This is a genomic window from Methylobacterium sp. FF17 (genome assembly GCF_025813715.1).
GTDB classification, from domain to species: Bacteria; Pseudomonadota; Alphaproteobacteria; order Rhizobiales; family Beijerinckiaceae; genus Methylobacterium; species Methylobacterium flocculans.
Window position 1 is genome coordinate 2,037,276 of record NZ_CP107532.1, and the last position, 230,686, is coordinate 2,267,961.

At 68.9% G+C, this 230,686-nt stretch carries 187 protein-coding genes, 2 tRNA genes and 5 pseudogenes (2 of these 194 only partly in view); 112 read left to right on the top strand and 82 right to left on the bottom strand.

Going from position 1 to position 230,686, the window contains the following annotated elements; genetic code table 11:
- A protein-coding gene (locus OF380_RS09460; RefSeq protein ID WP_264050509.1) for a S1 family peptidase crosses the window boundary here: on the top strand, window positions 1-437 show its 3' portion. The gene continues 451 nt to the left of window position 1, outside the view; 437 of the gene's 888 nt are visible here — the last part of the coding sequence; its start codon lies beyond the left edge, outside the window; the stop codon is at window positions 435-437.
- An 87-nt stretch (window positions 438-524) separates the two neighbouring features.
- On the opposite strand, the gene OF380_RS09465 is transcribed toward OF380_RS09460, so the two are convergent.
- The 3 genes from OF380_RS09465 to OF380_RS09475 form a co-directional block, all read right to left on the bottom strand.
- Complete coding sequence (locus tag OF380_RS09465; protein WP_264050510.1) at window positions 525-1,718, bottom strand: cupin domain-containing protein; 1,194 nt, start codon at window positions 1,716-1,718, stop codon at window positions 525-527.
- 224 nt (window positions 1,719-1,942) lie between these two features.
- Window positions 1,943-3,133 (bottom strand): phage major capsid protein, encoded by a 1,191-nt coding sequence (locus tag OF380_RS09470; RefSeq protein WP_264051267.1) that lies wholly within the window; start codon window positions 3,131-3,133, stop codon window positions 1,943-1,945.
- Between the two features lie 131 nt (window positions 3,134-3,264).
- Window positions 3,265-3,822, bottom strand: a complete 558-nt coding sequence (locus OF380_RS09475; RefSeq protein WP_264050511.1) for an HK97 family phage prohead protease — start codon at window positions 3,820-3,822, stop codon at window positions 3,265-3,267.
- Window positions 3,823-4,006: 184 nt separating this feature from the next.
- Between OF380_RS09475 and OF380_RS09480 the strand changes: the two genes are divergently transcribed.
- Both OF380_RS09480 and OF380_RS09485 read left to right on the top strand, forming a co-directional pair.
- On the top strand, window positions 4,007-4,306 hold the full coding sequence (locus OF380_RS09480) for a prevent-host-death protein (protein WP_264050512.1): 300 nt from the start codon (window positions 4,007-4,009) through the stop codon (window positions 4,304-4,306).
- Window positions 4,303-4,746, top strand: a complete 444-nt coding sequence (locus OF380_RS09485; protein WP_264050513.1) for a type II toxin-antitoxin system VapC family toxin — start codon at window positions 4,303-4,305, stop codon at window positions 4,744-4,746. Before OF380_RS09480 ends, OF380_RS09485 begins: the two co-directional genes overlap by 4 nt.
- Before the next feature lie 33 nt (window positions 4,747-4,779).
- Here OF380_RS09485 and OF380_RS09490 read toward each other — a convergent pair whose 3' ends face one another.
- The 5 genes from OF380_RS09490 to OF380_RS09510 form a co-directional block, all read right to left on the bottom strand.
- Window positions 4,780-5,946, bottom strand: a complete 1,167-nt coding sequence (locus tag OF380_RS09490) for a phage portal protein (protein ID WP_264050514.1) — start codon at window positions 5,944-5,946, stop codon at window positions 4,780-4,782.
- A gap of 32 nt (window positions 5,947-5,978) precedes the next feature.
- On the bottom strand, window positions 5,979-7,283 hold the full coding sequence (locus OF380_RS09495) for a DNA-packaging protein (protein WP_264051268.1): 1,305 nt from the start codon (window positions 7,281-7,283) through the stop codon (window positions 5,979-5,981).
- Window positions 7,204-7,947: a hypothetical protein gene (locus tag OF380_RS09500; RefSeq protein ID WP_264050515.1), complete on the bottom strand. Its 744-nt coding sequence runs from the start codon at window positions 7,945-7,947 to the stop codon at window positions 7,204-7,206. Before OF380_RS09500 ends, OF380_RS09495 begins: the two co-directional genes overlap by 80 nt.
- A gap of 134 nt (window positions 7,948-8,081) precedes the next feature.
- Window positions 8,082-9,701, bottom strand: a complete 1,620-nt coding sequence (locus tag OF380_RS09505) for a PepSY-associated TM helix domain-containing protein (RefSeq protein ID WP_264050516.1) — start codon at window positions 9,699-9,701, stop codon at window positions 8,082-8,084.
- Between the two features lie 52 nt (window positions 9,702-9,753).
- Complete coding sequence (locus tag OF380_RS09510; protein WP_264051269.1) at window positions 9,754-12,027, bottom strand: TonB-dependent siderophore receptor; 2,274 nt, start codon at window positions 12,025-12,027, stop codon at window positions 9,754-9,756.
- 445 nt (window positions 12,028-12,472) lie between these two features.
- Between OF380_RS09510 and OF380_RS09515 the strand changes: the two genes are divergently transcribed.
- Window positions 12,473-12,889, top strand: coding sequence for a cupin domain-containing protein (locus OF380_RS09515; RefSeq protein WP_264050518.1), 417 nt, complete (start codon window positions 12,473-12,475; stop codon window positions 12,887-12,889).
- Between the two features lie 54 nt (window positions 12,890-12,943).
- Here OF380_RS09515 and OF380_RS09520 read toward each other — a convergent pair whose 3' ends face one another.
- Window positions 12,944-15,283: a beta strand repeat-containing protein gene (locus OF380_RS09520; RefSeq protein ID WP_264050519.1), complete on the bottom strand. Its 2,340-nt coding sequence runs from the start codon at window positions 15,281-15,283 to the stop codon at window positions 12,944-12,946.
- Between the two features lie 637 nt (window positions 15,284-15,920).
- On the opposite strand from OF380_RS09520, the gene OF380_RS09525 reads away from it, so the two are divergent.
- Window positions 15,921-16,259, top strand: a complete 339-nt coding sequence (locus tag OF380_RS09525) for a hypothetical protein (protein ID WP_264050520.1) — start codon at window positions 15,921-15,923, stop codon at window positions 16,257-16,259.
- Window positions 16,260-16,281: 22 nt separating this feature from the next.
- Here the strand turns inward: OF380_RS09525 and OF380_RS09530 are convergent, their stop codons facing one another.
- Window positions 16,282-16,842: an SH3 domain-containing protein gene (locus OF380_RS09530; RefSeq protein WP_264050521.1), complete on the bottom strand. Its 561-nt coding sequence runs from the start codon at window positions 16,840-16,842 to the stop codon at window positions 16,282-16,284.
- Window positions 16,843-17,098: 256 nt separating this feature from the next.
- On the opposite strand from OF380_RS09530, the gene OF380_RS09535 reads away from it, so the two are divergent.
- The 3 genes from OF380_RS09535 to OF380_RS09545 all read left to right on the top strand — a co-directional run bounded on the left by OF380_RS09535 (window position 17,099) and on the right by OF380_RS09545 (window position 19,889).
- Window positions 17,099-18,103: a 2-hydroxyacid dehydrogenase gene (locus OF380_RS09535; RefSeq protein WP_264050523.1), complete on the top strand. Its 1,005-nt coding sequence runs from the start codon at window positions 17,099-17,101 to the stop codon at window positions 18,101-18,103.
- Window positions 18,104-18,353: 250 nt separating this feature from the next.
- On the top strand, window positions 18,354-19,397 hold the full coding sequence (locus OF380_RS09540; protein ID WP_264050524.1) for a sensor histidine kinase: 1,044 nt from the start codon (window positions 18,354-18,356) through the stop codon (window positions 19,395-19,397).
- A 69-nt stretch (window positions 19,398-19,466) separates the two neighbouring features.
- Window positions 19,467-19,889: a SufE family protein gene (locus OF380_RS09545; protein WP_264050525.1), complete on the top strand. Its 423-nt coding sequence runs from the start codon at window positions 19,467-19,469 to the stop codon at window positions 19,887-19,889.
- Window positions 19,890-19,962: 73 nt separating this feature from the next.
- On the opposite strand, the gene OF380_RS09550 is transcribed toward OF380_RS09545, so the two are convergent.
- The gene (locus OF380_RS09550; RefSeq protein WP_264050526.1) at window positions 19,963-20,808 is read right to left on the bottom strand and encodes a DUF6456 domain-containing protein; all 846 of its coding nucleotides are present in this window, start codon (window positions 20,806-20,808) and stop codon (window positions 19,963-19,965) included.
- Between the two features lie 244 nt (window positions 20,809-21,052).
- The gene (locus OF380_RS09555) at window positions 21,053-21,487 is read right to left on the bottom strand and encodes a MucR family transcriptional regulator (RefSeq protein WP_264050527.1); all 435 of its coding nucleotides are present in this window, start codon (window positions 21,485-21,487) and stop codon (window positions 21,053-21,055) included.
- A gap of 518 nt (window positions 21,488-22,005) precedes the next feature.
- Between OF380_RS09555 and OF380_RS09560 the strand changes: the two genes are divergently transcribed.
- The gene (locus OF380_RS09560; protein ID WP_264050528.1) at window positions 22,006-24,159 is read left to right on the top strand and encodes a S9 family peptidase; all 2,154 of its coding nucleotides are present in this window, start codon (window positions 22,006-22,008) and stop codon (window positions 24,157-24,159) included.
- Window positions 24,160-24,287: 128 nt separating this feature from the next.
- Here OF380_RS09560 and OF380_RS09565 read toward each other — a convergent pair whose 3' ends face one another.
- The 4 genes from OF380_RS09565 to OF380_RS09580 form a co-directional block, all read right to left on the bottom strand.
- A complete protein-coding gene (locus tag OF380_RS09565; RefSeq protein WP_264050529.1) occupies window positions 24,288-26,798 on the bottom strand; it encodes a PAS domain-containing protein in 2,511 nt (836 codons plus the stop codon).
- Between the two features lie 305 nt (window positions 26,799-27,103).
- A complete protein-coding gene (locus OF380_RS09570; RefSeq protein ID WP_264050530.1) occupies window positions 27,104-30,649 on the bottom strand; it encodes an AsmA family protein in 3,546 nt (1,181 codons plus the stop codon).
- A gap of 87 nt (window positions 30,650-30,736) precedes the next feature.
- A complete protein-coding gene (locus OF380_RS09575; RefSeq protein WP_264050531.1) occupies window positions 30,737-32,074 on the bottom strand; it encodes an HlyD family type I secretion periplasmic adaptor subunit in 1,338 nt (445 codons plus the stop codon).
- Window positions 32,071-33,831 (bottom strand): type I secretion system permease/ATPase, encoded by a 1,761-nt coding sequence (locus OF380_RS09580; protein WP_264050532.1) that lies wholly within the window; start codon window positions 33,829-33,831, stop codon window positions 32,071-32,073. The genes OF380_RS09575 and OF380_RS09580 overlap by 4 nt, the downstream gene beginning before the upstream one ends.
- Window positions 33,832-34,272: 441 nt before the next feature.
- On the opposite strand from OF380_RS09580, the gene OF380_RS09585 reads away from it, so the two are divergent.
- On the top strand, window positions 34,273-44,916 hold the full coding sequence (locus OF380_RS09585) for an Ig-like domain-containing protein (RefSeq protein ID WP_264050533.1): 10,644 nt from the start codon (window positions 34,273-34,275) through the stop codon (window positions 44,914-44,916).
- A gap of 109 nt (window positions 44,917-45,025) precedes the next feature.
- Here the strand turns inward: OF380_RS09585 and OF380_RS09590 are convergent, their stop codons facing one another.
- The 3 genes from OF380_RS09590 to OF380_RS09600 all read right to left on the bottom strand — a co-directional run bounded on the left by OF380_RS09590 (window position 45,026) and on the right by OF380_RS09600 (window position 46,443).
- Window positions 45,026-45,277, bottom strand: coding sequence for a hypothetical protein (locus OF380_RS09590; RefSeq protein WP_264050534.1), 252 nt, complete (start codon window positions 45,275-45,277; stop codon window positions 45,026-45,028).
- Window positions 45,278-45,445: 168 nt separating this feature from the next.
- Window positions 45,446-45,727, bottom strand: a complete 282-nt coding sequence (locus tag OF380_RS09595) for a DUF6894 family protein (RefSeq protein WP_264050535.1) — start codon at window positions 45,725-45,727, stop codon at window positions 45,446-45,448.
- Between the two features lie 2 nt (window positions 45,728-45,729).
- Window positions 45,730-46,443, bottom strand: a complete 714-nt coding sequence (locus tag OF380_RS09600; protein ID WP_264050537.1) for a Crp/Fnr family transcriptional regulator — start codon at window positions 46,441-46,443, stop codon at window positions 45,730-45,732.
- Between the two features lie 289 nt (window positions 46,444-46,732).
- On the opposite strand from OF380_RS09600, the gene OF380_RS09605 reads away from it, so the two are divergent.
- The 3 genes from OF380_RS09605 (at window position 46,733) to OF380_RS09615 (ending at window position 48,994) form a co-directional block, all read left to right on the top strand.
- Window positions 46,733-47,881, top strand: a complete 1,149-nt coding sequence (locus tag OF380_RS09605) for a helix-turn-helix domain-containing protein (protein ID WP_264050538.1) — start codon at window positions 46,733-46,735, stop codon at window positions 47,879-47,881.
- Window positions 47,878-48,117, top strand: coding sequence for a hypothetical protein (locus tag OF380_RS09610; protein WP_264050539.1), 240 nt, complete (start codon window positions 47,878-47,880; stop codon window positions 48,115-48,117). The genes OF380_RS09605 and OF380_RS09610 overlap by 4 nt, the downstream gene beginning before the upstream one ends.
- A gap of 244 nt (window positions 48,118-48,361) precedes the next feature.
- A complete protein-coding gene (locus OF380_RS09615; protein ID WP_264050540.1) occupies window positions 48,362-48,994 on the top strand; it encodes a LysE family translocator in 633 nt (210 codons plus the stop codon).
- A gap of 227 nt (window positions 48,995-49,221) precedes the next feature.
- On the opposite strand, the gene katG is transcribed toward OF380_RS09615, so the two are convergent.
- Window positions 49,222-51,543, bottom strand: a complete 2,322-nt coding sequence (gene katG, locus OF380_RS09620) for a catalase/peroxidase HPI (RefSeq protein WP_264050541.1) — start codon at window positions 51,541-51,543, stop codon at window positions 49,222-49,224.
- Between the two features lie 554 nt (window positions 51,544-52,097).
- On the opposite strand from katG, the gene OF380_RS09625 reads away from it, so the two are divergent.
- The 4 genes from OF380_RS09625 (at window position 52,098) to OF380_RS09640 (ending at window position 56,734) form a co-directional block, all read left to right on the top strand.
- Window positions 52,098-54,467 (top strand): ATP-dependent helicase, encoded by a 2,370-nt coding sequence (locus tag OF380_RS09625; RefSeq protein WP_264050542.1) that lies wholly within the window; start codon window positions 52,098-52,100, stop codon window positions 54,465-54,467.
- A 418-nt stretch (window positions 54,468-54,885) separates the two neighbouring features.
- Window positions 54,886-55,602, top strand: a complete 717-nt coding sequence (locus OF380_RS09630) for a PhoH family protein (protein ID WP_264050543.1) — start codon at window positions 54,886-54,888, stop codon at window positions 55,600-55,602.
- A gap of 131 nt (window positions 55,603-55,733) precedes the next feature.
- Window positions 55,734-55,982 (top strand): hypothetical protein, encoded by a 249-nt coding sequence (locus OF380_RS09635; protein WP_264050545.1) that lies wholly within the window; start codon window positions 55,734-55,736, stop codon window positions 55,980-55,982.
- Between the two features lie 122 nt (window positions 55,983-56,104).
- Complete coding sequence (locus OF380_RS09640) at window positions 56,105-56,734, top strand: LysE family translocator (RefSeq protein WP_264050546.1); 630 nt, start codon at window positions 56,105-56,107, stop codon at window positions 56,732-56,734.
- Between the two features lie 6 nt (window positions 56,735-56,740).
- On the opposite strand, the gene OF380_RS09645 is transcribed toward OF380_RS09640, so the two are convergent.
- From OF380_RS09645 to OF380_RS09655, 3 genes are all read right to left on the bottom strand, one after another.
- Window positions 56,741-58,216 (bottom strand): L,D-transpeptidase family protein, encoded by a 1,476-nt coding sequence (locus OF380_RS09645; RefSeq protein WP_264050547.1) that lies wholly within the window; start codon window positions 58,214-58,216, stop codon window positions 56,741-56,743.
- Window positions 58,217-58,568: 352 nt separating this feature from the next.
- Window positions 58,569-59,522 carry an acetyl-CoA carboxylase carboxyltransferase subunit alpha gene (locus tag OF380_RS09650; protein WP_264051270.1) on the bottom strand — a complete coding sequence of 318 codons (954 nt, stop codon included), beginning with the start codon at window positions 59,520-59,522 and terminating at the stop codon, window positions 58,569-58,571.
- 198 nt (window positions 59,523-59,720) lie between these two features.
- Window positions 59,721-60,650, bottom strand: coding sequence for an AEC family transporter (locus OF380_RS09655; protein ID WP_264050548.1), 930 nt, complete (start codon window positions 60,648-60,650; stop codon window positions 59,721-59,723).
- Window positions 60,651-60,900: 250 nt separating this feature from the next.
- Here OF380_RS09655 and OF380_RS09660 point away from each other — a divergent pair, with 250 nt between their 5' ends.
- Window positions 60,901-61,686 (top strand): 3-hydroxybutyrate dehydrogenase, encoded by a 786-nt coding sequence (locus tag OF380_RS09660; RefSeq protein WP_264050549.1) that lies wholly within the window; start codon window positions 60,901-60,903, stop codon window positions 61,684-61,686.
- A 56-nt stretch (window positions 61,687-61,742) separates the two neighbouring features.
- Here OF380_RS09660 and OF380_RS09665 read toward each other — a convergent pair whose 3' ends face one another.
- The 3 genes from OF380_RS09665 to meaB all read right to left on the bottom strand — a co-directional run bounded on the left by OF380_RS09665 (window position 61,743) and on the right by meaB (window position 63,871).
- Entirely contained in the window at window positions 61,743-62,087 is a 345-nt protein-coding gene (locus OF380_RS09665) for a CsbD family protein (RefSeq protein ID WP_264050550.1), read from the bottom strand.
- 150 nt (window positions 62,088-62,237) lie between these two features.
- Window positions 62,238-62,870 carry a pyroglutamyl-peptidase I family protein gene (locus OF380_RS09670; protein ID WP_264050551.1) on the bottom strand — a complete coding sequence of 211 codons (633 nt, stop codon included), beginning with the start codon at window positions 62,868-62,870 and terminating at the stop codon, window positions 62,238-62,240.
- Window positions 62,867-63,871, bottom strand: coding sequence for a methylmalonyl Co-A mutase-associated GTPase MeaB (meaB, locus tag OF380_RS09675; protein WP_264050552.1), 1,005 nt, complete (start codon window positions 63,869-63,871; stop codon window positions 62,867-62,869). Before meaB ends, OF380_RS09670 begins: the two co-directional genes overlap by 4 nt.
- 371 nt (window positions 63,872-64,242) lie before the next feature.
- Here meaB and OF380_RS09680 point away from each other — a divergent pair, with 371 nt between their 5' ends.
- Together OF380_RS09680 and OF380_RS09685 are read left to right on the top strand one after the other, a co-directional pair.
- Window positions 64,243-65,277 carry an alpha/beta hydrolase gene (locus OF380_RS09680; protein WP_404810568.1) on the top strand — a complete coding sequence of 345 codons (1,035 nt, stop codon included), beginning with the start codon at window positions 64,243-64,245 and terminating at the stop codon, window positions 65,275-65,277.
- Window positions 65,278-65,392: 115 nt separating this feature from the next.
- Window positions 65,393-65,761: a hypothetical protein gene (locus tag OF380_RS09685; protein ID WP_264050553.1), complete on the top strand. Its 369-nt coding sequence runs from the start codon at window positions 65,393-65,395 to the stop codon at window positions 65,759-65,761.
- Window positions 65,762-65,936: 175 nt separating this feature from the next.
- Here OF380_RS09685 and OF380_RS09690 read toward each other — a convergent pair whose 3' ends face one another.
- The gene (locus tag OF380_RS09690) at window positions 65,937-67,580 is read right to left on the bottom strand and encodes a L,D-transpeptidase family protein (RefSeq protein WP_264050554.1); all 1,644 of its coding nucleotides are present in this window, start codon (window positions 67,578-67,580) and stop codon (window positions 65,937-65,939) included.
- A gap of 143 nt (window positions 67,581-67,723) precedes the next feature.
- On the opposite strand from OF380_RS09690, the gene OF380_RS09695 reads away from it, so the two are divergent.
- The 3 genes from OF380_RS09695 (at window position 67,724) to OF380_RS09705 (ending at window position 70,998) form a co-directional block, all read left to right on the top strand.
- Window positions 67,724-68,569, top strand: a complete 846-nt coding sequence (locus OF380_RS09695; RefSeq protein ID WP_264050555.1) for an SDR family NAD(P)-dependent oxidoreductase — start codon at window positions 67,724-67,726, stop codon at window positions 68,567-68,569.
- Between the two features lie 143 nt (window positions 68,570-68,712).
- Window positions 68,713-70,191, top strand: a complete 1,479-nt coding sequence (zwf, locus tag OF380_RS09700; RefSeq protein ID WP_264050556.1) for a glucose-6-phosphate dehydrogenase — start codon at window positions 68,713-68,715, stop codon at window positions 70,189-70,191.
- Between the two features lie 108 nt (window positions 70,192-70,299).
- On the top strand, window positions 70,300-70,998 hold the full coding sequence (locus tag OF380_RS09705; protein ID WP_264050557.1) for a GntR family transcriptional regulator: 699 nt from the start codon (window positions 70,300-70,302) through the stop codon (window positions 70,996-70,998).
- Window positions 70,999-71,031: 33 nt separating this feature from the next.
- Here the strand turns inward: OF380_RS09705 and OF380_RS09710 are convergent, their stop codons facing one another.
- The 3 genes from OF380_RS09710 to OF380_RS09720 all read right to left on the bottom strand — a co-directional run bounded on the left by OF380_RS09710 (window position 71,032) and on the right by OF380_RS09720 (window position 74,053).
- The gene (locus OF380_RS09710; RefSeq protein WP_264050558.1) at window positions 71,032-71,460 is read right to left on the bottom strand and encodes a YybH family protein; all 429 of its coding nucleotides are present in this window, start codon (window positions 71,458-71,460) and stop codon (window positions 71,032-71,034) included.
- 117 nt (window positions 71,461-71,577) lie between these two features.
- Entirely contained in the window at window positions 71,578-73,254 is a 1,677-nt protein-coding gene (locus OF380_RS09715; RefSeq protein WP_264050559.1) for a methyl-accepting chemotaxis protein, read from the bottom strand.
- A gap of 142 nt (window positions 73,255-73,396) precedes the next feature.
- A complete protein-coding gene (locus tag OF380_RS09720; RefSeq protein ID WP_264050560.1) occupies window positions 73,397-74,053 on the bottom strand; it encodes a GntR family transcriptional regulator in 657 nt (218 codons plus the stop codon).
- Between the two features lie 178 nt (window positions 74,054-74,231).
- Between OF380_RS09720 and dctP the strand changes: the two genes are divergently transcribed.
- Genes dctP through OF380_RS09735 form a run of 3 tightly spaced genes read left to right on the top strand, consistent with a single transcriptional unit; the run spans window position 74,232 to window position 77,358 of the window.
- Window positions 74,232-75,251 carry a TRAP transporter substrate-binding protein DctP gene (gene dctP, locus OF380_RS09725; RefSeq protein ID WP_264050561.1) on the top strand — a complete coding sequence of 340 codons (1,020 nt, stop codon included), beginning with the start codon at window positions 74,232-74,234 and terminating at the stop codon, window positions 75,249-75,251.
- Complete coding sequence (locus OF380_RS09730; RefSeq protein WP_264050562.1) at window positions 75,248-76,009, top strand: TRAP transporter small permease; 762 nt, start codon at window positions 75,248-75,250, stop codon at window positions 76,007-76,009. The genes dctP and OF380_RS09730 overlap by 4 nt, the downstream gene beginning before the upstream one ends.
- On the top strand, window positions 76,006-77,358 hold the full coding sequence (locus OF380_RS09735; protein ID WP_264050563.1) for a TRAP transporter large permease: 1,353 nt from the start codon (window positions 76,006-76,008) through the stop codon (window positions 77,356-77,358). Before OF380_RS09730 ends, OF380_RS09735 begins: the two co-directional genes overlap by 4 nt.
- A gap of 67 nt (window positions 77,359-77,425) precedes the next feature.
- Here OF380_RS09735 and OF380_RS09740 read toward each other — a convergent pair whose 3' ends face one another.
- Entirely contained in the window at window positions 77,426-77,761 is a 336-nt protein-coding gene (locus OF380_RS09740; protein WP_264050564.1) for a hypothetical protein, read from the bottom strand.
- A 177-nt stretch (window positions 77,762-77,938) separates the two neighbouring features.
- On the opposite strand from OF380_RS09740, the gene OF380_RS09745 reads away from it, so the two are divergent.
- From OF380_RS09745 to minE, 7 genes and pseudogenes are all read left to right on the top strand, one after another.
- Entirely contained in the window at window positions 77,939-78,616 is a 678-nt protein-coding gene (locus tag OF380_RS09745) for a trna delta -isopentenylpyrophosphate transferase (RefSeq protein WP_264050565.1), read from the top strand.
- A 33-nt stretch (window positions 78,617-78,649) separates the two neighbouring features.
- Entirely contained in the window at window positions 78,650-80,863 is a 2,214-nt protein-coding gene (recD2, locus tag OF380_RS09750) for an SF1B family DNA helicase RecD2 (protein ID WP_264051272.1), read from the top strand.
- Between the two features lie 183 nt (window positions 80,864-81,046).
- Window positions 81,047-81,295, top strand: a complete 249-nt coding sequence (locus OF380_RS09755) for a DUF6894 family protein (protein ID WP_264050566.1) — start codon at window positions 81,047-81,049, stop codon at window positions 81,293-81,295.
- A 27-nt stretch (window positions 81,296-81,322) separates the two neighbouring features.
- Window positions 81,323-81,607: a hypothetical protein gene (locus OF380_RS09760; protein ID WP_264050567.1), complete on the top strand. Its 285-nt coding sequence runs from the start codon at window positions 81,323-81,325 to the stop codon at window positions 81,605-81,607.
- Window positions 81,608-81,894: 287 nt separating this feature from the next.
- Window positions 81,895-82,608: a septum site-determining protein MinC gene (gene minC, locus OF380_RS09765; RefSeq protein WP_264050568.1), complete on the top strand. Its 714-nt coding sequence runs from the start codon at window positions 81,895-81,897 to the stop codon at window positions 82,606-82,608.
- A gap of 13 nt (window positions 82,609-82,621) precedes the next feature.
- On the top strand, window positions 82,622-83,437 hold the full coding sequence (minD, locus tag OF380_RS09770; RefSeq protein ID WP_264050569.1) for a septum site-determining protein MinD: 816 nt from the start codon (window positions 82,622-82,624) through the stop codon (window positions 83,435-83,437).
- Window positions 83,434-83,697 (top strand): annotated as a pseudogene (gene minE / locus OF380_RS09775) (cell division topological specificity factor MinE); the annotation flags it as partial. The gene minD and the pseudogene minE, both read left to right, overlap by 4 nt.
- 147 nt (window positions 83,698-83,844) lie before the next feature.
- Here the strand turns inward: minE and OF380_RS09780 are convergent.
- On the bottom strand, window positions 83,845-85,095 hold the full coding sequence (locus tag OF380_RS09780; protein ID WP_264050570.1) for a NupC/NupG family nucleoside CNT transporter: 1,251 nt from the start codon (window positions 85,093-85,095) through the stop codon (window positions 83,845-83,847).
- Window positions 85,096-85,344: 249 nt separating this feature from the next.
- Between OF380_RS09780 and OF380_RS09785 the strand changes: the two genes are divergently transcribed.
- The 3 genes from OF380_RS09785 (at window position 85,345) to OF380_RS09795 (ending at window position 89,426) form a co-directional block, all read left to right on the top strand.
- A complete protein-coding gene (locus tag OF380_RS09785; RefSeq protein WP_264050571.1) occupies window positions 85,345-86,373 on the top strand; it encodes a CorA family divalent cation transporter in 1,029 nt (342 codons plus the stop codon).
- Window positions 86,374-86,475: 102 nt separating this feature from the next.
- A complete protein-coding gene (locus tag OF380_RS09790; RefSeq protein ID WP_264050572.1) occupies window positions 86,476-88,818 on the top strand; it encodes an Orn/Lys/Arg family decarboxylase in 2,343 nt (780 codons plus the stop codon).
- Window positions 88,818-89,426, top strand: a complete 609-nt coding sequence (locus tag OF380_RS09795) for a GNAT family N-acetyltransferase (protein WP_264050573.1) — start codon at window positions 88,818-88,820, stop codon at window positions 89,424-89,426. The genes OF380_RS09790 and OF380_RS09795 overlap by 1 nt, the downstream gene beginning before the upstream one ends.
- Window positions 89,427-89,477: 51 nt before the next feature.
- Here OF380_RS09795 and OF380_RS09800 read toward each other — a convergent pair whose 3' ends face one another.
- Together OF380_RS09800 and OF380_RS09805 are read right to left on the bottom strand one after the other, a co-directional pair.
- Window positions 89,478-89,693: a hypothetical protein gene (locus OF380_RS09800; protein WP_056178740.1), complete on the bottom strand. Its 216-nt coding sequence runs from the start codon at window positions 89,691-89,693 to the stop codon at window positions 89,478-89,480.
- An 89-nt stretch (window positions 89,694-89,782) separates the two neighbouring features.
- Window positions 89,783-90,352 carry a helix-hairpin-helix domain-containing protein gene (locus OF380_RS09805; RefSeq protein WP_264050574.1) on the bottom strand — a complete coding sequence of 190 codons (570 nt, stop codon included), beginning with the start codon at window positions 90,350-90,352 and terminating at the stop codon, window positions 89,783-89,785.
- Window positions 90,353-90,509: 157 nt separating this feature from the next.
- Here OF380_RS09805 and OF380_RS09810 point away from each other — a divergent pair, with 157 nt between their 5' ends.
- Window positions 90,510-92,384, top strand: coding sequence for an ABC transporter ATP-binding protein (locus OF380_RS09810; RefSeq protein WP_264050575.1), 1,875 nt, complete (start codon window positions 90,510-90,512; stop codon window positions 92,382-92,384).
- A gap of 593 nt (window positions 92,385-92,977) precedes the next feature.
- Here the strand turns inward: OF380_RS09810 and OF380_RS09815 are convergent.
- From OF380_RS09815 to OF380_RS09835, 5 genes are read right to left on the bottom strand one after another with little or no spacing between them, the layout of a single operon-like run.
- The gene (locus tag OF380_RS09815; protein ID WP_264050576.1) at window positions 92,978-94,468 is read right to left on the bottom strand and encodes a hypothetical protein; all 1,491 of its coding nucleotides are present in this window, start codon (window positions 94,466-94,468) and stop codon (window positions 92,978-92,980) included.
- Window positions 94,469-94,528: 60 nt separating this feature from the next.
- Window positions 94,529-95,821: an ArgE/DapE family deacylase gene (locus tag OF380_RS09820; protein WP_264050577.1), complete on the bottom strand. Its 1,293-nt coding sequence runs from the start codon at window positions 95,819-95,821 to the stop codon at window positions 94,529-94,531.
- A gap of 50 nt (window positions 95,822-95,871) precedes the next feature.
- Complete coding sequence (locus tag OF380_RS09825; protein ID WP_264050578.1) at window positions 95,872-96,210, bottom strand: DUF3325 domain-containing protein; 339 nt, start codon at window positions 96,208-96,210, stop codon at window positions 95,872-95,874.
- On the bottom strand, window positions 96,207-97,781 hold the full coding sequence (locus tag OF380_RS09830) for a PepSY-associated TM helix domain-containing protein (RefSeq protein ID WP_264050579.1): 1,575 nt from the start codon (window positions 97,779-97,781) through the stop codon (window positions 96,207-96,209). The genes OF380_RS09825 and OF380_RS09830 overlap by 4 nt, the downstream gene beginning before the upstream one ends.
- Window positions 97,778-98,116 (bottom strand): iron transporter, encoded by a 339-nt coding sequence (locus OF380_RS09835; RefSeq protein WP_264050580.1) that lies wholly within the window; start codon window positions 98,114-98,116, stop codon window positions 97,778-97,780. The genes OF380_RS09830 and OF380_RS09835 overlap by 4 nt, the downstream gene beginning before the upstream one ends.
- 434 nt (window positions 98,117-98,550) lie before the next feature.
- On the opposite strand from OF380_RS09835, the gene minC (OF380_RS09840) reads away from it, so the two are divergent.
- Complete coding sequence (minC, locus tag OF380_RS09840; protein WP_264051273.1) at window positions 98,551-99,204, top strand: septum site-determining protein MinC; 654 nt, start codon at window positions 98,551-98,553, stop codon at window positions 99,202-99,204.
- 180 nt (window positions 99,205-99,384) lie between these two features.
- Window positions 99,385-100,335, top strand: coding sequence for a DMT family transporter (locus OF380_RS09845; protein ID WP_264050582.1), 951 nt, complete (start codon window positions 99,385-99,387; stop codon window positions 100,333-100,335).
- An 82-nt stretch (window positions 100,336-100,417) separates the two neighbouring features.
- Here OF380_RS09845 and OF380_RS09850 read toward each other — a convergent pair whose 3' ends face one another.
- Together OF380_RS09850 and ppk2 are read right to left on the bottom strand one after the other, a co-directional pair.
- On the bottom strand, window positions 100,418-101,212 hold the full coding sequence (locus OF380_RS09850) for an enoyl-CoA hydratase/isomerase family protein (protein WP_264050583.1): 795 nt from the start codon (window positions 101,210-101,212) through the stop codon (window positions 100,418-100,420).
- 74 nt (window positions 101,213-101,286) lie between these two features.
- Window positions 101,287-102,204 (bottom strand): polyphosphate kinase 2, encoded by a 918-nt coding sequence (gene ppk2, locus OF380_RS09855; RefSeq protein ID WP_264050584.1) that lies wholly within the window; start codon window positions 102,202-102,204, stop codon window positions 101,287-101,289.
- A 177-nt stretch (window positions 102,205-102,381) separates the two neighbouring features.
- Here ppk2 and OF380_RS09860 point away from each other — a divergent pair, with 177 nt between their 5' ends.
- Window positions 102,382-102,510 (top strand): TFIIS helical bundle-like domain containing protein, encoded by a 129-nt coding sequence (locus OF380_RS09860; RefSeq protein ID WP_264050585.1) that lies wholly within the window; start codon window positions 102,382-102,384, stop codon window positions 102,508-102,510.
- A gap of 18 nt (window positions 102,511-102,528) precedes the next feature.
- Here OF380_RS09860 and OF380_RS09865 read toward each other — a convergent pair whose 3' ends face one another.
- Together OF380_RS09865 and OF380_RS09870 are read right to left on the bottom strand one after the other, a co-directional pair.
- Window positions 102,529-104,154: an ABC-F family ATP-binding cassette domain-containing protein gene (locus OF380_RS09865; protein ID WP_264050586.1), complete on the bottom strand. Its 1,626-nt coding sequence runs from the start codon at window positions 104,152-104,154 to the stop codon at window positions 102,529-102,531.
- Window positions 104,155-104,274: 120 nt separating this feature from the next.
- Window positions 104,275-105,459 (bottom strand): patatin-like phospholipase family protein, encoded by a 1,185-nt coding sequence (locus OF380_RS09870; RefSeq protein WP_264050587.1) that lies wholly within the window; start codon window positions 105,457-105,459, stop codon window positions 104,275-104,277.
- A 392-nt stretch (window positions 105,460-105,851) separates the two neighbouring features.
- On the opposite strand from OF380_RS09870, the gene OF380_RS28695 reads away from it, so the two are divergent.
- On the top strand, window positions 105,852-106,994 hold the full coding sequence (locus OF380_RS28695) for a histidine kinase dimerization/phosphoacceptor domain -containing protein (protein WP_318784584.1): 1,143 nt from the start codon (window positions 105,852-105,854) through the stop codon (window positions 106,992-106,994).
- Between the two features lie 261 nt (window positions 106,995-107,255).
- Here the strand turns inward: OF380_RS28695 and OF380_RS09885 are convergent, their stop codons facing one another.
- The 3 genes from OF380_RS09885 to OF380_RS09895 all read right to left on the bottom strand — a co-directional run bounded on the left by OF380_RS09885 (window position 107,256) and on the right by OF380_RS09895 (window position 111,352).
- Entirely contained in the window at window positions 107,256-108,572 is a 1,317-nt protein-coding gene (locus tag OF380_RS09885) for a dicarboxylate/amino acid:cation symporter (RefSeq protein WP_264050588.1), read from the bottom strand.
- A gap of 224 nt (window positions 108,573-108,796) precedes the next feature.
- On the bottom strand, window positions 108,797-110,212 hold the full coding sequence (aspA, locus tag OF380_RS09890; RefSeq protein ID WP_264050589.1) for an aspartate ammonia-lyase: 1,416 nt from the start codon (window positions 110,210-110,212) through the stop codon (window positions 108,797-108,799).
- A gap of 240 nt (window positions 110,213-110,452) precedes the next feature.
- On the bottom strand, window positions 110,453-111,352 hold the full coding sequence (locus OF380_RS09895; RefSeq protein ID WP_264050590.1) for a LysR family transcriptional regulator: 900 nt from the start codon (window positions 111,350-111,352) through the stop codon (window positions 110,453-110,455).
- A gap of 222 nt (window positions 111,353-111,574) precedes the next feature.
- Between OF380_RS09895 and OF380_RS09900 the strand changes: the two genes are divergently transcribed.
- On the top strand, window positions 111,575-112,891 hold the full coding sequence (locus OF380_RS09900; RefSeq protein ID WP_264050591.1) for an MFS transporter: 1,317 nt from the start codon (window positions 111,575-111,577) through the stop codon (window positions 112,889-112,891).
- A 157-nt stretch (window positions 112,892-113,048) separates the two neighbouring features.
- Window positions 113,049-114,869, top strand: coding sequence for a translational GTPase TypA (gene typA / locus OF380_RS09905; RefSeq protein WP_264050592.1), 1,821 nt, complete (start codon window positions 113,049-113,051; stop codon window positions 114,867-114,869).
- 198 nt (window positions 114,870-115,067) lie between these two features.
- Here typA and OF380_RS09910 read toward each other — a convergent pair whose 3' ends face one another.
- Window positions 115,068-115,775 carry a hypothetical protein gene (locus OF380_RS09910; RefSeq protein WP_264050593.1) on the bottom strand — a complete coding sequence of 236 codons (708 nt, stop codon included), beginning with the start codon at window positions 115,773-115,775 and terminating at the stop codon, window positions 115,068-115,070.
- A 206-nt stretch (window positions 115,776-115,981) separates the two neighbouring features.
- Window positions 115,982-117,637 (bottom strand): acyl-CoA synthetase, encoded by a 1,656-nt coding sequence (locus tag OF380_RS09915; protein WP_264050594.1) that lies wholly within the window; start codon window positions 117,635-117,637, stop codon window positions 115,982-115,984.
- 134 nt (window positions 117,638-117,771) lie between these two features.
- On the opposite strand from OF380_RS09915, the gene pyk reads away from it, so the two are divergent.
- A complete protein-coding gene (pyk, locus tag OF380_RS09920) occupies window positions 117,772-119,184 on the top strand; it encodes a pyruvate kinase (RefSeq protein ID WP_264050595.1) in 1,413 nt (470 codons plus the stop codon).
- A 558-nt stretch (window positions 119,185-119,742) separates the two neighbouring features.
- On the opposite strand, the gene OF380_RS09925 is transcribed toward pyk, so the two are convergent.
- Window positions 119,743-121,053 carry a hypothetical protein gene (locus OF380_RS09925; RefSeq protein WP_264050596.1) on the bottom strand — a complete coding sequence of 437 codons (1,311 nt, stop codon included), beginning with the start codon at window positions 121,051-121,053 and terminating at the stop codon, window positions 119,743-119,745.
- Window positions 121,054-121,475: 422 nt separating this feature from the next.
- Between OF380_RS09925 and OF380_RS09930 the strand changes: the two genes are divergently transcribed.
- Window positions 121,476-122,942, top strand: a complete 1,467-nt coding sequence (locus OF380_RS09930; RefSeq protein WP_264050597.1) for a GumC domain-containing protein — start codon at window positions 121,476-121,478, stop codon at window positions 122,940-122,942.
- Between the two features lie 261 nt (window positions 122,943-123,203).
- On the opposite strand, the gene OF380_RS09935 is transcribed toward OF380_RS09930, so the two are convergent.
- The 5 genes from OF380_RS09935 to OF380_RS09955 form a co-directional block, all read right to left on the bottom strand.
- Complete coding sequence (locus OF380_RS09935) at window positions 123,204-123,338, bottom strand: hypothetical protein (RefSeq protein WP_264050598.1); 135 nt, start codon at window positions 123,336-123,338, stop codon at window positions 123,204-123,206.
- 124 nt (window positions 123,339-123,462) lie between these two features.
- The gene (locus tag OF380_RS09940; RefSeq protein WP_264050599.1) at window positions 123,463-124,764 is read right to left on the bottom strand and encodes a UDP-glucose dehydrogenase family protein; all 1,302 of its coding nucleotides are present in this window, start codon (window positions 124,762-124,764) and stop codon (window positions 123,463-123,465) included.
- Between the two features lie 243 nt (window positions 124,765-125,007).
- Window positions 125,008-125,820, bottom strand: a complete 813-nt coding sequence (locus tag OF380_RS09945; RefSeq protein ID WP_264050600.1) for a glycosyltransferase family 2 protein — start codon at window positions 125,818-125,820, stop codon at window positions 125,008-125,010.
- A gap of 72 nt (window positions 125,821-125,892) precedes the next feature.
- Complete coding sequence (locus OF380_RS09950) at window positions 125,893-126,882, bottom strand: NAD-dependent epimerase/dehydratase family protein (protein WP_264051275.1); 990 nt, start codon at window positions 126,880-126,882, stop codon at window positions 125,893-125,895.
- A gap of 191 nt (window positions 126,883-127,073) precedes the next feature.
- Window positions 127,074-128,249 carry a GNAT family N-acetyltransferase gene (locus OF380_RS09955; protein ID WP_264050601.1) on the bottom strand — a complete coding sequence of 392 codons (1,176 nt, stop codon included), beginning with the start codon at window positions 128,247-128,249 and terminating at the stop codon, window positions 127,074-127,076.
- A gap of 336 nt (window positions 128,250-128,585) precedes the next feature.
- On the opposite strand from OF380_RS09955, the gene OF380_RS09960 reads away from it, so the two are divergent.
- The 4 genes from OF380_RS09960 to OF380_RS09975 all read left to right on the top strand — a co-directional run bounded on the left by OF380_RS09960 (window position 128,586) and on the right by OF380_RS09975 (window position 133,537).
- Window positions 128,586-129,827 carry an FAD-dependent oxidoreductase gene (locus tag OF380_RS09960; protein ID WP_264050602.1) on the top strand — a complete coding sequence of 414 codons (1,242 nt, stop codon included), beginning with the start codon at window positions 128,586-128,588 and terminating at the stop codon, window positions 129,825-129,827.
- Window positions 129,828-129,970: 143 nt separating this feature from the next.
- Window positions 129,971-131,287: a lipopolysaccharide biosynthesis protein gene (locus OF380_RS09965; protein ID WP_264050603.1), complete on the top strand. Its 1,317-nt coding sequence runs from the start codon at window positions 129,971-129,973 to the stop codon at window positions 131,285-131,287.
- 372 nt (window positions 131,288-131,659) lie between these two features.
- Window positions 131,660-132,259 (top strand): LuxR C-terminal-related transcriptional regulator, encoded by a 600-nt coding sequence (locus OF380_RS09970; RefSeq protein ID WP_264051276.1) that lies wholly within the window; start codon window positions 131,660-131,662, stop codon window positions 132,257-132,259.
- Between the two features lie 546 nt (window positions 132,260-132,805).
- Complete coding sequence (locus OF380_RS09975; protein WP_264050604.1) at window positions 132,806-133,537, top strand: response regulator transcription factor; 732 nt, start codon at window positions 132,806-132,808, stop codon at window positions 133,535-133,537.
- Between the two features lie 314 nt (window positions 133,538-133,851).
- Here the strand turns inward: OF380_RS09975 and OF380_RS09980 are convergent, their stop codons facing one another.
- The 3 genes from OF380_RS09980 to OF380_RS09990 all read right to left on the bottom strand — a co-directional run bounded on the left by OF380_RS09980 (window position 133,852) and on the right by OF380_RS09990 (window position 137,231).
- The gene (locus OF380_RS09980) at window positions 133,852-135,372 is read right to left on the bottom strand and encodes an exopolysaccharide biosynthesis polyprenyl glycosylphosphotransferase (RefSeq protein ID WP_264050605.1); all 1,521 of its coding nucleotides are present in this window, start codon (window positions 135,370-135,372) and stop codon (window positions 133,852-133,854) included.
- 81 nt (window positions 135,373-135,453) lie between these two features.
- Window positions 135,454-136,257, bottom strand: coding sequence for a WecB/TagA/CpsF family glycosyltransferase (locus tag OF380_RS09985; protein ID WP_264050606.1), 804 nt, complete (start codon window positions 136,255-136,257; stop codon window positions 135,454-135,456).
- The gene (locus OF380_RS09990) at window positions 136,254-137,231 is read right to left on the bottom strand and encodes a UDP-glucuronic acid decarboxylase family protein (protein ID WP_264050607.1); all 978 of its coding nucleotides are present in this window, start codon (window positions 137,229-137,231) and stop codon (window positions 136,254-136,256) included. The genes OF380_RS09985 and OF380_RS09990 overlap by 4 nt, the downstream gene beginning before the upstream one ends.
- A gap of 723 nt (window positions 137,232-137,954) precedes the next feature.
- Here OF380_RS09990 and OF380_RS09995 point away from each other — a divergent pair.
- From OF380_RS09995 to OF380_RS10005, 3 genes are all read left to right on the top strand, one after another.
- On the top strand, window positions 137,955-139,364 hold the full coding sequence (locus OF380_RS09995) for a mannose-1-phosphate guanylyltransferase/mannose-6-phosphate isomerase (RefSeq protein WP_264050608.1): 1,410 nt from the start codon (window positions 137,955-137,957) through the stop codon (window positions 139,362-139,364).
- A gap of 75 nt (window positions 139,365-139,439) precedes the next feature.
- Complete coding sequence (locus OF380_RS10000) at window positions 139,440-140,393, top strand: NAD-dependent epimerase/dehydratase family protein (protein ID WP_264050609.1); 954 nt, start codon at window positions 139,440-139,442, stop codon at window positions 140,391-140,393.
- Window positions 140,390-141,628 carry a glycosyltransferase family 4 protein gene (locus OF380_RS10005; protein ID WP_264050610.1) on the top strand — a complete coding sequence of 413 codons (1,239 nt, stop codon included), beginning with the start codon at window positions 140,390-140,392 and terminating at the stop codon, window positions 141,626-141,628. Before OF380_RS10000 ends, OF380_RS10005 begins: the two co-directional genes overlap by 4 nt.
- Window positions 141,629-141,784: 156 nt before the next feature.
- On the opposite strand, the gene OF380_RS10010 is transcribed toward OF380_RS10005, so the two are convergent.
- Window positions 141,785-142,486, bottom strand: coding sequence for a GNAT family N-acetyltransferase (locus OF380_RS10010; RefSeq protein ID WP_264050611.1), 702 nt, complete (start codon window positions 142,484-142,486; stop codon window positions 141,785-141,787).
- 597 nt (window positions 142,487-143,083) lie between these two features.
- On the opposite strand from OF380_RS10010, the gene OF380_RS10015 reads away from it, so the two are divergent.
- The 5 genes from OF380_RS10015 (at window position 143,084) to OF380_RS10035 (ending at window position 148,185) form a co-directional block, all read left to right on the top strand.
- A complete protein-coding gene (locus OF380_RS10015) occupies window positions 143,084-143,833 on the top strand; it encodes a Crp/Fnr family transcriptional regulator (RefSeq protein WP_264050612.1) in 750 nt (249 codons plus the stop codon).
- A 41-nt stretch (window positions 143,834-143,874) separates the two neighbouring features.
- Complete coding sequence (locus OF380_RS10020) at window positions 143,875-144,513, top strand: sensor histidine kinase (RefSeq protein ID WP_264050613.1); 639 nt, start codon at window positions 143,875-143,877, stop codon at window positions 144,511-144,513.
- 410 nt (window positions 144,514-144,923) lie between these two features.
- A complete protein-coding gene (locus OF380_RS10025) occupies window positions 144,924-146,327 on the top strand; it encodes a PfkB family carbohydrate kinase (protein WP_264050614.1) in 1,404 nt (467 codons plus the stop codon).
- A gap of 15 nt (window positions 146,328-146,342) precedes the next feature.
- The gene (locus OF380_RS10030) at window positions 146,343-146,957 is read left to right on the top strand and encodes a D-glycero-alpha-D-manno-heptose-1,7-bisphosphate 7-phosphatase (RefSeq protein WP_264050615.1); all 615 of its coding nucleotides are present in this window, start codon (window positions 146,343-146,345) and stop codon (window positions 146,955-146,957) included.
- Entirely contained in the window at window positions 146,950-148,185 is a 1,236-nt protein-coding gene (locus OF380_RS10035; protein WP_264050616.1) for an AGE family epimerase/isomerase, read from the top strand. The genes OF380_RS10030 and OF380_RS10035 overlap by 8 nt, the downstream gene beginning before the upstream one ends.
- Window positions 148,186-148,326: 141 nt before the next feature.
- Here the strand turns inward: OF380_RS10035 and OF380_RS28760 are convergent.
- A pseudogene (locus OF380_RS28760) lies at window positions 148,327-150,018 on the bottom strand (tetratricopeptide repeat protein); the annotation flags it as partial.
- A 317-nt stretch (window positions 150,019-150,335) separates the two neighbouring features.
- Between OF380_RS28760 and OF380_RS10045 the strand changes: the two are divergent.
- The 6 genes from OF380_RS10045 (at window position 150,336) to OF380_RS10070 (ending at window position 158,374) form a co-directional block, all read left to right on the top strand.
- Window positions 150,336-152,480, top strand: coding sequence for a matrixin family metalloprotease (locus tag OF380_RS10045; protein WP_264050617.1), 2,145 nt, complete (start codon window positions 150,336-150,338; stop codon window positions 152,478-152,480).
- Between the two features lie 471 nt (window positions 152,481-152,951).
- Window positions 152,952-153,737, top strand: coding sequence for an ABC transporter ATP-binding protein (locus OF380_RS10050; protein ID WP_264050618.1), 786 nt, complete (start codon window positions 152,952-152,954; stop codon window positions 153,735-153,737).
- A complete protein-coding gene (locus OF380_RS10055) occupies window positions 153,737-154,621 on the top strand; it encodes an ABC transporter permease (RefSeq protein WP_264050619.1) in 885 nt (294 codons plus the stop codon). The genes OF380_RS10050 and OF380_RS10055 overlap by 1 nt, the downstream gene beginning before the upstream one ends.
- A 114-nt stretch (window positions 154,622-154,735) precedes the next feature.
- A complete protein-coding gene (locus OF380_RS10060; protein ID WP_264050620.1) occupies window positions 154,736-155,713 on the top strand; it encodes an ABC transporter substrate-binding protein in 978 nt (325 codons plus the stop codon).
- A gap of 64 nt (window positions 155,714-155,777) precedes the next feature.
- A complete protein-coding gene (locus tag OF380_RS10065; protein ID WP_264050621.1) occupies window positions 155,778-157,082 on the top strand; it encodes an amidase in 1,305 nt (434 codons plus the stop codon).
- 35 nt (window positions 157,083-157,117) lie between these two features.
- Window positions 157,118-158,374, top strand: a complete 1,257-nt coding sequence (locus OF380_RS10070) for an amidase (RefSeq protein WP_264050622.1) — start codon at window positions 157,118-157,120, stop codon at window positions 158,372-158,374.
- A 6-nt stretch (window positions 158,375-158,380) separates the two neighbouring features.
- On the opposite strand, the gene OF380_RS10075 is transcribed toward OF380_RS10070, so the two are convergent.
- Window positions 158,381-158,902 carry a MarR family winged helix-turn-helix transcriptional regulator gene (locus OF380_RS10075; RefSeq protein ID WP_404810572.1) on the bottom strand — a complete coding sequence of 174 codons (522 nt, stop codon included), beginning with the start codon at window positions 158,900-158,902 and terminating at the stop codon, window positions 158,381-158,383.
- A 160-nt stretch (window positions 158,903-159,062) separates the two neighbouring features.
- Here OF380_RS10075 and OF380_RS10080 point away from each other — a divergent pair, with 160 nt between their 5' ends.
- The 11 genes from OF380_RS10080 (at window position 159,063) to OF380_RS10130 (ending at window position 170,895) form a co-directional block, all read left to right on the top strand.
- Window positions 159,063-160,337, top strand: a complete 1,275-nt coding sequence (locus OF380_RS10080; protein ID WP_264050623.1) for an amidohydrolase/deacetylase family metallohydrolase — start codon at window positions 159,063-159,065, stop codon at window positions 160,335-160,337.
- 25 nt (window positions 160,338-160,362) lie between these two features.
- Window positions 160,363-161,229 carry an alpha/beta hydrolase gene (locus OF380_RS10085; protein WP_264050624.1) on the top strand — a complete coding sequence of 289 codons (867 nt, stop codon included), beginning with the start codon at window positions 160,363-160,365 and terminating at the stop codon, window positions 161,227-161,229.
- Window positions 161,226-163,598, top strand: a complete 2,373-nt coding sequence (locus OF380_RS10090) for a xanthine dehydrogenase family protein molybdopterin-binding subunit (protein WP_264050625.1) — start codon at window positions 161,226-161,228, stop codon at window positions 163,596-163,598. Before OF380_RS10085 ends, OF380_RS10090 begins: the two co-directional genes overlap by 4 nt.
- The gene (locus tag OF380_RS10095; protein ID WP_264050626.1) at window positions 163,595-164,470 is read left to right on the top strand and encodes an FAD binding domain-containing protein; all 876 of its coding nucleotides are present in this window, start codon (window positions 163,595-163,597) and stop codon (window positions 164,468-164,470) included. The genes OF380_RS10090 and OF380_RS10095 overlap by 4 nt, the downstream gene beginning before the upstream one ends.
- Window positions 164,467-165,690, top strand: a complete 1,224-nt coding sequence (locus tag OF380_RS10100; protein ID WP_264050627.1) for a xanthine dehydrogenase family Fe-S subunit — start codon at window positions 164,467-164,469, stop codon at window positions 165,688-165,690. Before OF380_RS10095 ends, OF380_RS10100 begins: the two co-directional genes overlap by 4 nt.
- A gap of 62 nt (window positions 165,691-165,752) precedes the next feature.
- Window positions 165,753-166,907: an ABC transporter substrate-binding protein gene (locus OF380_RS10105; protein ID WP_264050628.1), complete on the top strand. Its 1,155-nt coding sequence runs from the start codon at window positions 165,753-165,755 to the stop codon at window positions 166,905-166,907.
- Between the two features lie 184 nt (window positions 166,908-167,091).
- The gene (locus OF380_RS10110; RefSeq protein WP_264050629.1) at window positions 167,092-167,964 is read left to right on the top strand and encodes a branched-chain amino acid ABC transporter permease; all 873 of its coding nucleotides are present in this window, start codon (window positions 167,092-167,094) and stop codon (window positions 167,962-167,964) included.
- Between the two features lie 41 nt (window positions 167,965-168,005).
- Window positions 168,006-169,043, top strand: a complete 1,038-nt coding sequence (locus OF380_RS10115; protein WP_264051278.1) for a branched-chain amino acid ABC transporter permease — start codon at window positions 168,006-168,008, stop codon at window positions 169,041-169,043.
- The gene (locus OF380_RS10120) at window positions 169,040-169,852 is read left to right on the top strand and encodes an ABC transporter ATP-binding protein (protein WP_264050630.1); all 813 of its coding nucleotides are present in this window, start codon (window positions 169,040-169,042) and stop codon (window positions 169,850-169,852) included. Before OF380_RS10115 ends, OF380_RS10120 begins: the two co-directional genes overlap by 4 nt.
- Window positions 169,845-170,549, top strand: coding sequence for an ABC transporter ATP-binding protein (locus OF380_RS10125; protein WP_264050631.1), 705 nt, complete (start codon window positions 169,845-169,847; stop codon window positions 170,547-170,549). The genes OF380_RS10120 and OF380_RS10125 overlap by 8 nt, the downstream gene beginning before the upstream one ends.
- Window positions 170,521-170,895 carry a Rieske (2Fe-2S) protein gene (locus OF380_RS10130; RefSeq protein ID WP_264050632.1) on the top strand — a complete coding sequence of 125 codons (375 nt, stop codon included), beginning with the start codon at window positions 170,521-170,523 and terminating at the stop codon, window positions 170,893-170,895. The genes OF380_RS10125 and OF380_RS10130 overlap by 29 nt, the downstream gene beginning before the upstream one ends.
- Window positions 170,896-171,240: 345 nt before the next feature.
- Here the strand turns inward: OF380_RS10130 and OF380_RS10135 are convergent, their stop codons facing one another.
- On the bottom strand, window positions 171,241-173,328 hold the full coding sequence (locus OF380_RS10135; RefSeq protein WP_264050633.1) for a methyl-accepting chemotaxis protein: 2,088 nt from the start codon (window positions 173,326-173,328) through the stop codon (window positions 171,241-171,243).
- A gap of 389 nt (window positions 173,329-173,717) precedes the next feature.
- Between OF380_RS10135 and OF380_RS10140 the strand changes: the two genes are divergently transcribed.
- From OF380_RS10140 to OF380_RS10165, 6 genes are all read left to right on the top strand, one after another.
- Complete coding sequence (locus OF380_RS10140; RefSeq protein ID WP_264050634.1) at window positions 173,718-174,626, top strand: hypothetical protein; 909 nt, start codon at window positions 173,718-173,720, stop codon at window positions 174,624-174,626.
- Between the two features lie 2 nt (window positions 174,627-174,628).
- Window positions 174,629-175,138, top strand: coding sequence for a hypothetical protein (locus OF380_RS10145; RefSeq protein WP_264050635.1), 510 nt, complete (start codon window positions 174,629-174,631; stop codon window positions 175,136-175,138).
- 441 nt (window positions 175,139-175,579) lie between these two features.
- Window positions 175,580-175,738: a hypothetical protein gene (locus tag OF380_RS10150; protein WP_264050636.1), complete on the top strand. Its 159-nt coding sequence runs from the start codon at window positions 175,580-175,582 to the stop codon at window positions 175,736-175,738.
- A gap of 7 nt (window positions 175,739-175,745) precedes the next feature.
- Window positions 175,746-176,402 (top strand): HD domain-containing protein, encoded by a 657-nt coding sequence (locus OF380_RS10155; RefSeq protein ID WP_264050637.1) that lies wholly within the window; start codon window positions 175,746-175,748, stop codon window positions 176,400-176,402.
- Window positions 176,402-177,100 (top strand): hypothetical protein, encoded by a 699-nt coding sequence (locus tag OF380_RS10160; RefSeq protein WP_264050638.1) that lies wholly within the window; start codon window positions 176,402-176,404, stop codon window positions 177,098-177,100. Before OF380_RS10155 ends, OF380_RS10160 begins: the two co-directional genes overlap by 1 nt.
- A 426-nt stretch (window positions 177,101-177,526) precedes the next feature.
- A complete protein-coding gene (locus OF380_RS10165) occupies window positions 177,527-178,162 on the top strand; it encodes a hypothetical protein (RefSeq protein ID WP_404810574.1) in 636 nt (211 codons plus the stop codon).
- Window positions 178,163-178,267: 105 nt separating this feature from the next.
- Here the strand turns inward: OF380_RS10165 and OF380_RS10170 are convergent, their stop codons facing one another.
- The 3 genes from OF380_RS10170 to OF380_RS10180 all read right to left on the bottom strand — a co-directional run bounded on the left by OF380_RS10170 (window position 178,268) and on the right by OF380_RS10180 (window position 180,274).
- Window positions 178,268-179,272, bottom strand: coding sequence for a hypothetical protein (locus OF380_RS10170; protein ID WP_264050639.1), 1,005 nt, complete (start codon window positions 179,270-179,272; stop codon window positions 178,268-178,270).
- Between the two features lie 129 nt (window positions 179,273-179,401).
- Window positions 179,402-179,623 (bottom strand): hypothetical protein, encoded by a 222-nt coding sequence (locus tag OF380_RS10175; protein WP_264050640.1) that lies wholly within the window; start codon window positions 179,621-179,623, stop codon window positions 179,402-179,404.
- A 96-nt stretch (window positions 179,624-179,719) separates the two neighbouring features.
- Entirely contained in the window at window positions 179,720-180,274 is a 555-nt protein-coding gene (locus OF380_RS10180) for a TerB family tellurite resistance protein (RefSeq protein ID WP_264050641.1), read from the bottom strand.
- Between the two features lie 847 nt (window positions 180,275-181,121).
- On the opposite strand from OF380_RS10180, the gene OF380_RS10185 reads away from it, so the two are divergent.
- Genes OF380_RS10185 through OF380_RS10205 form a run of 5 tightly spaced genes read left to right on the top strand, consistent with a single transcriptional unit; the run spans window position 181,122 to window position 186,699 of the window.
- Window positions 181,122-182,672 carry an ABC transporter substrate-binding protein gene (locus OF380_RS10185; RefSeq protein ID WP_264050642.1) on the top strand — a complete coding sequence of 517 codons (1,551 nt, stop codon included), beginning with the start codon at window positions 181,122-181,124 and terminating at the stop codon, window positions 182,670-182,672.
- Between the two features lie 58 nt (window positions 182,673-182,730).
- Complete coding sequence (locus OF380_RS10190) at window positions 182,731-183,684, top strand: ABC transporter permease (RefSeq protein WP_264050643.1); 954 nt, start codon at window positions 182,731-182,733, stop codon at window positions 183,682-183,684.
- On the top strand, window positions 183,684-184,613 hold the full coding sequence (locus OF380_RS10195) for an ABC transporter permease (RefSeq protein ID WP_264050644.1): 930 nt from the start codon (window positions 183,684-183,686) through the stop codon (window positions 184,611-184,613). Before OF380_RS10190 ends, OF380_RS10195 begins: the two co-directional genes overlap by 1 nt.
- Window positions 184,610-185,671, top strand: a complete 1,062-nt coding sequence (locus OF380_RS10200) for an ABC transporter ATP-binding protein (protein ID WP_264050645.1) — start codon at window positions 184,610-184,612, stop codon at window positions 185,669-185,671. Before OF380_RS10195 ends, OF380_RS10200 begins: the two co-directional genes overlap by 4 nt.
- A complete protein-coding gene (locus OF380_RS10205; RefSeq protein ID WP_264050646.1) occupies window positions 185,668-186,699 on the top strand; it encodes an ABC transporter ATP-binding protein in 1,032 nt (343 codons plus the stop codon). The genes OF380_RS10200 and OF380_RS10205 overlap by 4 nt, the downstream gene beginning before the upstream one ends.
- A gap of 275 nt (window positions 186,700-186,974) precedes the next feature.
- On the opposite strand, the gene OF380_RS10210 is transcribed toward OF380_RS10205, so the two are convergent.
- The 3 genes from OF380_RS10210 to OF380_RS10220 all read right to left on the bottom strand — a co-directional run bounded on the left by OF380_RS10210 (window position 186,975) and on the right by OF380_RS10220 (window position 188,046).
- Window positions 186,975-187,050, bottom strand: a tRNA-Phe gene (locus tag OF380_RS10210).
- 106 nt (window positions 187,051-187,156) lie between these two features.
- A complete protein-coding gene (locus tag OF380_RS10215; protein ID WP_264050647.1) occupies window positions 187,157-187,372 on the bottom strand; it encodes a DNA gyrase inhibitor YacG in 216 nt (71 codons plus the stop codon).
- Entirely contained in the window at window positions 187,369-188,046 is a 678-nt protein-coding gene (locus tag OF380_RS10220) for a Maf-like protein (RefSeq protein WP_264050648.1), read from the bottom strand. Before OF380_RS10220 ends, OF380_RS10215 begins: the two co-directional genes overlap by 4 nt.
- 264 nt (window positions 188,047-188,310) lie before the next feature.
- Between OF380_RS10220 and OF380_RS10225 the strand changes: the two genes are divergently transcribed.
- The 4 genes from OF380_RS10225 to OF380_RS10240 all read left to right on the top strand — a co-directional run bounded on the left by OF380_RS10225 (window position 188,311) and on the right by OF380_RS10240 (window position 190,032).
- A tRNA-Gly gene (locus OF380_RS10225) sits at window positions 188,311-188,385 on the top strand.
- A gap of 529 nt (window positions 188,386-188,914) precedes the next feature.
- Complete coding sequence (locus OF380_RS10230; protein ID WP_264050649.1) at window positions 188,915-189,142, top strand: hypothetical protein; 228 nt, start codon at window positions 188,915-188,917, stop codon at window positions 189,140-189,142.
- Window positions 189,143-189,303: 161 nt separating this feature from the next.
- The gene (locus OF380_RS10235; RefSeq protein WP_264050650.1) at window positions 189,304-189,627 is read left to right on the top strand and encodes a hypothetical protein; all 324 of its coding nucleotides are present in this window, start codon (window positions 189,304-189,306) and stop codon (window positions 189,625-189,627) included.
- Between the two features lie 93 nt (window positions 189,628-189,720).
- On the top strand, window positions 189,721-190,032 hold the full coding sequence (locus OF380_RS10240; RefSeq protein WP_264050651.1) for a hypothetical protein: 312 nt from the start codon (window positions 189,721-189,723) through the stop codon (window positions 190,030-190,032).
- Between the two features lie 193 nt (window positions 190,033-190,225).
- Here OF380_RS10240 and OF380_RS10245 read toward each other — a convergent pair whose 3' ends face one another.
- Window positions 190,226-190,393: a ribosome modulation factor gene (locus OF380_RS10245; RefSeq protein ID WP_264050652.1), complete on the bottom strand. Its 168-nt coding sequence runs from the start codon at window positions 190,391-190,393 to the stop codon at window positions 190,226-190,228.
- Between the two features lie 193 nt (window positions 190,394-190,586).
- On the opposite strand from OF380_RS10245, the pseudogene OF380_RS10250 reads away from it, so the two are divergent.
- Window positions 190,587-191,290: pseudogene (locus OF380_RS10250) on the top strand (IS5 family transposase).
- Window positions 191,291-191,653: 363 nt separating this feature from the next.
- Here OF380_RS10250 and OF380_RS10255 read toward each other — a convergent pair.
- The 4 genes from OF380_RS10255 to OF380_RS10270 all read right to left on the bottom strand — a co-directional run bounded on the left by OF380_RS10255 (window position 191,654) and on the right by OF380_RS10270 (window position 193,598).
- Window positions 191,654-192,004, bottom strand: coding sequence for a 4-fold beta flower protein (locus OF380_RS10255; protein WP_264050653.1), 351 nt, complete (start codon window positions 192,002-192,004; stop codon window positions 191,654-191,656).
- A 7-nt stretch (window positions 192,005-192,011) separates the two neighbouring features.
- A complete protein-coding gene (locus OF380_RS10260; RefSeq protein WP_264050654.1) occupies window positions 192,012-192,443 on the bottom strand; it encodes a hypothetical protein in 432 nt (143 codons plus the stop codon).
- Window positions 192,440-193,255: a transglutaminase-like domain-containing protein gene (locus OF380_RS10265; RefSeq protein WP_264050655.1), complete on the bottom strand. Its 816-nt coding sequence runs from the start codon at window positions 193,253-193,255 to the stop codon at window positions 192,440-192,442. Before OF380_RS10265 ends, OF380_RS10260 begins: the two co-directional genes overlap by 4 nt.
- 79 nt (window positions 193,256-193,334) lie before the next feature.
- Entirely contained in the window at window positions 193,335-193,598 is a 264-nt protein-coding gene (locus OF380_RS10270; protein ID WP_264050657.1) for a hypothetical protein, read from the bottom strand.
- 248 nt (window positions 193,599-193,846) lie between these two features.
- Here OF380_RS10270 and OF380_RS10275 point away from each other — a divergent pair, with 248 nt between their 5' ends.
- From OF380_RS10275 to OF380_RS10300, 5 genes are all read left to right on the top strand, one after another.
- On the top strand, window positions 193,847-194,959 hold the full coding sequence (locus OF380_RS10275) for a helix-turn-helix transcriptional regulator (protein WP_264050659.1): 1,113 nt from the start codon (window positions 193,847-193,849) through the stop codon (window positions 194,957-194,959).
- 286 nt (window positions 194,960-195,245) lie between these two features.
- On the top strand, window positions 195,246-195,539 hold the full coding sequence (locus tag OF380_RS10280; RefSeq protein WP_264050660.1) for a hypothetical protein: 294 nt from the start codon (window positions 195,246-195,248) through the stop codon (window positions 195,537-195,539).
- The gene (locus OF380_RS10285; RefSeq protein WP_264050661.1) at window positions 195,536-195,832 is read left to right on the top strand and encodes a hypothetical protein; all 297 of its coding nucleotides are present in this window, start codon (window positions 195,536-195,538) and stop codon (window positions 195,830-195,832) included. The genes OF380_RS10280 and OF380_RS10285 overlap by 4 nt, the downstream gene beginning before the upstream one ends.
- 7 nt (window positions 195,833-195,839) lie before the next feature.
- Entirely contained in the window at window positions 195,840-196,274 is a 435-nt protein-coding gene (locus OF380_RS10290) for a hypothetical protein (protein WP_264050662.1), read from the top strand.
- A 1,222-nt stretch (window positions 196,275-197,496) separates the two neighbouring features.
- Window positions 197,497-198,051 (top strand): PAS domain-containing protein, encoded by a 555-nt coding sequence (locus OF380_RS10300; protein WP_264050663.1) that lies wholly within the window; start codon window positions 197,497-197,499, stop codon window positions 198,049-198,051.
- Window positions 198,052-198,901: 850 nt separating this feature from the next.
- Here OF380_RS10300 and OF380_RS10305 read toward each other — a convergent pair.
- Window positions 198,902-200,629: a GGDEF domain-containing protein gene (locus OF380_RS10305; RefSeq protein ID WP_264050664.1), complete on the bottom strand. Its 1,728-nt coding sequence runs from the start codon at window positions 200,627-200,629 to the stop codon at window positions 198,902-198,904.
- A 282-nt stretch (window positions 200,630-200,911) separates the two neighbouring features.
- Entirely contained in the window at window positions 200,912-201,379 is a 468-nt protein-coding gene (locus tag OF380_RS10310; RefSeq protein WP_264050665.1) for a MucR family transcriptional regulator, read from the bottom strand.
- 239 nt (window positions 201,380-201,618) lie between these two features.
- Here OF380_RS10310 and OF380_RS10315 point away from each other — a divergent pair.
- Together OF380_RS10315 and OF380_RS10320 are read left to right on the top strand one after the other, a co-directional pair.
- Window positions 201,619-201,828: pseudogene (locus OF380_RS10315) on the top strand (integrase core domain-containing protein); the annotation flags it as partial.
- Window positions 201,829-202,029: 201 nt separating this feature from the next.
- Window positions 202,030-202,248: a hypothetical protein gene (locus OF380_RS10320; protein ID WP_264050666.1), complete on the top strand. Its 219-nt coding sequence runs from the start codon at window positions 202,030-202,032 to the stop codon at window positions 202,246-202,248.
- A gap of 42 nt (window positions 202,249-202,290) precedes the next feature.
- Here the strand turns inward: OF380_RS10320 and OF380_RS10325 are convergent, their stop codons facing one another.
- Window positions 202,291-203,415, bottom strand: coding sequence for a metallophosphoesterase (locus OF380_RS10325; RefSeq protein ID WP_264050667.1), 1,125 nt, complete (start codon window positions 203,413-203,415; stop codon window positions 202,291-202,293).
- Between the two features lie 395 nt (window positions 203,416-203,810).
- On the opposite strand from OF380_RS10325, the gene OF380_RS10330 reads away from it, so the two are divergent.
- The 11 genes from OF380_RS10330 to OF380_RS10380 all read left to right on the top strand — a co-directional run bounded on the left by OF380_RS10330 (window position 203,811) and on the right by OF380_RS10380 (window position 215,065).
- On the top strand, window positions 203,811-204,767 hold the full coding sequence (locus OF380_RS10330; RefSeq protein WP_264050668.1) for a magnesium and cobalt transport protein CorA: 957 nt from the start codon (window positions 203,811-203,813) through the stop codon (window positions 204,765-204,767).
- 357 nt (window positions 204,768-205,124) lie between these two features.
- Complete coding sequence (locus OF380_RS10335) at window positions 205,125-205,889, top strand: GntR family transcriptional regulator (RefSeq protein ID WP_264050669.1); 765 nt, start codon at window positions 205,125-205,127, stop codon at window positions 205,887-205,889.
- The gene (locus OF380_RS10340; protein ID WP_264050670.1) at window positions 205,886-206,656 is read left to right on the top strand and encodes an ABC transporter ATP-binding protein; all 771 of its coding nucleotides are present in this window, start codon (window positions 205,886-205,888) and stop codon (window positions 206,654-206,656) included. Before OF380_RS10335 ends, OF380_RS10340 begins: the two co-directional genes overlap by 4 nt.
- A complete protein-coding gene (locus tag OF380_RS10345) occupies window positions 206,650-207,468 on the top strand; it encodes an ABC transporter permease (RefSeq protein ID WP_264050671.1) in 819 nt (272 codons plus the stop codon). Before OF380_RS10340 ends, OF380_RS10345 begins: the two co-directional genes overlap by 7 nt.
- Before the next feature lie 54 nt (window positions 207,469-207,522).
- Complete coding sequence (locus OF380_RS10350; RefSeq protein ID WP_264050672.1) at window positions 207,523-208,506, top strand: ABC transporter substrate-binding protein; 984 nt, start codon at window positions 207,523-207,525, stop codon at window positions 208,504-208,506.
- A 50-nt stretch (window positions 208,507-208,556) separates the two neighbouring features.
- Window positions 208,557-209,573, top strand: coding sequence for a zinc-binding dehydrogenase (locus tag OF380_RS10355; RefSeq protein ID WP_264050673.1), 1,017 nt, complete (start codon window positions 208,557-208,559; stop codon window positions 209,571-209,573).
- 15 nt (window positions 209,574-209,588) lie between these two features.
- On the top strand, window positions 209,589-210,011 hold the full coding sequence (locus OF380_RS10360) for a PaaI family thioesterase (RefSeq protein ID WP_264050674.1): 423 nt from the start codon (window positions 209,589-209,591) through the stop codon (window positions 210,009-210,011).
- Entirely contained in the window at window positions 210,008-210,817 is an 810-nt protein-coding gene (locus tag OF380_RS10365) for a VOC family protein (protein ID WP_264050675.1), read from the top strand. Before OF380_RS10360 ends, OF380_RS10365 begins: the two co-directional genes overlap by 4 nt.
- The gene (locus OF380_RS10370; protein ID WP_264050676.1) at window positions 210,814-212,340 is read left to right on the top strand and encodes a class I adenylate-forming enzyme family protein; all 1,527 of its coding nucleotides are present in this window, start codon (window positions 210,814-210,816) and stop codon (window positions 212,338-212,340) included. The genes OF380_RS10365 and OF380_RS10370 overlap by 4 nt, the downstream gene beginning before the upstream one ends.
- Entirely contained in the window at window positions 212,337-213,407 is a 1,071-nt protein-coding gene (locus OF380_RS10375) for a PLP-dependent cysteine synthase family protein (protein WP_264050677.1), read from the top strand. Before OF380_RS10370 ends, OF380_RS10375 begins: the two co-directional genes overlap by 4 nt.
- Before the next feature lie 38 nt (window positions 213,408-213,445).
- Window positions 213,446-215,065, top strand: coding sequence for a gamma-glutamyltransferase family protein (locus OF380_RS10380; protein ID WP_318784594.1), 1,620 nt, complete (start codon window positions 213,446-213,448; stop codon window positions 215,063-215,065).
- A gap of 346 nt (window positions 215,066-215,411) precedes the next feature.
- Here OF380_RS10380 and OF380_RS10385 read toward each other — a convergent pair whose 3' ends face one another.
- Window positions 215,412-216,059 carry a TadE/TadG family type IV pilus assembly protein gene (locus tag OF380_RS10385; protein WP_264050678.1) on the bottom strand — a complete coding sequence of 216 codons (648 nt, stop codon included), beginning with the start codon at window positions 216,057-216,059 and terminating at the stop codon, window positions 215,412-215,414.
- 4 nt (window positions 216,060-216,063) lie between these two features.
- Window positions 216,064-216,762 (bottom strand): TadE/TadG family type IV pilus assembly protein, encoded by a 699-nt coding sequence (locus OF380_RS10390; protein ID WP_264050679.1) that lies wholly within the window; start codon window positions 216,760-216,762, stop codon window positions 216,064-216,066.
- A gap of 195 nt (window positions 216,763-216,957) precedes the next feature.
- Here OF380_RS10390 and OF380_RS10395 point away from each other — a divergent pair, with 195 nt between their 5' ends.
- Genes OF380_RS10395 through OF380_RS10405 form a run of 3 tightly spaced genes read left to right on the top strand, consistent with a single transcriptional unit; the run spans window position 216,958 to window position 222,270 of the window.
- Entirely contained in the window at window positions 216,958-219,681 is a 2,724-nt protein-coding gene (locus tag OF380_RS10395; protein WP_264050680.1) for a hybrid sensor histidine kinase/response regulator, read from the top strand.
- Window positions 219,682-219,730: 49 nt separating this feature from the next.
- A complete protein-coding gene (locus OF380_RS10400) occupies window positions 219,731-220,846 on the top strand; it encodes an HD-GYP domain-containing protein (protein WP_264050681.1) in 1,116 nt (371 codons plus the stop codon).
- A gap of 38 nt (window positions 220,847-220,884) precedes the next feature.
- Entirely contained in the window at window positions 220,885-222,270 is a 1,386-nt protein-coding gene (locus OF380_RS10405; RefSeq protein WP_264050682.1) for a TadE/TadG family type IV pilus assembly protein, read from the top strand.
- Between the two features lie 212 nt (window positions 222,271-222,482).
- Here OF380_RS10405 and OF380_RS10410 read toward each other — a convergent pair.
- Window positions 222,483-222,691: pseudogene (locus tag OF380_RS10410) on the bottom strand (IS630 family transposase); the annotation flags it as partial.
- Window positions 222,692-222,979: 288 nt separating this feature from the next.
- Between OF380_RS10410 and OF380_RS28700 the strand changes: the two are divergent.
- Window positions 222,980-227,026, top strand: coding sequence for a diguanylate cyclase domain-containing protein (locus tag OF380_RS28700; RefSeq protein WP_318784595.1), 4,047 nt, complete (start codon window positions 222,980-222,982; stop codon window positions 227,024-227,026).
- 460 nt (window positions 227,027-227,486) lie between these two features.
- On the opposite strand, the gene OF380_RS10430 is transcribed toward OF380_RS28700, so the two are convergent.
- The 4 genes from OF380_RS10430 to OF380_RS10445 form a co-directional block, all read right to left on the bottom strand.
- A complete protein-coding gene (locus OF380_RS10430) occupies window positions 227,487-227,924 on the bottom strand; it encodes a hypothetical protein (RefSeq protein WP_264050683.1) in 438 nt (145 codons plus the stop codon).
- A gap of 7 nt (window positions 227,925-227,931) precedes the next feature.
- Window positions 227,932-228,312, bottom strand: a complete 381-nt coding sequence (locus OF380_RS10435) for a glycosyl hydrolase (protein ID WP_264050684.1) — start codon at window positions 228,310-228,312, stop codon at window positions 227,932-227,934.
- Between the two features lie 72 nt (window positions 228,313-228,384).
- Entirely contained in the window at window positions 228,385-228,780 is a 396-nt protein-coding gene (locus OF380_RS10440; RefSeq protein ID WP_264050685.1) for a hypothetical protein, read from the bottom strand.
- A gap of 707 nt (window positions 228,781-229,487) precedes the next feature.
- Window positions 229,488-230,686, bottom strand: partial view of a malate synthase G gene (locus OF380_RS10445; RefSeq protein ID WP_264050686.1) — the 3' portion only. Its footprint extends 964 nt past the window's final position; only the last 1,199 of its 2,163 coding nucleotides appear in the window; its start codon lies beyond the right edge, outside the window — the gene reads right to left on this strand; the stop codon is at window positions 229,488-229,490.

A 230,686-nucleotide genomic window follows, 5' to 3' on the forward strand; every position in this document is an offset into this window, starting at 1 on the left:
ACACCGGCGACGCCGTGGATATCGCGGGTTTCGGGGTGGTGGCCGAGAACCGGCGCAACACCGCCCGCACCCTGCGCCAGGCCCACCTCGTCTCGATCGGCTCCCTCCAGGTGGCCAACCGCGTCACGGTGGTGACCGACCGCCGGCGGCTGGCCGAGACGGCGGGCGCGGGCGCGTGCCTGGGCGATTCCGGCGGGCCGATCCTGCGCGGCGGCCGCGGCGGCTACCAGGTCGTCGGCGTGGTGAGCTGGTCGAGCGGCGCCATGCGCCAGGACAAGAAGGCCCGCACCGCCTGCGGCGGCTTCACGGCGGTGACCCCCACGAGCGAGCATACGGGCTGGATCAACCAGCGCGCCGCCGAACTCGCCCGCATGCCGTCCGGCGCCTCCATCGGCGCCACCCGCTCGGACTGGATGGCCAAGCCCGGCCGGCGCTGAAAAGCCGTCCGCGGAAGCGGATGCCGGTGGGGCGGAGGGCGACCCGGCCCCACGGAGGCCGAGGGCCGGCCTCCGTGAGACCCGGTGTCAGGTGCGGTCCTTCACCGGCCGGCTGAAGGTCTGGGCCGCCGACGGGAAGCCGGCGACCGCCTGTTCGCCGAGGCCGAGGTTGGCGGCGAGCATCGCGCGCGGCACCCGCGCCAGCCACGTCGCCAGCAGGGTCTCGTCGAAGAGGCCGCTGTCGTGCACGCCGACGATCTCGGCCGTCTCGGAGCCGATGTTCTCCACCGAATGCCCGCAGGAGCGGGGCAGGTAGGCGCAGTCGCCCGGCCCGAGCTCGGCCACCGCCATGTGCTTGTCCTGGCCGAATAGGGTCACGCGCGTGCGTCCCCGCACGACGTAGTGCCACTCGTTCGCCCGCGTGTGCCAGTGGGGGCCATGCACCGCACCCGGTGCGAGGCGCACCAGAAGGCCGGTCATCCCCGACGAGACCGGGAAGGCGCGCGCGGGCGCCACCCGCATCGCGGACCCGGCGCCCTCGGCGATGGCGGCGGCCTCGGCCAGCGCGAAGCGATGGGTGCGCGCCGGCGGCAGGGGGCGCTCCGCGCGCGCGGCCGCGCTGTCGCGGGGCACGACGGGACCCTGGATGATGTAGGTCTCGCCGCCCGGCAGGGCCGCGAGGGTTGCCTCCGGCACGCCGAGGGCGCCGCGCAGGATCGCCGGCTCCATTCGGCTCATCCAGTCGGTCAGCCCGAAGGTCCCGTGCTCGCCGAAGAGGCCGTCGTCGAAGGCCAGGATCGCGTGGCACGGCTCGGTCCCGAGGGTCTGGATCGCGTGCGCGTGGCCGCCTGGAAAGTACCAGGTGTCGCCGGGCGCGAAGTTGACGACCTCCATCTCGCCGGCCTCGTCGATCACGGTCGCCTGACAGTGGCCGGCGACGATGTAGCCCCACTCGGCCGAGGCGTGCCAGTGCATCTCGCGCACCCCGCCCGCATTGAGGAAGATGTGGGCGCCCGCGATCCCCGTGGCGAGGGGAAGCTGGTGCGCGGTGATCTCCCGCGCCCAGCCGCCGGAGGTCGCCTTGATCGGGCCGGTATCCAGCGAGGCCGTGAAGGCGGGGGCGGGCCCGGGCTTGCGGGGGATCGTGCGCAGGAAGGTGGAATCTGGGGCCACGTCGGCGCCCGCCGCATGGCCGTCCTCCGCCGCGAACGCGCCTCCGGCGGCCAGGCTGCCTCCGGCCGCGAGTGCGCCGAGAAACATGCGGCGGTTGGTCTGGTCCATGGTGCCCCCTCGATCGGGGCGCCGCCGCAACGACAGGTCCCGAACCGGCGGGAGCGCCCGGGGACAGGATTAGCACCCGGTCTATGCTTGATGATCCTCATCGCGCGGAATGTATCCACACCTTGATCTGATGATCGCGCGATAGCGTTTCCGCTTCATCAAGACGAGCCGGGATGGCCCGCCCGCGAAAGACCCCCGGGCCCGAAGGCCCGGGGGCGCCGCGCTCACGCCACGAAGGACAGGAGCTTGATCGCGTCGAAGTCCTGCACGCCGCCGCCGACGCGCTTCGTCGTGTAGAACAGCACGTAGGGCTTGGCGGAGTAGGGGTCGCGCAGCACCCGCAGGCCGGCGCGATCCACCACGAGGTAGCCGCGGCGGAAGTCGCCGAAGGCCACCGAAAGGCTGCCGGCGGCCGCGTTCGGCATCGCTTCCGCCTCCGCCACGGGGAAGCCCATCAGGGTCGCGGGGGCGCCGGCGGCCAGGGGCGGCTGCCACAGGTAGTTGCCGTCCGCATCCTTGAACTTGCGGATCGTGCTCTGCAGGCGCCGGTTCATCACGAAGGTCGCGTTCTGGCGGTAGGCGGCACGCAGGCCATAGACGAGGTCGAGCAGCACGTCCGAGGGGTTCGCCGTCGGGAAGGCGCCGGCCGCCCCCGTCGGCACGGTCCCGAGCTTGCCCGGCACCCAGGCGGTGTTCGCCACCGTGTCGTAGGTGAGGAAGCCGCGCGGGCGGCTGACCCCGTTGCCGGTGACGAAGGCGGTGCCCTCCTGCTCGGCGAACGCCGTCTCCACCTCGTCGGCGAGCCAGGCATCGATGTCGGCGATGGCGTCGTCGAGGAGCGTCTGGGTCGCCGCCGGCATGGCGTAGAGCTCCATGGCGGGGAAGCTCAGCTCGGACAGGACCGGCGAGTCGGTCTGCGGCCGGGGCGCGGCCTCGGCGACCCAGCCCGAGACGGCGTCCTTGACCGAGACCGCCCGCTTGTACTGCCCGCTGGAGATCACCCGCACGGTGGCGAGCGCCCGGATCGGCGAGAGGTTGGCAAGGCGGGTCAGCACCGTGCGCTCGACGGTGGCGGGCACGAGGTAGCCGCCGTCCGGGCCGGATCCGGCCGAGAGCGCCTTCTCCTCCAGCCGCTTGAGGCCGCCGCTCTCGCCCGCCCGGATGTAGAGGTCGAAGGCCGCCTTGTGCTCGGTGCTCGCGGCCTCGCGCAGGGCGGGCACGCCGCTGCCCATCGGCGGGCGCCGGCCCTCCAGGGTGAGGCGGTCCAGGCGGGTGCGCGCCGTGTCGAGGGCGGCGTCGATGCGGGCGAGCTTCTCCTCGGTGAGGACGTCGCCGGTGAGGCGGCCCTCGATCTCGGCGAGCCGCGTGTCGTTGGTCTCCTTGAAGGCCTCGAACGCGCGGGACAGGTCCCCCATGGCGGCGCTCACCGCCGGGTCGTTCGGGCCATGGCCCGCCGCCTTGTCCTCCAGGGGCGGCAGCGCGCTCTTGTGTTCCAGGATCCGGGTTTCGCGGTCGTGAATCCGGGTTTCGATGGGGTGATGGACGGTCATGCGAACCTCGCGGAGCGGGCGGGGAGGATGGCGGCGGGCCGGGACCCGGGCCGGGTGGACGGGGTGGCCGCGCGCCGGGACGGCGCCATGCGGCGGGCAAGGGCGTGGAGGTCGCGAACCAGGGCGGCCGGCGCGGTGCCGGCGCGGGCCGGCGCCGCGATCCGCGCACCGGCCTGGAGCGGGAAGGTGACCAGCGAGATCTCCCAGAGGTCCACCGCCTCCAGGCGGCGCGTGCCCCCGCGCTCCGGGCGGGCGCGGATCGTGCGGAAACCGATGGAGAGCCCGTCGAGGGCGCCCTCGTTCAGGAGCGCGTCGAGCTCCCGGGCACGCTGGACGGCGCGGTTCAGCCGGCCCTCGACGCGCAGGCCCCGCGCATCCTCGCGCAAGCTCAGCCAGCGCCCGACCGGCTCGGCCGGGTCGTGCTGCCAGAGCATGCGCACGCCCTCCGCGCCCCGCGCCGCCAGGCTCGCCGCGAAGGCGCCGGGCGCCACCACGTCGCGTCCGAGGTCGGGCACGCCGAACAGGCTGGCATAGCCGGTGAACAGGCCGTCCATGGGAGACTCCGCCGCGTGAATTGGGATTGAGGGCCTTCCCCGCCGGAATGAGCGTCCGTGCCGTGTCGGCCGGGAGCCGGCGGGGAGGGGCCGCGGTGATCAGGTCGGACGGCCTGATCGCAAGCTGCATTGACCGTGCGGTTCGGCGTGCGTACACACTATGTGTACACTTCGGAGATGAGCGATGGCCGAGGACGAGAAGGCTTCGCCTCGCGCGCCACGGAAGGTCGGCGTGCGCGAATTCCGCGGCAATTTCGCCGGCTTCATGCGTCAGGTGCGCCATGGCGCCTCCTTCGCGGTGACCGCCCGCAACGAGGTGATCGCGATCGTCCTCCCGCCCCAGCCCTCACCCCGGCGCCGGCCCGGTACGCTGCGCGGGCAGATCGAGATGGCGCCGGATTTCGATGTCCTGCCGTCGGAACTGCTCGCAGCCATGGAGGGCCGGGATATGGAGGGCCGGGATATGGGCGGCGAGGAGGAGTGAGGCTTCTCCTCGACACGCATGCCCTGCTCTGGTGGCTGCTCGCGGATCCGAGGCTCGGTCAGGCCGCTCGGGATCTGATTGCGGACCCCGCCAACGACGTTCTGGTCTCGGTCGCTTCTCTCTGGGAGATCCAGGTGAAGGTGCGGGTCGGCAAGCTGAAGGCCGATCTCGGCAGCATCCTCGACGCGGTGCGGGACCAGGGCTTCGAAGTCGTCGGGATCACTCCGCCGCATCTGCTGGCACTCGGGGATCTCCCGCGGCACCATGGGGACCCGTGGGATCACCTGCTCATCGCTCAGGCCAATGCCGAGGGCGCCGTCTTCCTCTCCGAGGACCGACACGTTCCGGATTATCCGGTCGCGTTCGTGACCTGCTCGGGGTCTGCGCAGGCGCGGATGGTTCTGTCCGCACCCAAAGCATCGGGTTCGGACGGGCCCTGAGGACCGGACCTGCGGTTCAGGTCGGCAGAACTCCTAACCCGGCCCGTAGCCCACCGCCGCGCGCTTCTCCGCCTCGGTCAAGAAGTCCGCCGCCTGCACCCGGCGCCACAGGCTCTCGCGCTCGGGGGCGAGCGCCTCGATGGCGTCGAGGTCGGGTTCCAGGCGGGCGGGGCCGAAGGCGGGTTCCAGCCAGTGGGCGAGGGCTTCCGCCGTGCGGCGCACCAGCGGGATCACGGTCTGGCGATAGAAGGCGCGGTTGGCCTCGGCGTAGTTGGCGTGGGTGTTGTCGCCGGGCAGGCCGAGCAGCAGGGGCGGCACGCCGAAGGCCAGCGCGATCTCGCGGGCGGCGCCGCTCTTGGCCTCCACGAAATCCATGTCCTTGGGCGAGAGGGCGAGGGGCTTCCAGTCGAGGCCCCCTTCGAGCAGGAGCGGGCGCCCCGCGTTCCCGGCGCCCTGGTAGTTGGCCTCCAGCTCGCCCTTGAGCCGGGTGAACTGCGCCTCGCTCAGGGTGGAGCCGGCCTGGGTCGCGAAGACCAGGGCGCCGGAGGGGCGCGCCGCGTTGTCGAGCAGCGCCTTGTTCCAGGCGCCGGCCGCGTTGTGGATGTCCAGCGCCACCGCCGCCGCCTCCATCGGCGAGAGGCCGTAATGGTCGTCGGTGGGGTGGAACAGGGTGAGGTGGAGGATCGGGGGCACGCCCTCCACCGTCTGATCGAAGCGCAGGGTGCGCCCGCCGACCGTGTAGTCGTAGGCGGCGGGCCAGCCGTCGGGGCCGGGCACCACCCGCATGCGGTCGGGGCGCAGCGCATGGAGTTCGCGGGGCACCCCGTCGAGGCCGAGGGCCTGGAGGTAGGCGTTTCCCGAGACCATGAGGTGCCCGTAGAGCGATTCCAGCAGGCGCGCCCCGCCCTCGCGCGGGTTCGGCCGCGCGAGCAGCGCCTCCAGCGGATGGGGCGCCGCATCCGTGTCGCCCACCAGCCCCAGGGGCAGGGAGGCGGCGGCCTCCGCCACCAGCCGCACGGCGCGGTGGACGATCGCGTTGCGCTGGAAGCCTTCGCGGGCGAGCGCCCCGATGTCGCGGGGCGTCCACGAGGCCCGGCCCTCGCCGTAGAAGGTGATGCCGATGCCGGGCACGGGCGCGGCCTTGGTGTCGGGAGCCGCGGGCGCGGCCCGCCGCACGAGCCGGGAGAGGAGGTTCGCCATCGGGGCCTCGCTTGAGAGGAATCGGGATCGGGCTAGAGCCGCCGGATGCGCGGCTCGGGGCCGCCCCGCAGCAGGAGATGCGTCAGGGCCCAGACCAGGGCGTCGAGGCGGTCGGGCGAGGCGCCGGACGAGAGGCCGTCCGGGCCGAAATCGCAGAGTTCGTCCTCCAGGGCCGGCAGGGCGCCGACATGGTGGACGCGCCCCTGCGCGTAGAGCACCGAGACCGGCTCGGCCCGCAGGTACTTTCCGCGCGTGGCCCGCACCGGGGTCACCGGCACGGTGGCATCCACCTGGCGGAGGACGGTGGTGGCCATCTCGCCGCCCTGGTTGACCTCGACCACGAGGCTGTCCGCCTGCAGGCGATGGTAGAGCGCCAGGGCCGCCGTCGCCCAGGCCTCCGGGGTGGCCCGGGCCAGGGTCGCATCGGCGAGCACGAAGGCGTGCCCGGCCGCATCGAGGCCGGCCGCCACGATCCCGCAGGCATCCGCCCTGGTGCCCGAGGTGGCCGGCGGATCGACCGCCACCACGATGCGGCGCAGGTCCGTCGGGGCCACGGCCACGCGCCCTGCCTCCAGGCCAGCCCGGGCCCAGAGGGCGTCGACCCGGTCCTCGATCAGCTCGCCGTCGAGTTCCTGGCGCCCGAGGCGGGTGCCCGCGTAGCGCCCCACCACCGCGTCGAGGAAGGCCGGCGCGAGGTTGGCCGCGTTGTCGGCGGTGCGGGCGCGGCTGACCACGGTGCGCGGGTCGGCGAGGATGCGGCGCAGGAGCGGGATCGGCCGGGGCGTGGTGGTGACGAGGCCGCGCGGGCGATGCCCGAGGCGCAGGCCGAACTGGATCATGTCGTAGGCGGCCTCGGCGTAGCGCCACTTGGCGACCTCGTCGGACCAGACGGCCCCGAATTGCGGCCCACGCAGGGAATCCGGCTCCTCGGCCGAGAAGGCGAGGGCGACCGCGCCGTTGTCCCATTCGAGGCGCCGCCGCGAGGGCGACCAGGCCGGGCGCCGCCCCGGCAGAGCGAGGAGGCCGGAGGGCCCGTCCACCATCACGTCGCGCAGGTCCGCGAAGGTCTCGCCGACGAGGGCGATGCGCCCCACCGGCTCCCGCGTGAAGGCCGGGTCGCCGAGCGCCAGGGCCCGCACCCACTCGGCCCCCGTGCGGGTCTTGCCCGCGCCGCGCCCGCCGATCACCGCCCAGGCGGTCCAGTGGTCGAGGGCGGGGCAGGGGGGAAGCTGGTCGTCCCGCGCCGCGTGGAGCCAGTCAGTCGCCAGCGCCCGGATCAGGTGCGGCGGCAGGCTCTCCAGCAGCGCCGGGAGCCGCTCCCGCGCCGTAAGCTGCAGCGCGCCGCGCGATCTCCGCGCGCAGGGCGGGCAGGTCGCGCCCGGCGGCCGCGTCTCCATCGCGAGGCTCCGCGCCGCCGGCCGTGCCATCGCCCGTCTCCCTTCGTGCCGCATGGGCCTGCTCATCCCCGTCCGCCTCGTCGAGGAGGCGCTTCAGGCCGCCGAGGTCGCGCAGCACCCGGGCGCTGTCGAAGGATTTCGGGTCGCTCGTCCCGTCCTCGGCGTTGAGCGCCGCGTCGAAGCGCACGATCTGGCGGGCGATATGGGCGCGCAGGGCCGCCCGCAGGCCGCGCGGGTCGGTGTCAGGCCCGGTCGGCTCCGCCACCTCGCCGGGTTTGCGCCCCGCGAGGCCGCAGCCCGCGAACAGCGTCTCGGCCTGGCGCCGGGGCACGCCCATGGCCAGCGACAGGTCGCCGATGTCGAGCCAGGGCTGGGCGTAGAGGCGGGCCACCGCCGCGCGGCGGGTCGCGTGCCAGCCCGCCGGATCGAACCCGCTCGCCGATGTGGCGGAGGTCACGCGCCAGCCGTGGCGCCGGTTCCAGGAGCGGATGGTGACGCAGGAGACGCCGGTCTCGGCGGCGATCTCGCTGACGGGGCGGCGGGTCCCGCGCATCGCCGCCTCGATGGCGGCGCGCAGGGGCGCCGTGATGGGCACCCGGGTCATCGCCGCCGCCTCCGCCGTCAGTCACAGTTCTTGAGCGTGCGGTCTTGATACCTCAGGAGCGTCGCGATGTCAATCATAAATTCCTATGATCGGACTTTCGTCCGGACCGGTGCCGGCCGTGCGCGCGACGAATCTCACGCCTCGCTCAGCGCCTCCGCCGGTCGGACGCGGCCTGCGGCCGGCATCCGGCGGGCCAGCTGCGGGCCGGCCTCGGGGAGCGGCGCGTCACGCTTCGCCCGCGTCCGAGGCGCGTAGCGGGCGACCTTGCGGGCGGCGTAGGCGAACAGGGCGGCGAGCAGGAGGAGCGTCGCGTCGAACAGGACGAAGCGCGCTTCGCCCGCCGTCAGGCCGGCCCAGCGGTGAGCGACCAGGGCGAGGTCGGCGGCCACCACCGCGGCGTAGAGGACGGCGGTGCCCGCCAGGGCCACGCGCCAGGCCCGGCGCTGCGCGCCCACGAGGGCCGCCAGGGTCACGCCGAGCCAGAGCCCGAAGAAGGCCGCGATCTCCCAGTCCGCCCGTCCCGGCAGGTCGAGGGGCAGGAGCCGGTTGGCGAGGAAGTAGGCCGCGATCGCGCCCGGCAGGCCCGCCACGGTGCCGATGTTGAGGGCCTGGACGAGGCGCAGGCCCGGGAAGATCCGTTCCCCCGCCTTGGGCAGGCGCGCCACCGACCAGAGCACGAGGCCGGTCGCCACCATGGCCGAGCCCATCAGGCCGCACAGGAAGAACAGGGCGCGCAGGAGGGGGCCGGCGAAGTGCGCCTCGTGCAGGCCGACCATGGTGGTGAAGGTGCGGGCCGCCGGCTTGAGGCCGCCCTGCCGGACCTCGCGCACGGCGCCGGTGACGCCGTCGAAGGCGACCTGCGGGTGCTCGTGCGAGAGGCCGTGCGGCTCCTCGAACACCGCCACCACCGTGGCGTCGGCGTCCTTGGGATTGAGGATCGACAGGCGCTCCAGGGGCTCGGACACCGTCGCCATGGCCTCGCGCACCATCGGGCCGATGGGGGCGAGGGTGCCGGGCCGGCCGGAGGGGGCACGCGGAGCCGTGGTCTGGCCGCTCTCGGCATAGAAGGCCGGCGCCTCGCCCTTGTAGGCGGCCGTGACGCCCCAGGGCATGTACATCACCCCGAGGGTGACGATGCCCGTGTAGGTGATCATGAGGTGGAACGGCAGGGCGAGCACGCCGGTGACGTTGTGGGCGTCGAGCCAGCCGCGCTGGGGCGCCTTGTCCCGCCGGAAGGTGAAGAAATCCGCGAAGATGCGCCGGTGCGTGACGATCCCGGAGATCAGCGCGATCAGCATGATCATGGCGCAGATGCCCACGATCCAGCGGCCCCAGAGCGGGGCCATGTGCAGCTCGAAGTGGAAGCGGTAGAGGAAGTCGCCACCCTTCGTCTCGCGGATCACGGCCGGCTGGCCGGTCTCCGGGTCGAGGCGGGCCTGTCCCGGGGGCGTGCCCGGCCGGGTCCGCCAGAACAGGTCGATGACCGGGTGGTCGGGCTGCGGCAGGCCGATGAACCAGTTGCGCGCACCGCCCGCATGGGTGCCGAGATGCGCGACGCCGAGCTCGGCCGCCCGCGCCATCCCGTCGGGGGAGAGCGGCGCGGCCTGGGCCAGTTCGGGCCGCATCCAGCGCGAGATGTCGGCCCGGTAGTAGCTCGCCGTGCCGGTGACGAAGACCGCGAGCAGCACCCACCCGACGATCAGGCCGGACCAGGTGTGGAGCCAGGCCATGGCCTGGCGGAAGGTCGTCCCCATGCAGCCTCCGGCGGGGTTCTCTGTCGGCGCGACGCGATGCGGTTCCGGGCCGTTACCAGCGGTAGCGCAGGGTGGCGTAGACCGTGCGCGGCAGGCCGTAATAGCAGTTCGAGTAGCTGAAGCAGCCCGTGACGTAGCGTTCGTCGAGGAGGTTCTGCGCGTTGACCTGCATGGTGAAGCCGTTGAGCGTCGCGTCGAGGTTCTTCAGGTCGTAGGACAGCACGGCATCCACCAGGACGCTTTCCGGGACCTTGAAGGTATTGGCCGGGTCGCCCCAGGAGGTGCCGAGATAGCGCACGCCGCCGCCGATGCCGAGGCCCAGCAGGGGGCCGCTGGTGAAGCGGTAATCGGCGAAGAGGGACACGGTGGTGTCGGGGATCTGGACCGGGGTCCGCCCGAGCAGCGGCACCTGCTGGTTGGTGACCTGATTGAGCGTCTTGGTGATGTCGCCGACGACGCGCGCGTCGATGAACGAGACGCCGCCGATGACGTTCAGGCCCTCGGCGAGGTTGACCCGTGCCTCGAACTCGAGGCCCTGCACGCCGACCGCGCCGGTCTGCACCACGAAGCCCCGGTTGACCGGGTCGGTGTTCGTCGCGTTCGAGCGGCGGATGTCGAAGGCGGCGGCGGTGAGCAGGATGTCGGTGCCGGGCGGTTGGTACTTGATGCCGGCCTCGAACTGGTCGCTGGTGATCGGATCGGGGATCCGGCCGACCGACCCGAAATTCGCGTCGAAGATCCGCCCCGAGGTGATCGGCTCGAAGGCCTCGCTGTAGGAGACGTAGGGCGCGAAGCCGTTGTCGAAGAGGTAGAGCAGGCTCGCCCGGCCGGTGAAGGCCTCGGAGGGTACGTCCTGGTTGTTCACGAACTTCGTGGTCAGGTTCCGGGTCGGGCCGTAATTGCTGGCCCAGTCGTAGCGGCCGCCCAGCGTCAGGACCAGGCGGTCGAACTTCACCTGATCCTGGAAGTAGATGCCGGTCTGCTCCGACGTGATCCGCGAATCCGTGGTGAAGGGCGGCGTCGGGATGGTCATGGCGTAGTTCGGCGCCAGCACGTTCAGGCTGGGGGCCGCCGGGAAGTCCGAGGACAGGGTGCGGGTCTCGAAGCTCCGGTAATCGACGCCGACGAGCGCGGTATGCGCGAAGATGCCGGTGTCGAACTTACCGACCAAGTTGTTGTCGATGGTGTAGGCGTCGATCCCGACGCGGGTGGCGATGCGTGAGCGGTCGATGAGCGGGCCGCTAGCGAATGGGCCGGTGCTGTCGTTGAAGGCGCCATAGACGCTGCGGTAATCGCCCTCGGTGCGCAGGTACCGCGCCGCCGAGTGGAAGTGCAGGTAATCGTTGAAGTTGTGGTCGAAGATGTAGCTGATGGAGGCTTGCGTGCGGTCCGAGCGCTCGAAGTTGCGGTCGCCGTCATAGAAGTCCACCGGCAGACGGCCGGTGATCCCGTTGCCGAAGTTGCGCGGGAACAGCGTGCCCACGGCAGGAAAGCCGCCGTAGAAGCCCGAGAACGGATCGCGCTCGTAATTGCCGATGATGGTGAGCGAGGTATCGGCGGACGGCCGCCAGGTGACGCTCGGATTGATGAGGACGCGCTCGACCTGGGTGGTCACCGCCGGGCCGTCGCCCTTCCAGCCGAGGCCGATGACCCGGTAGGCGAACTGGTCGGCGAGGGGGCCGGCCTCGGCGGGCAGGGGGCCGCCCACGTCGAAGCCGCCGCGCACCTCGTTGAAGCCGCCGCCCTGCACGAAGATCTCCCCGTGCTGGACGAAGCGCGGCATCTTGGAGACGAGGTTGACGATGCCGCCGGGGCCCGACTGCCCGTAGAGAACCGAGGCCGGGCCCTTGATGATGTCGACGCGCTCCAGCCGGTAGGGGTCGATGCTGGGAGAGGCGTCGCGGCTGCCCGGCAGGGGCAGGCCGTCGAGGAAGAGCGGAGCGCTGAAGCCCCGGATGTAGAACTGCTCCAGCCGGGTCGCGCCGGAGCCGCCGCGCTGCTCGGTGGTCACGCTCGGCGAATAGCGCAGGGCCTGGTTGAGGGTGAGCGCGTTCTGGTCCTCGATCTGCTGGCGACCGATCACGGAGATCGACTGGGCGGTCTCCACGATCGGCGTGTCGGTCTTGGTGGCGACCCGGCTCTGCGTAGCCACGTAGCCGCGCACCGGCCCGACCGCCCCGCCGGGCTGGCTGCCGGCCGCGTTCCTTCCGGTCCCGGTGCCTTCCACCGACAGTGTGTCGAGGGTCACGGTCTCGGAAGCCGGCTGCGCGTGAATCGAGATCGCGCTGGCGCCGACCCATGCAACGCTCGATAGAAACGTCAGCATCAGGCTGCGCTGCGCGAGGTCGGCGACGCGGGCGGAAGAAAGGGACAACAAGAAACCGTTCACTGCCGAGACCATTCAGTGAGAACACGTGATTGGATCCGCAGAGGTATGAAAAACTTACTATCTGCGGCCGCGCAACGTCTTGGCAGGATTCATTATACGCGTGCAACATCTATGTTTTTTACTTATTCCAACGTAGAACTGGGGATGGCGTCCTAAGCGGCCCAGGGTGGGAAATCCCTGGCGCCTCAGGCGGATACGGGGTGTCGCAATTTTGCCGCGCCACGGATGGGCTGGCCGGGTGGCCCCGCGCGGCGGATGCCGGTTTCGTCCCCGGCCGCCGAGCCGCCGCCGAAGACCGCATCGGGGAGAGGCGTGGCCTGACGCTGCGAACCCGCCTAGACTGCGCGGACGCGACACGAACGCCGACGAGGACACCGGATCCATGAACGATGACAGCCTGACGGCGCACGGCGTCTTCGATGTGGCGGCGCAGGCCCGGCGCCTGCCCGAGACCTCCAGCACCATGGTGGCGGATCACCGCTTCACCGACGACCCGGCGGCCAGCGCCCGGGTCTTCCGGGTCTACAGCCCGACGCCGCCGCACAGCCATGCGTCCTGCGACGAATACCTCTACGCCCTGTCGGGGCGCTGCCTGATGAAGTTCGGCGACGAGGCGCCCGTCGAGGTCGGCCCGGGCAAGCTGGTCTTCTTCAAGCGCGGGGTCGTCCATTCGGTGCCGGAGATCCTGGAACACCCCATGGTGTTCCTCTCCGTCGACACGCCCCGGCGCGAGCCGCGCGACATCCGCTTCGTCGCCGCCGGCACCGGGACGCCCGACACCTTCATGCGTCAGGGTTGAGGGACGGCGGCCCGCGAAGGGCCGCCGTCCGGCGTCGTGGAGCCTCGCGGCCGGTCAGGCCACCAGGAGGACGTCGCTGGCCCGCAGGAGGTCGGCCGGCGCCGTGTCGCCGGCCACCGCGAAGGTCGCGATCAGGACCGCGCCCGCGCTTCCGGCGCCGTCGGCATCGAACAGCAGCTGGTTCGTGGCGGTGTTGAGCAGGAACGACGCGGTCTCGCCGGTGACCCGCGTGCCGACCATGAAGTAGTCGGCGTCGAGGGTGCCGTCCGCGTTGACCCCGTTCCCGGCCGAGAGCCCGTACTGGCCCGCGCTGAACTGCAGCGTGTCCCCGGAGGCGCGCTGGAAGTCGGTCACGTTGTCCGCCGAGGCGGCATCGGCTGCCCCGAACAGGAACCGGTCCGCGCCCGCGCCCCCCGTCAGCGTATCCCGGCCGGCACCTCCGACGAGGGTGTCGCCGCCGCCCCCGCCGATGAGCTGGTCGTTCCCGCCGCCGCCGGACAGCACGTTCGCCGCCTCGTTGCCGATGATGCGGTTGGCCAGGGCGTTGCCGGTGCCGTCGATGGCGGCGGTGCCGGTGAGCGACAGGTTCTCGACGTTGGTGCCGAGGACGTAGCTGATGGAGCTGCTGACGCTGTCGATCCCCGTGGCGTCGTCCGCCTCGTCGACCCGGTCGCCGGCATTGTCGACGAAGTAGAGGTCGTTGCCGCTGCCGCCCGTCATCCGGTCGGCGCCCGTGCCGCCGATCAGGGTGTCGTTGCCGCCGGCACCGATGAGCTGGTCGTTGCCGTCGCCGCCGAACAGCCGGTTGGCGGCCTCGTTGCCGATGATCCGGTTGGCGAGGCCGTTGCCGGCGCCGTTGATGTCGCCGGTGCCGGTCAGGAGCAGGTTCTCGACGTTGATGCCGAGGGCGTAGCTGACGGAACTGCGGACGCTGTCGATGCCTACCGCATCGCCGCGCTCGTCGATGACGTCGCCGGCGTCGTCGACGGTGTAGAGGTCGTTGCCCGCGCCCCCCACCATCCGGTCGGCTCCGATTCCGCCGTCGAGGGTGTCGTTGCCCGCATTGCCGATGAGGGTGTCGTTGCCGGCGCCGCTGCGGATGATGTCGTTGCGGGCCCCGCCGGTGATGGCGTTGGCGAGGGCGTTGCCCAGCGTCGTGAAGTTGCCCTGGCCGGTATAGGTCAGGGTCTCGACGTTGGCGGCGAGTTCGTAGCGGGCGAGCCCCGTCAGGACCGTGTCGGTGCCGCCGCCGGCGGCCTCGGTGACGACGTCCCGCAGGGAATCCACGATGTAGGTGTCGTTGCCGCTCCCGCCGATCATCCGGTCGTTGCCGACGCCGCCCACGAGGAAGTCGTTGCCCGCGCCGGCGAGGATCGTGTCGTCGCCCCGGCCGGCGTTGTAGTAGAAGTCCTGCCCGGCGCGGAACGGCGGGAAGTAGGTCAGCGCGTCGTTGCCGCCGGTGCCGAGCACGACGCCCTCGAAGGTGTTGCCGCGCGCCGCGCCCGAGACGAGGTCGCGCACGTCGAAGGTGATCCCCTGGGTGCCGGCCACGAAGGTGATGCCCTCGTCGTCGTAGCGCGAGATCGGCCCGGTCAGGCTGCCGTCGGCCGCCTCGGCCTGCACGCGGACCGCGAGGCCGCCATCCTGGTTGGCGAGGGTGCCGGAATCGTTGGTGTTGCCGTTGCCGACCTCGGCCGAGGTGAAGGTCAGGCGGATATTGCCGCGGCCGCCGTCGAAGCGGTCGAACCGGACCGTGTCGTTGCCGGCGCCGAGATCCACTTGGTCGCTGCCATCCGTGTAGACGTTGACCCCGAAGGTGTCGTCGCCGTCGCCGCCCGAGACGCGGTCGTTGCCCGAGCCGGCGCTGATCGTATCGTTGCCGCCCCCCGTCGCGATGACGTTGTCGCCGCCGCCGCCGAAGACCCCGTCATCCGCCGAGCCCGTGGTGAGGGTGTCGTTTCCGGTCCCGCCGGTGATCTGCGCCCGGACGTTGCCGGTGTTCACCACGTTGTCGCCGGTGTCGGAGAGGTTGAGGTTCACGGCCTCGAAGCCCGTGATGGCGGTGCCGTCGGAGGCGGTGCCGGTCCCGGTGGCGTCGAGGGTCAGGGTGATCGGCGGGGCCGAACCGGCGACCGGGCCGTTGAAGTTGAAGTTCAGGAGCAGAAAATCGTTGCCGTCGCCGCCGTCCAGCTGATCGAGCTTGCCGCCGGTGACGACATCGTCGCCCGCGCCCGCATCGACGACGTCCCGCCGGGGATTGATCGAGCCGGCGAAGATGTTGGCCGGCCGGTCGAGGGAATCGATCGTGTCGTTGCCGCCGAACCCGTTGATGACGTCCTCGTCCTCCGTGCCCGCCAAGACATTGTTGCCGTTGTCGCCGTTGATCGTCGCCATCGTGCCTGCTCCCTTGCTCGCAGCCCGAGATGCCCGCGTGGCTCCCAGGTCGGCGGCAGGGGCGAGTACTCATGGTTAACGGATTAAGTTTCAGCGGATGAATTTAAATTGCGGGGATCTCGCAAAATCCTGTTTCTCGAGAAAACGAATCCTCTTCAAATCAACATCGCGTTTGATTTGAACGGAAACGTGATGGATTAAACCGAGCGATGATTTGGACAGGGCATCGCAAATCTGCCGTCCCGCTCCCGCTCGTCTGGCCGCACAGGGATTTTTTGCTGAGATGATGGCGGCTGAGCAGGTGGGATGTTCCGGCCCGCGTCCCCCGTCGTGGCGGAGACGTTCAGCCGGATGATCCACGCTTCGTCACGATGTCGTCAGAGACGGCGAGCGTATTGCCGTGGGTCGTACGAGGCCGAATGCCGGCAACGGCGCATCCGTCAGGCTCGTCTGCATCGTGGAATGCGGTCGGATGTCCGGTTTTCGTCGGATCTCAATCGTTCAATCCAGTCTTCGATGCTGGTTCTCAGTATCCCGCTGGGTTTCGAGATTGGGAGGCGCCGCTTGAAACTTTCCGATCGGCGGTCACGTAGCGGTTCGATTGAAGAGGTTGTCGGCGGAACCATCGGGAGACTGGATGCGCGTTTTCACCCTGTCGTGCGGCATCGTGCTGATGTCGATGGCGCCGGCCCTGAGCCAGGAGCCCTCGCGAAAATCCCCGGCCTCGCCCGCACCGGGCGCCGCCAGCGACGAGAAGGCCGCCGAGGTCCGGCGCGCCATCCAGCGCGGCCAGGCCCGGCAGCGCGTGGCCGACCTGCGCAACACCCGGATCTGGCAACGCTGGGGCTATGCGGTCTGCGTCGGCTGCGGCCCGCTCCCGAGCGATTACAGGCGCGTCTACACGACGCCGGGGCGGGTGCTCGCCGGGTTCATCGCGGCCGACGACGACGCCCGCCGGACGGGCCGGCGGATCTGACGCGAAGGGCGATCGTGCTCCGCTACTCGACCTTCTCGTTCGGATAGACGCCCCAGAGCCGGTCCTGGCGGATGTAGCCGTCGACATCGCCGCGCTTCTGGGGCTGGGCGACCACGATCCGGCACCAGGTGCCGGTGCAGGATTTCACGCTGCCGATGACGCCGGCCTGCAGGCGTGCCTCTTCCCCGGAGGTCGGGTCGGCCTTGGCGAGGAGCGGCACCGGCGCCTTGTCGCCGCCCCGGGGCGCGGCCACGATGGCGGTGCGCCGGCCCGAGAGCAGCGAGTGCAGCACCCAGCCCTCGGTGCCCTCCGAATCCCGGATGCGGCGCCAGGTCTCGAATTCCGCCACGATTTCGATGGGCAGGCCGGCGCGCTGGAACACCCAGAGGGTGCGGTGGTCCTTCGAGGGGCCCTCGCGCAGGTTCACCCGGTCGGTCTTCAGGCTGGCGTAGCGCGGCAGCGGCAGCTTGGTCACCGGCCCCAGGGCGACATCGGCGGCGGGCGCCGGGGCGGCCCCGGCCGGTCCGCCGGACAGGGTGCCGGCGGTGAGGGCGGCGGTGAGGAGAAGGGCAGGCGCGCGCATCGTCCGGTATCCTCGACGCTGACCGGGGCGTGACGCGAGCCCCCGGCGTGCATTGTGTTCCGCGGCCTCTCTGGTAGAGAAGCCCTGAAGGTCGGGAGGCTGGCGGTCCGGTCATCTCGCCCGGTCGTCTCGGATGTCTTGGCCGGTGCGTGGTTAACGCGCGGTAAGCTTGCGGCGTCGTCCGCCGCCTCGGGCAGCGCGCCGGAAACCGGCCCGGTCCAGGGCGCCGGGCCGGCATCGTTCGCGGGGAGGGTGCATGTCGTCGTTGAAGCGCAAGCCGCTCGTGGTCGTCACGCGGCGTCTGCCCGAGGTCGTCGAGGCGCGGATGCGCGAACTCTTCGAGATCCGTCTCAACGCCGACGATGCCCCGATGGCGTCGGACGCCCTGATGGCGGCCCTGCGCGAGGCGGACGTCCTCGTGCCCACGGTGACCGACGAGATCGATGCGGGCCTGCTCGCCCAGGCCGGACCGAACCTCCGGCTGATCGCGAATTTCGGCAACGGCGTCGATCACATCGACGTCGCCGCCGCCCTGGAGCGCGGCATCACCGTCACCAACACCCCCGGCGTGCTGACCGAGGACACCGCCGACATGACCATGGCGCTGATCCTGGCGGTGGCCCGGCGCGTCACCGAGGGGGCCCGCATCATCCCGGAGGATGCCTGGACCACGGGCTGGTCGCCGACCTGGATGCTCGGCCGCCGCATCACCGGCAAGCGCCTCGGCATCGTCGGCATGGGCCGCATCGGCCAGGCGCTCGCCCGCCGGGCCAAGGCTTTCGGCCTCTCGATCCATTACCACAACCGCCGCCGGGTGCCGGCCCAGATCGAGCGCGACCTCGACGCGACCTACTGGGAATCCCTCGACCAGATGCTGGCGCGCGTCGACATCGTCTCTGTGAACTGCCCGCACACGCCGGCCACCTACCACCTGCTCTCGGCCCGTCGCCTCAAGCTCCTGAAGCCCGAGGCCGTGGTGGTGAACACCGCCCGCGGCGAGGTCATCGACGAGACCGCGCTCGCCCGCCTGCTGGAGGCCGGCGACATCTCGGGGGCGGGCCTCGACGTGTTCGAGCAGGAGCCCGCCGTGAGCCCGCGCCTCGTCAAGCTGGCCCGCGCCGGCAAGGTCGTGCTGCTGCCGCACATGGGCTCGGCCACCCACGAGAGCCGCGTCGACATGGGCGAGAAGGTCATCATCAACATCAAGACCTTCATGGACGGGCACCGCCCGCCCGATCGCATCCTGCCGACGATGCTCTGAGCCGGGCTTCGGCCGGCGCCGGGCGAGGCGGACCGTCGCATCCGGTCTCCGCACGCCCCGGATCCGCAGCGCGGGGCGACGGACCGGCGCGACCGAAATCGGGGGATGCCCCTCGGGGCGCCCGGCTCCGGCGTGACCGGAGCTCCTCCCCGGTCTTCACAACGTAGGATCGGAACGGCGCCTCCCCCGGCACGTTGACCGGCGCTGGCCCTGGCGGGGGGCCAGCTTGTAACGGGTGGATCGACGAATCATGGCCGCGGACACACCGTCGACCGAGGCGGCACCGGTGAGTGGAATGGGATCGGGCGAGTTCCGGAGATTCGCGGACTTCGTGCCCCTGATGATGTGGCGCGCCGACAGGGCGGGGGCCGCCACGCACCACAACGAATCCTGGCTCGCCTTCACGGGCCGCTCCGCGGACGAGGAGCTCGGCCACGGCTGGCGGCGCGGGCTGCACCCGGACGACCTCGAGCGCCACGCGGCCCTCGTCGCCAAGGCGTTCGCGGCGCAGGAGCCCTTCACCGCCGAGTTCCGCCTGCGCCGGTACGACGGGGCCTATCGCTGGCTCCTCGACACCGCCAAGCCCCTGCGCGAGGACGGCACCTTCGTGGGCTTCCTCGGGACCTGCTTCGACATCACCGACCGGAAGCACGCCGAGGAGCATTCCGAGCGCGCCCTGGTGGAGAAGGAGGCGCTGCTCGCCGAGGTCTATCACCGGGTCCGCAACAACCTCCAGGTCATGGTCAGCCTGATCGGACTCTACGGGCGCGCCGCGCCCACGCCCTGCCGGGGCAGTTTCGAGGCGCTGGGCCAGCGCGTGCGCGCCATCGCGCTGGTGCAGCAGCACCTGCACGAGGCGCCCCACATCGCCTCCATCGACCTGCGCGACTACCTGCACCGCCTCGCCTCGGGCCTCGGCCAGCTGCGCCGGGCCGGGCGCATCGGGGTCTCGGTCGGCGGTACCGGCACGAGCCTGGTCGAGCCGCGGACCGCCAACGCCCTCGGCATGATCGTGGCCGAGGTGGTGGCCGAGTGCCTCGACACCACGGCGGAGACGGTGGCCTGCGCCATCGACATCCAGATCGCCGCGCAGGCCGGCGCGCCCGTGCGCCTCACCATCGTGTCCCGCCTCGGGGACGGCGCCGCGCCAGGCCGGCTCGAAGTCCCGAATCTCGGCCCGCGTCTGATCGCCGCCTACGCCTCCCAGGCCGAGATCGCGGTGCGGGGCATCGGCACGGCGGCCGAGCCCCTGGAGTTGCAATTGCCCGAGGTGATGGTGCACCCGCCCGCCTGAGGATCGTATTGTCCCGCGCATGGCCTATATGCGGGGGACATCCTGGACCGAACGAGCTCGCCCGCCGACATGCTTGCGCCCATCGAGACCATCATCGAGAATTTCGGGATCCTCGACGAGGGTCCGGACCGCTACGAATACCTGATCGAACTCGGCCGCGCGTTGCCGGCCTTCCCGGAGGAACTCCTGACGGAGGAGAACCGGGTGCATGGCTGCGAGAGCCAGGTCTGGGTCGAATCCCGCATCGACGCCACGCAGGCGCCGCCGCGGCTCCACCTGCGCGGCACCAGCGATTCGGTGATCACCAAGGGGCTCATCGCCCTTGTGATCGCCCTCCACGACGGCAAGACCCCGCAGGAGGCCGAGGCGGTGGACGTCTTCCAGGTCTTCAAGGAGATCGGGCTCGGCGCGCACCTCACCTCCAAGCGCTCCAACGGCGTGCGCGCCATGGCCGAGCGCATCCACCGCGACGCGGTGCGCCTCGCGGCCTGAGGGACCGGACCCGTCCGGTCCGATCCCTGCTCGTTCTCTCATTCCCGACGCGCCTGTCCGGCCGGGGACGGCCTCATCCGTCCACCCGCGGACGCGCCTCCGGCGCCCGCCAGAGGCGTGGGCGGCTGCGCTCGGGCCCCGTCGCCTCGCGCTCCAGGCCGTAATGCTCGGCGAGCCGCGCCAGGGCGATGCGGGCGACGACCTTGGCCGAGCGGGCCGGCCAGCGCCGTTCCGCCTCGATCCGCTCCAGCCCCTTCAGGAAGCCGCAGAGGTCGACGAGCAGGCCCGAGAGGTCGCGGCCCACCGCGTCGAGGGCCGCGCGCACCCGCTGGCGCGCGGCCAGCATCGCGTCGGACCCCGCGCTCGGGTCGCGCGGGCCGGACCCGTCCACCGTCACGCCGCTCCAGTCCTGGCCCATCCGGGGCATCAGCGCGGCGCGGGTCAGGTCGCGGCGCAGGCGCTCGCCGGCCTCGAAGCAGGCGGCGTCGATGAGGGGAGCCCCGTCGCGGCCCCGGCGCCGGGCCATCCAGGCGAGCGGGCTTTCCGAGGCGTCCCGCACCGGGCGGTCGGGCTCCGGGGGGCCGCCGACGAGGTCGAGGTGCTGCGCGAGGTAGGGGCTGTGCGCCCCGGCCTGGGCGCGGCGCAGGCGCGCGCGCCCCGCCGGGCTGATCGTCAGGCGGGCCCGGCGGCCCTGGGCCCGCTCGGCGAGATCGGCGGCCAGCAGCTCCGCCCCCGCCCCCTGCCGATAGCGGCCGCCGCCGACCGAGATGCCCGCACCGCCCTCGCGCACGATCCAGCCCTCCGGCCCGGTCGGGTCGGGCAGCGCATAGGCGCCCTCGTGGGCGAGGGCGTTCAGGAGGCGCGTCGCGTCCGGGCCGAGGGCGGCGCCGGTCGTAGGCGATTTCCGAGCGATGTTCATGATATGTTCCCTGCCAGATGACCGCGACACCGGGTGCCGTGCATCGATGGTAAGGGAAAAAGATCCTAGATCAAGACTTGACGCGATCCGGGGATCGGGGTCCCGGGTGGGGACGGCCTCGCGCCGAAGGGAAAGTCGGTTCGACGCGGGAGCACGTGACGGGCCGAGAGCCGTACCCGACGCCAAGGCGTTCGGAGACGGGTCCGGCGTTCCCAAGAAGTGGTGCGCGGGCGAAAGGGCTGGGTCAGGCCGCTTCGTCGTAGTTTCCGTTACGGGTCTGGCCGAGACCGATCGCCTTGGCGAGGTCGGAGCGGGCCTTGGCGTAGTTCGGGGCCACCATCGGATAGTCGGGCGGCAGGCCCCACTTGGCACGATACTGCTCAGGGCTCATGTCGTACTTCGCGCGCAGGTGGCGCTTGAGCGACTTGAAGGTGCGGCCATCTTCGAGGCAGACGAGGTGATCGGCCGTGATGGACTTCTTCACAGCGATCGCCGGCTGCGGAGGGGTGTTCGCGGTCTTGGTCTCGACCTGCCCGCTGGCGACCTGGGTCAGGGCGCCGTGGATCCGCGTGATCAGCTGGGCCAACTCGCCGGGCGGAACCGGATTGTTGCTCACATAGGCCGACACGATATCGACCGTCAGTTCGACATAGTCCGCAGATTGTTCGATGTCGTTCATAATCGAAGGAACTCTCCTTAAAGCGATGCGCGCACGGGTGCCCAAGCAGCTTGGCCGGTTCCGTTTCGGCCGACGCTCTGTTCCTGGAACAGCTCCGAGATGAACACCACCACACGCATGCGCAGTACGGTACGCAGCGACTTCGCCCGCCCCGATATCTAAGTATGATATTCCTGATGAGGTCGCAAGTCGCTCCTCTGCACCTTCAGGTAACTTGAACAACTGCTAAGAACAATATTTCAAGACGTTTCCGCGCCGCATGCGCCGCTCCCCCGGCCGGCACGGACCGCCGGACGCAACGACGCAGGTTCCGCGCGCGGCGGTGCTTGCCTGCCGGCGGAGCACGCGGCACAGCAGCCCCGGGGCGCGATGGCCCGGTCGACCGGGTTCTCCCGTCAGGATCGGGAACGCCCGCGAGCGGCGCCTCGGTTGAGGTAAGGACCGCAGCAAGGCACCATTGCGACGACATCATCGCGCGACGCATCGATCGTCTCGCATCGTTATCAGGATCTTACACCATGGCGTCCCACCCGACCTCGTTCACAGTCCCCGCGACGGCGCCGGTTGCCGAGGTGCGGCCGCATCGGGAGGTCGTCCACGGGCACGAACTCTCCGACGACTATGCCTGGTTGAAGGCGGAGAACTGGCGGGACGTGCTCAAGGATCCGGCGGCCCTGCCGGCGGACATCCGGGCGCATCTCGCGGCGGAGAACGCCTATTCGCAGACCGCGCTCGCCGGGACGGAGTCCCTGCGCCAGGCGCTGGTCGCCGAGATGCGGGCGCGCATCCGGGAGGACGACAGCAGCGTCCCCGAGCCGGACGGCCCCTTCGCCTATTACACCCGCCACCGCGAGGGCGGCCAGCACCCGCTGGTCTGCCGGCGCCCGCGCACGGTCGTGGTCCTGCCCGGCCAGGGGGCGGAGACCGCCGCCGAGGGCGGGCCGGAGGAGGGCGAGGTCATCCTCCTCGACGGCGACCACGAGGGCGACGGGCTCGCCTTCTTCGAACTCGCGGCGGCGGTGCATTCCGACGACCACGGGCGTCTCGCCTGGAGCGCCGACACCAAGGGCTCGGAACTCCACACCATCCGGGTGCGCGACCTCGAGACCGGCCGCGACGCCGAGGACCGCATCGAGGCCACGACGGGCGAGGTGGTCTGGACCACCGACGGACAGGCCTTCTTCTACGTGGCGGTGGACGACAACCATCGCCCGGCCCGCGTCATGCGCCACCGCCTCGGCAGCGCGCAGGCCGACGACACCCTGGTCTACGAGGAGGCCGATTCCGGCTTCTTCGTGCATATCGAGGAGACGCAGTCGGGCGACTACCTCGCGGTCACCGCCTCCGACCACGAGACCTCCGAGGTCCACCTCCTCGACCGCCGGGTGCCGGACGCGCCCCTGACGGTCGTGCAGCCGCGCGAGCCGCTGCTGATCTATTCGGTGGAGAACTGGGCCAACCACCTCTTCATCCTCACCAACGCGGACGGGGCGGAAGACTTCAAGATCGTCACCACGCGGGTGGAATCGCCGGGCCGCGCCACCTGGACCGACGTCATCGCCCACCGCCCCGGCGTGATGATCCGCCACCAGCACGTCATCGCCGACCACCTGGTGCGCCTGGAGATCGAGAACGCGCGCCCCCGCATCGTGGTGCGGGACACGCAGGGCAGCGAGCACGTGGTGGCCTTCGCGGAGGAGGCGTACGCGCTCGGCCTCCAGCCCGGCCACGAGTTCGAGACGGCGGTGATCCGCTTCACCTACTCGTCCATGACGACGCCCGCCGAGACCTACGACTACGATTGCGTGACCCGGGCCCGGCAGCTGCGCAAGCGCCAGACGGTGCCGAGCGGCCACGCCCCGGCGGACTACGTCACCCGGCGCCTGTTCGCCACGGCCCCGGACGGCGAGACCGTGCCGATCTCCCTGCTGCACCGGCGCGACTGCCCGCTCGACGGGTCGGCGCCGCTCCTGCTCTACGGCTACGGCTCCTACGGCACGCTGATGCCGGCGGCGTTCCGCACCAACCTTCTCTCGCTGGTGGATCGCGGCTTCGTCTACGCCATCGCCCACGTGCGCGGCGGCACCGAGAAGGGCTGGCGCTGGTACCTCGACGGCAAGCGCGAGCGCAAACCCAACACCTTCACGGATTTCGTCGCCTGCGGCCGGGCCCTGATCGAGGCCGGCTACACCGCCGAAGGCCGCATCGTCGCCCATGGCGGCTCGGCCGGCGGCATGCTGATGGGGGCGGTGGCCAACCTCGCGCCGGAGCTCTTCGCCGGCATCGTCGCCGACGTGCCCTTCGTCGACGTGCTCAACACCATGCTCGACGGCGACCTGCCGCTGACCCCGCCGGAATGGCCCGAATGGGGCAACCCGCGCGAGAGCCTGGCCGCCTTCGAGACCATCCGGGCCTATTCGCCCTACGACAACGTCCGGCCGCAGGCCTATCCGGCGATCCTGGCGCTCGGCGGCCTCACCGATCCGCGCGTGACCTACTGGGAGCCGGCGAAGTGGGTCGCGCGCCTGCGCGCCACCCGGACGGGGGGCGGTCCGATCCTGCTGCGCATCAACATGGAGGCCGGCCATGGCGGCGCCGCCGGCCGCTTCGACCGCCTCGAGGAGGTCGGCCTGATCCAGGCCTTCGCCCTGCTGGCGGTGGGCAAGGCCTGAGGGGCCGGCGGGATTTCCCGCCGGTGATGCCGGACCTCGCCGACCCCGCCCGACGGTCCGGGCCGGTGAGGCCCGGCGGACCGCGTTCCCGACCTCTCGCGACCGAAGCATCCCGAGGCCCGGTCCGGTCAGCCGACGAGGCTGTCCATGCGCCGGGCCGTCAGTTGCCGCAGGATGCGCCCGAGCTGCTCGGCCGAATACGGCTTGTGGATGAGCTCGAAACCCTCCGCGCCGTCCTGCGCCAGGACGTGGCTGTACCCGGAGGCGAGGAGGATCGGCAGGCTCGGAAAGCGTCGGCGCAGGTGCTGGGCGAGCGCGATGCCGCCCATCCCCGGCATGACGACGTCCGAGAACACGGCGTCGTAGCCGCCGCCATCGGCACCGAGCCGGTCCAGCGCCTCCTCGGCATTGACCGCCCAGGTCGTCCTGTAGCCGAGATCCTCCAGGATCTGCGTGGCGAACCGGCCGACCTCCACGTTGTCCTCGACCACGAGCACGCTCTGTCCGATGCCCATCGGAGACACGGCCTCGACGGGGAGCGCCTCCTGCTCCGGCGCGTATGGCAGGGCGGGGACCTCGGGCAGGTAGAGCGTGAAGGTGGTGCCGGACCCGAGCTGCGTGCGCACGTCCACGTCGCCGCCCGACTGCTTGGCGAAGCCGAAGACCTGGCTGAGGCCGAGGCCGGTGCCCTTGCCGACCTCCTTGGTGGTGAAGAACGGCTCGAAGATGCGATCCAGCCGTTCGGCCTTGATGCCCGAGCCGGTGTCGCCGAGGGAGATCGCCGCGAACGCCCCGCGGGCTTCCGCATGCCCCCGGATGGAGGGAAGCCGCTCCGTCCGGTCGAGGCGCAGGCTCAGGGTTCCCTCGCCCTCCATCGCGTCGCGGGCGTTGACCGCGAGGTTGATCAGGGCCGTCTCGAACTGGCTGAGGTCCGCCTTCACGAAGCAGGGCTCGTCCAGGGTCTCGATGGCCACGTGGATGCGGGCGCCGGTCACGGTGTCGAGCATTTCGGAGACGGCGCGCAGGCGCTCGCCCACCTCGAACACCTCGGGCTTGAGGGCCGAACGGCGCGCGAAGGCCAGCAACTGGCCCGTGAGCTTGGCGGCGCGGTCGACCGTGTCGGAGACGGCGTCGAGGTAGCGCCGCTTGCGCGCCTCAGGCAGTTCGGGCCGTCGCAGGAAATCGACCGAGGAGCGGATGATGGTCAGCAGGTTGTTGAAGTCGTGGGCGACGCCGCCGGTCAACTGCCCCACGGCCTCCATCTTCTGGCTCTGGCGCAGGGCGTCCTGCGTGCGGGCGAGTTCGGCCTCCGCGCGCAGCCGCTCCGAGATGTCCTTGGCGTAGTGGAAGGCGCCGATGATCCGGCCGCCCTCGTCGCGCAGGGACGAGTACGACACCTCCCAGGACGGCTTGGCGAGGTCCGGGTCCCCGAACGCCTCGGTCACCGTGAAGACCTCGCCCCGGAGCGCGCGCGTCATGAAGCTCCGCATGACGGGGGCCTGATCCAGCGGGAACAGGTCGGGGAAGACCTCGCCGAGGCGTACCCGGTGGCCGAAGATCCGGTGGAATTCGTCGCTGTGCGCCCGGTTGAAGGCGATGAGGCGGTATTCGGTGTCGAAGGCACAGATCGGGGTCGTGCTCGACTGCAGGATGTCGCGCGAGAGCCGGAGTTCGGCGGTCCGCTCGGCGACCTGCTGTTCCAGGCTGTCGTTCAGCGCCCGGAGGGTCGCCGAGGCGGCGAGCCGGGCGGCCTCGGCCTCGTAGCGCTCGGTGATGTCCCGCGAGATCCCGACGAGCTTCGGCGCGCGTCCCTCCTGGCGGAACGGCGCGAAGATCACCTCCCACCAGCGCGGCTCGCCCTTGGCCGTCGGCGAGAAGCCCACCATGCGGGCGGTCTCACCGGCGGCCGCGGCGCGGATCGCGGCGCGAAGCTTGTCGCGCTCGTCCTCCGGCCACAGGGCGGCATAGTCCCGGCCGAGGACATCCTGCGCGGAATCGAGCTGGTTCAACGCGACGCCGCGCGCGCTGATGAACTCCAGCGTGCCCTCGGCGGACAAAACCTTCACGCAATCCGGGCTCGCGGCCAGGATGCCGTTGACGAAGTTCTCGCTGCGCCGGACGGCCTCGCCCTCCGCGAGGCGTCGATGGGCGTCGAGGTGGAAGCCGATGAGGTCGGCGAACATCTTGAACATGCCCACGACCGCGGGCGTGTCGACCCGGGCCGGCCGGGGGTCGAGGGCGCAGAGCGTGCCGAAGAAGCCGCCGTCCGGCAGCCGGATCGGCATCGAGACGTAGCTCTGGAAGCCGTAGCGTTCCGGCGTCGGATGCCGGCAATACGTGGGGTGCACGGCCACGTGGTCGATGACCACCGCCGTCCCGCTCTCCCGGATCTCGTCGCAGATGGTGGTGGCGACCTGAAGCTCGCTGCCCGGCCGCAGGCCGAACCCGAGTTCGTCCTTGACGCTGCAGGCGATCCAGCGGTCGCCCGTGACCCGGGCGACGGCGGCAAAGCGCATTCCGGTGGTCTGGCAGACCACGTCGAGGATGGTCGGGACGGCGGCGATGCCCTCGACCGCAAGGAGGTCGGCCTGCAGATCGGGCTGCAGATCCGCTCGGGTATCGGGCGCGGAGCCGCTCATGGCCTGTCCGCCGGTTCTTCGTGGGCGCGTGCGCGGAAGCACGGTGCCGTGCGGTCGCGCGCGGTCATCGGGCGCGGCCCGGCTCGAAAGACTTCGCTGGGGTTCCGGTCATGTCCACCGGCGAGCTGACCTTGGATCGCGCGCTCCAACGCCCAGGTGAGAGCGATGATGCGCGGCGGCTTACTGGACATAGCTTGACCGTGTCATGGCCCGCCGAGGCTGTCAAACGTTAGCATCCGCCGCGCGGCCACGCCGTTTTGCGCATCGCGGGGCCCATCCGTGCGCCGACCGGCCGCCGCCCATCCTCAGGGCTGCGGCACCGGCGCGGCCTCGTTCGCCGAGGGCTGCGCGTCCGGGCGCTGGCGCCGGGCGGCGTCCTCGGCCGCCCGCTCGGTGGCGAGCTTGTCCGCCGCGGCCTTGTCGGCTGCCGCCTTCTCCGCTGCCGCCTTCAGCGCGGCGGTGCGGGCCTTGTCCATCTCGATGCGGGCGCGGCGGCGCAGGCGCTCGGTCTGGTCCGCCTCGAACAGTTCGATCGTCTCGAGTTCGCGCTGGAGCACCAGGGCGGCGAGGCCGTTCGTCGCCGGGCCGGCATCGAGGCTGCGCTCGGGCGCCCGCAGGGGGCCGGCGAACCCGAGCTGGATCGCGGGGCGCGCGCCCGTCCAGCCCTTCGGGTTCGCGCCCGCCGTGAGGGTGCCGCGGGCGTCGAGGCGGGCGTCCCGCAGGTCGAGGGCCAGGGTGCCGGCCCAGCGCGCCGCGCCGAGGTCGAGGGCGAGGGGTCCGGTCCGCAGGGTGCCGCCGACGAGGCTGACGGGCGTCGAGACCGGCGCCGGCGCGTCGAGCGGACCGGCCCCGAGTTCCTCGGCCACCAGGGCCTGCAGGCGTCCCTCCCGCAGGGGGTCGTCCTCGGCGAGCGCCCGGGTCAGGGCGCGGGCGAGCCCGCCCGCATCGGCCCCGGGCAGGCCGAGGCCGGCGAGCGCCAGCGTGCCGCTGCCGCCGAGATTGTTGGCGAGCCCGGTCGGGCTCGTGGCCGAGGCGCCGAAGCGCAGCTGCGCCGTCACCCGGCCCGCCACGGGACCGCCGCCGGCGAGTCCGGCGATCGCCGCATCCGTGATCGTGCCCTCGCCGGAGACCGACGCCGCGCCGCCCTGGCGGCTGAGGGTGAGGCCGCCGGCGATCCGCCCGCCCGCGAGCGCCCCCGAGAGGTCGCGCAGGCTCAAGCCGTCGCCCTCCAGGCTCGCGTTCAGCGCGGCCCCGGTGGCGACGAGGCCGCGCCCGAGGTCGAGGGCGTCGACGCGCAGGTTCAGGGAGACCGGGGGCCAGCCGGCCCGCACGTTGGCGAAGCGGGCGCTCGCCGGGTCCTGCCCCGCCCCGCGCGGGGCCTCCACCGGCAGGATCGTGGCGGCGGCGAGGTCCGGCAGGGAGAGGCGCGCCAGGGCGAGGTCGCCGCCGATCGCGCCGTCCGGCGCGCGGGTCAGGTCGCCCGAGACCGGCTGGCCGCCGACCCGGCCGACGAGCCCGGCCCGCGCCGCGTCGCCCGCGCGGGACAGGCTCAGGGTCACCTCCGCCGCCCCCAGGGCCGGCAGTGGCCCGGCCGCGCCCGCGAGGGCGAGGAAGGGCGCGAGATCCGGGGTCGCGAGCTGCACCTCGCCGGAGCGCGGAAGCTCCGCGCCGGCCTCGAACCGGAGGGGCTCGGCCGTCGCCAGGGTCAGGCCGGCGACCGATCCGCTCAGGCGCAGGGCGAGCCCTTCGGGCGCCGCGCCGGCCGTGGCCGGGCCTTGCGTCCCGGAGAGGCGCAGGCGGCCGGGGCGGCGCAGGGCGGGGACGTCGTCGCGCCCGAACCAGGGGGCGGCGTTCGCCGCCGCGACCGTGAGGTCGAGGCTCTCGATCCGTCCGGCCCGGCTCAGGAGGTCGAGGTCGAGGGTGCCCCCGGCGGCGTCGCCCCGGGCGGCCACCCGCAGGGTGTCGGCGGCGCCGGCCTCCCGCTCCAGGCTGACCGCGAGGTCGAGGGCGCCCGCCCGCAGGAAGGCCGGGACGTGCCGGGTCTCCGCGACCCAGACCCGGTCGAGGAGCGCGAACAGGGGGGCGGCCACCGCCGCCGAGACGCGCCCCGCGATCCGCCCCGTGCCGTCGGGGGCGATCCGGCCCGAGAGGCGGGCATTGGCGCCGGCGAGGTCGGTGACGTCGAGGCTGTCGACGCTGAGGCCCGCCCCGTCCGCCTGGATGCTCGCCGCGATGGTGCCGGGGCCCGACCGCGCCCCGGCGGGACCGTAGCGCACGTCGCGGGCCTGCAGGGTGAGGCCGAGGTCGTGCCCCCTCAGCGCGGACAGGGCGCCCCCCAGCGGCGGCAGGGCGGCGATGTCGATGGCCTGGCCGGCGAGCTGCGCGTCGAAGCGGCCCCGGCTCCCGACCTCCCCCGCCGTGTAGCGGGCGTTGCCGGTGATGCGCGCCTCGCCGAGGGCCAGGCGCAGGTTGCGCAGGGACACCGAGTCCGGGGCCACCGAGAGGTCCGTGCCGAGCTGCACCGGACGCCCGTCCATCACGCCGACGGCGGGGCCTTCGAGCCCGAGCCGGCGCAGGTAGCGCCCGAACCCGTCCGAGGCGGGCGTGTCGAGGGCGAGGTGCCCGGTGAAGCGCAGGGCCGTCCCGGTCTCGAGTTCGCCGCTGGCCGCGAGCACCGTCGCGCCGGGCGCGGTCACGTCGAGGCGGCGCAGCACGAGGCCGCCGCTGCGCTCGAGGGTGCCGCCCAGGGTTAGGCCCGACCATTCGTCGAGGCCGAGCACCAGGCTCTCCACCGCGAGGTCGAGGTCGAGCAGGATCGGCAGCCCCGTGCCCCGGCGGTTGGCCTCCGGCAGGCCGCGCGCGATCAGCGCCTGGCCCGCCGCCGAGGTCAGGAAGGCGTCGAGGTCGAGGCGCCGGGCGGCGAGCGAGAGGGCGCCGCGCCAGTGCCGCAGGTCCAGGCGGCCGCTGCCGCCGAGGCGCAGGGGCTGACCGCCCGGGTCGAGCTCCAGGGCGACGTCGCGGAAGCTCGCGGTGAGCCCGCGCCCGCTGAACTTGCCCGCGAGCGTGAACGGCAGGTAGGCGCCCGCCGCCTGGACGGGCGGTCCGACGACGATCCGGGCGCTGCCCTCCGCCTCGGCCACCACCGGGCGCGGGGTGCCCCGCGCACCCGCATTCCTCGGGCCCGTCAGGGTGATGCGCGCCTCCGCCTCGAAGCGGGGCTGGGTGTCGCCGCCGCCGGCGATCTTCACCGTGACCCCGTCCGCCGCCACCTCGCCGGTGGAGACGCGGAAGGGCACGCCCCGGCTCATCCCTTCCGCCCGCCACGGCCCGACGAGGGCGGGGGCGGAGACCTGGAGCGCCTCGGCGTAGAACTGCTCGGTGCGTCCCGTGGCGGCCACCTGGGTGGTGAGCACGAACTGGCGGATCGCCAGGTCCTCGATGGCGAGCTCGCGCCCGGCGGCCTCGGCGAGCCCGCCCGGGGGCAGCATCATCCCGTCGCCCTCGGTGACGGGCAGCTTGACCTCGGCCCGGCCGATCCGGGTCTCGGTGAAGCGGATCTCGCCCTTCAGGAGCGGCGCCAGGGCGATCTCGGCCTTCACCCCCTGCAGGTCGAGGTTGGGCCGGTCGGCGGATCCGGCGCCGAGCCGCAGGCGATCGAACTTCAGGCGCGGGGAGGGCAGCAGGCGCAGGCCGATGCGCCCCTCGCTGCGCGCCTCCACCCCGAGGGAGCGGGCGATGGTCCCGTCGATGACGCCGCGATAGGCGTCCCAGCCCACGAAGGGCGGAACGGCCAGGGCCGCGACGAGCAGAAGGACGACGGCGCCCGCCAGCACGGTCAGGAGGTCACGCACCGCTTTTCGTTCCGCCTCGTCACTCGAACCTGACGCGGCATAGCACAAGACCGGCGAATGCGCGTCCGGCCCGGGATCCGCCCGGATTCAGCGTTCGCGCCACGCCTTCGCGACCTGATCCGAGAGCGGCTTGACCAGGTAGGACAGCACCGACCGCTCCCCGGTCTGGATATAGGCCTCCACCGGCATCCCCGGCACGAGGCGGACCTTGCCGAGACGGGACCGTTCGTCGTCCGGGACCCGGATGCGCAGGGTGTAGTAGCTCAGGCCCGTCTTGGCGTCCTGGCTCACGTCGGCCGAGATCCGGGTCACCTGCCCGTCGATCTCCGGGGTCACGCGCTGGTTGAAGGCGGGAAACCGGAGGACGGCGTTCTGTTCGAGGTGGACGTTGTCGACCTCCTGGGGCGGGATCCGGACCTCGACCGCGAGGGTGTCGCCGTCCGGGACGATGAGCATGGCGGGCTCGCTCGGAACGACGAGGCCCCCGACGGTGTGGACGGACATCTGGTGCACGATGCCGTCCTGGGGCGCCTTGAGGTCGGTCCGCATCAGCTGGTCGATGGCGGAGACCTTCTTCTCGCCGAGTTCCGACCAGCGCCCCCGGATCTCGGCCAGGTCCTTGCTGACCTCGCTGCGCATGTCCTGGTCGACCTGCAGGATCTGGAGCTCGGTCTCGGTGATCTTCCCCCGGACCTGGGCCTGGGAGGCGGTGAGCTGCCCCTTCTCGCCCTGAAGGCGGGCGGCGTCGCGTTCCAGCGCGGTCACCCGCGAGAAGGGGACGAGGTTCTTGGACCAGAGGTCGCGCACGCCCGTGAGTTCGTCCTTGATGAGGGCGATCTCCCGCGCCTTGGCGCCGGCCTGCTCGGACAGGCCCGAGATCTCCTGCCGAAGCTGGAGCACCCGCTCGCGCAGCTGGGACTTCTGGCCTTCGCGCCCCGCCACCCGCGTTTCGAACAGGCCCCGCTCGCCGTCGATCAGGTGCGCCACGGCGGGGTCGTCCCGGCGCGCGAGGAGGTCGGGCGCGAAGGTGACGCTGCGGGCCCCGTCGCGCTCGGCCTCGTTGCGCCCACGCCGGGCGGACAGTTCGTCCATGGCCTTCAGGACGATGTCGAGGTTGGCCCGCGCCTGCGTCTCGTCGAGGCGGATCACCACGTCCCCCGCCTTCACGCGCTGGCCGTCGCGCACCCTGATCTCGCCGACGACCCCCCCGGTCGGGTGCTGGACCTTCTTGACGTCGCTTTCCACGACGAGCTGCCCCGGGGCCACCACGGCCCCGTGGATCTGGGTGACGGTGGCCCACCCGCCGACCCCGAAGGTCAGGGTCCCGATGAGGAGGGAGACCGTCAGGAGGTGGGCGCCGATGGAGCGGTCGGACTCCACGGGCCGCGAGGCCGTCCGGATCGAGGCGGCGAGGGCGGGCGTCATGCGGTGGCCTTCAGGTTGGCGGCGGGCTTGATGGTCGCGCGCAATCGCGGCTCGGCGAGGGTCGGGACGGCCTTCTGGCGGGTGGCCCGGCCGAGCACGTCCTTCTTGGGGCCGAAGGCTTCGGCCCGGCCCTCGGCCATGACCAGGACGAGGTCGACCGCCGCCAGGGCGCTCGGGCGATGGGCGACGACGACGACGATCCCGCCGCGGGCGCGCACGCCCAGCATGGCCTGCGTGAGCGCCTGCTCGCCCGCCTCGTCGAGGTTGGCGTTGGGCTCGTCGAGCACCACGAGGAACGGGTTCCCGTAGAGCGCGCGGGCGAGGCCGATGCGCTGGCGCTGGCCCGCCGAGAGCCCGGCCCCGCCCGCCCCGATGCGGGTCTCGTAGCCTTCGGGCAGGCGCAGGATGAGGTCGTTCACGCCCGCGGCCCGGGCGGCCGCCACCACGGAGACGGGGTCGGGGGCCGCATCGAGCCGGGCGATGTTCTCGGCGATGGTCCCGGCGAACAGCTCCGCTTCCTGGGGCAGGTAGCCGATGTGGCGGCCCAGCGTCGCGGGCGACCACTGGTCCAGGGTCGCGCCGTCGATCCGCACGCAGCCCCGCGCCGGTGTCCAGACCCCGACGAGCGCGCGCACCAGGGTGGACTTGCCGGAGGCGCTCGGACCGATGATGCCGAGGCCCTGGCCGGCCTTGAGCCCGAGGGTGACGTCCGAGACCACCAGGCGCTGGGAGCCGGGCGGAACGATCGCGACCTGCTCCACGGTCAGGCTGGTTTTTGGGTCGGGCAGGGTCAGCGGGGCGCCCTCGGCGGGAAGCCGGCGCAGGAGCTCGCCGAGCCGGCTCCACCCCTGGCGCGCGGCCACGAACCCCTTCCAGTGCGCGATGGCGATCTCCGCCGGGGCGAGGGCCCGGGACACCAGGATCGAGGACGCGATGATGATCCCGCCCGTCGCCTGTCCGTTGATCACGAGCCAGGCGCCGAGGGCGAGCACCCCCGATTGCAGGATCATGCGGAACACCTTCGAGACGGTCCCGAACCCGCCGGCGACGTCGGAGATCCGGCGTTGCTCGCGCATGTAGGCGCGGTTGGCCTCGTCCCACTTGCGGGCGAGCCGCTCCTGCATGCCCATGGCGGCCAGGACCTCGGCGTTGCGACGCCCGGATTCCGCGACCTCGTTGCGCCAGGCGCCCTGCGCCGTGGCCTCGCGCTGCGGGCCGCGGGTGAGGAGGTCGGTCGCGAGGGTCATCGCCGCGAGGACCACGGCTCCCACCAGGGCGGCGAGGCCGATCAGGGGATGGAACAGGAAGCAGATCCCCAGATAGATCGGCATCCAGGGCAGGTCGAAGAGGGCGGTCGGGCCGAGGCCCGACAGGAACCCTCGGACCTGGTCGAGGTCCCGCAGGGGCAGGAGGCCGTCCCCGGCGGCCCCGCCCTTGAGGGGCGCGCGCACCACCACGTCGAAGACGCGCGCCGAGATCCGCTCGTCGAGGGCGCATCCCACCCGGGCGAGGACGCGGGAGCGGATGGCCTCGATGGCGCCCTGGAACAGGAAGAGGGTCAGCGCCAGGGCGCCGAGCCCGACCAGCGTGGGGATCGAGCGGGCGGGAATGACCCGGTCGTAGACTTCGAGCATGAAGAACGACCCCGTGAGATAGAGAACGTTCACGAGCCCGCTCATCACGGCGACCCCCAGGAACGCCCGTCGACACCTCGCCAGGGCCGCCTTCAACTCGGCACGGCCGCTTTCCTGCCCCATGACGCAACTCCGAAACGAGAAATACCTCAACCATCAGGCGATATCGGCTTCGCAGGTGAACGCCCGCAGCACGACAGGACCTGCGGCTCGTGGCCGTAAGCCAGCATTCCCGCCGCAGCGGAATTAAAATCTGGTAAGTTGTCGGACCGGTATTTTGTAAATTCCGTGTAAAAATGCGTAGCCGGCGCGTTAAAGCCGTGGTGCTGCCAAGCTTTTCACGAAGGCGTGATGTGAGGCGATTTTACGGTCTCTAAACCATCGTTTTGGGGAATTCTCGACGGGCCTTGTGTGAAGTTCGCCTCTGAGTAGGTTGTGTGGGTACGGCCGCCCTCGCAGCGGCCGGTCGCAGCAACATGATCCTTCATCAGGCCTGGCGGGACCTTCGCACGGACGCGGTCCGAGCGGACGGGGACGCATGCCCCAAGCTCAAGGTGATCACGGATGGCCAGCTCTCCCGCTCCCCTCGTCCTTTCCCTGTCCCTTGCCAGCGACACCGGCGTTCCCCTGGACGGCCTGACGCGTCGCAACGTGGTCGACGTGGGCATCCTCGGGCTCAACCTCCTCGGCGGCCCCATCACCCTCTTCAACGACCGCGACGGCGACGGGACGATCGATCCGGGCGAGGTCCTGGCCACCGTGCAGAACTCGCTCCTGGCGAGCGCCCGCATCACCCTGCCCGAGGGCACCCACAACATCCGCGCCGTGCAGAGCAGCCCGAACCTCATCGGGCCGCCCACCGTCACGATCTCCGCGCCGCTGACCGTGCGGGTGGACAACACCGGGCCCACCATCGTCTCCGTCAACCAGCTCGACCTGCCAGATCCCCTCGGACTGCTCGACCTGCTCGGCGTGCTTCGGTACGAGGTCACCTTCTCGGAGCCCGTCACGGGCGTGTCGGCCAACCTGTTCGAGGCCACCGGCACCCTTCCGGGTATCCACCTCGTCACCCTGCTTCCGGTGCTCGGCGACCCTACCCGCTACATCGTGAGCATCGGCCTCGGCCTCGACGGGATCAGCCCCGACCAGCGCAACGGGACCCTCGGCCTCTCGCTCAACCCGTCCAACCTGTCCGGCGTCACGGACCTGGCCGGCAACGCCCTGCGCGGGGCCGACTTCGCGCTCCTCGCCCCCGTCAACATCGGCCCGGCGCGCGAGACCGCGACGGCCGACCTCAACGCCGACGGGCTCGGCGACGCGGCCTTCCTCGTCAACAACACGGTGGTGGTGACGCAGGGCACCGGGACCGGATCGTTCGGTCCCACCCAGACGGTGACCGTCGCCGCCGGCCAGAACACCATCGCCATCGGGGACGTCACGGGCGACGGCCTCGCGGACATCGTCACGGCCGGCGCCGGGCGCGTCGAGATCCTGCGCCAGAACCCGGACGGGAGCTTCACGCTCACCGACCGTGCCACCGCGGGCGCCGAGCGCGCCGTCCTGGCGGATGTCGACGGCGACGGCGACCTTGACATCGTGACGGGGAACACGAGCGCGAACACCGCGACGGTGCTGTCCAACAACGGCACCGGCACGTTCGCCGCCGGCGCGGCCGTGACGCTGGGCGTCCGTCCCGACAGCCTCGTCTCCGGCGACTTCAACGGCGACGGACGCATCGATCTCGCCGCGCTCGCCGACGGGGGCACGTCCCTGTCCGTCCTGACCCAGGCCGCCACCGGCGGCACCTTCACCCGCTCCACGCTGACCGTCGCCGCCGGTTCCGGGGCGCTCGCGGCCGGTGACGTCAACGGCGACGGCCGTTCCGAGATCGTCTCGGGCGGCGCGAACGGCACGCTCGAGATCCGCGGCACCACCGCCGGAGGCGCCGCCACCACCCTGACCCTGCAGGCGGGCAGCGCGCCCACCGACATCCGCATCGGCGACGTCGACGGCGACGGTCGCCAGGACATCCTCTACGCCGGGGTGGACGGCAACGTGCGCGTCGCGCGCGGCGACGGTGCGGGCGGCTTCTCGACCCCGATCGTGCTCGAGACCCAGCAGGGGCTCACCGCCCTTGCCCTCCTCGACGTGAACGGCGACGGGCGCCAGGATCTCGCCCTCGCCTCCGGCACCACCGGCACCGTCCAGGTCGGCACCGGCATCCCGGTCGGCGGCCTCCTCGGCAGCGTCTACGAGATCCTGGCCCCGGCCCCGGTCCAGACCGTCACCGCGCTCACCGTCGCCGGCGACAACGTCGTCAACGCCGCCGAGGCGGCGGGCGGGACGGTGACGGTCTCCGGAACCCTCTCGGGACCGCTGGCTACCAACGAGACCCTCGCCGTGCGCATCGGCGGGGTCACGACGACGCTGCCCGGCGCCGCCATCGTCACCGCCAACGGACAGACCACGTTCACGGCCGCCATCGCCGCCCCGGCGGCGTCCGGCGAGATCGCCCTCCTGGTCCAGCGCGCGGACGGGGCGGTCTCCGACCCCCTGACCCGGGCCTTCTCGGTGGACCTCGTCGCCCCGGCCCTGGCGAGCGTCACCTCCGCCGACGGACCCGTGACCAAGGACGCGGCCGTGGACTTCACGGTGACGTTCTCCGAACCCGTCACCGGCCTGACGGCCGCGAATTTCGGCCTCGTCGGCAGCGCCGCCCCGGGCCTCGTCCCGGTCGTCACCCCCCTGGCCGGCGGGCGCGCCTACACCGTGACGGTGGCCGCCCCCGGCGCCGAGGGCACGCTCGGCCTGACCTTCGTGCCCACCGGCCTCGCCGATGCCGCCGGCAATCCCGTGACGGGCGCGGCGCTGCCCGTCGCCGTCGGCCCGGTCCTGACCCTCGACCGGACCGCGCCGGTCCTCGCCCTCGATCCGCTCGGAGGTGACGGCGTCCTGTCCGCCGCCGAACTCTCGGCGGGCGTGACGCTCACCGGCAGCGCCCTCGGCCTGCCCGACGGCGCGACCGTGACGGTGTCCGTCACCGATGCCGCCGGCACCCCCGTGCTCACCCCGGTGGCGACCGTGACCGGCGGCCGCTTCGCCCTGCCGCTCGCCGCGGGCGCACTCGCCGACGGCGCCTACATCGTCTCGGTCTCCGCCGTCGACGCGGCCGGCAACGTCGCCGCCCCCGCCGTCGCCAACCTCCTCGTCGACACCCAGATCGACGGCGGTGCGCCGCTCGGGATCAGCCTGGGGACCGCCGGCACGGTCGGCATCGCCGGCGCGGCGGCCGTCCCCCTGACGGTGACCGGCCTCGATGCCGGGACCACGGCCGTCATCGCCTTCACGGACGGCACGACCACCGTCCGGGCGACCGTGGGCGCCAACGGCACCGTCCCGGTCGACCTCGGCGGCCTCAGCGGCGGCGTGACCTCCTCCGTCAGCATCACCGACACGGCCGGCAACGGCGCGACGGTGACGGGGCCGTCCATCACCGTCGACACCCTTGCGCCCGCCGGATCGGCGCTGCTCGCCCCGACGCAGCTTCCCGGGACGATCGCGTTCGACGTGACGTTCGGCGAGGCCGTCCTCGACATCGACCCGAGGGACTTCCGCGTCGCCGCCACCGGCAGCGCCCTCGGCACCGTCACGCAGGTCGTGGCCGACGGCAACGGCGGCTACACCGTGACCATCGGGAACCTGTCGGGGGAGGGCACCCTCGGCCTCGCCCTCTCGGGGACCGCCGACATCCTCGACGCGGCGGGCAACCCCGCCACCCTCACGCCCTCGACCCCCGTGGCCATCGACCGCGTCGCCCCGCCGGCTCCCGCCATCACCGGGCTCCTGAGCGACCTCGGCGCGCCCGGCGGCTTCTCGACCGGGGACAACACCCCCACCCTCGCCGGCACGGCCGAGGCGAACGCCTTCGTCACGGTGTCCTACGAGGCCGGCGGCGCCCCGCTGACCCTCACCACCCGGGCCGACGGCTCCGGGGCCTGGAGCGTCACCGCCCCCGTCCTGGCGGACGGGGCCTACGCCTTCACCGCCACCGCGACCGATGCCGCCGGCAACGTCAGCCTGCCCACCGCGCCGCGCGTCGTCACCGTGGACACCACGCCCGGAATCCCCTTCACCCTGGCGGTCGATTTCGGCGACGGCCTCGTGAATGCGGCGGAGGCCACCACGATCCCCTACGTCCTGACCGGCCTGCCGCCGGGCGACAGCCTGACGATCACCTTCACCGACGCCTTCGGCGGCGTCGTCACCCAGTCGCTCGACCCGGCGGGCGGGGCCTTCGACCTCGCGGGCCTCGACGGACCCGTCACCTCGACGCTGAGCTATGTTCGGGACGGCTTCGACCCCATCCCCCTCGTCGGCCCGGGCGCGACCTTCGACGTCCTTCCCCCCGTCGCGCCGGAGATCCTCGGGGTCGCCGCGCCCGGTCAGCCCCTGTCGGCGCTCAGCGGCGACGCCACCCCGCTGCTCGTCGGCAGAGGCGAGCCGGGCTCGCTCGTGACCGTCGTCGTCGCGGGCACGCCCCTCACGGCGGAGGTCGACGCGACCGGCGCCTGGCGCCTTCCCGTCGCCACGCCGCTGCAGGAGGGGCCACTGACGCTCACGGCCACCGCCACGGACGCGGCCGGCAACGTCAGCCCGGACTCCCCGCCCCTCGTCGTCACCATCGACCTGTCCGCGGACGGCGCCGACCCGATCGCGGTGACCCTCGACCTCCCGGCCGGGCGCCCCCTGAACGCCGTCGAGGCCGCCGCGCTGACGGGGACGATCGCCGGCATCGATGCGGACGCGACCGCGATCCTCACCTTCACCGGCCCGAACGGCAGCATCGACGTGCCGCTCGCCAACGGGGCGGCCACCTTCCCCGACCTGTCGGGCCTCGGCGCCTCGGTCGCCGTCAGCGTCCGCGTCACCGACCCCGCCGGCAACGCGGCCTCCCTCCCGCTTCCGAACCTCTCCATCGACGCCGTCGCCCCGGCCGCCACCATCGTGGCGGACCCCGCCGCCGTCCCGGGCGCGACCTCCGTCACCTTCACGGTGACCTTCCCCGAGGCCGTGGCGAATTTCGGGCTCGACGACATCCAGCTGGTCCGCACGGGCACGGCCGCAGGCACCGTCTCGGACATCGCCGCCACGGCCGACGGCTACGTCGTGACCGTGTCGGATCTCAGCGGCAGCGGCTCGATCGCCCTCGGCCTGGTGGCCGGCGCAACCGTCTCCGACATCGCCGGCAACGTCGCGGTCGTGGCCAATGCCGACGCCCACCTCGTGAACATCCCGTCGGTCGTCCCGACCGAGGATCTCCCGGTGATCCGCGCCATCACCGACGACACCGGCGTGGCCGGGGACTTCGTCACCAACGACGCCGACCCGATCGTGAGCGGGACGGCGCAGGCGAACGGCACGGTGACGCTGACCTACGCGGCCGCCGGCGGCGCCGGCGGGACGCTCGTCACCCGGGCCGACATCGACGGCAACTGGAGCGTCGCCCTCCCGACGCTGGTCGACGGGCGCTACGCCCTCTCGGCGACGCTCACCGACGCCTCCAACACCATCCTCGGCGTCTCGCCGGCCGTCTCCGTGACCATCGACTCGGTCGCGGATGCCGGAGCGCCCGTCGCGCTCGCCGTGGATGCGACGGCGGACGCCCGGATCGATGCCGCCGAGGCCATGGCCGTCGCCTACACCCTCTCCGGACTCGACGCCGACAGCACGGCGCTGGTCCGCTTCACGAGCGGAGGCCTCGTCCGAGAGGCCACGGTCGGCGCGGACGGCAGCTTCCTGATCGACCTGTCGGGCTTCGACGGGATCGTGACCTCGTCCGTCGCCGTCACGGACGCCGCCGGCAATGTCGCCACCTTCGCGGGGAACGCGGTCCGCGTCGACACCGGCCCGACCGCGGTTCCGTCCGTGGGCGGGCTCGCCCCGGGCTCCGACACGGGGGCGGCCACCGACGGCATCACCGCGGCGCCGACCCCGGTCCTGACCGGGACCGCCGAGGCCGGGGCCGAGATCGCGGTCGTCCTCACCGGTCCCTCCGGTGCCCAGACGCTGAGCACGGTCGCCGATGCCGACGGCGCCTGGAGCGTGGCCACCCCGGCGCTGGCGGACGCGACCTACACGGTCACGGCCTCCGCCACCGGCGCGAGCGGCCTGCCGAGCGACCCCTCGGCCCCGTTCGTCCTGACGATCGATACGGTCGCCGACCAGGCCCCGCTCGTGGGACTGCAGCTCGCCTCCGACGACACCCTGCTCAGCGCCCCGGAGGCGGCGGCGTTCAGCTTCACCCTGTCGGGGATCGACCCCGGCGCCTCGGGCACGGTCACCTTCTCCGACACGACCGGCACCGTCGTGGTGCCGGTCGCGGCGAACGGGACCTACACGGCGGACCTCTCCGTCCTGACGGGACCGATCACCGCCTCGGCCCGGATCACCGACGCGGCGGGCAACGTCTCGACGCCGACGCTCCCCCTGCCGGCGGGACTGAGCGTCGACACCGTCGCCCCCACCGGCACCGCCGTCGGCGACCTGTCGGGCGGCAACGCCGTGGCGAGCTTCAGCTACGCGGTGTCCTTCTCCGAGCCGGTCGAGGGCGTGGGTGCGAGCGACTTCACGCTCACCGGGACGCCGGGCGTCAGCGGCGAGATCGCCGGCGTGACGGGATCGGGCGGCAGCTACGTCGTCACCGTGGCGGGCATCCAGGGCTCCGGAACCCTCACCCTCGGCCTCGCCCCGGGCGCCGACATCGCCGACGCGGCGGGCAACCTGGCGACGCTGGCGCCCGCCACCCGGGACGTGACCGGGGTGGTGCCGGTGCAGCCGGTCATCCTCGGCTTCAGCGACGATACGGGCGTCGGCGGCGATTCCGTCACGGCGGACCGCAGCCCGACCCTCACGGGCATCGGGCAGCCGGACGGCACCGTCACCATCGAGTACGTGACCGCGGCCGGGGCGCAGACGCGCTCCGCCCCGGTCTCGCCCTCGGGCACGTGGTCGGTCACCCTGCCGGACCTCGCGGATGGGACCTACGCCTTCCAGGCCCGCCTGGTCGACGCGGGCGGGGCGCCGGTGGGCGTCTCGGCGCCCCTCTCCCTGACCATCGACACCGTGGCCGATGACGGCACGCCAGCCGCCCTCACCGTCGATCCGGCGGGCGACGGCCTGCTCAACGCGGCGGAGGCCGGAACCGTGGCCTACCAGGTGAGCGGGCTCGACGCGGGCGCCAGCGCGACCGTGACCTTCCGCGACGCCGACCAGGTCGTGTCGTACACGGTCGGCGCGGACGGCACCTACCGCGCCGACCTCTCGGGCTTCTCCGACGCGGTCTCCGCGCAGATCACGATCCGCGACGCGGCCGGCAACGAGGTCGTGCGCACCGGCAACACCGTGACCCTCGACACCGCCGCGCCCGGCGCCCCCGTCATCGCCGGCTTCGGCAACGACACGGGTGTGCCCGGCGACGGCATCACCTCCGACGCGGCGCCCACCCTCAGCGGCACGGCCGAGGACGGCACTACGATCCGGGTCTCGTACACGGATGCGGGCGGACCGCGCACCATCGACACCGTGGCGACGGGCGGCGCCTGGAGCGTCGCCGTCCCGGCGCTGGCGGACGGCCGCTACGCCTTCACGGCGACGGCCATCGATGCGGCCGGCAATGCCGGGCCCGCGAGCCAGCCGTTCCAGGTCGTCATCGACACCACGGCGGATGCCGCGCCCACCGCCACCCTGGCGGTCGGCGGCTCCCCGGACGGCGTCCTCAGCGCGGCGGAGGCGGCCACGGCCGAACTCACCGTGGCCGGGCTCGATCCCGGCACCACGGGCACGGCCGTCCTCAGCGCCGGCGGTGCCAGCGTGAGCGTCGCGGTCACGGGCAACGGCACCTACGTGGCCGACCTCTCCGGCCTGAACGGCCCGGTCACCACGCGCCTCGTGCTCACCGACGCCGCCGGCAACGGGGTGACGCTCGCGGGCAGCGGTCCGGTGATCGACGCCCTCGCCCCCGCCGGCACCGCCACCCCGGACGGTTCCGGCCCGTCCGCCACCACCTTCACCTACCTCGTCAGCTTCCCCGAGGCGGTGACCGACGTGAGCGCCGAGGACTTCGCCCTGACCGCCTCGCAGGGCGCGACGGGCCGGGTCAGCGCGGTCGCGGCGGTGACGGGCGGCTACCGCGTCACGGTGTCGGACGTGTCCGGAACCGGCACGCTCACGCTGGACCTGGCTCCGGGCTCGGACATCGCCGACCTCGCCGGCAACCGCGCCACCCTGACGTCCTCGCCGCGCGAGGTCGCCACCGGCGCCAGCCCGCAGCCGGTCGCCCCCGTCATCGCCGGCTTCGGCGACGACACGGGCGTGCCCGGCGACGGCATCACCTCCGACGCGACGCCCACCCTCAGCGGTACGGCCTCGCCCAACGGGACCGTCACCGTCTCCTACGCGGTGGCGGGGACTCCGCTCACGGTGGTCGCGCCGGTCGACGCGGCGGGGTCCTGGAGCGTCGCCATCCCGGCGCTGGCGGACGGCACCTACGCCTTCACGGCGTCCGGCGCGGACGCGGCCGGCCAGCCCACGGGGATGTCGGCCCCCTTCGGCCTGACCATCGACACGGTCGCGGACGCGGTCCCCGCCGTCAGCCTCGTGGTGAACGAGCCGCCCTCCGGCGTCCTCACGCCGGCCCAGGCGGCGGCGACCGGGTTCGTCGTCTCCGGCCTCGACGCCGGGTCGGCGGCCGCCGTCACCTTCAGCGACGGGACGCATTCGGTCCGGGTCGAGGCCGGCCAGGACGGCACCTACCAGGCCGACCTCTCCGGCCTGACGGGCGACGTCTCCACCACCTTCGTGGTCACCGACGCGGCCGGCAACGCCGTGACCGGTACCGGCAACGGCTTCGTCGTCTCAGGGTCCGCGCCGCCGCAGGCGCCGTTGGTCACCCCCACCGTCACCGGCCTCCAGAACGATACGGGGACGCCCGGCGACGGCGTCACCAGCGACGCCCAGCCGGTCGTCGCGGGCACGGGGACGCCCGGCACGACGGTGACCGTCACCTATACCGACGCCGCCGGCCCCCAGGTGGTCACGACGCCGGTGGACGCCTCCGGCGCCTGGGCGGCCACCCTGCCGACCCTGACCGACGGGACCTACGACGTGGTCGCCTCCGGCCGGGACGCGGCGGGCAACACGACGCCCGCCGGCCAGCCCTTCCGGGTCGTGGTCGACACCGTGGCGGATGCCGGCGCGCCGGTCTCGCTCTCGGTCGAGCCCACCCGCGACGGGGTGGTGAACGCCGCCGAAGCCTTCGACACCGTCTACGGCGTCGCCGGCCTCGACCCGGGCGCGATCGCCGCCGTGACGTTCTCGGACGGGACGCACAGCGTCACCGCCCAGGTCTCGGGGAACGGCCGCTACGCCGTCGACCTCACCGGGCTGCACGGCACGGTGACGAGCACGATCCTGGCGACCGACGCCGCCGGCAACGCCGCCAGCGCCAACGGCACCCCGGTCACCCTCGACACCATGGCCCCGGCGACGCCCGTGATCACGGGCTTCTCGGAGGATACGGGAATCCCCGGCAACGCCGCGACCGCCGACACCACGCCCACCCTCCTCGGCACCGCCGAGGCCGGGAGCAGCGTCTCGGTGGCCTACGACACGCCGCAGGGTCCGCGCACGGCGACCACCCTCACGGGAGCCGACGGCCATTGGAGCCTCGACCTGCCCACCCTGGGGCAGGGCAGCTACACCTTCGTCGCCAGCGCCGGCGACGCCGCCGGAAACCGCAGCGCGGCCTCGGGCCCATTCGCCCTCGCCATCGACCCGGCGGATACGGGGGGGCCCGGCACCGGAGACCCTGGCACCGGAGACCCGGGCACGGGAGGACCTGGCACCGGAGACCCAGGCACCGGAGGGCCCGGCGGCGGAAACGGCAACCTGGCGCCGGTCGCCGTCGACGACCGGGCCGCGACGGTGACCCACGCGGCCGCCATCTCGGGCAACGTCCTCGCCAACGACCACGACCCCAATGCCGGCGACGGGCTGCACGTGACCGCGATCCGCTTCGCGGGCGGCCTGACGGTGGAGGTTCCCGCCAGCGGCACGGCGACCGTGGTCTCCAACCACGCCACGCTGCACATCGCGGCGGACGGGAGCTACACCTACCAGGCCATCGGCTCGAACAACCTGACCATCGGCGGCCCCATCTCCGAGGCCTTCACCTACACGGTCTCCGACGGCGCCGGGCTCACCGATACCGGCGCCCTGGAGGTGTCCCTCCAGGGGACCCGGCCCGCGGCGGAGGCGCGCTTCGGCTTCGCCTTCGTGGACGCCCGGGTCGACTTCGTCGGGGAGGCCCTGGTGCTGACGGCGCCGGACGGGACGCTCCACGACGTCAGCGGGATCGGCACGCTGCACTTCACGGACGGGTCGATCCAGGAGAACGACGGCCACGCCCTGGTGGACGACGTCTGGTACCTCTCGCACAACCTCGACGTCTGGCAGGCCCACGTCGACGCGGACACGCACTACGAGGTCTATGGCTGGCGCGAAGGGCGCGATCCGAATGCCTACTTCCAGACCCGGGAATACCTCGCCGAGAACCGCGACGTCGCCGCCGCCGACATCAACCCGCTGGAGCACTACGTCCAGTACGGCGAACGCGAGGGCCGCAGCCCGAGCCACGACTTCGCGCCGGAATCCTACCTCGCCCTCAACGGCGACGTGAAGGCCGCCGGCGTGAACGCCCTCGACCATTACCTGCAGTTCGGGCTGGCCGAGGGGCGTTCGGTGATCGAGGGCGAGGGCAAGCCGGGCCTGTTCGGGGGCTTCGACTCAGGCTTCTACCTCGAGCACAATGGCGATGTGGCCGCCGCGGCCGCGCAGGTGGGACCCAACGGCATCGTCGCCAGCGAGTACGCCTTCCGACACTACCTCGAATACGGGGCCAAGGAGGGGCGCGCACCGAACGCGTTGTTCGATCCGGCGGCCTACCTCGCCGTCAACACGGACGTGGCGGCCGCCGGCCTGAACCCGCTCCTGCACTACCAGGAGTTCGGCTGGCACGAAGGACGGAACCCGGGACCGGGCTTCGACACCAATGCCTACCTCGCGCGCAACACGGACGTGGCGGCGGCCGGCATCGATCCGCTCCAGCACTTCCTGGAATACGGTCTGCAGGAGGGCCGTCTGCCGACCTGATCCGCGAAGCACGGGTCCGGATGCCGGGGGCCGAGGCTCCCCGGCTCCACGTTTCTTCCTCAACGTGTCTTCGCGCGTCCTGCGCGGGGGAGGGGGCGCGCCCGCCGCCTCAGCGCCGGCCCGGCACCACGATCACGCCGGGCGAGGGGGAGGGCCGGAACAGCTCGTTGCGCTGGATCTGCATCCGGTTCTGGTTGGTGTCGAATTGCTGGCGCTGCTCGATCCCGCGAATCTCGCTGCGGGTGGAGAGGCGTTCGTTCGTCGCGTTCAGGCTGTCGAGGGCGCGGGAGGACTGGGCGAGGGCCGGACCGGCCGCGAGGAGCGCGAGACCGGCGAGGAGGAGGGTGTGGGAGGCACGCATGGCGTCGTCCTGACTGAAGGGGGCTGATCCTGATCTGGTGAGACGACTCGCCGGTGGGAAGGCGGGTTCCCCGACCGAAGGGGCGCGATGCGGCAGGTGCTTGATGCGGCAGGTTCTCGATGCAAGAGGTTCTCGGCCTGGCCGCGTCCGGCCGCCCCGTCGCGGCTCCTAGACCGGGTCGTCCCCGTCCCGGGCCTCGTCGTCCGCGTCCGGCACGAGTTCGCTGAACGGCACCGTGCGGACGCGCCGAGCCTGTGCGTCCTCGATCTCGAACGCGCAGGCGAACCAGTCCCGGACGACGAAGGAGGGTGGCCCGGCGATCAGGCCACGCGCCTCCTGCAGCGCGTGGCGATGCGCCGCCTGCGCGTCGGGAAGGTCGTTTCCCTCGGGGTCGACCGCCAGCTTGCCGGCGCCGGGGCCGTAGCGAAGGTTGAAGAAGTAGCGAGGCATCCTCAGGCCCCCTCGATCAGCCGGGCGTACTCGGCCTCCGGGGTCCCGTAGCTGCCGTCCGCCATGTCCTCGAGGAGCTCGCGGTTGATCACCGTGACGCGCCCGCGCTTGGCCCGGATGCGGCCGGCGCCCTCGAGCTGCTGCATCGCCAGGGTCACCCCGGAGCGCCGCACGCCCAGCATCATCGACAGGAACTCGTGCTTGAGCAGGAGCTCGTCCCCGTCGATCCGGTCGTGGCACATCAGCAGCCAGCGGGCGAGGCGCGCCTCGATCTCCTGGGTCGCGTTGGCGAAGGCCGTCTGCCGGACCTGGATCAACTCGGTGAGGATGTAGCGCAGGAGCAGCTTGCGCAGCGTCGGGCTCTCCTCCATCGCCGTGCTCACGGCCTCCGCGCGGATGCGCAGGGCGGCGCCGGGCAACTGGATGAAGTGGTCGTACGGCACCCGATCCGAGCCGAGGAGCACGGGCGTGGCGCCCACCGCGCCCTCCCGGCCGATGATCCCGATCTCGACCCGGCCGTTCGCGCCCTCGGCGGTGATCGACGAGATGCCGCTCTCCATGAAGTGGAGGTGCTCGGTGCGCGCGTTGGGCTTGGTCAGGGTCTGGCCGGACTGCAGGTCGATCGGCTCCAGGTGCGGCTGGAGGCGAGCGAAATCCTCAGGCCGCATGGCCCTGAGCAGGCGATTGCGCACGGTCGAATGTTCGGTGTGAGCCACGACGCTTGTCTCCGCATGGGAGCAAGAGCGCACAGAGTCTCTCAGCCGCCTGCGCTCGGTGATTACCTGCAAGCGGTCGATAACATATGGTTGGAAATACCAGGATTTGCAAGGTATTTAAGCGGTGACATATCTGCTCAACATAATGTGCGCTACCGAACTCTCGGGAGTTCGGTGCCGAACCGGGCGGTTTCATTGCCTCGTGCACGATTGAATACATACTTATATCTTGCGACATAAAGCCATGTGTCCCTGATGTCGCGGACGGCATTTCTTCCCGGAGCCATGCATGAACCCCATCGCTCAGCAGCCCCTCGCCCTGCTCGCCGAGGCCGATGCCCTGGTGGGGATCGATCTCAGCGACGCCCTGCAGCAGGCGGGCTACCGCGTGCTCGGACCGTTCGCGACCACGCCGGAAGCCCTGGCGGCCGTCGAACGGACGCCCCCCACGGTGGCGGTCGTGGATGTGGTGCTGCGGGACGGCGTCTGCACCGCGTTGGAAAGCACGCTGCGCCGACGGGGCATCCCGTTCGTCGTCCATGCCGGCGTCCTGCCGGCGGCGGCCGAGGCGCACGGCTTCCAGGGCGTGCCCTGGCTCGGCAAGCCGGCGCAGCCGCAGGAGGTGGTGGCGCTTCTCGACGAACTGTCCGGCCCGGCCTCACCGGTGGTCGCGAAGGCCGCGGCTCCGATTCTGTTGACCCCGGCCGTCGAGGCGCGACGTAACCCGCTCGTCCGCAAGCTGGAGGGCTTCGGGGCGCTCTCGGAGGCGGATCGTGCGGTCCTGACCCAGATCAGCGCCAATCCCCGCCTGATCGGGCCGCGCATGGACCTAATCCGGGAGGGCGACCGGCCCGAGGGCGTGTTCCTGGTCCTCGACGGCATGGCCTGCCGGCACAAGGTGCGCGAGACCGGCGCCCGTCAGATCCTGGCCTACCTGCTGCCGGGAGATCTCTGCGACCTCGACGTGGCCCTCCTCGACACCATGGACCACACCATCACCACGGTATCGGCCTGCCGGGTGGTGCAGATCCCGCCCGAGACCATCGCCGCGTTGATCCAGCATCACCCGCAGGTCGCCCGGGCGCTGCGCAAGGCGGCCCTGGTCGACAACGCGACCCTGCGCGAATGGCTGGTGAACGTCGGCAGCCGTTCCGCCGTGGAACGGCTCGCCCACCTGTTCTGCGAGCTCCTCGTCCGGCTGCGCGCCGTCGACCGGACCGAGGGCGACAGCTTCGAACTGCCGGTGACCCAGGCGGAGCTCGGCGACACGACCGGGCTCTCGAACGTCCACGTGAACCGCTCCCTGCAGGAACTCAGGCGCCAGGGGCTGATTGAACTGAAAGGTCGGCGCCTGACGATCCTCAATCTGCCTCGGCTCAGAGCGGTCGCCGAGTTCCGGTCGAACTACCTGCATTTAGGAAACCGAACGGCGGCATGAACCTTCAACTCCAGCCCGTGCAGGTCGCGACCGGCAGCAAGGACACCGAGAGTCAGCTCGTGTTCGCCGATGGCTTCCTCGTGGCGGTGCTGGTGCGCCTCTCGGAGGAGCACGCGGACGAGGCGGGCCGGTGGTATCTCGAGGCCGGCTTCGGGCCGGTCGACGATCCCCATCCCCCCACGTTCGCGAACGTGCACGAAGCCCAGGCCTGGATCACGCACCGGCTCGCCTCGTGAATCCGACCTTTCCATCCCGAGGCCGATGCGCCGAGCCCTCCATACCGAGCCCCGCGATCCACGCGGCGCCCGATGCCCGGGACACGGAGCGCGGGTACTCGATCCTCGCCGATTGCAACCCACGGGTTTCCGCTCATACTGCGATCCCGGCACGCGTGACCGGGGCTGACGATGGAGCGCCATCGGGCGACGCGGGCCGATCGCGCCGCGCACCCGGGCACGATTCTCTGACATGGAGATGCCGATGCCCGAACCCGCGTCCCTGCTCGCCTTCGCGCTGATCGCGCTCGGCATGGTCCTGACGCCCGGACCGAACATGGTCTACCTGATCTCGCGCTCGATCTGCCAGGGCCGGGGCGCCGCGCTCATCTCGCTCGGCGGCGTGGCGCTCGGCTTCGTCTTCTACATGGTCTGCGCGGCCTTCGGCCTCACGGCGCTCGTGCTGGCCGTCCCTTACGCCTACGACGCGATCCGCTTCGCCGGCGCCCTCTACCTCCTGTGGCTCGCCTGGCAGGCGGTCCGCCCCGGCGGACGCTCCCCGTTCCAGGTCAAGGACCTGCCGGCGGACAGCCCCCGCAGGCTGTTCCTCATGGGCTTCCTGACCAACCTCCTGAATCCCAAGGTCGCGGTCATCTACCTGTCGCTGCTGCCCCAGTTCATCGACCCGGCCAACGGCAGCGTGCTGGCGCAGTCCCTGGTCCTCGGCACGACGCAGATCCTCATCAGCGTCTCGGTGAACGGCATGATCGCCGTGTCGGCCGGGTCGGCGGCGGCGTTCCTCCTGCGCCGCCCGGCCTTCGCCGCCGTCCAGCGCTGGATCATGGGAACGGTGCTGGCGGCCCTCGCCGTCAAGATGGCGACCGAGGCGCGGCGCTAGGGGCGGTCCCGACCGGCGTTCTCACGCCGACCCGGGGCCCTGCCGCGGACTGCGCCCCGGTCCCGCGTCCCGGCGGGTCGTCCAGCTCGGATGGTTCAGCCGACCGCACCGGGAAGACGCCGATTCGACCCCGTCCCACCGAGGCGTGGGACGGGGTCGCGGGCGACCGCGACCGCCGTGTCTCAGGCGGTCATCTCGCAGGCAGCCGTCTCTCAGGCTGCCGTCTCTCAGGCGGCCATGGGCCCGTAACGCCGGTGGCCCTTCACGTCGAACCGGTCGAGCATCATCACCTTGTCCCAGACCCGCACGAAATCCGCCACGAACCGGCCTTGGCCGTCGCTGCCCGCATAGGCATCGGCGATGTTGCGCAGCTGCGCGTTCGATCCGAACACGAGATCGTTGCGCGTGGCCTCGAACTTCGCCTGCCCGGTGTCGCGGTCCTTGAGGGCGAAGGCCGTCCCGGCCGCGTCGGCCTTCTCCCAGACCAGATTCGTGTCGGTCAGGTGCCGGAAGAAGTCCGTCGTCAGCACGCCCACCCGGTCGGTGAAGACGCCCCGGTTCGACCCGTCGTGGTTGGCGTTGAGGGCACGCAGGCCGCCGGTCAGCACCACCCATTCCGGCGCGGTCAGCGTCAGCAGGTTGGCCTTGTCGAGGAACATCTCCTCCGGCGCCAGACGCTGCGCCATCGCGTCGAACCCGTCATCGACGTAGTTGCGGAAGCCGTCCACGAGGGGCCTCAGCCACTGGAACATCTCGATGTCGGTCAGCGCCTGCGTGGTGTCGACCCGGCCGGGCGTGAACGGCACCTGCGTCGCGACCCCGGCATCCCCGGCCGCCTTCTCCACGGCGGTGCAGCCGGCGAGCACGATGAGATCGGCCAGCGAGACCTGCTTGCCGTCGCTGCGCCCGCCGTTGAACGCGGCCATGACCCCGCGCAGGACCTCGACCACCGGCGCGGCCCGGCGGTTGACGGCCCAATCCTTCTGCGGGGCAAGGGCGAGCCGTCCGCCATTGGCGCCGCCGCGCTTGTCGCTGTCGCGATAGGTCGAGGCCGCCGAGAAGGCCGTGAAGGCCAGGTCCGAGACCGAGAGGTTCGTGGCCAGGATCGCCTGCTTCAGGGCGGCGATGTCGGCGTCGCCGATCGGGGCATAGGCGGCATCCGGGATCGGGTCCTGCCACAGCAGGCCGTCCTCGATCGTCACCTCCGGGCCGAGGTAGCGGTGCTTGGGCCCCATGTCGCGGTGGGTGAGCTTGTACCACGCCTTTGAGAAGGCCTGCGTGAAGGCGTCGAAGTCGCCCAGGAACTTCTCGCAGACCTTGCGGTACTCCGGATCGACCTTCAGGGCGATGTCGGACGTCATCATCATGAGGGGATGCATCTGGCCGGCGACATGGGCGTCGGGAGTCCTGGGTGCGTTCGGATCCTTCGGGGTCCATTGCAGGGCGCCGGCGGGGCTCTTGGTCTGCTCCCAGTCGAACTTGAAGAGGTTCTCCAGGTAGGCATTGTCCCACTGGGTCGGATCGGGGGTCCAGCTGCCCTCGATGCCGTTGGTCATGGTGTCCTTGCCCGAACCGGTGCCCTTCGGGTTGTTCCAGCCGAGACCCATCGCCTCCATCGGCGCCATTTCCGGCGGCGGCCCGATCTCCTTGGCGGGGGTCATGCCGTGGCTCTTGCCGAAGGCATGGCCGCCGGCGATGAGCGCCACGGTCTCCTCGTCGTTCATGGCCATGCGGGTGAAGGTCACCCGGATGTCGTTGGCCGAGCCCTGCGGATCGCCGTTCGCGTAGGGCCCCTCGGGGTTCACGTAGATCAGCGACTGGTGGGAGGCGGCGAGCGGGTTCTCCAGGTCGTAGTCGGCGTCGCCGTTCCGGCCGCGCCAGCGCTGGTCGCGGTTGACCATCTCGTCGAAGCTCGAGACCGTACCCATCTCGACGACCTCGGGCCCCCAGTAGGTGGCGTTGTCCGCCTCCCAGGCGTCGAGGCGCCCGCCGGCGAACCCGTAGGTCGGCAGGCCCATGATCTCGAGGGCGCAATTGCCGGTGAGCACCATCAGGTCGGCCCAGGAGAGGGCGTTGCCGTACTTGTGCTTGATCGGCTGCAGGAGGCGACGCGACTTGTCGGTGTTGCCGTTGTCCCACCAGCTCGAGATCGGCGCGAAACGCTGCATGCCGGTGCCGGCGCCGCCCCGCCCGTCCGCGATGCGGTAGGTGCCGGCCGAGTGCCAGGCCATACGGACCATCTGCGGTCCGTAATTGCCGTAATCGGACGGCCACCACGCCACCGACGAGGTCAGGAACTGCTTGATGTCGCTCTTGAGCGCGTCGAGGTCGATCGTCCCGAAGGCGCTGGCATAGTCGAAATCGGGCCCGAGCGGATCGGCCGCGAGCCCGTTCTGGTGCAGGAGCTCGACCCTGAGGCGGTGCGGATACCAGGCCTCCAGTGTCGGAGAACCGCCGAAGGCCCCACCGACGCGGTCACCGCCGAACGGGCACTTGCCCTCCATCGGGTACGACTCGGTCTTGGTCTTGTCGATCGTCATGTCGTTCATCACCATTCCCCCTTGGCGCAGGACCGGCGTCACTGGACGGTTCGGGCCTCCGGTCTGTTGCCGACGGAGGCGTGAGGCGCGCAACACCCCACGGAAATCAACTTATGCGCGATCCGGTGCCGTGACCGAAATCAGGCGGTTTCATCAAAAATCAAGGCGCCACCGACGACCTTGTGGGCGGGGCGGCTGTCGAGACGCCCCGGAAGACGTCTCGGAAGACGTCTCGGAAGTCGCCTTGCATTTGCGTGCGTCCGCGACGCGCAATCCGTTTCGGGGTCGGCAGCGTTCACGCGCCCGACCCGAACAGCATCACGGTTCCACGCGGATGGCGGGAGATCGCTGACCGACCCCTCCGGGCCGATCGTCGGTGGAGCCCGGACGCGGCGATGAGCCGAGTGCGGGAATCGAGATTCGGCATCGCCCTCGGCACGGGCGCGATGTCGCGGCGGTCCGCAGCGGAAACCCGTCACCGCCATGGGGCGACACCCGCGCGACGCCCGCCACGGTGCGTCCCCACCCTCGACGCCGTTCGCGTTTTGGTCCAGGGATGGGCGATGACCCAGCGCTCCGACGCGGCCGGCTTCTCCGCCACCGACGCCGCCCCGACCTCCATCGCCGCCCGTGCCATGGCCGCCCTGCAGCCCCAGGGCTCGCCCTATCTCGACGGGCTGAACGACGAGCAGCGTCGCGCCGTGGAGGCGACGGACGGGCCCGTCCTCGTGCTCGCCGGGGCCGGCACCGGCAAGACCCGGGTGCTCACCACCCGCATCGCCCACCTCATCGCGACGGGCAAGGCGCGGCCCTTCGACATTCTCTCGGTGACCTTCACCAACAAGGCCGCGCGGGAGATGAAGCACCGCATCGGCGGGCTCATCGGCCCGGCCGGCGAGGGCATGCCCTGGCTCGGCACCTTCCACTCCATCGGCACCAAGATCCTGCGCCGCCACGCCGAGCTCGTGGGCCTGCGCTCCGACTTCACCATCCTCGGGATGGACGACCAGCTTCGCCTGATGAAGCAGGTCATCGTCGACCAGAACATCGACGAGAAGCGCTGGCCGGCCCGCGCCCTGTCCTCGGCCATCGACGGCTGGAAGAACCGCGGCCTCCTGCCCGAGCAGGTGCCGCCGGGGGAAGCCCAGGCCTTCGCCTTCGGCAAGGGCGGCGCGCTCTATTCGGCCTATCAGGCCCGGCTCCTGACCCTCAACGCCGCCGATTTCGGCGATCTCCTGCTGCTCTGCCTCAAGCTCTGGCGCGAGCACCCGGACGTGCTGGAGAACTACCAGAGCCGCTTCCGCTACATCCTCGTGGACGAGTACCAGGACACCAACGTCGCCCAGTACCTCTGGCTGCGCCTGCTGGCGCAGGGCCACCGCAACGTCGCCTGCGTCGGCGACGACGACCAGTCGATCTACGGCTGGCGCGGGGCCGAGGTCGACAACATCCTGCGCTTCGAGCACGATTTCCCCGGCGCGACCGTGGTTCGCCTGGAGCGCAACTACCGCTCCACCGGGCACATCCTCGCCGCCGCCTCGGGCCTCATCGCCAAGAACGAGGGGCGGCTGGGCAAGACCCTGCGCACCGAGGACGTGGCCGGCGAGAAGGTGACCGTCTCGGGTGCCTGGGATTCGGAGGAAGAGGCGCGCCAGGTGGCCGAAGCCATCGAGAGCCTGCAGGCCAAGCAGCACCCCTTGTCGGAGATCGCCGTGCTGGTGCGCATCTCGGCCCAGATGCGCGAGATCGAGGACCGCTTCGTCCAGCTCGGCCTGCCCTACCGGGTCATCGGTGGCCCGCGCTTCTACGAGCGGGCCGAGATCCGCGACGCGCTGGCCTATCTGCGCGTCACCGCCAACCCCGCCGACGACCTCGCTTTCGAGCGCATCTTCAACACCCCGAAGCGGGGCCTGGGCGACGCCACCCTGCAGGCGCTCCACGCCTATGCCCGGGCCGAGCGGGTGCCGCTGCTCCAGGCGGCGCGCCTCGTCATCGAGACCGACGAGCTGAAGCCCCGCGCCCGCTCCGGCGTGCGGGCCCTGGTGGAGAGCTTTTCACGCTGGTCGCGGCTGGTGGGCACGCAGCCGCACTCGGAGGTGGCCCAGACCATCCTGGAGGAATCCGGCTACACCGAGATGTGGCAGAAGGACAAATCCGCCGATGCCGCCGGGCGGCTCGAAAACCTCAAGGAGTTCGTGCGCTCCATGGAGGAGTTTCCCGACATGGCGGCCTTCCTCGAACACGTCTCCCTCGTCATGGAGGCCAGTGAGCAGGAGGGGGCCGACCGCGTCTCGCTGATGACGCTGCACGCCGCCAAGGGCCTGGAATTCGACACCGTGTTCCTGCCCGGCTGGGAGGACGGCCTGTTCCCCAACCAGCGGGCCCTGGACGAGAGCGGCCGCGCCGGCCTCGAGGAGGAGCGCCGCCTCGCCCATGTGGGGCTCACCCGCGCCCGCAAGCGCGCCAAGCTGTCCTTTGCCGTCAACCGGCGCATCCACGGGCTGTGGTCCTCCACCATCCCGAGCCGCTTCATCGACGAATTGCCGGACGACAGCGTCGACGTGCTCGACGCGCCCGCCCACTTCTCGGCCGGCGCCTCGCGCTTCGACCGCAACCCGACGCCGTTCGGCTCCTCCTACGGCACCCCGGGCTGGCAGCGGGCGCAGGCCAACACCGCGGCGCAAGGGGGCAACGGCAACGGCTACGGGGTCGGCAACCGGTCCCCGTCCGCGCGGGGCGGCCCCCGCCAGATCGAGGGCGAGCTCATCGCCAAATCCACGGGCGCACCCTCGGCCTTCGCGGTCGAGATGCGGGTGTTCCACACCAAGTTCGGCCCCGGCACCGTGGCGGGTGTGGACGGCAACAAGCTCACCGTTGATTTCGACAAGGCCGGCCGGAAGATGGTGCTCGACAGCTTCATCCAGGCGGCCTGATCGCGGGCCTCCGGTCGGGCGCGGCGGCGAGGGTCGATGCGGGTTGCGTCTTCTCCGACACAGCGGCGTTTATTCGGCGGCCGGGACGCTTCTGTTTGCGCGGCCCGGGATTCGTGCGGACTTTATGCACCCTTCACAAGAATAGTCGTCGTCATGCCCCTGTCGTGCGTCGCGCGGCATGGTGCATGCAACGCACCGGACCTGAGCTCATCGGACCTGGGCTCATCGTTACCGGTTCGGCCATCCACAGGCACGACGCGCGCGCCTGGAACTCGAACCGGGGCTTCGGATTGGCCTTGATGGCGACGATGCGGAAAGGGTCGCCGGCACGGGACGACGTTGGGATGAAACGAGGCAGGTTCAGCAAGTCAGGCTCACAGTAAATTCAGGTTGGCAAGTCCGTTTGGAGTGTTGATCCATGAAGAGACGCCGCACACGACTTGAACTCGTCGAGGACCGCCCGGTCCGGCTGCACAAGACCCGCTTCGACGAGGAGCGCCACTTAAGTCCGATCCAACCCCTCACCGACCGCCAGGCGCAGTACCTCGACGCCCTCGCCCTTCACAAGCAGGTGATCGTTCTCGGCCCCGCCGGCACCGGCAAGACCTTCATCGCCGGCACCCGCGCCGCCGACCAGCTCCGCCAGCGCCGCATCGGCAAGGTCATCATCACCCGGCCGAACGTGCCCTCGGGCCGCTCCCTCGGCTTCTTCCCCGGCACCCTCGAGGAAAAGATCGCCCCCTGGGTCGCGCCGCTGACCGAGACCATGAAGGAGCGCATGGGCGAGGCCGCGTTCGAGATCGCGGTGAAGACCGGCGACATCGAGGTGGTGCCCTTCGAGGTGATGCGCGGACGCACCTTCAAGAACTGTCTCGTGATCCTCGACGAAGCGCAGAACACCACCACGGCCGAGATCAAGATGTTCCTCACCCGCATCGGAGACGATTGCCAGGTGATCATCAACGGCGACGTCTCGCAGACGGACCTGCGCGAGACCTCGGGGCTGCGCACCGTGATTCACCTCATCAAGAGCCGCATGATGCCGATCCCCGTGGTGGAATTTACCCTCGACGACATCGTGCGCTCGGGAATTTGTGCTGAGTGGGTGCGGGCTTTCGAGGAAACGAATCTCTGAGTCGTGGGTTATCAGCGGCGGACCGGAACGGGGTCCGCCGCTCACTCCGGTGCGCGACATGGGTTCCCGGCCCCTCGGCCAGGGGACCGGCCGGGGGCCGCGCTCGGAACCAAGAAAACGGGAGTCTTCACGTGAGGAAACTGACCCTAGCCTTCGCCGTGCTCGCCTCGCTCGGCGGCGCCAGCCTCGCCACCTCCGCCTCGGCCGCGCCCGGCGCGCCGATCGGCGTCACCGCCCCCGAGACCGTGACCACCGTTCAGATGACCCGCATGGAGCGCCGGATGGAACGGCGCATGATGCATCGCCGGATGGAGCGCCGCATGGAACGGCGCCACATGGAGCGCCGGATGATGCACCGTCGCATGATGCGCCGCATGTGATCGGTCGAACGACCTGATGTCTTCGGAGAAGGGTCCCTCGCGGGGCCCTTTTTCATGCGCGCCCGGGTCTTTCCGTCTGCGTCCGGTGTAGAGAGGTGGGGATCGCCGCCGGGAACCGATTCATGACCCTGCAGACCTGGTGGCTGTTCCTCAGCGCCGTCTTCCTGCTCTCGGGCACGCCCGGCCCGAACATGCTCCACATCCTAACCCGCAGCGTCCGCGTCGGTTTTCGGCGCAGCACCGCCGCCATGGCGGGCTGCCTCAGCGCCGTCATCCTCGTGCTTCTGGCCTCGGCGGCGGGCCTCAGCGCCGCCCTGCTGGCGTCGCCCACCCTGTTCGAGGGCCTGCGCTATGCCGGCGTCGCCTATCTCCTGTTCCTCGGCCTCCGGGCCTGGCGGGGCGGTGACGCGGCCGGCCCGATCGCGGCGGGTGCCGCTCGCGCGACGGACCGGATTTCCCTGCCGCGCCTCTATCGCGACGGGCTCCTCGTCGGCCTGAGCAATCCGAAATTGCTGTTGTTTTCGAGTGCCTTCCTGCCGCAATTCGTCGACCCCGCGCATCCGCAGGGCCCGCAATTCGCGATCCTGATCGCGACCTTCGCAGGCGTCGAGCTGTTCTGGTTCGGGGTCTATGCCGCCGGCGGCCGCCGGCTTGCCGCGTCCCTGACCCGTCCGGCGCTGGCGCGGACCTTCGACCGGATCACCGGAACCATCTTCCTGGGCTTCGGCGCGATGCTGCTCGGCGCCCGCTGACGCGCCTCAGTTCTTCGGGACGGTGGAGCCCGTGGTCTTGGGCGAGGGGATCGCGCTGGCTGCCTTGAGAGCCGGCTTCGCGGCCTTGTCGTCGGTCGCAGCCTTGGCCTTGGACGAAGCCAGAGCCGCATGCGGCGCGGGCTTCGACGACGCGTGCCGGGGCTCCGCCTTCGCCGCGAGCTTGATCGGCTCCGCCGCGGCGGCGCTCGGCACGGTCGCGGCATCGGCGGCCGGGGTCGCAGGCGTCCCGTTGCTGAAGAGGTTGCCCAGTACCTTCTTGTAGGCCGCCGAATCCCCGTCGGCATCGGCCACCAGCACGCGGGCGGGCTTCGCCGGTTCGGCCACGATCGGCTCGGGCTTCGCGGCTGGTGCGGCGCCCTTCCGGGCGAGATTCACGGCCGCAGCCTTCGTGGGAATCGGCGCGGCGGCGGCCATCATCACGGGGCGCCCCTTCGCATCGACCTCGACCTCGCGTTCGGCGGCAAGGCTCTCGGGTCGGCTGACATCGCCGAGCTTGTGCTGGGCGTAGTCCTTCGGATCCACGGGCAATTCGGCCTCCGGCTTGCCGAGGCTCGCGAAGGTCAGGGTATTGGCCGGCGTCTGGTTCTTGCGGAACACCGGGTTCTGGCTGCCGTCGTCGTAGACGAGGCGGGTGGCCGGCACGCCCTTGGCGATGAGTTCGGCGACCTCCTGGTTGTCGCGCTCGCGCTTCTCGGCGACCTGCGGCTCGACCTTCGGCGTGCAGGAGCCGGCCGCCGCGTCGGCGCCGCCGAAGACGTACTTGGTGCCGCACACACCGACGCGCGGCTCCTCGCGCAGGGCCTCGAAGTAGTCCGAACCCTCTTTCAGGTTCTTCCAGAACGGCGCGTTCGGGTCGTTGCGGAATTTCGCGATGTTCGCGGCCGTCATCCGGAACGGGTAGGACTGGAACTGGAAGGCCCGCTGGCCCCCGGCGAAGGAATCGCGGGCGAGCGCGTAGATCTCGCCCATCGATTCGTCCGTCATGGCGAAGCAGCCCGACGACGAACAGGTGCCGTGCACCATGATGTAGTTGCCGGTACGACCGTTCGCGCGGTCATAGGCGTTCGGGTAGCCGGTGTCGAAGGAGAGATAGTAGGACGAGTTCGGGTTCATCTGGCCGGGCGTGACCGTGTAGAAGCCCTCCGGCGCCTGCCGGTCGCCCTGCTTAGTCTTCGGGCCGAGCTGGCCCGACCAGCGGCAGATCGGGAACGTCTTCAGGAGCGCGTACTGCCCGTTGGTGCCGCGCTTCCACACCTCCAGCTCCGCTTCCTTCTTGAAGGTGCGGATCAGGATGGGGTCATTCTGGGACATGCCCTTCTGCGCCATCAGCGCAAGGGTCTTCTGGGGAACGGGCGCGAGGGCCCGCAGGGGGATGCCGCCGCCCGTCGAGCCGTCCTGGCAGGCACCCAGCGTGAGTGCGAGCGCAACGATACCAGCAGCCACGAGCGGGCGCATCGCCATGGGGAATCCCGTCTTCAGTCACGCGACCGCAGGACTTCACCCGTCGGTCGTCACCCCCAACCCCTTAGCGTCGTTAAACTTACCCGCTTGTTACCGCAAGGCGAAGGAACTCGCGAAGGGGACGGCATGGGGATTGCGCGCATTCGGCAGAGCAGGACGTGATCCTGCCACAATACGTCCGCCGTGCGGTCCGGTGGCGGGGTCGCGGAACCGAGCCGATTGATCCGGCTGCGTTTTCGAGCGGGAGCACCGAGGCCTGGGTCTGCCCTACATTGGGCAGGGCTGCCGATCCCCGATAATTTCGGTTCCGAAGATCGTCTGCGTCAAAACGTCTCTGCCTTCTGGCGTTCGCTCAGAGCCGCCGACCGATCTCCAGGAACTTGGCCGCACGCCGATCACGGATCTCGTCCGCGCTCAAGCCATCGAATTCCCCCAGGGCCGCCTGCATCGCCGATCCGGCCGCGGCGATCGCCGCCTCGCGACCGCGATGGGCACCCCCGGTGGATTCCGGCACGATGGAGTCGATGATGCCCAGGCGCAGCAGGTCCTGCGCGGTGATCTTCATGGCCGTGGCCGCGTCCGAGGCCCGGCCCTGGTCGCGCCATAGGATCGAGGCCGCCCCTTCCGGCGAGATCACGCCATAGATCGCGTGCTCCAGCATCAGGACGCGGTTGGCGGTGGCCAGCGCGATGGCACCGCCCGAGCCGCCCTCGCCGATGACGAGTGCTACGTTGGGGACGCCCAGCGCCAGGCATGCTTCCGTCGAGCGCGCGATGGCCTCGGCCTGTCCGCGCTCCTCCGCCTCGATACCCGGGAAGGCGCCCGCCGTGTCGACGAAGGCCAGCACCGGCAGGCCGAACCGATCCGCCATCTCCATCAGGCGCACCGCCTTGCGGTAGCCTTCGGGCTTGGCCATGCCGAAGTTGTGCCGCAGCCGCGTCTCGGTGGTAGAGCCCTTCTCCTGGCCGAGCACGCAGACCGGGCGGCCGTGGAAGCGCCCGAACCCGCCCACGATCGCCGCGTCCTCGCCGAAGGCCCGGTCGCCCGCCAGGGGGGTGAATTCCGTGATGAGACCGGCGCAGTAATCGATGAAATGCGGCCGCTGCGGATGGCGCGCCACCTGCGTCTTCTGCCACGGGGTGAGGTTGGCATAGATGTCCGAGAGGGCGGCGGCGGCCTTCGCCTCGAGGCGAGTCACCTCCTCGCTGATCGACACGGCTCCGTCACGCGCGCCCATGGCGCGCAATTCCTCGACCTTGGCCTCGAGTTCGGCAACGGGCTTCTCGAAATCCAGGTAGGTGCGCATCACCGTCATCGAGGGGGTCCATTTCGTGCTCGGTCGCGGCGCCGGGTTGGTCCGGAGGGCGTGCAACCGTTCTGATGCAGATCGTGTCGGGCCTATGGCGCGGCGGGGGCGGCCGCGCGGGCGCAGGGTGTCGGGAATGGCGGGGCGGGTGTCAACCGAGCGCGGCGATCTTCACCGCGGGTACAGCCCGCATGGCACTCATCCGACGAGGTCGACCAGTCCGATGAGGACGATGGGCATACTGAGACCCGCCAGAACGGTCTGCACAGCAGTGATCCCGGCCATCAGGGGCGCGTCGCCGCCGAGTTGGCGAGCCATGATGTAGGAGGAGGAGGCAGTCGGCAGGGCCTGGAACAGGAGGGCCGTCGCGGCGGCGGGACCATGAAGTCCGAAGGCGAGGCAGGCGATCAGGGTCGCCAGGGGCATCGCCACGAACTTCGCCGCCGATGCGACGAGTACGGGCCGGGCCCAGCGCCGTGCCGCCCCGAATTCCAGCGCGGCACCCACGCAGAGCAGCCCCAGCGGCAGCGAGGCCTGCCCCAGCGCCCGCAGGGCCGGCTCGGTCCCGGATGGGAGGCCGATCCCCGAGGCCTTCATGCCGATGCCGACGAGGCAGGCCAGCACGAGGGGATTGAGGGCGAGGAGACGCAGGATCCCGAGAAGCGAGGGTCTTCCGAGGGAGCCGAACCGGGCAAACACCAGCACACACAGAATGTTCACGGTGGGCACGATCGCCGCATTGGCCACCGCCGCCATGGCGATGCCCTGGGCCCCGAACAGCCCGGCCGCCACGGAGACGCCGACGTAGTTGTTGAAGCGGACGCCGCCCTGGAAGACCGAGGTGAAGGCCGCGCCCTCGAAGCCCAGGGCCCGGCGGCACGCGAGGAGCGCGATCGCGACGACGAGGGTTGAGGCCACGAGCACGCCTGCCAGGGCCGCGATGGGAACCCCCGTCAGGGGCGCGGTCACCAGGCCATGGACGAACAGCGCGGGAAGCAGGATGTAGAAGCCCAGCCGCTCCGCCTGTGGCCAGAAGGCCTCCCCGATGAAGCCCGATCGGCGCAGGGCTGCGCCGAGGCCGATGAGGAGGATGATGGGAATCAGGGCAAGGAGAATGGTGCCGGTCATGGATCCGGTCCGGAAGGGGCCCCTCGTCTAGCGGGACGGAGGCGTATCTGTCAGCAGGTCGCCCGCCCGGTCATGACAAAGACCGAGTCCGCGTCGCGCGGATGGGCCAGGGCCTCTGGTCTGCGCCGCGATTCTGGGTGTTGTGGTAGGCACGACCGCGCCGTCGCGGCCCGTCTCCGCGATGGTGACGCGAGCCTGCGATCGCGCGGCGGGCGAACACGAACCTGATGTCACGATCGGAGCCTGTTCCATGACCCTGAAGAGCAAGACCGCCGCCGTCACCGGCTCCACCAGCGGGATCGGCCTGGCCGTGGCCCGTGCCTATGCCGCCCAAGGTGCCAACGTCGTCCTCAATGGCTTCGGCAAGCCCGAGGATATCGAGGCGGCGCGCAGCGGGATCGAATCCGAGTTCGGCGTTCGGGCAGTCTACTCGGGCGCCGACATGACGAAGCCCGCGGAAATCGAGGGCTTCATCAGGCTCGGCGAGGAGACCTTCGGCTCCGTTGACGTCCTCGTGAACAATGCCGGCATGCAGTTCGTGTCGCCGATCGAGGATTTCCCGCCGGAGAAGTGGGAACTGATCCTCGCCCTCAACCTGTCCTCGGCTTTCTACACGATGCGGGCGGCGATCCCGGGCATGAAGCAGCGTGGCTGGGGGCGGATCATCAACACGGCGTCCGCCCACTCGATGGTCGCGTCGCCTTTCAAGTCGGCCTACGTCGCGGCCAAACACGGCCTTGTCGGCCTGTCCAAGGCGGCGGCCCTGGAACTCGCGACGTTCGGCATCACGGTCAATTGCATCTCGCCGGGCTATGTCTGGACGCCGCTGGTCGAGAGCCAGATCCCGGATACCATGAAGGCACGCGGGATGACCGAGGATCAGGTCATCAACGAGGTGCTCCTCAAGGCGCAGCCGACCAAGGAATTCGTCACGATCGACCAGGTCGCGGCGCTCGCGGTGTTCCTGGCCTCCGACGCCGCCAGCCAGATCACCGGCGCCAACATGGCGATGGATGGCGGCTGGACCGCGCAATAGCGCGTCTCCGAAGACGCCCCGTCCCGCGTCAGCAGGGCGGGGCTCCGGGTCCGATCTCAGCGGCGGCCGTGCAGCAGCAGGGCTAGGCCGTAGCCGACGGCGCCCGCGATCACGAGGGCGATCAGCGGGTTCTCCTCGACGCGGCTGCCGACCGCGCGGCTGCCGTCGCGCAGGTAGTGGCCCCCGCGATCATAGGCGTCGCCGGCGTAATCCGAGACGTTGTCAGCGACGTCGCGGATCGTGTCCTTGGCCTGCCCGTAGATGTCCTGGGCGCGCCCCTCCGCCTCGCGGTAGCGGCCTTCCACCGAGCTGCGCTGCGAGCCGGCGAGGTCTCCTGCGGCGCTCTGCACCTTGCCGCCGAACTCTTTGGCGGTGCCGACGACGCGATCCGTATCGACCATGGTTTCTCTCCTGGACCAGATGGTGCGGGCGGTCCCCCGAAGTGGGTGCCAACCGCATCCGACGATCACTGAACGCCCGACGGCGCCAAGCGCACCACGCGACGCGGAAAAACTTGGTGCGCCGGCAACGGGATCCGGGCCGGCCGGCCTCTAGGAAGCCGTGCGGGCGCGGCCGACGAGGTGGCGTGCCACCTCCGCGCAGGCTTGGCCCAGGGCCGCCTCCGGGCACACGCGCCGGGGCTTCGAGGGCCCGGTCGGGCGTCGTGTCCGGGGCGGCATCGGGATGTGCAGGAACAGCACCGGGGCTCCCTCGCGCAGGGCCCGGAAGTAGCTCGCATTGCACAGGTAATGGCCGGCATCCCGCGAGGCGACCGCCGGAATGCCGGCCCGGCGCAGGATCGCGAGGCTCTGCGGCCCGAGTGCGGTCCGGCGCGTGGCCGGACCGTCCTGCTCCAGGGTGAGCCGTGCCGAGACCCGGCCCACGGCATCGGGAAACAGCCGGCTGGTGCGGTTTCGACCCTGCGCCTCCACCCGCACGCGCCGAGCGCGGGCCGCGACCCCGAGCATCAGGATTGCGGCCGGCGCTTCGGCGAGCGCTGGCTCCAGCATCTCCGGAATGGCCGCGTAGGTCGTGCGCAGGATCAGGACGCGCACCGGTCTTCCATCCACCTTCGGCCCGACCAGGGCGCCGATCCGTCGCGCCAGGCTCGCGCTGGGGTTGCGCGGAACACCCGGGAAAGGGCCGAACCCGGTGATGAGCAGGCCGCCCCGTGCCCCCGTCACAGGCGGATCAGGGTGGCGATGGCCTCCGCTCCGGCGGCCGGAGAGGTTTCGCCCCGCGCCACGGCCCCTTCCGCCTCCGCCGTCCGGCTGCGCACCTCGGCCGAACCGACGAGGCGCTGATGCAGGCGCTCGTGCACCAGGGCCCACATCCACTTCACGTCCTGGGCCCGACGCTTCCCGGCGATTTCGCCCGTCGCGGTGAGCTTGTCGTGGTGATCGACCACCCGCGCCCACATTCCATCGAGGCCCTTGTTGTTGAGCCCCGAGATCGTGACCACGGGGGGCGTCCAGGTCGAACTCGGCGCCGAGAGGATGTGCAGGGCCGCGCGATACTCGGAGGCGGCGGCGCTCGCCCGGCGCTCGCCCTCGCCGTCATCCGCCTTGTTCACCGCGATCATGTCGGCGAGCTCGAGGATGCCCTTCTTGATGCCCTGCAACTCGTCGCCCGCCCCCGGCAGCATCAGAACGAGGAAGAAGTCCGTCAGATCGGCCACCGCCGTCTCGGATTGGCCGACGCCCACTGTCTCCACCAGGATGACGTCGAAGCCCGCCGCCTCGCAGAGCAGCATGGTCTCGCGGGTCTTCGCCGCGACGCCGCCGAGCGTGCCCGAGGAAGGGGAGGGGCGGATGAAGGCGTTGGGGTCGAGGGCGAGGCGCGCCATGCGGGTCTTGTCGCCGAGGATCGAGCCTCCCGTGCGCGTCGAGGACGGATCGACCGCGAGTACCGCCACCCGGTGCCCGGCCGCGGTCAGGTTGGCGCCCAGGGCGTCGATGGTGGTCGACTTGCCGACGCCGGGCACGCCGGTGATGCCGACCCGGATCGCCGTGCCGGTATGAGGGAGCACGGCGTCGATCAGCGCCCGGGCGGCGGCGCGGTGGTCGGCCCGCTTCGATTCGGCGAGGGTGATCGCGCGCGCCAGGGCCGCCCGGTCGCCGGCCAGCAACCGCTCGCGGAGGGCATCGATGTCGAGGGCGGGAGCGGGGGTGGATGACAGGGCCATGGCGTAGTCTTTGCCGGTCCGGCCGGGTTTCGTCGAGGGGGGCGGTATCGAACGATCGCGAACGGAATGACGTCGTGTGCTGTTGTGTGGAGGAGATTCCTGATGCTCCGAACTGGAGTGTTCGAACCTTGATGGGAGCCGGCGGATCTGGGACGTCGGGCCAGCGCTCCACGTGGAGCCCACGAGGGACCGGCCGACCGGCGAGGCCTGTGGGTCCGGCGCCACAAGGCCGGCTCTGCACGTAATCCACATCGCCACGGCCACGTTCGTGCCGCGCCATGGTCATGATCCTCGTCGACAGGGTAGCACCACGACGGGCCCGTTCCGGGGTCGTCACCGTCAGGGCTGCCTTGCACGACATGATCCGCCCCATGCCCCCGACCCGACGCACGCTCCTGCGGTTCGCCGCGCTTTCCGGGGTGGCTGGCCTTGCGCCGGGGCTCGCGGGCTGCGTGGCCGACGGCCTCGTCTCCGATGCGGTGGGCGGCGGGACGCCGGAGCGGCAATCGGCCCTCGACGTCAGCCCCGTTTTGCTCGTGGCCACCACGCGCCGGCCCATCGGAGCGCCGCCGAAGAGTCCGTATTTCGGGTCCGAGCGCGGGCGCGGGCTCAGCTTCGCCGAGGTCCGGCTCTCGGCCCCCGACCGCTCGCTGATCGGCAAGGTCTCGTCCGTGGTCACGGGCGACTGGTCCGTGACGGCGGTGCCCCAGGTGGAGACCGGGCCGGGGGCTGCCGGCGCCTTCGCGCAGGCGGCGCTGGGACGCGACGTGCTGATCTACGTGCACGGCTACCGCGAAAGCTTCCAATCGGCGGTGGTCGGTGCCGCCAAGCTCTCGGACGGTATCCGCTTCCGGGGCGCCTCTGCGCTCTTCACCTGGCCCTCGGCCGCCGCGACCTTCGATTACGGCTACGACCGCGAGAGCGCGCTCTGGTCGCGCGACGGCTTCGAGGATCTTCTGAAGGCGCTGGCGAACTCGCCGTCCGGCGGGCGCATCAACATCGTCGCGCATTCCATGGGCACGCTCCTGACCCTCGAGACCCTGCGCATGCTGCGCGCGGAGGCCGGGGAGGCCGCCATGGCCCGGATCGGTGCGGTGGTGCTCGCGGCCCCCGACATCGACATCGATCTCTTCACCAGCGCGGTGGAGCGGATGGGGCCGGATGTCAGCAAGATCACGGTGATCTCCTCCACCAAGGACCGGGCGCTGGAACTCTCGGGCGCCATCGCGGGCGGCGTGGTCCGGGCGGGTGCCGCCGACCGCGAGCGCCTCGAGGCCCTGGGCGTGCGGGTCGCCGATGCCTCGGATTACGGCGGAGGCCTGATCAACCACGACCTGTTCCTGTCGAACCCCGACGTGCAGGGGGTGGTTAAGCGCGCGATCGGGCGTGCGAGCGGCGGCGCCTGAGACGCGGCTCGGCTCGGGATTCCACCCGGGCTTTCCGTCCGTTCCGCCCTTGGCCTCCGGCCCGTTCGCCCCTACACGGTCAGCGGCCCCGGGCCACAGACAACGAGGATTCGCGATGTTCACACTCGAGATCGATGGCGTGGCCATCGCGGTCATCAACGGTTCCGAGGAGGTCGCCAACGACCTCTTCACCTGCGATGGCTTCAAGGACGACATCCAGACCATGAAGAGCGACGGCAAGGTGCTGTGGAACGGCACCTCCCCGCTCAAGATCCGGGCGGCCACCGAGGACGAGATCGAGATTTTCGAGGACGCCCTGGCCGAGGATGATTCCGAGGAGGACGAGCCCTACGAGCCGGATGCCCGCCACGCCGAGGCCTCCAACGACGACGAGGCCCAGGACGGTGAGGATGACGAGGAGGAAGAGGATGCCGACATCGTCTTCCTCGTGGACATCGACGAGGATGCCGGCCTCGACTCCTGAGTCCGTCCAGGGTTCGGCGATCCCGGACCGGACCTCCATGAGGCGGACTCACCAAGGTCACCCTTGATTGAGCGGCGACGCCAGCTGCCTTCGAGAGCCCCGCCCATCCCCGGGCGGGGCTTTTTTTCATGCGGTACGTCGGTCCGGCGGGAGGGTGCGCGGTAACGCGTGACCGTCAGTTGGTGGCCGACCGGGCGGCCCGGTTGGGAATCAGGCCCGGCGGGACCGGTCCGTCCTGCGCCGGCTTCGTCGGCGTGAGGCCGGCGGTCTCGGACTTGCCCGCCTGCGGCCTGCCCGGCACGGGTGGCGTCGGAGCGGGTCTGGTCGCGGCGGTTCCAGCCCCGCCGATCGTTCCGGCTGGGCGCGCGGCGGGTACCGTCTTGCGCGGCACGATCGTCCCCGTAATCGGAACGTCCGGCATCGGCACTGCCGGGCTGTCGATCCCGTAGATGTCATCGCGAAAATGGGCGCGGCCGTCCGGGGTGGCGTAGCCGGTCAGGTAGACGAAGGTCACGGGGATCTGCTTGGGGAGCTTGATGTCCAGGCGCTCATTGGTAGCGATGCTGGTCTCGATCTCGATCGGACCCCAGGTCGAGCCGGCGCCGTTGGGGCCGGGCGTGCCGTCGAGCAGCCAGCCGGCGAGTTCCTTCACCTGCGCGACGCGTACGCAGCCATGCGAGTGGAACCGCACCTCGCGGGCGAAGAGCGATTTCGACGGCGTGTCGTGCATGTAGACCGCCTGTTTGTTCGGCATGTCGATGCGCACCTGACCCAGCGAGTTCTCGAGGCCGGAATCCTGACGCAGGGTGTAGTTCGCCGCCTTCTCGCTTGACCAGTCGATGGCCGTGGGATCGACCTCGACGCCGCCGGGGCCGAGGATGCGGATGCGCTCCCGGGCGAGATAGCCGGGATCCTTGCGCATCTTCGGGATGATCTCCTTCTTGATGATGGAGACTGGCAGGGTCCAGGTCGGGTTGAGATTGACGTCGGTGATCCGCGCCTCGATGCGCGGGGTCGCCTTGTCGGGCTTGCCGACCACCGCCACGTAGCGGCGCACCACCACCCCGTGATCCACGGCCTCGACGGTGGCCGAGGGGATGTTCACCACCACGTAGCGGTCGCCGTAGGCGAAGTTCGACCCGATCTGCCGGGCGGCGGAGGCGCCGAGCTGGCGCTGGCGTGTGGCCGCCGGCACATTCAGCGCCGCCACGGTCTGGCGCCCGATCAGCCCGGTCTCGGGCAGGCCATGCCGGGCCTGGAAGGCCTTGACCGCCGTGACCAAGCCCGCATCGAACTGGTCGCTCATCGGCGTGTCGGCGGGAAGGTCGCCGACGAGGGCGAGGTGCTTGCGCAGGGCGGGAATTGCCGGGTGGCTCGCGCCCGGCTTGAGCACCAGATCGGCGGGGAGAGGCGCCCAGCCGCCGGCATCCACCATGGCCTGATAGCGATCGGCCATGCGCAGAGTGTCGAGGAAGGTGGAGGGGCTCAGGGTCGGGACGGGATCGGCCGAGACCCGCGCCACCACCAGCGGCGGCAACTCCCGCGACTTCCTGACCGGTGCGGGATTCGCGGCCGTCGCGACGGCATCCGCGGGACTCGGCACGATCGCCTGAACGGAGGGGGTCACGGGGACCGGGGCCGAGAGGCCCTCGAGCTTGGGCGACTTGGGCAAGCTCTCCGGTGCGCTCCGGGCAGGGGCTTCCTGCGCCAGGGCGGTCCCGCCCAGGATCACGAGGAGCGCGAGCGGCGACAGGCCCGCGTAGAGGCGGATCCGGTTCGCCGGCGGGCGGGGCAGGGCGGCGCTGTGGCGCGAAAGCATCGCGGGCCTCTCGAGTGGACGGTCTCCCCAACCATGCGGGCAGAGGGTTACCAATCTCCTGTCCCGGCCTGACGCGGCCCACAGGTCGCCCTACCTGAAGCGCGCCACGGCACGTCCGGCGCGGCGGCAGATCGGGAGAGGTCATGACCATCCATCCGGCACTTCAGGCGGGGCGGACCGCCATCGTCACGGGGGCGGCGAGCGGCATCGGACTGGCGGCCGCCAAACGCTTCGCGGGATTGGGAATGGCGGTCTGGCTCGCAGACCTGCCTGGAGAGGCCCTGGAATCCGCCCGGGCCGAGGTTGCGGCGCTCGCGCAGCAGGTGCCCGTGCGGGCGCTCGCCACTGACGTCGCCCGTCCCGAGGCGATGGAGGCATTGCGCGCGGCAGCCTCCGACGAAGGGCCGCCGGCCCTGGTGATGCTGAATGCCGGCATCGAGGCCGGGGGCAGGCTGTTCTCGGACCCCGAGACTTGGCGTCGTATCCTCGACACCAACCTCTGGGGCGTCATCAACGGCATCCAGGCCTTCGCGCCCGCCATGATCGCGGGCGGTGAACCCGGCGCGATCGTGGTCACGGGCTCGAAGCAGGGCATCACCACGCCGCCGGGCAACACGCCCTACAACGTCTCGAAGGCGGGCGTGAAGGTCGTCACCGAGGCTTTGGCCCACGACCTGCGCGGGCGGGAGGGCGCCCCGATCAGCGCTCACCTGCTCATCCCGGGCTTCGTCTATACCGGCCTGACGAAGGCGCGGGGCGTCGCCGAGAAGCCGGCCGGTGCCTGGACGCCCGACGAGACGGTGGACGTCCTTCTGGACGGGATGGCGCGGGGCGACTTCTACATCCTGTGTCCCGACAACGAGACCACCCGCGTCCAGGACGAGAAGCGGATCGCCTGGGCCGCCGGCGACATCATCGCGAACCGTCCGGCGCTCTCGCGCTGGCATCCCGACCATGCCGAGGCGTTCCGGCGCTTCAGCGAGGGGTGAGGCCGTACGGGAACGCGTGCCGTCCCGCACCCCGCCCCCATGGCGGATGGCTTGCATAGCGGACCGGGCCGGCCGACACAGCAGGGGCGAATCTTCGCTGCCTGCGCTTGCACACCGACTTGCAAAACGAACGGGAGCCGCCCTTGGCCACCATCATCCCCGTCGCCTCCTTCGACTGCGTCGTGTTCGGCGCCACCGGCGACCTGACCACGCGCAAGCTGCTCCCCGCCCTCTACTACCGCTTCAAGGACGGGCAGATTCCGGGAACCAGCCGGATCATCGGGGCCTCGCGCTCGGAGATGAGCGCCGAGGCGTTCCGCGAGCGCGCCCGCGACGCGATCAAGCGCTTCGTGCCGGCGGGCGACATCGGCGAGGACACGCTGACCGCCTTCCTCGACCATCTCGACTACGTGGCGGTGGACGGGGCGGGCGACGACGGCTGGGAGGATCTCGCCGCGAAGCTCGCCGAGCGCCCCGACCAGGTGCGGCCCTACTACCTCGCGACCTCGCCCGATCTCTACGGCTCGATCTGCCAGAATCTCGCGAAGCACGGCCTGATCGGCGACAAGTCCCGCGTGGTCCTGGAAAAGCCCATCGGCAAGGACCTGAAATCGGCCCGCGCCATCAACGACGCGGTCGGCACGGTATTCCCCGAGGAGCAGATCTTCCGCATCGACCATTACCTCGGCAAGGAGACGGTGCAGAACCTGCTGGCGCTGCGCTTTGCCAACACCATCTTCGAGCGGCTCTGGACGGCGGACGTCATCGATCACGTCCAGATCACGGTCGGCGAGACCGTCGGCGTCGAGGGGCGCGCCGGGTACTACGACACCTCCGGGGCGCTGCGCGACATGGTGCAGAACCACATGCTGCAGCTCCTCTGCCTGATGGCGATGGAGAGCCCGCTCTCCCTCGACGCCAATTCGGTGCGCGACGAGAAGCTGAAGGTCCTGCGTGCCTTGAAGCCGATCACGCCCCACGACGTGCAGACCGTGACGGTGCGCGGCCAGTACGCGGCCGGCGCGGTTGCGGGCAAGCCGGTGGAGGGCTACCGCGCCGACCTCGGCAATGACGTCGACAGCCGGACCGAGACGTTCGTCGCCCTGAAGCTTGAGGTGCAGTCCTGGCGCTGGGCCGGCGTGCCCTTCTACCTGCGCACCGGCAAGCGCCTGCCCCAGAAGCTCTCCGAGATCGTGGTTCAGTTCCGCGCGTCGCCCTTCTCGATCTTCCCGGCGGAATCCTTCGGGCGCGAGCCCAACCGCCTCGTTATCCGCCTTCAGCCGGAGGAGGGCATCAAGCTCGAGGTCATGACCAAGGACCCGGGGCCCGGCGGGATGCGGCTGCGGCCGACCAACCTCGACATTTCCTTCGAAGAGACGTTCAAGCAGCGCTATCCCGACGCCTACGAGCGCCTGCTGATGGACGTGGTGCGCGGCAACGCCACGCTGTTCATGCGCCGCGACGAGGTCGAGGTCGCCTGGGCCTGGGCCGATTCCCTGCTCAAGGCCTGGGCCGACCGGCCCGATGCGCCGCGCCCCTACGCCGCCGGCAGCTGGGGGCCCACCGCCGCCATCGCGCTGATCGAGCGCGACGGCCGAACCTGGCACGAGGAAATCCGCTGAGCGCTGTGCGCAGATGCGAGGTATAATTCCGGGCTCCCTCGACAGGCTCCAGTCTGGGCGATACCAGGGAGGAGTATTGTTCCTCCCTCATCCAGACGTCGCGGACCCATGAACAAGATCGAGACGGGCCTCGGCATCAACCGACGCTACCTCCACGACGAAGTCGTCGACCGGATGCGTGACCTCATCCGGTCGGGCGAGCTGGAGCCCCGAGCGCGGATCAACGAAGGCGAGTTGACCGAGCGCTTCGGCATCTCCCGCACCCCGCTACGGGAGGCGATCAAGATCCTGGCCACGGAAGGGCTCCTCGAATTGCTGCCCAATCGGGGAGCCCGGGTCGCGAGCCTGTCGCAATCCGAGATCGAGGAGATGATCGAGGTCATCGCCGGCCTGGAGGCCACGGCTGCGGAGCTCGCCTGCCGCACCATCACCGATGCGAGGATCGCCGAGATCTCCCGTGATCACGAGACGATGGTCGCGGCCTGGAAGGCCGGGGAGGAGAGCGCCTACTTCGCCCTCAACCGGAAGATCCACGAAGCCATCATGCGGGCGAGCGGCAATGCCACCCTCGGCGGCATCTACGAAAGCCTGTCCGGACGTATCCAGCGCTCGCGCTACGCGGTGCATCAAACGGCAGAACAATGGGCACAATCCGTGTCCCAGCACGAACAGATGATATCACTGCTGCGCATGCGCGACGGCGAAGCCCTGGCGCGCCTGATGCGCCTCCATATCCGGGCCCGAACCCCGGTGATCGCCCAGAGTTTCGGCACGGCGCACCGCGAGGCTTCGGATCCGGTGTCCTGATCCGAGCCTCGGGATCGCCGCGACGGAGCGCCGTCAGTTCCAGGTGTGCAGGACGGTGCGCCAGCCGTCGCCCCGGCGCTCCAGCACGTTGACCCAGTTGCCCTCGAAGGTTTTCCTGGTGCCGCCCTCGCCGGGGCCCTTCATCTCCCAGCGTCCGGACAGCATCAGGACATCGCCCCTCTCGCGCGCGGACTGCACGGTGATCCGGTGGTCGTCGAAGCCCTTCGCCTTCAGGCCTGAGAAGAAGGTCTGGATGTTGGCCGGCCCCGAAACGGCCGCGCCCTTGGGGATGACCTGCGCCTCCGGCGCGTACAGCTTGGCCAGGGCGTCCATGTCGCCGCCGTTGTAGGTCTTGTCCCAGGTTTCGGCGGCCCTCCGCCCGTCCGTCGCGGCGGTGTCGGCCGCCGCCGGCAGGATCAGGCACGCCATGACGGCACCCAGAAGGACTCCAGCTTTCGACATCGATACCTCCCTCGCGACGCGAATCCTGCCGGGTTCGCGTCGATTATTTGAGTATCGATATTTCCAAAAGTAAAGCTTTTTCCTGAAGACTTGTGAGACCTTCCGGGTTCGCGAGAATCAAGCTGCCCGGACGGTGCCGAGGAAGCGGGTCACCGCGTCGTTGAGCTGCTCGGATTCGCGCGAGAGCTCGGAGGCCGAGGCCAGGACCTGGGAGGCCGCCGCGCCGGTCTCCTCGGCCGCGCTGGCGACCCCGGAGATGTTGGTGGTGACCTCGCCGGTGCCGGCGGCCGCCTCGGCGACGTTGCGCACGATCTCCTGGGTGGCCGCACCCTGCTCCTCGACGGCCGCCGCGATGGAGGTCGCGACGCCGCTGATCTCGCGAATGCGCCCGCTGATGGCGTCGATCGCCGTCACGGCCTGGCCCGTGGAGCCCTGGATGCGGCCGATCTGCCCGCTGATCTCCTCGGTGGCCCGGGCGGTCTGGTTGGCGAGTTCCTTGACCTCGGCGGCCACCACCGCGAAGCCCCGTCCGGCCTCGCCGGCGCGGGCCGCCTCGATGGTGGCGTTGAGCGCCAGCAGGTTGGTCTGACCCGCGATGCTCGCGATCATCGCCACCACGTCGCCGATCCGGGCGGCGGCGGCGCTGAGCTCCTGAACCTCCGTCGCGGTCCGGGCGGCCTCGTCCACCGCGCGCTGCGCCAGTTGCGTCGAGCCGTCGACCTGCCGGCCGATCTCCTGGACCGAAGCCCCGAGCTCCTCGGCGGCGGCCGCCACCATGCCGACGTTGGAAGCCGCCTGATCGGCCGCCGCCGCGACGGTCGTGGATTGCCGGGCGGTTCCGGACGCCGTCTCGGCCATGCTCCCGGCGGTGGCGCGCAGCTGGGTCGCCGCTGCCGTCACGCGGCCGAGGATGCCGCTGACCGCGCCCTCGAAGCCGTCGGCCATCTCCCGCATGGCGGCCTTGCGCTGGGCTTCCGCACCGGCGCGGGCGAGGCGGGTCTCTTCCTCCAGGGCACGGCTGCGCAGGAGGTTCGCCCGGAAGGTTTCGAGGGCATCGGCCATGGCGCCGATCTCGTCACGGCGACCGACGCTGGGGACCGCCGCGTCCGCGTCCCCGTCCGCCACCCGCCGCATGGCCGCCGTCATGGCACCGAGGGGGCGGGTGACACCGAAGATCGTGTATCCCATGGCAGCGAGCGCCATCAGGGCCGAGAGCCCCAGCATGACCTGCGTGACCCGCATCGTGCTGACCTGCTCGTCGCGTGCCGCTGCCTTGGCCGCTTCGCCGGCCTCGCCGTTGAGGAGCACGAGCTTGCGCATGGTGGCGCTGGTGGCGAGGTAATTGGCGTTCATGGCGCCCCGGAAGACCGACAGGATCTCGTCGCGGCGGGACGGATCGATGGTCCGGAGATGGTCCCAATCCTGGCTCATCAGCGCGAGCTTGACGCTGACCTCGTCGTAGAGCGCTCCTTCCTGGGTGGAACTCACCAGCGCCTTGTAGGCGAGGCGACGCTCCTCCAGCTCCTTGGACAGGGTCGCGGCCTGCGCGACGCTGTTGCTGCGCTCCTCCGCCGTCTCGGCGATGACGTAGCGGAACTGCCAGAGCCGGACGCGCATCACCAAGGCATTCATCGCGTGCGCGGAATCAACCGATGGTAGCACGTTGTCCGATAGTACCGTCATCCGGTCGCCGATGGCGTTGACCTTGGCCAACGAGACGAGACCCTGCCCGGTCGTGATGATGGCGAGCAGACCGAACAGGCCGATCAGCGTCGACTTGAGGGAGGGGCGCATGAAAACGACTCGGATGCCGGGGTGGTGAGGAGCAGAGCCCCCGGGTTACGGTGATGGCCTTAAGAATGGCTTTCGGGTTTCTTTCCGCGGTTCCGTCACGTTGCGAGGTCGCTTGCCCCGACAAGGACTTGGAGCGAAGGCTTCAGGCGGCGGCGTTGATCGAGCGCAGGCCCGCCACGAGGTCCGAGAACCGGTCGCCCTGCACGATGACGTGGGCCCGCAGCAGATCTCCCGCGGCGGCCTCGTCCCCCGAGACGATGGCGGCGACGACCGCCTCGTGCTCCGCCAGCGATTGCCCGAGGCGGTGGCGGGCGCGCAGTTGCAGGCGCCGGAAGGGGGCGAGGCGCCGGTGCAGCTGCCGCGCCTGCTCCTCCAGGAAGCCGTTGCGGCAAGCGCGGTAGATCACCGTGTGGAAGATGTAGTTCTCGGCGTAATAGGTCTCCGGGTCGCCGGCCTCGGCCGAGGCGGCGCAGGCAGCGAGTGCGGCCTTGAGGGCGGCCTCGTCCTCCAGGATCAGCCGCCGCGCGGCGAGGCGCCCGCAGGAGGCCTCGATCTCCGCCATCGTCTCGAACATCGCGATGAGGAGCTGCGGGTCCGGCGCGCTGACGATGGCGCCGCGCCGGGGCTTGATCTCCACCAGGCCGGTCATCGCCAGTTGCAGCAGCGCCTCGCGGATCGGCGTGCGCGAGACTCCGAAGCGTTCGGCGAGTTCGGTCTCGTCGAGCCGCGCGCCGATGGCGAGGCGACCATCCACGATCTCGGTCTCGATGGTCTGTCGCAAGCGTCGCGATTGGTTCATGTGCGCGTATCCCCGCCTGCCTCGATCCAGGCGTCCGGTGAAATATCAGGCCTCATCATTATTCATCCGCGTTGACAAAATATACAAGACATAGTTTCTTGTATATCGAGATGGCGCTGCAGTATAAATGCTGCGCTGCAAAACGGAGCGGACGCGGGTCCGCCCAGGGAGACACGCCATGATGCTGACGCGCCGCGCCCTCGTTGCAGGGGGCCTCGCCGCCCCCGCCATCCTGTCGCTCGGGTCGCGCGCCCGGGCCGCCACCACCCTGAAGATTTCGCATCAGTTCCCCGGCGGCACCATCGACGAGGGCGACTTTCGCGATCGCATGTGCCGCAAGTTCGCCGCGATGCTGGCCGAGCGCTCCAAGGGCGCCCTCGAAGTGCAGGTCTATCCGGGCTCGTCCCTGATGAAGACCAATGCCCAGTTCGGCGCCATGCGCAAAGGTGCGCTCGACCTGTCGCTCTACCCCTCGCCCTACGCGGGAGGCGAAGTGGCCGAGATGAATATCGGCCTGATGCCGGCGCTGGTCAGCTCCTACGAGCAGGCCGTGGCCTGGAAGAAGGCGCCGGTCGGCCGGAAGCTGACCGAGATCCTGGAATCGAAGGGGATCGTCCTCGTCTCCTGGGTCTGGCAGGCGGGCGGCGTCGCCAGCCGCGAGCGCCCGCTCTACGCGCCGGCCGACGCCAAGGGCCTCAAGGTTCGGGGCGGCTCGCGCGAGATGGACCTGATGATGAAGCAGGCGGGTGCCGCCACCCTGTCGATCCCCTCGAGCGAATCCTACGCCGCCATGCAGACGGGCGCCTGCGACGCGGTCATCACCTCGTCCACCAGCCTGATCTCGTTCCGCCTGGAGGAACTGTCGAAATCCCTGACCTCGGGCCGCGAGCGCTCCTACTGGTTCATGCTCGAGCCGATCATGATGTCGAAGATCACGTTCGAGCGCCTGCCCAAGGATCAGCAGGACCTGATCATGGCGATCGGCGCCGAGCTCGAGCCCTTCGGTCAGGCCGGCGCCAAGGCGGACGACACCCGGGTCGAGGAGATCTTCACGAAGGCCGGCGCCAAGGTCCAGAACCTCGACGAGAAGACCCTGGGCCAGTGGCGCGATGTTGCCAAGGACACCGCCTGGAAGGACTTCGCGGGCAAGTCGGCGGGTTGCGCCGAGCTCCTCAAGCTGGCGGAGCAGGTGTCGTGAGCCACGCCTTCGACGCGGCCTCGGCGGCAGCCGAGACGCACGCCGCGCCCGAGCCCCGCGTGCCGGGGCTCCTCGGCGCCATCGACCGGTCCCTGAAGGGGGTCAATCACGTCATCATGCTGTTCGGGGGCATCGCCCTCGTCTGCGCCTGCCTGGTGTTGAGCTACAGCGTCGTGATCCGCTACGTGCTGCACGAGCCCACCGACTGGCAGGACGAGATGGCGGTGTTCCTCATCGTCGGCGCCACCTTCTTCTCGGCCGCCGCGGTGCAGGCCAAGCGCGGCCACGTGGCGATCGAGGCCCTGACCGGCCTGCTCTCGCCGCGGGTGAACCGCGCCCGCCTGCTGATGGCGGACGTGATCAGCTTCATCTTCGTGGCGTTCTTCGCCTGGAAGAGCTGGACCCTGCTGCACGAGGCCTGGGTCGACGGGCAGGTCTCTCAGTCGAGCTGGGGACCGCCGCTCTGGATCCCCTACATCCTCATGTCGATCGGCATGACCCTGCTCGGCGTGCAGTTCGCCCTCCAGATCGCCGAGGAGCTCCTCTACGGCGCCGAGAAGGCCGGCTGGGCGAACCCCAAGATCGGGATCGGTGCCGACGTCAACCGGGACATGCACGGCCGCCCCGGTCTCACGCCGGACGGTACCCTGCCCCTCGGCGATCCCCTGGCCAACACAGCTTCGGGCCATCCTTCCCCGGCGGGTCATCCGCTGGCCAGCACCCCTGCAGACACGAAGATCACCGGGAGGCATCCATGAGTGTCGCAGCCATCGGCTTCCTCTATGCGGGCGCGACGCTCAGCGCGATGCTCGCCGGCATCCCCATCGCCTTCGCCCTCGGCTTCGTCGCCCTGGCCTTCATGTACATCTTCATGCCGGCCGCCTCCCTCGATACGGTGGCGCAGAACGTCTACGAGGAGATGGCCTCCATCACTCTGCTGTCGATCCCGCTCTTCATCCTGAAGGGCGCTGCGATCGGCCGGTCCAAGGCGGGGCAGGACCTCTACTCGGCGATGCACGCCTGGATGCACCGCATCCCCGGCGGGCTCGGTATCGCCAACGTCTTCGCCTGCGCGCTCTTCGCCGCCATGGCGGGGTCGAGCCCGGCCACCTGCTCGGCCATCGGCTCGGCGGGCATCCCGGAGATGCGCAAGCGCGGCTACTCGCCGGGCTTCGCGGCCGGCATCATCGCGGCGGGCGGCACCCTCGGCATCCTGCTGCCGCCCTCGATCACCATGATCCTCTACGCGGTGGCGGCCGAGCAGTCCCTGGGCCGCCTGTTCCTCGCCGGCATCGGGCCGGGCCTGCTGCTGGTGTGCCTCTTCGCCGCCTGGTCGGCCTACCGCTTCCGCTCGGAATACGCGGCCGCGAAGATCGCCTACGAGCGGAACGGCACCGCCTCGGCGATCCTGGCGGAAGACACCTACAGCATGCGCCAGCGCTTCTCGACGCTGCCGCGGGTGCTGCCCTTCGTGATCCTGCTCACCGGCGTGATGGTGGCCCTCTACGGCGGCTACGCCACCCCGTCCGAGACGGCGGGCCTGGGCGGCCTCCTGGCGCTCGGCCTCATCGCGATCATCTACGGCGTCTGGCGCCCGCGCGACGTCAGCCCGATCCTGACCGCGACCCTGCGGGAATCCACCATGCTGATGCTCATCATCGGCATGTCGCTCCTCTACGCCTACGTGATGAGCTACCTGCACATCTCGCAATCGGCGGCCGCCGCGATCGTGGCGATGCAGCTCTCGCCCTGGGTGCTGCTGGTGACGATCCTCGGCCTGGTGATCGTGCTCGGCTTCTTCCTGCCGCCGGTCTCGATCATCCTCATGACGGCGCCGATCATCCTGCCGCCGTTGAAGGCCGCCGGCTTCGACCTCGTCTGGTTCGGCGTCGTGATGACCATCACCATGGAGATGGGGCTGATCCACCCGCCGGTGGGCCTCAACATCTTCGTCATCAAGAACATCGCCCCCGACATCCCGCTCAAGGACATCATCTGGGGTACGCTGCCCTTCGTGATCCTGATGGGCGTGGCGATCCTGATCCTCTGCCTCGTGCCCGGCATCGCCATGACGCTGCCGAACTGGCTCCTGCCCACGACGCGCTGAGCGCCGGGACACACTCTTCAAGCGGGAACGGCGGGGCGAAAGTCCCGCCGTTCTTCGTTGTCGGGACCTAGCCCGCCAGGATGGTGGCGATGACCTGCCGGGCGCGCTCCAGGTCGCGGCGCGCCTCGGCCTCCGCCGCCTCGGCCTGCGCGAGGCGGTGGACCGCATGCATCAGGGGGGAGCCCTTGGCGAGCGCCGCCAGGGCCGCGATGGATTCGGGGTCGACCTCCACGAGGTGGGCCGTGTCGCCGAGCAGCAGCGCGACCCGGTGCTCGCAGTGCAGGCCCTCCACGCCGTCGGCGCAGGTGCAGGTAAAGCGAATGCCGCGCCCGGTCTTCGTCGCTTCCATCCGGTGCAGAACGGCGCCATCGGGGCTACGGACGGAGAACATCAGCGACGTCATCGGGGCTCCAGACAGGTTTCAGCGTCGCGCTAGCCGGTATCAGCCAGCGCGAGACCATGGAATCCTAGACCGGGTTGCAATCCGACGCACCGTCTTGTCTCGCCGCAGGCGCATCCGCATATTCGAACATAAAGGGAACGCGCACCTGTGGACGGAAGGTGCCGAGGGACAGGGTCCATGAGAACGGCCGACAAGCAGATCGCGGACATCCTGGTGCGCTACGGCGAGCCCTTCGGGGGCAATGTCTGGCGCGTGCAGGGCACCGCCGTGATCTATCACAAGACTCTGGAGCGGATCGCCGCCCAGGCGGGCATCACCTTCGACCCGCCGACCCTGGTGCGGGCGGAGCGCGACGAGGCCGTGATCCTGGTCACCGGCCGCCTGCCGGGGGCCAAGGGCGGGGCCGAGCGCGTCGAGTGGTCGATCGGCGAGGCGCTGGTCAACGTGAACTACCGCGTCTCCGGCCGCCAGGCGGGCTACGTCTACGCCATGGCGGAGAAGCGGGGGAAGGACCGCGTCATCCTCAAGCTCCTCGAACTGCACGGGCTGGTCTATTCCGAGGAGGAGGCCGACGAGTTCCGGCAGGGGCATCCGGCCGCCGTGCAGGCCGTGGACGACGCCTTCGACGATCCCGATCCCTTCGACGAGGTCACCGAGGCCGAGGCCGACCTGAAGCGGCGCATCGACGAGCGCATGAGCATCGACGCCGTGACCGACCTCATGCTCGAGCCGGAGACCCAGCGGATCCTGGGGCAGATGCCGCCGGGCACGCGCGACGAGGTGCGCGACTACGCCAAGGCCCGCCTCGTGGCGCTCGGCTGGCCGCCGAAGAAGCCCGGCCGCCGCGCCGCCTGACCGTGATCCGTCGAGGCCCCGCCCGTGAACAGGATGATCCGGCCCGGTGACCTCAAGCCCCACGAGCCCCAGGACCGGCTCGTGGGGACGATCGAGCGCGTGACCTTCCACAACGCCGAGACCGGCTTCTGCGTGCTCAAGGTCCACGTCGCGGCGAGGCGCGACCTCGTGCCGGTGGTCGGGCACGCCCCCGCCATCGCGGCCGGCGAGTGGATCGCCGCCACGGGGCAGTGGGTCACGGACCGCCAGCATGGCCTGCAGTTCCGGGCCGACACCCTGGCGCTGACGCCGCCCACCGGCGTCGCCGGCATCGAGCGCTACCTCGCCTCGGCGCAGATGTGGGGCATCGGCCCGGCCATGGCCAAGCGCATCGTCGCCCTGTTCGGGGAGGCGACCTTCGAGGTCATCGAGGCCGAACCGGGGCGTCTCACCGAGGTGGAGGGCATCGGCCCGAAGCGCGCCGCGCGCATCGTGCGCGGCTGGGCCGAGCAGAAGGCGGTGCGGGAGATCATGATCTTCCTGCACGCGCACGGGGTCGGCACGGCGCGGGCCGTGCGCATCTTCCGCACCTACGGGCAGGACGCCATCGCGGTGATGACGACCGACCCCTATCGACTCGCCCGCGACATACGGGGCATCGGCTTTCGCACGGCGGATGCCATCGCGCTGCGGCTCGGTCTCGGCCGGGAGGCGCCGGAACGGCTGCGGGCCGGGGTCACCTTCGCGCTGCAGACCGCCACCGACGAGGGCCATTGCGGCCTCCCCACCGAGCGCCTCGTCGGCCTCGCGCACAGGCTCCTCGACGTGGCGCCGGACCTGATCCGGGTCGCCATCGCCCTGGAGCTGCGCGGCGCGGACGTGGTCGCGGACACGATCACGGACGAGACCTGCCTTTTCCTCAAAGGCCTGCACGGCGCGGAGCGGGGCATCGCCGACCGGCTCCTCAACCGCACCTTCGGAACGCCGCCCTGGCCGGCGATCGACGTGGGCAAGGCGCTGCCCTGGGTCGAGGCGCGCACGGGCCGGACCCTCTCGCCCTCACAAAGGGCGGCCATCGCCACGATGCTGGCCGCGCCGCTCTGCGTGCTCACGGGCGGGCCCGGAGTGGGCAAGACCAGCACCCTCGACTCACTCCTGCGCATCCTCACCGCCAAGGGCGTGCGCGTGCAACTGGCGGCCCCCACCGGTCGCGCCGCCAAGCGCATGACGGAACAGACCGGACTGGAGGCCAGGACCATCCACCGCCTCCTCGAGATCGACCCGAAGCAGGGCGGCTTCGCCCGCAACGCGGACAACCCCCTGGCCTGCGACCTCCTCGTTCTCGACGAATGCTCGATGATCGACGTGCCGCTGATGAACGCGCTCCTGAAGGCGGTGCCGGAGAAGGCCGCCCTGCTCCTCGTCGGCGATGTCGACCAGTTGCCCTCCGTCGGGCCCGGGCAGGTTCTTTCCGACCTCATCGCCTCGGACCGCGTGCCGGTGGCGCGGCTGACGGAGGTGTTTCGCCAGGCCGCCAGCAGCCGGATCGTCGTCAACGCCCACCGCATCAACCGGGGCCTCATGCCCGAGGCGACGCCCGGGGAGGGGCCTTGCGACTTCTACCTCGTCGAGGTCGACGACCCGGAGATCGGGCTCGCCCGGCTGGTGGAGGTGGTGACGCGGCGCATCCCGGCGCGTTTCGGCCTCGACCCCATCCGCGACGTGCAGGTGCTCACCCCGATGCTGCGCGGGACGCTCGGCAGCCGCAACCTCAACCACGCCCTCCAGGCCGTGCTGAACCCGAGCCCCGCCGAGGCGGTGGAGCGCTTCGGCTGGCGCTTCGCGCCGGGGGACCGGGTGATGGAGACCCAGAACGATTACGACCGCGAGGTCTTCAACGGCGATCTCGGCCTCGTCGCCCGCATCGACCCGGAGGGCGAGGCGGTCATCGTCAGCTTCGACGGACGCGAGGTCGCCTATCCGTATGGCGAGCTCGACACCCTGGTGCCGGCCTTCGCCACCACGATCCACAAGAGCCAGGGCTCGGAATACCCAGCGGTGGTCATCCCGGTCGTGATGCAGCACGTCACCATGCTGGCGCGCAACCTCCTCTACACGGCGGTGACCCGGGGCAAGCAACTCGTCGTGCTGGTCGGCCAGCGCCGGGCGATCCGGATGGCCGTCGGGGGCGGGGCGCAGCGTCGGCGCTGGACGAAGCTGCGCGAATGGCTGACAGCATCCCCATCATGCTCCGCTTGCTCAGACTGATGCGCTGCTTGCTCGGACGGCATCCGCAAGCTTAGCGGGACCACCTTCGAAGACGTCGGACAGCACAACCGTCTTCCTGCGGCACAATGCTCGGCGCGAAAAATCTTGTGGAGAACGAAAAGAGAACATATCTTGCTGCGGTACGGATGCGTCTGCCCCCTTCGAGCCTGAGGCGTGCTGGAAATGGCTGTTCCGACCTATCGCTTCCACTGCACCGACGGCCACGTCGCCATCATCGATCCGGTCGGGATCGGGATCGCCGACAGAGCCCAGATCCGCGTGCATGCGGGTGACGCCGCGCGCTTCGCCATGGAGCGCGTGGGCGCCGGCCTCGATTGGGCGGATTGGATCGTCGATGTCCATGACGGACAGGGACGCCGCGTCCTGGTCCTGCCCTTCCGCGACGTCGCGGTCTGGTCACGGGCCGCCTGAACCCCCGAAGTGAGGAATCCCAGCGGCATGTCGAAGCGTCCCGCCTATGCCATCGAGACCCTATCCTACAGCACCACACGCCTCGTCCGTCTCGGCGGCCGCAAGGTCGCCATCCTGTTCCCGCCCCTGGAGGCGGGGGGCTGCTACCAGCTCTATCCGCACCCCGACACGTTCCGGAGCCTGACCTTCGCCGGCCTGCCGGCCCCCTTGCGCCCCGAATTCATGTCCTTCGAGAGCCTCGACGCCGTCCGCGCCTTCCTGGGGATCCGGTCCGAGTCGGACACGGCCCACGCCCTGCCGATGGCGGCCTGAGGGCGCCGTCGCAGGGGCGGAGCGTTCTGCTGAAAACCGCGGGCGGCACCCCGTCCTTATCCAGGCCGTCTTCGGCTCCGGATCGCGGGCGTGCGGCGTCTCCTTCGCCGCCTAAGTTCGGTTGCGACGCGTCGAACGCCGGCAGGCCCCACATATGCGCCCGTCCCAGGACGCCAGGATCCCCGGATCCCAGGAAAACGCGCGCCTTTCATCCTTTGAGTACGGGTTGTTAACGAAGCGGTAACCATACCGGGCATCAATGGTCTGGTAAGGAATCGCGAGAGCCCGTGACTGACTCAAGCCCTCCCCGCAGACCCGTTCAGCTTCGCGGCCGCGCCTTCAAGTCCCTGGTGCTGGCTCCGGAGACTCCGCTTCCCGATTGGTTCGCCGATCTGGACGAGGCGCTGAAGCGTTCGCCGACCCTGTTCGACGGACGCGCCCTGATCCTCGACGTGGCGGCGCTTCGACCCGCCGCGTCGGACCTCGACGGCCTGCTGGCCGAACTCGGCAGCCGCCGGATCCACATCCTCGGCATCGAGGGCACCAGCCTGTCCCTCCACGGACCCGGGCGGCCGCCGCTCCTCGTGCAGGGGCGACCGGTCTCGACCATCGAGATCCCGGCCCAACCGGAACCGGAGCCGGTCGTGCCGCCGGCCCCCCCGGAGCCGGCCACCACCTCGCTCACCATCGAGGGCTCGGTCCGCTCGGGCCAGTCCATCGTCCACCCCACCGGCGACGTCACCGTGATGGGGTCGGTCTCGTCCGGCGCGGAGATCCTCGCCGGCGGCTCCATCCACGTCTACGGCGCGCTGCGCGGACGGGCCATCGCCGGCGCCGCACGCAACCCCCGCGCCCGCATCTGCTGCCGCAAGTTCGAGCCCGAGCTTCTCGGCATCGACCGCCTCGTCCGCACGGCCGAGGAGATGGGTACTCACCTGCGCGGCAAGGCCGTGCAGATCTGGCTCGATGGCGGCGCCATCAAATTCGCATCCTTGGATTGAGGAGACAGCCCATATGGCCAAGATTCTGGTCGTGACATCCGGCAAGGGCGGCGTCGGTAAGACGACGACGACGGCAGCCCTCGGCGCAGCCCTCGCGCAGGCCGGCAAGAGCGTGGCGGTGGTCGATTTCGACGTCGGCCTGCGCAACCTCGACCTCGTGATGGGCGCCGAGCGCCGGGTCGTCTACGACCTCATCAACGTGGTCAACGGCGACGCCAAGCTCAACCAGGCCCTCATCCGCGACAAGCGGCTGGAGAAGCTCCACCTGCTGCCCGCCTCGCAGACCCGCGACAAGGACGCGCTCACCGACGAGGGCGTGGCCCGCGTGATGGACGAACTGCGTGAGAAGTTCGACTGGGTGATCTGCGACTCGCCGGCCGGCATCGAGCGCGGCGCGACGCTCGCCATGCGCCACGCGGACGTCGCCGTCGTGGTGACCAACCCGGAAGTCTCCTCGGTGCGCGATTCCGATCGCATCATCGGGCTCCTCGACTCCAAGACGCTCAAGGCCGAGCGCGGCGAGACGATGGAGAAGCACCTCATCCTCACCCGCTACGACCCCGCCCGGGCCGATCGCGGCGACATGCTGAAGATCGAGGACGTGCTCGAGATCCTCTCGATCCCGCTGCTCGCCATCATCCCCGAGAGCACGGAAGTGCTGCGCGCCTCCAACGTCGGCTGCCCGGTCACCCTGAACAACCCGCTCTGCGCCCCGGCCCGCGCCTACACCGACGCCGTGCGCCGCCTCACCGGCGAAGCGGTCCCGATGTCGGTCCCCACCGACAAGAAGTCCTTCCTCGACAAACTCTTCACCCGGAGGGCAGCATGAGCCTCCTCAACATGTTCAACCGGCGCGGATCGGCGCCGGTCGCCCGCGACCGCCTGCAACTCATCCTCGCCCATGAACGGGCGGGGGCCGGCGGCTCCGATCTCGTGATGGTGCTGCGCGAGGAGATTCTCGCCGTCATCGCCAAGCATGTCGAGGTTCACCGCGACAAGGTCCAGATCCGCCTCGACCGCGGGCAGGACATGTCGACCCTCGATATCGACATCGAGCTGCCGCTCACGCCGGCCAAGGCCGGCGGAGCCAGGGGCATGGAGAAGGCTGCCAAGGTCGCCGAGGCGAAGGCCTCGGAGGCCAAGGCCACCGAGGCCAAGCTCAGCGACGGCAAGGCCAAGGCGACGAAGCTCGCCGCCGCATGAGATCCCCACCAGCGTCCCGGCCGGCACACGCCGTCAGGCACCGATGAACAACCCGGCGAGCGTCGCGCTCGTCAGGTTGGACAGGGTGCCGGCCAGGATCGCGCGAAGCCCGAAGCGGGCGATCTCCGCCCTGCGTTCCGGCGCGAGGCTCCCCAAGCTCGCGAGCTGGATCGCCACCGAGGTGAGGTTGGCAAAGCCGCAGAGCGCGAAGCACAGGATCGCGGCCGTGCGCGGATCGAGGCTCCCCGCCTTCAGGACCGGTGAGAGCTGCGCGTAGGCCAGGAATTCGTTGAAGGCGATCTTCTGCCCCAGCGCCCCGCCGACGAGGCCGGCCTGGTCCCAGGGCACGCCCATCAGCCAGGCGAGCGGTGCGAAGACCGGCCCGAGCATGCCCTCGATGCTGAGCGCCGGATAGCCGACAAGGCCGCCCGTCCAGCCCATGAGACCGTTCGCCAAGGCGATGAGCCCTGTGAAGGCGATGAGCATCGCCCCCACCGACACCGCCACGGCCAGACCCTTCTGGGTGCCGTCCGCCGCCGCCTCGATGACGTTGACGGCGCGCGTCTCGCCGAAGGTGACCTGCGTGCTCGTCACCCGGGTCGGCTCCGTCGTCGGCACCAGGATCTTGGCGTAGAGGAGCCCGCCCGGAATCGCCATCACGCTGGCGGCGAGCAGGTACTCCATCGGCACGCCGAGCGCCGCGTAGCCAGCGAGAATCGTCCCCGCCGTGGAGGCGGCCCCGCTCGACATCACCGCGAAGAGTTCGGCCGAGGTCAGCGCCATCAGGAACGGTCGCAGCGCGATGGCGATCTCGCTCTGGCCGATGGCGATGGTGATCACCGCCGAGAAGGTCTCGATGCGCGAGGTGCCGAGCACCCGCTGCAGCACGGCGCCGATGGCGCGGGCCGCCGCCTGCATCACCCCGACATGGTAGAGCACCGCGATCAGCGCCGAGACGTAGATGATCTGCGGCAGGATCCGCAGGGCCAGGATGAAGCCGCTGCCGCCGAACAATTCGAACATCCGGGGCTCGACGAGCCCGCCGAACAGGAAGGCGGTGCCCCGGTCGCCGTAGTTCAGCACGGTCTGGACGAAGGAGGCTGCCGCCGCGAGTCCCGTGCGGCCCAGCGGCACGAACAGCACCAGGGCCCCCAGTGCCACCTGGAGCGCGAGGGCCGAGACCACCACGCGGGGCGCGATGGCGCGCCGGTTGGTGGAGAACAGCACGCCGATGGCGAGGAGCAGGATCAGGCTCGCACCCGCGTGAAGAAGCTTCTCGACCATGCCGCCCCGCTGTTTTTTCGGTAGCGAGCAAGCCCGATGCCGCGCGGCGTGTCGCGGGGAAAATCGGTGCGGCCCACCGGGTTCGGATGGCCGACCGGCCTGCACCCCGTCCCTCGGCAGGCGAGGCGAGGGGGGATGCCTGCCCTCGCTCGGGTCACGGACCCGCCCGAGCGTCATGACAGTGTCGCGGGCGCTTGCGATCCAGCGCCGCGACCGCCGGACATTTGCCGGCAACAGGGCCGGTTCCGGATGCAGCGCCTCCTCACCGACACCACTGCCCTGCCGGGCCTGCTCTTTGCCATGCGCTTCGACGCGCAGGGGCACGGGCACCTGCTGGCGCCGAGCGACGAGATCCCGGAGCCGGTCACAGAGGGCTTCCTCTGGCTCCACCTCGACCTGGTGGATGCGCGCCTCGATCGCCTCATCGCCGCCGGGCACCTCGGCCCGCCGGCGCTGGCCGCCGCCACCTTTGCCCGGGACGGCCACCAGCGCGTGGTCATCGAGGGCAGCGATCTCGGCCTCGTCATCGCCGACCGCGCGCGGGAATTCGACGGCCGTATCGAGGAGGAGCCGGCCGGGCGCCTGCATTGCGTGCTCGGCGCCCGCCTCCTCGTCAGCGGTCGACGCCACGCCACGGCGGCGGCCGAGGCCGCCCGCGACGTGGTGCTGGCCGGTCGGCTCGTGCCGACACCGGCCGCGCTGCTGGAGATCTTCGTCACCGGCGTCGCCGCCGCCCTCGACGCCTCGGCCCGGCGCTTCTCCGACGAACTCGATACCATCGAGGACCGGATGCTCGACGAGGACCAGCCCGACGATGCCCGGCCGCTGGCGCCGATCCGCCGGCAGGCCGTGCGCCAGCAGCGTCAGCTCGCGGGCCTGAGCGCCGTCTTCCACCGCCTCGAAGCCGAGACCGAGGAGGCGGACGACGCCCTGCCGGAGGCGGTGGTGAGCATGGCCGCCCGCGTGGTCCAGCGCCTCGATTCGCTCCACCGCGACATGCTGGTCCTGTCCGAGCGCAGCCGCCTGCTGCAGGACGAGATCGCCGGGCGCACCGCCGCCGAGACCAACCGGCAGCTCTTCACGCTGTCGATCCTCACCGCCCTGTTCCTGCCGCCCACCCTGGTGACCGGCGTGTTCGGCATGAACACCAAGGGGTTGTTCCTCGGCGATTTCGAGAACGGCTCGCTCCTCGCCCTCGTGCTCTGCGCCACTGCGGCGCTGGCCGTCTACGGGGTGATCCGCCGACTCGGACTCGTCAAACGCCGCGCCTCGCCGTAAGCGGGCGTCCTGAAATCACCGCGATCCCCGTGGCCTCGTCATCGAAGCGTCACGTCCCATCGCGAACGCTGCGCGCCAGCCAATTCCGGAGCCTTACCCCGCATGGACTTCTTCCGCCGCTTCACCGTCCTGATGTGCGCGCCGAACTTCGACCCCGACGATCTCGAGGGCGTGCGCGTCCAGCAGATCATCGGCTCGGTCGAGAAGCTCGGCTTCGAGGTGGTGCGGGCCCGGCGCGTGGAGGACGCGGCCATCGCGGTCCAGACCGATTCCGCCATCGGCTGCATGGTGGTGGACTGGGGCAAGCGCGGGCTCGACGGCAAGGCGGCGGCGCTGATCAATCTCATGCGCAAGCGCGGGCTGGAAATGCCCATCGTGATCATGGTCCGCCGCAAGCGCCTCGAGGATATCCCCGTCGAGGTGCTCGACTTCATCGACGGCTACATCTTCCTGGCCGAAGAGACCCCGGACTACATCGCCCGCGGCCTGGTGAGCCGCGTGAAGCAGTACGCCGAGACCCTGAAGACGCCGTTCTTCGGCGCGCTGGTCGACTATGCCGAGCAGGGCAACCAGCTCTGGACCTGCCCGGGCCACAACGGCGGCATCTTCTACAATCGCTCGCCGATCGGACGCATCTTCGTGGAGCATCTCGGCGAGGCGGTGTTTCGCGACGACCTCGACAATTCGGTGCTCGATCTCGGCGACCTCCTCGTCCACGAGGGACCGGCCCTGAAGGCACAGAAGGAAGCCGCCGTCATCTTCGGGGCGGAGAAGACCTACTTCGTCCTCAACGGCACCTCGGCCTCGAACAAGATCGTGCTCTCGGCCCTGGTGGCGGAGGGCGACCTCGTGCTGTTCGACCGCAACAACCACAAGGCGGCGCATCACGGCGCGCTCTTCCTCGGCGGCGCGATCCCGGTCTTCCTGGAGACCGACCGTAACGCCTACGGCCTGATCGGCCCGATGTATCACGAGGCCCTCGACGAAAAGGTCATCCGCCAGAAGATCCGCGACAACCCGCTGATCACCGACAAGGAGGCCTGGAAGCGCGAGCGCCCGTTCCGTGTGGCGGTGGTCGAGCAGTGCACCTACGACGGCACCATCTACAACGCGCAGATGATCCTCGATAAGATCGGGCACCTCTGCGACTACATCCTCTTCGACGAGGCCTGGGCGGGCTTCATGAAGTTCCACCCGCTCTTCGCCGGCCGCTTCGCCATGGGCCTGAAGGGCCTCGACGAGACCTCGCCGGGCATCATCGCCACGCAATCGACCCACAAGCAGCTGGCGAGCTTCTCCCAGGCCTCTCAGATCCACACCAAGGACAGCCACATCCGGGGCCAGACCCGTCGCATCGAGCACCGGCGCTTCAACGAGACCTTCCTCGTCCACGCCTCGACCTCGCCGTTCTATCCGCTCTTCGCCTCCCTCGATGTCGGCGCGCAGATGATGAAGGGCCGCTCCGGCGTCGTTCTGTGGGACGACACGATCCGGCTCGGCATCGAGTGGCGCAAGAAGGTCCGCGCCATCCGCCGCGAGTTCGAGGAGAAGGAGGGCGATCCGCTCCGCCGCTGGTTCTTCGACCCCTTCGTGCCCGATACCGTGCAGGGGCCGGACGGCAAGGTGCCGTGGGAGAGCATCTCGACGGACGAGCTCGCCAGCAACGTCAAGTACTGGGAGCTGACGCCCGGCGCCGACTGGCACGGCTTCACCCACGTGGCGCCCGACTACGCCATGACCGATCCCAACAAGCTCACCGTGCTCACCCCCGGCTTCAACCGCCGCACCGGCGAATACGCCGAGCACGGCGTGCCGGCGCCGATCGTGGCGCAGTACCTGCGCGAAAACCGCATCGTGCCGGAGAAGAACGACCTCAACTCGCTGCTCTTCCTGCTGACGCCCGGCGTCGAATCCTCCAAGGCCGGCACGCTGATCTCCGGCCTCGTCGCCTTCAAGCGCCTGCACGACGACAACGTGCCCCTCGAGGAGGCGATGCCGGAATTCGTGCGGCGCCGGCCCAACCGCTACAAGGGCGTGCGCCTGCGCGACCTCTGCGCGGATTTCCATGCCTTCCACCGCGAGCACGGCACCAGCACGCTCCAGCGCAAGCAGTTCGAGCCGGGCCACCTGCCCGAGATGGTGATGACCCCCAAGGAGGCGGTCCAGCAGCTCACCCGCAACAACGTCGATTACGTGCCGATCGCGGAAGCCGAGGGCCGCGTGGCGACGACCTTGCTTCTGGTCTACCCGCCGGGCATCGGCACGGTGCTGCCGGGCGAGCGACTGGACGAGCGGGCCAAACCCATGCTGGACTACTTCAAGATGTTCGAGCGCTCCGCGAACCTGTTCCCGGGCTTCGAGGCCGAGATCCAGGGCGTCTTCCGCGATGTGGATCCGGACGGCACGATCCGGTTCCACACCTACGTCATGCGCGAGGGCCGCTGATGCCGGGCCGGGCGGAGAGCGACCCCGACCTCGTCATCCGCCCGTCCTCGGACGCCGACGTGCCGGACATGGTGGACATCTACGCCCACCACATCCGGCGCGGGGTCGGCGATGTCGGGGATTTCGAGGCGGATCCGCTGCATCCCGACGACCTGAAGAAGCGGCGCAAAGCCATGCGCAAGAAGCGCCTGCCGCACCTCGTGGCCGACCGCGACGGCATCGTCGCGGGCTACGCCTACGCGGTGCCGTTCCGCAAGCGCCCGGCCTACCGCTACACCCTCAAGCACTCGATCTACGTGCACCACGAGCACCTGCATGCCGGTATCGGCCGGCGGCTGCTGCCCGCGCTGATCGAAGCCTGCGCGGCCGGCGGCTATCGCCAGATGATCGGGTATATCGACGCCCGGAACGAGGCGTCCCTGCGCCTTCACGAAGCCTGCGGCTTCGTCCGCGTCGGGCTGCTGCCGGCGGTGGGCTACAAGTACGGGCGCTGGAGCGACAGCGTCATGGTCCAGTGCGCGCTCGGCACCGGCGCCTCCGACCAGCCCGGCACCTGGACCCGCCCCGTCGAGGCGGTGACGGCGGGGCATGACTGGATCGGGAAGTAGGGGGGCGCCAGGACGGGGCCGACGCCGGGGCGCGCGGACGGCGCCGCGCGCCTATTGCTGCGTGCGGTTGATCAGCGCCTGCAGCGCGCGGGCCACCGCCTCGCTGACGTTCTTGCGGTACTTGCGGTGAACGAGCTGGCCGTTGTGGTAGATATCGTGCTCGACATAGAGCTTCTCACCGTCCCAGCGGACGATGTTGTCGGTCTCGGTGGTCTCCTCGACGCCGAGATCCTCGCGAAAGGTAACGCCACCGGCTTGCGCAAACATGGCCCGTCCCTGGTGATCGAAGCGACTTCCCGGCTTCGTGGAGGCACATTGTAGGCAGGCGGCGCGCGGTGCGCTACCCGAAACGGGTTTCAGCGCACCGTGACCTGATCCTTGATGCGCTCGTAGACGGCGCGGCTGAGCACCCGCTTCGAGAGCAGCTCGCCGATCGAGGTGTAGGGCCGTTTCTGCACGATGGCGCGCCCGATCATGCCGCCACCCTTGAGACTGTTCAGGTCCGCGAGGCTGCCGCTGTTGAGGTCCACGACCGCGACGCCGCGCGGGCCGGCGCTTTCGGCCGCTTCCCCGGCGGCGTCGGTCTGCGTCGCGGGACGGCCGAAATCGAGGGGCGGAGCGGATGGCGGCATCGGCGGGGGCGCCGCGGGCACGCGGACCGGCGCGGCCTCGGCCTGCGGCGGCGGGGCGACCGCAGGGGGCGGGGCCGGTGCGGCGTCCGGCTTCGCGGGCGGGCTCGCCGGAACGGTCGGCCGGGTCACGACGGGCGGGAGGGCCGCCTGCGCACCGGCCCCCGGAACCGGTTTCGAGATCGGCGGCTCGGCCGGGCCGGTGTCATGCGGCAGCAGCATCTGTACCAGGGCCGCGAGCAGGGCCGCAACCACGAGGAGCACGCCGACGCGCAGGATCGCTGAACCGCTGAGCATGGATGGCGGCCTCGCGCCCGTGAACGAGCCAGAGGGTTAACATAGGCAACAAAGCGAAGTCTCGGGCCCGGCCCGGCTGTCCTCAGGAGCTTGCGCGACAGTGGCGCCGTCCGCGATGGGTCGACGGGACCGTCCAGCGTCGTCATGGTCCCGGCCGATGCGCATCCTCCCCTCGTCCCTGGCCACCCGCATGGCCGAGCGCCTCGGCGCCCTGCGCCACGTGCCGGCGCTGTTCCGCCTCGTCCACGCCGCGAGCCCGCGCCTCCTCGCCCTGAGCCTGGGGCTCCGCCTCGTGCGGGCGAGCCTGCCGGTGCTGATGCTCTACCTGGCCAAGCTCATCCTCGACGCCATCGTGGCCGAGCATGCCCGGCCGCACCCGGGCGGCCTCGGCCCGGAAGACTGGCTGACCGATCCGGCCCGCCGGTACCTCGTCCTGCTGGTGGCGGGGGAGTTCGGACTCGCGATCCTCTCCGACCTCCTCGGCCGGGCCAGCACCCTGGTCGACGGACTCGTCGCCGATCACTACGGCAATGCCGCCTCGCTCAAGCTGATGCGCCACGCCGCCGACCTCGACCTCGCCCAGTTCGAGGACAGTGCGCAGCAGGACCGGCTGGAGCGCGCACGCCGCCAGGTCACCGGGCGGTCCAGCCTGCTGTTCCAGCTCTTCGGCCAGGCCCAGGATGTCATCACGCTCATCGCCTTCGCCCTCGGCCTCGTCGCCTTCGCGCCCTGGCTGATCGTGCTGCTCGGCGTGGCCCTGGTGCCGGCCTTCCTCAACGAGACCTACTTCAACCGCGAGGGCTACCGGCTGGCCTGGACCCGCACGCCCGAGCGGCGCCAGATCGACTACCTCCGGTTCCTCGGGGCCAGCGTCGAATCCGCCAAGGAGGTGAAGCTGTTCGGGCTGAACGGCGACATCGCCGGGCGCTACCAGGCGCTGGCCGGTAGGCTCCTGGCGGACAACCGCGACCTGGCCCTGCGCCGGGCCGGGTGGGGCGGAGCCTTCGCGGCGCTCGGCACCCTCGCGTATTACCTCGCCTATGCCACCATCGTCTGGCGCACGGTGGCCGGGCAGTTCTCCATCGGCGACCTCGCCTTCCTGGCAGGCTCGTTCCAGCGCCTGCGCAGCCTGATCGAAGGCCTGCTCCTCGGCGTCTCGCAGATCGCATCGCAGGCGCAGTACCTCGACGACCTGTTCTCGTTCTTCGCGGTGACGCCGGCGATCCGTTCACCCGCCAACCCCGTACCGCTGCCGAGCCCGATCCGGACCGGCATCGTGTTCGAGGATGTGGGCTTCCGCTATCCCGGCACCGACAAGTCGGGGTCCGAGACCTGGGCGGTGCGCCACCTCAGCTTCCACCTCGCGGCGGGGGAGGTGCTGGCGCTGGTGGGCGAGAACGGCGCCGGCAAGACCACCATCGTCAAGCTGCTGACCCGGCTCTACGACCCCACCGAGGGCCGTGTGCTCCTCGACGGCGTGCCGCTGCCCGCCTACGACCTCGACGACCTGCGCGCGCGCATCGGCGTGATCTTCCAGGATTTCGTACGCTTCAGCTTCACCGCCGGCGAGAACGTCGCGGTGGGGCGCATCGCGGCGCGGGACGACGCGGACCGGATCGCCCGCGCGGCGCGGCGCGGCCTCGCCGATGCCGTGATCGCCCGGCTGCCGCTCGGCTACGACCAGCCGCTGGGCAAGCGCTTCGCCGAGGGCGTCGACCTCTCGGGCGGTGAATGGCAGAAGATCGCCATTGCCCGGGCCTACATGCGCGAGGCCGAGATCCTGATCCTCGACGAACCCACCGCGGCCCTCGACGCCCGGGCCGAGTTCGAGGTCTTCCAGCGCTTTCGCGACCTGAGCCGGGGCCGCTCGGCGCTGCTGATCTCGCATCGCTTCTCCACCGTGCGCATGGCCGACCGCATCCTCGTGCTGGAGGGCGGAAGGGTCCTCGAATCCGGCAGACACGCCGACCTGCAGGCGCGGGGCGGGCGCTACGCCGAACTGTTCGAGTTGCAGGCGGCGGGGTATCGCTGAAGGCCGGTCTCGCCGAGGGTCTGTATCGGACGCGTGAATGCCGTTCGCCAGGGCTGATTGCGAGCCTACGCCCGCCGGTCCTTGCCAACCGGCCCTGCTTTCCTCAGCAGGGTCGCTTCATCCCGATCTCGCCGGGCTTTCCGAAGGGCAGCGTACAGCGTCTCGATGAGAACATGACCGTCCCCGTCATCGGCGATCCGGATGATGGTGTCGCCGTGCTCGACCTCGATGAAGCACGGGGCACAAAGCTCCGGCACGTGGTCGTCGGGTGTAGGGATAAGCGCTGTTCGTTGGGACGGCATCGTGGTCTCTCGTCGGGGCTGGGCGCACCGCCCCGGAGACCTTTCTCGACAGAAAAGCGCCGCCGGAATGCGGCGGCTTGGAATGATCGTTGGTCGTGATCGAACGCAGCCGGCCTATGGCGACGGCAGGCGATAGCGCAAGGCGTTTTTGGCGCGACGGATCATGAGGGCTGCTTACGCCAGCATTCCAGCGTCCGTCAACGAAACGCACATTGACCCCGCCTCCGATGCAACAGGGGCATTCGGGGTCGGCGCCGACCCCTCATGTCCACGCGGCGCGACGCGAAGCTCCTACCGTCCCGCCACCGGCCGGACCGACCACGTGCCCCAGTAGACCGGGCGGCCGAACACGCTGGAGGCGCCCGTTCCGGTCTGGCCCGGGGCCAGGCGATCGAGCCAGGTCAGGAAGCCGGCCTTCGCGCGGTAGTTCGTCGGGGTAGCGAGATTGCCGTAGCGATCGGTCATCCAGAAGTGCTGGCTGCGTCCGAAGCGGCCGGTTCCGTCGCCCCCCGAACGCAGGCCGAGATAGGTGGGCGAGCGCATGATCGCCTGCGGCTCGGAGAACCAGGTCAGGCCCGCGAGCGACCCCGGTGCGAGGTCGGCGGTGTACTGCACGCAGAGGTCGGAGACCGGGCCGTCCATGGTGTTGGCCGGGCGGTTGCAGCGATAGGCCACCACCCAGCGCTCCATGTCCTTGGCCTTGGCGACGCGGATCAGGCTCTGGTTCGGCAGGGGTTGCGCGATGGTACGCGCCGTGGACCAGACCCGGTCGGCGGTGAGGTCGCGGCTGGTGCGCAGGTAGAGGCCCTGGCGTCGGGTCGCGGCGGGCTCGCCGCAATCCGAGGGCAGCACGTCCGTGTAGAAGTAGTGGTAGACGCCGTCGACCACGCTGACGGCGCCGACGAGGTCGGTGCGGTCGAAGCCCTGGCCGGCGCAGTTGCCGACGACCGGCGCACCGGTCTCGTCCAGCACGACGCCGGGGTTCGGCTCGTCTTCGATCCGCGACCGGCCGCGCCGCGACCGCCGCTCGGGCTTGGCCGCGCCGTCCGGCGTCCAGGCCGTGCCTCCCTCGGCGCGGCCGCGGATGTCGAAGCGGGCGAAATCGAGGGTCCGGGCCTGGAGCAGGGCGTGGCGGTTGCCGGATTCGGTCGGCACGGCGGCCAGGAAGAACACGTAGCTGTAGGCGTCCCCGGCCCAGTCGCGGCCCGCCACCGTCATCGGGTGCCGGGCGGCGATGCCCTCGCTGACCGGCACGGGGACCGGAGGGGTTTCACCCCGCCGCCGCCGCCGGCCGCCGGCCTCTTCCCGCCCCGGTCCCGGGCGGGTCACCTCCCAGAGGCGCCCCTGAATCGGCGGCATCGTGGTGGCCAGCGACTCCGGCATCGCGCCCGCGCGCACCGAGCCGCCGTCGAGGGGATCGGTCGCCTGGCGCGGCGCGCAGGCCGCGTCCCCGCGTCTCGCCTTCGCGACAGGCAGGCCTTCGGCCTGGTACACCGCCTGGAGCGGGCCGGTGCCGGGCGTGGTGCGCAGGACCTGGACCCCGCTGACCGCCTCGCAGGCGCGGGGCGCGACGAACACCCCCTCGGCCTCGTTCCCCCGGCAGATCTCGAGGGTGCCGCCGCCGGTGACGTAGCAACTGGTGTCGGGGGTCTGCGCCCCCGCGCCGGTGGTGACGAGGCCCAGGGCCAACGCCGCTGCGGAGATGCGCCGACGTGCGGCGATGAGGGTGGGGCTCGGGTTCGTCACGCCTGAGAGGGGTAATGCCCCCGGGGTATTCGGCAAGGCTCCGCCGTCATGCCATCCACACCGCAAGCGGTCACGTTCCCGTGGCGGAGGACCGTCTCACCCCTCGGCCCGGCTTTCGGTCCCGCACCATTCGGCGATGAACAGCGCCATCGCGGTGGTGATGCGCTGGACGGAAGGCAGGCTGACGCGCTCGTCGATGCCGTGGATGTTGTGGCTGACCGGTCCGTAGCAGAGGGCCGGCACCTCGTCGTAGAGGGCGTGGACACGGGTATCGAGATAGCTCGGCGACATGAAGCTCTGCAGGGTCTCGCCCGTGGCGGCGCGATGCGCCCGGCCCAGCGCCGCCTCGGCCTCAGAGCCTTCCGCCAGGACGTAGCCCTCGGCGAAGAAGCCCTCGAAGGCGACGCGCGGCGGGGTGTTCGACAGGAACGGGTCGTTGCGGGCGAAATCGGCCACCGCCTGCTCCACGGCGCGGGCGGCGTCCCTGGCCGCCACACCGGGATAGAGCGCGATGCGGCATTCCATCCGGCACCAGGACGGCACGGAGGAGGCCCAGTCACCCCCCTCGATCCGCCCGACATTGAGGTTGATGGCGTCGGGCTGATCCGCGAAATGCGGGTGCGCCGCCTTCTCGGCGTTCCAGCGCGCTTCCAGGGCCCGCAGGGCGCCGACCACCCGGTAGGTCGCGTCGATGGCATTGGCGCCGCTCCCCATCTCGCGGACATGGACCGGGCGGCCCCGCACCTCCACCGTGAACCACAGCACGCCCACATTGGCCCGCACGAGCTTCTCGTCCTCGGGCTCGGGGATCAGCACCGCGTCGGCGCGGTAGCCGCGCAGGTGGGTCATCAGGGCGCCGTTGCCGGTGGATTCCTCCTCGACCACGGATTGCAGGGTGACGGTGGCGGCCGGCTGCAGGCCGATCCGCTTCAGCGCGTCGAGGGCGAACAGGTTGGCGGCATGGCCCGCCTTCATGTCGGCGGCGCCGCGCCCATACATCCAGTCCCCGTCGATAACGGGCTCGAAGGGCGGGTGCGTCCAGAGGTCGGCCGGGCCCGGCGGGACCACGTCCACATGGGCCTGCAGGATCAGGGAGCGTCCGGTCTCCGAGCGGGGCCGGTGGATGCCGACCACCAGGGGCGCCCCCGAGTGCGCCTCCGACATCGCCGCCCCGCCGGGATGCGCGGCGAGTGCGGGCCCGTCCATGGTGAAGCGGTCGAGGGCGTAGCCGCGCGCGCGGAATGCGCGGAACACGAAATCCTGGATCGCGTGCTCGGCGCCCCGCGTGGAACCGAACCGCACGAGCGCCTGCGTGTGGGCGATCTGCTCGGGGAACCCGGCGGCGACGGACTCGGTGATGCGGGCGGCGAGCACGGGATCGAGGGGCATCGGCTCTCCTGGGACGGGCATGGGCCCCCAGGGTAACGCTGCCGCCCGGTTTAGGCGAGGAGGGCGGCGGCCAGCGCCAGCGGCAGGGCGAGGAGGGCGGCGGGGCGAATCCAGCCGGGACGGTACGAGACCAGTCCGACCACGAGGAGGGCGGCCCCGGTCAGCGAGCCGATCCACTGCACGGGCCCGAAATTCCAGTCCGAGGTGGCGATGGCCGCTGCGAACGAGGCTGCGATGGCGGCCCAGCCGGCCCAGCGCAGGCTCCGGGCGCGGGTGCGGCTCTGGCTCCCTCCGGCGATCGCCCGGTGGTGGCGATCCATGGACAGGCAGAGGGCGGCCAGGCCCGCGAAGCTCAGGGCGAGGTTGAGGGCGATGGAGAGCGGCGTCATGCCTTCACAAGACCTTTTGCCTTCACAAGACCTTTTGCCTTCACGAAACCTTTTCGCGCGAGATCGTCCCGGGCCATGGCGGTCGAGGCGACCTGGCGCCGGCCCTCGTAGAGCCCGACCTTTCGGGCGCCGAGGGCGAGGACGAGGCCGAGGCCGAGCATGGCGGCGTCGAACCCGAGGAAATCGAGGCCCCGATCCGTGGTGAGCGCGCTCACCACCGGAACCGCGCCGAACAGGAGGCCCGCTGCCAGGCCCATCTCGGCCCAGGCTCGCCGGTGCGGCCGGGCGAGCGGCACCAGGGCGGCGAGGGTCCAGGCGCCGAAGAAGGCCCCGCCCTCCCAGGTCGCCCGATGCGCCAGATCCACGGGGAGCAGCCGGTTGGCGAGGAACAGGGACGCGATGCCGATGGGCAGGCCGAGGATCGTGCCGATGTTGAGCCCGCGCACGAGGCGCAGGCCGAGGCCCGGCGCCTCGCCGGCCTTCGGCATCCGGGCGACGCTCCACAGGACGAGGCCGGTGGCGATGGTGGCCGAGCCCATCAGGCCGCACAGGAAGAACAGCAGGCGCAAGGGGGCGCTCGCGAAATGCGCCTCGTGCAGGCCCGTGAAGCTGGTGAAGACGTGGGCGGCCGGCTTCATCGTGCCGACGCGCTCCACGACCGCGCCGGAGACCGCGTCGAAGGCGATCTGCGGGTGCTGGTGGGCCAGGCCGTGCGGCTCCTCGAACACCGCGACCACGGTGGCGTTGGCGTCGCCCGGATTGTTGACGATGACCATCTCCAGGGGCTCGGAGACCTCGGCCTGCGCCCGCGCCAGGAGCGGCGTCACGGGGGCGGCCTCGGCGGTCCGCCCGGCGGCGGGGCGCCACGTCGTGGTCTGCGCGGCCTCCACGTAGAAGCGCATGTCGTCGCCCTTGTAGGCGGCCGTGACGCCCCAGGGCATGTACATCACGCCGAGGGTGACGATGCCCGTGTAGGTGATCATGAGGTGGAACGGCAGGGCGAGCACGCCGGTGACGTTGTGGGCGTCGAGCCAGCCGCGCTGGGGTGCCTTGTCCCGCCGGAAGGTGAAGAAGTCCGCGAAGATGCGCCGGTGCGTGACGATCCCGGAGATCAGCGCGATCAGCAAAATCATCGCCGCGCCGCCGACGATCCAGCGGCCGAGCACCGGCATCATCTGGAGTTCGTAGTGAAAGCGATAGAGGAAGTCGCCGCCCTGAGTCTCCCGCGCCACGGTGGGTGCGCCGGTCTCGACGTCGAGGGTCGCCTGGCCGAGCGGCGCCTCCAGGTTGTCCATCCAGTAGACCCCGATCAGGGGGCGGTCCGGCTGCGGCAGCGAGACGTACCAGGCCATCGCCTTCGGGGCATGGGTCTTGAGGTAGGCCAGCCCACGCTCCGCGGCCGGGGCCGGCTCAGCGGGGCCGGCGCGCAGCTCCGGGCGCATCCAGAGGGAGATGTCGGCGCGGTAATAGGTGGCGGTGCCGGTGACGAAGACGGCGAACATCAGCCAGCCGGTGACGAGCCCGGCCCAGGTGTGCAGCCAGGCCATGGATTGGCGAAAGCCCTGCCTCATGCCGGCGGCCCCATCGGATTGAGCGAGAGCGCGACCCAGAGGCCGAGCCCGAGCAGCGCCAGGGGCAGGCCGAGGCCGATCGCGGCGCGCGTCAGCGTGCGCGCGGCAAAGACCCACACCACCGCGCCCGCCAGGATCGCGAAACTGAGGAGGGTGGCGGTGGCGACCGCCTCGGAGCGCACCATCGGCAGAGTGAGCGACAGGAAGGCGGTGGCGAGCGCGGCGACGCCGTAGCCGCCGAAGGCCGCGAGCAGCACGCGCGCCGCCACCGCCGAGCGGTAGCGCCAGCCGCGCCTGGAGCGGTCCCTGTCGATGGAGCCGGAAACATTCGCCACGGACAACACCTTCGAGCAGACGGCAACATGCCAATGCGTAACACGCGCCGGCAACAACGGGCGCCGGTCCGGCCCGAGGCGAACCTGGACGACCGGACGTCATCGACGCCAACACCATCGCGCCGGCGCGGTGCGACCCCGCTATAGCGAGCGTGGTCTTGGGGCGGCAAACGCTATGTTATGGAACGATTCCAAACGAATGCCGTGTGAGTCGCACGGGAGCACCGGATCGCGACCGGGTCCGACCGTGGCGGATCGGTTCGATCGCGCCGAAATCGTGTTGACGGACCGCAGGTCTTCTCCTGTGCCGCCGAGGCGCGGCTTACGATAAGGTGGCCGGCAGCGCCCCGCCGAACCGCCCGAGAACCGCGAAGACAGCCATCGTGACCGCAAACGCCTCCCGTCCCCCGATCCGCTTTCGCGGCCGCTCGTTCATGGCCCTGGTGCTCGCCCCGGTGCTGCCCGTCACCGAGTGGCTCGACGACCTCGACGCGCTGGCCCGGCGCTCGCCGGCCTTCTTCGTGGGGCGGCCCGTGATCCTCGACGTCTCGGGGCTCGACCTCGACCGGGACAGCCTCCTCCACCTCGTCGCGGAGCTTGCCGCCCGCGACGTCGCGGTGATGGGCATCGAGGGCGCGGCCCCCGGGCAACTCGGGGCCGGTCTACCGCCGCCCCCGGCCGGTGGGCGCCCGGTGGAGGCGGTGCCTGCGCCGGAAGCGGCCCCGGACGCGCCCGTCGTGCCGGCGGCGCCCGCCCCGTTCCGCTCCCTCATCCTCGACGCGCCGGTGCGCTCCGGCCAGACCATCCTCCACCTCGAAGGGGACATCACCGTGATGGGCTCGGTGGCGTCCGGCGCCGAGGTGATCGCGGGCGGCTCGCTCCACGTCTACGGGGCGCTGCGCGGCCGCGCGATCGCGGGGGCGGCCGGCAACCCGGAGGCGCGCATCACCTGCCGGAGGTTCGAGCCCGAGCTCATCGCCATCGACGGCCTCTACCGCACCGCCGACGACCTCGGCCCCGTGCAGCGCGGGTTGCCGGCGCAGGTCCGGCTGGAGGGCGACGCCATCAAGGTGGCGGCGTTGGAATAGCGGCTTCGCGGAGAACGGGTCGGCGACGAAGACGCGTCTCGGAGGGGACAGGAGTCGTCCCGCCTGCGCAATTGAAAATTGTGGTGCAAGGAACGGGATGCGCGCCCTGGTGGCGTGGCATAGGCGTGGACACGCGCAAGCCGAAAGGACAGCCCCGTGCCAGCCCCTGTGAATCGCACCATGTCGGCTACCGAATCGGCGATGCTGCTCGCCCTCTCCATCCTCTGGGGTGGATCGTTCTTCTTCACGGGCATCGCCCTTCAGGCGCTGCCTCCCGTCACCCTCGTCGTTCTGCGTGTCGGCTTGGCGGCGCTCATCCTGAACCTGAGCTTGCCCCTCGCAGGATTGCGCCCGCCCCGCGAAGTCCGGGTCTGGGCGGCATTCCTCGCCATGGGGCTCCTGAACAACGTGGTTCCCTTCTGCCTCATCGTCTGGGGGCAAACACAGATCGCCTCCGGACTTGCGGCCATCCTGAACGCCACGACGCCGCTCTTCGCCGTTGCCGTAGCCCACCTGCTGACCGCCGATGAGCGGATGACCGGGAACCGGCTTGCGGGCGTTCTCGTGGGCTTCGTCGGCGTCGCCGTGATGATCGGACCCGTCGTGCTCGCGGGGCTGGGCGCGAACGTGCTGGCGCAGCTGGCCGTCCTCGTCGCGGCGCTGTCCTACGCGGTCGCGGGGGTGTTCGGCCGGCGCTTCAGGGCGATGGGCGTGGCGCCGATGGCGACGGCGGCCGGGCAGGTCACGGCCTCCACACTGCTGCTGCTGCCGGTGGCGATCATCGTGGATCGGCCATGGACGCTCCCCGTGCCGGGCCTGCCCGTCTGGGGTGCGGTGCTCGGGATCGCGGTCTTGTCCACCGCGCTGGCTTACGTGCTGTACTTCCGCATCCTGGCGACGGCTGGTGCGACGAACCTCTCGCTGGTCACCTTTCTCATCCCGATCTCGGCCATCATGCTGGGCACCCTCGTCCTGGGCGAGCACCTCGATCCCAGGCACTACCTCGGTATGGCCCTCGTCGGCTGCGGCCTCGCGGCCATCGATGGGCGGCTTCTGCGCTTCGTCAGACCGCCGCGACCGGGTCCTTCCCGCCCCGATGCCCCCGAGATCCATCAGGGGCAGGACATCTGACCGGTCGAGCCGTCAGGTCTGGAGATGGGAAGACGCCATCGGAGTTCGGTTCGTGCCGACAGCAGGTCCCGACCCCAGGCGGCTACCGCCCCGTCCACACGGGCGGGCGCTTGGCCAGGAACGCCTCCATGCCCTCGCGAAAGTCCGCGCTGGTGTAGCAGAGGCGGATGAGGTCGTCGCCGGGGCGGGTCTCGCCCTCGGCGTCCTCGCCCTGGAGGCGGCGGAGCCCCTCCTTCGTCGCCCGCAGGGTGAGGGGGGCGTGGCCCGCCACCAGGGTCGCGAGGTCCGTGGCACGCTGTGCGAGGGCCTGCGGATCCTCGACCACGTCGCCGACGAAGCCGATGGCCAGCGCCTCCTCGGCCCCGATGAGGCGGGCGGTGAAGATCATATCCTTGACCCGCGCCGGGCCGATCAGGTTCGAGAGCCGGCGCAGATTGCCCAGCGACAGGCAATTGCCGAGCGTCCGGGCGATGGGAAAGCCGATCCTGGCGTCGCGGGTGGCGATACGCAGGTCGCAGGCCGCCGCGATGGCCGCGCCGCCGCCGGTGCAGGCGCCGGCGATCGCCGCGATGGTCGGAACGGACAGGCGTTCCAGGGCGCCCATCACCAGGTCCATGAAGCGCTCGTAGTCGATCGCGTCCTGCCCGGAGGTAAAGCCGCGGAACTGGGCGATGTCCGTGCCCGCCGCGAAGGCCCTGTCGCCCGCTCCGGTGATGATCAGCGCCTTGATATCCGCATCGGCCTCGATGCGCGCGCAGGTGTCGATCAGCCCCTGGTACATGCCGAAGGTCAGCGCGTTGCGCGCCTGCGGCCGGTTGAGGGTGACGCGGCCGATGCCGTCCTCGGCCGCGTACAGGATCTCGTCGGTGCTGGTCATCGGGTCCCGGCGTCTCGCATGGGCGGATCGAACCCGCCCATGTCGCCCATCGCAGCCAGCCCCGGCAAGGCGGCTCAGAACACCGAGGGTACGAACATCTCGGCCGGCACGGGATGGCGGGTGTAGTCGTCGTGGCGCTCGCGGTCCGGCAGGTGCACGGGCGGGTGCTCGACGTCGCCGTAGGGGATCTGCGTCAGGAGGTGGCTGATGCAGTTGAGGCGGGCGCGCTTCTTGTCCACCGCCTCGACCACCCACCACGGCGCCTCCGGGATGTGGGTGCGGGCCAGCATGTCTTCCTTGGCCTTCGTGTAGTCCTCCCAGCGGCGGCGGGACTGCACGTCCATCGGCGAGAGCTTCCACTGCTTCAGCGGATCGTGGATGCGCATGTTGAAGCGGAAGGCCTGCTCGTCGTCGGTGATCGAGAACCAGTACTTCAGCACGATGATCCCGGAGCGGGTCAGCATGCGCTCGAACTCGGGCACGGAGCGGAAGAACTCCTCGACCTCGTCGGGCGAGCAGAAGCCCATCACGCGCTCGACGCCGGCGCGGTTGTACCAGGAGCGGTCGAACAGCACGATCTCGCCGCCGGCCGGCAGGTGCGTGACGTAGCGCTGGAAGTACCATTGCGTGCGCTCGCGCTCGCTCGGGGCCGGCAGCGCGGCCACGCGGCAGACGCGCGGGTTGAGGCGCTGGGTGATGCGCTTGATGACGCCGCCCTTGCCCGCCGAATCGCGGCCCTCGAAGATCACGACGACGCGCAGCTTCTGCGCCTGGACCCAGTCCTGGAGCCGCACCAGTTCGTGCTGGAGGCGGAAGAGTTCGCGGAAATAGACCTTGCGGTCGAGGCCCGCCGGACGCGCGGGCTGGCCGAGTTCGTCGGCCAGGCGTTCGAGGCGCTCGTCCTCCATCTCGAGTTCGAGTTCCTCGTCGAAATCGTCCGCGACCTCCCGGCGGATGGCCTCGACCTCCGCTGCCCGCTGCGCGCTGTCCATCTCGTGATCCACCCCGTGCCGAACGTCCGGCGGGCTTAGATCACCGTTTCATGACAGCCTTGATACGGCAGGGACCCGATACCGCAGGGATCCGGGAACGCGACCGGCTCCCGACGTGTTGATGGTCAAGCTGCGCCATTTCTCCACTTGGCGCCCCACACGAACGAGGGTCATCCCATGAGCCTGATCGGACGCATCGTCACCAAGCTCCTCGGCAACGAGGACCGTCCCGTCGTGCGCGACGAGCGCAACTACGAGTCCGGCACCCCGCTCGGCCGTCTCGTGACCAAGATCCTGCGCAAGTAGAGCGATCGGCCGGGCGGTTCAGGCCGCCCGGCGCTTGGACTTCTTCTCGCGCCCCTGCCCGGGGGCGCGCTGGCCGGCGCGGGCCCGGTCGAGGACGAATTTCGCGTAATCGTCCATGTCGCCGGAGAACGGCTTGACCGTGTTGTCGGCCGCGAGCCACAGGCGGTCGGCCACGAGTTCCATCAGCGAACGATCGTGGGTGATGAGGATGACCGCTCCGCCGTAGTCGTTCAGCGCATCGAGCAGGGCTCTGCGGCTGTCGATGTCGAGGTGGTTGGTCGGCTCGTCGAGGATGAGCAGGTGCGGTGCCTGCATCGCCACGAGGTTGAGGAGCAGGCGTGCCCGCTCGCCGCCCGAGAGCGCATCCACCGTCGTCTCCTGCTTGTCGAAGGGAAGGCCGAAGCTCGCGAGCTTGGCGCGCCGCGCCGATTCGCTGTCATCGGGCCGCTCGCGCCGGATGATGGCGAGCGGCGTGTCCTTCGGGTCCAGCGCCTCGATCTGATGCTGGTGGAACCAGCCGACCTGGACCCGTCCCTCCCGCACCATCCGGCCGTCCCGCACCTGCAGCGCGCCCGCCGCCATCTTGGCGAAGGTCGACTTGCCGGCGCCGTTGACGCCGAGCAGCCCGATGCGGTCGTCCACGTCGAGGGTGAGGTTGAGGTCACGCAGCACCGGCGCATCGTCGCCGTAGGCGATGGTGGCGTCGGTCAGGTGCATCAGCGGCGGCGCCAGGGGGCGCTTCGGCGAGGGCAGGTGGAACGGGGCCACGTGCTCCTCGATCGTGGTGGCGATCGGCTCCAGCTTGGCGAGGCGCTTGACGCGGGACTGCGCCTGCGCGGCCTTCGAGGCCTTGGCCTTGAAGCGGTCGATGAAGCTCTGGAGATGCGCCCGCTCTGCCTCCTGCTTCTGCTTCGTGGACGCCTGCAGGCGGGCCTTCTCCGCCCGGCGCTTCTCGAAATCGTCGTAGCCGCCCGTATAGAGTTCCAGCTTCTCGCCGGCCACGTGCAGGATCGCGTCGACCGAGTTGTTCAGCAATTCGCGGTCGTGGCTGATGATCAGGGCCGAATGCGGGTAGCGCTTGAGCCGGGCCTCCAGCCACAGGGCGCCTTCCAGGTCGAGGTAGTTGGTCGGCTCGTCGAGGAGCAGCATGTCGGGCTCGGCGAAGAGCGCGGCGGCGAGTGCCACGCGCATGCGCCAGCCGCCCGAGAACTCCGCCATCGGCCGGGTCAGGTCCTCCACCGAGAAGCCGAGGCCCGCCAGGATCTCGCCCGCCCGCGCCGGCGCACGGTCGGCGTCGATCTCGATGAGGCGGGCGTAGATCTCGCCCATGCGCTCGGGGGCGGCGGTCTCGAGTTCGGCGTTCAGGGACTCCCTCTCCACGTCCGCCGCCAGGATCGTGTCGATGAGGCTGACCGGCGTCGCCGGATGCTCCTGGTCGACGGAGGCGACCCGTGCGGTCTTCGGAAGCAGGATGGCGCCGCCATCGGGCTGCAATTCGCCGAGGATGATCTTGAAGAGGGTCGACTTGCCGACGCCGTTGCGGCCCACCAGCCCGACCTTGGAGCCCGGCGGCACGGCGACGCTGGCGCGGTCGAAGAAGCGCCGGCCCCAGGCGTTGAAGGTGAGGTCTTCGATCTGGATCATGCTGTGGGTTCGCCGGGGCGCGGGCACCGAACGGACCCGGACGCGGCGCGAACCTTATCGCACCGCACCATGCGGCGCGAGGGGCGTGGCGCGCAACCGGCCCCCTCGCGCCGCGCGCCCTTACTGCGCGGCGACGACGGACGCCTTCACGAGGGGAGCCACCGGGACGCTCTTGCGCCAGAACGTGCCGGTGCGCCCGGCGGCGTAGCCGGCTTCGTAGAGGCTGCGCATGTAGCCGGTGTCGAAGCCGCGGGCGGTGGTGGTGTTGGGCGCCGACTCGTCGATATAGGCGAGGTTGAAGCCGATGCCGTTGGTGCGGGTGAAGGCGTAGGTGGCGGCGAGGGTGGCGCGGCTGCGGGCGCGGCTCGCGGTGGTGAAGGAGCGCTCGACGATGGAGAGCGTGTTGTTCTGGGCGAGGTCGAATTCCGGCTCTAGGCGGCCGTTGATGATGACGTAGATGTCGGATTTGGCGCCCGCCTTGAACCGACCGTCGCGCAGCAGGAAGGATTGCGGCAGGGTGAACACCGGCGTCACCACCGAGCCGTCCACGTGCATCTCCTGGAAGGTGCGCTCGGCCGCCTGCACCCCGATGAGCTGGGGCGGGAAGACCGCCGGAATGCTGGCGGACGCCGTGAGCACGTCGGTGAACAGGTCGACCGCTGCCGGACCCCCGCTCGCGGCGATCGCGCCCATGTTCCAGATCACGGCGCGCTGCGTGTCGAGGTTGGTGGTCACCACCAGGAGGCGGCGGCCCTTGGCATGCTGGGCGGCCACCGCCGCGAGGAAGTCCGGCGTCACGTAGCGGCGCACGAGGTCCCGCAGGCGCCCGTCCCCGAACAGGCCCGAGCCGAACAGCACGTTGGCGAAGCTCGGCGACTGCACCAGGGTGGAGGCGATGCCGCTGGTGTAGATGTCCTTCAGGTAGGCGTCGTATTCCGGCCCGACGAAGGCGAAGGGCGCGATGAGCGCGCCCGTGGAGACGCCGGAGACGAGGGAGAATTCCGGACGCTTGCCCGATTCAGTCCAGCCGTTGAGAACGCCTGCCCCATAGGCACCGTCGCCGCCGCCGCCCGAGAGGGCGAGATAGGCGAAGGGAACGCGGCTGTTCTCGGGCCGCGCCGACATCTCCGTGAAGGTCTTCTCCGAGGCGTCGGCATAGGCGCGGACGTTCGGATCCAGCCCCACCGGCACGGCGGCGGCGGCCTCGCTCGCGGTGTAGGGAATGCGTGGCGTGGAGCCACAGGCGGCAAGCTGGCCGGTGAGGAGCAGGGCGACGAGGCCCCGCGACCATCCAAGACGACGCATGTTCGTTCTGTCCAATGCCACGCTTTAGAAGGCCCGACCTCGATCGCAAGCCTAGCACGGAAAATGAGCTTGACCGTTCATGCGTTCCCGTGGCGCTTCAACGCGTCAGGGTGTGTGACTTCCGGGCCGCAGGCGCCGGGATCGGGGCGGTCGCCGGGACCGCGAGCCGAGCGCCCGGCGGCCGCATCGGCCCTCGCCCTCGGAATGAACCTACGCCGCTCGGCGTCGTTGGGCATCAGACGGCGACGGTTGTTCGTCTCCGTCCGATCGCGACATCCCACTCTCCTTGGTGACGGCTGCCCAGGCCGCCTGCCCGCACATCGCGCGGCAGCCGGGCCGTGCGCCGCGAAGGTCGTGACGGTGTCCAGGGCCCAAGGGGGAGAGCGGACGCGATGGAACGAGACGACGCCTGGCACATGACCGGCGACCTGATGGTCGAGGATGGCAAGGGCGATCCCTTCGCCGCCGCCATCCGCGCGACCCGGATGCCGATGATCGTCACGGACCCGCGTCGGGACGACAATCCGATCGTCTTCGTCAACGACGCGTTCCTGCGGCTCTCCGGCTACGAACGCGACGAGATCATGGGGCGCAACTGCCGCTTCCTGCAGGGCCCCGAGACGGACCCGAATGCGGTCCGGCAGATCCGCGACGCGGTGGCCGCGCGCCGCGACATCTCCGTCGACATCCTGAACTACCGCAAGGACGGCGGCATGTTCTGGAACGCTCTGTACATGAGCCCGGTCATCACCGAGGCGGGCGATCTGCACTACTTCTTCGCATCCCAGCTCGACGTCACCGACCGGATCGATGCGCAGATGCGGACGCAGACCGAGAAGGAGCATTTCGAGCGCGAGGTGGCGCACCGGACCCGGGAATTGTCGGAGGCCCTGGCGGCCAAGACGATGCTCGTCCACGAGGTTGACCATCGGGTGAAGAATAACCTGCAGATGGTGGCCTCGCTGCTCACCCTGCAGACCCGGACCATCTCCGACCCGACCGCACGCGATGCGATGAAGTCGATGCTGTCGCGGGTCGAGGCCCTGGGGACGGTGCACAAGCGGCTCTACCAGTCGCACGACGTGCAGCGCTTCGACGTCGCCGAGTTCGCCCGCGAACTCGCCTCCGACCTCGTGCGCGGGTCCGGTCGCTCCGGCATCAGCCTGCACCTCGACCTGGAATCGGTGGAGGTGCCGGTGGAGAAGGCCCCGCCGGTGGCGCTGATGATGAACGAGCTCATCACCAACGCGCTCAAGCACGCCTTTCCCGGCGACCGGCCGGGTCGTCTCTCGATCACGGTCCAGCCCGACGGCTCCACCTTCGGCATCCGGATCGTCGACGACGGCATCGGCATGCCCCGGGAGGTCGTCGGCTCCCGGTCCTTCGGCAAGCGCCTGATCGAGAGCTTGGCGCGTCAGCTCAATGCCAGCATCGCCTGGCAGCCGGCCGATCCCGGAACCCTGGTCGATATCCGACTTCCGCGCGGCTCGGCCGGCGCGCCGGAGGGCCCGGGCGCAAGCCCCTCCGGGGCCTGATCGCGGACGCCGAAGCGCTCATCCCGATACGGTTCGAGTTCCTCGCCGCGGATGCGGGCCACCGGGGTCGCCGCCGAGCCCTTCACCGAAGTCGTGAAGCTCGACGCGCGGTCCCACCTCGCGAACGGCGTGCATCGCGCGCCGCCGAGACTCGTGGTCCGCGCGGGCTGAATCGGGCGCCCGCCTTCCGGGGTGTACCGGAGGGCAGGGCGCTCATCTGTCAGGCGTGACCGGCGCTCCCGGTGAGCCCGAACCCGGGTGTCAGGCCCGCGCGGGCTTCGCCACCAGACCCCCGATGTCCGCCGGATCACCGGGCTCCGCGTCGATCTCCCCCTGCCAGCGGGCGACGGCGGCGGTGGCAAGGCCGTTGCCGAGCACGTTGGTCACGGTGCGGCCCATGTCCAGGATCTGGTCCACGCCCATGATGAGGAGGATGCCCGCGGCCGGCAGGCCGAACATCGGCACGGTGGCGGCGACCACCACCAGGGAGGCACGCGGAACCCCGGCGATGCCCTTGCTCGTCACCATCATGACGAGGAGCATGGTGAACTGTTCGGCGACGCTCAGGTGGATGCCGAAGGCCTGGGCGATGAACAGCGCGGCCATGGCCTGGTACATCATCGAGCCGTCGAGGTTGAACGAATAGCCGAGCGGCAGCACGAAGCCGGTGACGCGGGGGCGCACGCCGAATCGGCCCAGCACCTCGACGGTACGGGGGAAGGCGGCCTCGCTGCTGGCGGTGGAGAAGGCCAGGATCATCGGCGCGCGCAGGAGATCGAGCAGGCGCACCACCCGGTTGCCCAGCGCCAGCCAGCCCGCGCCGATCAGGATCACCCAGAGCACCGCGAGACCGAAATAGAACGCGCCGATGAACTTGCCGTAATCGATCAGCACGCCGAGACCCTGAACCGTGATCACGGCCGCGATGGCGGCGAAGACCGCGAGGGGTGCGAGCTTCATCACCGCGTCGGTGACGGCGAACATCACGCGGGCCAGCCCTTCGATCATGTGGATCATGGGGTCGGCGTAGCGCCGGTCGATCACGCTGAGGCCGGAGCCGAAGAAGATCGAGAACACGAGGATCTGCAGCACCTCGTTGGTGGCCATCGCCGAGACGATGCTCGTCGGGAACACGTGGGTGAGGAAGTCCCGCAGGTTGAGCGATGCCGCCTTGAGGCCGGTCTGCGCGCCCGCCTCCGGCAGCGGCAGGGCGAGGCCGGCGCCCGGCTGGAACAGGTTGGCGACGAGGAAGCCCACCGACAGCGATACCACCGAGGCGGTCAGGAACCATCCCATGGCGAGCGCCGCGACCCGTCCCACCGTCCGGCTGTCGCCGAAGCTCGCGATGCCCGACACGATGGTGGCGAAGACCAGCGGCGCGATGATCATCTTGATCAGCCGCAGGAAGATGTCGGTGACGAGGGTGAAGTAGCCGGCGATCTCCTTGGCCTCGGCCGGCCCCGCCGCCATTCCGTGCAGGACCGCGCCGGCGAGGATGCCGAGGACGAGTCCGACACCCGTATAAAGCGTCAGGCGGCCCGGTTTCTTGCCGTCCGCTGTGGCGTCGCTGTGGGTCATGGTGTTCCTCCCGATTTTTGTTCGATGGGCGTCAGCGGGACGCTTGGATTCGCGGTGTCATCGTGGGTCATGGCGTGACCCGGGGCTTTTCGCGATTGGTCGTGCGGGCTTTCCTCTCCCCGCAGGGGGGGCGAGGGGATGCACGCGGATCGCTGCGCGATCGGCCGGCGCATGATCTCAGATCGGGCCCCGCCCCATCGTGGGCATCCGGGTCTGCCGGACCCTCAGGCCGCCGCGAAGGCCTGCGGCCGGGTCAGGCGGTCGGGCTGGAGCACGGCGTCGAGCTGCTCCTTCGCCATCAGCCCCTTTTCGAGGACTAGGTCGTAGACGCCCCGTCCCGTCGCATGGGCTTCGAGCGCCACGGCGGTGGCGTTGCGGTAGCCGATATAGGGGTTGAGCGCCGTGACGATGCCGATCGACTGCTCCACGCTGGCGCGCAGGCGCTCGCGGTTGGCGGTGATGCCCCGGACGCAGTGGAGATCGAGGGTGATGCAGGCCGCGCGCAGGTGGGTCAGGCTGTTGAACAGGCTGTAGGCGATGATCGGCTCGAAGGCGTTGAGCTGGAGCTGGCCGGCCTCCGCCGCGAAGGTGATGGTCACGTCGTTGCCGATGACCTCGAAGGCGACCTGGTTGACCACCTCCGGGATCACCGGGTTGACCTTGCCGGGCATGATCGAGGAGCCGGCCTGGCGCGCCGGCAGGTTGATCTCGTTGAAGCCGGCGCGGGGACCGCTGGAGAGCAGGCGCAGGTCGTTGCAGGTCTTGGAGAGCTTGACGGCGACCCGCTTGAGCACGCCCGAGAGCTGAACGAAGGCGCCGCAATCCTGGGTCGCCTCCACGAGGTCCTCGGCGGTCTCCAGGGGGATGCCCGTGATCTCGGACAGCCGCGCGCAGACCAGCGCCGCGTAGAGCGGATGCGCGGTGATGCCCGTGCCGATGGCGGTGGCGCCCATGTTGATCTCGCGGATCAGCAGCGCGGCCTCCCCCAGCCGGGCCTCGTCCTCGCGCAGCATCAGCGCGTAGGTGCCGAATTCCTGGCCGAGCGTCATCGGCACCGCGTCCTGCAACTGCGTGCGGCCCATCTTCAAGATGTCCGCGAACTCCGTGGATTTGGCGGAGAAGCTGGCGCGCAGACCGGCCATCGCGTCGATCAGCTGGCGGATGGCGCCGGTCGCCGCGATCTTCAGGGCCGTCGGGTACACGTCGTTGGTGCTTTGGCCCATGTTGACGTGCTCGTTCGGGTGCAGGTGCTCGTAGGCGCCGCGCCCGTGGCCGAGGATCTCCAGCGCCCGGTTGGCGATGACCTCGTTGGCGTTCATGTTGGTGGAGGTGCCGGCCCCGCCCTGGATCAGGTCGACCACGAACTGGTCGTGCAGGGCGCCGGCGCGGATCTCCTCGCAGGCCGCCACGATGGCGTCGGTGCGCGCCGCGTCGAGGAGGCCGAGCTCCCGGTTGGCCAGCGCCGCCGCCTGCTTGATGGCCGCGAGCGCGTTGATGAGGTCGGGGCAGTCGGCCAGGGTCCGCCCGGTGATCGCGAAGTTCTCGACGGCGCGCAGGGTGTGGACGCCGTAATAGGCCGTGGCCGGCACCTCGCGGTCGCCCAGAAGGTCGTGCTCGGTGCGGGTCGGAAGGTCGGTCACGGCTCTCTCCTGGTGTCCGGAAGTGATCGGCGCGCGGATGCGATCCGGCACGCCGTGCAGGGCGGAAAACGGCCACTCGGCCGCGACGGCGCGGCCGCACTCACGGCTTCGCCTCGGGTCTTCGTGGAGGGATGGGGGTATCGTCGCGCCCGCGATGCGAACCGGCTGCGGCTCAGGACGCCACTGAGGAGGGGATTAGTCCGGCGCCGCGCCGACCGCCAATGCTCATTGCGACAGGAACTAGTCCTGCAATGCATAGTTTGGCGCGTCGAGGGCGGCCGCGTTCCAGACAGCGTCGAGAAAGGGCCGCGCGCGCTCGGCGCTGCGGTACAGACGGATCTCCATCAGCATCTCGGAACTCACCACGTCGAGCGCGCCGGAGGCGATCTCGCTTGCGACCAGGCTCACCGGCAGCCAGGCGACGCCGTGGCCGGCGAGCGCCATGGAGCGCAAGGCCTCGGCCATGGAATTCTCGTTGGTGTGGATCGGGTAGGTGACGGGCGCACCCTCCTTCGATTGGGCGATCGCCGCGAGGAGCCCGAGGAACGAGCCGCGCGAATATTGCAGCAATGGCCGGCGTCCCTCGCGATCCGGCGGCAGGCCGTGGGGGGCGGCCACCGCGACGAGGCTGTCGCGCCCGATGACCCGGTGCGGGTAGCGCTCGGGGTCCAGCGGCATCGGGATGCCCGGATGGTGATAGGTCAGCAGGAGGTCGTAGCCGCCCTCCACCAGCGCCTGGACGCAGATGTTGAAGTTGTCGGGCAGGACCCTGCTCGCCATCGGCCCCACCGCTTCCCGGATGCCGGCGAGCCAGCGCGGCAGCACGGACAGGCAGAGCGAGTGCAGAGCCGCCACCGTCACCACCGGCAGGCCGGAGCGTTCGCTGCGGTTGCGGAAATCCGCGCGGCTGACGGTGAGGAGGCGCGAGACCTCCTCGGCGGTCTCCAGGAACTGGCGGCCATCGGCCGTGAGGGTGATCGGGTAGGTGCTGCGGTCGAGGAGCACGGTTCCGAGCCAGACCTCCAGGGAGCGGATGCGCCGGCTGAAGGCCGATTGGGTGACGAACCGGGCCTCGGCCGAGCGCGAGAAGCTGCGGGTCTCGGCGAGGCTGATGAAATCCTCGATCCACTTGAGTTCCATCGTCGTCCTTCGGCCGGCGCGCGCGCCTCGTTCGCCGTGAGGGCCGGCCGCGAACTCTCGCATCCGCGCGCGCGACGCGGCAAGGTGGACCCCGCCTCGGCCCTTTTCCTCGGGCGGTCCAACCTTTGCTGTGTCTCTCCCCGTGCTGGGCGCCTCCGGCGGAGTGCCTCGGCGCCCCGAGGGGCGGCGAGCGCCCAGTCCCATCCCGCGAGAGAGTCTTGCATGCGAACGCCCCCGACGTCCGAACCCGCCCCGCGCCAGCCCGCGCGCGCCGCCATCGCCGCCTTCGTCGGCACCACCATCGAGTGGTACGATTTCTTCATCTACGGCACCGCCGCCGCCCTCGTGTTCGGGCCGCTGTTCTTCGCGGAGGCGACGCCCTTCGTGGCGACGCTGGCGGCCTTCGGCACCTTCGCGGTCGGCTTCTTCGCCTGGCCCCTCGGCGGGCTGGTCTTCGGCCATATCGGTGACCGGGTCGGACGCAAGAAGGCGCTGGTGGTCACCCTGGTGATGATGGGGCTGGCCACCACCGGCATCGGCCTGCTGCCGACCTATGCCAGCATCGGGATCTGGGCGCCCGTGGCCCTGGTGGCCCTGCGCATCCTCCAGGGCATCGCCGTGGGGGGCGAGTGGGGCGGGGCCGTGCTGCTCGCGGCCGAGCACGCCCCGAAGGGCCGCTCGACCTTCTTCGCCTCCTTCGCCCAGCTCGGCAGTCCGGCCGGGCAGATCCTCTCGCTGCTGGCCTTCCGCCTCGCCGGGCTCATGGACAAGGAGAGCTTCCTCGCCTGGGGCTGGCGCCTGCCGTTCCTCATCAGCATCGTCCTGCTCCTCGTCGGCCTGTTCATCCGCCTCGGCGTCGGCGAATCACCCGAATTCGAGGAGAACCGGGCCAAGCGGGGGCCGGCCCCGGCCCCGATCCGCGAGGTGCTGGCGACCTCCCTGCGGCCCCTCGTCCTGGCGACCGGCGCCAACACCTTCGCGATCGGCTCGGTCTACCTCTTCAACACCTTCATGATCACCTACACCACCCAGTATCTCGGCCTGCCCCGGGCGACGATCCTCGACGCGCTGCTGGTGGCGGCCTGCGTCCAGTTCGTGATGACGCCCGTCGGCGCGCGGATCGCCGAGGCCATCCGCAACGAGCGCCTGTTCCTGCAGGGCACCCTGATCTGGGCGATGCTGGCACCCTATCCGCTCTTCCTCCTGGTCGATCTCGGCTCGGTCCCCGCCCTGGTGCTCGGCCTCGCCCTCAACGTCGTCGGCACCGCCACCTTCTACGCGGTCATCGCCGGATACGTGGCCAGCGCCTTCCCGACGCGGGTGCGCTACACCGCGATCTCGGTGGCCTATCAGGTCTGCGGCGCGGTGGCGGGCGGGCTCACCCCGATCATCGGCACCATCCTGGCCGAGCGCTTCCAGGGCCACTGGTGGCCCATCGCCGCCTTCGGCACCACGCTCGCGGCGATCTCGTTCGTCTGCGTCACCGCGCTCGGCCGTTACCGGGCCCGCACCCTGCGCATGGAGCTGGCCCGCGCCTGACGGGGGTGGGGCATGCTGGGCTAAGCGGCCGTCACCCCTTGCCCCGGAGCCCCACACCTTCTATTGCGACGCGATAGCTCGATCCCGTGACCCGGCGCAGCCGGCCGCATTCCTGCGGCCCGTCGCGTGACGGGCTCGTCTCGCTTCCGGATACCCTATGAAGCTTCGCAACATCGCCATCATCGCCCACGTCGACCACGGCAAGACGACGCTCGTCGACAAGCTGCTGTCCCAGTCGGGCTCGTTCCGCGAGAACCAGCGCGTGGAAGAGCGCGCCATGGACTCGAACGACCTCGAGAAGGAACGCGGCATCACGATCCTGGCCAAGGCCACGTCCGTGGTCTGGAAGGACACCCGCGTCAACGTCGTCGACACCCCCGGCCACGCCGATTTCGGCGGCGAGGTGGAGCGCATCCTCTCGATGGTGGACGGCGTGATCGTCCTCGTCGACGCCGCCGAGGGCCCGATGCCCCAGACCAAGTTCGTGGTCGGCAAGGCCCTCAAGATCGGCCTGAAGCCGATCGTCGCCATCAACAAGGTCGACCGTCCCGACGCCCGCATCACCGAAGTGGTGAACGAGGTGTTCGACCTGTTCGCGGCCCTCGACGCCACCGACGAGCAGCTCGATTTCCCGATCCTCTACGGCTCGGGCCGCGCCGGCTGGATGGCCACCGCCCCCGATGGCGACCAGAGCCAGGGCCTCGCGCCCCTGTTCGATCTCGTGCTGGAGCACGTTCCCCAGGCCAAGGTCGAAGAGGGTCCGTTCCGGATGCTCGGCACCCTGCTCGAGGCCAACCCGTTCCTCGGCCGCATCATCACCGGCCGCATCGCGTCGGGCACCGTGAAGCCGAACCAGGCCATCAAGGTCATGGACCGCGAGGGCAAGGTCGTGGAGACCGGCCGCGTCTCGAAGATCCTCGCCTTCCGTGGCCTGGAGCGCGCGCCCATCGACGTGGGTGAAGCCGGCGACATCGTCTCCATCGCGGGCCTCGTGAAGGGCACCGTGGCCGACACGTTCTGCGACCCGCAGGTCGAGACCCCGATCCAGGCCCAGCCGATCGATCCGCCCACCGTCACCATGTCCTTCATCGTCAACGATTCGCCGCTCGCCGGCACCGAGGGCGACAAGGTCACGAGCCGCATGATCCGCGACCGCCTGTTCAAGGAGGCCGAGGGCAACGTCACGCTGAAGATCGAAGAGGCGGCCGACAAGGATTCGTTCTTCGTGTCGGGACGCGGCGAATTGCAGCTCGCCATCCTCATCGAGACCATGCGCCGTGAGGGCTTCGAGATCGCCGTCTCGCGTCCCCGCGTGGTGCTCTCGAAGGACGAGAACGACAACGTGCTCGAGCCGGTCGAGGAGGTCGTGGTCGACGTCGACGAGGAGTATTCCGGCGTCGTCGTGCAGAAAATGTCCGAGCGCAAGGCTGAGATGATCGAGATGCGGCCGTCCGGCGGTTCCCGCCTGCGCCTCGTCTTCCATGCGCCCACCCGCGGCCTCATCGGCTACCAGGGCGAGCTCATGACCGACACGCGCGGCACCGCGATCATGAACCGTCTGTTCAAGGCCTACGAGCCCTACAAGGGCGAGATGCCCGGCCGCCGCAACGGCGTGCTGATCTCGAACGACAAGGGCGAGGCCGTGGCCTACGCCATGTGGAACCTGGAAGATCGCGGCCCGATGATGATCGAGCCCGGCGCCAAGGTCTATCAGGGCATGATCATCGGCGAGCACAACCGCGAGAACGACCTCGAGGTGAACGTGCTCAAGGGCAAGAAGCTCACCAACATCCGCACCACCTCGAAGGACGAGGCCGTGCGCCTGACGCCGCCGATCCGCATGACCCTGGAGCGCTCGCTCGCCTGGATCCAGGACGACGAGCTGATGGAAGTCACGCCGAAGTCGATCCGCCTGCGCAAGACCTACCTCGACCCGAACGAGCGCAAGCGCTTCGAGCGCTCGGGCGGCGTCGCGTAACGCGCGACCCACCCACGACGCCGTTACGAGAGGCCGGGCGATGAGCCCGGCCTTTCTCGTTTGCAGCCCGTCTTGTGCCGATGGCGAGCTGGGCAAGCCCACGCCTGCGGCACGGTCACCGGGCGCGTTACGGACACGCTAGCGTTCGCGGATGTGCGGCTTTCGGGGAGGGAGGTTCGCGGCGTCGGGATCGAACCATCAGACCGTAATCAAAATCCGCTGTCCCGTGACCTGCTCGGCCTTCGTGCTCGCTTTGGCGCTGGTCGTCTCACCAATGGATTTCGACATGAACTCTCCGCTGGCCGAGCGCAGCGTCCCGTCATCCAGCATCAACACGCCAGACAACGTCTGCGACGTCATCGACCGGACTGTGTAGAGCTCGTAGGCCATGCTCTTCTCCTCGTCGTTCCGCGCGGCCTTCATTTCCGTGTCGAACGCCTCCAGCGCCTTCTGGGCGGCCTTTGTCGCATTGAGGGAGGCGACGTCTTCGAACTGCTTGGCAAGTTCTGGATCTTTCTCGAACAACTCCTCGATTTTTTTCTTGTAGGGGCTGTCGGTCTTGATCTTACCGAACTCGTCGATTTCCAGTTTGATCGGCTCATCCACGGGGATGCCGAGGTCTTCAAACCTTGTTATCAGATCAGCCGCCAATTTATTGGTTCGCTCCTGAACGAGCTCATCGAACGATTGGATGCGCGGCGTCTCCGAGGGTGATGTCGCCAAGGCCCCTTGGGTCTTTGCAAACGCTCTGCTTGCCGCGCTGCTGAAGTTTACGGTCGTGGCAGGACTCGCTGCAGTAGGGGCGGCCGCGTTCGTCGTCTTGGCAGCCGTCTGGCTTGCCGCCGGCGACGATGCCAAGTCTCGACTTCGCGTCCCCAGACTTGGTGTCGGTCCCATCGTGGTCATCGTCGAACCCTCGCATCAGCGGTGACCATGGCGATGGTGCCATGCAACTTCTAATAAAATAGATCGGCGCTTGTTCGCTTCATCCGTGGATCGCTAGCTGCTCGGGTCGTTCTCGCGGGATCGCGCCCGCTCATCGCTCCGGGCGACCCGGAAACGCCCGAACCGATGCCCTGACGCAGGCCCCATGCCGAGGCGCTCCGGCGGCCTCACCCCTCCCGCGCCCGCTCCCGCAGCAGATACTTCTGCACCTTGCCCGTCGAGGTCTTGGGCAACTCGCCGAACACAACCTGGCGCGGGAGCTTGTAGGCTGCCAAGCGATCGCGGCACCAACTGATCAGGGCGTCGGCCTCCACGCTCGCGTCGGGTTTCAGCTCCACGAAGGCGACCGGCGTCTCGCCCCATTTCTCGTCCGGCTTGGCCACCACGGCGGCGGCCGCGACGGCGGGATGGCGGAACAGGGCGTCCTCCACCTCGATGGAGGAGATGTTCTCGCCGCCCGAGATGATGATGTCCTTCGAGCGGTCCTTCAGCTGGATGTAGCCGTCCGGATGCTTCACCCCGAGGTCGCCGGAGCGGAACCAGCCGCCCGCGAAGGCGGCCTCGGTCGCGGCGCGGTTCTTCAGGTAGCCGCGCATCACCACGTTACCGCGAAACATCGCCTCGCCCATGGTCGCGCCGTCGGCCGGCACCGATTCGCAGGTGTCGGGGTCGCGGATGTCGAAGCCTTCGAGCACGGGGTAGCGCACGCCCTGGCGCGCCATTTTTTCCGCGCGCGCGTCCGCATCCAGAGCGTCCCAGTCCCGGTGCCAGGCATTCACCACCGCCGGGCCGTAGGTCTCGGTGAGGCCGTAGAGGTGGGTGACGTCGAAGCCGGCCCCGCCCATGGCGGACAGCACCGCCTGGGGTGGGGGCGCGGCCGCCGTCAGGAAGGCGACGCGGCGGGGGAGGGGGCGGCGCTCGGCCTCGGGCGCGTTGAGCAGGAGCTGCATCACGATCGGCGCGCCGCAGAGATGCGTGACCCCGTGCTCGGCGAGGGCGGCGTAGAGGGCGCCTGCCCGGACCTGCCGCAGGCAGACATGGGTGCCGGCCACCACCGAGAGCGTCCAGGCGAAGCACCAGCCGTTGCAGTGGAACATCGGCAGGGTCCAGAGATAGACCGGGTGCTGTCCCAGGTTGCCGGTGATCACGTTGCCCAGACACAGCAGGGCGGCGCCGCGGTGATGATAGACCACGCCCTTCGGGTCGCCGGTGGTGCCCGAGGTGTAGTTGAGCGAGATCGCGTCCCACTCGTCCGCCGGCATCGCCCAGTCCGAGCCCGCGTCCCCCTCCGCCAGCAGGGCCTCGTAGCCGAGGCTGCCCAGGGCCTCGCCCGGCCCCGCATATTCCGGGTCGTCCACATCGATCACCAGGGGGTTCACCCGGGCCGAGGCGAGGGCGGGCCCCGCGACGCGCGCGAATTCCCGATCGGTGATCAGAACCTTGGCCTCGCCGTGATCGAGGCAGAAGGCGAGGCCGGTGGCATCGAGGCGGGTGTTCAGGGTGTTGAGCACGGCCCCCGTCATCGGCACCCCGTAATGAACCTCGATCATCTCGGGCGTGTTGGCGAGCATCACCGCGACGGTGTCGCCGCGCCCGATGCCCCGGGCGGCCAGGGCCGAGGCGAGGCGGCGGCAGCGTGCGTAGAGATCCGCATAGCTGCGGCGCAGGGGGCCATGGATCACGGCGACATGGTCGGGAAACACCCGTGCCGCCCGGTCGAGGTAACTCAGGGGCGTCAGCGGCTGGTAGTTCGCCGGGTTCCGGTCGAGGTCGCGATCGTAGATCGTCGGCGCGGCCCTGTCGGCCGTCGTGGAGGCGGTCATTGGCGTGTCTCCCTGGGGCGATACGATACCGCGTCACCGGGATTCGACAAATGGAACGCGCCGGTGCCACGATCTGCGTGCCCTCCTGATCCGCTGACCCCCTTCAGAGGCGGCCGTGCGCGGCCGGACCCATCATGCGCCGTAACCGTCACGCCAAGATCGTCGCCACCGTCGGCCCCGCCTCATCCACGCCGGAAATGCTGCACGCCCTGTTCCTGGCCGGCGTCGATACCTTCCGGCTGAACTTCAGCCACGGCACGCAGGACGACCACGCGAAGGTCCATGCCGCCATCCGCGACCTCGAGCGCGCCGTGGGACGCCCGATCGGGATCCTTCAGGATCTGCAGGGGCCGAAGATCCGCGTCGGAACCCTGGCGGGCGGGCGCATCGAGGTGGCCTCCGGCGAGGCGATCCGCTTCGTCCTGGCGGGCGCGGAAGGCGGGCGCGACGCGATCCCGCTGCCGCATCCGGAGATCTTCGCGGCCGTGGCGCCGGGCCAGGATCTCCTCATCGATGACGGCCGGGTGCGCGTGCGCGTCACCGGGCTCACCGCCGACAGCATCGACGCCGAGGTGCTGGTCGGCGGCGTCATCGCGAACCGCAAGGGCGTGAACCTGCCCGGCACGCTGCTCGAGGTCTCGCCGCTGACGGCCAAGGACCGCGACGACCTCGCCTTCGGCCTCGACCTCGGGATGGATTGGGTCGCTCTCTCCTTCGTCCAGAAGCCGGCGGACGTGATCGAGGCGCGTGGGCTGATCGGCGACCGGGCCGGCCTGATGACCAAGGTCGAGAAACCCCAAGCCCTGGAGCGCATCGAGGACATCATCCGGCTCTCCGACGCCGTGATGGTCGCGCGGGGCGATCTCGGGGTCGAGATCCCGCACGAGGACGTGCCGGGCCGCCAGAAGGAGCTGATCCGCGCCTGCCGCCTCGCGGTCAAGCCGGTGGTGGTGGCGACTCAGATGCTCGATTCCATGGTCTCGGCCCCGACGCCCACCCGCGCCGAGGCGTCGGATGTCGCCACCGCGATCTACGACGGAGCGGACGCGGTGATGCTCTCGGCGGAATCCGCCACGGGCCGCTACCCCGTCGAGACGGTGGCGATGATGGCCCGGATCATCCACCGCACCGAGACGCACAAGCTCTACCGCTCCCTGATCACTGCCTCGGATCCGGGCGAGGAGGAGACGCCGCCCCACGCGATCGCGACCGCCACGGCGGCGCTCGCGGACGCGGTGCATGCGGCCGCCATCGTCGCCTATACCTTGAGCGGCACCACCGCCGCCCGCGTCGCCCGCCGGCGCCCGGCCGTGCCCATCCTGGCCCTGACGCCGGATCTCGCCACCTCGCGGCGCCTCTGCCTGCTCTGGGGCGCGCACAGCGTCCAGGCAGACGAAGTCGCCACCTACGAGGACATGGTGACGAACGCCGTGGCGCATGCCGTGGAGGAGGGGTTCGCCGCCCCGCAGGACCGCGTCGTCATCACGGCCGGCATCCCGTTCGCGGTCGCCGGCACGACGAACAACATCCGGATCGCTCAGGTTTAGACCCGTCCCGGATCGGGCCGTCCCGCCCGGCGTTCCAAGGAGCGGATCAGTCTGAGGATCTGGACGTCTCGCTATCGACGGGGGCGGCGCTTCGGAAGGCAGCGCGCCGGTCCCATCCCTTCCGGCCTTCAGCCAAACCGTGCTGGAGGAAGTGGAGGAGGGGGTTGATCCGTATTGCCGATACGTCAGGATTGGCGATCAGGTATCCCTCGGTGCTGAAATCCTCGCTCGGATCGTACCGCAACCTCCAACCGACAAACAAATAGTGCTCCAGAGGACCGAATTGATAATCGGCGACTTCAGGATACGTTCTGAGGTAAAATTTTTCGTCGAAATATCGAAGAGAAGATCGGGATCTTGTCTTCTGGCGAGCGAATGATCCTAGTCTCGAACTGAATGACATCTGCCTGTGCTCAGCTTGCGGCCCGATCGCCAAACGCAACCTGAGGTCAATAACAAAACTTAGAGTTAACTCGCAAGGCCTTGATACGGGATTCGTTTCCCCATGCGTTCACATCTCGCGTCGTCGCGAGCCGTCCGGGCCGTCAGGTAAGGTCGTCAGGGAGCCCAGCGCCGCATGGCACGGACCTGGATGTAGCCGAGGGCGACGAGGAACCAGGCGATGTGGGCAATCGTATAATATTGAAGAAACGGGTTGCTCGACGAGTAGAACATGACGATCGTCATGCAGCAGATCGACAGGCCGATCAGCGCATAGGACTTGTTCTGTCTACGCGCGAGGGCGATCCCGTCGAAGAGGAATCTGCAGATCAGCAGCAGGGCGGCATTGTAGAGGACATAGCCGACGACACCGGACTGAAACAGGATCGAGACGTAGTCCGAGTGGATGGCGGCCAATCCGGTCGGGTAATACTGGAGCCACCAGGCGAACTTGCGGCTGAGCGCCACGCTGTTGGCCGAGGAGAACATGGCTCCGAAGGCGACCGACGTGTCCTGCAGGCGGTCGATGGCGAGATCCTGGATCGCCAGCCGGAAGAAGGTGTTGGATCGGCCCTGGAGGAGATCCTCCTTCGTCCAGGTTTCCGCATCGGTGATGAACGTCTTCAGGTCCGGCGACAGGTACAGTGCGATGGGAGCGACGGCGGCGCAGAGGATGACCGCGTAGGTCAGCGCCCGGGCCGTCCGCATCCACCCGCGCGACATCGCCACCGCGATGGGCGCGCACAGGAACAACGCGGCAATCAGGCTGGAGGATGGGCGCAGGATCTGCGAGACCACGAACAGGGCCGCCGTGAGAGCCAGACTCGTGCGATCCCGCCGAAGGATGGCCAGGCAGGCGCTGGCTACGAAGATGAACGACTTGATGTGGTTGGTCTGGTTGAGCACGTCTTCGAAGTAGGCGAGACCCGAAACACTCCGGACCGTCAGTTCGACGATGTACAGACCGGACAGGAGCAGAAGCAGCTTCTGAATGATGCGCGCGGTCCGCACGGGCTCGATATGGTAGCGCTCGACATCGAAGATCGCTGCCGCCGAGACCAGCAGCGTCGCCAGGAAGGCTCCCGCATAACTGTTGTTCTGGACGGGGCTCACCATCTGGAAGCCCAAAGCCGTCACCGATAAAGCCGTGAAGACCAGGAAGATCGCCGGTCCGTCGAGGCCCATGTTGATGCGCCGGGTCGTCAGGCAGATCGTCAGGTACAGCGTCACGATGAAGACGAAGTAGGCGTACTTCACCATGCTCTCGTACCCGAGGGACGAGACGCTGAGGACATTCGCGCAATCCAGGTAGACCAGGACGCTGATCGCGCAGCAGGCGCGAAAGAAGAATGTCCCGGCGATATCGCTCCGCGCCGTTACCGCACCCTGTCTCAGCAGGGTGAGATTCGCCGTCGGGGACATCTGCATGGCCATCTCCGTTCAGCCGGAACGATCGCACGGGGCGCGCAGGCCGCCGCCGTCGCGCCCTGAAAGCCTCCTCCGAGGGGGCGGAGGGGGGGCTCTCACGGCGTGGTTCGGTCGCATCGCTCCCGGTCGGCGCGAAACTATCCGCAATGACCGTGAAGCGGCGGTCAACGAAGGATTAGTCCGTTCGATACTGATCCGTCCCAGCAGAGATGCCAGTGGTAGCCCGTATAAAACGCAATCGATCAGACTTACCGGGTGACTAGGAGGCTGCTTCACTTAAGATCGACGGGAATGAAATGACGGTTTCGGGCGGGGCAACGTCGTATCCGCGCGATCTCGGGACCGTGACCACCCTCTTTGCGCGTGCGGGCCGTCCGGCTGTCGTGTCGGCCGCCCGCCTCTTCGCTCCTCGGAGAACACACATGGACCGCGCCGACGTGAACCTCGATGCATCGCTCCTGATGCGATGCGTGATGCGCCACAAGGTGCGCTTCCTGTTCGTCTTCGCGACGTGCTTCAGCGTGATCACGCTGGGGATGCTGGTGATGTCGCCGAGCTATGAGGTCTCGACGGTGCTCATCGGCGGGCAGCCGGACCTGGAACCCTCCACCAACGCCACCAAGCGCTCCTCGGATTCCGGGATTTCGCTCGCAGGGATCGCCGAGAGCGAGGAGGTCCTGCGGGCGGCCATCGCCATGGTGGGCCTGCGCAACCTCGTCGGACCGGCGGAACTCGACACGCGCTCGATCTTCGAGAAAGCGCGCGGCGTCCTCATCAACTTCCGCGACACGCTCAAGTCATCGGATCTGAGCACCCTCAGTATCCGCACGCCGACGAAACCCGATTCCGGCGCCGATCCCAAGTCGTTGGATGATGCCAAGCTGCGGGATGATGCCATGGCCCAGGCGGATGCGGCCTACACGCTGGTCAGCCGTGCGGTGAAGGTGAAGGCGGAGCCGAACTCCGACATCATCCGCATCTCCTTCCGCCACAAGGACCCCGCCGTCGCCGCCGCCTTCGCCAACGCCTTGAGCCGCGCCTTCATCGAGCGCCAGGCGGCCATCTTCAGCCGGCCCGGCGCCTCGGACTTCTTCCGCGCTCAGAGCGCGCGCTTCTCGACGGAGTTCAAGCGCGTCTCCAGCGAGCTCAAGGACTTCATGGTCACCAGCGCCGTGTACTCCGTGGAGGAGCAGCGCCAGTTGCTGCTGCGCCGGCGCAACGACGTGCTGCTGGCCCTGACCGCGACCCGCTCCACCATCGCGGAGAAAGCCGCGCAGAAGGTTGCGATCGTCGCCCAGCTGCGCAAGCTCGCGCCGGTGGCACGCTCGCCCTACGTGTCCTCCGTCGTGAACAGCATGAGCGACGACAAGCTCGATCGAGGCGCGCCCGAGCCCCGCACGCCCTCCGATCTCCTGAACGGCGAGTCGCCGTTGCTGCTGGTGAAGGTCTACCAGGATTCCATGGCGACCCTGTTCAAGGTCGATGCCGATCTGGCCGGGATGGACCGGATCCGGGAAGTCCAGACCGCCGAACTCGACACGATCACCCGCGACCTGCAGCGACTGGCCTCGAACGAGTACCAGTATCTGACCCTGAAGCGCTCCGTCAGCATCGCGGAGGAGAATGCGCTGATGTACGAGAAGCGCATGACGGAAGAGAAGATCAACGCCGAGTCGCGGGCCGCGAACTTCCTCGCGGTGAAGGTCGTGCAGAAGGCGACGCCGCCCTCGTCGCCGGTCTTCCCGAACTACACCCTCGTGACCGCCATGGCCCTGATCGTGAGTTTCCTGGCCGCCGTGTCCGCATCCGCCCTCCGGGGCCTGCGCGATTTGCGGCACCTGCCCCGGCACGACCGCGACGAGCCGAGGCTCCCGAGGATCGCGGCCTGACCGGAAGGCCCTCATGCCGAGTCTGACGGGCTCCGACCCCAGGGTCGGGGCCCGTGACGTTTGTCGGAGGGCCGCCGTCGCGCGGGCAGACTTCGATGAATCGGGCTGATCCAGGTCCGGCAAAAGACTCAGGCACCGTTGGGCCGAGCGGATCGATCCGCCGGGGGCGCGAGATCCACGCGAACCCCCGACGTTCAGGTCCTTCGAGAGCGGGTCACGGCCGGTGAGGGGATTTGGCCCCGTACGGCCTGGACCCCGCGTTCAGCGATCCCTGTACCAGTCCCAGACCAGGAAGGCGGGGACGGGAAGGACGATGGCGAAGAAGATCCAGTCGAACATTTGCGGCATGGGAGAGCCCGTCCGTTCGTCGGTGTCTGCCTGCGTGAAGGAAGCCACCGAGCGGAGAGTTCCGGACCCGCGGCCGAAGCCGGCTCCCCGCGGCTTCGCGTCCGCAGCCTAAAAAAACGCAGAACGGGCCCGCGCGTCGCGCGAGCCCGCCCCAGGCGGAACGATCCCGGTCCTAGCGGCCGACGGCGACGTAGTGGAAGGCGTGGGCTGCGACGGCCTCGGCCCCGTAGACGTTGCGCAGGTCCACCATGACCCGCATCGCCATGGACGCCCCGAGACGCTCCAGGTCGAGGGCCCGGAAGGCGTTCCATTCGGTGACGATCACGACGGCATCCGCATCGATCGCGCAGGCATAGGGATCGGCCGCGTACTCGATGTCCGGCATCAGCTGGCGCGCGTGCCCCATTCCCTCGGGGTCGTAGGCGCAGATGCGGGCACCCGCATCCTGCAAGCCGGCGATGATGGAGAGCGAGGGCGCGTCGCGCATGTCGTCGGTGTCGGGTTTGAAGGTGAGGCCGAGGATGGCGATGGTCTTGCCCCGCACCGAGCCGCCGCAGGCCGTGATGACCTTCCGGGCCATGGCGCGCTTGCGTTGATCGTTGACCGCCAGCACCGTCTCGACGACCCGCACCGGCGTTCCCGCCTCCTGCGCCGTCTTGACCAGCGCGAGGGTGTCCTTGGGAAAGCAGGAGCCGCCGTAGCCGGGGCCGGCATGCAGGAACTTCCCGCCGATCCGGTTGTCGAGACCCATGCCGAGGGCGACGTCCTGGACGTCCGCGCCGACTTCCTCGCAGAGGCTCGCGATCTCGTTGATGAAGGTGACCTTGGTGGCGAGGAAAGCGTTGGCGGCGTACTTGGTCAGTTCCGCGGTGCGCCGCGAGGTCGTCAGGATCGGCGCCCGGTTGAGGTAGAGCGGGCTGTAGAGCAGCCGCATCACCTCCGTGGCCCGCTCGTCCTGCGTGCCGATCAGGATGCGGTCGGGCCGCTTGAAGTCGTCGATGGCCGCTCCCTCCCGGAGGAATTCCGGATTGGAGACCACGGCGAACTCCGCGTCGGGCCGGGTCTCCCGGATGATGCGCTCGACTTCGTCGCCGGTGCCCACGGGCACGGTCGATTTCGTGACGACGACGCAGTAGCCGGTCATGGCCGAGGCGATGGAGCGCGCCGCTTTGTAGACGTAGGAGAGGTCGGCGAAGCCGTCGCCGTGCCGGGAGGGCGTTCCCACCGCGATGAAGACGACCTCCGCCCCGCCCACGGCGCCGGCGAGGTCGGTGGTGAAGCTGAGGCGCTCGGCGCAAATGTTGGCTTCGACGAGTGCGTCGAGACCGGGCTCGAAGATCGGGATGCGGCCGGCCTTCAGGGCGGCGATCTTCTGCGGATCGACATCGACGCACGTCACCGTGTGCCCGAAATCGGCAAAGCACGCTCCTGAGACCAGGCCGACATAGCCGGCCCCTACCATCGTCACGCGCATCGGAAGTCCTCTCGGGGTGGGTTGACGCGAAAGCGTGGTGCGGCGCCGGGGCAGGGGCGATGCCCCGCAGGGGGCTCCCGCGGACCTGCTTCCCCGAGGCGCGCGCGTGGCCTGTTCAGGCCTCCGGAGGAGCCTAGCGGGCGCCTTGATATTCTGCGCGCGCAGCGTGCAGCGGCCTGTGCCGTTGCGCGGGAGACCGCTAGGGCTACCGGAGCCCCCCGCCGCCCGCCGAACGGGAGCATCTCAAAAGTACGCGCTCTCGCGCAGGTGGAGCTTCCGCTGGAGCTTCCCGGACAGCTTTCCGAACGTCCAGTGCGGGTTGCGGATGTTCAGCCAGCTCTTCAGGACGGTGCGCAGGAAGAAGCGGGTCGAGGCGGATTTCGGTCCGCGCTCCTCGAGGATCAGCCGGTTCTCGTCCATCGACCGAGCCCGGTTGACGACGCTGTTGTTCTTCCCCGTGCGCCGGAAGCAGGTCAGCGGCTTGTCGATGCGGGCATAGGGCGCGCGCGACAGGGCGCGGGCGAACATGTCGTAGTCGCCCGAATCCTTGAAGGTGATGTTGAAGCCGCCGAGCTCCTCGTAGAAGGACCGCGAGAAGTAGGTCGACATGTGCATGATCGGGTTCCAGCCCAGGCTGGCATGCATCTTCGGCGACATCCAGGAGGGTGGGGCCGCGAGTTCGCCGAGGCTCTGGTCGTTCTCGTTGGTCCAGCGGATGCCGCCGACGACCCAGCGCCGGCCGCTCCTCCGGTAAGCCGAGACGATGGCCGCGACGGCACCCTCCAGCATGGTGTCGTCGGCGCCGAGGAAGCCGAGCAACTGTCCCTCCGAGTTGAAGGAGCCCTTGTTGATCGCGTCGAAGATGCCTTTGTCCTTGCCGGTGAGGACGCGCAGGCCCTGCGACTCGGCATAGGCGACCGTCCCGTCCGTGCTGCCGCCATCGACGATGACGTGGTCGATCTGCACGCCCGGCGTCTGGTTGCGCTTCACCGAGTCGATGCAGCGCGCGAGGAATTCCATACCGTTGAGGGTCGGCGTCACGATCGTCACGATCATTGCGGATCTCCGGAGAGGGAAGGGAGTTTGACGCGGGCCGGGCCGCGCAGCGGCGCCCCGGCCCGCGATCGGCTACTCGGCGGCGACCGCCGTGGGCTTCGCCTCAGCGTGCGCGGCCAGTTCGTCGGAGATCCACTTGTAGGTCGGCGCCAAACCCTCGCGGATCCGGATCGACGGCTCCCACCCGAGAACCTCGCGGATGCGGCTGTTGTCGCTGTTGCGGCCGCGCACGCCCTGCGGCTTCGTCAGGTCGTGGCGCATCCTGATCGTCTTGCCGGCGATGCGGCTGGTGATCGCCACGAGATCGTTGATGGAGATCATCTCGTCGGTGCCGAGATTGAGCGGCGCCGTGTAGTCCGACTGCATCAGACGGAAGAGGCCCTCGACGCAGTCGTCGATATACATGAACGAGCGGGTCTGGAGGCCGTCGCCCCACACCTCGATCTCGCCGCCGTCGGGGCAGAGGGCGACCTTGCGGCAGATGGCGGCCGGAACCTTCTCGCGGCCCCCGTCATAGGTACCCAGCCACCCGTAGACATTGTGGAAGCGGACCGAACGGGTCGAGATGCCCCAATCCTCGTGCATGTATTGGCACAGCTTCTCCATGTAGATCTTCTCGAGCCCATAGCCTTCCTCCGGCTGGGCCGGCCAGGCTACGTCCTCATGAAGCGGGGTCACGTCGGGCGAGGTCTGGAGATGTTGCGGATAGACGCAGGCCGAGGACGAGAACAGGAACTTGCCCACCTTGGCGTCGTGCGCCGCCTTGGCCATATGCGCGCTGATCAGCGTGTTGTTGAGGGTGATCTCCGCGTGCGATCCGCTGATGAAGCCGATGCCGCCCATGTCGGCGGCAAGGTGATAGACCTCATCCATGCCGGCGGTGGCGGCCTGACACGCATCGTGCAGGCGCAGGTCGACCTGCAGGAATTCGTGGGCGGCCGTCGCTTCGTATTCGGGCATCTTAATATCGGCGCCGCGAACCTTATACCCCTTCGCGACAAGATACTTGACGAGATGGTGGCCGATGAAGCCGCCTGCGCCCGTGACAAGAACGTTTTTCATATGCGTGCCCTTCTTCGCTGACCTTCCATCAACGATTGGCATGACCCGCTCATGATTTGATAGGTGTTCTGTGGGACTAGTCCTTATGGAGATATTCATGCTCGATAGTCTTCGTTCGAGCAGGAATTCCATCGGCCACGCGTCCGGCCCGTCGCGCGAACGGGCGCGGCACGACACCCGGTCGGCGGGGCTCAATCGCTGGCGGGCGTGACCGGATCGGGGCGCCGGATGCAGCGGGACAGCGGCGCCGCGCAGCGCTTCAGGAGGGGTCTGACCCGTCGGACATAGGCGAGGACGAGCCAGCCGGGCAGCCGCAGGGGCACCACGACATCGTGAACCGGCATGGCGCCGTTGGCCCACTCGGTCTTGTGCCGGGTGGCGGGGGCCAGGAAATCGAACACCTCGATCCGCAGCGCCGCGGCCCGCTCCAGGATGTGCCAGAACACCAGCCGGCCGGGTCCGTGGGGCGCGAAGCGGCCGTCGTAGCTCTGCACCAGCGACCAGTAGCGGCCCTCCCTCAGGACACCGCCCTCGACCGCGGCCGTTCTCGTCCCGACCTTGAGGCGTGCCATGAAGAAGTCGTCCTGCGACGCCAGCGCCTTGAGGAAGGCGGCGTTGGCCGGATGCATGTAGCCGGCGCTGACCTGCGCCGTGCGCACCAGCCAGGCATGCTTGAGGTCGAGCATCTCGCGCATCGCCGCGACGCGCTCCGGACCGTCCGCGATGACCTCGAAGGCGACCTCGCCATGGTCCGACAGGTGGCGCAGGTGGCGCAGGAGCGCGTTGCGGGTTCGGCCGCTGCGGCGGCGCACGCCGCCGGCCGAGGCGCGGAAATCCGTGAAGGGCGCGGCGTCGGTGCGCGTCACGTGCGCGTGGCGGCGCGTTCCGAGGAGCGGCGCCACGGCGGAGTCGGCGCGGATGCCGGTGATCCGGACGGCATCGATCCCACGCATGCTCCGGATGCTGTCCCAGGCCAGTTCGAGCCATCGCCCCTGGTGGGGGCCTTCCTCGATGAGGGCGTCGCAATATTGTGTGGCCGGATGGGCGAAACCCTGCAGGACCCGGAAGGGACCGAGCCTCCGCACGGCGAGCGGCCAGAGCAGGACGAGCCGACCCGCGCTCCAGACGGTGACGATCCGCGGGTCCTCCGGACAATTCGCGTCGCGGCCGGCCTGCGCCCAGGCGCTGCACCAGGCGTGACTCTGGAAGAGGGTTGCCGAGGCCCGGGCTTCGAGACCGAGCCAATCTTCGCGAAGGTCAGTGAGCTCGCGGTAGACCACGGCTCGGCAGAGATCCACGATGGACGTCGCCCCATCCGCCACGGGAAGCGCGTGCTCGAACTCCAATGGCGCGAAGACGTGGCTCATGGCGGAACGGTTCCATCTTGATTTTGCTTTGAGTGGATGCTGAGGTTAACCGCGACTACCCCTGATAAGATCTAGGATAGTCAATCTGTATTTGAGTAGGTATGATACCCAGCCCTTTCGAACGCCATGCCGAATCCGGATAGTGCCTCTACCCAGTGGGGATACGCCGAATGCGCCCTGCGGCAGGGCGGACTTTTCCTGCAGACTGGAATCCGGTCTCCAGGGTGCCTCACGGAACGCCCGGTCGTCGCCCCGTGCTCATGCCCGGCGGGACGGCGCGGGTGAGAATCCGCGAGCGACATCCGGCTTGGGCACCGCACCCTGGGAGGGGCAGGAATGCAGACGGACATCGTCGTCGTCGGGGGAGGGCTGGCCGGCTCGCTCGCCGCCGCAATGCTCGGCCGAGCCCGGCGGAACGTGGTGCTCGTCGATCCGCACACCGTGTATCCGCCGGATTTTCGCTGCGAGAAGCTGGAGCAGGGGCATATCGCCGTCCTGCGCCGGACCGGACTCGCCGGCCCGGTGATTCGCGCCGGAACGTGGACCGACAGCCTGTGGATCGCCCGCTACGGCCGGATCGTCGACAAGCAGCCCTTCGATCAGTACGGCATGGCCTATGAGCGCCTAGTCAACACGATCCGCGCCGAGATCCCGGGGCATGTACCGGCCTGTCATGCCTGCGCGGTTGCGATCCGCACGAGCCCGCAGCGGCAGCGGGTGGAACTGTCGGACGGACGCGCGATCGATGCCCGTCTCGTCGTCCTGGCGAGCGGGCTGAACTGGAACCTGCGCCGCGATCTCGGCCTGAGCCGCGATCTCGTCAGCGCCTGCCACTCCCTGACCCTCGGCTTCGATCTCGTCCGCGCGGACGGGCGCGACTTCACGTTCCCGAGTCTGCAGTACAATCCGGAATCGCCGGATTGCGGCGTCGGCTACCTCACGCTGTTTCGCATCGGTTCCGTGATGCGCGCCAACCTGTTCGTCTATGCGGGCCTGAAGAGCCCGGCGATCGCGGCCTTCCGCACGGACCCGGATACGGCGCTGCGCGCGCTGCTGCCCAAGCTGGCGCGCGTGATCGGCGACTACTCCGTGACGGGGCCGGTGAAGGTGCGCCCGACGGATCTTCACGCCGTGCGCGACTTCCAGCAGCCGGGCTTCGTGCTGGTGGGAGACGCCTTCGCCACACCGTGCCCCGCCACTGGCACCGGATCGCTCAAGGTGCTCACCGACGTGGAGCGTCTGTGCAACGTCCACATCCCGCGCTGGCTGGCGACGCCGGGCATGGGGGTGGAGAAGCTCGGTGCCTATTACGAGGATCCGATCAAGGTCGCGTCCGACGCGCTCTCGGCTGGCAAGGCGCACCAGTTGCGCGCCCTCGCCACGGGCCGGACCCTGAATTGGCGCCTGCAGCGCGGGCTGCGCTTCTATTCCCGGCTCGTGAAATGGTCCCTGCGCTCCGCCCTGCGCAGGTCCTCGGCGAGGCCGATCCAGGTCGGTGGCACGGGCCTCCCCTCCGCGGTTCCGCTGCGGGGGCGGCCGGACCCGGACCTGGGCGCGTACCGGGAAAGCCGCACCTAGCCGTATCCGGAACCCGGCCGCATCGGCCCCGCCGAAGGCTTGGTTCCGGTGGGCTTCCCTGGTGATGGGCCGCGATCCACCGCAACGGGAATGAGGTCCGTCCCCGTCCGCCCGATCCCTCCCACGAACCCGGTCGCACGCTCATGTTCCGCCGCGCCTTGAATGTCTCCTGGCCGCTCGTCGATCAGGCGGTCGTCAGCATCGGGACCTTCGTCATCAACCTCATCCTGGCGCGCAACCTTCCCCAGGCGGAGTACGGCGTCTTCGCCCTGCTGATCAGCGTGTTCCTGACCTTCCAACTCCTCAACGCGTCACTGATCTTCCACCCGCTGATCTTCGGTCTTTCCGCCGCCGAGGGGCGAATGCCCGCGCGCCTCGTCAGCGCGACCTGTCTTCTCACCTTCGGCACCTCGCTGCCGTTGGCGATCCTGGTCGGCGCGGGGCTCGTCCATCTGGGGCGGGGCGACCTCGCCCCCTATGCGGTGGCGGCCTTCCTCGCCGGGCAGGGTCAGGAGGCGCTGCGCCGCTGTCTCTTCGCGCAACTGCGCCACAGCGCGGCGCTGCCCGGGGACGCCGTCAGCTACCTCGGGCAATGCGCGCTGGTGCTCGGCCTGATGCCCCTGGGGCATCTCGGCATCGAGACCGCGCTCGCCGCGATGGCCGGCACGTCGGTGCTCGGCATGGCGCTTCAGGTCGGCTGCCTCCGCTTCGGGCGTGTGACGGGGGCCGAACTTCGGCGCGTGGCCGCCGATTTCTGGGTGATCGGCCGCTGGATCCTGGCCTACAGCGCGGTGACCCTCCTGCGGCTCCAGGTCTTCCCCTGGGCGCTGGCGGCGACCTCCGGGCCGGCCGCGGCCGCGATGTTCCAGGCCGCGATGAACGTGCTCAACGTCGCGAACCCGATCCTGCTCGGGCTCAGCAACGTCATCCCTCAGGTGGCCGCACGCGCCCTGACGCCGCCGGCCGAAGCCGAGGCGGGGCGCGTCCGGTCCGAACCGGCACGGCACCATGCGCGCAGCTGGCGGGCGGTGCGGCCCTACCTCCTCCTCGGTCTGCCCCTGGTGTGCGGCTTCTATGGGCTGGCCCTGGTGATGCCCGGGCCGATCCTGCGCGTCCTCTATGGCGCCCATTCCGAGTATCTCGGTCTCACCGCGGTCGTGCAGGTCCTCGCGTTGTCCGCGATGGTGTCCTACGGGGCGGACATGCTGTCCTCCTTCCTGCACGGCGTGAACGCGGCGCGGACCGCGCTCGCCGTCAATCTCACGGGCGCGGCGGTCGTGATGGTCCTGGCGGTCCCGGCCATCCGGATGCTCGGCCTGATGGGCTGCGCCCTTGTGCTCGCCGCCGCCGGCATCGTCCGCCTCGCCAGTGCCGCCGGCGCGGTCGCCCTGCTCACCCGCGAAACCCGCGGGTCCGCCGATCTCGCCTCGCTCCAGCCCGTGGCGCCCCGTCCGCGATAGGCCGCATCCCCCGCATTCGGGACGGCGGCGCGCCCGGTTGCGCCGCGATTTCGGTGCCTTGGATGAGCGGCGGGAAGGGGGCGGGCTACCTCGAAATTTCCAAATCCGCACCGAACCAAGGTGTTGGAAATCCAAAATTTCACTTGCTATCAGTACATAAAAATGGAGCCTTAAATAATCGATGGCTATCCTGAGGTTCTGCAGATGAAATCTTCGGCTCAGAGGGCTGGACGTTCAGTTGTCGGGGTAGTTCCCCGAAACAAGAAACAGGTTCGGCACACCGTCGACACGGTGCTGATCGAGCCGAGTAGCCTGTTCCGGGTCGGGCTCGAGTACCTTCTCGCGCAGACGCAATTCCGGGTCGTGGCGCGGATGGAGAGCGGTCTGCTGGAGGACCTGCCATCGGTCTCCCCGAACGCGCCGCTGCTCTTCATCCTCGGGGCGCCCGACAGCCTGAAGGACACCATGAGGACCGCTGGCAGCGTGAAGGCGCGCTTCCCAACCGCGCGCATCGCCTGCATCCGCAAGAGCTACGACTCCGCCGACATGACGGCACTCCTCGGTTCCGGCGTCGACGGACTGCTGTTGCGGAGCATCGATGCGAAGATCCTCGTCAAATCCCTCGATCTGATCATGTCCGGAGAAAGTATCTTTCCGCATGATCTGCTGAAGTTCGGTCGCCGGGATGATTGGGGCGCTGTCCGCTGCGACGGCGCTTCCGAAACGGTGGCCGAGGCGCCTCCGGAAGCTGGCGACCTCTCCCATTGCGCCCTCTCGGCGCGGGAACGCGACGTCCTCCGGCTCCTCGTCAACGGAGACAGCAATAAGTTGATCGCGCTCAAGCTCGCGATCACGGAGGCAACGGTCAAGGTTCACGTCAAGGGTGTTCTGCGCAAGATCCAGGTTCAGAACCGGACCCAGGCCGCAATCTGGGCCGTTCATTGTCTTTCGGACGATAAATCCTCCCTGTGATCGGGGTGGTGCCGCGCCACGGTCGGCCGGATCGGATGTTCCGTACGTGTCCCGATCGAGGCCTGTGATCCGAGCGCGAGGAGCGCGTCCGGTGGTCGCCTTGTGCGTCGCACCCTCGTGGGGCAGCCGTTTTCGCGCAGCCCGGCGGCCGAGCGCAACGCGGCCGCACAATGCGGGCGGGAGCGCCATCTATCCCCTGCCGATCAGCGCGTAAGAGTACGGATCATTCGATTGGAGGATATGCAGAACTGGCACAGATGTGTCAGCAATCCGCGACGTTCACGACATTGAGACTCTCCAATGTTAAAGAAACAATTGATATATTGAGAATCTCGTTGTTGATCGTTGATGATTATGTATTATGCCTTCTCAAGATCGGTCCTCGGTGTGCGTAATCCGTTCCAGTCTCGTGGATGCCCCAGCGGTGAGGAGTGTACATTGGCCGGCCTCGAATCTGCTAAAGCTGCAGCGAATGCTCGCAGACGCTATGGGGCCTCCAGAGGTGCCCTTCTGAAATCACCGGCTCGAAAGGCTGCCGGGGAAACCGTGCCGGTGATCCTCGTCGGTCCCCCGGGACTGTACGGGGAAGGTCTTCAGCAGGTCCTCAAATCCCACGACTTCGCCATCGTGGCCGGATCCTCCACCCTCGAGGCCGTCGATCCGGCGCGTGCCGGCGAGGCGCAGATCGTCATCGTCATGGACCCCTCGGGAGAGCCCAACCTCCCCCGGACCGTCGCGACGCTGCAGGAGCGGAATCCCCGGTTGCGCTTCGTCCTCCTGGTGGACACGAGTGACTCGGGACGGATCGCGGCAGCGCTCCAGGTCCCCGCGCACGCCTTCCTCTGCCAGAAGATCGCCTGCGAGCCACTGCTGAAGGCGCTCGATGTCGTGCTGGGCGACGGGGCCGTCATGTCCCTCGACCTGATGCCCTACCTGCTGGCCCATCCACGCGAGGAGGCCGAGCCGGTGGCGCCGGAACCGGAGCCGACGAGCGGCCCGATCGCCGGGTCATGTCGCTCCCTGTCCGAGCGGGAGGTGGACATCCTGCGCTGCCTGACCGACGGGGCCTCGAACAAGCTCATCGCCCGTCGCTTCCAGATCGCCGAATCGACCGTCAAGATCCACGTGAAAGGGATCCTCCGGAAGATCAACGTGCGCAACCGGACCCAGGCCGCGATCTGGGCGCTGTCGCAGACCTCCTCCTTCGCGGGGGCGGCGAAGCCCGGCACGATGCGTCCCGGCGGCGAGTTGCTGGCGAAGGCGGAACTCCGCCCCTGACGCGGGTGGCTGAAGGGAAAATCCGGTGATGGCCCGAGGGTAGCGTCGAGGTGCAACCTCGACGCTACCCTCGATCGCTTCACGGGGGAGTGCCGGATCCCACTGGGGAACGCTCTCCCGCCTCGTGTGAGCCTGCACCGGCTCGGCCGCTTCCCACAGGCCGACGGTGCTCTCCGCTCCGCACATGCTGCGCTTCAGGGAACCGCCAATAGTCGGACCGCTCGCCCGATGCGCGGCTGTCGCTCGACGCAGAAGGCGCGGACCCTGGGCCGGGTCCGCGCCTGGATATCGCGCAGCGCGATGTCCGAAGGGCATCAGCGGGCGCCGGAGCCTCCGAGGACGGCCGGGACGGTGGCGAGGAGGATGTACAGGTCGAGCCAGATCGACCAGTTCCGGATGTAGAAGCTGTCCTGGCTCTTCTGGGTCTCCAGATCGCCGTCGCTGCGCGACGAGACCTGCCATAGGCCGCTCAGGCCCGGCCAGACACTCGCCCTGAGCTTCTGGAAGTCGGGGTCGAAGCTGTCGAGGTGATAGGACGGGAACGGGCGCGGCCCGATCAGGCTCATGTCGCCCCGTGCCACGTTCCAGAGCTGGGGCAGTTCGTCGAGGCTGCTGCGGCGGATGAAGTTGCCGATGCCGGGCAGGATGCGCGGATCGTGCGTGAGCTTGAAGAAGAGCCCCCATTCCTCGCGCGCCTGCGGATCGGCGGCCAGGTGGGCCATGAGACGGGGTTCGGCGTCGATATACATGCTCCGGAGCTTCAGGACGCGAATCGGCTTGCCGTTTCGCCCGACCCGGGACTGCACGTAGAAGGCCGGTCCGGGATCCACCCACTTGATCGCCAGGGCGAGGAGCCCGATCAGGGGGGCCGCGAGCAGGGTCGCCGGCCAGGCCAGGAGGATGTCGATCGCGCGCTTCAGGCGCAGGTTTCGGCTGCGATAGAGATCGCGTCGGATCTCGAGGCCGAGGACGCCGCCGAGGGGGCGGGTCTGGAGCCAGAGACATTGCAGGGCCTGCGCATCGTGGGCCACGACCACGCGGGAGAAGGGCAGCGCGCCAGGATTGGCGAGATCGTTCGCCGCGAACTCGGCGCTCGAACAGAAGATCGCCACCTCGATCCGGCCCTTGAGCAGGCCGGCGGTCTCCAGGGTGCCGAGGATGGGCAGGCGGCCGGTGTCCGGCGACCCCGCGCCTTCGCCCGGCCGGCCAATGAAACCCACCGGACGCAATCCGAGCTCAGGTTGTGCCAGCAGGGAGCTCGCCAGCGCCGGGCCTTCGCCCTCGAGGCCGATGATCGCCGTCGGGGCCCCCCACATCCGGCGCCGGATCAGGAAGCGCCGGATCGCGACCTCACCGTAGAATCCGAACGGGACGAGGAGGAGGGCGGTGGCCGCGATGCCGGCGATCCGGGATGCCAGGACGCCGGATCCCGCCAGCACGAGGGCGCAGGCGACGGCGAAGGCGAGGCTGCCCCAGGAACGCAGGCGCAGGCGCTCGGCCGGGCTCGGGCCGTAGCCGCCGTAAAGTCCGAACACCCCGTAGATCGTGCAGGCCAAGGCCGGCGTGACGAGGTGATGGAATGGGCCCGCCACGCCTTCGAACGGGGCGGCCCCGAAGACGACTTGTACGCCCGCCGCCGCCGTGAGTGCCGCGAGCGCGTCCGTTGCGGACAGGGCGATGGCGACGGCGAGTCGGCGGGGGCGCCCGCCGCCCACGGCGGCGGTGAGCCATCCGCGGGACCCCGCGAGCGCGCCCGGCCAGGCCTGTGCGCCCGGTTCGGCGTCCTGCGGGATCAGCCCGTCGGCGCTCAAGACGCGCGCACGCAAACCGGCCATTCAGGCTCTCCTCAGATCAGGGATTGTCGATATGCTCTGAGGCTTCAGCAAAACGGGCGAGAAGACCAGAATTTATCAGTATTAGTCCGTTCTGGTTCCCTGCGGGGCTGGAAGACCTTTCGAAGGCGCGCGCTGCAGGAGCTGGGTCGCCGCCAGGATGAGAAAGCCCGGGACGATGCGCAGGTAGCGGCCGCCGAGGCGCCTCGGTTCCGAGGCGAGGCGAAACAGCCATTCGAGGCCGCCGCGCTGCATCCAGCGCGGGGCCTGCGGCTTGGTACCGGCGAGGAAGTCGAAGGCCGCGCCGACCCCGATCAGGACCGGCGCCTCGATCAGGTGGCGATGGGCCTGCATCCAGCGTTCCTGCTTGGGCGTGCTGAGGCCGACCCAGACGATGTCCGGGCGCGCCGCGTTGATCGCGTCGATCATCGCGTCGTCCTCCGCCTGGGTGACCGCCCGGAACGGCGGGCTGAGGATGCCGGCCACGCACAGGCCCGGATAGGTCTGGCAAAGGACGTCGCGCAGTCGCTCGGCAAGGCCCGGCGCCCCTCCGAAGTAGAAGTGCCGGTAGCCGTATTGCGGCGAGAGCCGGCTCACCTCGCGCATCAGGTCGGGCCCGTAGACCCGCCGCACCCGCCCGAACCCGAGCCGGCGCGCCATCCACACCAGCGGCATCCCGTCCGGGGTGACGAGGCCGGCCTCGTTGTGGATCCGGCGCAGAGCCGGATCCCGGCGGCACTCCATCACCCCGTGGACGCCGGTGATGCAGACGTAGCGACGCTGGCGCCGGGCGATCCAGTCCCCGATGGTCCGGACCGCGTCGCCGAGGTCGATCGCGCTGACCTTGACGCCGAGGATGTCGACGCGGGGGGAGGCCGGCGCGGTCACGAGGCGGCCCGCATGGACAGGCTGAGGAGGGGGCTGGCACCGCTCAACCGGGTCTCGAAATAGGCGATGGTGCGCATGAGGCCGTCGTCGAGATTGACCTTCGGGCTCCAGCGCAGGCGCTCCCGTGCCTGGCCGATGTCGGGGCAGCGCTGGGTCGGGTCATCCTGCGGCAACGGCCGGTAGGTGACGGCGGAGCGGGAATTGCACAGGGCGACGATCCGCATCGCCAGTTCCTCGACGGTGAGTTCCACGGGATTGCCGAGATTGATCGGCATCGAGGCCGTCTCGCAGGCCATCAGCCGGACGAGGCCCTCGACCATGTCTTCGACGTAGCAGAAGGAGCGCGTCTGCGAGCCGTCGCCGTAGAGAGTGATGGGCTGGTTGGTCAGCGCCTGGATGATGAAGTTCGAGACCACGCGGCCGTCCTGCGGATGCATGTTCGGGCCGTAGGTGTTGAAGATGCGCGCCACGCGGATCGGCAGCTGATGCTGGCGCTGGTAGTCGAAGAACAGGGTCTCGGCGCAGCGCTTGCCCTCGTCGTAGCAGGCGCGCGGGCCCGTGATGCTGACGCGGCCGCGGTAATCCTCGGTCTGCGGATGGACATCGGGGTCTCCGTAGACCTCGCTGGTCGAGGTCTGGAGGATCGGCACGCGCAGCCGCTTGGCCAGCCCGAGCATGTTGATCGCCCCGAGGATGCTGGTCTTGGTCGTCTGCACCGGGTCGCGCTGGTAATAGATCGGCGAGGCGGGGCAGGCGAGATTGTAGATCTCGTCGACCTCGACGTAGAGCGGGAAGGTCACGTCGTGACGAAGGAGCTCAAAGTTCGGATTGTCCATCAGGCCAAGCACGTTGGCGCGCGAGCCCGTGAAGAAGTTATCGACGCATAGAACCTCGCTCTTCTCCTTCAGGAGCCGCTCGCAGAGATGCGAGCCGATGAAGCCCGCCCCACCCGTCACGAGTACCCGCTTGGCCATCTTAGCTGTTCCTTCGCATGCCGGAATCCGGTCCTGCGCGGGCTGAGATGCGCGAGGATTCCATCCTCGTCGTCCACCAGCCTCGGCGCGGCCGTCGCCAGCGATGCTCGCCCCGGCGGTCTCCACCGGCAATGGGCGCATCGGGCCAGGGCGCCCGCAAGGGCAAGCCAAATGGAACTACTCCCTCCCACGTCCCGGGAAGACTGCTCCACGTCCCGGGAACACTTCGCGCCGGCACGGCCCCGCGTCGTGAATTGCCGCGTCGGCCGGACGTTTCTCCGATGAACTAGCTCCAAGTGAGTGTGGCGCCTCACCCCAAAGAGAACTTCATTTCTTATTTAAGCTTTCCTAGGATTGGTCGTGATCTGAAAGATGTGCGCTTCATCAAGGGATCGATTGATGAATATCTGCGAGTATCTGCCCTTGGTTCTCGAAGTTCTTGCTCTGAGCCCCGCCGGCGGCGAGCGCACCGCCGTTCCGGTGTTTCCGCACGCGGTTCAGCCCGGATCGCCCGACATCTGACGCGTCCGTCCATCGACGTGTCGTCACGAACGTCGTCGCGACCGGCCCCGGATGGGGGCGACACGGCGCGTACCGAAATCCCGCACCGGGATCTCCGCGCCCGTCCCTTCCCGTCCACGTGGTCCCGTCGCGGCGGCGCCCACCTTGCTCCCGCCCCGTCCAATGATCCGGCGCGGCCGTGCCCTCCAGGAGGACCCCCTGATGACCGAGATCCAGCCCCTGATCATGTGCGGTGGCGCCGGGACGCGCCTGTGGCCGACGTCGCGGGAAAGCTTTCCCAAGCAGTTCGCGAAGCTGCTCGGGCCGCGTTCGAGCTTCCAGGAGACCGTGCTGCGGGTGCGCGGACCGGGCTTCGCGCCGCGTCCCGTCATCCTGACCAGCCGCAGCCACTACCACCTCGTGGAGCAGCAGCTGCAGGAGATCGACATCGAGGCCGACATCCTGCTCGAACCCGCCCGCCGGGATTCCGGACCCGCGATCTTGGCCGGCACGACGATGATCGGCCGCGTCGATCCGGAGACGCCGATCCTCGTGGTGGCCTCCGATCACGTCATGCAGGACGGCGAGGCGTTCCGGGAGGCGGCACGCGCCGGGCTGGCCGCCGCCCTCGCCGGCCGCATCGTCACCTTCGGGATCACGCCGACCCATCCGGCGACGACCTTCGGCTACATCGAGCCCGGCACGCCGACCGAGGGCGCGACGCACGCGGTGCAGCGCTTCGCCGAGAAGCCGGACGCGGCGACGGCGGTGCGCTTCGTGCTCGCGCGCATGCTTTGGAATTCGGGCAACTTCCTCTTCACCGCCGCGACGATGCTCGACGAATACAAGCATCACGACCCGGTGACGGTGGAGCGCGTGGCGCTGGCGCTCGACGGAGCCACCCACCATGCGGGCGCGCTTCTCCTGGAGGAGGAGGCCTTCAAGCGGGTGGAGGCATGCTCCATCGACTACGCCGTCCTGGAGAAGACCGCCCGCGCCGCGGTGACCCCGCTCGCCTGCGGCTGGTCGGATATCGGAACCTGGGAAGCCATCTGGGAGCTCGGCGAAACGGACGACTCCGGGAATGTCCGCCAGGGCGACGTCGAAGTCTTCGATTCCTCGGATTGCCTCGTCAGCACGGACGGCCCGCTGACCTCGCTCCTCGGCGTGAAGGACCTGATCGTGGTCGCCCATCGCGACGCGATCCTCGTCGCCGACCGCCGGCGCAGTGCCGAGGTGAAGGGCATCGTCGAGGACCTGCGCCTGAAGGGCCGCAAGGAAGCCGATGCGCATGCGCGGGCCCATCGCCCCTGGGGCTGGTACGAGGTGATCGATTTCGGCGACCAGTTCCAGGTCAAGCGCATCGTCGTCAATCCGGGCGGCCGGCTGTCCCTGCAGACGCACCAGCATCGCGCCGAGCACTGGGTCGTCGTCACGGGCCTCGCCCGCGTCACCGTGGGCGACACGGTGGAGAACCTCGGTCCCAACCAGCACGCCTACATCCCGCTCGGGGCCGTGCACCGCCTGGAGAACCCCGGCAACACGCCGGTCCAGCTCATCGAGGTCCAGAGCGGGGGCTATCTCGGCGAGGACGACATCGTCCGTCTGGAAGACGTCTATGCGCGCGTCTGACCCGCAAGTCGGGACGGTCGCCGCCATCGAGCGAAGGGCGCGGGGGTCGCGCCGCCGGGACGCGGAGGCAACGCCATGAGGATCATCGTCACCGGAGGCAACGGCTATGTCGGGCGGGAGGTCACCCGCCGCCTGATGCGTGAGCATACGGTGCGGGTCGTGGATTCGTTGCGCTACGGCACGATCCGCTTCCGGCCGGACGAGATGTCGGCCTTCCAGTTCCGGCAGGCGGACATCAACGACGCGGGGGCGATGCGGAGCGCGATCGGGGACTTCGAGCCCGACGCCGTGATCCACCTCGCGGCGATCCACTACATCCCCGAATGCGAGCAGGATCCGGCACTCTCCGTGCGCACCAACGTGTCCGGCACGCAGAACCTCCTCGCCGCCTGTCCCCCGGGCTGCCGCTTCGTCTTCGCCAGCAGCGGGGCGGTCTACAAGCCGGACGAGTCGCCCCACCGCGAGGACACCGCCCTCATCGAGCCGAGCGACATCTACGGCTACAGCAAGCTGCACGGCGAACATTACGTCCGCTACGCGGCCGCCGCGCATGGCCTCTCGGCGGTCGTCGTCCGTCTGTTCAACGTCATCGGCCCCGGCGAGACGAACCCGCACCTCCTTCCGGAGATCGTGGCCCAGCTCAAATCCGGCCGGACGACGATCCGACTGGGCAACCTGTGGCCCCGGCGCGACTACATCCACGTCCAGGATGCCGCCGCCGGCTTCGTCGCGACGACGCTGAGCCGCGCCGTCGGGACCGGCGAGACCGTTACGGTGAATCTCGGCACCTCCCGCTCGTATTCCGTGGCGGACATCCTGGGTAAGCTCAAGGCGATCACCGGCAGCGACTTCGAGCTGATCCAGGACGAGACACGGGTGCGGGCGGTGGACCGGCCCTTCCTGGCGGCCGACAACAGCCGCATCCGCGACCTGTTCGGCTGGAACCAGGCGCACTCCATCGACGAGGCCCTGGCCCATCTCTGGCGCGAGCCGGAACTGTCGATCCAGCTCACGGAGAAGTACGCATGATCCGGGTCCTGGCGCCCCTGATCGTGCCGCCGCACATGTCGGTGAGCGGCGGCGCGCGGGCGGGCGAACAGTTGAGCTTCGCGCTCGCGCAGCAGTGCCGGATGAGCGTGGCCAGCATGCTGGCCACGGCCGATGTCGCGCCGGTCGATGCCGCCGGCGTGTCCCGCGTGCCCGTGCGGACCTGGCTTCCGCCCGGCCTGCCATGGTCGCGCCTGCCCCAGCGCTACCGCACCCTGTTCTACCGCTCCGATATCCCGGATCGCATCAGGCCCGGAGCCTTCGACCTGATCCACCTGCACAACCCGATGCCCGCCCTCGAAATGGAGCGGGTCGCCCGGGCGGCACGGCGGGCCGGCATTCCCTACCTGGTCTCGACGCACGGCTTCAACGAGATCGCCAACGGGCGCACCGTCTACGGGTTCGACCGCCTGCGCGGCGAGGTTTGGCGGCGCTTGGTGGAGAACCCCGTCCGTCGCGTCGTGCGGGGGGCGAGCGCCATCCTCGCCCTGTCGCCGGCCGATTTCAGCATCCTCGACGGCATGGGCTACCAAGGGCCGATCCACGTCGCCTCGAACGGGGTCGCCGGCGGTGCGGCGCACGATCCGGAGGCCGAGGCCGCGATCCGGCACAAGTTCAACCTGCCCGCCTGCAGCCCGGACACGCTCACCTGCCTGTTCCTCGCCAACCACACGCCGAACAAGGGGCTGCCGATCCTGCTCGAGGCCTTCCGTAGCCTCACGATCCCCTATCGGCTGATCGTGGCGGGCGACACGCGGCCGGAGATCGACTATGCCGCGTGGCGCTCGCAGCGCCCGGACCAGCACCTCGTGGTCACGGGTCGCCTCGCCGACGCGGATGTGGCGCCGATGATGCGGAGCGCCGACCTCTTCGTCTTCCCGACGCTCGCCGACACCCTGCCGCTGGTGGTGCTCGAGGCGATGGCCGAGGGCATCCCGGTCCTCGCCTCGGCGATCGGGGGAATTCCCTACCAGCTCGAGGGGGGATGCGGCGTCCTCGTGCCCCCCGGGGATGCTCCCGCCCTCGCCGAGGCCGTCGCTCGGATCGCCGCGAACCCGGCCAAGCGGGCCGAGATGGGCAGCCGCGCCCGCGCCCGGGTGGCGCAGCACTTCACCTGGGAGGCGGCGGCCACGAACGCCCTGCGCGCCTATGAGCAGGTGCTGGCCGGCCAGCCGGACTGGAATGAAATCCCCCTCGCCCTGGACGACGCCGCCTGATCGGTGGGCGGAGGCCGGCACGAGGTGCGCGCGTGCCGGCCGCGAGCGCAGCGTCGCCCGAGGCAGGCCCTCGTTTCCCCATCCGAGGCCCCGCGTCCCGGCGCTGTCCGCACCGTGCGCGCGTCGCGGTTCGCCCCCGCGACGCGCGCGGCGATCTCAGGCGTAGATCGCCCCAGGGACGCTGTCCGGAAGATCGAGGAACGTGCGAAACCTCAGCGTGCCGAACAGCCACCGGTCCTCCTGGCGGACCAGGTAAGGGGCAAACCCGGCCTTCTCGCATCCCCGCAGCGACGGGATGTTGTTGCTGTCCACGAAGGTCACGACGTACCGGCACTGGAGCGCGGCGGCCCGTTCGGCGATCTGCGCCATGGCGGCCGGCATGATGCCGTTGCCGCGATAGGCGGGCGGTGTGTACGCGTTCTCCAGCAAGGCCTCGTTTCGGGCAAGGACCGGAAACCAGGTCTTGGGAAAGAACGCCTGGATCTTCGCGTTCTGGTCCGGTCCCATCAGCCACTGGAAGTAGCAGGGCTGGCTACTGCGTTGATCGACGGCCACGTAGCACCGGTCGATCCCGGCTTTGTAATGCGCGTGCCGGGTCGCGATCTCGATCGTCTCCTTCCTGTTGAGGATCGTGCGATCCTCGGGAAACAGCGCGCCGACATCGTCTTCGGAGAAGGCGCGGGTCGTGATCGGAATCTTTGCCTTGGGCGCAACGAAGGCGACCTGAAGATCCCGGCGCAGGCCATAGGTAATCCGTCGCTCGTAGATCAGCCCCGCGCATCGCTTCAGGAATTGCTTGAACTGCCGTTCCCGCAACAGTTCGAGGGCGACCGTGAGGGCATTGGGGACCTTGAACATCGTACCTCCACATGCGCGGTTGGAAACTCGGACGCCTGTTCGAATCCTGCCCGCGGAAACAAGACAAGCTCATCGAGATTTCGAGTGATCGAAGCTTCAGCCGAGCGGGCGCGGATCGCGATCCATGCTCCCGCCGGTCGACTGAAGCGATCATCGTAATATGTAAATCCGATCGGCGCGATTTTTGTTCTGAAGGTATTCGATTTAGCCCGAAATTTATATTCTGAGCGGGGAATAACCGCGCTGATTATTCGTTGAGTTATTGCCGTCAACCGGGTCGCACCGCGGCAGAAGGCCTGCTCGGATCGCTCACGACCGTGTGGATCGAACGGCATCGGGGCGCTCGAACGCACGGTGTCGGATGCCACAGGTCTGCACGCGCATCACGGTCGCGTGAGCGTCCGCGACCAGGAAAGACCAGTCTTCGGCGGTCTCCGGCGTCTGGCCCGACGGCCTCGAGGCCCGGGGAACTTGCTAAAGGTTATTTGTAGTACTCCGAAATGACCTGGGAGATACACTCCGAAATCCGAACTAACGTAGGTGAATTAATGCACGGTGCGGGCTTCGTATTCATATGACGTGCAGGAAGAGGAACGCATGCCGCATCATCTCATTCGCAAGCTTGAGCACTTCACGAAGCTCTCGTGCGACGACCGGCAGGTCCTCGGAGCCGTGGCGTCCAAGCGGCGGACATTTGCGGAGCATTCCGACATCATCGAGGAGGGGAACGACCCAAGCCATGTCAACCTGATCCTGGAAGGCTGGGCCTGCCGCTACAAGCAGCTCGATGACGGTCGCCGCCAGATCATCTCGTTCTTCGTGCCCGGGGATCTGTGCGATACGCACATCTACATTCTGCGTGAGATGGACCATTCCATCGCCGCGCTCACGCCGGTGAAGGTGGCCGAGATCTCGCGGGCGAGCCTCGACCGCCTGATGGACGAACATTCCCGCGTGACGAAGGCCCTGTGGTGGGACAGCCTCGTGGGGGTGGCCATCCAGCGCGAGTGGACGGTCAATCTCGGCCAGCGCACCGCCATCGAGCGCCTGGGCCACCTGTTCTGCGAACTGTTCCTGCGCCTGCGCGGGGTCGGTCTCACCGAGGGCGACAGCTGCGCGCTCCCGCTGACCCAGATGGAACTGGCGGACGCGCTCGGCCTCTCGAATGTTCACATCAACCGGACGCTACAGGAACTGCGGCGCGCCGGACTGATCGTGCTGAAAGGCGGCTGCCTGACGATCCCGGATCTCGCCGCCCTGCAGAAGGCTTCCCTGTTCAACCCGAACTACTTGCATCTCGACCGCGAGGGCCGCAACCTTGATGCCAACGAACCGGCATCCGACTGAGATGTTTCTATCCGGAGGTAGATGGGGGAGCTTTGAGGACGATGGAATCCGACGCGACCGGCGCCGACGCGCAAGCGATCCTGCTGGCCGAGTTGCAGCACCGGGTCCGTGCCACCCTGGCGACGACCCGGATGATCGCCCGCCGCTCGGCCGAACTCAGCGAGAACCTGGAGGAGTATGCCGCGCATCTCGATGGGCGGCTGGCGGCCCTGGCGCGGGTGCAGAACGTGATCCTCCAGAACGTCAGGGCCGGCGTCGATTTCGGTCGCCTCGTCACCGACGAACTCACGAGTGTCCGCGCCTATCGGGACGGGGGGGCGCGCGTCTCGGGTCCCGATGTGCGGTTGCACCTGCGCGCGGCCGAGCCCTTGGCGCTGGCGCTGCATGAACTGACGACGAACGCCCTGAAGTTCGGCGCCCTGTCGGAGGCCGGGGGACGGCTGACGGTGACGTGGCGGATCGAGGAGGGGGATGGCGGCCCTCAACTGACCTTCGACTGGGTCGAGAGCGGTCAGAACCTCGACACGCAGGCGCCGCGCCGTCGCGGCTTCGGCAGCGTGGTGCTGCTGGAGATGCTGGCGCACAACCTGGACGCCGGGGTGAGCCTCAGCTTTGCGGCCGATGGCCTGCACTACCGGCTGGTGCTGCCCCTGACCGAGCGCATGCTGCACGAGGCCTGAGGCACGCCGTGCCTTCATCCAAGATCGGCGATGACCGCGCCGACCTCGCCCGCGCACTGACGGCGCGGTTCTCGCCCTCCTGCTTCTTGGCCGTGTGACCCGGCAGGAGGGCCCGCGCAGGGGTCGGTTCGGCTTTGCGAGGGCGTTCGAGGTCTCGGAAGGTGTGCAGCCTCATGGTTTCACATGAGCTGTCAGGTCGAATTTCCGAGATCGTGAAGTGGAAGTTGCACAGGATATAAATTTACAATGCAACCTGTGAGCGCTCCGGATGAGGCGGCAGGTTTAGTTTTTCCATTTGAAAGGGATTTTTGGAGCGGTTAGCTTGAGCCTCGAAAGAGGTGCTGATGGAAGCGGGGGAAAGGCTTGTCGGCGCACGTGCCCGTCGCCGCATTCTGGTGGTCGGAGACTGCATGCTCGACCGGTACGTCTACGGTCACGCGGGTCGCGTTTCCCCGGAGGCACCCGCGATCGTCCTCGCTGCCCAGGCGCAGGAGCAGATGCCCGGAGGGGCCGCGAACGTCGCCGTCAATGTTGCGGCCCTCGGTGCCGAATGCGTGCTCGTCGGGCTGGTGGGGGCGGACGAGGAGGCCGATCTCCTGCGGCGGGCCCTGGCCTCGTGGGAGGGCATCGACACGGTCTTCGCCGCGGACAGGACGCGGCGCACGACGCTGAAGACCCGCTTCGTCAGTCCCCAACATCACACGCACCTGTTGCGCGTGGATTGGGAGACATCCGAGGCCCCATCCCCTGAAGTGGCCGCGCGGATCACGACGCTCGCGCAAGCCCGCATGGGCGAAGGCGGAATCCTCGTCCTCTCCGATTACGGCAAGGGTGCGCTCTCGGATCATACGATCCAGGCGTTGATCGAGGCGGCGCGCGGGAGCGGCATGACCGTTCTCGTCGATCCGAAGGGAAGCCGGTTCGAGCGCTATCGCGGCGCGACGCTCATCACGCCGAACCTGACGGAACTCGGCGCCGCGATCGGAAGGCCCGTGCCGCAGGACGACGGCGCGGTCGAGGCGGCGGCACGGGAATTGTCGCAGCTCACCGGCATCGCGGAGGTTCTGGTCAAGCGGCACGGGTTCGGCGTTCACCTCGTCCAGTCGGGGCGCACGACCCTTCGCCTCCCGGCCCTGGCGCGCTCCGTCAAGGACGTTTCGGGCGCGGGCGATACGATCCTGTCGACCCTCGCGGTCGCCCTGAGCGCGGGCGCCGGGATCGCGCACGCGGTGCGCTGGGCGAATGCCGCCGCCGCCGTCGTCGTCGCGAAGCAGGGCACGGCCGCGCCGACGCGGCAGGAGGTCGATGAGCTTCTCGAGGGCGAAGCCCCTTACGCGCCGGCCCGCAAGGTGAGCCCGAACCTCGCCGCGCTCGTGGAACGGGTTCGGGCCTGGAGAGCCGCTGGATTGTCCGTTGGATTGACCAATGGCTGCTTCGATCTGCTCCATCCGGGGCATGTCGCCCTGCTCACGCAGGCGCGGGGACAGGTGGATCGCCTGATCGTCGCGATGAACAGCGACAGCTCGATCCGGACTCTGAAGGGCTCGACGCGGCCCATCATGGATGCCGAGGCCCGCGCCGCGATGCTCACCGCTCTCGAGGCGGTCAGCGCCCTCGTCCTCTTCGATGAGCCGACCCCGATCGCGATCATCGAGGCGGTCCGGCCGGACGTCCTGTTCAAGGGATCCGATTACGCGATGGACGACGTGGTCGGACGCCACTGCGTCGAGGCGCATGGGGGGCGGGTCGTGCTGATCGAGCGGCGTGCCGAGATCAGCACGAGCGCCGTGATCCAGCGCATCCTGTCGCGCTAGCGGGCGCGCGGCGACGTGATCCTGTCCCCGGCCATCGAGCCGCTCCAGTCCTGCCGGCCGATCCGGCCGATCCCGCCCGGTCGGGCCGCCCTGTTCCTGGACCGGGACGGCGTGATCATCCGGGACACCGGGTACGTCGCTCAGGTCGCGCAGGTGGATCTCCTGCCCGGGGCGGCCGAGGCCATTCGGAGGATGAACGGCGCCTCGTGGCCCGTCGTCGTGGTCTCCAATCAGAGCGGCCTCGGCCGGGGGTATTTCGACCACGCCGCCCTGGAGGCCGTCCAGGCCTGCGTCGAGGCGCGCCTCGCAGCCCAGGGCGCATGGCTCGACGCGGTTCTGATCTGCGGGGCAGCCCCCTGGGATTCCACGACGGCGTTGTCGTGGCGCAAGCCCAATCCCGGAATGTTCCTGGCGGCCCGGGACCGGTTCGCCCTCGATCTGGCGAACAGCATCATGGTCGGCGACCGCATCACGGACCTGGTCGCCGCGCGCGATGCGGGCGTGGCGCGCCGGATCCTGCTGGCCGAGCCGGGCGATGCACTTCCCGAGGCCGCGACCGACGTCGCGCGGGACCTGATCTCCGCCATTCGCGGGATTGCAGGGCCAGGGCTGGCCTTCGTCCTTGGCTGAGCCGGGCCTTGAGGCGCTGACGCGCGTGGTCGAGACCACGGATCGATGGCTGCGCGCGCAGGCCTGGCCGCTCTGGCTCGAACACGGGGTCGATTGGGACCGGGGCGGCTTTCACGAGCACCTCTGCCCGTCGACCCTGCGGTGCGACGCCCCGTTCCGCCGCCTCAGGGTGGCGGCGCGCCAGGTCTACGCCTTCAGTCACGCGGCGAGGGCGAGTCTTCCCAAGGCGCACGATGCCGTGGAACTGGGGCTGCGAAGCATCCGCACCCACTTCGCGCTGTCGGGCGGCCGCTACGCGACGCGCTGCGATGTGCAAGGGACCGTCATCGACGCGCGCGTCGACCTCTACGACCAGGCCTTCGTCCTCCTGGCGCTGGCCTCGGCCCACGCGCTCCGGCCCTGCCATCGCCTGCGGCACGAGGCGCACGCGCTCGTCCGATTCCTCGACACGTCGCTCCGGCATCCGGGAGGGTCCGGTTTCCGGGAGGGCTTACCCGACCGGCTTCCGCGCCGGCAGAACCCGCACATGCACCTCCTGGAGGCTTTTCTGGCCGCCGGGGAAAGCTTCCACGACGACCTGTTCTTCGTGCGCGCCGCCGAAATGGTCGACCTGTTTCTCGATGTCCTGTTTCAGGACGCTGCAGGCGCCCTGCCGGAATCCTTCGACGCGGCGTGGCGGCCGCTCGCGGAGTCGAAGGTCTTCATCGTCGAGCCCGGCCACCATGCGGAGTGGATCTGGCTCCTCTCCCGCTTCGTCGACCTGACCGGAGACCGGTCGGGCCGGCGGGCGCGGTGCGATGCGGCGGCGCAGGCGTTGGGGCGCTTCACGCAGCGGTTCGGGGCCGGCCCCTTGTTCGACACGGTGTGGAGCGACGGGCGCGTGCGGTCCCCCGGACGCAGCCTCTGGCCCCAGGCCGAGGCCCTGAAGGCGGAGGCCTGTCGGGCGGATCGAAGCACGGACGGGTTGCTGCGCGCGTATGCGAATCTCGGGCGTTTCCTCCTGCCCGAACCGAAGGGGCTCTGGAGGGAGCAGATCGGCCCCGGTCGCGAGGGGCCGAACTCAGTCGCCCGGGCGAGCAGCCTCTATCACCTCACCGGCGCCATCACCGAGGCGAGCCGGAGGCTGTCGCACGGACATGCGCCCACCGCCGCTCCCGACCGTGCCCCGCCGGACGGCGGCGAGGAGATCGTCGGCCACCCGCGCGATGACCGGGCCCCAGTCCCCTGAACGGGTTTGCCGGTACTCGCGCAAGGTCGGGTACCAGCGATTGCATCCTTCGGACCGGCCCCAGCGCCAACAGGTGTCGTGCCGGTTCAGGAGCCAGACCGGCTTTCCGAGCGCCGCCGCCAGATGTGCCACGGCCGTGTCGACGCTGATCACGAGATCGAGGCCCGTGACGAGGGCCGCCGTGTCGGCCAGATCCGAGAGGTCGGGGGTCGGATCGTAGAGGTCGAGGCCCGCCGGAGTCTCCCGTAGCCGGGCTTCGCCCAACTGGAGGGAAACCAAGCGTAGGCCCCCGATCCGGCCGAGCGGCGCCAGGACATCCAATGTCAGCGAGCGCCGGGCATCCGCTGCCAGCGTCGGATTGCCGGCCCAGACGAGACCGACGCGCAATCCCTCGAAGGCGGTGAGCCGCGCCCGCCAGCGGGCCACGTCATCCGGGTCGGCGGCGAGATAGGGCGCTCCGTCCCGCCCCGCGGGCTCGGCGTCGCCGAGATGCCGGGGCAGGCTCAGCAGCGGCACCTGATACCGGGCGTGATCGGCCGCTTGAGCAAGGTCGACCACCTCGACGCTCCGGTCCCGGAAACTCGTCCGCAGGAGTCGGACGAGCGGTGCCTGAACCTGGAGCAGGATGCGGACGCCCGACGGCAGGGCACGCAGGTAGCGGACGAACTGCAGGGTATCGCCGAGCCCCTGCTCGGCGTGGACGAGGAGGGGCCCGGTTCCCGGCTCCTGCCCCTGCCAGGATGGAACCCGCGCAGGGCTCGCCCGCGACCTCCAGGCTTCCACCCGCCATCGCGCCTCGTACAGGAGCCAGCCTTGCGCGAAGCGTTCCGTCTGCAGGAGGAGGAACGCGAGGCTGACCTGGGCTTCGGGGTAGTCCGGACGCAGTGCCAGAGCCGCCCGCAGCGCGACCTCCGCCTCTTCGAAGCGGCCGACGTTCCTCAGGACATCACCCAGCGAGTTGAGCGCTTCGGGGTAGCGGGGGTCCAGGGCGATCGCCCGACGCAGGTGGGCCTCCGCAGGGGCGTAGCGCCCGGCCTCGGCGGCCAGGATTCCGAGGCCGAGGGCCGGCTGCGGCGCGCCGGGCGCCCGGACGGCGGCGGAGTGCCAGGCCGCCTCCGCCTCGGCGAACCGGCCCGCCGCGTGGAGGACGCTGCCCTGCTCGATCAGCGCCGCCACGTCGGCGGGGTCGGCGTCGAGGATGCGGCGCAGGATCGCTTCGGCCTCCGCGAGGTGTCCGCAGTGCCGGTGCCCCTGTGCGAGGGCGACCTGTGCTGCGGCGTCGGCCGGCTGAAGCCGTGCCCATGCCGAGAGGGCCGGAATGGCCTCGGCAAAGCGGCCCTGCGCGGCGAGCAGAGCGCTCAGGTTCCGATGGGCGGTGGCCGAATCCGGCCGCAGGCGGAGGGCCGTGCGGACGCTGGTCTCGGCCTCGCGCAGATGTCCGAGGGCACGCTGGGTCACGCCGAGGTTTTCGAGGGCGTCGGGATAGTCTGGCCGAAGCGTCAACGCTCGGCGAAGACTGGTTTCCGCTTCGGCAAAACGCCCCTGTTCGTGCAGCAGGTTGCCGAGGTTGCTGTGCAGGCTGGCGACCTGGGGCGCGGCGCGCAAGGCCGCCCGCAGGTACGCCTCGGCCTCGGTCCGCTGGCCCTGCATGGCAAGAGCAACGCCCAGCATCGATAGCATGTCCGGGTCCGATGCCGAGTGGGCCTCGATGATGCGGAGTAAGGCAATGGCCTCCGTCAGAAGACCCCGGCTCAAAAGCGCGCGAACTTCCCCGATGTGCCGCGGCGACATGCCAATGTCCCTCTGAGATATGCCACGTAGCCTCCCTAACATCTAGGTTGCTACGAGCGATCGACATACAACCATGTCGGTTTCACTTGCCAGCAAGAAACCTTGAACATACCATGAGCTCATCACGCCTGGGAATTGCCTGGAAGGTCCGGGCGGCGCGCACCTGCGCGCTTGGCGTCGGGAGCCTTGAAGGTATTCGTTAAGGAAACATCCCTCAGAGATTAAAAGCGCTTGAATTCATTTTCTATACGCTAGATGATCTTTCTGCTGAAGTGCGATCCTGTCCTAAGAGGCATTTTTACAATGCTTTACTTAAGAGACGTGGGTATTGCGCGGCATGAACATGGGATTGTTCTCTGATGGCTTTGACCGCCCTTTCTCCCGAAAGCGGGAATGAATTCGTCGACGCGTTTATCAACAATGGCCGGCATTACGTGAACGATGCCGGCGTGGAGGGGCCGTTCGTCGTCAAGTATTATTTCGGCAAATTGACCGGAACAGCCGTCGACGGAAACAACACGGGCTATGATTGGCGCCCCTTCGAGAAGGCGCAGTTCAGCAAGGCCATCCAGAACTGGGAGAACGTCGCCAACGTCGATTTCCAGCAGGTCGCGACCCAGCCCGAGGCACTCTTCGTCGAGCGCCTCGAGAACCAGGCGACCGCCGGAGGAACGGTCTCGGCCTCCCACAATCTGCCGAGCGCCAACGCGAATGCCCAGAGCAACGGGACGTACAACTTCGAGGCGGTCGGTGTGCGTCAGTGGACGCCCGATCAGATGGAGCCGGGGGGCAACTTCTATCGCACCTTCATCCACGAGACCGGCCACGGTCTCGGTTTGAAGCATCCCCACGATTCCGGATCCGGCGCCTTCGCCCCGAACTACTTCCCCGGCATCGAGGCCACCGACCCGGCCGCGGAACGGCAGCGCGACTTAGGCCTCTACGATCTGAACCATATGTTCGGGTCGGTGATGTCCTACGCGCACGGCTACACGTTCGACGACAAGGGAATCATCGTCGAGGAGCCCACGCGCCAGCGCCCGGTGGCCGAAGATTACTTTCTCGATCACGGTTTTGCCGCCGCACCGATGGCTTACGACATCGCCGCCATCCAGTACCTCTACGGCGCGAACACCACCTTCGCGAGCGGGAACAACGTCTACATGCTGCCCGACAGCAACGACCCGCGGCCGTTCCTGCCGGGGCCGCCGAACGAGGCGGGCGTGCCAGAGACCATCGTGTACCAGCCCGATACCGCGTTCTGGCAGAGCATCTGGGACACCGGGGGCACGGACGAACTGCGCTATGACGGCACGCGCAACGCCATCCTGGATCTCACTGCGGCGACCCTCGATGCGACGACCACGAGCCGCGGCGTCCTCAGCTACGCGGCCTTCATCGGCGGCGGCTACACGATCGCCAACGGCGTCGTCATCGAGAAAGCCACGGGCGGTTCCGGCGACGATACGCTGACCGGCAACGCCGTCGCGAACGTGCTGACGGGGGGCGCCGGCAACGACACGCTCGACGGCCGGGCCGGCGATGATGTCCTCGACGGCGGCAACGGCCTCGACAAGGCGGTGTTTGGCTACGCCCTGAGCGAGGCGACCGTCAGTCTCGCCGCGAGCGGCCTGCTGGTGGTCTCGGGTCCGGATGGCCAGGATACCGTTCGGGGCATCGAGCAGTTCCAGTTCAGCGACCGCATGATCGACACGGCGGACGGCAACCCCCTGGTCGACGACCTGTACTACCTCCTGACCAACCGGGACGTTCTCGCCGCCGGCCAGGATGCGGATGCGCACTACGCCGCCTACGGTGCCGCCGAGGGCCGTGACCCCAACGCGTTCTTCTCCACCAAGGGCTATCTCGGCGTGAACGCCGACGTGGTGAAGTCCGGGGCCGAGGCGCTCACCCAATACCAGCAATCCGGCTTCAAGGAGGGCCGCGACCCGGGCGCGCGCTTCGACAACGAGTTCTATCTCGCCCGCCACACGGACGTGCGGGACGCCGGGCTGAACCCGCTGGAGCACTACCTCCAGTACGGCCAGGCCGAAGGCCGCGCCATCTTCGACGCGGTCGGCAAGGCCGCCGACATCAAGGCCGGGTTCGACGCCGAGTTCTACCTGCTCGCCAACGCCGACGTGCTGCAGGTCGCGCAGAGCACGGGCGCGAGCGACACCTTCGCCTTCGCCCGCCAGCACTTCGACACCGATGGCTGGAAGGAAGGCCGCGATCCGAACGCGGTGTTCGACACCAAGGGGTATCTGGCCGCCTACGGCGACGTCGCGGCGGCGGGCATCAATCCGCTCGCCCACTACGACACCTACGGCTGGAAGGAGGGCCGCGACCCCTCCGCCGACTTCGACAGCTCGGAATACCTTGCGGTCAACGGCGACGTGGCCCAGGCCGGGCTCAACCCGATGCAGCACTACCTGCAGTACGGGCTGGTCGAGAACCGCGCCGTCCTCAACGACGGCACCTTCGGCTACGGCAACATCGCCTGAGGCTGGACGGGCGACGACCGGGCCGTTCTCGGTCGTCGCGCGCCGCGAGCGGTCTCCTTAACCGGCATCGGATCGCCGGATCGATTGACGAAGCGTCAGCGCGTCGGGGGCATCCCCCCGGCGCGCTTGCGTGCTGTGCCATCCTGCTGCCGTCTCAAGTCCGTGACTCCCGAGGACTGCTCCTTCAGGCCGCAGGCGATGTGGGTCCGCCGAAGCGCATCAGGGCACCGACGCGGGGCAGGCCGTGAGCGGAAAGGGGTTCGGTGAGGGCGTGGTCGCCGGTCTCGGGTTCGCTTCGATGGCTCGGCGTTATGCCGGACCTCACGCATCCGGACCGGAGCATCGGATCCGGTCCCGCCGGCCTCGTGCGGGAATTCGGCCGACCGCCACAGGACGCCGCCCAGCTGTTCTGCATCCATAATTCCGTTGGCCCGAGGTTTGCTGGAGCCGTGTGACAGACACGGAGGCTCCATGACGGCTCCCAAGGTCCAGCTCAGCTTGGATGGTATCCGCAAGTCCTTTCCCGGCAAGGGTGCGCCGGTGCCGGTTCTCGACGGGCTCAGCTTCGACATCTACGAGCGCGATTTCGTCAGCATCATCGGTCCGAGCGGATGCGGCAAGACGACCGTGTTCAACGTCATCGCCGGACTGCTCGAGCCCGACAGCGGCACGATGACGTTTCGCGGCGAGCTGGTGCCGGGGCTGCAGGGCCGGGTCGGCTACATGATGCAGAAGGATCTGCTCTTTCCCTGGCGAACGGTCCTGCAGAACGTGATGCTCGGCCTCGAGATGAAGGGCGTCGACCGGGCCCAGGCGCTCGATACGGCCCGTGAATACCTCTCGACCTTCGGCCTGTCGGGCTTCGAGAATGCCTACCCGAAGATGTTGTCCGGCGGCATGCGGCAGCGCACCGCCCTGATCCGGACCCTGATCATGGATCCGGATATCCTGTTGCTGGACGAACCCTTCTCGGCCCTCGACTACCAGACCCGGCTCTACCTCGAAGGTGTGCTCCTCGACGCGGTGGAGACCTTCCACAAGACCGTCGTCCTGGTGACCCATGACATCGACGAGGCTGTCGCCCTCTCGAAGCGCGTGGTCGTGCTCGGCAACCGGCCCACCAAGGTGAAGTCGATCCATGAGATCGGGCTCGATGCCCGTTCGCCGATCGGTGCCCGCAGCGATCCGCGCTTCTCCGACTACTTCCAAACCCTCTGCGGCGAGCTCGAAATCCAGACCCGGCAGAGGGCTGCCTGATGGCGACACAAGCCTTGAACACCTCCGTTCCGGCCTCGACGCGGCCCGCTCGCGCGGCCTCGGCGCGACCCCGCTCGAAACCGGGCCGCGTCGCACGGGCGGCCGACACGACACTCGGGCGCGGCATCATTCAAGTGCTGGCCGTCTCCGTCTTCTTCCTGGCCTGGGAGATCGCGGTCCGGGCCGGCTGGCTCACGGAATTCCTGGTCGGCGCCCCGTCGGGCATCTGGCGGGTCTTTCTCAACTCGATGCTGGACGGGTCCCTGCCGGTTGACACCTGGTACACGCTGATCGAGGCGATCATCGGGTTCCTGATCGGCACCCTCCTGGGATCGGTGGCCGGTCTCGGATTGTGGTACTCGGCCTTCGTCGCACGGCTCGTCGAGCCCTTCATCGTGGCCATCAACTCGGTGCCCAAGATCGCGCTGGCCCCCATCGTGATCCTGTGGTTCGGAACCGGCTTCGTCTCGAAGGTGGCGCTGGCGGTCTCCCTCACCGCCTTGGTCGCCCTCATCGCGGCCTACCAGGCCGCGCGCGACGCCGACCCCGACCTGCAGGCGCTGCTGGCCTCGATGGGCGCCTCGAAGAATCGCATCTTCAAGAGCGTGATCGTGCCCTCGACCCTGCCGGCCATCATCGGGATGTTCCGCATCAACATCGGCTTCGCGCTCGTCGGCGCGGTGGTCGGCGAGTTCATCTCGTCTCAGCGCGGCCTCGGGCACCTGATCTACGCGGCCTCGAGCCTCTACGACCTCAATACGGTCTGGGTCGGCCTCTTCGTGCTGATGTTCGTCGGCTTCCTCCTCTACCATGTGATCGATTTCGCCGAGCGTCGCATCCTGCCCTGGCGGCAGATCACCACGGCCGGCCAAGTCCAGGTCTGATCAGAGCCCCGCGCGCGCATCCATCCGCCGGCCTCGATGGCCGGTCATCGACGCGCGAGCCTGGGCTTCCCGAACGCCTGCCTCCCCAAAGTTCCTCGAAGAAGGGCCTCACGGATGATCCGCTCCAAGCGTCTGCGTCTCTCCACCTCTCTGGCCGCGATCCTCGGGTTCGCCGGGCTTGCGGCCCTGCCGGCCCGGGCGGCCGACAAGGTCACGATCTCGCAGGCTTTCCAGTCGATGCTCTACCTGCCCTTCTACGTCGCCATGGATGGCGGCTTCTTCGCGGGCGAGGGCGTCGAGGTGACGAAGGAGACGGCGGGGGCCCCGGCGGTGGCGCTCTCGGCCGTCATCTCGAAGAGCGCGCAATACTCGATCCACGGCCCGGAATGGACCGCGATCGCCGCCTCGAAGGGCGCGCCCGTCAACGTCGTGGCGAACGTCGTCAACGGGGCCGCCGTCTGGATCGCCACCGCCCCCGACGTGACCTTCAACGATGTGAAGGACCTGAAAGGTCAGAAGATCGTCACCGGGCTGATGCCCACCACGAGCACCTCGCTGTTCCTGAAACTCCTGAAGGAGAACGGTCTCAAGCCCGAGGACGTGGAGATGACCCAGGTCCAGCTCGGCTCCGAGCCGGGGCCCCTCCTGGCCGGTCAGGCCAAGATCGCCGTGATGTACGAGCCCGGCCTCGATCAGGTCGTGGCCAAGGGCATGAAGGTCGTGCTGGGCTTTCCCGAGCGCTACGGCCCCTACGCCTTCTCGGCCGTGAGCGCCCGCAAGGACGTCGATCCCGCCATCACCCAGAAGGTCGTCACCGGCATGCAGAAGGCGATCCGCTTCATGCACGCCGAGCCCGAGAAGACCGTCGCCATCGCCAAGAAGCAGTTCCCGAACCTCGACCCCGCCGTCGTCGAGGCTGCGGTCAAGCGCATGATGCGTGAGAAGGTCTATCCGGACAGCGTCGACATCACCGCCGAGGCGCTCAAGACCGGCATGGAGACGCAGGTGGCGCTGGGCAATCTCCCGGCCCTGCCCGACTACGCCACCTTCGTGCGCCGCGACTTCATCGAGAAGAGCCTCGCGGCGAACTGAGCCTCCGAACGGCCGGACGCCGCGCCGGTGCGGCGTCCGGCTATGTGAGACAATGGACCCTTCGATGCTCAACCACCTCGGTCTCGTCGACGCCCTGCGGGCGTTCCGCGATGGGCACGCCTCGCCCGGCGATTACCTCGCGGCCTGCCATGAGGCGGCCCGGGCGCACGCGGACATGGCCGCGTTCACGTATCTGGCACCGGAGCTTTCGCCGGCAGACGGTCCCTGGGCCGGCATCCCCGTGGGCGTGAAGGACATCATCGCCACCGCCGACATGCCCACCACGAACGGCTCGCCGGTCTATGCCGACCACGTGCCCGCCGCGGATGCCTGGATCGTCGCCCGCCTGAGGGCGCTCGGGGCCTCGGTCCTCGGCAAGACGGTCTCGACGGAGTTCGCCTGGCGCCATCCGGGGCCGACGCATAATCCCTGGGCGCGCGGGCACACCCCGGGCGGCTCCTCCAGTGGCTCGGCCGCCGCCGTGGCGGCCGGAATCGTGCCCCTGGCGCTCGGCACGCAGACCTTCGGGTCGGTGATCCGGCCGGCGGCCTATTGCGGGGTCGTCGGCTTCAAGCCGAGCTATGGCGCGATCCCGCGACTGGGCGTGCATCCGCTGGCCCCCTCCCTCGACCATGTCGGCCTGTTCACCCGGTCAGTGACGGACGCCGCCTTCGCCCTCGTGCATCTGATCGGCCGGGACGACGCGGACCCACACGGACGCCCGCTGCCGGGATTTTCCGTCGATCTCGACGCGCGATTGGCAGCGCGCGACGCGCCGCGTCTGGCCGTTGTCCGAACCGCGATCTGGGACAGGGCCGAACCCGAGCAGCGCGCCCTGCTCGACTCCGCGGCAGCGGCCTTCCGCGCGGCCGGGGCCGGGGTGTCCGACCTCGAACTCCCGGCCTCCTTCGAGGTTCTGTGGGACTGCGCGCGCACCATCCTCGCCGTCGAGGCGAGCGCCCGCTTCGGATCGCTGGTGGAGCGCTGTCCCGACCGGACGAGCCAGCCGCTCAAGGACCTCGTCGCGGAGGGTGCACGGATCTCGGCCGTCGCCTACGTGGACGCTCTGCGGCGGCAGATCGAACTGCGGACTGACCTCGACGCGGTGCTGACAGGTCATGACGCGATCCTGACCCTGCCGGCCTCCGGCCCGGCGCCCGAGGGGCTGGCCTCGACGGGTGACCCCGCCTTCTGCGTGCCCTGGACCTGCCTCGGCGCTCCCGCCGTCGCGCTCCCGGCGGGAGCAAGCCGGGGACTCCCCCTCGGCCTCCAGCTGGTCGGGGCCTACCGCAACGATCTTGCCTTGCTCCGTACGGTGGGCTGGTGCGAAACGGTGCTTGCCCGCCCGATCACCTTCCCCGCCGTCTGAAAACCCGCCCGTCGCGCTCATTGGAACGCTGTCCCATGCTGTCCCTCCTGTCGCTGCGTACGCAGATCGATGCCGGCTCTCTCACCCCCCGTGACGCCATCGGTCTCTGCGAGGCCGCCATCGCCGAGCACGAGCCCAAGATCCAGGCGCTGGTCAGCCGCACGCTCGATCCGGCCGTGCCGGCGCACGGCCCCCTTGCGGGCATCGCCGTGGGGGTGAAGGACATCCTCGACACGGCCGACCTGCCGACACAGATGGGCTCGCCGATCTATGAGGGCTGGCGTCCACGAGCCGATGCCGCCGCCGTGGCGCGCCTGAGGCGGCTCGGCGCCGTTCCGCTGGCCAAGACCACGACCACGGCCTTCGCTTTCCTCGACCCGACCGGGACGCGCAATCCGCATCACCCGGGGCACACGCCCGGTGGTTCGTCGGCGGGGTCCGCTGCCGCCGTCGGCGCGGGGATGCTGCCGCTGGCGCTCGGCACGCAGACGGGTGGCTCGGTCATCCGCCCGGCGGCCTATTGCGGCGTGGTCGGGCTGAAGCCTTCGTTCGGCCTCCTGCCCACGGTGGGCATGAAGTGCTTCTCCTGGACCCTCGACACGCTGGGCCTGTTCACGGCAGGCGTCGCGGATGCCGCCTACGCCCTCGCGCTGATGACGGGGCGCCCCGATCTCGACCTGTCCGCGACCGAGCCGGGCACGCCACGCATCGGCGTCGTCCGGCAGGATTTCTGCGCCGCCGCGGAACCCGAGGCGCTGGCCGCCCTCGAACGCGTGCGCGTCGCCGCCGAGACCGCCGGAGCCCGCCTTCGTGACCTCCCCCTGCCGGCCCTCTTCGCCGAGGCTTTCGGGCTCCACGGCACGATCCAGGATTTCGAGGCGGTCCAGGCGCTGGACTGGGAATACACCACCCATCGCGCGGATCTCGGACGCCTTCTCGGCGCCCATCTCGATGCCGCGCAGGGCGTGGCGCCGAAATCCTACGACGCGTCCCTGAAGGTGGCGGATCGCGCCCGGCGGCAGTTGCCGGACCTGTTCGCGGAGCACGACCTGGACGTGATCCTGACGCTCTCGGCGCCCGGTCCGGCGCCGGAAGGCCATGCCAGCACGGGTGATTCCCGCTTCAACCGTCTCTGGACGCTGATGGGGGTTCCCTGCGTGACCGTGCCGGTGGGCCGCAGCGCGACCGGGCTGCCGCTCGGCGTGCAGGTGATCGCACGTCGTGGCGACGATGCCCGGGCCCTCGGGGCCGCGCGCTTCGTCGAGACGCTGATGGGACGGCAATCCGCGTAGAGCCGTTCAACCTAGAAGCCCGGCCGCGCCGCGCCGCTGCTGATGGCCGGCGGTGACCTTCTTCATCAGCCGGATCAGGATCGCCTGCTCCTCCGCCGAGAGCGGCTGGAGCGTGGCGTCGTGTGCCTGCCGCGCGGCCTCCTCCATCCGCTGAAGCAGGGTGCGGCCCGCCGGGGTCGCGCGGCAACGCTGAGAGCGCCGATCCGTCAGCCAAGCAGAGCGTTCGACGAGCCCGCGCGCTTCCAGGCGTTTGAGGGCGCCCGTCGTCGTCGTCCGGTCGAGGGCCACCGCATTCGCCAAGGTGGTCTGATCGGCTTCGCCGCGTTCCGCCAGCAACGAGAGCAGGCTGTACTGCAGCGGAGTGACGCCGAAAGCGCCACAACGCTCTGAAAAGAGGCTGACATGGATCTGATGCAGTCGCCGCATCAGGAATCCTGGACGTTCCGCCAGAGGCCACGGTGCCACCGGTTGCGGGATGGCGCCACCGTCCCGTGTCGTCTCCGCAATCTCAGACCCGATTTCGTCCATTCGCATTCCGCTCCCTGAGTCTGATCGCCGCTCGATTCGCCCGTGGCACGTACCGTGCTTGTCGAGAGATACGAAGCATACTTCGCATTCGGTCGATCCCGCCAGGGTCGGTGGATGCGGCGGCCGTCGCACTGCGGTGAGGCCTCAAGGAGAGCGCGGAATGGACGAGGGACGCTACGACATGCTGCTGCGCGGCGGGCGGGTCATCTGCCCGGCCAATGGCATCGACGGCATCAAGGATGTCGCCATCCGCGACGGACGGATCGCCGCCGTTGCGGACAGCATCATCCCGTCGGCCGCCACGGAGGTGGTGAACGTCACCGGCAAGCTGGTCCTGCCGGGCATGATCGACACGCATGGGCACGTCTACCAGTACGTCACCGGCCGGTTCGGCCTGCCGCCCGACATGGTCGGCGTGCGCTCGGGCGTGACCACGGTGATCGACCAGGGCGGCGCCTCCTGCATGACCCTGCCGGGCTTCCGCCACTTCGTCGCCGAGCAGGCCGAGACCCGGATCTACGCCTTCCTGTCGGCCTACCTCGTGGGGGGCCTGGAGGGGCACTTCTATCCCAATCTCTACAGCCCGGACGGGGTCGACATCGATGCGACGGTGAAGTCGGCGACCGAGAACCGCGACCTCGTGCGCGGCATCAAGGGCCATGCCGAGATCGGCGGCTTCGCCCGCTGGGGCATCAAGGTCATGGAAATGGCGGCCGAGATCAGCCGCCGGTCCGACCTGCCGCTCTACGTGCATTTCGGCCAGCTCTGGGGCCTGCCCGAGAGCGGCGCCAACGGCGAGGACGCCAACACCATCATGGAGCGGGTGATCCCGCTGCTGCGCCCCGGGGACTTCCTCGCGCACCCGTTCACCCGCCATCCGGGTGGCTTCATCAACGAGGAAGGCGTTGTCCACCCGATCATCCGGGCGGCGATGGATGCCGGCCTGCGGGTAGATGTCGGCCACGGCAGCCACTTCTCCTACCGGGTCGCCCGCGCCTCCCTGCCGGCCGGCGTCGTGCCCTACACGCTGGGCGCCGACATGCACGGCTACAACACCGAGGTGCCGCGCCCGGCGGGCACGCCCGACGAGCATCACGACGACGAGAACCACCCCTTCCTCGGGCAGGCCCGCTTCAGCCTGACCCAGGCGATGAGCTCGATGATGGCCCTCGGCCTCAGCCTCGAAGAGGTCGTGCCTATGGTGACGAAGCATCCGGCCGAGATGCTCGGCCTGTCCGATCGGATCGGCGCCCTGACGCCCGGCTTCGCCGCCGACGTCTCGGTGCTGCACGACCATCGCGGCCGCTTCCTTCTGCGCGACAACGAGGACACCCAGGTCATCGCCCAGCGCCTGCTGCAGCCGGCCTTCTGCCTGCGCGCCGGCAAGCGCTTCGACGCCGACTCGCCGATCCTGCCCAGCGCCATCGCGGCCTGACCCGAGCCCGCAAGGAGACGACCGCATGAGGGCCGATCCGTCCCCGCTGCCGCCCGACCCCCGGCACGACTGGTCACGTCTGGACCGAGCGGCGCGCGACGCCGCCTACGACAACAACGCGGCGGTACCCGATGCCGCCGCCCAGGCGGCCGCGCGCAACGCGGCCTCCGCCGCCTACCGGGCCGCGCATTCGGGCGCCCTCGACATCCCGTATGCGCCCGCACCCCGCACGGCCTTCGACCTCTATCCGGCGGAAAACTCGGCCGCGCCCTGCCTCGTCTTCATCCATGGCGGCTACTGGCAGCGCAATTCCCGCGACCTGTTCGCCTGCTTCGCCGAAGGGCCCGCCGCTGCCGGCTGGTCCGTGGCGATGCCGGGCCATACGCTCGCACCCGAGGCGAGCCTGACTCGGATCGTCGAGGAGATCGGCCTCGCCCTGGACTGGCTGGCCGAGAACGGGCCGGCCCACGGGATCGCCGGTCCCCTCGTGCTCGCCGGCTGGTCGGCAGGCGCGCATCTCGCGGCGATGCAGTTGCATCATCCGGCAGTGGTGGCAGGACTCGCGATCTCGGGCGTCTACGAACTCGGGCCGATCCGCGACACCGGGCTGAACGGCGCGCTCTCCCTCACGGATGCCGAGGTCGCGACCCTCTCGCCCCTGCGCCTGCCGGTGGTGGGAAAGCCCCTGGCCATCGCCTATGGCAGCGCCGAGCGCCCGGCCCTCGTCCACGACGCCCGGGACTTCCACGCCCTGCGCAGCGCCCGGCATGCGCCGGGGCCACTCGTCCCCGTGGCGGGGGCTGAACACTTCTCGATCTTGAACGAACTGCGTCGTCCCGGCGGCGTGCTGGTGCGCGCTGCGATCGATCTCATCGACGGGAGAGAAGCATGAGCGACGCGAACGGCCTCTCTGAGGGCGTCGGCGCGGCCTTGCCGCGCAAGGAGGACGACCGCCTGATGCGCGGGCGCGGCCAGTATGTCGGCGACCTGCGCCTGCCCGGCCTGCAGGACGTCGCCTTCGTGCGCAGTCCGCTGGCCCATGCCCGCATCCGGGCGATCCACGTGCCCGAGGCCTATCGGGCTCAGGTGTTCACCGCCGCCGACCTGACCGATGTGCAGCCGATCCGGGCGGTCTCGGGGCTCACAGGCTTCAAGGTGTCCGAGCAGCCGGTCCTCGCCAAGGACAAGGTGCGGCAGGTCGGCGAACTCCTGGCGATCTGCCTCGCGCCGACCCGCGCCGAGGCGGAGGACATCGCCGCCGCCATCGTCCTCGATCTCGAGGAACTGCCCGCGATCCACGACATGCTCGCCGCCCGCGAGCCGGGGTCGGCGCTGGTGCACGAGCATTGGAGCGACAACGTCTTCCTGGAGACGCTGGTCGACGTGAACTTCGCCTCGGCGCTCGACGCGCCGATCCAGGTCTCGCGCACCATCTCGACGGGCCGGCAATGCATGGCGCCCATCGAGGGGCGGGGCACGGTGGTGCATCTCGACCACCGCATGGACCAGCTCGTCGTCCACACGGCGAGCCAGATGCCGCACATCGTGCGCAACGGCCTCTCCGAATGTCTCGGGATCGAGCAGGGGCGCCTGCGCATCGTCTCGCCCGACGTCGGCGGCGGCTTCGGCTACAAGGCGATCCTGCTCGCCGAGGATGTCTGCCTCGCCTGGCTGGCGCTGCGCGTCGGCCACCCCGTGCGCTGGCTCGAAGACCGGCGCGAGCACCTCACCGCCAACGCCAATTGCCGCGAGCACCATTACCGCATCACCGCCTATGCGGAGCGGGACGGCCGCCTGCGGGGCATCGATTGCGAGGCCACCGTCGATTCCGGGGCCTACTCGGCCTACCCGTTCTCCGCCTGCCTGGAGGCCGCCCAGGTGGCGAGCATCCTGCCCGGCCCCTACGACTTCCCGGCCTATCGCTGCCGGACCTGGTCGGTGGCCACCAACAAGTGCCCGATCCTGCCCTATCGCGGGGTCGCCCGCACCGGCGTCTGCTTCGCCATGGAACTCATCCTCGACGCCGTGGCGGCCGAGGCCGGCCTCGAGCCCTGGGTGGTGCGCGAGAAGAACCTCGTGCGCGCCGACCAGATGCCCTTCGACAACATCACGGCCAAGCACTTCGACAGCGGCGATTATCCGCAGGCGCTCGCCCGCGCCCTGAAGGCGATCGACGTGGACGCCGTACGGGCGCGCCAGCGGACGCCCGAGCCCGACGGGCGCCGGATCGGTCTCGGGCTCTCGATCTACTGCGAGCAGGCGGCGCACGGCACATCGGTCTATTCCGGCTGGGGCATCCCCATGGTGCCGGGCCACGAGCAGGCCGGCGCCCGCCTCACCCCCGACGGGGGCCTCGAACTCCGGATCGGCGCGCATTCCCACGGCCAGGGCCTGGAGACCACCCTGGCGCAGGTCGCGCACGAGATCCTCGGCGTGCCGGTGGCGCGCACGCGGGTCGTCCACGGCGACACCGCGATGACGCCCTACTCCACCGGCTCCTGGGGCTCGCGCGTCATGGTGATGGCGGGGGGCGCCGTCGCGGCCGCCTGCCGCGAACTCGCCGACCGCGCCCTGCGGATCGGCGCCCACCTGCTCCAGGCCGATCCGGCCGTCTGCCGGTTCGAGGCGGGCCGCGTCGTCGGCCCCTCGGGCGATGTCGGCCTCGCGCAGATCGCCCACACCTGGTACCGGCGCCCGCAGGATCTGAGCCTCGACGTCGATCCCGGCGGCCTCGAAGTCACCGCCGGCTACAAGCCGCAGCGCGATTCCGGCACCTTCTCCTACGCGGCCCATGCGGCCCTCGTCGCGGTGGATCCCGATCTGGGGGCGGTCGAGATCCTCGACTACGTCATCGTGGAGGATGGCGGCACCCTGGTGAACCCGCTGGTGGTGGACGGCCAGATCTACGGCGGCCTCGCGCAGGGGATCGGCACCGCGCTCTACGAGGAGATGCGGTTCGACTCCCGGGGACAGCCGCTGGCCTCCACCTTCGCCGACTACCTCCTGCCGGGCCCCGCCGAGGTGCCCGAGCCGCGCATCGACCACATGGCGACGCCCTCGCCCTACACGCAGTTCGGCGTGAAGGGCATCGGCGAGGGCGGGGCGATCGCGCCGCCGGCGGCCCTGGCCAATGCCATCAACGACGCCCTGCGGCCCCTCGGCGTGGCGATGCTGCATGCGCCGGTGAGCCAGCACCGCATCGTCGAGGCCGTGCTGGAGGCCCGCGCGGGGGCCTCCGCCCACACCCGGGAGGCCGCATGAAACCCGCCCGCTTCGCCTATGAGCGCCCCGGCGATCTCGCCGGCCTGCTCGCCCGGATGGCCACCGCCGAGGGCAGCGTCAAGCTGATGGCCGGGGGCCAGTCCCTCGGCCCGATGCTCAACCTGCGCCTCGTCGAGCCGGACCTCGTCCTCGACATCACGGGCATCCCGGAGTTGCGCCGCGCGGCGATCGAGGGCGACACCCTGGTCCTCGGCGCCCTCGTCACCCACGCGGATATCGAGGACGGGCGCGTGCCCGACCTCACCGGCGGCGCCATGGCGCGGGTGGCGGCGGCCATCGCCTACCGGCCGGTGCGCAATCGCGGCACCATCGGCGGCTCCCTCGTCCATGCGGATCCCGCCGCCGATTGGGTGACCGCGCTGATCGCCCTCGGTGCCGAGGTCGAACTGGCCTCCGCATCCGGCCGGCGTCGCCTCGCGCTCGAGGCCTTCGTCACCGGCGCCCTCGACGTGGCCCTGGCGCCCGGCGAGATGCTGGTCGCCGTGCGGATTCCCGCGCTCCCGTCCGGCACCGCCTGGGGCTACGTCAAGCACTGCTCCAAGATCGGTGAGTTCGCCCACGCCATCGGGGCCGTGCGGATCGAGCCCGGCGCGGCCCGTGCCCGCCTGGTGATCGGCGCCATCGAGCGCGCGCCCCTCGTGGTCGCGGAGGCCCGCGACCTGTTCGGCGGGCGGATCGGCCCAGATTTCGCCGAACGCTTCGATGCCCGGGCGGCCGAGGCCTTCCTGCGCGATGCCGGGATGTCCGACCCGGTGGCGCGCCACGTCCACGTCACCGTCCTGGCGCGGGCCGTCGCACAGGCGGCCTCCGCGCCGCCGTCCCGCACACGAACCGTCAGCGAGGCCGCATGAGCACCGCATCGGCCACGTTCCACGACGACCGCCTCTCCCTCGACCTCACCGTCAACGGGCGGGCCCGGAGCCTGCGGGCGGAGCCGCGCACCCATCTCGCCGACGTCCTGCGCGATGCCCTCGACCTCACCGGAACCCATCTCGGCTGCGAGCACGGGGTCTGCGGCGCCTGTACGGTGCTCCTCGACGGCGAGCCTGCGCGGGCCTGCCTCACCGTCTCGGGGGCCTGCGCGGGCGCCGAGGTGACGACCATCGAGGGCCTCGACGACGATCCGGTCGCCGGGGAATTGCGCGCCGCCTTCAACCGCGAGCACGCCCTGCAGTGCGGCTACTGCACGCCGGGCATGCTCATCGCCGCCCGCGACCTCGTCCTGCGCCTGCCCGAGCCCGACGAGCGCCGTATCCGCGCCGGCCTCTCGGGAAATCTCTGCCGCTGCACCGGCTATGTCGGCATCGTCCGGGCGGTGCGCAGCGTCATCGCCGAGCGCCGCGCCCGTGGCATCGCGCCGGTGACCGGCCAGCGGGGCCTCGGCCCCGTCGGGGCGCGCCTCGGCGCGCCGTCCGGCCCGGCAGCGGCGGCGGCCCGCACGCCCCTTCGGCCCGTGGCGCAGGCCGATTCCGCGCCGGGGATCGCGGATCTCGACGCCGATTTCGTCCCCGCCCACCGCTTCGACCAGGCGTTCACCGTGGCGCACCCGCCCGACGCTGTCTTCGCCCTGTTCGGCGACGTGGAGGCCGTGGCCGCCTGCCTGCCCGGAGCGGTGCTGACGGGCCGGCCGAGCCCGGACGCCGCTGAGGGCGCGCTTCAGGTGCGGATCGGGCCGATCGCCGCCCGGTTCCGTGGTCGCGCCCGCATCACGCGGGACGAAGAGGCCCTGACGGGGCGCATCCTCGGCGCGGGCAGCGATGCCGGCGGCCGTTCCGCCACGCAGGGCGAGATCCGCTACCGGGTCGGACCCGGCGAGGCTCCCGGCACGGCCCGGATCGATCTCGCCGTCGGCTACACCCTGAAAGGACCGCTGGCGCAGTTCGGGCGGCCGGGGCTCGTACGCGACCTCGCCGGGCGCCTCGGGGCCGATTTCGCCGCGAACCTCGAAGCTCGGCTCTCCGGCGCGCCGGCCCTGACGACGGCCGGTCTGAACCCGCTGCGGCTCCTCCTCTCGACCCTCCTGGCCCCGCTCTGGCGGCGCCTCTCCGGACGCGGGGACCGGCGCGCCTGAGTGCCGTCCCCCCACCACCCAGCCCACGCTTTCCCACCCCTCGACCGAGACCGGAGACCACCATGACGCGCAGCCTCACGAGACTTCCCGCCCTCACGCTCGCGTTCGGTCTGTCGGCGGGGATCGCCCAGGCGCAGGCCATCCGGATCGGCGTCAACGAGCCCCTGACCGGTCCGTTCGCGGCCTCCGGCACCTACGTGGTCAACGGGGCCCGCATCGCCGCCGACGAGATCAACGCCAAGGGCGGGGTCCTCGGGAAGAAGCTCGAACTCGTCGTCGAGGACAACAAGAGCAACCCGACCGAGGCTGCGGCGGTGGCCGAGAAGCTCATCACCAGCGACAAGACCCCGGTGCTGATGGGCGCCTGGGGATCGAGCCTCACGCTCGCGGTGATGCCCAAGCTCGCCGATTACGAGACCGCGATGCTGGTGGAGACCTCGTCGTCGGGCAAGATTACCACCTCGGGCAATCCTTACGTCTTCCGCATCTCGCCGCCCTCGGCCCTGGAGGCGGAGGCGTTCGCCCCGATGGTGGAGAAGCTCGGCCTGAAGAAGGTCGACTTCCTGGCCATCAACAACGACTGGGGCCGGGGCGCGGCGGCCGATTTCACCAAGATGCTCAAGGGCAAGGGCGTCACGGTCGGCCTCGTCGAGACCATGGACCAGGGCGCCCAGGACATGAGCGCCCAGCTCTCCAAGCTGAAGGGCTCCGATGCCGACACCATCATGATCACGGCCGCCGTCGACCAGCTCACCCTCCTGTTCAAGCAGATGGCGGCGCTCGGCCTGAAGAAGCGGATCATCACCACCGGCGGCTCCCAGAACCCCGACCAGATCATCGCCCAGGCGGGCGCCGCCGCCGAGGGAACGATGCATCTCACCACCTTCCTGCCCTGGTACCCCGAGAAGACCCCGAACCCGGCCGCCACCGCCTATTTCATCGGCGAGTGGAAGAAGCGCGGCTTCGAGTTCGCCGGCGTCACCGAGAGCTTCCGGGGCTACGACGGCATCCGCGCCATCGCGGCGGCCATCGAGAAGGGGGGTGCCGCCGATGCGGCCTCGATCCGGAAGGGCTTCTGGTCGGTGGATTTCACCGGCCTGAACGGGCCGATCCGCTTCGCCAAGGCCGGGCCGGCCGGCTCCGAGAGCGGGCAGAGCAAGCCCGACGTCTACCTCGTGAAGATCGACGGCGGGAAGGTCGTGGTGCCGACGCTCTAGCCGCGCGCGCATCTCCCGGCGGCCGGGGCTCCGGGTTTCCATGATCCGTGTGTGTGCGCCTCGGGTGTCACGGGCGGAACAGGGTCCCTCTCCCGAAAGGAGAGGGGGGACCCGCGCCGAGCTTGCCGACCCTGCACGGACGCCCAGCCGACGACCGTATCCCCTGCTTACAGGCGAGGCCTCGATGACCGAATTCCTGCAGCATCTCATCAACACCCTGATCCTCGGGGGCACCTATGCCCTCCTGGGCATCGGGCTGACCCTGATCTTCGGGATCATGAACGTGGTGAACTTCACCCACGGCGCGCTCTACACGGTGGGCGCCTACGTCATGTACCTCGCGGTCACCGCCCTCGGGCTCGGCTTCTTCGCCGCCCTGCCCACCGCGATCCTGGGCGGCCTCCTGCTCGGGGCGATCCTCGACCTCGCGCTGCTGCGCCCGTTGCGCGGCGCGGACATGGACACGACCATGCTGGTGATGATCGGGGCCGGCATCGTCCTGCAATCGGGCACGCTTTGGCTGTTCGGCGGCGTGGCGAAATCGATCCCGACGCCGTTCCCGGAGGCGCCACTCCAGCTCGGCCCCGTCTCGGTCTCGTGGCTGCGGCTGTTCGTGCTGGGGGCCGCGCTCGCGCTGATCGGGCTGACCTACTGGCTGATCAACCGCACGCGCCTCGGGCTCGCCATGCGGGCCACCTTCCAGGACCACGACACCGCCTCCCTGATGGGCGTGAACGTGCGCCTGATCTACACCGCGACCTTCGCCCTCGGCTCCAGCCTCGCGGCGGCGGCCGGCGCGCTGCTCGGCCCGGTCTACGTCGTGTTCCCGCAGATGGGCGGCATGGCCGAGCTGAAAGCCTTCGCCATCGTCATCCTGGGCGGGCTCGGCAACATCACCGGGGCGGCCATCGGCGGCTTCATCCTCGCGCTCGCCGAGGAACTCGGGGCCGGCTACATCTCCTCGGGCTACCGGGACGCCATGGGCTTCCTGATCATCATCGCGGTGCTGGTCTTCAAGCCGACGGGCCTCTTCGCCAAGGCGGAGCGCATCGGATGACCCGACCCCCCATGACCCGGCCCCTCATGACCCGGCCCCTCATGACCCGGCATCTTCCGGCCCTCGCCCTCCTGGCGGCCCTCGCCGCGACGCCCTTCGCGCTGGGCCACAACCCCTACCTGCTCAACGCGCTGATCACGACGGGCATCGTCACCATCGCGGCCATGAGCCTGAACCTGCTGCTGGGCTTCACCGGGCAGCTCAGCCTCGGGCACATCGCCTTCTTCGGCATCGGCGCCTATGTCAGCGCGCTGACGAGCCTCGGCTTCGACGTGGAGTTGCTCGGCGGCCTTCGCGTCGTGCACGAGCCCTGGCCGCCGGTGGCGGGCTTCGGGCTCGCCGTCCTGGCGACCGCCGCCTGCGGCTACCTCGTCGGGCGCCTGTCGTTCCGGGTGCGGGGCGCCTACTTCGTCATCGTGACGATCTCCTTCGCGGAGGTCGTGCGCCTCGTCGCCCTCAACTGGGTGGAGCTGACGCAGGGCCCCCTGGCGCTGACGGGCATCCCGCCCTTCAGCCTCTGGATCCCCGGCCTCGGCACGACGATCCTGCGCACGAAGCTGCAGAACTACTATCTCGTCCTCGTGGTCGGCACGCTCTGCTACGCGCTCATCGCCCGCCTCGTGGCCTCGCGCTTCGGCCGGGCCATGCGGGGCCTGAAGGAGAACGAGTCGCTGGCGCTCTCGGTCGGCATCAACGCCACCCGCACGCTGACCCTCGCGGCGGTGATCTCGGCGGCGATGGCGGGCGCGGCCGGCAGCCTCTACGCCCATTACCTGCGCATCATCGATCCCGACGTGTTCCTGTTCTCCACCACGGTCACCATGGTCATCATGGTGGTGGGCGGCGGCAAGGGCACGCTGCTCGGTCCCGTCGTCGGCGGCCTGATCTTCGGCCTGCTCCCCGTGGCGCTCCGCCCCGTCATGGTGCCGGAGGCGCAGTGGATGGTGTTCGGCCTCGTGCTGATCGTGATCCAGTTCGTGATGCCCCGCGGCATCGTCCCGGGCCTCGTCGGCCTCGCCGCGCGCCGTCGCGCTCCGGTGGCCGAAGCGGGCCCCATTCCCGTGGAAGCCCGATCATGAGCGAGCCCGCTCCCATCCTGTCGGTGGACCATGTCGGCGTGCGCTTCGGCGGCCTCGTCGCCATCGCGGACCTGCATTTCGACGTCCACCCCGGCGAGATCGTCAGCCTGATCGGTCCGAACGGCGCCGGCAAGACGACGGCCTTCAACGTGATGACCGGCTTCCTGAAACCCAGCCAGGGCCAGGTCCGCTTCCGCGGCACCAGCCTCCAGGGCCTGGCGCCGCACGAGATCGTCCGGCTGGGCCTGAGCCGGACGTTCCAGCGCACCAGCGTGTTCCCCGACGACACCGTGTTCGACAACGTGATGATCGGTCTCCATCGCCGAGGCCGCGCGCGTCTGTTCGACACCCTGCTCGGGCGGGACCGCGCCGGCGAGGCGCGCCTGCGCGAGCGGGCCCGCGAACTCCTCGACTGGGTCGGGCTCTCCGGCCGGGCCCAGGACAAGGCGGGATCGCTGGCCTATGGCGAGCAGCGCCTCGTCGGGGTCGCCCTCGCGCTCGCGACCGAGCCCGCCATGCTCCTCCTCGACGAGCCGGTCTCCGGCATGAACGCCTCCGAGACCCAGGTCTTCGTGCGCCTGATCCGCTCGATCCGCGATCGGGGCGTCACCGTCCTGCTGGTCGAGCACGACATGCCGATGGTGATGGAGGTCTCCGACCGCATCGTGGTGCTCAATTACGGCCGCCTCATCGCCGAGGCGCCGCCGGCGGCGATCCGGGCCGATCCGGCGGTGATCGAAGCCTATCTCGGCCAGGGCAGCGCCGCCCGCGAAGCCGCACGGGCGGCCAGGGAGACGATCGATGCTTGAGATCCGCGATCTCGTCTGCGGCTACGGCACGGTGACGGCGCTCAAAGGGCTCTCGCTCAGGGTCGACGAGGGGCAACTCGTGGCCCTGGTGGGAGCCAACGGCGCCGGCAAGTCGACGACGCTGCGGGCCGTCTCGGGGCTCATTCCGGCGCGCTCGGGCAGCATCCACTTCGCCGGCCGGGACATCACCGGGACCGACCCGCGCAAGGTGCTGGCCGAGGGCATCGCCCATTGCCCGGAGGGGCGGCGGGTGTTCCCGCAGATGAGCGTCGCCGAGAACCTCGCCATGGGCGCCTATCTGCGTCGCGATCCGGCGGGTGTGTCCGCCGACCTCGCACGCATCTACGGCGAGTTCCCGCGCCTCGCCGAGCGCCGGCACCAGGCCGCCGGCACGCTCTCGGGCGGCGAGCAGCAGATGCTGGCGATCGGGCGCGCGCTGATGTCTCGCCCCAAACTCGTCCTGTTCGACGAGCCTTCGCTCGGCCTCGCCCCGAACATCGTCGAGCGCATGTTCGCCGTCATCCGGTCGATCTGCGACACCGGCACCACGGTCCTCCTCGTGGAGCAGAACGCGTTCGCCGCCCTCGAACTCTGCGACTACGCCTACCTGCTCGAGACCGGCCGCATCGTCCTCGCGGGCCGGGGCTCGACACTGATCGCGGATCCGCATGTGCGCCAAGCCTATCTCGGCGGCTGAGGCCGGGACCTGGGTCCCGGCCTGTCGGATCGAGGCGCTGGCCGGACGCACGATCGTCCCGGTCCGCGTGGCCGGACGGCACCTCCTTCTCGTCCAGGACGGCGGTGTCCTCTTCGCGACCGAACGCGCGTGCCCGCACGAGGGAGCGGATCTCGCCCTCGGCCATTGCGCCAGGGGGCGGCTGTTCTGCCCACGCCATCAGGCGTGGTTCACCCTGCAGGATGGAACGGTCTCCCCGGGATGGGATTTCCGTCGCCTCCGCACCTTCGCGACCCGATGTGTCGGTACCCGTGTCGATGTCTTGATGGACGGACTCGGCCCACCGCTGGGGGAGGGGCCTTCCTAGGGGATCGCTTCACGCCGTTCGGAGGCGACGAGGCCGTCATGGACCTGTGACGGGCGAACTCCGGAAGACGGGCTGTCCGCTTCGTGCAGAGCCGACCCGTCCGGCGTATCCGACGCCTCCGCCTCCGCCTCGGCCACGTGCTTCCGCCATCTCCTCACAGGCGACGCGCGTTCTCCCGGGACGCTCGCCGATCTCCCCACCGTTGCCTTCGCCTGCCTCATGCTCAGACGGGCCGGGCAACTGACCGATGCTTCATCACCGCTTCCAGGACCTACGCCGCCGCCAAAAGGAAAGGGGCTCTGCAGCCCCTTTCCCAACCGTCGAGACGCGGCGCGCAACCGACGCTTATGCGGCCCGGAACCGGGACAGGAACGCCTCGACTTCGGCGCTGAGTTCCGATGAGCCATCCGCGAGTTCGCCGGCCGCGGACAGGACCATCGCGGCGGCGGATCCGGTCTGTGTCGCCGCTTCGCGGACACCCGCGATGTTCTGCGAGACGCCTTGAGTCCCGCGTGCCGCCTGCGTCACCGTCCGCGCAATCTCCTGCGTGGCGGCCTGCTGCTCTTCGGCGGCGGCCGAGACCGTGGTGGAGATCTGGTGAACCTCCTCGATCGTCGTGCTGATGCTGCGGATCGCATGAACGGCCAGATCGGTTGCCGATCGGATCTGCGTGATCTGAGAGGTGATCTCTTCCGTCGCACGAGCCGTCTGGTTTGCGAGTTCCTTGACCTCCGCGGCCACGACGGCAAAGCCGCGTCCCGCCTCGCCGGCGCGCGCCGCCTCGATGGTTGCGTTGAGGGCCAGCAGGTTTGTCTGACCCGCGATGCCGCTGATCATCCCGGCGACGTCGCCGATCTTCTGGGCGCTGCGCGCGAGCGCCTGGACCGTTTCATCCGTCTGCCTGGCGGCATCCAGTGCCCTGGCGGCGATGCTCGACGAATGCGCGATCCGGGTGCCGATCTCATTGGCCGACGCGGCCAGTTCCTCGGTCGCCGTTGCGACAGCCTGCACGCTCGATGAGGTCTCGTCGGCGGAGGCCGCCACCACGTCCGACTGCCGGTTCGTCTGTTCGGCCGTCGCGGACATGGAACCCGCCGTGGCTTCCAATTTGGTCGCCGATGTCGCCAGCGCCTGAACCAGACCGCCGACCTTGGTCTCGAAGGCCTGGATCAGAGCGAAGGCATGCTCGGACTTATGCGCGGCCGCCGATGCTTCGCTCGCCTTCTGCTCCTCCCTGTGGCCGCGCTCGATGAGGGCGGCCTTGAAGACCTGAACCGCGCCGGCGATCGCCCCGATCTCGTCCTTCCGGTCAGTGCACGGGATGATGACATCCGTATCGCCCGCGCTCAGGCGTTCGACGGCCTGCGTCATGCTGGAGAGGGGCTGGACCACGCGTCGGATGACGACTGCGATTGCCCCCAATGCGGCGAGCAGGCCCAGGACGAAGAAACTGAGATGAAGCGCCAGGCTCGAGAAGGCGTTTTGGCGCAAGCTCTCGGTGTGCATTTCACTGGCCTGCCCGGCGCCGTACATGACCTGCAGAAGCGATCCGATCTGCGGTGTCGTCGTGTCGACCCACTGGGGCGCCGTCATCGGGTACTTGCCGCCTTCATCGCTGATCTTGCGCATCTGATCGGCGAGGGTCCGGAAGCCCGTGAAGTAGCCCGCCTTCGCTCCGACCATCGCCTGCTTGATCGCAGGGTGAGTCGCTGCGCCGGCACTAAGGTTCTCGAGTTGCTGCCAGAGGAGATCGACCCGTGTGCGGCTGGCCGCATTTTCGGCGATCCGATCGGCGGGAATCGCTGTTCCGGCTGAAATCGCGGAGGCGATGACCGACCGTTCGGAACCCGAAATGTCGCGCATCCGCCAGCCGAGTTCCTTGAGTACCGCCAGCCGGGCGAGGTCCGGATCGCCTGCCGATGCGTTGTGGAGCGCGGCAAACCACACCTTCAGGGACGCGTTCACCGAAGCGGTGATCGTTGCGATGAACGTCTTCCGGAGCACCTCGTCCCGCCGATCCCGAGGCAGCTTGAGTGCCGCATCGGCCTGCCGACGCGCTTGGTTGGCGGTGTCGAGTGCGGTTCTCAGGTTCTGGAGCAGCACGGTTTTATTGGGAAAATCGAGGCCTTCGAGCGTGGCGAGCCCGGCATCGAAGTTCTGGCTGGCCGCAGCACGGTGACGCGCCACCTCGCTGAGAACCTCGGGCCCTGCAGGCTCCGGCGCCTGGAGCCCGTTGTTCGTATCGAGGCGCTCCAGGAGTACTTCGTACAGGCCGGCTACGAATTTGTTCGCGCCGGTATCGAATTCCTGCGCAGCATTCGATATCTGAACGTCGTTCCAGGACTCCAGACTTCGCTGTCCATTCGATAGTAGGAGAAAAGCAGACAGGCCGAGTGTCGGCGCGATCAAAGCAGCCTTGATCGATCGGCTCATCTTAATCTTTCGCGCCTGGTCGGACATGTCTTGGCCTACTATAATGAGATCGCGACGTGATCTGCAGAGCAAATTTTGCTCTACAGCACTGGTAGAGATAATCGTCTTGTCGTTCGCAGCAGGGTTGAGGCGTGTAGACTTACGGCAAAAAGATTAATCACCAGTTTGGGCGGGTGATATTTGTAAAGTAACGTCAGAAAAGTCTTACTTGCCGCATGTTCTGAGTAGATGTGTAGGTTCGGCGCAAGGTTTCACGGTTCAGGCGGTGTCCGCCCCGGTTGAATCGGATGCGCCTTCGCTTGACGCGCAGTTGTAATTCGATGCTTGGTTTATCGCAGGTAGAAAACCGGATGCCCTCAACCCGGTCTGCCGGTCTGCGTGAGCCCCTCGTGAGGGCGGTCAGGACCCAGGCCGAGACGCAGCCACGCACCGGCGCGCGCCGCGTCCGGCCGGTCTCCGTCGACGCCGCCGCGCGGGCGCTCCTGCGCACGGGGGCCGTGGCCCCCCGCATCGCCGAGACCCTCCAGGCCGCCGCCGTGCCGCCCCCGCACGCGCTCGGACAGCTCGCCGCCTACTTCGCCGATCCCGCCGGCCTTTGCCGGGCGGCGACGGGCGACTTCCTCGACGCGGTCCGGGCCCACGACGCGGCCTTCCGCGCCCATCTGGAGGCGACGGTGGCGGAGATCGGCACCGAGGCGCGGACGCTGCGCGAGAGCACCCGCCCCGGTGCCATCGCCCTCATGGCGATCGGCGGCGTTTTCGCCGGGGGCGCCCTCCTGTGGCTCGCCGCGGGCCTGCCCGGACTTTCCGCCAACGAGGCCCGGCTCGTGGTGGCGGTGGCGCTGGCCTGCGGGGCCGTCCTGGCGGGCCTCGGCGGCTATCGGCTGTGGCGGGGCGAGCGCACGACGATGATCCTCAGCCCCGAGGCCCTGGCGGTGCCCGGCCTCGACAGGCCGATCCCCTGGACCAGCATCGCCGACCTCGACATGACGACGCGGCAGAACGGCGTCGTCACCCGCCTGCTGCTGCCGCCGGAGGCGCCGTTCCCGCAAGCGGTGCCGGGCGGCCGCAAGGTGAAGCTCGACGCAGGCCGCGGCATCGTCACCATCACGGCCGGCCTGCCGTACAGGATGTCGGTGCAGGACTTCGCCGACCTCATCGGCCGCTACCGCCACGCGGCGGAGGCGCGCCGGGTCTTGGCCAAGTCGGTTGCGTTGGCCGAAACGGTTGCGTTGGCCGAGACGGCTACGGCGGCCTCTCCATCCTCCTCGACCCCCCGTGATCCCGTGAGGTCCTGACCATGACCACCTCCGTGAACCGCGCCGAGCCGTTACGCCTGCCCCCGCCCCGCCAGGGCTGGGGGAACACGCTCTGGACGCTGTTCGGCCTCGCGGCGCTCGCGGCCCTCCTCGTCGCCTGCGCCGTCTACACGGCCCCGCCGGTGATCTCGGATTGGCAGATCCGCGACACGGCCCGTCCCGCCGCCGGCGCGCGGGTGAGCGACGGCAAATGCACCGCCAAGATCGTGCTCCACCTCTGCGACGTGACCCTCACCCTGCCCACCCCCACGGGCTCCGTGGTGCGCCGGGTGAACACCGTGTTCACCGGCATGCATGTCGGCGATTACGCCATCCGGGTGATGGCCGATCCGGGCCGGCCCGACCTCGTCACCACCGATCTCGCCCTCGACCGGCTCTGGAACCGCACCCTCACCCTGCTGGTCATCGCCGGGGCGCTGGCCGCCATCATCGTCGCGGCCCTCGTCGCGATGGTGCGGAACCGGCGGGCCGGCTCGGGGGCCATGGGCTGATCCGGTCGCGAGGGTTCGTTTCGGGCGCTGTCACCCACGCGTGATGAAAACCGGTTCGGGGCGAGGCGGCGATCGCCCTCCGCCCCGGAGCCGGCTGAAGGCGGTCGGCGGCCCGGCTCCGACGCGGGCCCCGACCTCGTCCGGTTCGATCCGGTCGCGGTGCTTGAGCGGCGGGACGGCTCGGTGCGCGTGCGCTATCAGGGCGGGACTGCTGCGGCGGCAGGCTGGCGGCCGACCTCGCCGGGGTCAGGCTCCGAACAGGAACTCGCGCCAATCAGACCACGACGACAGGATTTGGACCCCAGGAATCCCCATGCGCCGATCGCTTCCCTACATGGCCCTCCTGCTGAGCGTCGCGGGCGTCCCCGCCCTCGCCCAGGCGCCCGCCGCGCCGCCGCGCCGCCGCGCCCCGTGACGGTCTGGGTGCCCGTCGAGGAAGCGATGAGCGCGCTCCTCAACGGCGGCCACCGCATCGTCTCGGCTTCGGGTCCGAGCTTCATCCTGGAGCGGGGCGGCAAGTACGTGGCCTGCGAGGTGAGGCCGGCGGGCGGGATGCGTGGAACCCCCGAGACCACCTCGACCTGCCACCGCCTGAACTGAGACGGGCATGCTCGCGGCGGACCTGGACACGTCCCTCCACGCGCGGTTCGACGCCTTGTGGGCGCGAACCGTCGGCACGCCCGGCGCGGCGGCATGGCCAGCCCTCGACGCAGGCTACGGCGCGCCGGAGCGCCACTATCACGGCTGGCCCCATGTCGCGGCGCTGCTGGCGGGGCACGACGCCGTACGCGAAGAGCCCGACTTCGCCGGCCTCGACGCCGACGCCATCGACCTCGCCATCGTCTTCCACGACGCCGTCTACGACACCGCCCGCGCCGACAACGAGGCCCGCAGCGCCGACCTGCTCCGCGCCCAGGCGGGGCCGGCCGCCGCCGAGGCGCGCATCTGCGCGGCGGCGGCGATGATCCGGGCGACGGCCGCGCACGGCCCGAGCGCGGACCCGGCGACCCGCCTCCTCCTCGACCTCGATCTCGCCGTGCTCGGCGCACCGCCCGCCGCCTACGCGGCCTACGCGGCGGCGATCCGGCGGGAATACGCCGCTGTTCCCGAAGCGGCGTGGCGGGTCGGGCGCGCCGGGATCCTCGACCGCTTCCTCGCCCGCTCGCGCCTCTACCAGACCGATCTCTTCCACGACCGCCTGGAAGCCGCCGCCCGGACCAACCTCGCGGCCGAGGTGGACGCGCTCCGCGCCGGGCCCACCTGATGGGCCCGAGACCCCGCCGGCATCCCGCGCGCTTCGTCCTCCTCCTCGGCCTTCCCCTCGTGCTCGCGGCCTTCGCGGCGGACCTCCGGTTCGGCACTACGCGTTATCGTCTCGCCGGGACCGACTACGCCGTGCCCCACGCCTATGAGTTCTCCCGCAACGTCCACCTGCCCTGGCTCGACGGGGTACCCGGGCTTGGCCGGGAGCCGGAGGAATCGCTCTGGCTGATTCTGGCCGCCGCCGAGGTGGCGGAGGGCCTGTCCGGGTACAGCCGCCTCAGCCACGGCCATGCCGGCCCGTTCGCCGCCGACCTCGTGGTCCACGTCGTCGGCGACCCGGATAGGCGCTACTTCGCCCCCCTCTACGCCCGGCAATGGGGCAATTTCGATGCGCGGCTGGCCGAGGGCGCTCCGTGGCGGCCCGACCCTTCGGGCGGCGAGCGCCTCGTCCATTCCGAGGGGATCGATCACCGGCGCTTCTACCGTTTCCCGTCCCGGCATGCGTCGCGACCGGCCGATCAGACCCCACCCAGTTGCCTCGCCTCGGACGACCGGGACAAGCGCGAGGTCTCCACCTGCACCTACCTCGTCCACCGCGACGGCCTGACCTACGATTTCTCCCTGCGTCCGGAGAATCTGACCGTGGCCGACCGCGTGCCGGCCTACATCCTGACACGCCTCGCGGCCTGGAAACGGTAGGCCGGCAGGTCGGGTCTGCCCGACGATCCGGCCCAACAGGAATGCGCAGGACCGGACCCTCGAACGGGTCGGCCGGGCTTGCCGTCGTGGCGAGCCTCACCGCCATTGTCTCCGTCAGTGCGGTCCGCGTGCCCGGACCACGTGGCACCGCCCGTGCGCAGCCCCTGACCTGGCTGTCGATGCTGCTCGTGTCTCTTGGGCGGACGGACTCGGCGTCGGCGCGAGCCTCAGGGACATTCGGGGCCCTCTCCTGCGGTTCTCGCGCCCGATCGACACGCGGATGTGTGGTCGACGGGCACCCGTCCCGCAACCGGCGCCGGGGCGGGTGACATCACGGGGCCGGGCGCCCACTTTCGAAGCCGGCGACGTGTCTGCCCGAAGCGCGACGGGCTCCCTCTCCCGAAGGCGTGGGGACCCGCATTGCCGGTGAACCACGGAAACGCCGGTGCCGGCCGAGAGGCGGCGCGTGTGCCTTCGGTGCGCCGGGGGAGGGGACGCGGTACGCTCGTCCTCCTCGGGCTGGCGGCCTGTCTCGCGCCCCAGGCCGTGCGGGCGCGCGACGGAGGGGCCTATCCCCTGGCCTGCCGCGACGTCCATGCGGATTTCGCCCGCGTCGCGCATTGCGCCCGGCGCGCGGGTGCGTGGGTCCGCATCGATCCCGCCCGCCTCGCGCGCATGTCCTTTCGGGATGGGTTGACCGAGATCGTCGTCGAGGGGGTCGGCTGGCTCTGGGCGCGCCGCGACGGGCTGGCGCTTCCGGTGTTCACCCTCGATACCGCTCCGGACCCCTTCGCACAGGGACTGGTGCGCAGTTGGCACGCCGGCAAGGTCGCCTTCCACGACCGGCGCCTGCGCCGCGTCCTCGCCACGGAGTTCGACTGGTCCTTCCCGTTCAACGCGCGCGGCGAGGCCCTGGTCTGCCAGGGCTGCCGGTCGGACGGGCGCAAGCCGGCCTCCATGGTCGGCGGCCGGTGGGGGCTGATCGACCGGCGCGGCCGGCTGACGATGCCACTGGACGAAGGCCGAGGCGCCTCCGAGCGCTACGCCGGCAGTCCCCGATGAATTGAGAGCGATCCCGGCCGGCGCCCGTCAGGCTGCTCTCTGCCGACGCGGCACGAACCGACGTCCGGACGCCCGCCGCCGGAACGGCTGCGCCGGTCGCCGGGCTCAGCGCATGGCCACCGAGGCGGCGACACGCTCGGCCCGGGTCAGCGCATCGCCATTGTCCGCTCCGGCAAAGCCGATCACCCGGAGGTAGCGGGAATCCTCGAACACCACCGTCTGCATCGCCCCCATCGAGCGACCGGTCCGGGTATCGGTGAACGTGCCACGCAGGCGCACCACGGTTGCGCCGCCCCTGACCGAACGGTCCTCCTGCGTGACCACGACGTCCCTGGCGTCCTTCTGCTGCGTGAACAGCCTGCGCGCGTACGCGGTCTCCGCACCCGCCGGGACCGGCACCTGCCCCAGCGACGGCGCAACGATGATCGCGGGCTGCTCGCGCTCGGGATCGACGTCCTTGGGACCCTCGGTCAGAATCAGGCCGTTGCCGGCGAACACGATGACCGGCCGGAAGCCCTCCAGCGCGCCGACGCTGTAGGGCAGGGCGGCGACCTGATCGGCCAGGCTGGCCTTGGCGCGAAACGCGACCGTGCGCAGCGCCGCCTCGATGGCCGCCTCCGGCACCTGCTTGGCCGCCTTCTCGGGGACCTGGACGGTCACGAGACCGGTGCCCGGCGCCCCGCGGACCACCGCGACCCATTTGGCGTAGGTCAGTCCGTTGGCGGACTGGCTTCCGCGCAGCACGAACCCTTCGCCCCCGTCCACCGGCAGCGCCTCGCGCGCACCCTTCACCCGGAAGCCGGTGGCTCCGAGCGCCTCGGGGGTGAACCGGCCGTTGATCTGATCCCAGGCTTCCGGGGGCATCTCCACGAGGATGATCGAGGCGCCGGAGCGGTGCTCGAAGCCCGCGAACCCCTTGGCCGGCGTCATGCCCGGAGGCGGCGCGAGACCGAGCGAGCCGGCGGCGGGGAAGACCGCCTCGGCGGCCTGGACCGGCGCGTGCAGGGCCGCCAGCCCCAGGGTTCCTCCGAGCGCGGCGAGCACGCCGCGAAGGGCCCGCCGGTTCGGCAGAAGGCGGGCGAGCAGGCCGCGCGGTGGGGCGTCGATCATGAAGGACTCCTGGATAGGCGGGGTCGATGCCCCCGGTTCGGAAACACGCTCAGATGAGGAGCGGGGCTGCGGCGAGGGAGACGACGAGCGGCGACGCCGGATGCCGGGCGTCCGCGACCACGCGCAGAATCACCGTCCCCGCTCGATCGGCGGCAGGCCGAGCCCCGCACGCCGCAGACGCGCCCGTCGAACCGCTCTCGCCGACGCCACCCCGGCGCGCAGGCGCGGCTTGCGCAGGTTCGCCGCAGGGGCGTGTCGGTGGGCCTCGATGAGGTCGGCCCGGGTGAGCGGGACGCTCCGGCACGCGGCCGGACCGCTTTCCGAAGCGGAGTCCGTCGAAAGGTGGCTCATGCGAGTTCCATCCGAGGATTAGGGTGGACCGGACGGTTGCGCTGTCCCGTCATGCGGGCCCGCCAGGAAACGGCGGCCGCTCTTCTCGCAGGGGCGCTAGCCGTGGTCGCCTTGCCGTTCGGCCGCCAAGGCTGGCCGACCGCCCACGAGGCGGCGTCTGAGCCGCACCAGCGCCTCGCGCTGCAACTCGCTCGGGGCGGAATACGCGGAGGCCACCGAGGTCAGCATCTCGCAGAGCTGGCCCCGCTCGGCCTCGGTCAGGCGGCTTCGCAGGAGAGGCACCAGCGGGTCGGCGACCTGCGAGAACGGGTAGCGCGCCTGCGTGTAGCGCCAGGCCCGCTCGAACAGGGCGGAGATCGCCTCGACCTCCAGCGGTGTCTCCATGAGTTCCAGGATTCGGGTCTTCTCCGCGGCGGTGATCGGGCTGCCCGTACGCACGATCTGGATCATCAGGATCACGACGGCGAGTTGCACGTCGTTCACCCGCTGGAGCGGCGTACCGAAGAAATCGCTCAAGGCCGACTTCGCCCGCCGCTGCAGCCCCTTGGTGTCGCGATCGACTTCGCGGAGTTGGCTCACGGTCCCGTGCACCCGCAGGACCCAGAACAGCACGCCTGCCAGGACGGCAGCCACGAGGATGAGGATTGGCAAACGGCATCCTCCAAGGAACGGTCGAGAGCGGTGACCCGACCCGACCCGGCCGTGTGTCCCGCCTTCTGTTCAACATACCGATCTACGCCGGACCGACATCCGCACCGGCGAAGAGCGCTGAGATGAGCCTGTAACGCATCACACTTCGGCGACGGGGTCAAACCAGGCTACAGGGCCTGGGGAAACCGAGACGAACCGGATGATCCCCCTGATCGAACGTCCGAATCCGTTTCACGGATCAAGTGTGGCTGGCTATATGTTTGGTTCGACCGCCTGTTAATACTGTTGCGCGCCCTGTGCGCGGAACGCGCTCCAGAGGCATCCGATCAGGCTGCCTCGTCTCCGAGAATGGCGCGGTCGGTGCGATGTTCGGCCCGCCGGAAACGCGGCAGCCCTCGTCGATTGCACGAGTATGGAGCCACGCGCCCATGTGTCGGCGCGGCTCGCGCCTGTCGGCTGCCGGTTCTCTCAAAGTCTCGCGAAGACCGGGACGTCGCGGCTTGGAGTTACCGCTTCGGTTGGGCGCCGGAAGCTCGATCTTGGCGCAGCCAGGTCGAGATACCGTCGCTGCAAAAGGAAGCGCTGGCGTGAGGGGTGGCAAGCGCAGGCGAAGGCCACAGCTGCGTACCCCTGCACGTTCCCGGCTGGGCTCATGTGAACGCCGCGGTTCGCGACACGCCCATCTCGACGCCCCCAGCCGGTTTGGCCGCTCGATTGCATACAGTGTTCCGTCCGGGCCCGACCCGCCAAAGGAACCTGTGCGCGAATGATCAATTCAGTGACACGTCGGATCAAGCTCTCCGGCTCTCGGAGCTGCCTTCTGGCGATTCCACTCCTGTCAGGCCTGATGATGTCACCGGCGCTCGCGCAGGGCGTCCTGAAGATCGGGATGACCGCCTCCGACATCCCGCTGACCACGGGCCAGGCCGACAATGGCGGCGAGGGCATGCGGTTCACGGGCTATACGGTCTATGACGGCCTCATCAATTGGGATCTGTCCTCGGCGACGAAGCCCTCGGTGCTGGCGCCGGGCCTCGCCACGAGCTGGACCGTCGATCCGGCCGATAAGACCAAGTGGACGTTCAAGTTGCGCGACGGCGTGACGTTCCACGATGGCTCGGCCTTTACGGCCGAGTCGGTGGTGTGGAACCTCGACAAGCTCCTGAAGAACGATGCCCCGCAATTCGATCCGCGCCAGTCCGCGCAAGGGCGCTCGCGCATCCCGGCGGTGGCGAGCTACCGCGCCGTCGACCCGACCACCCTGGAAGTGATCACGAAGAATCCCGACGCGACTCTGCCCTACCAGATCGCCTGGATCATGATTTCGTCGCCCGCTCAGTGGGAAAAGCTGGGCAAGAGCTGGGATGCCTTTGCCAAGACGCCGTCGGGCACGGGCCCGTGGAAGATGACCCTGTTCGCTCCGCGCGAGCGTGCCGAGATGGTGCCGAACAAGGCGTACTGGGACAACGCCCGGGTGCCCAAGCTCGACAAGCTCGTCCTCGTGCCCCTGCCGGAGGCCAATGCGCGTGTCGCGGCCCTTCGGTCCGGTCAGGTCGATTGGATCGAGGCCCCCCCGCCCGACGCCGTCGCGTCGCTGAAGAGCGCCGGGTTCGGCATCGTGACCAATGCCTATCCGCATAACTGGACTTGGCACCTGTCCCGCGCCGAAGGTTCGCCCTGGAACGACATCCGTGTGCGCAAAGCGGCCAACCTCGCCGTGGACCGCGAGGGCATGAAGGAGTTGCTGAACGGCCTGATGATCCCCGCGCAAGGCTTCATGCCCCCGGGCTCGGCCTGGTTCGGCAAGCCGACCTTCAAGCCGGGCTACGATCCGGAGGCTGCAAAGAAGCTCCTGGCGGAGGCCGGCTACGGCCCGAACAAGCCCATCGTGACCAAGGTTCTCATCGCCCCCTCGGGCTCGGGCCAGATGCAGCCCCTGCCCATGAACGAGTTCATCCAGCAGAACCTGGCCGATATCGGCATCAAGGTCGAGTTCGAGGTGGTTGAGTGGAACACACTCATCAACCTGTGGCGCGGCGGCGCGAAGGCCGAGATGTCGCGGAAAGCCACGGGGATGAACTTCTCCTACTTCATCCAGGACCCCTTCACGGGGTTCATCCGGCACCTGCAGTGTAACCTGGCGGCCCCGAACGGCACCAACTGGGGCCATTACTGCGACCCCGAGATGGACAAGCTGTTCGACGAGGTGCGCAACACCTTCGATCCGACCGAGCAGACGAAGGTCCTGGAGAAGGTCCACGAGAAGTACGTCAACGACGCCCTGTTCCTGATGGTGGCCCATGACACCAACCCGCGCGCCATGAGCCCCAAGGTGAAGGGCTTCGTGCAGGCGCAGAACTGGTTCCAGGACTTCTCGCCGATCTCCATGGGCAAGTGAGGCTGCTCGATGGTCCGGGGGAGGGGCACCGCAGAGCAACCGGGACAAGGGTGACACCATGCTGAAGTTCATTCTCCAGCGCCTGCTCACGGTCACGCCGGTGGCGCTGGGCGTGAGCGTCGTCTGCTTCATGCTGGTCCACCTCGCCCCCGGCGACCCCTTGAGCGCGGTGCTTCCGGTGGACGCCACGCAGGAGACCATCGACGCCATGCGGGCGGCCTACGGCTACGATAAGCCGCTGCCGGTACAGTACGTGATCTGGCTCTGGCACGTGCTTCAGGGCGATCTCGGCATCTCGATCGCCACCGGGCGGCCGGTGGCGCAGGAGGTCGGTCGGGCCGTCGTCAACAGCCTGATCCTCGCCTCCGTGGCCACCCTGATCGGCTTCACCTTCGGCTGCCTGTTCGGCTTCGTGGCCGGATATTTCCGCAACTCGATCCTGGACCGGCTCGCTTCGGCGGTGTCGGTCTTCGGGGTGAGCGTGCCGCATTACTGGCTCGGCATGGTGCTGGTCATCGTGTTCTCGGCCCAACTCGGCTGGCTTCCGCCCACCGGCGCCGGACCGGACGGCTCGGGCAACTGGCGGCCCGACTTCGAGCATCTGCGCTACATCATCCTGCCCGCGCTCACGATGTCGGTGATCCCCATGGGTGTCATCGCCCGCACCATCCGGGCACTGGTGGGCGACATCCTCGCCCAGGACTTCGTGGGGGCGCTGCGCGCCAAGGGCCTCTCCGAGCTCGGCGTGTTCCGGCACGTGGTGAAGAACGCGGCCCCCACCGCGCTCGCCATCATGGGCCTGCAGCTCGGCTACCTCCTCGGCGGCTCGATCCTGATCGAGACGGTGTTCGCCTGGCCCGGTACGGGCTTCCTCCTCAATGCGGCGATCTTCCAGCGCGACCTGCCGCTCCTGCAGGGCTCGATCCTCGTCCTGGCGATGTTCTTCGTCGCCCTCAACCTGATCGTCGACGTCGTGCAGACGGCGCTCGACCCGCGAATCGAGAGGGGCTGATGGCACTCGCGACACAGGCCGGCGCGCCGATCCTCGACATTGCCGGCGGTGCGGCCCCCACGCCGACCGCACCCGATGCCTTCGTGCCCTCGCGGGGGTTCTGGGGACAGGTCGGTCACAAGCTCCTACGCGATCCCGTGGCGATGGCCGCCGCCTGCGTCATCCTGACGATCGTGGCGGTCGCGCTGCTCTCGCCCTGGATCACCCCGATGGACCCGTATCGCGGGTCGATGCTGCGACGCCTGAAGCCGATCGGGGACGCCACCTACATCCTCGGATCGGACGAACTCGGCCGCGACATGCTGAGCCGCCTGATGATGGGCGGGCGCCTGTCGCTGTTCATCGGCGTCACCCCCGTCATCCTCGCCTTCGTCATCGGGTCCGGTATCGGCATCCTGGCGGGCTATGTCGGCGGCTGGGTCAACACCGTGCTGATGCGCACGGTGGACGTGTTCTTCGCCTTCCCCTCGGTGCTGCTCGCCATCGCGCTCTCGGGTGCGCTGGGAGCCGGCATCTTCAACTCCATCGTCTCGCTGACCTGCGTGTTCGTGCCCCAGATCGCTCGGGTCGCCGAGAGCGTGACGACCCAGATCCGCGCGCGGGACTACGTCGACGCCGCCCGGCTCTCGGGCGCCTCGACCCTGACGATCCTGCGCGTGCAGGTGCTCGGCAACGTGCTCGGGCCGATCTTCGTCTACGCCACCAGCCTCATCAGCGTGTCGATGATCCTGGCCTCCGGCCTGTCCTTCCTCGGCCTCGGCGTGAAGCCGCCGGAGCCCGAATGGGGCCTGATGCTGAACACCCTACGGACCGCGATCTACGTGAACCCGATGGTCGCGGCGCTGCCGGGTCTCGCCATCTTCATCGTCTCGATCTCGTTCAACCTGTTCTCCGACGGCCTGCGGTCCGCCATGGAGGTGAAGGCATGAGCCGACCCACCGGTTACAGCACCGTTCCGATCGCCCGCGACCGAGGCGGTCCGGCCCAGCCCCTCCTCACCGTCGACCGCCTCGTGAAGCATTTCGCGGTGAAGAAAGGCCTCGGCGCCACCAAGGCCGTGGTACGGGCGGTGGACGGCGTCGATTTCGAGATCCTGAAGGGCGAGACCCTCGGGGTCGTCGGCGAATCGGGCTGCGGCAAGTCCACCACGGCCCGGCTCATCATGGGCCTGATCCCCCACGATTCCGGCGACCTGCTGTTCGACGGAGAGCGCATCGGCAGCCGGGCGCTGCCCCTGCGCGATTTCCGGGCGCAGGCCCAAATGGTGTTCCAGGACAGCTACTCCTCCCTCAACCCGCGCATGACCATCGAGGGCTCGATCGCCTTCGGGCCGCGGGTGCACGGTGTGCCGAAGCGCCAGGCCATCGAGCGCGCCCGCAGCCTGCTCGCCCGGGTGGGGCTGGAGCCCGCGCGCTTTGCCGCCCGCTACCCGCACGAACTCTCCGGCGGCCAGCGCCAGCGCGTGAACATCGCTCGTGCGCTCGCCCTCGAGCCCCGCCTCGTCGTGCTTGATGAGGCGGTCTCGGCCCTGGACAAGTCGGTGGAGGCCCAGGTGCTGAACCTGCTGATGGACCTCAAGCAGGAGTTCAACCTCACCTACTTGTTCATCAGCCACGACCTCAACGTGGTCCGCTTCATCTGCGACCGGGTGGCGGTGATGTATCTCGGCCAGGTGGTCGAGATCGGCCCGGCCGACACGGTGCTGGCCGCGCCGGCCCATCCCTATACGGCGGCGCTCCTGGCCTCGATGCCCTCGATGGACCCGGATGCGCGGACGCAGGTGGCGCCCCTGGCCGGGGACCCGCCCAACCCGATCGACCCCCCCGCCGGCTGCCGCTTCCACCCGCGCTGCACCCTGGTGGAGGCGGTCTGCCGGGGCACGGTCCCGTCCCTCGATGTTCTCGATGCAAACCATCGCGTCGCCTGCCTCGCGCGCCAGCCGCACTCCGGCCATTCCCTGTCGCCCAGCCTGACGGTGGCCGCATGAGCGCATCCGCAACCGAGCCTGCCGTCGCGATCCGCGGCCTGACGGTCGTCTTCGGCGGCGTGGTCGAGGCCGTCGACGGGGTCGACCTGACCCTGGAGCGGGGCCAGGCCGTGGCGCTGATCGGCGAGTCGGGCTCCGGCAAGAGCGTTACCCTGAGGGCGATCATGCGCCTGAACCCGGAGCGCCAGACCCGGATCGGCGGCGAGATCCGCGTCGGCGGCGCGGACGTGATGGCGATGTCGCCCGGCGCCCTGCGCGCCCTGCGTGGCCGCGTCGTTGCGATGATCTTCCAGGAGCCCTTGCTCGCCCTCGATCCCGTCTACCCGGTGGGGCGGCAGATCACCGAGGCCATCCGCCAGCATGAGCGGATCGGGGCGGGAGCGGCCCGCCAGCGCGCCCTGGACCTGTTCGAGCGCGTCCGTATCCCGAGCCCGGAGCGACGCCTCGACGCCTATCCCCACGAGATGTCGGGGGGCATGCGCCAGCGCGCGATGATCGCGCTTGCGCTGGCCTGCCGGCCGCAGGTGCTTCTGGCCGACGAACCGACCACGGCGCTCGACGCCACCGTGCAGATCCAGATCCTGCTGCTCCTGCGCGAGTTGCAGGCCGAGCTCGGTCTCTCGACGATCTTCGTCACGCACGATCTGGGTGCCGCCGTGGAGGTCGCCGACCGGATCGCCGTGATGTATGCCGGCCGCATCGTGGAAGAGGGGTCGGCCCGGGAGGTCATCCTCAATCCGCACCATCCCTACACCATCGGCCTGCTGCGCAGCCGGGCCGACGGGGCGCTCACCAAGGGGGCGCGCCTCAAGACGATCCCCGGCTCGCCGCCGGATCTGGCCAACCGTCCGCCGGGTTGCCCGTTCGCACCGCGCTGCTTCCTTGCCGAGGAGCGGTGTCATGTCGACGCCCCGCCGGATTTTGCCGTCGCGCCCGATCACCGGGCGGCCTGCTGGCGCGCGGAGGCGGCCCATGAGGCGTTCCGGGGCGATCGAGCACAGGTGCTGGAGGACGTGACCCCGGGCTAATCCGTTCAGCGCCGTTTGTTGCGATGCTGGAGTGCCAGGGGCTGCGCATCCACTGCGGCAGATCCGGTGCCCGGCAATACGCAGAGGCTGGGATCACTGGAGCCCAGCGAAACGCCCTCGGCAGGTGGGCGCCTGGACGTCGGAAGGCGCCGTCCACACGCTGACCGCGGACCACGCCGGATTGCCGCGACAGGTACCCGAATCTTCCGCACCATCGACCCAGGTGCGGGGTGCCTGGCGGGGCGCCAAATGATTGCAGAGTATTAGAAAATGGATGGTGCCCAGGGACGGAATCGAACCGCCGACACTGCGATTTTCAGTCGCATGCTCTACCAACTGAGCTACCTGGGCCGCCGCCGGTTCGCGTGAGCGGCACCGGCTGGAGCGGGGGTATAGGGGGTGGATCGCGGCCTGTCCAGCCTTGTTGGAGAGAGATTTTGCGACGGCGTCGGAGGCGTCAGTCCGGGCCGCGGCTCATCCCTCCGGAGCCCTCGGCATCCTCATCCTCATCCTCGGCGGTGGGGATGGCGTAGCGGTCGGTCAGCCAGCGCCCGAGATCGACATCGGCGCAGCGTGCCGAGCAGAACGGGGCGAAGGCCGGCTCGGACGGCTTGCGGCAGATCGGGCAGGGATCGGCCTTGGGCCGGGTGCGGGACGGATCGGACGCGCTCACAACGGGCCTCCCCAGGCTTGGCGGACGGGAAACCCCTCACCGTCGAGGAGGCTCAGGGTCTCGTAGAGGGGCAGGCCGACCACTGCGCTGTGCGAGCCGACGAGCTTCACCACGAACGCGCCGGCGAGGCCCTGGATCGCGTAGCCGCCGGCTTTGCCGCGCCACTCATCCGAGGCCAGATAGGCCTCGATCTCGCGCGAGGACAGGCGTTTGAACCGGACGCGGGTCTCGACCACCCGCTCGCGCCGCGCGTCCTTCGGCGAGAGCAGGCACACGGCGGTGTAGACCCGGTGCTGACGCCCCGAGAGAAGACGCAGGCAGTCGGCCGCCTCGTCGGGCAGTTCGGCTTTCGGCAGGACACGCCGCCCTACGGCCACCACCGTATCCGCCGAGAGGAGGAAGGCCTCGCGCATGTCGTCGCGGCGACGCGCGGCAGCAGCGGCCACGGCGAGTTTCTCACGGGCCAGCCGGCGCGCAAGCTCGCGCGGCGTCTCGGCCTTGCGGGGCGTCTCGTCGATATCGGCCGGCAGAAGCGCATCGGGTTCGATCCCCGCCTGCTGCAACAGGGCGAGGCGCCGCGGCGAGGCGGAAGCCAGGACGAGGCGGGCGCGACGGCCGGAGCCGGCGGAATCGTCGTTCGTGATCACGTGCGAGCCGTCATGGGGCAATGGCATCCTGTGGCCGTTGGAAACATCGACGCCCCGGAGGCGGGGTGCGGAGCGGGTCCGGACGGCTCCGCCCGCACGGGAACCTCTCCGCGAGGCGCGGGCCCGGGGCGGCGGGACCGTATCGGAACCGCCCCGCCTTGTGAACGCGCCCTCGGAGGCACCGGCCGTTCACCCGCAGGGTTGATCGCGCCGGTGGACAATGCGGACGGCTCTGGTATGGTCCCGCTCGCAGCCTAAGCGGCTGCCGCTGGCGTCCACGGATTCCAGCCTGCGGGCGTAGTTCAGTGGTAGAACGTCAGCTTCCCAAGCTGAATGTCGTCGGTTCGATCCCGATCGCCCGCTCCAATATCTTCAGGCACTTAGAGCCGTTCTGGTTGGTCGTCTCACACAATCGTCTCACATAGCGGCGTGAGAATGACGACAATCGCGCGAGATCCAGCCCTCCTCAGCAGTCTGCGCGAGCGCGTCGCAGATGCGGCTGGTCCGGATCGTGCGCTGTTTGCCGAGGTGTGGTTCGCCTGCACCGGAAAGCAGTCACCGGACACGAAAGCCCGCTTCGCAATCCTCCTTGATGCGAAGGCTTGGACAGATGCCGCTCTGTGGCTGGCGTTCGCTGCCCTGCCTGAACAACGCATTGCTGTCACCGCCGGTGCTGGCGAACTTTCGATCGCGATTGGCGCTCCCCACAAGCGGGCCGCAGCAGCGCCACACGCAGTCCAAGACATCAAGGGGCCCGGTAGCCTCGGGCTGATGATCCTTGCTGCCGTGCTAGACGAACTCATTGTGAAACCGCCCGCGAGGGTAAGCGCGCGACCGTCACGGTAGGACAAGCTGTCCGGCTGACGGCGGAACCGGTGCCGTGCGATGAGCGAGCATGCTTCGGGTCATTAAGCACATCATCGTCGAGCCCACGCCGTATCAGATCGAGCGGCTCGGGCGGGTCCAGGCCGCCGTCCTCGCGACATTTCCCTCTGCAACGACGGAGATCGTTCAAGGGCTCCCTGATGACGATCTCGTCGTTGAGGTGCGACTTCCCCTCGAGCACCTCTACGCATGGCAGGATGCTCGACGAGCGTGGGGTGATTTCAGCCGCGTCGCGTAAGCGCATTAGATCCAGGGCGCAGCTCAACGCCCGCGTGCGTAGCGCGGTATGAAGCTGTGTGGGTCGACCACTCTTAAAGAGCGATTGTGCTCGACAGGGCTGAGCGCAGGTAGAAGATGGCGCTGAAGGCTCCACATGCGGAGCTGTAGGGGGAGCGGAGCATGAGTGAGATCATCCCGCACGATTTCGGCAAAAGAAAGCGGGAGACGGCTCGCCACCTTACGCGCCTGCTGAAGCTCTCTGCCGAACAGACTGCGGAGCTGAAAAGCGACCCGGTGCGCTTGTTTAACATCGCGATACAGGAAATCTCGGACCTACATAGGCAGATCCACGAGGCACAGGGTGCACTGTCTGGGCCTATCCTCTTGGGAACCGATAAGCCCTCGTTTGGCTCCAACGGTAGGGGTTTCGTCCGCATCAGTTCGGCGGACTACAACAAGCTAAAGCGCTGTGCAGAGATCGTCCGTGGAATGGAGACGGTATAAGGCCGCGCGAATGGCATCGGACCCGATCTCGACGAGCCACTTCGGCTTCCTCACCCTTCAGCGTCTCGTTCCTTGGATCTTGGGAGCGTCCTCGTGGGCCCTGTGATGCTGGTGCTACCGCTGCTCGTTGGCGCCACCAGCGCTCACGCCGACCCAATATCCACCCTAGACGGGATGTGGCAGCTTCTTGGCGCCTGTGCCCATTCGGTTAGCGGCCCGGCGGCGTCGGCTGGCTCGGAAGTGACCCTGCTCTTCAGCATCAAGCGCGACGGCAGCCTGCAGGGGCAGCCGCGGATCACCCACTCGAAGCTTATGGGCGACGACGCTGCCCAGAAGGAGTTCCTCGCTGGAGTGCTCAGCAGCATCGCGCGCTGTTTCCCGCTTTCGATCACAGACGCGGTCTAGGCGGCGCTGTCGCTGGGCGACCCCTGCGCCTACGTGTGATGAACCGCGCGAGAGAGCGAGGCGCATAGCAAATGTCAGGGCCGGTCTACGGGTCGCGTGGCTGCCCTTCGGGTCGCCTTGAGTAGCTTCCCGATGAGGATGCCTGCAGGGATGGACAGAACGGTCCAGAGGCGAAGGAAGCGCAAGAAGGGCATCATGTCTTCTGCTCCCTCTCCTTCACCGCGGCAGCGTATCCGGCGGTCCACTGTGAGTGGGCAGTGGTTCCGTCTGCATAAGGGCAATCTTCGCGGCGCAGGCCCTTGCCAAGCGCGTAGAAGCCAAGGGCGTAGTGGTCGAGGTTGTCGTCTGGCGGCTCGGTCATCGCCGGTAACGTAGGGCGCTGGGTTGGCACCCCCAACTGCGGTCGTGCACGTCAAACCTTAGGGTGTGAACCGAACCAAGGCGTTGCGAGCGCTATCGTTTTGTGATTCTGAGACGCCGTTTGCAGCATGGAGGCGGCAATGGCAGACCTGTTCTGGCTTTCCGACGAGCAGTGGGCGGTGATGGAACCGTTCATGCCCACGAATTCGCCCGGGCCAGAGCGGAACGATGATCGGCAAGTCATCTCCGGCATCCTGCACGTGCTCACCTCAGGCTGCCGCTGGCGCGACTGCCCAGCCGCGTATGGTCCGCGCACGACCGTCTACAACCGCTTCAATCGCTGGTCCCGCCGCGGCTTCTGGCGGGCGATGTTGAGGGCGCTGGCCAAGAGCGGATGGGCGGGCGAGGCGGCCGCCATCGACAGCACCTACGTCAAGGCCCACCGCTCGGCGCAGGGCGGTCAAGGGGGGCTCGTGTGCAAGGCATCGGCCCGTCACGCGGGGGCCAGACGACAAAGATCCACGTCCTCGCCGATGTCCTCGGCCGCCCCGGCGTCCTCCTGCTGACGCCGGGCAATGCCAGCGACGTCACCGCCGCCCCAGCCGTGCTCGCCGAGGCTCCTGGTCGGATCCGTCGTCTGGCCGCCGACAAGGGCTACGATGCCGACTGGCTCCGGGCCAACCTACGGGAAAAAGGCATCACGCCAATCATCCCCGGCAAGCGCGGCCGCAAGCGGAAGATCCGCCACGACAAACGCCGCTACCGCGAACGCTGGCGGATTGAAGCAACCTTCAATCGCCTCAAGGACTTCCGTCGCATCGCCACCCGCTACGACAAGCTGGCCCGAAACTACGTCTCGGCCGTCGCACTCGCTGCCGTCATCGCCTTCTGGTGCTGATCGAGTCCAGACCCTAGTGCTGCCCGGCTCGGTCGATGACCGTCCCGCCTGGGGCTGATAACGCCCAATCAGCAGGGCTCTCCTTGAGCTCGATCCTGACGCTTATGCTAGCGACTTCTGCAGTCGCGAAAACAATTGGATACCGGACACGTCGTTCAGGTTGCTATCGGCCCTTCTTGGACCCTGGCAAGGACCGCCTCCAGGTAGTCAGATCAACGAGGGCCTACGACCGGAAGGGGTGATAAACGGAACGGCTGCTGATAGCCCGAAAGTCTGGCCGACTTCACATTTTCCTATGGCACAAAATCTAATCATTGAAACATTCCACCCAATGAGAAGGCGCCAAAAGGTTTTCAAGGGGGATCAGATCAAGTCAGCGAAAATACGACTGGACCAGACCGCCAATGCTTTAGGTCGAGGCGGTGCATGCTGCAGTTCAGCGCGCGCGAGCTTCGGCCCCCTCGGGCCGGGCGTGGTTTTTGTTCTCCGCCTTGGCTTCTGAGGTCCACCAACCGCATCGTGTTCGAAGAGGAGGCACGCTCCTTCCTCGTCCGAGATCCAACCTCGATCGGCCCAGCCAATAAAGCGGCCATCATAAGCATAGACCTTATCGTCATGAATGAAGGCCGCAGCTTTGCCGTTCCAAAGATAGAGCGTGTGTCCGTCGTGGCAGAACACTGCCTCGTTACCAGCTTCGTCGAAGAACTCGATCATGGACGGCTCATGCTCCGATCTCACTGTTGTGCAGGGTACGAAGATCGATGTAGCTCATCGTCTTGTTGCTCCAAGTCGGTCCGTCGCAATCGTGCAAACGCTTCGGGAGCGGTTTGTGTTTGTCACCTTGATAGAACCCCATGATGACGGTCTGACCATCATTATTGTCTCTCTCGATCCGGTAGGCTGGTTGCGTTCCGGAACCGACCCGGCTCAGGCGGACGCGAAGCGTCGGATTGCGTGCCTGGTCGGGGACCATGTTGAGGTAGACGCCTTTCAGATATTCGAGTCGATCTGACCTACGTCCAGCGAGGTCTGCGATTGAGACGTTCTCGGAGAGCATGGTGGATTCGTTCATCGTGTAGATCTGCTTTCTGCTGGACGAAATGGGATGCGCCTCGACCGCAAGGACGGAAGGCACCAACGCGGAGCGCATCATGCAGCGGGTTGAGCTTCCTCGGTGGTGACCTGAAACTTCGTCAACGTGTTCGTCCCGAATGTCAGGGTGAGGGGCACATCGGCGGCGTCTCGGCCGTAGGCGATCAAGATCCGGCCGATCCGTGATGCGTTGTTACGCGGATCGAACGTGTGCCAGCGGCCATCGAGGTACACCTCCATCCACGCCGCGAAATCGCCCGGTGCGTGCGGTAGGGGGAGGCCGATATCACTGACGTAGCCGTTGCAGTAGCGGGTTGGGATATTGAGACACCGGCAGAACGCGATGGCGAGGTGTGCGTAGTCGCGGCACACACCCTGTTGTTCCTCAAACACGTCGAATGCGGTTCGGGTCGGGCGGGCGTGCTCATAGCCAAATGTAATTCGATCGTGGACGTAGTCACAGATCGCCTGCACCCGGCTCCAGCCGGATGGAAGATGTCCAAACAGGTCCCAGGCGATCTGGGAAAGCCGATCGGTCTCGCAGTAGCGGCTGCCCAAGAGGAACAGGAGGCTGTCCGTCGGGAGCTTCGCGACTGGCGTCTCCGCAGCATCCGGCACGGGGCGGTCGCCTTTACCTTCGTCGCGCACGATCGTCTCAGTCTTCAGTGTGAAGACGCCTGTCGGGGCGGTCATCCGCTGACACCAATTCCCGAAACTGTCGCGGTAGCCCTCCAGCGGCACCGACGGGCTTGTGACGAGGTGGTCTGGGCGTTCCAGATCCGAGACCCGCGACGCATGTACGTTGAGCGTCGCGATGACCGGCGTGGGCTGAGAAAATGTATAGGTCATCTCGCAGCCGACAAGGATGCGCATGGGCTCACTCCAGAGGGGAACGCTTTGGCTGCAGAGCCTGAGCGTGATTGTCGATGCGCAACAGACGATGTGGGTCGTGTCAGTGCAGGGTCGGCAGCGGTTCCAGGAACGCGCGCATGCCACCACCTTCCTCAACGGCATCCGTGAATGCGTCGAGCGCATCTTCGTCAGAGGCGAACGTGGTGCTCCAAACGGTCGACCAACCACTCTGATCGACGACTTCAAGCGTCCATGGGTCTTGCGTCCCCGCGGAGCGATAGACATTCACGGTCACCGTGACACCGTCCTGGGTCGCCCGACCTGTCAGATCCGAGAACTCCATATGTGGCTTCTCGCTGGTCATGGATTGATCTTTGTGAATGACGTGTGCACCTCCAGGACGTGAATGGGCTCCCATCCCGTCGGCTGAATTAACCTTTTAGCAGAGTTTTAGAAAAACAGCTCAAAAATAAAACAGCCCGACAAGCGACGTTTTTTGTCTCTCACGCAGCGACGTTTTTGTAGTCGATCGATCTGTATCGTTAGATAAAAATCTTAGAACTGCGGCCAGAAATGGCGTGACACCACTCTCGTACGGACGACCTCAAGCGAATGGCCGATTCTCGCGCGACGCCCGATGAGCTGTTGATTGATGTCATCTACGAAGCCGCGCATATCCCGGAACTTTGGCCAAGTCTGCTGGACCGCCTGTCAGAATTGACGGGCGCATGGGGCGGGATGCTGTTCACTGTGACCCCGGAAGCAACGCGATGGATTGCTTCTCCGCAAACAGAGAAATTTTTTGCCGATTTCCTCGCAGATTGCTGGATGGCAAAAAACCCGCTCGTTGAGCGCGGTGTTCGGCGTAATCACGCCGGCTTTCTTACGGATCTTGATTTGTTTACACTTAAAGAGCTTGATGCCGAGCCTATGTATGATTTTATGCGTCAGACTGGCGGCGGATGGCACCTAGGCACTGCCATCGCGGTGCCGAACGGCGATACGCTTGTCGTCAACATTGAGCGTCGCCACGCACAAGGGACCTTCTTGCGCGAGCAAGCCGAGCATCTTGATCTCTATCGACCACACCTTGCACGTGCTGCCATGCTTGCAGCCCGCTATACACAAAGCCGATACGAGGCTGCTGTCGGAGACCTTGAAGCACTGGGGCTCGCAGCTGCTGCTGTTTCAACGAACGGCACCCTGCTAGCATGTAATGCGGGATTTGAAGCCCTTATGCCTGGACTACTGGGCGATGGGCCCAGCGGGCTCGTTGTGAACCACAAGCGAGCGAATGCTCAAGTGCGGGATTATCTAGCTCGTACCCGCTCGGAACCTCAATTCGCCAAGGGCTTTTCCATACCAGTGCCTGCTAGACTTGGGTGGGACCCCACTATCTTGCATTTCGTTCCAGTAAGGGGAGCGGCGCGTGACGTTTTTGAGCGAACTGCTTGTCTCGTTGTCGTCACGACTGCCCGGATGAACCGCTTACCCAGTGCGCAGATCGTCCATGGCCTCTTTGATCTAACGCCAGCCGAGGCCCGAATTGCCCGTGACATAGCCACAGGGGCCAGTGTGCCGGAAGTTGCTGCACTCCTCGGTGTTGCTGCGAGCACGATCCGCACTCAGCTGCAAGCGGTTTTCGCCAAAACGGGCACCTCGCGTCAGTCAGAACTCGCAGCGCTGCTCAATGGCCTGGCGATGCCGGATATTGCTCAGCAGTAGCTGATCAGCGCCTTGTAGGGTTTGCCGCCTCAGGCGACCCTTGCAAGTGCTCAAGCATGCGCCGTGGGGAGCTCCGTCACCCGCGTGGTGTCGCGCGGGCTGCCCATCTCGAACTTCGTCGACCCGGTGCGCTTCGCCATCAGCCCTGCCCGAGCCGGCACGCCAGCTACCGAAGCGCTCGCGCCGACGACCTGCGTCAACTTTCGCGGCAGAAGAGCCATTGTGGTACGATGCCGTCTGTTCACCTGAAGGCGAAGAGCTATCTGGAATGAAGGCGGAGGCTCGTATGCACGAAGACACCCCAGACATTGATCGAGTGGCCCGAACGATCGCTGAAAACGTGTACGCAGCCTACTCGCGCGATGCCGAGGGACCGATCCACTCACAACCGGACCCGCCCATCTTGGCGCGCTTGACCGAAGCCATTCGGGCCGAGGTTCCTGGCGGCACGCCGCGAGACATCATCGATGCCGCCAACGCTGTCCTGGACGCGTGGGAACGGCAGAATGCACAAATTCGGGGACCGCGGATCAGCGCCCTTGATCGTGCCGACGGCTCCGTGGCTGTGGCAGCGCAATGAAGGCAGGTGCGCAGCCCTCGGTCGGCAAGTCCCACCAGACGGAACGCTTGTCGGAGGTCGCTCGCCTTTCGGCGCTTCTCGCCGATCAGGTGCTGGTGGCTCAAGCCGCCGGCCACCCCGCCCCGAAGCCTCACATCAACGCTCTGATCGACGCGGCCATCATTCTGGATAAGTATGAGGTCGACCTTCCGGCGCCGCTGGGTCACGTGATCGATCAGATCGGCGATGCCGAGGATGAGGGCGCCGGCCGGCTCGCGTGGCTGTTCCGCCCATTCCAGGGATCGAAGGAGTGACGCTGTTATGCCGCGTGGTCAGACTTTTGCGGCGCTGCTGATCGGAATAGCGGCGGGGTCGACTTCGTCCTGGGCTCAACCCGCACCCTCCTCATCCGCGGTCAATAACTGGTCCGAGCTTCGGACAGCGTTCGCATCTTGCTGGACGGTCCCTCCTGACACCGAAGGTTCGCTGATCGCTTTCCGCTTCGGCCTGGACAAGACCGGGGGCATGCGTGGTCAACCACTGGTCACCTCACGTCAGTTCATGGGTGACCGGGATGCGGGCAAGCGGTTCGAGGATGCTGCCCGCGAGGCTCTGTCCAGGTGCTTGCCGATACGAGTGACACCCGCCTTCGGTGCCATCCTGGGTGAAAGCCCCATCCGGTTGAGGTTCATCAATACGCCACCGACTGCTGCCTACCAGCTCAACAGCAATATGACGATCTTCGCGCCACGATAGAGGGCTGGTCGCGGAGTGCTGTCGTTCACCCATCGTAGGGGCGCGACCGACGTCGGCGTCATCGAACGAACGCAGAGGGTCCCCGTATACTCCTGCGGACGGTAGCTGGCGGAAAGGTTGGCGCTGACGGCCGAGCATCGATCCGCATCGTCTCAATCAAGCGTGCGCCATCGGCAGCTCAGGCGCCTGCATCGTGTGGCGCGGGACCCGCATCGCGAATTTCGTGGATTGCGTACCTTCTCGGTCAGCCCCGCGCGGACGGGACCACCGCACCCTGGCCGAAGCGCGCGTCGCAAGCGTCCATGGCGACGATCCGCGGCACGCTGCGCTCACGGTCAAGCTGCCGCCGCTTCTCGCCCAAGCGCGTCGCATGGGCGGCGTCCGCCTGCTCCAGCGTCTCGCGTTCCGTATGCGGCAGGAGAACGGGCGGGCCACCGCGCAGCCCTTGCGCCGGCCCGCATCAGCTTGAGCGACAGACAGTCCAGCCCGCGCAACTCGTGGATGATGGGCTCGCCCGCCACCGTCATGGCCTTGCGCACCGGGCGCGGACCGAGGTCGCGCCGATCCGCTACCGCGTCGGCGTTGATCTCCATCCGTTTGGCGAGCGAGGCATCGGCCGATGCCCTAGATTTCGCCCTTGATCAGATCCTCAGCCGCAAAGGCCGGCAGGTCGGGATGGCCGGCGGCCTTCACGGACGTTCGACACGACCGTTCGAGCGCATGGACATCGAAAGGGCGGGTTGTGGAGGTTCCCGTACGGGAAGAACAACTCGTCAGTGCAGCCACTTGGCTACGCCTGCGCAAGCGTACGGATATAGTCAAGGCAGTTCACGCGCCTGGCGGGATCCGTGATGGCAGCAAACAATCTCAGCATTTCCGCCTCCTGATGCAGTAGGTGGAATTGCCCACTCTGGCCGCAGCTTTGCTGCTCCCGGAATGCGCTCGTCCCGACACCGAGCGCGTCAGCGATCTGCTCCAGCACACGTGAGGTTCGGTTATGGTCCACCTCTCGATGCCCTTCAGTGCCTAGCGGAACCATGGAGCGACCCACTGAAATTGAATGCAAAATAGATATCAGTATTTATTCCGCGTTAATAGTTTTATCTCCAACGACATAAGTGAATGTTCACAAATTCGTGAACGAACCGATGATGGGAACGACTGATTTTTCTCCGCGTTCGCTTGGGATCTCTAATAATAACGTGCGGGAGGATCGGATCGGATGGGATCGATCGCGGAATCGGCACCCGCGTTGAAAGCTGCGGGTTTCATAGGCGTGTGGAGCACGAACGTTGTCGCCGGTCGAACTATCCTCGACGCGGGTGCGGCAGCGCTTCTTGCTGGCAATCCTGACCTCGTTGGTCATCCCATTCCCATGGAAATTGCACTCGGAGCCACGCATCCCGACGACAGAGCGTGGTTGTTTGAGCGCATCTTGCGTGTGCGCCAAACTGGCGGACCCTTCTCGGCTGAATTTCGGATCGTTACTGCAGCCGGCGATGTTCGTTGGATTCTCAATCGGGGGCTCCTTGCGCCTGATGAGTCGGGAAAGCTGACGGGGTTGGGTGCGTACATCGATACAACCGACAGCCACGCCAGCCCCTTCATCTCGGCAGCCTCCCTGACTGAGCGCCTCGACGACCCGCTCGAGGCGGCCGCTGATCGCTGCCTGCAGGCGCATAGGCATCTGAAGCGCGGTGGATTTACAGATCTTCGTCGCGTCGCTGAAGTGCTGCTGACCGGGATTGGCCGGGCGCTGGCGGAGCGCAAGATGTAGCCGAGCATCCAGCGCAATGATTCGAGGCGCGGCGCCCTTCACGTCGTGATCCAACGAAAGGATCGCCCCGGAAGTTTACGAAAGCACTGCGGCCGTCGCTGTGCCGCCGAGCATTTCTATTTCCTCCCCGTCGCTTGGTCGCGCCGAAGGCTCCAGGGGCGGGTTTCCCGCGCGAAAGCCACTCCAACGCGCGTGGGTGACCATCTAGCAGATCGAGCGGCACTGGCGTCTTGGAGGTTCCACTCAGAATGATCTCGATGCTCATGCGCCGAGGTCGGGGGACCGTCGATTTCCGAGGCTGAGGTAATAGCCAAAGCCCGGAGAAAGCAAACAGGCAGATGAGGCCAGCGATGGTCGCGTCCCAGTTCGGCGTATCCTGGATCATTAGAACGATGAGCCCGCCAACGGCGAAGGCTGCGGCGAAGGTTTTGTTCCTGGGCCGATCCGATTTCATAAACGATGGTCGCGCTGAACTCTCGCCATTTCATGAAACAACACATTCAACTTGTCTTCATCGCAAACGAGCGCTATCGCGCCGGCGCTATGAGGGGCGGGAAACGTCGTGGCCGCGTGTCGCGCCAACGCCGACGTTCCGGGCGCCCGGAGATTGCGGCAGGGCCACGCGAGGGCTGCAAGGTCCAAGGCAACATGTCGGCCAACGGTGCGCGGATTGACCACTCGCAGGGCTCGCGGGACGATGAGCGCGTCCGCATGAACAACAGGTCCGGCCAGCGGATGCTCTGCCGTGCGGACGAGGCGAAGGCCGCCGGATGGCGGGTTTCGCGGAGGCTGAGCTTCGTCCAAGCGTGGCGAGGAATCCCGTCACGCGTCTTCGCTGAACGCCAGGAGGCTATTCAGCCGCCACGCGGAGGCGGCCCTGTTGATTTGCAGGCACGTCGCTCTCGTCACGCGATCCTGATCGCACGGGAGCGATCGCGACTTGGTTTCTTCCGCCGTGCTTGGCGCGATAGAGCGCCGTGTCCGCAGCCTTGACGAGGTCGGCGCTGTTGCTCGACGTGCTCGGTACCGACGACACTCCGAGCGATGCTGAGACCTTTGCACCGTGGGTCCCGGAAAGAGCCTCGATGCGCTCTCGAATTTGCTCTGCCTTGACCGCGGCATCCTCAAGACTGCAGTCGGGGAGAAACACGATCATTTCTTCACCGCCGTAGCGACAGGCCACGTCAGTCTCTCGAAGTGCGCCCACGATTGCCGCGGCTGCCTCACGCAAGACGGCGTCGCCCGTGGCATGACCGTGCTCGTCATTCAGACGCTTGAAGTGGTCGAGGTCGATCATGATGACCGAGACTTTCCGGCCCTCCCGCTGGGCGAGGCGGACATATCGGTCGAGACTGTCTTCCATATAGCGTCGGTTGTAGAGGCCCGTCAGCGGGTCGCGGAGCGCCTGGTTGCGCAGCTTCTCGCGCAGAGCGATGTTGGACAACGCCAGCGACATCGCGTCGCCAAGCGCCGAACTCAGCGGCAGGATGGCAGCGAGGCGCGCTTCCGCGTCCGAGCCTTGAGCAAAAACCTGAAGAAGGCCAAGGTTCTCCCCCCGGGCCACCATTGGGATTTCGAGGGCGGCGAGACCGGAAGCATGATGCTCGCAGCAGAGGGCTCTGCCGCCGCTGTGGTTGATGTGCGGCTTACCGCGCTTCATCGCCCAGCACTGGTTGATCGCGATCGCCTCCGGAAGGTGTGAGCCCTCCTCGCAGGCCCACGAGGTCGATAGGACGAGCCGGTCTCGCGAGTTGTTGAAGACGTAGAGTGCGCCGCTGAAGCCGCCGATCAACTCGCCGGCAGTAGCCCGAAGGACCGCGTTGGCATCGTGATGATCGGCTGCGCTCTGAAGCATGTCCGTCATCTCGAACAAGTGGCGCACCTGCGTTCGAGACGCATCCATCTCCGTGATCGCCGTCGCTCGGGCCTGAGCATCTCGCGCGCTCGAACGGAATGCGAAGATCATCACTCCGGCAATGAGAAGCTGCGAAAGAAGCACGATACTTTTGCCGATCTCGATACGGGTCTCATGATCAGCAAAGTGTGAGTTCCAGTCCGCCAGGAAAACATCGAACGCGTGACGCATCTTGCCGACCAGAGCCGCACTCCTGCGCTCCTTGAGCAGCGTGCGAGCCTCCTCGAGTTTTCCAGCGCGGACCAGTTCCAGGGCATCCGTCCAGATTGCTTCGAGACGCTTCAGGTTCGCGTCGGTAGATGTGCTCGTTCCGTCGGGCATCCTGAGGAATGGATCGAGGCGTGCGAGGTACGTATCCCGTCTACTGTGGAGAGCTTCGAAAGCACGACTGTATTCGCTGTACTCGCTATCCCGGTCGCCGACAGCTCTGTTGAGCACGTAGGCTTCGGCATCCATCAAGGCTTCCTGGGCGATGCGCATCTGCCGGCCACCCTCGCGCAGGTCGATGAGAGCCTGCTGGTGCCGGTTCGTGTAGAAGAAGCCGGAGAGCACGATCGTGATCATGACCACGATGAGACCGACCTGAGCGGCGAGGCGATGCCGGACGTTGCTGCGCCGGGTGCTTCTCGTCGGCGTGCCTAGTTCGCGCTCGCTCAGTGCCATAGTCGGTCCCAGGATATCGGCGCCGACACGAATCGGCACGCCGGGACAGAAAGGCACCAACCTCCTGTCTCCGCGTGAAAGAAGATGGCTAAGAAATCGGTACCGTAGCAGCCAGACTTCAGCGGGCTGGCTAGGTTTCGCTCATATTCGATTGAAGCGGGGTTCTGCCTACCGTTCACTCTGAACGCACGGCGAGAGTGAGCGTCGGATTCCTTCTCCGGGCACGACGAAGCCCCGCGCTGGGGAGGGCTGCGGGGCTTCGGATCGCGCAGATTGCGGAGATCAGGCTGCCGTCTTGCGGCCCTTGGCCCGGGGCTGCGCGTCCTCGCCACGATCGACGATCCGGCCGAGACCAATCGACTTCGCGAGCTCGGAGCGTCGCGCTGCGTAGGCTGGCGCGACCATCGGATATTCGGCCGGCAGGCCGAAGCGCTGGCGGTAGCTCTGCGCGTCCAGACCATGCGCTCCGAGGTGGCGCTTCAGGGTCTTGTAGGTCTTGCCGTCCAGGAAGCTGACGATGCCGTCGGACTGCACCGACTTGCGAACCTGCGAAGCGGTCGGCTTCTCGACCTCGTCTTGCGCCGGCGCTTGCGTGCCGCCGCCGGCGAGCCCGTTCAGAGCAGCGTGGACGGTACGGATCAGGTCGGCGAGATCTGTGATCCGGACAGGGTTGTTCGACACGTACGCAGAGACGATGTCGCCGGTCAGGTCCACAAAATCCGTCGCGTGTGTTTCAATGATTTCAGACATAGCGCATTTCACTTTCGGACTCACGTTCTTTGCGGATGAAGCAAATTCCGGCGATAAGCAAACGAATAAGCTGTAATCGTTCGCGTGACATACCAGGCATGCGCCAAAGCGATCAGTCGTAGGCGTGCGCTGCCTATACCGAAGAACTGCGTATCTTGTCGGGCACTTTGGCTTCTCGGAGCCATGCGACGATAGCCTGCATCGAACCGAACGTGTGGTCGATCCTGCTGAACGGGGGTGGCCGCTTCCGAGCGGCGTGCCTGAACGCCTCGTGGTTCCTGTCGCTGGCGGATGCTCGCGAGCGCATCGAGGACGGGAGGTGCCACGACAACGAAGATCGACCCCACACGGCCCGGGGCGGCTCGACGCCCCGAGCCTTCGCCGACCAAGCAGTCACAGCCCGACAACTTGCATGGGTCGTGAACCGCAAACGGGGTCAACGCCGCTGAGGCTCGAAAGCCAGACCTGGGGGAGGACCAATTCTCAGGGGCAGGCCAAGATCTCGGGGACGATGCAACCCGGGAACTGAGCGACGAGGCGCCCGGTCAGAGCCGAACTCACCCGATCGACAGGGCCATGTCCGCGGGCGTCGATCACGTCGGACGTTTTCCCCGCAGACCCGTTGGAAGGGCGCCCATCACCGGGACCGGTTGAAACAGGAAACAGCGGATACCAACGGCAAGACTGCCGATGCCTGCGCGAAGCCGGCGACCGCGTTTCGGGAAACGTCGCAGAGGGCGGACGGGAAGGCCCGGGCCGCCGAGAAGAAGGGCAAGCAGGCCGCCTTTCGCGGGCGCTCCGAGCTTCTCGGACAGGCCGTGAAGGCGCTTTCCGTTAAGGTCTCGAATCTGTGTAGGACGTTGGCGTGAGCTCACCCGGCCGCTCGGCTAAATGCCCGAACTGCTCACCGACTAAGGTCTGGGCTTTACCCTGAGCGTGATCCGCGTCAGTTCGGATGGCGGCCCGAGCCTCAGGGCGAAGCCCGGCCACAGCCCCGTGCCGTTGTTGACGTAGAGCGTCATGCCACCGACCGCGTAGGCGCCCGAGACGAAGCCGTTGTTCGCCCGCGCGACCAGCCGGTCCAGGCCCACGATCATCCCCCCATGGGTGTGACCGGACAGTTGGAGCGCCACGCCCTTCGCGGCCGCCCTGCCCGCATCCCTCGGCTGATGGTCCAGGAGAACGATGGGCGCGCCCGGCGGCGAGCCCGCCAGCGCCGCGTCGAGGTCGTGGGGCGGCTGGCCGGAATGCGAGGCCGACAGGTCGGTCACGCCCGCCAGGACCAGGCCGCCGCCGCCGCGCCTGAGAACCGTATGCCGGTTCTCAAGCACCTCCATCCCCAGCTCGGCATAGTGGCGCATCCACGCCGCGTATTCGAAGAAATATTCGTGGTTGCCGGGGATCACCCAAACCCCGTCCGCAGCGTGGAGATCACGCAGCGGCTCGACGTCCGCGCGACGCGAAGCGAGTGAACCGTCGATCAGGTCCCCGGTGACCACGACGAGGTCGGCACCGAGTTGGTTGGATCGCGCCACGACCTCGCGCGCCCATCCCGCTGAAAACAAGCGGCTGAGATGCAGATCCGTCAGCTGGAGAAGGGTGTAGCCGTCGAACCCGGTCGGGAGGTTTTCGATCTCGACGGTGACATCCTTGAGGGGCGGCACCCGTACGGCTTGCTGGACCGCCACCGCAGACAAGACCAGCGCCGCGGCGGCCTCCGCGTAGCGCAATTCCGCAGGGATCGCCCACCCACCGCCGGGCAAAAGCCTGGAGGCCAAGGCCACGACGTCGAAGGCCAAATGCATCGCCGCAACGAGGAAGATGGCACCGAAGGCCCAGTTGAACAGCACGATCAACGCACGCGGGAATTCCGGCGCGAAGACCGAGCCGGACGAGAGGCGGCTCCACAGGTGGTATTGCGACGCGATCAGCAGGAGGATGGCGACGGCGGCCTTCAGCGCCAGCGGCCACGGAAGCGGCCACAGCACCCGGGCGATGACGTACAGGCAGGGTAGACCGAAGATCAGGTGGAACATGCGTCCGTTTCGGCGACGGTGGACCATTGGCACGAAGCCGATCCGGCATTCGGATCGGCCAAGGCAGTATCACCGGCCGCCTTCCAGGGGAGGCGTTGATCCGCTTCCCAAACGTCGTCAGGTGCTTCCGAGCACATCCGCCTCCACGGTTAAGGGATGCCAGCCGTACTTGGAGCAAGTGCGGACAACGCTTCTCCCGATCGCGAACCCCGTGGAGTGGTGAATGACCAACCGTCGACCCGGCCTGTCCGACGAGGGATCTGTCCACTGGACGAGGGCGTTACGATGCCGCCAAGCTGGACCTTGGCCGGGGTCGCCCACTCGGCCGAACGGAGCGCATACGGATGCCGACCTCATCGATCCCGGTCGCACAGCCCCATAGGCCGGGAGTCGTGATGTCGGCAGCCTATGCCAACGGCCAGCGTGTCGCCGACGTGCCGATCGACGAAGCCGGTGGATGGGCGCGCCGTCCCGGACACCTCGTCTGGATCGGCCTGTACGAACCGTCCGCCGAACTGCTCGGCGACATCCAGGCCCAGTTCGGCTTGCATCCGCTCGCCATCGAGGATGCCCGGGCGGCGCACCAGAGGCCAAAGCTCGAACGCTATGGCGATTGCCTGTTCGTGGTTGCCCGTACCGCGCAGCGCGTGGACGGTCGCATCACGCTCGGCGAAACGCATCTGTTCGTCGGACGCGGCTTCGTGGTCACCGTTCGCCACGGTGCCTCCGTGTCGTACGCCCCCGTGCGCGAGAAGACCGAAGCCTGTCCCGACCTCCTCGCACATGGCGAGGACTACATCCTGCACGCTGTGCTCGACTTCATCGTCGACAACTACGGTCCCGTCATGGAGACCGTCCTTTCCGAAGTCGAGGCCATCGAGGACTGCATTCTCAAGCGAGAGCTTCGACCGGACGAGGTCGAGCGGCTCTACCTGCTGCGGCGCGACCTCTTGAGATTGCGAACGGCCGTCGTCCCGCTCGTCGAGGTCTGCCGCAAGCTGGAGCACGGCGACATGGTCGCGATCGACGAGGAGATGCAGCCTCTGTTCCGTGACGTCTCGGATCACCTGCTACGCGTCCAGGACGAAATCGATGCCATGCGTGAGGTCCTCGCCTTCGCCTTCGAGGCGAGCGTGATGCTGGGCCAGGCCCAGCAAACCGTCATCACCCGTCGCCTCGCCGCATGGGCGGCCATCCTCGCGGTCCCGACGGCCATCGCGGGCATCTACGGGATGAACTTCGAGGTGATGCCGGAACTCAAGTGGCGCTACGGTTACTTCATCGTGCTTGCAGGCATCTTCACCGCCTGCGCCGTTCTGTACTGGCGCTTCCGCAAGAACGGCTGGCTCTGAACGGCCTCGGGCCACCGCAGGAGGCAGGCCACAGGGACGATGTCCGCCATGAGGATCCTATCGGCTTGGACAGCGGACCTGCCATTTCGGTGTTCGCGAGTGCCCCGATCCGGTCGGTGAACCCGACATCCTGGATTCTACAGCGCGCCACCTCCGTGACGAGTGGCCGATCGAAGCCTGCAAGGTCGATTTGAACGCGCTGCCGGGCGATCCCGATCAACGGCTGAATCTATAAATAGGAATATAAACATATTGTGGCGCGATGCTCGTTCAGTTCGCCGCAGATGGCATCGAACTTGCTGACGTGCTTTCCAGGTTCTCGTGAGCTGCTCACATGACGATCGTGGGGCCATCAGTATGTTGAACGCGCTTGAGGACGAACCCGTCCTGTTGAAGTCCAATGTTCTGGCCGTGCCGCCTTCGACGCTTCGGGCCAATCAGGCCTACGATCTGATGCGCCGCGCGATCGTTTCCTGCCGGATCCTGCCCGGCACGCGGTTCACCGAAGCCGAAGTCATGGAGCGCTACGAACTCGGCAAGGCAAGTTGTCGGATCGCGCTGCAGCGCCTCATTCAAGAAGGCTTCGTCATATCGATACCGCGTCAGGGTTATCGCGTTGCGCCTGTCACCGTACGAGATGTCGATGAGGTCTTTGCTCTTCGCGTCGTGCTCGAGCCGCTCGCCGCGCGCGCTGCAACGGGCCGAGTGAACCGGGCTCACCTTGAGCGACTCGAGCGAGCTTGCCGCGACCGCGTCGTGGTGGATGTCGGCAATCAGATCGATTTCTTTCTCGAAGCAAACCGTAGCTTCCACATGGCGATCGCCGTGGCTGCCGGAAACCAGCGACTGTGCCGGACGCTCTCCGGTCTCCTCGACGAGATGACGCGTCTCGTTGCCCTCGGCTTCGGCGTGCAACAGGTGCGGCCCAATATCGAGAACGACCATACCCAGATCATCGACTGTCTCGTCGCGGGCGATGCGGACGGCGCCGAATTGGTCGCGCGCCGTCATGTCGAGACGTTCCGCGAGATGACGATGCAGAAGGTTGTTCAAAGCTTGCGCGACACCGCTGCCCTCGTCCCCGTCGGTGCGAAGTCACGGACGGATGGTGGTATCGCATGAACACCGTCGAAGTTAAGTGCGTCAGCAAATGGTTCGACCGGCGCGACGGCGACCAGCTTGAAGTCCTGCGCAAGATCGACTTTGACGTCCCTTCGCAGGCGATTGTCGCGCTACTGGGCGCGTCGGGCTGCGGCAAGAGTACGCTTCTCAATATCATTGCGGGCCTGATCAAGCCGGACCGGGGAGCCATTCTCCTCGACGGTGTTTCTTCCGCCGACTTTCGTAATTGGCGCTCGATGACGTACATGTTCCAGGAAGACAGGCTGCTGCCCTGGCGAACCGCGGCTCAGAATGTCGCCTTCGGGTTGGAAGCCGAGAGCCTCCCACAAGCCGAACGTCGACGCCGTGCGTGCGAGACGCTGTCGTTGGTCGGGCTCGAGGGCTTCGAGGACGTGTATCCGCACGAACTGTCGGGCGGCATGCGCAGCCGCGTTGCGCTTGCGCGCAGCCTCGTCACGGAACCGACGATCCTCCTGATGGATGAGCCATTCTCCAAGCTCGATCCGTCCATTCGCGCGCAGATGCATGCCGAAGTGCTGCGCCTCGCTGCTCTGAGGAAGATGACGGTGATCTTCGTCACGCACGACGTGGAGGAAGCAATCGTACTCGCCGACTATGTTGTTGTGCTCCATCCGAGACCCGGCCGCGTTGGTGAGACGCGTCGGATCGAGTTGCCATACCCCCGTGATCCGCTGTCCGCGGACGTTGCCGAGGAGGTGCGCAACCTGCGCCTGAGCCTCGCTGGCGCGAGGCCCGTCCCATGCTGACGCAGACGCCTCAATCCCTGCGCCTCAGCTCAAGGCGGACTCAGATCCGTTGGCGGCAGATGCGTACCGTCCTCATGCGCGTCGGACTGCTCGCCGGTGCGCTGGCGGCATGGCAAATCGCCTCGCTCCAGGCCCCGAGCTTCGTTCTCCCGAGTCCTGCTCGCGTCTGGAGCGCCTGGACGACACTTGTGTCTTCCGCGAGCTTCTCGACTGATCTCGGGATTACGTTTGGCCGCATATCCGCTGGCTTTCTCCTGGCCGCCCTCGTCGGGCTCCCTCTTGGCCTTGCGCTCGGCGCGAGCCGGACGCTCGGAGAGTTCTTCGAGCCAGTCCTGACGGTCGTTAATACGGTTTCATCCACGATCTGGGCAATATTTGCGCTGATCTGGTTCGGTCTGTCGAACTGGACTACGATCTTCGTGGTGTTCATGACTGCTATGCCGCTGATCCTGACCAACGTTTGGCAGGGCACACGCACGGTCAACACAGAATTCCTTGAGCTTGCTCGCACGTTCCGGATGCCTCGCCGCAAGGTGCTTCTCAAAATCTACTTGCCGACGATCTTGCCGCTTTTTTTCTCCGGAGCACGCCTTGCCTTCGGCTTCGGGGCCCGCGTCAGCCTCGTCGCCGAGTCTTTGGGAGCGAGCAGCGGCATCGGCTACCGCCTTCGCCAAGCGGCTGATCTTGTCCAGACCGATCAGGTCTTCGCCTGGACGCTCACGCTGGTCACCCTGATGATCGGCCTCGAAGCTCTGGTGCTGAAGCCCCTGGAACGGCGTCTCTTCGCCTGGAAGCGGGCGACAGAGACCTGACCACCTTTGCTGGTTGAAATCCCCCAACTGCAGTCTGAAGATAGGATAACAGCCATGTCGAAACGGTTCAGTCTGTTCATCTCGGCCGTTACATGGATCGTCGCTGGGACATATGCCGCGCAGGCTGAGACGGTTCGGATCGGTTATTGGAGTTCTGGCGTAAGCCTCGGGTTTGGAGCCGTGCTTGAGGCCGGAAAATTCATGGAGAAGGAGGGACTCACCGTTGAGTACCTCAAGTTCCCTGATGTGAACGCCCCGACCAAGGCCATGGCCGCCGGTGCCATCGACTTTGCAATCGGTGCAAGTGCGGGAACGGCCTTCAGCGTCGCATCCGATGGGCTACCACTCAGCATCATACTCTCGACGCAGGTGGCGGATCTCGACTTTGTCGTCCCCGAGGCCTCGCCGATCCGGACGATGTCCGACCTCAAGGGCAAGAAGATCGGGACATCTCCGGCGGGCAGCGCCACCGCTGCGATTACCTCTGCGATCTTGGAGAAAAACTACGGCTTCAAGCCCTCGCATTATGAGGGTGTGCCCGGCAACGATCCGCGATTGGCCCAATTCCTTGTACAGAAGGATATCGATGCGGCTGCACTTCGCACCGTAACGCTGGCGCTCCTGCCAGATGTCAAGCTGCGCAAGCTCGCCTCGTTTCGCACTGAGTGGAAGACGCTCACTCAGCAGGATGCTCCACCCGTCCTGGGTGTAGGCCTCATGCGTAATGACTGGCTCAAAGCCAATCCTGCCGGTGCGGCCAAGGTCGTCGTCGGTATGCGCAAGGCCTACGAGTTCGGCAAAGCCGACAAGGCGGCGGTGGCTAAGGCCCTGATGAGCTCGGCCAATCTCAGCGAAGCCGATGCCAAAGCCTACGCAGCACTTTGGGACAACATCTATACCGTCAGCATGGAGCCGGCTGATCTCGCCTCCCTGCGCAACGAATTTGCCGTCTTCAAGGCCGTCGGTGTCGTCAAGGGCGAACTGCCCGAGACAGCGCTGATGACGGGCCCCTACGAGGCATCGAAGGCGATGAAGTAGGCCGCATCGGCTGGCCAACCCCCTCCCACTTTCACAAGCGGAAGAGAACCATGTCTGAGACCATGAAAGCCCTCGTTCTGGAGCAGCACGGCGAGGTCGGCGACCTGAAGGTCGTCCACGACTATCCCAAACCCAAAGCAGGTCCCGGCGAGGCGGTGATCCGCGTCGGTGCGTCCTCCTTCAACTACCACGATGTCTTCACCGTGAAGGGCATGCCCGGCATCAAGGTGCCGTTCCCCGTCGTCATCGGGCTCGACATGGCCGGGCAAATCGTCGAGCTCGGCGCCGGCGTCGATCGCTGGCAAATCGGCGACCGGGTGCTCGTGAACCCGCTCAACAAGGCCAAGGGCCTGATGGGCGAGATGATGGACGGCGGCATGGCCGAGTATTGCCGCGTCTCGGTCGACCAGCTTATCGCGATGCCGCCGGACGTGAGCTATGCGGACGCTGCGTCGCTGCCCGTCGCCTATGGCACGGCGCACCGGATGCTGATCACGCACAAGACGGTCAAGGCCGGCGACCGGGTGCTGATCCTCGGCGCCAGCGGCGGCGTCGGCACCGGCTGTGTGATGCTCGCCAAGCAACTGGGCGCTGAGGTCATCGCCTGCGCAGGCAGTGCCGACAAGATGGCGCGCCTGAAGGAACTCGGCGCCGACCATGTCGTCAACTATCGGGATACGGACTTCTCGAAATGGGCGATTCAGACCTACGGCAAGCCTCAACGCCGAACCTATGAGGGCGGCGTGGACGTGGTGATCAACTTCACCGGTGGCGACACCTGGGTGCCCTCGTTGAAGTGCCTGAAGCGGGGCGGGACCTTGCTGGTCTGCGGCGCCACCGCCGGCCACGATCCCAAGGAGGACCTGCGCTACATCTGGAGCTTCGAGCTGAAGGTGATCGGCTCCAACAGCTTCTACGACGACGATCTCTCGGCGCTCATGGACATGATCCAAGCCGGCACCCTCAAGCCCGTCGTCGACAAGGTGCTCACACTCGAAGAGGCCGCCGAGGGCCTTCGCATGATCCAGGACCGTGAGGTCATGGGTAAGATCGTCGTCGCTCCGTAGGGCTCAGAAAGCATCATGTCAGAATCATCACTCGATAAAGATCAAGTCGAAGCACTGCTGCTGCGCGGCCCTTTCCACCAATGGCTCGGCCTGAGCGTCGTTGCCGTCGGTGAAGGCACGATTGAGCTTGGTGCAACCTGGAGACCCGAATGGGTCGTCAACGCCGAGCGCGGCTACACGCATGGCGGCATTCTCGCGACGCTTGTCGACTTAACGGCCGATTGGGCGCTTGTGTCGAAGACTGGTCGCGGCGTGCCAACAGTGGACCTGCGCGTCGATTATCACCGCGCGGCCATGCAGGGAAATCTGCGCTGCCTCGGGAAGGTCGTGAAGTTCGGTGGCCAGATCTCGGTTGCCGAGGCTCAGATTCTCGATGAGGAAGGCCGCCTGCTCGCCAGCGGGCGCGGCGTCTATATGACGGCCCCGCCCAAGCCATGAAAAACGCTGTGAGCCGGTCCACCTTCGGCGGCTTGGACCACGTCGTCATCAACACGATGCGGGATATGGATGCGGCCGCGGTCGCCTTCACGATCTTGGGGTTCCGGCTCACACCGCGCGGGCATCACTCCCTTGGTTCCATCAACCATTTGATGATGACGCCAGGACCTTATCTTGAGCTTGTCGGAGTTCCACCCGAAGGGTTGCAGCGCCAGGACGTCGTAGACTCGCCCTTCGGTCTGAACGGTCTCGTCATAGCCTGCGCGGATGCGGATGCGACCTTCGCCAGCTTAGAACAAACCGGCCTCCCCGTTGAGCCACCGGTCGCGTTCTCCCGGCCGGTGACTTTCTCTGGCCAGACCGAAGTGGCTGAGTTCCGTACGGTGCGGTTCCCGGCTGCGTGCTTTCCGGCGGGGCGTATCTACCACTGCGAGCACCTGACGCCCGATCTCATCTGGCGTCCGGAATGGCAGGTGCATCCGAATGGGTTTTGCCGGATCAGCAAGCTGGTCGTCACCAGCCCGGACCCGGCGATGGATGTCGATCGCTACGCCGCGGCCTGCAACGCCGTCGCGCATCAGGATCGGGAGGGATGGTTCGTCCCCCTCGGCGACTTTCGCCTGGACGTCGTTCCCGGGCCGGTCGCACGCTTCATGGAGCTCGACCTCCTCTTCGGCACCCTGGATGAGATCGAGCGACGCGCCGTAGCCATGCCGAACGTGGTCTGGGTTCGACAGGCAGCGACCTGCGCGACGCTGAGGCTCGCCGAATTCAATCTGTCACTTACCTGCCGGAGTCCCAGATGAGCGGCGCCTCAACCACGATCGACAATCTGGGCGCCCTTGTCGATCGTCGCGGCGATCCGGATCGCCCCGTCTTCGTCGGCTTTGGACCCGACGAAGCCGAAGTGGTCCTGACCCGCGCTGACCTCGACGCAACGGCCGATGCCTTCGCTCGCGGCCTGCTGCGCGGCGGCTTGGTGCGAGGCGACCGTATCGCCATCCTGGCGACCAACCATCCGAAAACCATCGCTTTGCTGCTTGGAGCGATGCGGGCGGGGCTCATCCCAACGCCGATCAACCACAAGTTCCCGGTATCGACCGTCACGCAGGTGATTGCCGACTGTGGTGCACGCCTCGTGGTCTGTGATGCCGCCCAGTACCTGCGGCTTCCAACCGGCCTCGCCGCAACCATCCGCATTGCGGTGTTCGACCGCGAGGGGGCGGATGGGCTCGACGCTTGGCTTGATCCCGGTCCGTTCGAGGCGATCCGCCCAGCGGACGACGAGGCGGCGCTCTGCCTCTATACCTCGGGATCGACCGGTCGCCCGAAGGGCGTGATGCTGGGTCACGCCGCTCATCTCTGGGTCGTGCGTACCCGGAGGGATGAAGCGGAGTTGCGGAGTGAGCGTCTGCTCATCGCCGCCCCGCTCTACCACATGAACGCGCTCGCCTTGGCGCTGCTCGTCTGTGCCAGCGGATCGAGTGCGGTGCTGTTGCCGCAGTTCGAGGCTCGCCGCTACATCGCGGCGATCGAGCGTTACGGCTGCACGTGGCTCACGGCCGTACCGCCGATGATGGCGATGATGCTGCGTGAGAAAGACGCTCTCGCCCAAGCCGACCTGTCGAGCGTGAGAACCGTGCGCATGGGGTCGGCACCGGTCAGCGACGCGCTCGCGGCCGAAATGCGGATGCTCCTCCCCAATGCGCGCATCATCAACGCATACGGTACGACGGAGGGAGGGCCGATCGTCTTCACCGACGATCCTTCCTTCGGAGTGATCCCGCCGGGCTCTGTCGGCCGTCCGCACCCAGAAGTTCCCATCCGGCTCGTTGGTCCGGACGCGCCCGACCTCGGCGAGCTGCAGTTGAAAAGCCCGGCCATCATGCTGGGTTATCTCAACCGACCGGACACCCCCTCTCCGATCACACCGGACGGATACTACAGGACCGGTGATATATTTCGCTGCGACGCGGAGCGGTTCTATACCTTTGTCGGTCGCGCCGATGACATGTTCGTCTCAGGGGGCGAGAACATCTTCCCCGGCGAGGTGGAGACCGTCATCGAGACCCATCCGGATGTTCTTCAGGCCTGTGTCGTGCCGGTGGCGGACGTGATCAAAGGGACCAAGCCTGTCGCTTACGTCGTGCGTCGACCCGGTGCTACGGTCACAGAGTCCGAAATCAAGCAACACGTGCTTGCCAATGCGCCAGCCTATCAACATCCGCGCCACGTCTGGTTCCTCGACACCATGCTGCTGGCTGCCAGCAACAAGATCGACCGTAACGCCTTGCGAGCCCGCGCCGAGATGGAGCTCGAAGCCCGATGAGCCGCCTGACACCAGCGGATCGTGCCTGGGTTTCCCAAGCGATCCGGCGGATCGAGGCCGATATCAATCGGTCGGCCGACACCCACCTGATCCGCCTCGCGCTGCCGCGTGTGCCGGGAATAGAGCTTTATCTGAAAGACGAGTCGAGTCACCCGACCGGTAGTCTCAAGCATCGCCTCGCTCGGTCGTTGTTCCTCTATGCCCTGTGCAACGGTTGGATTGGACCACGGACCACGATTGTCGAGTCCTCGAGCGGGTCGACGGCGATCTCAGAAGCCTACTTCGCCCGATTGCTGGGTCTGCGCTTCGTTGCCGTCATGCCTCGCTCAACATCGGCCGAGAAGGTTGCGGCGATCGCTTTTCACGGTGGCGAGGCGCACCTTGTCGATGGCGGCAACGTGAGTGAGACAGCGTGCCGGCTCGCCCGTGAACTCGATGGGCACTACATGGATCAATTCACCTTCGCCGAGCGCGCGACAGACTGGCGTGGCAACAACAACATTGCCGAATCGATCTTTACACAGATGTCTCATGAGCAGGAACCAGTACCAGTCTGGGTCGTCTGCGGCGCCGGCACCGGTGGGACCTCAGCAACGATCGGCCGCTACATTCGTTACCGTCAGTTCGCAACACAACTCTGTGTCGCTGATCCACAGGGCTCCGTGTTTCACCGTCATTTTGCTGATAGGCAGGTCCGCGCAGTTGATCTGTGCGGAAGCGTCATAGAAGGTATTGGCCGACGGGAGGTGGAGCCTTCCTTTATGCCCGAACTGATCGACCGCATGATCGCAGTGCCAGATGTTGCCAGCATTGCAGCAGCTCGACTCGCGAGCAGCCTGCTCGGTCGCCCTTGTGGTGGATCGACGGGGACAAGTCTTTGGGCATGTCTTGAACTTATCGAGGAGATGCGTGCATCAGGCGCCCGCGGCTCCATCGTCACTCTGTTGTGCGATTCCGGCGAGCGTTACCGTTCGACGCTCTTCAATGATGACTGGCTGAGTCAACGCGGCATCGACCTTTCTCCCGCGCGTGAGCGCCTGCAAACGACGTTCGGCTGCTCGGCCTGACCATTTTCACACTGCTCTCGTCGGAGGGAACCCATTTCGTGACGCCGTTCAACTGGACCACCGGCTATCCCTCCGTGCGGATGCCGATCTTCGGCCGCAACATGGTCTCGACCTCGCACGCGCTCGCGGCCCAGGCCGGTATCCGCATGCTCTGGCAGGGGGGCAACGCGGTGGATGCCGCCATCGCCACGGCGGCGGCCAAGACCATCACCGAGCCCTGCAGCAACGGGTTGGGCTCGGATGCCTTCTGCATCCTCTGGGACGGCAAGGAACTGCACGGCCTCAACGCCTCGGGTGGCGCCCCGGCGGCCTGGACCCCCGACTACTTCCGCGCCAAGTACGGTGCGGCCGCGCGGCCGCCCATGCGGGGCTGGGATTCCGTCACGGTGCCGGGCGCCGTCGCCGCCTGGGTCGCGTTGAGCGAGCGCTTCGGAAAACTGCCCTTCGCCGACCTGCTGCAGCCCGCCATCGAAATCGCCGAGCGCGGCTACCTTGCACCGGTGGTGGTGCAGCAGAAATGGGCGGCTGCCGCGAAGGTCGCCGACCTCGTCCGCCAGCCCGGCTTCGCCGAGACCTTCCTGCCCCACGGGCGTGCGCCCCACGTGGGCGAGCGCGTCACCCTGCCGGGCATCGCCCGCGCCCTGCGGGCGATCGGGGAGACGAAGGGGCGCGCCTTCTACGAGGGCGAGATCGCCGAGGCCATGGCGCGCCACGCCGCCGCCCATGGCGGCGCGATGACGGTGGCGGACCTCGCCGCCTTCCGGCCCGAATGGGTGACCCCCACGGCCAAGGACTATCGCGGCTACACCCTGCACGAGATCCCGCCGAACGGGCAGGGCATCGCCGCCCAGATCGCCCTCGGCATCCTCGAGAGCTTCGATCTTGCCGGCCTGCCCGTCGACGGCCCGGAGGCGCAGCACCTCCAGATCGAGGCGATGAAGCTCGCCTTCGCCGACACCTACCGCTACGTCGCCGACGCGCGCACCATGGCGGTGACCCCGGAGGCGATGCTCGACCCGGGCTATCTCGCGACACGCGCCAGGCTGATCGACCCCCGCCGGGCGCAGGATTTCGGCGCCGGCAACCCGGTGCGCGGCGGCACCGTCTACCTCACCGCGGCCGACGAATCCGGTATGATGGTGAGCTTCATCCAGTCGAACTTCATGGGCTTCGGCTCGGGCGTGGTGGTGCCCGAATGGGGCCTATCCCTGCAGAACCGCGGCTACGGCTTCGTGCTGGACGAGGCCAGCCCCAACGTCGTGGCGCCGGGCAAGCGCCCGTTCCACACCATCATCCCGGGCTTCCTCACGCAGGGCGGCGCCCCGGTGATGAGCTTCGGCGTGATGGGCGGCAACATGCAGCCGCAGGGGCACATGCAGACCCTGGTGCGGATGATCGACCACGGCCAGAACCCGCAGGCCGCCTGCGACGCGCCGCGCTGGCGCTTCAATGCCGGCCTGGAGATCAACGCCGAGGCGACCATGCCGGCGGCGACCCTCCAGGGGCTGAAGGACCGGGGCCACCGGGTCGACGTGATCGAGGACAGCTACCAGGATTTCGGCGCCGGCCAGTTCATCTGGCGGATGGGCGATCCCGCAACCGAGGGCTACGTCGGCGCCAGCGATCCCCGCCGCGACGGGCAGGTGTCGGTGTGGTGAAGAGGGCTTGTCGATCCGGGTGAGCCGTCGAACCCCATCGGCTTTGTCGATCACCCGGTCGCGCGCAGGGGAGCACCTGCGCGCCGCTACGCTCGCAGCTGGGCTCGAGGCGGCCGGCGGATGTCGGTCTCAGAATTCGAGCCGAGGTCAGAGTCGGGGGGGCAACTTATTGTGTATCGTTATCTGTAAATCAAAACACCACAATCTAATCAGTATTTGAAGCCTATCGGTGGCCGTGAGCGGCGATTCCTTCAGTTTAGATGCGGAAATTTACCCTCATCGTCCGCTTAGAAAGCGGTCCTCGTTTCGCAAGTCCTGCGCTGTCAGCCCGATGGGACAGTCGATTTCACCGCACCGGGCAGGACGCTCCGTTCGCGATGACGATTTCCGGGCTCTGGCTGGCGAAGCGCCGACCGTAACGGATCGGCCACAAGGTCTTTCGGGACATGGTGAACCCCGCGGATCCGTTCGGCAGGAACGCCGATCCCGTCACCGGCTTATAGGTGGCGGAAACCTCGACAAGGAGGAGACGGGTCCCTTTCACCTGCAAGCTGTCGGCAGCGTCGACCGGCGCGAGGGAGCCGGGCATTCGGATCGGTGATCTGGGGGCCGCCGCACTCGAGCAGATCTGCAACGGACCCATCTGCGCGTCGCCCACGACACCCACCGCGCTCACCGTCATCTTGATCGTGGTGCTGTCGAAGGGCAGCATCACCATCGGAGCCATCTTGAAGATGTCGCTGACCTCCAACGCGGTCGGCGCGTTACGCTGCGAGAACGTGTCCCCCAAGGTCCGGGACAGCAGATCGATCTTCCGGGCCTGACGCATGGCCGTGGCCAGTTCCACGGTTCCAAAATACAGCAGCAGCAGGATCGGGGCGATCAGGGCGAATTCGAGAACGGCGACGCCGTCCTCGGCCCGCTGGAAGCGAGCGCAGCCTCGCCATCCTGCGGAATCGCGCCTCGAACGTACTCTGGGAAAAGCGCCGATCATGCTGTTAGCAATCGGTGCGGCGCGTCGCGTTGCCGTCGAGTTGCAGGATCGCCGTGGCGAGGATCAGCTGACTGCCGTCCTTGAACGGACTCTTGACGATGCCGAAGCCTTGGAACGTCTGCTGCGCCAACGCAGCCTGAACCACCACGACGCTGCCCTTCGTCAGACAACCATGCTGGTCGCCGAAACCTGCCCGCCACGTCCCGGTGGACGCATCGACCGGGCTCGACTTGTCGATGCTCCCGAAGCTTCGGTAAGCCGCGATGTCGACCTTCAGGTTCTCGCACTTCACGAAAGGCGACACCTGGCGGCACAATTCACCCCGCACCGCCTGTGCCAACGTCTTCGACGATGCTTCGGCCTGGACGTAGAACTGCCGCATGGACGCCTCGACGCCATGGTCGAGCGCTGACGCGATCCAGTAGATCAGCGCCGTTTCCAGCACGAGAAAGATGAGGATGCAGAGCGGAAACAGGATCATGGCGAATTCGACCGCCATCGCCCCGCCCTGATCGCGCTCGAAGCGTCCTGCCGCCTGGATCAGGCGACGGCGACCCGGATTCAGGAGCGAGTGAGGCTGCACCCCGTCCGTCAACGACGGGAGTCGACCCGCAACAATCCGAGCTTGCATTCTAAGCTCGCACACGCCGTTCGAGGGAAGCAGACCGTAACAAGGACAACCGAGCTCAATCGGCTTCAGCAATCGCCGAGTACGTTCGGTACAAGCGTCCGCTTAATTTTGTGCCAACACAGGGGGCTGGAACGACAGCCCGGCAGCGAATGCCTTTCGAGGCCGCCGGACAGTTAAGGGGCTTCCAACGATCTGCCGCTATGCTGCGCGGCGATGAGCGATCCAAGCGTCACTTTCCATCCCGTGCAAGGTCGCAGGGAGCCCCGTGTGCGCCTTGCCCGCTCGCTCGCCACCCGGCTCGCCCTGGCGGTCTTCGGCTCCGTGGTCCTGGCCCTCACGGTGGCGACGGCCTTCTCGCTCTGGCAGGAAGTGAATCGATACGCGCAGACCAAGCGCGAGTCGCTGAGCACCGTGGCGGAGATCTTCGCGGCCGCGAGCGCGCGATCCGTCGATGCCGGAGACGCCGCCGCGGCCGCCCGCGCCCTCAACGCCATCGGACGGCGCTCGGACCTCGTCTATGCCGGGATCGAGCGTCCCGACGGTTCCGTCCTGGCCGACCGGGGCCTCGCCATCCGGCTTGCGAGCGACCTCGACCTCGGCGAGGCCGGATCGCCCTTCGCCCTCCTGTTCAGCCATACGGCGCAGGTGCAGGTGCCCATCCTGGAAGGGGGGCGTCGGGTCGGCACCCTCGTCCTCGTCGCCGATACCACCGATCTCCTCGACCGGGTCCTAGACTTCCTCCGGATCTCCGGTCTGAGCTGGCTCGTCGCGCTCGCCCTCGGCCTCGGCCTGTCCTATGCCCTTCAGCGTGCGATGACCCAGCCGATCGCCGCGCTGGCCCAGACCATGGACCGGGTGCGCGAGGACCAGGATTACGCCCAGACGGCCCGGATCGTCCGCGACGACGAGGTCGGAAGCCTTGCCCGCTCCTTCAACGCCCTCCTGTCCGCGTTGCGCGAGCGCGACGCCCGGCTGGCACGGCACATGGAGCGATTGGAGGCCGAGGTGGCGGAGCGCACCATCGACCTGCACGAGGCCAAGGATGCGGCGGAGGCGGCCAATCACGCGAAATCCACCTTCCTCGCCACCATGAGCCACGAGATCCGCACGCCGCTGAACGGCATGCTGGTCATGGCCGAACTCCTCGCGGAAGCGGACTTGCCGGAGCGTCAGAAGCGGCACGCCGAGGTCATCGCCCGGTCGGGGCAGAGCCTGCTGGCCATCATCAACGACATCCTGGACTTCGCGAAGGTCGAGGCCGGCAAGCTCGAACTCGAGCGCATCGCCCTCGACCCGGCCGAGGTCGTCGACACCGTGGTCGCGTTGTTCGCCGAGAAGGCGCGCGCGCGCGGCCTCGACCTCTCCGCGACGGTGACCCCGGACGTTCCGGCCGCCATTCAGGGCGACCCGGTGCGCCTCGGCCAGATCCTGGGCAACTTCGTCAACAACGCCCTGAAGTTCACCGAGACCGGCTCGGTGCGCGTGCGCCTCGAGCGCGGCCAGGCCGGCACCCTGCGGCTGAGCGTTCAGGATACCGGGATCGGGATCGCGGCCGACACGATCGACAGCATCTTCTCGGCCTTCTCGCAGGCGGACCAGACGACCACGCGCCGCTTCGGTGGCACCGGGCTCGGGCTGTCGATCGCCCATCGCCTCGTGATCGCGATGGGGGGACGGATCGGCGTGGACAGCCGCCCGGGCGAAGGCTCGACCTTCTGGACCGAACTGCCCCTGGACGCCGCCGGTCCTTCGCAGCGCATGGGGCTCGCGCGGAGTGCGGCCGTCGCGTCCCACGTCGTCGTGGCGACCCAGGGGCCGGCCACCGGGGACACCCTGCGCGAAGGTCTCGCGGCGCGCGGATTCCTCCCCGTCGGTCTGGAGGGCCGCGAAGCGCCCGGCGCGCACTGGATCGCCGACGCGGGGACGATCGAGGCTCTCGGACGCCGTCCCGGCACGGCGGGCCGCGTCCTGGCCCTGGCCCGCTTCGGCGAGCCCGCCGCCGCCACGATCCTGCGGGCGGGATGGGCCGATGCGCTCCTGACTTGGCCGATCGTTCAGGCGGAATGGTCGCGAGCGCTCGACGCGCTGGCGCAGGGGACGGACTTCGTCGGCCATGGACCGGCCCTGGACGCGCCTGCGCTGCCGCAGTTCCCGTCCGCGCGGGTGCTCGTGGCGGATGACTCCGCCGTCAACCGCGAGGTCGCCAGCGCCGCGCTCGCGCGCTGCGGCATTACGGCGATCACCCAGGTGGAGGATGGACAGGCGGCTGTCCTCGCCTGCCGCACCGGCGGGTTCGATCTCGTGCTCATGGATGGCAGCATGCCCGTCCTCGACGGCTACGCGGCAGCCGCGGCGATCCGGGCCGAGGAGACGGAACGCGGCGCGGCACCCCTCCCCATCGTCGCCCTGACGGCACACGTGGTGGGCTCCGCGGCGGAGGCCTGGCGCATGGCGGGCATGAATGGAACCCTGACGAAGCCCTTCACCCTCGCGGGCCTCGCGGACATGCTGCTGCGGTTCCTGACCCCTGAACCCGGGACCGTCGCGGCCGCGCCTGGAACCGGCTCCGAGCCTCTCCCGTCCCCCGACACGGCGTCCGACGCCGATCTCCTCGACGGGGACGTGGTCGACGGCCTCGCCGAGATGGCGCAACAGGCCGGCTCCGGCTTCGCCGCGCGTATCCTCGGCCTCTACCGGGAGAACGCGCCGGTGGCCCTCGATGCGCTGCGGATGGCCACGACGGCCGACGAGGTCGCCCGGGCGGCACACGGCCTGCGCTCGATGAGTCTCAACATCGGTGGTCGCGCGCTCGCGCGGGTCCTCGGAGACATCGAGGACGCGGCCCGGACCGAGGCACGCCTCCCGAGACCGGCGATGATCGAAAGTCTCGCGCCCCTGGTTGCACGCACGGCGGCCGAGGTCGCTACGCGCCTGGGGCTCGGGCCGGCGTCGGACGACGAGGCACGCGAGCGGCGGCAGCGCGCGCTCTGACACTCAATCTTCCTGAATCCTGCCGACGTCCCAACCGGAAGTGGCCGCGATGTTTGTGCTCATCCTCGATGATGCCCCGCTGAACAACATGCTGATGGCCGAGGCGATCCGCGATCTGCCCGGCTGCGAGATCCGCGAGTTCACCGCCCCCGCCGACGCCTTGGCCTTCGTGCGTGCGAACGCCGAGGCGATCGGCGTCGCGGTCACGGATTTCGAGATGCCGGGCATGAACGGGATCGAGTTCATCCGCAGTGCCCGGGCTGTGCCGGGCTTCGCGCACGTGCCCATCGTCATGGTGACGAGCCTCGACCAGCGCAGCCTGCGCCGGGAGGCGCTGGCGGCAGGCGCCACGGACTTCCTCGGCAAACCCTTCGATCCCGTCGAGGTCCGGGCGCGCGTCGGGAACCTCTTCGCCCTGAACCGGAGCCGCCTGGAGCAGGTCGACCGCGCGGCCTGGCTCGACCGCGAGGTCAAGGCCGCCACCGCCCTCATCGTCGCGCGCGAGCGCGAGATCATCATGATGCTGATGAAGGCGGCCGAGCATCGCGACACCGAGACCGGCAACCACGTGGGACGCGTCGCCGGGTATGTCGGCCAGATCGCCGAGGGACTGGGGCTTTCCCCCGATGAGGCCGAGCGGCTCAGTCTCGCCTCCACCATGCACGATGTCGGCAAGATCAGCGTTCCCGACAAGATCCTGCTGAAGCCCGGTAGGCTCTCGGAGGAGGAGCGCCGTGAGATGGAGGAGCATGCCGATCGCGGCCGGCGCATCCTGGAGGGGAGCGACTCGGCCCTGATCCGGCTCGCGGCCGAGATCGCCGCGACCCACCACGAGCGCTGGGACGGAGGCGGCTACCCGAAGGGTCTGCGCGGCGAAGCCATTCCCCTCTCCGGCCGCATCGTCGCCGTCGCCGACGTCTACGACGCGCTGACCTCCGACCGCCCGTACAAGACGGCCTGGTCGCAGGCGGATGCCGTCGCCCACCTTCGCGCCCATGCGGGCACCCACTTCGATCCCGCCTGCGTGGCGGCCTTCCTCGCCGGCCTCCCCGCCTCGGGGCCGACCGGAGCCGTCGACGGCGGGCACACGGAATCCGACAGCCGCCAACGGGTCCATAACCATAACGATTCTAAAGTTGGGGATCGCGAAACCGATATGGCTTAGGTGAAGGTCCGGACAGACTCTCCTGCCACAAAGGCCGGATGGGTATTCGTCATTGGCTTGCCGCGGGGCGGCGTCTTCAACGGAACCAGGGCGGTGGCGTTCTCGTCCTCTTCGCCCTGCTGACGCCGATCCTGATGGGGTTGAGCGCGGCGGCGATCGAGTATGCCAGCCTCGTCAAGCGCCGGACCGAGCTCCAGCGTGCCGCCGACAGCGCGAGCATAGCGGGCGTCAATCAGTTCAAGCTCGCCAATGCCGACGATGCGGCCGCGATCAGCGTCGCGACATCGATGGTGCAGGCGCAGGCGCGCAACGCGGGCGGAGGCACCCCGCAGGTGACGGCCCGGGTGCTCGGCAACCATTCCGGCGTGGAGGTGAGCGTGGCCGAGACGGTGCCGCTGACGTTCGGCAAGCTCCTCAACATGCCGAGCATAGACATCTCCGTCCGCTCGACGGCAAAGCTCACCGGAACCACCCGCCTCTGCCTGCTGGCGCTCGATCCGCTCAGCGCAGGCGCCTTCCACCTGGAGAGCGCCGCGCGGATCACCGCCTCGGATTGCTCGCTCTATTCGAACTCGCTGAGCCCGGCCGGCATCCAGGGCGACAACGCCGCCGTGGCCAAGGCGCTCTCCATCTGCACGGCCGGCGGCTACACGGGGTCGAGCACCATCTTCACGCCGCCGCCGGCCAAGAATTGCCCGCCCCTGCGTGATCCGCTGATCGACAAGCGGGGACCGATCCCAGGATCCTGCATCCACCTCGGATTCTTCGTCGATCCGAAGAAGCTCATCGAAGGCATCGACGATCCCGCCTACGGTTTGAACGTCGTCAGCGGGAACGTCACGCTGGAGCCGGGCACCTATTGTGGCGGGCTTCACATCACCAAGGGCGCGCAGGTCACCCTTCAGTCCGGTATCTACATCATCAAGGACGGTCCGCTCGTCGTCGACAAGAACGCGAGTTTGACGGGGGTGAACACGGCCTTCTACTTCACCGGCGTCCGCGGTGGCTTGCTCTTCGACGAGAAGAGCACCATCAGCCTCACCGCGCCGAAGGACGGTCCGATGTCCGGCCTGCTGTTCTTCGAGGACCGTCTGAGTCCGCCCGACCTCCTGTCGCTCCTGCCCCTCGGTGGAAAAGGCAAAGCCAAGCCGGCGCCCGGCGGATTCATCGCACGACGCGAGTACCGGATCATCAGCGATAACGCGCGGACCTTGCTCGGGACGATCTATCTGCCTGTTGGCCGCCTCATCATCGATGCCAAGAAGCCCGTTGCGGACCATTCCGCCTACACGGTGATCATCGCGCGCATGATCAACCTCTATGACGGACCCGACCTGATCCTGAATGCCCGCTATGGCTCGACGGACGTACCGGTCCCCAATGGCGTTGGCCCGAGCTCCGCCGATACGCAACTGACGCAGTAATTACAAAGAGATTTTACAATAAAAAATCAGTAAGTGTGGTGATTTTTGATCATTGTTATTCAGGGTGATGGATTGGAGACTTTTCGGTAGATCTGCCTCTCTTCCAGCCGCGGCGAAGAAGTTGGCGTACCCGATCATGCGCAGCACCTGTTCAGAGGTTCTGCTCGCACCCAAAGGGGCGTCCACACGTGGGCGTGCGGCATGCCCGAGCGCAGGCGGGCGCGCATCTCCTCGAGCATGATGTCACCCCTCTCGGCAATCAGGCTGCACAGGACGACCTCGAAGGATTGAGCTTCGACCGGCGTGCCCACCCCTGAGGGCGCGTCGCCACCGTCCCCGTCGTCGTGAGCGCAGCCCTCCAGCGGATCGTCGTGGCGACACCGACCCCGAAGCGGACGGCTGCCTGCCGACGCCATGTCATTCCGGCTGCGTCGGCCACGCGTTCGCGGAGATCCGCGCTGCGGAGTCGACCATTGTTTCGCTCTTCGTCCGGAACGCGCGCTGATTCAGCACCATGGCTGCGCGTGGATCCCAGCCATCCGATTCAGTCCACACCGAAATCGCTCTAGCTGATCCTCGCAATCAGCGGGTTCATCGGCGAGAACGTCAGGTCAAGTACACTAACGTACCCTTAAAAACTACACTGAATGTTAGCACTTCGCCAGCATGACTCGGTCTCAAGCTGACCGCTTTCTGGACCGGTACTTTGTTGACCCGCTCGCACAAGCTGCAATCTGGGCGCACCATTCACCTGACCCGTGTGGTGACTGGGTTCGGCGTAGCGGTCGTGCTGGTTCTCTGCACCATGACTGGCGCCGTGATCCTCAACATGCGCGCGCATGCCTGGAGCCAGGCGACACTCAAATCGGAGAGTCTGCTGCGCAGCGCGGAACGGACGCTGGATCGGGACCTCGAACTCTATGACCTCTCGCTCCAGGCGGTCGTCGAGCGTCTGCGATCCCCCGCGTTGGAAGGCGTTTCCCCCGAGGTCCGGCGGCTCGCGCTTTTCGACCGGTCTGCCTCGGCGCCCGGCTTTGGCTCGATCTTCATCCTCGACCAACATGGACAAGCCTATATCGAGTCCGGCTCGGTGACGCCGAGGCAGCTGAATGCGTCAGACCGGAAGTACTTTCAGGCCCATCGGGACCGGTCGGATCTCGGGCTCCATATCGGCCGGCCGATGAAGTCCAACGTGAGCGGCAGGTTCGTCGTCCCTCTGAGCCGCCGCGTCGAATATGCCGATGGATCATTTGCGGGCGTCGTCATCGGGACCATCGAAGTCGCCTACTTCACGGAGATCTTTCAGCGCCTCAACACCGAATCGGATGCCGCGATCAACCTCTTCCACGAAGACGGGGTCCTGCTCGTCCGCACGCCGGCCGATTCCCTCGTGCCGGGGCGTGATATGTCATCGGTTCCGAGCGTTCAGCGCTTCATTCGGGATGAGTCGGGCCAGCTCACCGCGTCCTCGGCCATGGACGGCGTCGACCGCCTCTATACGTTCCGGCGTGTCGGGCGTTGGCCGCTTCGCATCAACGTTGCCGTCAGCCTCGACTCGATTGCCGCCGCGTGGCGCACGAAGGCGCTTGCCCTCGTTCTCGCCTTGAGCCTCATGTGCGGCGGCACGGGCGTTCTGTCGATCTCACTGCTGCGTGAGCTTCGTCGCCGGATGGAGGCCGAGCAGGCCGCGGAGGCCGCGCGCCTGGAACTGCTGCACCTCGCGACGACCGACGCGCTCACGGGATTGGCGAACCGCCGCCTCTTCGATGAGGAGTTGAGCCGCGTACGGTCGGAGACCGATTGTCCGACAACGGCTCTGCTGCTGTTCGATACGGATCGGTTCAAGCGCTACAACGATCTCTATGGCCACCTCGCCGGCGATCGCGTGCTGAGGGTCATCGCGCGCATCCTGCAGCACGAAGTCCGGGGGGCCTCGGACCACGCGTGCCGGATCGGCGGCGAGGAGTTCGCCCTGATCCTTTCGGGGACGACCGAGGCGGAGGCCCTCGCATGCGCCGATCGCGTTCGCCAGGCCGTCGCCGCCGAGAGCATTCCGCATGCCGGCCAGGATCACGGCGTCGTCACCGTCAGCTGCGGCGTCGTGCACACCGCGCACTATCCCGATCTGACGACGCAGCACTGGTTCGAGGCGGCGGACAGATCCTTGTACGAAGCCAAACGACGGGGCCGCAATCGGGTGGAGGTTGCGAGAGGGATCGTCGAAGACGCGCAATCCGGTCGGACGGCGCCGGCAACGCCCCCCGGGTCATACGAAAGCCTCCCCGGTGCGGAGGACGACGGCGAGATGCGACGGATCCTCAAGCGCTACGAAGCGCTGATCGATGCGAGTGCCTCGACCGTCTGGCGGGCCCACCCGGATGGCCGCATCATCGACAGCGGGGGCTGGAAACAGCAGACGGGTCAATGCCAGGCCTCCGCCGAGGGCGATGGCTGGCTCGACGTCGTGCATCCCGACGACCGCGAGCACGCCCTGACCGCGTGGCGCAGGATTACGGCGTCGGAGGCGGTGGGCGTGGTCGAGTACCGGGCACGCCACGCCGATGGCGGTTACCGCTGGATCCTCGCGCGTGCCGTTCCGCTGAAGGACCAGTTCGGACGCCTCGTCGAGTGGGTGGGTGTCGCGACGGACGTCCACGAGACCCGTCAGGCGACGATCGCCTTGCGCATCCAGGAAGAGCGCCATCGCTTGGCCGTGCTCGCGACGCAGGACGCGATCTGGGACTGGGATCTGGCGAGCGACGAGACCGAGTGGAACGAGGCCGCCACGCATTTCTTCGGTCGGGAGACGTCCGGGGTCGACCAAGGGGGTGGATGGTGGACCAGCCGGATCCATCCGGATGACCGGGCGCGCGTCCTCGCCTCCATCCAAGCGACGATCCAGGGGCAGGAGACCCGTTGGACGGACGCGTACCGCTTCCTGCGAAGCGACGACACCTACGCGGAAGTGGTCGATCGCGGCTTCATCATCCGGGATGCCGCCGGGCGCGCCGTCCGCATGGTCGGTGCGATGCATGATGTCAGCAAGCAGAACGAGGCCAGCTCCGCCCTGCGGAGCAGCGAGGAACTCCTGCGCCTGGCCCTTCAGGCGGGCCGGATGGTCGCGTGGGAACGCAACCTGCAAACCGGCGTGGCGACCCGCTCCTCGAATTCGATGTCGCTCCTCGGTATCGGCTCCGGATCCATCTCCCTGCTGATCGACCAGGTCCACCAGGCCGACCGTGCCGAGGTCGAGAACTTCGTGGCCTATGGCGGAACGGCGCATTCGGTCGAGTTCCGGTTTCATCATCCGGCCGGCCCGCTGATGTGGCTCATCATGCGCGCCGAGCGCATTACCGAGGACCGGATCGTCGGGATCACCTTCGACATCACGGACCGGAAGTCGGCTGAGGAGCATGCCTGGTCTGCGGCCCATCATGATGCTCTGACGGGTCTCGCCAACCGCAGCTTCTTCCTCCAGCAGTTCGAGGATGCGCTGAACCGCGCGGAGCAGGACAACACCTGCGTCAGCCTCCTGTTGATCGACCTCGATGGCTTCAAAGACGTCAACGAGATGGTCAGCCACGATGTCGGCGACGCGGTGCTCATCGAAGTCGCTCACCGTCTCCAGGTCGGGCTGCGTCCTCAGGATACGGTGGCCCGCCTCGGAGGCGACGAGTTCGCGCTTCTCCTGACCGACCCATCGACGCTCGAACACGCCAAAGGGTTCGCGGCGGACTTGTTGAACCGACTTGACGCGCCGTTTACGCATCGAGGCCGCGCCCTCACCTGCGGCGCAAGTATCGGCATCGCGGCCTTTCCCGACCATCATCGGGATGGCCGCGAACTCCTGAAGGATGCGGATATCGCGCTGTACCGGGCCAAGGCGACCGGCCGTCACCGCGCCGTCCTGTTCAGCCCGGATATGCGGGCGGAAACGGAACGGCGGCTGGGGATCATCGAGGAAGTTCGCGCGGGGATCAATGCCGGCGAGTTCGTACCGTTCTATCAGCCGAAGGTCTGCCTCAGGACGGACAGGCTGGTGGGTTTCGAGGCGCTGGCGCGCTGGCAGCACCCGACGAAAGGCCTCGTGACACCGGGTTACTTCGGGTTGGCGTTCGAAGACCCCGAGCTCGCCACAGCCCTGGGCGATTGCCTACTTCAGCAGATTGCCGTCGACATGCGCGACTGGCACCGGACTGGACTCGACTTCGGGCGCGTCGCGGTGAATTTCGCCTCCGCCGAGTTCCAGAAGCCGGATCTGGCGGGTCATGTCCTCGCTCTTCTCGACAGGACCCAAGTTCCCGCCTCGTTGTTCGAGTTCGAGATCACCGAGACCGTCTTTCTCGGCCAAGGGTCCCATTGCGTGCCGCAGACCCTCCAGCGTCTCAGCGACGCCGGTGTTCTGGTGACGCTCGATGATTTCGGAACGGGCTATGCTTCCCTGACGCACCTTAAGCAGTTCCCGGTCGGCCACATTAAGGTCGATCAAACGTTCGTACGCAACATGGAGAAAGATCGAGATGATGCGGCGATCGTGGCTGCCGTCATCGGTCTCGGTCACAGCCTGGGACTGCAGGTCACGGCGGAAGGCATTGAGACCGAGGGGCAAGCCGAGCAACTGATCCGGATGGGCTGCGACTACGCGCAAGGCTACCTGTACGCGAGACCGATCATCGGCTCGAGCGTCCCGGGGCTCATACGGCAGTGGGCTGCCGTCAGGGAGACGAGCGGCTCGGCGCAGCGCGCAACCGCATAGCGCCAACGGAAAGCCACCCCGTTCGGTCGTCGAGCGGCCGGGCTCTGAACCGAATTCGTGACCTCCCGTCCTTTGAAGGCGGTCCGTGAGGAGACATCTGTCGCGCCGCGGTCGCGATGGGTCCACGACCACTCCTCGAACCGAGTCACCCCCACCCCCTAGGACGGTTTGTCGGCAAGGTGCTGGGACAGGCGGTCGACATGCGTTGCGCTCAGGATGGCGTATCGAGCGAAAGTATCGCGCGGAGAGCCATTCCCGCCGCCCACCGGGAAAGTCTCCGCCTCGACATGGACGTTCGCCGGCTGCGATCACTTCGTCCCACCGAGGCGCGGAGGGCGGCCGCCTGGTTCTCGCTCCGAAACCGCTGTCAGTCAGGGGCCGCCCGTATGCGGGGCGGCCCCAACGGGCCGTTGGACAGCCTTGCAGGCTCCTTCGCCGAGATCCGACGTTCCGCGAACGCTTACTGGCCGACCGTCGAGCCGGTGGTGGTCGTCGACTTCACCGGCTTCGAGCCGGGCTCATGCGACATCGTCTTGGTGCGGGACTCGACGCTTTCACCGTCGCGAACCTTGGTCTTGGTCTGCGACTTCGAGAAGGTGCCGCCGTCATGGGCCATCGCCTTGGCCTGACCGTTCAGGCCGCCGTTGCCGGTCTCGTTGACGTGCGAACGGTCCATGGTCTTGCCGCCAGCGGCGCTTCCACCCGTCGCGAGCGAGGAACCCGTCGTGCCGTTCGCACCCGTCGAGGTGCCGCCGGTTCCGACCGTGGAAGCGGAGGTACCACCGACGGCGGCGGAACCGGCACTTCCGCCGGTCGCGCTGCCGCGGGTCTGGGCCTCGGCGAAGGCGGGTGCAAGCAGCAGCCCGATGGCGGCGAACGCGAAAAGTCTCTTCGTCATGTCTGCCTCACCTCTTGTCCCTGGGAACGGTGACCACGCAGTCGCCATCGCTCGTGGTGGTCGTCGTGGTCCCATTGCTGGAGCTCGAACTCGAAGCCGAGTTGCTCGTCGTGCCAGCACTGGATCGGCTGGTCACCGACGGTCCGCCGGTGGTGGAACTCTTCACACCCTCCGGACCGGCCGTGACCGAACTCGACAGCGCGCCCGTGTTTTTCGCGTCATCGGAATGGACGACCCTGCAGGGCTTGCCGTTCGACCCGGTGGGGACCGTCGTCCCCCCCGAGACGCCGTTCGGGCCTGCGGTGACCGTGCTGGTTTGTGCGTGGCTCGTGGCCAACCCGGCGATCACGAGGGCGCCGCCGAGAAGCGGCAGGATCAGGCGCGCCATGGTGCAATCTCCTCGGGAGCGGGACGGGCGCGGCTCCAGGGGAGCGCGCCCGAAGTTGAGGCCCGTATGGGCTCAGCGCTTGTTGTGGCCCGGCGCGTTCTCGGAGTTGCCCGGACCGCTCTTGTCGTGGCCAGCGGCGCTTCCGGACTTGCCGGCAGACGCGCCGCCGGTCCCGGCGGTCGAACCCGAGCCGGTTCCCGCTCCAGCGGACGAGCCACCCGTGCCGACGGTGGAGGAGCTCTTGCCGCCACCCGCCGACGAGCCACCGGTACCGAGCGTCGAGGACGTGCCCGAGCCGCTACCGGAACCGGCCGACGAGCCCCCCGTACCGACCGTCGAGGAACTGGTGCCGCCGCCCGCGGAGGAACCGCCGGTTCCGACGGTGGACGAAGACTGCGCGACGGCCAGGGCCGCGCCGCCGAGGACGAAGGTGGTTGCAAGGGCGGCAACGCGAAGGTGCTTCAACATGGGGTTTCTCCAAGAGTGTGGGTCTGTACGGAGCAACAAACGGAGACCCAGGAAAGACCGTTCCCAATAAAATGCTGCCTATCGAAGCAAATTGCTTATCTGAACGGCAGATTAATGCAGGCTATCTATTTGCCTTAGGCGCGACTGGACCATCAGGGTCATGCCCTGTTGAAAAATCCATCGTTCGGGCAGGACCCGAGCAGCCCGGAATTCTGTCCCGTTCACCGCCAATCTGAACCAGGGGGCGAGCGGCGTGAGCCGCTAGAAACGGCGACCCCTGTTTGACCGTTCCCACGCGATCCCCGGCAAGGTCGCGACCGGTTTCGGTGCCGAACGCGATGCCGGCGGCGAGGGGGAGGGCGGGACGGGTCGTTGCCTCGGGCCGGGCTCGACTGTCGGACCGGAATGAGTCTGGCGAGCTTCGCGGGGTGGCGATCGCGCGGATCGCATGACCCCAGGGTTCGCCCGCCGGTACTGGCTGCGGCCTTCGGGCTCGGCCTCGTCCCGGCGGGGGAGGGCCTGTTCGGGGAGCCATTCCGACCCGTCGTTGGAAGCAGCGGAGACCGCATTGCGGGATTCACCACGGGGAGGCATCCGGATGGTGCCGCCCCGTCGCCGTTCAGCGAAACCGAGCGCCTCCTGCCGATGATCGCAGCAGGCGCGGTGGAGCTACGCGTCAACAGAGTTCGCGTCGAGCCAACGCCGATCTACCGGGCCGCCTTGGCCGCCCGGCGGCGCTCGGTCAGGATCCATTCCGTGTACCCGTTCGGCTGCGTGCGGCCCTTGAAGACGAGATCGCAGGCCGCCTGGAAGGCCGGACCGTCGAAGTCGGGAGCCATGGCCCGGTAGAGCGGATCGCCGGCGTTCTGGCGGTCGACCACCTTCGCCATGCGCTTGAGCGCCGTCATCACCTGCTCCTCGCTGACCACGCCGTGGTGCAGCCAGTTCGCGATGTGCTGGGACGAGATCCGTAAGGTGGCCCGATCCTCCATCAGCCCGACATCGTGGATGTCCGGCACCTTGGAGCAGCCCACGCCCTGGTCGACCCAGCGGACGACGTAGCCGAGGATCCCCTGGACGTTGTTGTCGATCTCCTGGGCCACGTCGTCGGGGGCGAAGTTCGAGCGGGCCAGGGGAATCTCGAGGATCTCGTCGAGGGCCGAGCGCGGCCGGCGGGCGAGTTCCGCCTGACGCGCCCGCACGTCGGTCTCGTGGTAGTGCAGCGCGTGCAGGGTCGCGGCGGTCGGCGACGGCACCCAGGCGGTGCTCGCACCGGCCTTCGGGTGCGCGCCCTTCTGCATCAGCATGTCGGCCATGGCGTCGGGGGCCGCCCACATGCCCTTGCCGATCTGCGCCCGGTCGAGCAGCCCGCAATCCAGACCGACATCGACGTTGTTCTCCTCGTAGCCCTTGATCCAGGGCGTCGCCTTCATGTCGTTCTTGCGGATGACCGGGCCCGCCTCCATCGCGGTGTGGATCTCGTCCCCGGTGCGGTCGAGGAAGCCGGTGTTGATGAACACGACCCGCTCCGCCGCGGCCGCGATGCAGGCGGCGAGGTTGACCGTGGTGCGGCGCTCCTCGTCCATGATGCCCATCTTGAGGGTGTTCGCCTCGAGGCCCAGCATGGCTTCGACGCGCCCGAACAGCTCGACCGCGAAGGCGACTTCCTCGGGCCCGTGCATCTTCGGCTTGACGATGTAGACCGAGCCCTTGCGGCTGTTGCGCAGGCCGGAATCGCCCTTGAGATCGTGGATCGCGATCATCGCGGTCACGGCGGCGTCGAGCATCCCTTCGGGGATCTCCCGCCCCTCGGCATCGAGCACCGCGTCGGTGTCCATGTGGTGGCCGACATTCCGCACCAGCATCAGGGAGCGGCCCGGCACCACCACCTCGCCGCCGTTCGGCG

Bases quoted from the DNA above. Each gene is read 5' to 3' on its own strand.
- OF380_RS09465 (WP_264050510.1), bottom strand. From the start codon at position 1,718: ATGGACCAGACCAACCGCCGCATGTTTCTCGGCGCACTCGCGGCCGGA.
- OF380_RS09470 (WP_264051267.1), bottom strand. From the start codon at position 3,133: ATGGGGGACCTGTCCCGCGCGTTCGAGGCCTTCAAGGAGACCAACGAC.
- OF380_RS09475 (WP_264050511.1), bottom strand. From the start codon at position 3,822: ATGGACGGCCTGTTCACCGGCTATGCCAGCCTGTTCGGCGTGCCCGAC.
- OF380_RS09480 (WP_264050512.1), top strand. From the start codon at position 4,007: ATGGCCGAGGACGAGAAGGCTTCGCCTCGCGCGCCACGGAAGGTCGGC.
- OF380_RS09490 (WP_264050514.1), bottom strand. From the start codon at position 5,946: ATGGCGAACCTCCTCTCCCGGCTCGTGCGGCGGGCCGCGCCCGCGGCT.
- OF380_RS09500 (WP_264050515.1), bottom strand. From the start codon at position 7,947: ATGACCCGGGTGCCCATCACGGCGCCCCTGCGCGCCGCCATCGAGGCG.
- OF380_RS09505 (WP_264050516.1), bottom strand. From the start codon at position 9,701: ATGGGGACGACCTTCCGCCAGGCCATGGCCTGGCTCCACACCTGGTCC.
- OF380_RS09510 (WP_264051269.1), bottom strand. From the start codon at position 12,027: ATGCTGACGTTTCTATCGAGCGTTGCATGGGTCGGCGCCAGCGCGATC.
- OF380_RS09515 (WP_264050518.1), top strand. From the start codon at position 12,473: ATGAACGATGACAGCCTGACGGCGCACGGCGTCTTCGATGTGGCGGCG.
- OF380_RS09520 (WP_264050519.1), bottom strand. From the start codon at position 15,283: ATGGCGACGATCAACGGCGACAACGGCAACAATGTCTTGGCGGGCACG.
- OF380_RS09525 (WP_264050520.1), top strand. From the start codon at position 15,921: ATGCGCGTTTTCACCCTGTCGTGCGGCATCGTGCTGATGTCGATGGCG.
- OF380_RS09530 (WP_264050521.1), bottom strand. From the start codon at position 16,842: ATGCGCGCGCCTGCCCTTCTCCTCACCGCCGCCCTCACCGCCGGCACC.
- OF380_RS09535 (WP_264050523.1), top strand. From the start codon at position 17,099: ATGTCGTCGTTGAAGCGCAAGCCGCTCGTGGTCGTCACGCGGCGTCTG.
- OF380_RS09540 (WP_264050524.1), top strand. From the start codon at position 18,354: ATGGCCGCGGACACACCGTCGACCGAGGCGGCACCGGTGAGTGGAATG.
- OF380_RS09545 (WP_264050525.1), top strand. From the start codon at position 19,467: ATGCTTGCGCCCATCGAGACCATCATCGAGAATTTCGGGATCCTCGAC.
- OF380_RS09550 (WP_264050526.1), bottom strand. From the start codon at position 20,808: ATGAACATCGCTCGGAAATCGCCTACGACCGGCGCCGCCCTCGGCCCG.
- OF380_RS09555 (WP_264050527.1), bottom strand. From the start codon at position 21,487: ATGAACGACATCGAACAATCTGCGGACTATGTCGAACTGACGGTCGAT.
- OF380_RS09560 (WP_264050528.1), top strand. From the start codon at position 22,006: ATGGCGTCCCACCCGACCTCGTTCACAGTCCCCGCGACGGCGCCGGTT.
- OF380_RS09565 (WP_264050529.1), bottom strand. From the start codon at position 26,798: ATGAGCGGCTCCGCGCCCGATACCCGAGCGGATCTGCAGCCCGATCTG.
- OF380_RS09575 (WP_264050531.1), bottom strand. From the start codon at position 32,074: ATGACGCCCGCCCTCGCCGCCTCGATCCGGACGGCCTCGCGGCCCGTG.
- OF380_RS09580 (WP_264050532.1), bottom strand. From the start codon at position 33,831: ATGGGGCAGGAAAGCGGCCGTGCCGAGTTGAAGGCGGCCCTGGCGAGG.
- OF380_RS09585 (WP_264050533.1), top strand. From the start codon at position 34,273: ATGGCCAGCTCTCCCGCTCCCCTCGTCCTTTCCCTGTCCCTTGCCAGC.
- OF380_RS09590 (WP_264050534.1), bottom strand. From the start codon at position 45,277: ATGCGTGCCTCCCACACCCTCCTCCTCGCCGGTCTCGCGCTCCTCGCG.
- OF380_RS09595 (WP_264050535.1), bottom strand. From the start codon at position 45,727: ATGCCTCGCTACTTCTTCAACCTTCGCTACGGCCCCGGCGCCGGCAAG.
- OF380_RS09605 (WP_264050538.1), top strand. From the start codon at position 46,733: ATGAACCCCATCGCTCAGCAGCCCCTCGCCCTGCTCGCCGAGGCCGAT.
- OF380_RS09610 (WP_264050539.1), top strand. From the start codon at position 47,878: ATGAACCTTCAACTCCAGCCCGTGCAGGTCGCGACCGGCAGCAAGGAC.
- OF380_RS09615 (WP_264050540.1), top strand. From the start codon at position 48,362: ATGCCCGAACCCGCGTCCCTGCTCGCCTTCGCGCTGATCGCGCTCGGC.
- katG (WP_264050541.1), bottom strand. From the start codon at position 51,543: ATGAACGACATGACGATCGACAAGACCAAGACCGAGTCGTACCCGATG.
- OF380_RS09625 (WP_264050542.1), top strand. From the start codon at position 52,098: ATGACCCAGCGCTCCGACGCGGCCGGCTTCTCCGCCACCGACGCCGCC.
- OF380_RS09630 (WP_264050543.1), top strand. From the start codon at position 54,886: ATGAAGAGACGCCGCACACGACTTGAACTCGTCGAGGACCGCCCGGTC.
- OF380_RS09640 (WP_264050546.1), top strand. From the start codon at position 56,105: ATGACCCTGCAGACCTGGTGGCTGTTCCTCAGCGCCGTCTTCCTGCTC.
- OF380_RS09645 (WP_264050547.1), bottom strand. From the start codon at position 58,216: ATGGCGATGCGCCCGCTCGTGGCTGCTGGTATCGTTGCGCTCGCACTC.
- OF380_RS09650 (WP_264051270.1), bottom strand. From the start codon at position 59,522: ATGCGCACCTACCTGGATTTCGAGAAGCCCGTTGCCGAACTCGAGGCC.
- OF380_RS09655 (WP_264050548.1), bottom strand. From the start codon at position 60,650: ATGACCGGCACCATTCTCCTTGCCCTGATTCCCATCATCCTCCTCATC.
- OF380_RS09660 (WP_264050549.1), top strand. From the start codon at position 60,901: ATGACCCTGAAGAGCAAGACCGCCGCCGTCACCGGCTCCACCAGCGGG.
- OF380_RS09665 (WP_264050550.1), bottom strand. From the start codon at position 62,087: ATGGTCGATACGGATCGCGTCGTCGGCACCGCCAAAGAGTTCGGCGGC.
- meaB (WP_264050552.1), bottom strand. From the start codon at position 63,871: ATGGCCCTGTCATCCACCCCCGCTCCCGCCCTCGACATCGATGCCCTC.
- OF380_RS09680 (WP_404810568.1), top strand. From the start codon at position 64,243: ATGCCCCCGACCCGACGCACGCTCCTGCGGTTCGCCGCGCTTTCCGGG.
- OF380_RS09685 (WP_264050553.1), top strand. From the start codon at position 65,393: ATGTTCACACTCGAGATCGATGGCGTGGCCATCGCGGTCATCAACGGT.
- OF380_RS09690 (WP_264050554.1), bottom strand. From the start codon at position 67,580: ATGCTTTCGCGCCACAGCGCCGCCCTGCCCCGCCCGCCGGCGAACCGG.
- OF380_RS09695 (WP_264050555.1), top strand. From the start codon at position 67,724: ATGACCATCCATCCGGCACTTCAGGCGGGGCGGACCGCCATCGTCACG.
- OF380_RS09705 (WP_264050557.1), top strand. From the start codon at position 70,300: ATGAACAAGATCGAGACGGGCCTCGGCATCAACCGACGCTACCTCCAC.
- OF380_RS09710 (WP_264050558.1), bottom strand. From the start codon at position 71,460: ATGTCGAAAGCTGGAGTCCTTCTGGGTGCCGTCATGGCGTGCCTGATC.
- OF380_RS09715 (WP_264050559.1), bottom strand. From the start codon at position 73,254: ATGCGCCCCTCCCTCAAGTCGACGCTGATCGGCCTGTTCGGTCTGCTC.
- OF380_RS09720 (WP_264050560.1), bottom strand. From the start codon at position 74,053: ATGAACCAATCGCGACGCTTGCGACAGACCATCGAGACCGAGATCGTG.
- dctP (WP_264050561.1), top strand. From the start codon at position 74,232: ATGATGCTGACGCGCCGCGCCCTCGTTGCAGGGGGCCTCGCCGCCCCC.
- OF380_RS09735 (WP_264050563.1), top strand. From the start codon at position 76,006: ATGAGTGTCGCAGCCATCGGCTTCCTCTATGCGGGCGCGACGCTCAGC.
- OF380_RS09740 (WP_264050564.1), bottom strand. From the start codon at position 77,761: ATGACGTCGCTGATGTTCTCCGTCCGTAGCCCCGATGGCGCCGTTCTG.
- OF380_RS09745 (WP_264050565.1), top strand. From the start codon at position 77,939: ATGAGAACGGCCGACAAGCAGATCGCGGACATCCTGGTGCGCTACGGC.
- recD2 (WP_264051272.1), top strand. From the start codon at position 78,650: ATGATCCGGCCCGGTGACCTCAAGCCCCACGAGCCCCAGGACCGGCTC.
- OF380_RS09755 (WP_264050566.1), top strand. From the start codon at position 81,047: ATGGCTGTTCCGACCTATCGCTTCCACTGCACCGACGGCCACGTCGCC.
- OF380_RS09760 (WP_264050567.1), top strand. From the start codon at position 81,323: ATGTCGAAGCGTCCCGCCTATGCCATCGAGACCCTATCCTACAGCACC.
- minD (WP_264050569.1), top strand. From the start codon at position 82,622: ATGGCCAAGATTCTGGTCGTGACATCCGGCAAGGGCGGCGTCGGTAAG.
- OF380_RS09780 (WP_264050570.1), bottom strand. From the start codon at position 85,095: ATGGTCGAGAAGCTTCTTCACGCGGGTGCGAGCCTGATCCTGCTCCTC.
- OF380_RS09785 (WP_264050571.1), top strand. From the start codon at position 85,345: ATGCAGCGCCTCCTCACCGACACCACTGCCCTGCCGGGCCTGCTCTTT.
- OF380_RS09790 (WP_264050572.1), top strand. From the start codon at position 86,476: ATGGACTTCTTCCGCCGCTTCACCGTCCTGATGTGCGCGCCGAACTTC.
- OF380_RS09795 (WP_264050573.1), top strand. From the start codon at position 88,818: ATGCCGGGCCGGGCGGAGAGCGACCCCGACCTCGTCATCCGCCCGTCC.
- OF380_RS09800 (WP_056178740.1), bottom strand. From the start codon at position 89,693: ATGTTTGCGCAAGCCGGTGGCGTTACCTTTCGCGAGGATCTCGGCGTC.
- OF380_RS09805 (WP_264050574.1), bottom strand. From the start codon at position 90,352: ATGCTCAGCGGTTCAGCGATCCTGCGCGTCGGCGTGCTCCTCGTGGTT.
- OF380_RS09810 (WP_264050575.1), top strand. From the start codon at position 90,510: ATGCGCATCCTCCCCTCGTCCCTGGCCACCCGCATGGCCGAGCGCCTC.
- OF380_RS09820 (WP_264050577.1), bottom strand. From the start codon at position 95,821: ATGCCCCTCGATCCCGTGCTCGCCGCCCGCATCACCGAGTCCGTCGCC.
- OF380_RS09825 (WP_264050578.1), bottom strand. From the start codon at position 96,210: ATGACGCCGCTCTCCATCGCCCTCAACCTCGCCCTGAGCTTCGCGGGC.
- OF380_RS09830 (WP_264050579.1), bottom strand. From the start codon at position 97,781: ATGAGGCAGGGCTTTCGCCAATCCATGGCCTGGCTGCACACCTGGGCC.
- minC (WP_264051273.1), top strand. From the start codon at position 98,551: ATGGCCCTGGTGCTCGCCCCGGTGCTGCCCGTCACCGAGTGGCTCGAC.
- OF380_RS09845 (WP_264050582.1), top strand. From the start codon at position 99,385: ATGTCGGCTACCGAATCGGCGATGCTGCTCGCCCTCTCCATCCTCTGG.
- OF380_RS09850 (WP_264050583.1), bottom strand. From the start codon at position 101,212: ATGACCAGCACCGACGAGATCCTGTACGCGGCCGAGGACGGCATCGGC.
- ppk2 (WP_264050584.1), bottom strand. From the start codon at position 102,204: ATGGACAGCGCGCAGCGGGCAGCGGAGGTCGAGGCCATCCGCCGGGAG.
- OF380_RS09860 (WP_264050585.1), top strand. From the start codon at position 102,382: ATGAGCCTGATCGGACGCATCGTCACCAAGCTCCTCGGCAACGAGGAC.
- OF380_RS09865 (WP_264050586.1), bottom strand. From the start codon at position 104,154: ATGATCCAGATCGAAGACCTCACCTTCAACGCCTGGGGCCGGCGCTTC.
- OF380_RS09870 (WP_264050587.1), bottom strand. From the start codon at position 105,459: ATGCGTCGTCTTGGATGGTCGCGGGGCCTCGTCGCCCTGCTCCTCACC.
- OF380_RS28695 (WP_318784584.1), top strand. From the start codon at position 105,852: ATGGAACGAGACGACGCCTGGCACATGACCGGCGACCTGATGGTCGAG.
- OF380_RS09885 (WP_264050588.1), bottom strand. From the start codon at position 108,572: ATGACCCACAGCGACGCCACAGCGGACGGCAAGAAACCGGGCCGCCTG.
- OF380_RS09895 (WP_264050590.1), bottom strand. From the start codon at position 111,352: ATGGAACTCAAGTGGATCGAGGATTTCATCAGCCTCGCCGAGACCCGC.
- OF380_RS09900 (WP_264050591.1), top strand. From the start codon at position 111,575: ATGCGAACGCCCCCGACGTCCGAACCCGCCCCGCGCCAGCCCGCGCGC.
- typA (WP_264050592.1), top strand. From the start codon at position 113,049: ATGAAGCTTCGCAACATCGCCATCATCGCCCACGTCGACCACGGCAAG.
- OF380_RS09910 (WP_264050593.1), bottom strand. From the start codon at position 115,775: ATGACCACGATGGGACCGACACCAAGTCTGGGGACGCGAAGTCGAGAC.
- OF380_RS09915 (WP_264050594.1), bottom strand. From the start codon at position 117,637: ATGACCGCCTCCACGACGGCCGACAGGGCCGCGCCGACGATCTACGAT.
- pyk (WP_264050595.1), top strand. From the start codon at position 117,772: ATGCGCCGTAACCGTCACGCCAAGATCGTCGCCACCGTCGGCCCCGCC.
- OF380_RS09925 (WP_264050596.1), bottom strand. From the start codon at position 121,053: ATGCAGATGTCCCCGACGGCGAATCTCACCCTGCTGAGACAGGGTGCG.
- OF380_RS09930 (WP_264050597.1), top strand. From the start codon at position 121,476: ATGGACCGCGCCGACGTGAACCTCGATGCATCGCTCCTGATGCGATGC.
- OF380_RS09940 (WP_264050599.1), bottom strand. From the start codon at position 124,764: ATGCGCGTGACGATGGTAGGGGCCGGCTATGTCGGCCTGGTCTCAGGA.
- OF380_RS09945 (WP_264050600.1), bottom strand. From the start codon at position 125,820: ATGATCGTGACGATCGTGACGCCGACCCTCAACGGTATGGAATTCCTC.
- OF380_RS09950 (WP_264051275.1), bottom strand. From the start codon at position 126,882: ATGAAAAACGTTCTTGTCACGGGCGCAGGCGGCTTCATCGGCCACCAT.
- OF380_RS09955 (WP_264050601.1), bottom strand. From the start codon at position 128,249: ATGAGCCACGTCTTCGCGCCATTGGAGTTCGAGCACGCGCTTCCCGTG.
- OF380_RS09960 (WP_264050602.1), top strand. From the start codon at position 128,586: ATGCAGACGGACATCGTCGTCGTCGGGGGAGGGCTGGCCGGCTCGCTC.
- OF380_RS09965 (WP_264050603.1), top strand. From the start codon at position 129,971: ATGTTCCGCCGCGCCTTGAATGTCTCCTGGCCGCTCGTCGATCAGGCG.
- OF380_RS09970 (WP_264051276.1), top strand. From the start codon at position 131,660: ATGGAGAGCGGTCTGCTGGAGGACCTGCCATCGGTCTCCCCGAACGCG.
- OF380_RS09980 (WP_264050605.1), bottom strand. From the start codon at position 135,372: ATGGCCGGTTTGCGTGCGCGCGTCTTGAGCGCCGACGGGCTGATCCCG.
- OF380_RS09990 (WP_264050607.1), bottom strand. From the start codon at position 137,231: ATGGCCAAGCGGGTACTCGTGACGGGTGGGGCGGGCTTCATCGGCTCG.
- OF380_RS09995 (WP_264050608.1), top strand. From the start codon at position 137,955: ATGACCGAGATCCAGCCCCTGATCATGTGCGGTGGCGCCGGGACGCGC.
- OF380_RS10000 (WP_264050609.1), top strand. From the start codon at position 139,440: ATGAGGATCATCGTCACCGGAGGCAACGGCTATGTCGGGCGGGAGGTC.
- OF380_RS10005 (WP_264050610.1), top strand. From the start codon at position 140,390: ATGATCCGGGTCCTGGCGCCCCTGATCGTGCCGCCGCACATGTCGGTG.
- OF380_RS10010 (WP_264050611.1), bottom strand. From the start codon at position 142,486: ATGTTCAAGGTCCCCAATGCCCTCACGGTCGCCCTCGAACTGTTGCGG.
- OF380_RS10015 (WP_264050612.1), top strand. From the start codon at position 143,084: ATGCCGCATCATCTCATTCGCAAGCTTGAGCACTTCACGAAGCTCTCG.
- OF380_RS10020 (WP_264050613.1), top strand. From the start codon at position 143,875: ATGGAATCCGACGCGACCGGCGCCGACGCGCAAGCGATCCTGCTGGCC.
- OF380_RS10025 (WP_264050614.1), top strand. From the start codon at position 144,924: ATGCTCGACCGGTACGTCTACGGTCACGCGGGTCGCGTTTCCCCGGAG.
- OF380_RS10045 (WP_264050617.1), top strand. From the start codon at position 150,336: ATGGCTTTGACCGCCCTTTCTCCCGAAAGCGGGAATGAATTCGTCGAC.
- OF380_RS10050 (WP_264050618.1), top strand. From the start codon at position 152,952: ATGACGGCTCCCAAGGTCCAGCTCAGCTTGGATGGTATCCGCAAGTCC.
- OF380_RS10055 (WP_264050619.1), top strand. From the start codon at position 153,737: ATGGCGACACAAGCCTTGAACACCTCCGTTCCGGCCTCGACGCGGCCC.
- OF380_RS10060 (WP_264050620.1), top strand. From the start codon at position 154,736: ATGATCCGCTCCAAGCGTCTGCGTCTCTCCACCTCTCTGGCCGCGATC.
- OF380_RS10065 (WP_264050621.1), top strand. From the start codon at position 155,778: ATGCTCAACCACCTCGGTCTCGTCGACGCCCTGCGGGCGTTCCGCGAT.
- OF380_RS10070 (WP_264050622.1), top strand. From the start codon at position 157,118: ATGCTGTCCCTCCTGTCGCTGCGTACGCAGATCGATGCCGGCTCTCTC.
- OF380_RS10075 (WP_404810572.1), bottom strand. From the start codon at position 158,902: ATGGACGAAATCGGGTCTGAGATTGCGGAGACGACACGGGACGGTGGC.
- OF380_RS10080 (WP_264050623.1), top strand. From the start codon at position 159,063: ATGGACGAGGGACGCTACGACATGCTGCTGCGCGGCGGGCGGGTCATC.
- OF380_RS10085 (WP_264050624.1), top strand. From the start codon at position 160,363: ATGAGGGCCGATCCGTCCCCGCTGCCGCCCGACCCCCGGCACGACTGG.
- OF380_RS10090 (WP_264050625.1), top strand. From the start codon at position 161,226: ATGAGCGACGCGAACGGCCTCTCTGAGGGCGTCGGCGCGGCCTTGCCG.
- OF380_RS10095 (WP_264050626.1), top strand. From the start codon at position 163,595: ATGAAACCCGCCCGCTTCGCCTATGAGCGCCCCGGCGATCTCGCCGGC.
- OF380_RS10100 (WP_264050627.1), top strand. From the start codon at position 164,467: ATGAGCACCGCATCGGCCACGTTCCACGACGACCGCCTCTCCCTCGAC.
- OF380_RS10105 (WP_264050628.1), top strand. From the start codon at position 165,753: ATGACGCGCAGCCTCACGAGACTTCCCGCCCTCACGCTCGCGTTCGGT.
- OF380_RS10110 (WP_264050629.1), top strand. From the start codon at position 167,092: ATGACCGAATTCCTGCAGCATCTCATCAACACCCTGATCCTCGGGGGC.
- OF380_RS10115 (WP_264051278.1), top strand. From the start codon at position 168,006: ATGACCCGGCATCTTCCGGCCCTCGCCCTCCTGGCGGCCCTCGCCGCG.
- OF380_RS10120 (WP_264050630.1), top strand. From the start codon at position 169,040: ATGAGCGAGCCCGCTCCCATCCTGTCGGTGGACCATGTCGGCGTGCGC.
- OF380_RS10125 (WP_264050631.1), top strand. From the start codon at position 169,845: ATGCTTGAGATCCGCGATCTCGTCTGCGGCTACGGCACGGTGACGGCG.
- OF380_RS10130 (WP_264050632.1), top strand. From the start codon at position 170,521: ATGTGCGCCAAGCCTATCTCGGCGGCTGAGGCCGGGACCTGGGTCCCG.
- OF380_RS10135 (WP_264050633.1), bottom strand. From the start codon at position 173,328: ATGAGCCGATCGATCAAGGCTGCTTTGATCGCGCCGACACTCGGCCTG.
- OF380_RS10145 (WP_264050635.1), top strand. From the start codon at position 174,629: ATGACCACCTCCGTGAACCGCGCCGAGCCGTTACGCCTGCCCCCGCCC.
- OF380_RS10150 (WP_264050636.1), top strand. From the start codon at position 175,580: ATGAGCGCGCTCCTCAACGGCGGCCACCGCATCGTCTCGGCTTCGGGT.
- OF380_RS10155 (WP_264050637.1), top strand. From the start codon at position 175,746: ATGCTCGCGGCGGACCTGGACACGTCCCTCCACGCGCGGTTCGACGCC.
- OF380_RS10160 (WP_264050638.1), top strand. From the start codon at position 176,402: ATGGGCCCGAGACCCCGCCGGCATCCCGCGCGCTTCGTCCTCCTCCTC.
- OF380_RS10170 (WP_264050639.1), bottom strand. From the start codon at position 179,272: ATGATCGACGCCCCACCGCGCGGCCTGCTCGCCCGCCTTCTGCCGAAC.
- OF380_RS10175 (WP_264050640.1), bottom strand. From the start codon at position 179,623: ATGAGCCACCTTTCGACGGACTCCGCTTCGGAAAGCGGTCCGGCCGCG.
- OF380_RS10185 (WP_264050642.1), top strand. From the start codon at position 181,122: ATGATGTCACCGGCGCTCGCGCAGGGCGTCCTGAAGATCGGGATGACC.
- OF380_RS10190 (WP_264050643.1), top strand. From the start codon at position 182,731: ATGCTGAAGTTCATTCTCCAGCGCCTGCTCACGGTCACGCCGGTGGCG.
- OF380_RS10195 (WP_264050644.1), top strand. From the start codon at position 183,684: ATGGCACTCGCGACACAGGCCGGCGCGCCGATCCTCGACATTGCCGGC.
- OF380_RS10200 (WP_264050645.1), top strand. From the start codon at position 184,610: ATGAGCCGACCCACCGGTTACAGCACCGTTCCGATCGCCCGCGACCGA.
- OF380_RS10205 (WP_264050646.1), top strand. From the start codon at position 185,668: ATGAGCGCATCCGCAACCGAGCCTGCCGTCGCGATCCGCGGCCTGACG.
- OF380_RS10220 (WP_264050648.1), bottom strand. From the start codon at position 188,046: ATGCCATTGCCCCATGACGGCTCGCACGTGATCACGAACGACGATTCC.
- OF380_RS10230 (WP_264050649.1), top strand. From the start codon at position 188,915: ATGCTTCGGGTCATTAAGCACATCATCGTCGAGCCCACGCCGTATCAG.
- OF380_RS10235 (WP_264050650.1), top strand. From the start codon at position 189,304: ATGAGTGAGATCATCCCGCACGATTTCGGCAAAAGAAAGCGGGAGACG.
- OF380_RS10245 (WP_264050652.1), bottom strand. From the start codon at position 190,393: ATGACCGAGCCGCCAGACGACAACCTCGACCACTACGCCCTTGGCTTC.
- OF380_RS10255 (WP_264050653.1), bottom strand. From the start codon at position 192,004: ATGATCGAGTTCTTCGACGAAGCTGGTAACGAGGCAGTGTTCTGCCAC.
- OF380_RS10260 (WP_264050654.1), bottom strand. From the start codon at position 192,443: ATGATGCGCTCCGCGTTGGTGCCTTCCGTCCTTGCGGTCGAGGCGCAT.
- OF380_RS10265 (WP_264050655.1), bottom strand. From the start codon at position 193,255: ATGCGCATCCTTGTCGGCTGCGAGATGACCTATACATTTTCTCAGCCC.
- OF380_RS10270 (WP_264050657.1), bottom strand. From the start codon at position 193,598: ATGACCAGCGAGAAGCCACATATGGAGTTCTCGGATCTGACAGGTCGG.
- OF380_RS10275 (WP_264050659.1), top strand. From the start codon at position 193,847: ATGGCCGATTCTCGCGCGACGCCCGATGAGCTGTTGATTGATGTCATC.
- OF380_RS10280 (WP_264050660.1), top strand. From the start codon at position 195,246: ATGCACGAAGACACCCCAGACATTGATCGAGTGGCCCGAACGATCGCT.
- OF380_RS10285 (WP_264050661.1), top strand. From the start codon at position 195,536: ATGAAGGCAGGTGCGCAGCCCTCGGTCGGCAAGTCCCACCAGACGGAA.
- OF380_RS10290 (WP_264050662.1), top strand. From the start codon at position 195,840: ATGCCGCGTGGTCAGACTTTTGCGGCGCTGCTGATCGGAATAGCGGCG.
- OF380_RS10300 (WP_264050663.1), top strand. From the start codon at position 197,497: ATGGGATCGATCGCGGAATCGGCACCCGCGTTGAAAGCTGCGGGTTTC.
- OF380_RS10305 (WP_264050664.1), bottom strand. From the start codon at position 200,629: ATGGCACTGAGCGAGCGCGAACTAGGCACGCCGACGAGAAGCACCCGG.
- OF380_RS10310 (WP_264050665.1), bottom strand. From the start codon at position 201,379: ATGTCTGAAATCATTGAAACACACGCGACGGATTTTGTGGACCTGACC.
- OF380_RS10325 (WP_264050667.1), bottom strand. From the start codon at position 203,415: ATGTTCCACCTGATCTTCGGTCTACCCTGCCTGTACGTCATCGCCCGG.
- OF380_RS10330 (WP_264050668.1), top strand. From the start codon at position 203,811: ATGTCGGCAGCCTATGCCAACGGCCAGCGTGTCGCCGACGTGCCGATC.
- OF380_RS10335 (WP_264050669.1), top strand. From the start codon at position 205,125: ATGTTGAACGCGCTTGAGGACGAACCCGTCCTGTTGAAGTCCAATGTT.
- OF380_RS10340 (WP_264050670.1), top strand. From the start codon at position 205,886: ATGAACACCGTCGAAGTTAAGTGCGTCAGCAAATGGTTCGACCGGCGC.
- OF380_RS10345 (WP_264050671.1), top strand. From the start codon at position 206,650: ATGCTGACGCAGACGCCTCAATCCCTGCGCCTCAGCTCAAGGCGGACT.
- OF380_RS10350 (WP_264050672.1), top strand. From the start codon at position 207,523: ATGTCGAAACGGTTCAGTCTGTTCATCTCGGCCGTTACATGGATCGTC.
- OF380_RS10355 (WP_264050673.1), top strand. From the start codon at position 208,557: ATGTCTGAGACCATGAAAGCCCTCGTTCTGGAGCAGCACGGCGAGGTC.
- OF380_RS10360 (WP_264050674.1), top strand. From the start codon at position 209,589: ATGTCAGAATCATCACTCGATAAAGATCAAGTCGAAGCACTGCTGCTG.
- OF380_RS10365 (WP_264050675.1), top strand. From the start codon at position 210,008: ATGAAAAACGCTGTGAGCCGGTCCACCTTCGGCGGCTTGGACCACGTC.
- OF380_RS10370 (WP_264050676.1), top strand. From the start codon at position 210,814: ATGAGCGGCGCCTCAACCACGATCGACAATCTGGGCGCCCTTGTCGAT.
- OF380_RS10375 (WP_264050677.1), top strand. From the start codon at position 212,337: ATGAGCCGCCTGACACCAGCGGATCGTGCCTGGGTTTCCCAAGCGATC.
- OF380_RS10385 (WP_264050678.1), bottom strand. From the start codon at position 216,059: ATGATCGGCGCTTTTCCCAGAGTACGTTCGAGGCGCGATTCCGCAGGA.
- OF380_RS10400 (WP_264050681.1), top strand. From the start codon at position 219,731: ATGTTTGTGCTCATCCTCGATGATGCCCCGCTGAACAACATGCTGATG.
- OF380_RS10405 (WP_264050682.1), top strand. From the start codon at position 220,885: ATGGGTATTCGTCATTGGCTTGCCGCGGGGCGGCGTCTTCAACGGAAC.
- OF380_RS10430 (WP_264050683.1), bottom strand. From the start codon at position 227,924: ATGACGAAGAGACTTTTCGCGTTCGCCGCCATCGGGCTGCTGCTTGCA.
- OF380_RS10435 (WP_264050684.1), bottom strand. From the start codon at position 228,312: ATGGCGCGCCTGATCCTGCCGCTTCTCGGCGGCGCCCTCGTGATCGCC.
- OF380_RS10440 (WP_264050685.1), bottom strand. From the start codon at position 228,780: ATGTTGAAGCACCTTCGCGTTGCCGCCCTTGCAACCACCTTCGTCCTC.